The sequence below is a fragment of the Chryseobacterium sp. SIMBA_029 genome (assembly GCF_046535275.1).
In the GTDB taxonomy this organism is placed as follows: Bacteria; Bacteroidota; Bacteroidia; order Flavobacteriales; family Weeksellaceae; genus Chryseobacterium.
In genome coordinates this window covers 115,344-346,029 of the sequence record NZ_JAWRXA010000006.1, presented here as the reverse complement: position 1 = coordinate 346,029, position 230,686 = coordinate 115,344, and the positions used below count along the sequence as shown (strand labels likewise).

The 230,686-nt window shown below is 35.7% G+C and carries 228 protein-coding genes, 1 other RNA gene and 4 pseudogenes (2 of these 233 only partly in view); 143 read left to right on the top strand and 90 right to left on the bottom strand.

Annotation, left to right across the window (positions count from 1 at the left end):
- The 11 genes from SB679_RS13525 to SB679_RS13475 all read left to right on the top strand — a co-directional run.
- On the top strand, positions 1–104 hold the final stretch of the coding sequence (locus SB679_RS13525) for a hypothetical protein (RefSeq protein WP_410702833.1). Its footprint begins 511 nt before the window's first position; 104 of the gene's 615 nt are visible here — the last part of the coding sequence; its start codon lies beyond the left edge, outside the window; the stop codon is at positions 102–104.
- 77 nt (positions 105–181) lie between these two features.
- Entirely contained in the window at positions 182–586 is a 405-nt protein-coding gene (locus SB679_RS13520; RefSeq protein WP_410702832.1) for a hypothetical protein, read from the top strand.
- Between the two features lie 5 nt (positions 587–591).
- A complete protein-coding gene (locus SB679_RS13515) occupies positions 592–900 on the top strand; it encodes a hypothetical protein (protein ID WP_410702831.1) in 309 nt (102 codons plus the stop codon).
- The gene (locus SB679_RS13510; protein ID WP_410702830.1) at positions 897–1,196 is read left to right on the top strand and encodes a hypothetical protein; all 300 of its coding nucleotides are present in this window, start codon (positions 897–899) and stop codon (positions 1,194–1,196) included. The genes SB679_RS13515 and SB679_RS13510 overlap by 4 nt, the downstream gene beginning before the upstream one ends.
- 59 nt (positions 1,197–1,255) lie before the next feature.
- On the top strand, positions 1,256–1,504 hold the full coding sequence (locus SB679_RS13505; RefSeq protein ID WP_410702859.1) for a hypothetical protein: 249 nt from the start codon (positions 1,256–1,258) through the stop codon (positions 1,502–1,504).
- A gap of 147 nt (positions 1,505–1,651) precedes the next feature.
- On the top strand, positions 1,652–2,095 hold the full coding sequence (queD, locus tag SB679_RS13500; protein ID WP_410702829.1) for a 6-carboxytetrahydropterin synthase QueD: 444 nt from the start codon (positions 1,652–1,654) through the stop codon (positions 2,093–2,095).
- Positions 2,096–2,121: 26 nt separating this feature from the next.
- A complete protein-coding gene (locus SB679_RS13495; protein WP_034709906.1) occupies positions 2,122–2,892 on the top strand; it encodes a UDP-2,3-diacylglucosamine diphosphatase in 771 nt (256 codons plus the stop codon).
- 203 nt (positions 2,893–3,095) lie between these two features.
- Positions 3,096–4,082 carry an acyl transferase gene (locus SB679_RS13490; RefSeq protein ID WP_410702828.1) on the top strand — a complete coding sequence of 329 codons (987 nt, stop codon included), beginning with the start codon at positions 3,096–3,098 and terminating at the stop codon, positions 4,080–4,082.
- A 52-nt stretch (positions 4,083–4,134) separates the two neighbouring features.
- Positions 4,135–4,680, top strand: a complete 546-nt coding sequence (locus SB679_RS13485; protein ID WP_410702827.1) for a hypothetical protein — start codon at positions 4,135–4,137, stop codon at positions 4,678–4,680.
- Positions 4,681–4,845: 165 nt separating this feature from the next.
- On the top strand, positions 4,846–6,036 hold the full coding sequence (locus tag SB679_RS13480) for a hypothetical protein (RefSeq protein WP_410702826.1): 1,191 nt from the start codon (positions 4,846–4,848) through the stop codon (positions 6,034–6,036).
- Between the two features lie 27 nt (positions 6,037–6,063).
- Positions 6,064–6,879 carry a hypothetical protein gene (locus SB679_RS13475; RefSeq protein WP_410702825.1) on the top strand — a complete coding sequence of 272 codons (816 nt, stop codon included), beginning with the start codon at positions 6,064–6,066 and terminating at the stop codon, positions 6,877–6,879.
- Positions 6,880–6,975: 96 nt separating this feature from the next.
- Here the strand turns inward: SB679_RS13475 and aqpZ are convergent, their stop codons facing one another.
- Positions 6,976–7,686, bottom strand: coding sequence for an aquaporin Z (gene aqpZ / locus SB679_RS13470; protein ID WP_317741148.1), 711 nt, complete (start codon positions 7,684–7,686; stop codon positions 6,976–6,978).
- 218 nt (positions 7,687–7,904) lie between these two features.
- Between aqpZ and SB679_RS13465 the strand changes: the two genes are divergently transcribed.
- The 13 genes from SB679_RS13465 to SB679_RS13405 all read left to right on the top strand — a co-directional run bounded on the left by SB679_RS13465 (position 7,905) and on the right by SB679_RS13405 (position 24,403).
- Entirely contained in the window at positions 7,905–8,525 is a 621-nt protein-coding gene (locus SB679_RS13465) for a DUF5715 family protein (protein ID WP_410702824.1), read from the top strand.
- A 78-nt stretch (positions 8,526–8,603) separates the two neighbouring features.
- Positions 8,604–9,332: a hypothetical protein gene (locus SB679_RS13460; RefSeq protein ID WP_410702823.1), complete on the top strand. Its 729-nt coding sequence runs from the start codon at positions 8,604–8,606 to the stop codon at positions 9,330–9,332.
- Between the two features lie 118 nt (positions 9,333–9,450).
- Positions 9,451–9,966 (top strand): hypothetical protein, encoded by a 516-nt coding sequence (locus SB679_RS13455; protein ID WP_410702822.1) that lies wholly within the window; start codon positions 9,451–9,453, stop codon positions 9,964–9,966.
- Positions 9,967–10,028: 62 nt separating this feature from the next.
- Positions 10,029–10,745 carry a sensor histidine kinase gene (locus tag SB679_RS13450; protein ID WP_410702821.1) on the top strand — a complete coding sequence of 239 codons (717 nt, stop codon included), beginning with the start codon at positions 10,029–10,031 and terminating at the stop codon, positions 10,743–10,745.
- On the top strand, positions 10,714–11,391 hold the full coding sequence (locus SB679_RS13445; RefSeq protein ID WP_410702820.1) for a response regulator: 678 nt from the start codon (positions 10,714–10,716) through the stop codon (positions 11,389–11,391). The genes SB679_RS13450 and SB679_RS13445 overlap by 32 nt, the downstream gene beginning before the upstream one ends.
- 160 nt (positions 11,392–11,551) lie before the next feature.
- Positions 11,552–12,874 (top strand): T6SS phospholipase effector Tle1-like catalytic domain-containing protein, encoded by a 1,323-nt coding sequence (locus SB679_RS13440; protein ID WP_410702819.1) that lies wholly within the window; start codon positions 11,552–11,554, stop codon positions 12,872–12,874.
- Positions 12,875–13,375: 501 nt separating this feature from the next.
- The gene (locus SB679_RS13435; protein ID WP_410702818.1) at positions 13,376–15,319 is read left to right on the top strand and encodes an ABC-F family ATP-binding cassette domain-containing protein; all 1,944 of its coding nucleotides are present in this window, start codon (positions 13,376–13,378) and stop codon (positions 15,317–15,319) included.
- A 209-nt stretch (positions 15,320–15,528) separates the two neighbouring features.
- On the top strand, positions 15,529–15,885 hold the full coding sequence (locus SB679_RS13430) for a hypothetical protein (protein WP_410702817.1): 357 nt from the start codon (positions 15,529–15,531) through the stop codon (positions 15,883–15,885).
- Positions 15,886–16,128: 243 nt separating this feature from the next.
- The gene (locus SB679_RS13425; protein ID WP_410702816.1) at positions 16,129–18,522 is read left to right on the top strand and encodes a TonB-dependent receptor; all 2,394 of its coding nucleotides are present in this window, start codon (positions 16,129–16,131) and stop codon (positions 18,520–18,522) included.
- Positions 18,523–18,541: 19 nt separating this feature from the next.
- The gene (locus SB679_RS13420; protein WP_410702815.1) at positions 18,542–19,129 is read left to right on the top strand and encodes a hypothetical protein; all 588 of its coding nucleotides are present in this window, start codon (positions 18,542–18,544) and stop codon (positions 19,127–19,129) included.
- A 139-nt stretch (positions 19,130–19,268) separates the two neighbouring features.
- Complete coding sequence (locus SB679_RS13415; protein WP_410702814.1) at positions 19,269–20,603, top strand: trigger factor; 1,335 nt, start codon at positions 19,269–19,271, stop codon at positions 20,601–20,603.
- 116 nt (positions 20,604–20,719) lie between these two features.
- Positions 20,720–21,406: a hypothetical protein gene (locus tag SB679_RS13410; protein ID WP_410702813.1), complete on the top strand. Its 687-nt coding sequence runs from the start codon at positions 20,720–20,722 to the stop codon at positions 21,404–21,406.
- Positions 21,407–21,547: 141 nt separating this feature from the next.
- On the top strand, positions 21,548–24,403 hold the full coding sequence (locus SB679_RS13405; protein ID WP_410702812.1) for a M16 family metallopeptidase: 2,856 nt from the start codon (positions 21,548–21,550) through the stop codon (positions 24,401–24,403).
- A 56-nt stretch (positions 24,404–24,459) separates the two neighbouring features.
- Here the strand turns inward: SB679_RS13405 and SB679_RS13400 are convergent, their stop codons facing one another.
- Both SB679_RS13400 and SB679_RS13395 read right to left on the bottom strand, forming a co-directional pair.
- The gene (locus SB679_RS13400; protein ID WP_410702811.1) at positions 24,460–25,044 is read right to left on the bottom strand and encodes a DUF3109 family protein; all 585 of its coding nucleotides are present in this window, start codon (positions 25,042–25,044) and stop codon (positions 24,460–24,462) included.
- 6 nt (positions 25,045–25,050) lie between these two features.
- Positions 25,051–25,956, bottom strand: a complete 906-nt coding sequence (locus tag SB679_RS13395; RefSeq protein WP_410702810.1) for a DUF6427 family protein — start codon at positions 25,954–25,956, stop codon at positions 25,051–25,053.
- Positions 25,957–25,998: 42 nt separating this feature from the next.
- Here SB679_RS13395 and SB679_RS13390 point away from each other — a divergent pair, with 42 nt between their 5' ends.
- On the top strand, positions 25,999–26,232 hold the full coding sequence (locus SB679_RS13390; protein WP_034709929.1) for a hypothetical protein: 234 nt from the start codon (positions 25,999–26,001) through the stop codon (positions 26,230–26,232).
- Positions 26,233–26,313: 81 nt separating this feature from the next.
- On the opposite strand, the gene SB679_RS13385 is transcribed toward SB679_RS13390, so the two are convergent.
- From SB679_RS13385 to SB679_RS13360, 6 genes are all read right to left on the bottom strand, one after another.
- A complete protein-coding gene (locus tag SB679_RS13385; RefSeq protein WP_410702809.1) occupies positions 26,314–26,751 on the bottom strand; it encodes a universal stress protein in 438 nt (145 codons plus the stop codon).
- Between the two features lie 59 nt (positions 26,752–26,810).
- Positions 26,811–27,416, bottom strand: a complete 606-nt coding sequence (locus SB679_RS13380; RefSeq protein ID WP_410702808.1) for a fumarylacetoacetate hydrolase family protein — start codon at positions 27,414–27,416, stop codon at positions 26,811–26,813.
- A gap of 69 nt (positions 27,417–27,485) precedes the next feature.
- Entirely contained in the window at positions 27,486–28,046 is a 561-nt protein-coding gene (locus SB679_RS13375; RefSeq protein WP_410702807.1) for a hypothetical protein, read from the bottom strand.
- 11 nt (positions 28,047–28,057) lie between these two features.
- The gene (locus SB679_RS13370; protein ID WP_410702806.1) at positions 28,058–28,456 is read right to left on the bottom strand and encodes a hypothetical protein; all 399 of its coding nucleotides are present in this window, start codon (positions 28,454–28,456) and stop codon (positions 28,058–28,060) included.
- Positions 28,457–28,459: 3 nt separating this feature from the next.
- Positions 28,460–29,224 carry an exonuclease domain-containing protein gene (locus tag SB679_RS13365; protein WP_317740928.1) on the bottom strand — a complete coding sequence of 255 codons (765 nt, stop codon included), beginning with the start codon at positions 29,222–29,224 and terminating at the stop codon, positions 28,460–28,462.
- Positions 29,225–29,307: 83 nt separating this feature from the next.
- Complete coding sequence (locus SB679_RS13360; RefSeq protein ID WP_410702858.1) at positions 29,308–30,018, bottom strand: CDP-alcohol phosphatidyltransferase family protein; 711 nt, start codon at positions 30,016–30,018, stop codon at positions 29,308–29,310.
- Positions 30,019–30,107: 89 nt separating this feature from the next.
- Here SB679_RS13360 and SB679_RS13355 point away from each other — a divergent pair, with 89 nt between their 5' ends.
- The 14 genes from SB679_RS13355 to SB679_RS13290 all read left to right on the top strand — a co-directional run bounded on the left by SB679_RS13355 (position 30,108) and on the right by SB679_RS13290 (position 44,851).
- Positions 30,108–32,036, top strand: a complete 1,929-nt coding sequence (locus SB679_RS13355) for an LTA synthase family protein (protein ID WP_410702805.1) — start codon at positions 30,108–30,110, stop codon at positions 32,034–32,036.
- Positions 32,037–32,187: 151 nt separating this feature from the next.
- Positions 32,188–32,607, top strand: coding sequence for a DUF2147 domain-containing protein (locus tag SB679_RS13350; protein WP_410702804.1), 420 nt, complete (start codon positions 32,188–32,190; stop codon positions 32,605–32,607).
- A gap of 98 nt (positions 32,608–32,705) precedes the next feature.
- Entirely contained in the window at positions 32,706–33,203 is a 498-nt protein-coding gene (locus SB679_RS13345) for an RNA polymerase sigma factor (RefSeq protein WP_034709937.1), read from the top strand.
- 1 nt (position 33,204) lies between these two features.
- Complete coding sequence (locus SB679_RS13340) at positions 33,205–33,801, top strand: hypothetical protein (RefSeq protein ID WP_410702803.1); 597 nt, start codon at positions 33,205–33,207, stop codon at positions 33,799–33,801.
- 110 nt (positions 33,802–33,911) lie between these two features.
- On the top strand, positions 33,912–34,892 hold the full coding sequence (locus SB679_RS13335) for a pyruvate dehydrogenase complex E1 component subunit beta (RefSeq protein WP_034709939.1): 981 nt from the start codon (positions 33,912–33,914) through the stop codon (positions 34,890–34,892).
- 112 nt (positions 34,893–35,004) lie between these two features.
- Complete coding sequence (locus SB679_RS13330) at positions 35,005–36,999, top strand: KUP/HAK/KT family potassium transporter (protein WP_410702802.1); 1,995 nt, start codon at positions 35,005–35,007, stop codon at positions 36,997–36,999.
- 68 nt (positions 37,000–37,067) lie between these two features.
- The gene (locus tag SB679_RS13325; RefSeq protein WP_034709941.1) at positions 37,068–37,541 is read left to right on the top strand and encodes a Fur family transcriptional regulator; all 474 of its coding nucleotides are present in this window, start codon (positions 37,068–37,070) and stop codon (positions 37,539–37,541) included.
- Positions 37,542–37,544: 3 nt separating this feature from the next.
- Positions 37,545–39,290: an OstA-like protein gene (locus SB679_RS13320; protein WP_410702801.1), complete on the top strand. Its 1,746-nt coding sequence runs from the start codon at positions 37,545–37,547 to the stop codon at positions 39,288–39,290.
- Between the two features lie 274 nt (positions 39,291–39,564).
- A complete protein-coding gene (locus SB679_RS13315) occupies positions 39,565–40,470 on the top strand; it encodes a hypothetical protein (RefSeq protein ID WP_410702800.1) in 906 nt (301 codons plus the stop codon).
- Position 40,471: 1 nt separating this feature from the next.
- Positions 40,472–41,299, top strand: coding sequence for a hypothetical protein (locus SB679_RS13310; protein WP_410702799.1), 828 nt, complete (start codon positions 40,472–40,474; stop codon positions 41,297–41,299).
- Between the two features lie 2 nt (positions 41,300–41,301).
- Positions 41,302–42,078: a hypothetical protein gene (locus SB679_RS13305; RefSeq protein ID WP_410702798.1), complete on the top strand. Its 777-nt coding sequence runs from the start codon at positions 41,302–41,304 to the stop codon at positions 42,076–42,078.
- A 144-nt stretch (positions 42,079–42,222) separates the two neighbouring features.
- Positions 42,223–43,398, top strand: a complete 1,176-nt coding sequence (locus SB679_RS13300; RefSeq protein WP_410702797.1) for an aspartate aminotransferase family protein — start codon at positions 42,223–42,225, stop codon at positions 43,396–43,398.
- A gap of 178 nt (positions 43,399–43,576) precedes the next feature.
- Positions 43,577–43,963, top strand: coding sequence for an START-like domain-containing protein (locus SB679_RS13295; protein WP_034709946.1), 387 nt, complete (start codon positions 43,577–43,579; stop codon positions 43,961–43,963).
- 78 nt (positions 43,964–44,041) lie between these two features.
- Complete coding sequence (locus tag SB679_RS13290; RefSeq protein ID WP_410702796.1) at positions 44,042–44,851, top strand: aminotransferase class IV; 810 nt, start codon at positions 44,042–44,044, stop codon at positions 44,849–44,851.
- Between the two features lie 80 nt (positions 44,852–44,931).
- Here the strand turns inward: SB679_RS13290 and SB679_RS13285 are convergent, their stop codons facing one another.
- Entirely contained in the window at positions 44,932–45,513 is a 582-nt protein-coding gene (locus tag SB679_RS13285; RefSeq protein WP_410702795.1) for an N-acetylmuramoyl-L-alanine amidase family protein, read from the bottom strand.
- Between the two features lie 110 nt (positions 45,514–45,623).
- Positions 45,624–46,172, bottom strand: coding sequence for a YqgE/AlgH family protein (locus tag SB679_RS13280; RefSeq protein WP_410702794.1), 549 nt, complete (start codon positions 46,170–46,172; stop codon positions 45,624–45,626).
- Positions 46,173–46,196: 24 nt separating this feature from the next.
- Between SB679_RS13280 and pdxH the strand changes: the two genes are divergently transcribed.
- The gene (gene pdxH, locus SB679_RS13275; protein WP_410702793.1) at positions 46,197–46,841 is read left to right on the top strand and encodes a pyridoxamine 5'-phosphate oxidase; all 645 of its coding nucleotides are present in this window, start codon (positions 46,197–46,199) and stop codon (positions 46,839–46,841) included.
- 91 nt (positions 46,842–46,932) lie between these two features.
- On the opposite strand, the gene SB679_RS13270 is transcribed toward pdxH, so the two are convergent.
- On the bottom strand, positions 46,933–47,223 hold the full coding sequence (locus SB679_RS13270; protein WP_034709951.1) for an HU family DNA-binding protein: 291 nt from the start codon (positions 47,221–47,223) through the stop codon (positions 46,933–46,935).
- A 397-nt stretch (positions 47,224–47,620) separates the two neighbouring features.
- Between SB679_RS13270 and panD the strand changes: the two genes are divergently transcribed.
- From panD to SB679_RS13220, 10 genes and pseudogenes are all read left to right on the top strand, one after another.
- The gene (gene panD, locus SB679_RS13265) at positions 47,621–47,971 is read left to right on the top strand and encodes an aspartate 1-decarboxylase (protein ID WP_034709952.1); all 351 of its coding nucleotides are present in this window, start codon (positions 47,621–47,623) and stop codon (positions 47,969–47,971) included.
- Positions 47,972–47,974: 3 nt separating this feature from the next.
- Positions 47,975–49,003 (top strand): lysylphosphatidylglycerol synthase transmembrane domain-containing protein, encoded by a 1,029-nt coding sequence (locus SB679_RS13260; RefSeq protein ID WP_410702792.1) that lies wholly within the window; start codon positions 47,975–47,977, stop codon positions 49,001–49,003.
- Between the two features lie 176 nt (positions 49,004–49,179).
- Entirely contained in the window at positions 49,180–49,755 is a 576-nt protein-coding gene (locus tag SB679_RS13255; RefSeq protein WP_410702791.1) for a TerD family protein, read from the top strand.
- 26 nt (positions 49,756–49,781) lie between these two features.
- The gene (locus SB679_RS13250) at positions 49,782–50,453 is read left to right on the top strand and encodes a TerD family protein (RefSeq protein ID WP_034709955.1); all 672 of its coding nucleotides are present in this window, start codon (positions 49,782–49,784) and stop codon (positions 50,451–50,453) included.
- Entirely contained in the window at positions 50,454–51,092 is a 639-nt protein-coding gene (locus tag SB679_RS13245; protein ID WP_410702790.1) for a vWA domain-containing protein, read from the top strand. It begins immediately after the preceding gene.
- Positions 51,092–51,730, top strand: a complete 639-nt coding sequence (locus SB679_RS13240) for a vWA domain-containing protein (protein WP_410702789.1) — start codon at positions 51,092–51,094, stop codon at positions 51,728–51,730. The genes SB679_RS13245 and SB679_RS13240 overlap by 1 nt, the downstream gene beginning before the upstream one ends.
- A 24-nt stretch (positions 51,731–51,754) precedes the next feature.
- The gene (locus tag SB679_RS13235) at positions 51,755–52,798 is read left to right on the top strand and encodes a TerY-C metal binding domain-containing protein (RefSeq protein WP_410702788.1); all 1,044 of its coding nucleotides are present in this window, start codon (positions 51,755–51,757) and stop codon (positions 52,796–52,798) included.
- Positions 52,798–54,057 (top strand): annotated as a pseudogene (locus SB679_RS13230) (PP2C family serine/threonine-protein phosphatase); the annotation flags it as partial. The gene SB679_RS13235 and the pseudogene SB679_RS13230, both read left to right, overlap by 1 nt.
- A complete protein-coding gene (locus SB679_RS13225; protein WP_410702857.1) occupies positions 54,035–54,094 on the top strand; it encodes a hypothetical protein in 60 nt (19 codons plus the stop codon). The pseudogene SB679_RS13230 and the gene SB679_RS13225, both read left to right, overlap by 23 nt.
- Before the next feature lie 109 nt (positions 54,095–54,203).
- Complete coding sequence (locus tag SB679_RS13220; protein WP_410702787.1) at positions 54,204–55,715, top strand: helix-hairpin-helix domain-containing protein; 1,512 nt, start codon at positions 54,204–54,206, stop codon at positions 55,713–55,715.
- A gap of 169 nt (positions 55,716–55,884) precedes the next feature.
- Here SB679_RS13220 and SB679_RS13215 read toward each other — a convergent pair whose 3' ends face one another.
- From SB679_RS13215 to SB679_RS13185, 7 genes are all read right to left on the bottom strand, one after another.
- Positions 55,885–56,325: a GNAT family N-acetyltransferase gene (locus tag SB679_RS13215; RefSeq protein WP_410702786.1), complete on the bottom strand. Its 441-nt coding sequence runs from the start codon at positions 56,323–56,325 to the stop codon at positions 55,885–55,887.
- 31 nt (positions 56,326–56,356) lie between these two features.
- A complete protein-coding gene (locus SB679_RS13210; protein ID WP_410702785.1) occupies positions 56,357–56,878 on the bottom strand; it encodes a 3'-5' exoribonuclease domain-containing protein in 522 nt (173 codons plus the stop codon).
- A 53-nt stretch (positions 56,879–56,931) separates the two neighbouring features.
- Entirely contained in the window at positions 56,932–58,131 is a 1,200-nt protein-coding gene (tyrS, locus tag SB679_RS13205) for a tyrosine--tRNA ligase (RefSeq protein WP_410702784.1), read from the bottom strand.
- Positions 58,132–58,353: 222 nt separating this feature from the next.
- Positions 58,354–58,923: an NAD(P)H-dependent oxidoreductase gene (locus tag SB679_RS13200; RefSeq protein WP_410702783.1), complete on the bottom strand. Its 570-nt coding sequence runs from the start codon at positions 58,921–58,923 to the stop codon at positions 58,354–58,356.
- Between the two features lie 70 nt (positions 58,924–58,993).
- A complete protein-coding gene (locus SB679_RS13195; RefSeq protein ID WP_410702782.1) occupies positions 58,994–59,818 on the bottom strand; it encodes an AraC family transcriptional regulator in 825 nt (274 codons plus the stop codon).
- A gap of 11 nt (positions 59,819–59,829) precedes the next feature.
- Positions 59,830–60,291, bottom strand: a complete 462-nt coding sequence (locus SB679_RS13190) for a GNAT family N-acetyltransferase (protein ID WP_410702781.1) — start codon at positions 60,289–60,291, stop codon at positions 59,830–59,832.
- Positions 60,292–60,298: 7 nt separating this feature from the next.
- Positions 60,299–60,919, bottom strand: a complete 621-nt coding sequence (locus SB679_RS13185; protein ID WP_410702780.1) for a TetR/AcrR family transcriptional regulator — start codon at positions 60,917–60,919, stop codon at positions 60,299–60,301.
- Positions 60,920–61,008: 89 nt separating this feature from the next.
- Here SB679_RS13185 and SB679_RS13180 point away from each other — a divergent pair, with 89 nt between their 5' ends.
- A complete protein-coding gene (locus SB679_RS13180) occupies positions 61,009–61,146 on the top strand; it encodes a hypothetical protein (RefSeq protein WP_410702779.1) in 138 nt (45 codons plus the stop codon).
- Positions 61,146–61,508: a hypothetical protein gene (locus SB679_RS13175; protein ID WP_410702778.1), complete on the top strand. Its 363-nt coding sequence runs from the start codon at positions 61,146–61,148 to the stop codon at positions 61,506–61,508. Before SB679_RS13180 ends, SB679_RS13175 begins: the two co-directional genes overlap by 1 nt.
- A 71-nt stretch (positions 61,509–61,579) precedes the next feature.
- Here the strand turns inward: SB679_RS13175 and SB679_RS13170 are convergent, their stop codons facing one another.
- Complete coding sequence (locus SB679_RS13170) at positions 61,580–63,952, bottom strand: TonB-dependent receptor domain-containing protein (RefSeq protein WP_410702777.1); 2,373 nt, start codon at positions 63,950–63,952, stop codon at positions 61,580–61,582.
- 143 nt (positions 63,953–64,095) lie between these two features.
- Between SB679_RS13170 and SB679_RS13165 the strand changes: the two genes are divergently transcribed.
- Positions 64,096–64,674: a Crp/Fnr family transcriptional regulator gene (locus SB679_RS13165; protein ID WP_410702776.1), complete on the top strand. Its 579-nt coding sequence runs from the start codon at positions 64,096–64,098 to the stop codon at positions 64,672–64,674.
- Positions 64,675–64,735: 61 nt separating this feature from the next.
- On the top strand, positions 64,736–65,755 hold the full coding sequence (locus SB679_RS13160; protein ID WP_410702775.1) for an NAD-dependent epimerase/dehydratase family protein: 1,020 nt from the start codon (positions 64,736–64,738) through the stop codon (positions 65,753–65,755).
- Between the two features lie 13 nt (positions 65,756–65,768).
- Here SB679_RS13160 and SB679_RS13155 read toward each other — a convergent pair whose 3' ends face one another.
- On the bottom strand, positions 65,769–66,557 hold the full coding sequence (locus SB679_RS13155; RefSeq protein ID WP_410702774.1) for a hypothetical protein: 789 nt from the start codon (positions 66,555–66,557) through the stop codon (positions 65,769–65,771).
- Positions 66,558–66,823: 266 nt separating this feature from the next.
- Here SB679_RS13155 and SB679_RS13150 point away from each other — a divergent pair, with 266 nt between their 5' ends.
- Positions 66,824–67,387 carry a TetR/AcrR family transcriptional regulator gene (locus tag SB679_RS13150; protein ID WP_410702773.1) on the top strand — a complete coding sequence of 188 codons (564 nt, stop codon included), beginning with the start codon at positions 66,824–66,826 and terminating at the stop codon, positions 67,385–67,387.
- Positions 67,388–67,426: 39 nt separating this feature from the next.
- Positions 67,427–68,824 carry an MFS transporter gene (locus tag SB679_RS13145; RefSeq protein WP_410702772.1) on the top strand — a complete coding sequence of 466 codons (1,398 nt, stop codon included), beginning with the start codon at positions 67,427–67,429 and terminating at the stop codon, positions 68,822–68,824.
- A 10-nt stretch (positions 68,825–68,834) separates the two neighbouring features.
- On the opposite strand, the gene SB679_RS13140 is transcribed toward SB679_RS13145, so the two are convergent.
- The 11 genes from SB679_RS13140 to SB679_RS13090 form a co-directional block, all read right to left on the bottom strand.
- Positions 68,835–69,236, bottom strand: coding sequence for a PaaI family thioesterase (locus SB679_RS13140; RefSeq protein ID WP_410702771.1), 402 nt, complete (start codon positions 69,234–69,236; stop codon positions 68,835–68,837).
- 7 nt (positions 69,237–69,243) lie between these two features.
- A complete protein-coding gene (locus SB679_RS13135) occupies positions 69,244–70,206 on the bottom strand; it encodes a GNAT family N-acetyltransferase (protein WP_410702770.1) in 963 nt (320 codons plus the stop codon).
- A gap of 70 nt (positions 70,207–70,276) precedes the next feature.
- The gene (locus SB679_RS13130) at positions 70,277–71,524 is read right to left on the bottom strand and encodes an alpha/beta hydrolase-fold protein (RefSeq protein WP_410702769.1); all 1,248 of its coding nucleotides are present in this window, start codon (positions 71,522–71,524) and stop codon (positions 70,277–70,279) included.
- A gap of 126 nt (positions 71,525–71,650) precedes the next feature.
- Positions 71,651–72,031: a hypothetical protein gene (locus SB679_RS13125; protein ID WP_410702768.1), complete on the bottom strand. Its 381-nt coding sequence runs from the start codon at positions 72,029–72,031 to the stop codon at positions 71,651–71,653.
- Positions 72,032–72,065: 34 nt separating this feature from the next.
- Positions 72,066–72,821, bottom strand: coding sequence for a hypothetical protein (locus SB679_RS13120; RefSeq protein ID WP_410702767.1), 756 nt, complete (start codon positions 72,819–72,821; stop codon positions 72,066–72,068).
- A gap of 152 nt (positions 72,822–72,973) precedes the next feature.
- Positions 72,974–74,371 carry a hypothetical protein gene (locus tag SB679_RS13115; RefSeq protein WP_410702766.1) on the bottom strand — a complete coding sequence of 466 codons (1,398 nt, stop codon included), beginning with the start codon at positions 74,369–74,371 and terminating at the stop codon, positions 72,974–72,976.
- Between the two features lie 95 nt (positions 74,372–74,466).
- On the bottom strand, positions 74,467–74,964 hold the full coding sequence (locus SB679_RS13110; RefSeq protein ID WP_410702765.1) for a DUF2867 domain-containing protein: 498 nt from the start codon (positions 74,962–74,964) through the stop codon (positions 74,467–74,469).
- Between the two features lie 170 nt (positions 74,965–75,134).
- Complete coding sequence (locus tag SB679_RS13105) at positions 75,135–75,866, bottom strand: class I SAM-dependent methyltransferase (protein WP_410702764.1); 732 nt, start codon at positions 75,864–75,866, stop codon at positions 75,135–75,137.
- A 13-nt stretch (positions 75,867–75,879) separates the two neighbouring features.
- On the bottom strand, positions 75,880–76,080 hold the full coding sequence (locus SB679_RS13100) for a YqaE/Pmp3 family membrane protein (RefSeq protein WP_317740897.1): 201 nt from the start codon (positions 76,078–76,080) through the stop codon (positions 75,880–75,882).
- A 118-nt stretch (positions 76,081–76,198) separates the two neighbouring features.
- Positions 76,199–76,459, bottom strand: a complete 261-nt coding sequence (locus SB679_RS13095; RefSeq protein WP_410702763.1) for a hypothetical protein — start codon at positions 76,457–76,459, stop codon at positions 76,199–76,201.
- A 391-nt stretch (positions 76,460–76,850) separates the two neighbouring features.
- Complete coding sequence (locus SB679_RS13090; RefSeq protein ID WP_410702762.1) at positions 76,851–78,869, bottom strand: M3 family metallopeptidase; 2,019 nt, start codon at positions 78,867–78,869, stop codon at positions 76,851–76,853.
- A gap of 212 nt (positions 78,870–79,081) precedes the next feature.
- Between SB679_RS13090 and SB679_RS13085 the strand changes: the two genes are divergently transcribed.
- The 6 genes and pseudogenes from SB679_RS13085 to rimM all read left to right on the top strand — a co-directional run bounded on the left by SB679_RS13085 (position 79,082) and on the right by rimM (position 83,534).
- Positions 79,082–79,612 carry an SRPBCC family protein gene (locus tag SB679_RS13085; RefSeq protein WP_410702761.1) on the top strand — a complete coding sequence of 177 codons (531 nt, stop codon included), beginning with the start codon at positions 79,082–79,084 and terminating at the stop codon, positions 79,610–79,612.
- A 185-nt stretch (positions 79,613–79,797) separates the two neighbouring features.
- A complete protein-coding gene (locus SB679_RS13080) occupies positions 79,798–80,247 on the top strand; it encodes a hypothetical protein (RefSeq protein ID WP_410702760.1) in 450 nt (149 codons plus the stop codon).
- A gap of 212 nt (positions 80,248–80,459) precedes the next feature.
- Positions 80,460–80,972 carry a nitroreductase gene (locus SB679_RS13075; RefSeq protein ID WP_410702759.1) on the top strand — a complete coding sequence of 171 codons (513 nt, stop codon included), beginning with the start codon at positions 80,460–80,462 and terminating at the stop codon, positions 80,970–80,972.
- Between the two features lie 22 nt (positions 80,973–80,994).
- Positions 80,995–82,301: pseudogene (locus SB679_RS13070) on the top strand (cryptochrome/photolyase family protein).
- A gap of 111 nt (positions 82,302–82,412) precedes the next feature.
- A complete protein-coding gene (locus SB679_RS13065; RefSeq protein ID WP_034709990.1) occupies positions 82,413–82,979 on the top strand; it encodes a 30S ribosomal protein S16 in 567 nt (188 codons plus the stop codon).
- A gap of 12 nt (positions 82,980–82,991) precedes the next feature.
- Positions 82,992–83,534 carry a ribosome maturation factor RimM gene (gene rimM / locus SB679_RS13060; protein WP_410702758.1) on the top strand — a complete coding sequence of 181 codons (543 nt, stop codon included), beginning with the start codon at positions 82,992–82,994 and terminating at the stop codon, positions 83,532–83,534.
- Between the two features lie 298 nt (positions 83,535–83,832).
- Here rimM and SB679_RS13055 read toward each other — a convergent pair whose 3' ends face one another.
- The 3 genes from SB679_RS13055 to SB679_RS13045 form a co-directional block, all read right to left on the bottom strand.
- Positions 83,833–85,479, bottom strand: a complete 1,647-nt coding sequence (locus tag SB679_RS13055) for a serine hydrolase domain-containing protein (RefSeq protein ID WP_410702757.1) — start codon at positions 85,477–85,479, stop codon at positions 83,833–83,835.
- A 71-nt stretch (positions 85,480–85,550) separates the two neighbouring features.
- On the bottom strand, positions 85,551–86,354 hold the full coding sequence (locus SB679_RS13050; RefSeq protein WP_410702756.1) for a helix-turn-helix domain-containing protein: 804 nt from the start codon (positions 86,352–86,354) through the stop codon (positions 85,551–85,553).
- A complete protein-coding gene (locus SB679_RS13045; protein WP_410702755.1) occupies positions 86,351–87,331 on the bottom strand; it encodes an XRE family transcriptional regulator in 981 nt (326 codons plus the stop codon). Before SB679_RS13045 ends, SB679_RS13050 begins: the two co-directional genes overlap by 4 nt.
- Positions 87,332–87,386: 55 nt before the next feature.
- Between SB679_RS13045 and SB679_RS13040 the strand changes: the two genes are divergently transcribed.
- From SB679_RS13040 to rpoN, 4 genes are all read left to right on the top strand, one after another.
- Complete coding sequence (locus SB679_RS13040; RefSeq protein ID WP_410702754.1) at positions 87,387–87,935, top strand: hypothetical protein; 549 nt, start codon at positions 87,387–87,389, stop codon at positions 87,933–87,935.
- A gap of 2 nt (positions 87,936–87,937) precedes the next feature.
- Positions 87,938–88,537 carry a CDP-alcohol phosphatidyltransferase family protein gene (locus SB679_RS13035; RefSeq protein ID WP_410702753.1) on the top strand — a complete coding sequence of 200 codons (600 nt, stop codon included), beginning with the start codon at positions 87,938–87,940 and terminating at the stop codon, positions 88,535–88,537.
- Positions 88,538–88,672: 135 nt separating this feature from the next.
- Positions 88,673–90,121 carry an asparagine--tRNA ligase gene (asnS, locus tag SB679_RS13030; RefSeq protein WP_410702752.1) on the top strand — a complete coding sequence of 483 codons (1,449 nt, stop codon included), beginning with the start codon at positions 88,673–88,675 and terminating at the stop codon, positions 90,119–90,121.
- 158 nt (positions 90,122–90,279) lie between these two features.
- Positions 90,280–91,743 carry an RNA polymerase factor sigma-54 gene (gene rpoN, locus SB679_RS13025; protein ID WP_034710000.1) on the top strand — a complete coding sequence of 488 codons (1,464 nt, stop codon included), beginning with the start codon at positions 90,280–90,282 and terminating at the stop codon, positions 91,741–91,743.
- Positions 91,744–91,826: 83 nt separating this feature from the next.
- Here the strand turns inward: rpoN and SB679_RS13020 are convergent, their stop codons facing one another.
- The 3 genes from SB679_RS13020 to SB679_RS13010 are packed head-to-tail and all read right to left on the bottom strand — an operon-like array spanning position 91,827 to position 94,674.
- Positions 91,827–93,455, bottom strand: a complete 1,629-nt coding sequence (locus SB679_RS13020; RefSeq protein WP_410702751.1) for an AMP-binding protein — start codon at positions 93,453–93,455, stop codon at positions 91,827–91,829.
- A 60-nt stretch (positions 93,456–93,515) separates the two neighbouring features.
- Positions 93,516–94,190 carry a beta-carotene 15,15'-monooxygenase gene (locus tag SB679_RS13015; protein WP_410702750.1) on the bottom strand — a complete coding sequence of 225 codons (675 nt, stop codon included), beginning with the start codon at positions 94,188–94,190 and terminating at the stop codon, positions 93,516–93,518.
- Positions 94,183–94,674 carry an RNA polymerase sigma factor gene (locus tag SB679_RS13010; protein ID WP_034710291.1) on the bottom strand — a complete coding sequence of 164 codons (492 nt, stop codon included), beginning with the start codon at positions 94,672–94,674 and terminating at the stop codon, positions 94,183–94,185. The genes SB679_RS13015 and SB679_RS13010 overlap by 8 nt, the downstream gene beginning before the upstream one ends.
- A gap of 160 nt (positions 94,675–94,834) precedes the next feature.
- Here SB679_RS13010 and rnpB point away from each other — a divergent pair.
- An RNA gene (gene rnpB / locus SB679_RS13005) (RNase P RNA component class A) lies at positions 94,835–95,158 on the top strand.
- 80 nt (positions 95,159–95,238) lie between these two features.
- Here the strand turns inward: rnpB and SB679_RS13000 are convergent.
- The 14 genes from SB679_RS13000 to SB679_RS12935 form a co-directional block, all read right to left on the bottom strand.
- The gene (locus SB679_RS13000; RefSeq protein ID WP_410702749.1) at positions 95,239–95,778 is read right to left on the bottom strand and encodes a hypothetical protein; all 540 of its coding nucleotides are present in this window, start codon (positions 95,776–95,778) and stop codon (positions 95,239–95,241) included.
- A gap of 52 nt (positions 95,779–95,830) precedes the next feature.
- Positions 95,831–96,382 carry a hypothetical protein gene (locus tag SB679_RS12995; RefSeq protein WP_410702748.1) on the bottom strand — a complete coding sequence of 184 codons (552 nt, stop codon included), beginning with the start codon at positions 96,380–96,382 and terminating at the stop codon, positions 95,831–95,833.
- Between the two features lie 6 nt (positions 96,383–96,388).
- Entirely contained in the window at positions 96,389–96,766 is a 378-nt protein-coding gene (locus tag SB679_RS12990) for a hypothetical protein (protein WP_410702747.1), read from the bottom strand.
- A gap of 81 nt (positions 96,767–96,847) precedes the next feature.
- Entirely contained in the window at positions 96,848–97,375 is a 528-nt protein-coding gene (locus SB679_RS12985) for a hypothetical protein (protein WP_410702746.1), read from the bottom strand.
- Position 97,376: 1 nt separating this feature from the next.
- Complete coding sequence (locus SB679_RS12980; RefSeq protein ID WP_410702745.1) at positions 97,377–97,934, bottom strand: hypothetical protein; 558 nt, start codon at positions 97,932–97,934, stop codon at positions 97,377–97,379.
- A gap of 5 nt (positions 97,935–97,939) precedes the next feature.
- Complete coding sequence (locus SB679_RS12975; protein WP_410702744.1) at positions 97,940–98,317, bottom strand: hypothetical protein; 378 nt, start codon at positions 98,315–98,317, stop codon at positions 97,940–97,942.
- Positions 98,318–98,400: 83 nt separating this feature from the next.
- Positions 98,401–98,976, bottom strand: coding sequence for a hypothetical protein (locus tag SB679_RS12970; RefSeq protein WP_410702743.1), 576 nt, complete (start codon positions 98,974–98,976; stop codon positions 98,401–98,403).
- Between the two features lie 8 nt (positions 98,977–98,984).
- The gene (locus SB679_RS12965) at positions 98,985–99,362 is read right to left on the bottom strand and encodes a hypothetical protein (protein WP_410702742.1); all 378 of its coding nucleotides are present in this window, start codon (positions 99,360–99,362) and stop codon (positions 98,985–98,987) included.
- A 16-nt stretch (positions 99,363–99,378) separates the two neighbouring features.
- Positions 99,379–99,930 carry a hypothetical protein gene (locus tag SB679_RS12960; RefSeq protein ID WP_410702741.1) on the bottom strand — a complete coding sequence of 184 codons (552 nt, stop codon included), beginning with the start codon at positions 99,928–99,930 and terminating at the stop codon, positions 99,379–99,381.
- A 6-nt stretch (positions 99,931–99,936) separates the two neighbouring features.
- Positions 99,937–100,317, bottom strand: a complete 381-nt coding sequence (locus SB679_RS12955; RefSeq protein ID WP_410702740.1) for a hypothetical protein — start codon at positions 100,315–100,317, stop codon at positions 99,937–99,939.
- Between the two features lie 138 nt (positions 100,318–100,455).
- A complete protein-coding gene (locus SB679_RS12950) occupies positions 100,456–100,989 on the bottom strand; it encodes a hypothetical protein (protein ID WP_410702739.1) in 534 nt (177 codons plus the stop codon).
- A gap of 164 nt (positions 100,990–101,153) precedes the next feature.
- Positions 101,154–101,531: a hypothetical protein gene (locus tag SB679_RS12945; protein ID WP_410702738.1), complete on the bottom strand. Its 378-nt coding sequence runs from the start codon at positions 101,529–101,531 to the stop codon at positions 101,154–101,156.
- A 163-nt stretch (positions 101,532–101,694) separates the two neighbouring features.
- Complete coding sequence (locus SB679_RS12940) at positions 101,695–102,564, bottom strand: polyphosphate kinase 2 family protein (RefSeq protein WP_410702737.1); 870 nt, start codon at positions 102,562–102,564, stop codon at positions 101,695–101,697.
- Positions 102,565–102,642: 78 nt separating this feature from the next.
- Positions 102,643–103,128, bottom strand: coding sequence for a DUF1573 domain-containing protein (locus SB679_RS12935; RefSeq protein ID WP_410702736.1), 486 nt, complete (start codon positions 103,126–103,128; stop codon positions 102,643–102,645).
- Between the two features lie 128 nt (positions 103,129–103,256).
- Between SB679_RS12935 and SB679_RS12930 the strand changes: the two genes are divergently transcribed.
- The 6 genes from SB679_RS12930 to SB679_RS12905 all read left to right on the top strand — a co-directional run bounded on the left by SB679_RS12930 (position 103,257) and on the right by SB679_RS12905 (position 109,891).
- On the top strand, positions 103,257–105,872 hold the full coding sequence (locus SB679_RS12930; RefSeq protein WP_410702735.1) for a valine--tRNA ligase: 2,616 nt from the start codon (positions 103,257–103,259) through the stop codon (positions 105,870–105,872).
- A gap of 220 nt (positions 105,873–106,092) precedes the next feature.
- Complete coding sequence (locus SB679_RS12925; RefSeq protein ID WP_410702734.1) at positions 106,093–106,728, top strand: DUF4241 domain-containing protein; 636 nt, start codon at positions 106,093–106,095, stop codon at positions 106,726–106,728.
- A 68-nt stretch (positions 106,729–106,796) separates the two neighbouring features.
- Complete coding sequence (locus tag SB679_RS12920) at positions 106,797–107,684, top strand: ribokinase (RefSeq protein ID WP_410702733.1); 888 nt, start codon at positions 106,797–106,799, stop codon at positions 107,682–107,684.
- Positions 107,685–107,772: 88 nt separating this feature from the next.
- The gene (locus SB679_RS12915) at positions 107,773–108,618 is read left to right on the top strand and encodes a serine aminopeptidase domain-containing protein (RefSeq protein ID WP_410702732.1); all 846 of its coding nucleotides are present in this window, start codon (positions 107,773–107,775) and stop codon (positions 108,616–108,618) included.
- Positions 108,615–109,259: an HD domain-containing protein gene (locus SB679_RS12910; RefSeq protein WP_410702731.1), complete on the top strand. Its 645-nt coding sequence runs from the start codon at positions 108,615–108,617 to the stop codon at positions 109,257–109,259. The genes SB679_RS12915 and SB679_RS12910 overlap by 4 nt, the downstream gene beginning before the upstream one ends.
- 113 nt (positions 109,260–109,372) lie before the next feature.
- Positions 109,373–109,891 (top strand): hypothetical protein, encoded by a 519-nt coding sequence (locus SB679_RS12905; protein ID WP_410702730.1) that lies wholly within the window; start codon positions 109,373–109,375, stop codon positions 109,889–109,891.
- A 67-nt stretch (positions 109,892–109,958) separates the two neighbouring features.
- On the opposite strand, the gene SB679_RS12900 is transcribed toward SB679_RS12905, so the two are convergent.
- Together SB679_RS12900 and SB679_RS12895 are read right to left on the bottom strand one after the other, a co-directional pair.
- On the bottom strand, positions 109,959–110,189 hold the full coding sequence (locus SB679_RS12900) for a hypothetical protein (protein WP_410702729.1): 231 nt from the start codon (positions 110,187–110,189) through the stop codon (positions 109,959–109,961).
- A gap of 194 nt (positions 110,190–110,383) precedes the next feature.
- Positions 110,384–111,274, bottom strand: coding sequence for a DUF72 domain-containing protein (locus SB679_RS12895; RefSeq protein WP_410702728.1), 891 nt, complete (start codon positions 111,272–111,274; stop codon positions 110,384–110,386).
- Between the two features lie 445 nt (positions 111,275–111,719).
- On the opposite strand from SB679_RS12895, the gene SB679_RS12890 reads away from it, so the two are divergent.
- Positions 111,720–114,905: a TonB-dependent receptor gene (locus SB679_RS12890; protein WP_410702727.1), complete on the top strand. Its 3,186-nt coding sequence runs from the start codon at positions 111,720–111,722 to the stop codon at positions 114,903–114,905.
- Positions 114,906–115,062: 157 nt separating this feature from the next.
- Here the strand turns inward: SB679_RS12890 and SB679_RS12885 are convergent, their stop codons facing one another.
- From SB679_RS12885 to SB679_RS12865, 5 genes are all read right to left on the bottom strand, one after another.
- On the bottom strand, positions 115,063–116,631 hold the full coding sequence (locus tag SB679_RS12885) for a hypothetical protein (protein WP_410702726.1): 1,569 nt from the start codon (positions 116,629–116,631) through the stop codon (positions 115,063–115,065).
- A gap of 6 nt (positions 116,632–116,637) precedes the next feature.
- Positions 116,638–117,210 carry a hypothetical protein gene (locus SB679_RS12880; RefSeq protein ID WP_410702725.1) on the bottom strand — a complete coding sequence of 191 codons (573 nt, stop codon included), beginning with the start codon at positions 117,208–117,210 and terminating at the stop codon, positions 116,638–116,640.
- A 709-nt stretch (positions 117,211–117,919) separates the two neighbouring features.
- Positions 117,920–119,587, bottom strand: coding sequence for a ribonucleoside-diphosphate reductase subunit alpha (locus SB679_RS12875; protein WP_262483657.1), 1,668 nt, complete (start codon positions 119,585–119,587; stop codon positions 117,920–117,922).
- A 49-nt stretch (positions 119,588–119,636) separates the two neighbouring features.
- Entirely contained in the window at positions 119,637–119,924 is a 288-nt protein-coding gene (locus SB679_RS12870) for a hypothetical protein (protein WP_410702724.1), read from the bottom strand.
- A gap of 212 nt (positions 119,925–120,136) precedes the next feature.
- Complete coding sequence (locus tag SB679_RS12865; RefSeq protein WP_034710015.1) at positions 120,137–121,111, bottom strand: ribonucleotide-diphosphate reductase subunit beta; 975 nt, start codon at positions 121,109–121,111, stop codon at positions 120,137–120,139.
- A gap of 426 nt (positions 121,112–121,537) precedes the next feature.
- Here SB679_RS12865 and SB679_RS12860 point away from each other — a divergent pair, with 426 nt between their 5' ends.
- From SB679_RS12860 to SB679_RS12740, 25 genes are all read left to right on the top strand, one after another.
- Positions 121,538–122,227 (top strand): ABC transporter ATP-binding protein, encoded by a 690-nt coding sequence (locus SB679_RS12860; RefSeq protein ID WP_410702723.1) that lies wholly within the window; start codon positions 121,538–121,540, stop codon positions 122,225–122,227.
- A 110-nt stretch (positions 122,228–122,337) separates the two neighbouring features.
- Positions 122,338–122,688, top strand: a complete 351-nt coding sequence (locus SB679_RS12855; protein ID WP_410702722.1) for a four helix bundle protein — start codon at positions 122,338–122,340, stop codon at positions 122,686–122,688.
- A gap of 134 nt (positions 122,689–122,822) precedes the next feature.
- Positions 122,823–124,052, top strand: coding sequence for an ABC transporter permease (locus SB679_RS12850; RefSeq protein ID WP_410702721.1), 1,230 nt, complete (start codon positions 122,823–122,825; stop codon positions 124,050–124,052).
- Between the two features lie 104 nt (positions 124,053–124,156).
- Positions 124,157–125,428 carry an ABC transporter permease gene (locus SB679_RS12845; RefSeq protein ID WP_034710019.1) on the top strand — a complete coding sequence of 424 codons (1,272 nt, stop codon included), beginning with the start codon at positions 124,157–124,159 and terminating at the stop codon, positions 125,426–125,428.
- Positions 125,429–125,435: 7 nt separating this feature from the next.
- Positions 125,436–126,860, top strand: a complete 1,425-nt coding sequence (locus tag SB679_RS12840) for a hypothetical protein (RefSeq protein ID WP_410702720.1) — start codon at positions 125,436–125,438, stop codon at positions 126,858–126,860.
- Positions 126,861–126,876: 16 nt separating this feature from the next.
- Entirely contained in the window at positions 126,877–128,070 is a 1,194-nt protein-coding gene (locus SB679_RS12835) for an efflux RND transporter periplasmic adaptor subunit (RefSeq protein ID WP_410702719.1), read from the top strand.
- Positions 128,071–128,287: 217 nt separating this feature from the next.
- Entirely contained in the window at positions 128,288–129,190 is a 903-nt protein-coding gene (locus SB679_RS12830; RefSeq protein WP_410702718.1) for an NAD(P)/FAD-dependent oxidoreductase, read from the top strand.
- Positions 129,191–129,297: 107 nt separating this feature from the next.
- A complete protein-coding gene (glyA, locus tag SB679_RS12825; protein WP_410702717.1) occupies positions 129,298–130,563 on the top strand; it encodes a serine hydroxymethyltransferase in 1,266 nt (421 codons plus the stop codon).
- Between the two features lie 58 nt (positions 130,564–130,621).
- Entirely contained in the window at positions 130,622–131,086 is a 465-nt protein-coding gene (locus tag SB679_RS12820; RefSeq protein WP_410702716.1) for a regulatory protein RecX, read from the top strand.
- Positions 131,087–131,094: 8 nt separating this feature from the next.
- The gene (locus SB679_RS12815) at positions 131,095–132,222 is read left to right on the top strand and encodes a DegT/DnrJ/EryC1/StrS family aminotransferase (protein WP_410702715.1); all 1,128 of its coding nucleotides are present in this window, start codon (positions 131,095–131,097) and stop codon (positions 132,220–132,222) included.
- A 120-nt stretch (positions 132,223–132,342) separates the two neighbouring features.
- Complete coding sequence (locus SB679_RS12810) at positions 132,343–134,271, top strand: polysaccharide biosynthesis protein (protein WP_410702714.1); 1,929 nt, start codon at positions 132,343–132,345, stop codon at positions 134,269–134,271.
- A 36-nt stretch (positions 134,272–134,307) separates the two neighbouring features.
- A complete protein-coding gene (locus SB679_RS12805; protein ID WP_410702713.1) occupies positions 134,308–135,126 on the top strand; it encodes a polysaccharide biosynthesis/export family protein in 819 nt (272 codons plus the stop codon).
- A 7-nt stretch (positions 135,127–135,133) separates the two neighbouring features.
- Positions 135,134–137,536, top strand: a complete 2,403-nt coding sequence (locus SB679_RS12800; RefSeq protein ID WP_410702712.1) for a GumC family protein — start codon at positions 135,134–135,136, stop codon at positions 137,534–137,536.
- Entirely contained in the window at positions 137,533–138,825 is a 1,293-nt protein-coding gene (locus SB679_RS12795; protein WP_410702711.1) for a nucleotide sugar dehydrogenase, read from the top strand. Before SB679_RS12800 ends, SB679_RS12795 begins: the two co-directional genes overlap by 4 nt.
- 52 nt (positions 138,826–138,877) lie before the next feature.
- Positions 138,878–139,900 carry a polysaccharide biosynthesis protein gene (locus SB679_RS12790; protein ID WP_317740866.1) on the top strand — a complete coding sequence of 341 codons (1,023 nt, stop codon included), beginning with the start codon at positions 138,878–138,880 and terminating at the stop codon, positions 139,898–139,900.
- Between the two features lie 13 nt (positions 139,901–139,913).
- Positions 139,914–141,002, top strand: a complete 1,089-nt coding sequence (locus SB679_RS12785) for a DegT/DnrJ/EryC1/StrS family aminotransferase (protein WP_410702710.1) — start codon at positions 139,914–139,916, stop codon at positions 141,000–141,002.
- Positions 141,003–142,064: a DegT/DnrJ/EryC1/StrS family aminotransferase gene (locus SB679_RS12780; protein WP_410702709.1), complete on the top strand. Its 1,062-nt coding sequence runs from the start codon at positions 141,003–141,005 to the stop codon at positions 142,062–142,064.
- A gap of 21 nt (positions 142,065–142,085) precedes the next feature.
- Entirely contained in the window at positions 142,086–142,940 is an 855-nt protein-coding gene (locus tag SB679_RS12775) for an acyltransferase (RefSeq protein WP_410702708.1), read from the top strand.
- Positions 142,941–142,958: 18 nt separating this feature from the next.
- Positions 142,959–144,446: a lipopolysaccharide biosynthesis protein gene (locus SB679_RS12770; protein ID WP_410702707.1), complete on the top strand. Its 1,488-nt coding sequence runs from the start codon at positions 142,959–142,961 to the stop codon at positions 144,444–144,446.
- Positions 144,447–144,453: 7 nt separating this feature from the next.
- A complete protein-coding gene (locus SB679_RS12765; protein ID WP_410702706.1) occupies positions 144,454–145,587 on the top strand; it encodes a glycosyltransferase family 2 protein in 1,134 nt (377 codons plus the stop codon).
- 2 nt (positions 145,588–145,589) lie between these two features.
- Positions 145,590–146,654 (top strand): EpsG family protein, encoded by a 1,065-nt coding sequence (locus tag SB679_RS12760; protein ID WP_410702705.1) that lies wholly within the window; start codon positions 145,590–145,592, stop codon positions 146,652–146,654.
- A 9-nt stretch (positions 146,655–146,663) separates the two neighbouring features.
- Positions 146,664–147,455: a glycosyltransferase family 2 protein gene (locus tag SB679_RS12755; protein ID WP_410702704.1), complete on the top strand. Its 792-nt coding sequence runs from the start codon at positions 146,664–146,666 to the stop codon at positions 147,453–147,455.
- A gap of 12 nt (positions 147,456–147,467) precedes the next feature.
- Positions 147,468–148,058, top strand: coding sequence for an acetyltransferase (locus tag SB679_RS12750; protein WP_410702703.1), 591 nt, complete (start codon positions 147,468–147,470; stop codon positions 148,056–148,058).
- Between the two features lie 178 nt (positions 148,059–148,236).
- Positions 148,237–149,052 (top strand): glycosyltransferase, encoded by an 816-nt coding sequence (locus tag SB679_RS12745; protein WP_410702702.1) that lies wholly within the window; start codon positions 148,237–148,239, stop codon positions 149,050–149,052.
- Positions 149,049–150,764 (top strand): DUF4838 domain-containing protein, encoded by a 1,716-nt coding sequence (locus SB679_RS12740; RefSeq protein ID WP_410702701.1) that lies wholly within the window; start codon positions 149,049–149,051, stop codon positions 150,762–150,764. Before SB679_RS12745 ends, SB679_RS12740 begins: the two co-directional genes overlap by 4 nt.
- 4 nt (positions 150,765–150,768) lie before the next feature.
- On the opposite strand, the gene SB679_RS12735 is transcribed toward SB679_RS12740, so the two are convergent.
- On the bottom strand, positions 150,769–151,794 hold the full coding sequence (locus SB679_RS12735) for a hypothetical protein (protein WP_410702700.1): 1,026 nt from the start codon (positions 151,792–151,794) through the stop codon (positions 150,769–150,771).
- A gap of 149 nt (positions 151,795–151,943) precedes the next feature.
- Between SB679_RS12735 and SB679_RS12730 the strand changes: the two genes are divergently transcribed.
- The 7 genes from SB679_RS12730 (at position 151,944) to SB679_RS12700 (ending at position 158,964) form a co-directional block, all read left to right on the top strand.
- Positions 151,944–152,840, top strand: coding sequence for an NAD-dependent epimerase/dehydratase family protein (locus SB679_RS12730; RefSeq protein WP_410702699.1), 897 nt, complete (start codon positions 151,944–151,946; stop codon positions 152,838–152,840).
- Positions 152,837–153,802, top strand: coding sequence for an MraY family glycosyltransferase (locus tag SB679_RS12725; RefSeq protein WP_410702698.1), 966 nt, complete (start codon positions 152,837–152,839; stop codon positions 153,800–153,802). The genes SB679_RS12730 and SB679_RS12725 overlap by 4 nt, the downstream gene beginning before the upstream one ends.
- A 17-nt stretch (positions 153,803–153,819) precedes the next feature.
- Positions 153,820–154,365 carry a dTDP-4-dehydrorhamnose 3,5-epimerase gene (gene rfbC / locus SB679_RS12720; RefSeq protein ID WP_410702697.1) on the top strand — a complete coding sequence of 182 codons (546 nt, stop codon included), beginning with the start codon at positions 153,820–153,822 and terminating at the stop codon, positions 154,363–154,365.
- A 96-nt stretch (positions 154,366–154,461) separates the two neighbouring features.
- Positions 154,462–155,763, top strand: coding sequence for a 30S ribosomal protein S12 methylthiotransferase RimO (rimO, locus tag SB679_RS12715; RefSeq protein ID WP_410702696.1), 1,302 nt, complete (start codon positions 154,462–154,464; stop codon positions 155,761–155,763).
- Between the two features lie 379 nt (positions 155,764–156,142).
- Positions 156,143–156,787: a hypothetical protein gene (locus SB679_RS12710; RefSeq protein ID WP_410702695.1), complete on the top strand. Its 645-nt coding sequence runs from the start codon at positions 156,143–156,145 to the stop codon at positions 156,785–156,787.
- A gap of 23 nt (positions 156,788–156,810) precedes the next feature.
- Positions 156,811–157,545 carry a hypothetical protein gene (locus SB679_RS12705; RefSeq protein ID WP_410702694.1) on the top strand — a complete coding sequence of 245 codons (735 nt, stop codon included), beginning with the start codon at positions 156,811–156,813 and terminating at the stop codon, positions 157,543–157,545.
- Positions 157,546–158,592: 1,047 nt separating this feature from the next.
- Positions 158,593–158,964 carry a septal ring lytic transglycosylase RlpA family protein gene (locus tag SB679_RS12700; RefSeq protein ID WP_410702693.1) on the top strand — a complete coding sequence of 124 codons (372 nt, stop codon included), beginning with the start codon at positions 158,593–158,595 and terminating at the stop codon, positions 158,962–158,964.
- A gap of 56 nt (positions 158,965–159,020) precedes the next feature.
- Here the strand turns inward: SB679_RS12700 and SB679_RS12695 are convergent, their stop codons facing one another.
- The 5 genes from SB679_RS12695 to SB679_RS12675 all read right to left on the bottom strand — a co-directional run bounded on the left by SB679_RS12695 (position 159,021) and on the right by SB679_RS12675 (position 164,513).
- Complete coding sequence (locus SB679_RS12695) at positions 159,021–159,785, bottom strand: exodeoxyribonuclease III (protein WP_410702692.1); 765 nt, start codon at positions 159,783–159,785, stop codon at positions 159,021–159,023.
- Complete coding sequence (locus SB679_RS12690; RefSeq protein WP_410702691.1) at positions 159,785–160,075, bottom strand: YciI family protein; 291 nt, start codon at positions 160,073–160,075, stop codon at positions 159,785–159,787. Before SB679_RS12690 ends, SB679_RS12695 begins: the two co-directional genes overlap by 1 nt.
- A gap of 107 nt (positions 160,076–160,182) precedes the next feature.
- A complete protein-coding gene (locus tag SB679_RS12685) occupies positions 160,183–161,727 on the bottom strand; it encodes a bifunctional response regulator/alkaline phosphatase family protein (protein ID WP_034710049.1) in 1,545 nt (514 codons plus the stop codon).
- Between the two features lie 255 nt (positions 161,728–161,982).
- The gene (locus SB679_RS12680) at positions 161,983–163,626 is read right to left on the bottom strand and encodes a S41 family peptidase (RefSeq protein WP_410702690.1); all 1,644 of its coding nucleotides are present in this window, start codon (positions 163,624–163,626) and stop codon (positions 161,983–161,985) included.
- A 113-nt stretch (positions 163,627–163,739) separates the two neighbouring features.
- On the bottom strand, positions 163,740–164,513 hold the full coding sequence (locus SB679_RS12675) for an NYN domain-containing protein (RefSeq protein ID WP_410702689.1): 774 nt from the start codon (positions 164,511–164,513) through the stop codon (positions 163,740–163,742).
- 203 nt (positions 164,514–164,716) lie between these two features.
- Here SB679_RS12675 and SB679_RS12670 point away from each other — a divergent pair, with 203 nt between their 5' ends.
- The 8 genes from SB679_RS12670 to SB679_RS12635 all read left to right on the top strand — a co-directional run bounded on the left by SB679_RS12670 (position 164,717) and on the right by SB679_RS12635 (position 172,467).
- On the top strand, positions 164,717–165,943 hold the full coding sequence (locus SB679_RS12670; protein ID WP_410702688.1) for an HD domain-containing protein: 1,227 nt from the start codon (positions 164,717–164,719) through the stop codon (positions 165,941–165,943).
- Between the two features lie 71 nt (positions 165,944–166,014).
- Positions 166,015–167,046, top strand: coding sequence for a UDP-3-O-(3-hydroxymyristoyl)glucosamine N-acyltransferase (gene lpxD / locus SB679_RS12665; protein WP_410702687.1), 1,032 nt, complete (start codon positions 166,015–166,017; stop codon positions 167,044–167,046).
- On the top strand, positions 167,039–168,436 hold the full coding sequence (locus tag SB679_RS12660) for a bifunctional UDP-3-O-[3-hydroxymyristoyl] N-acetylglucosamine deacetylase/3-hydroxyacyl-ACP dehydratase (protein WP_034710054.1): 1,398 nt from the start codon (positions 167,039–167,041) through the stop codon (positions 168,434–168,436). The genes lpxD and SB679_RS12660 overlap by 8 nt, the downstream gene beginning before the upstream one ends.
- Positions 168,437–169,228 carry an acyl-ACP--UDP-N-acetylglucosamine O-acyltransferase gene (lpxA, locus tag SB679_RS12655; RefSeq protein ID WP_034710055.1) on the top strand — a complete coding sequence of 264 codons (792 nt, stop codon included), beginning with the start codon at positions 168,437–168,439 and terminating at the stop codon, positions 169,226–169,228.
- A 53-nt stretch (positions 169,229–169,281) separates the two neighbouring features.
- A complete protein-coding gene (gene efp, locus SB679_RS12650) occupies positions 169,282–169,845 on the top strand; it encodes an elongation factor P (RefSeq protein ID WP_410702686.1) in 564 nt (187 codons plus the stop codon).
- Positions 169,846–169,915: 70 nt separating this feature from the next.
- Positions 169,916–170,818 (top strand): LpxD N-terminal domain-containing protein, encoded by a 903-nt coding sequence (locus tag SB679_RS12645; protein ID WP_410702685.1) that lies wholly within the window; start codon positions 169,916–169,918, stop codon positions 170,816–170,818.
- Between the two features lie 90 nt (positions 170,819–170,908).
- Positions 170,909–171,781, top strand: coding sequence for a succinate--CoA ligase subunit alpha (sucD, locus tag SB679_RS12640; RefSeq protein WP_034710058.1), 873 nt, complete (start codon positions 170,909–170,911; stop codon positions 171,779–171,781).
- 17 nt (positions 171,782–171,798) lie between these two features.
- A complete protein-coding gene (locus tag SB679_RS12635) occupies positions 171,799–172,467 on the top strand; it encodes a porin family protein (protein WP_410702684.1) in 669 nt (222 codons plus the stop codon).
- A gap of 78 nt (positions 172,468–172,545) precedes the next feature.
- On the opposite strand, the gene SB679_RS12630 is transcribed toward SB679_RS12635, so the two are convergent.
- The 3 genes from SB679_RS12630 to SB679_RS12620 form a co-directional block, all read right to left on the bottom strand.
- A complete protein-coding gene (locus tag SB679_RS12630) occupies positions 172,546–173,856 on the bottom strand; it encodes an ABC transporter permease (protein ID WP_410702683.1) in 1,311 nt (436 codons plus the stop codon).
- 5 nt (positions 173,857–173,861) lie between these two features.
- Positions 173,862–174,773: an ABC transporter ATP-binding protein gene (locus tag SB679_RS12625; protein WP_410702682.1), complete on the bottom strand. Its 912-nt coding sequence runs from the start codon at positions 174,771–174,773 to the stop codon at positions 173,862–173,864.
- 104 nt (positions 174,774–174,877) lie between these two features.
- Positions 174,878–175,228: a T9SS type A sorting domain-containing protein gene (locus SB679_RS12620; protein ID WP_410702681.1), complete on the bottom strand. Its 351-nt coding sequence runs from the start codon at positions 175,226–175,228 to the stop codon at positions 174,878–174,880.
- Between the two features lie 119 nt (positions 175,229–175,347).
- On the opposite strand from SB679_RS12620, the gene hemB reads away from it, so the two are divergent.
- A complete protein-coding gene (gene hemB, locus SB679_RS12615) occupies positions 175,348–176,337 on the top strand; it encodes a porphobilinogen synthase (protein WP_410702680.1) in 990 nt (329 codons plus the stop codon).
- Positions 176,338–176,390: 53 nt separating this feature from the next.
- Here hemB and SB679_RS12610 read toward each other — a convergent pair whose 3' ends face one another.
- Positions 176,391–176,573 (bottom strand): bacteriocin, encoded by a 183-nt coding sequence (locus SB679_RS12610; protein ID WP_410702679.1) that lies wholly within the window; start codon positions 176,571–176,573, stop codon positions 176,391–176,393.
- Positions 176,574–176,617: 44 nt separating this feature from the next.
- On the bottom strand, positions 176,618–177,346 hold the full coding sequence (locus SB679_RS12605; RefSeq protein ID WP_410702678.1) for a hypothetical protein: 729 nt from the start codon (positions 177,344–177,346) through the stop codon (positions 176,618–176,620).
- 789 nt (positions 177,347–178,135) lie between these two features.
- Between SB679_RS12605 and SB679_RS12600 the strand changes: the two genes are divergently transcribed.
- Together SB679_RS12600 and SB679_RS12595 are read left to right on the top strand one after the other, a co-directional pair.
- The gene (locus SB679_RS12600; RefSeq protein WP_410702856.1) at positions 178,136–178,369 is read left to right on the top strand and encodes a hypothetical protein; all 234 of its coding nucleotides are present in this window, start codon (positions 178,136–178,138) and stop codon (positions 178,367–178,369) included.
- A gap of 18 nt (positions 178,370–178,387) precedes the next feature.
- On the top strand, positions 178,388–179,107 hold the full coding sequence (locus SB679_RS12595; protein ID WP_410702677.1) for a class I SAM-dependent methyltransferase: 720 nt from the start codon (positions 178,388–178,390) through the stop codon (positions 179,105–179,107).
- A 158-nt stretch (positions 179,108–179,265) separates the two neighbouring features.
- On the opposite strand, the gene SB679_RS12590 is transcribed toward SB679_RS12595, so the two are convergent.
- A complete protein-coding gene (locus SB679_RS12590) occupies positions 179,266–179,538 on the bottom strand; it encodes a transposase (protein WP_410702676.1) in 273 nt (90 codons plus the stop codon).
- A gap of 100 nt (positions 179,539–179,638) precedes the next feature.
- Positions 179,639–179,779, bottom strand: coding sequence for a transposase (locus tag SB679_RS12585; RefSeq protein ID WP_410702855.1), 141 nt, complete (start codon positions 179,777–179,779; stop codon positions 179,639–179,641).
- A gap of 780 nt (positions 179,780–180,559) precedes the next feature.
- Between SB679_RS12585 and SB679_RS12580 the strand changes: the two genes are divergently transcribed.
- From SB679_RS12580 to SB679_RS12565, 4 genes and pseudogenes are all read left to right on the top strand, one after another.
- Complete coding sequence (locus SB679_RS12580) at positions 180,560–181,804, top strand: hypothetical protein (protein WP_410702675.1); 1,245 nt, start codon at positions 180,560–180,562, stop codon at positions 181,802–181,804.
- A 121-nt stretch (positions 181,805–181,925) separates the two neighbouring features.
- Positions 181,926–182,651, top strand: a pseudogene (gene lptB, locus SB679_RS12575) (LPS export ABC transporter ATP-binding protein); the annotation flags it as partial.
- Positions 182,652–183,176: 525 nt separating this feature from the next.
- Complete coding sequence (locus tag SB679_RS12570; protein WP_410702854.1) at positions 183,177–184,904, top strand: ABC transporter ATP-binding protein; 1,728 nt, start codon at positions 183,177–183,179, stop codon at positions 184,902–184,904.
- On the top strand, positions 184,904–185,854 hold the full coding sequence (locus tag SB679_RS12565; protein WP_410702674.1) for a helix-turn-helix transcriptional regulator: 951 nt from the start codon (positions 184,904–184,906) through the stop codon (positions 185,852–185,854). Before SB679_RS12570 ends, SB679_RS12565 begins: the two co-directional genes overlap by 1 nt.
- Positions 185,855–186,001: 147 nt before the next feature.
- On the opposite strand, the gene SB679_RS12560 is transcribed toward SB679_RS12565, so the two are convergent.
- Positions 186,002–186,493, bottom strand: a complete 492-nt coding sequence (locus tag SB679_RS12560) for a DinB family protein (protein ID WP_410702853.1) — start codon at positions 186,491–186,493, stop codon at positions 186,002–186,004.
- Positions 186,494–186,778: 285 nt separating this feature from the next.
- Between SB679_RS12560 and SB679_RS12555 the strand changes: the two genes are divergently transcribed.
- The 4 genes from SB679_RS12555 (at position 186,779) to SB679_RS12540 (ending at position 190,435) form a co-directional block, all read left to right on the top strand.
- Positions 186,779–187,348 carry a cob(I)yrinic acid a,c-diamide adenosyltransferase gene (locus SB679_RS12555; protein ID WP_410702673.1) on the top strand — a complete coding sequence of 190 codons (570 nt, stop codon included), beginning with the start codon at positions 186,779–186,781 and terminating at the stop codon, positions 187,346–187,348.
- Positions 187,338–187,985 carry a thiamine diphosphokinase gene (locus SB679_RS12550; protein ID WP_410702672.1) on the top strand — a complete coding sequence of 216 codons (648 nt, stop codon included), beginning with the start codon at positions 187,338–187,340 and terminating at the stop codon, positions 187,983–187,985. Before SB679_RS12555 ends, SB679_RS12550 begins: the two co-directional genes overlap by 11 nt.
- A 72-nt stretch (positions 187,986–188,057) precedes the next feature.
- Positions 188,058–188,933: a tyrosine-protein phosphatase gene (locus SB679_RS12545; protein WP_410702671.1), complete on the top strand. Its 876-nt coding sequence runs from the start codon at positions 188,058–188,060 to the stop codon at positions 188,931–188,933.
- A gap of 110 nt (positions 188,934–189,043) precedes the next feature.
- Positions 189,044–190,435 (top strand): arginine decarboxylase, encoded by a 1,392-nt coding sequence (locus SB679_RS12540; RefSeq protein ID WP_410702670.1) that lies wholly within the window; start codon positions 189,044–189,046, stop codon positions 190,433–190,435.
- 73 nt (positions 190,436–190,508) lie between these two features.
- On the opposite strand, the gene SB679_RS12535 is transcribed toward SB679_RS12540, so the two are convergent.
- A complete protein-coding gene (locus SB679_RS12535; RefSeq protein ID WP_410702669.1) occupies positions 190,509–191,171 on the bottom strand; it encodes an HAD family hydrolase in 663 nt (220 codons plus the stop codon).
- A 126-nt stretch (positions 191,172–191,297) separates the two neighbouring features.
- Here SB679_RS12535 and speB point away from each other — a divergent pair, with 126 nt between their 5' ends.
- The 3 genes from speB (at position 191,298) to SB679_RS12520 (ending at position 193,976) form a co-directional block, all read left to right on the top strand.
- Complete coding sequence (gene speB, locus SB679_RS12530) at positions 191,298–192,152, top strand: agmatinase (protein ID WP_410702668.1); 855 nt, start codon at positions 191,298–191,300, stop codon at positions 192,150–192,152.
- 68 nt (positions 192,153–192,220) lie between these two features.
- The gene (locus SB679_RS12525; protein ID WP_410702667.1) at positions 192,221–193,081 is read left to right on the top strand and encodes a bifunctional helix-turn-helix domain-containing protein/methylated-DNA--[protein]-cysteine S-methyltransferase; all 861 of its coding nucleotides are present in this window, start codon (positions 192,221–192,223) and stop codon (positions 193,079–193,081) included.
- 286 nt (positions 193,082–193,367) lie between these two features.
- Complete coding sequence (locus SB679_RS12520) at positions 193,368–193,976, top strand: alpha-ketoglutarate-dependent dioxygenase AlkB family protein (protein ID WP_410702852.1); 609 nt, start codon at positions 193,368–193,370, stop codon at positions 193,974–193,976.
- Positions 193,977–194,139: 163 nt separating this feature from the next.
- On the opposite strand, the gene SB679_RS12515 is transcribed toward SB679_RS12520, so the two are convergent.
- The 4 genes from SB679_RS12515 to SB679_RS12500 all read right to left on the bottom strand — a co-directional run bounded on the left by SB679_RS12515 (position 194,140) and on the right by SB679_RS12500 (position 199,910).
- Positions 194,140–195,999 (bottom strand): CocE/NonD family hydrolase, encoded by a 1,860-nt coding sequence (locus SB679_RS12515; protein WP_410702666.1) that lies wholly within the window; start codon positions 195,997–195,999, stop codon positions 194,140–194,142.
- A 142-nt stretch (positions 196,000–196,141) separates the two neighbouring features.
- Positions 196,142–198,907, bottom strand: coding sequence for an outer membrane beta-barrel protein (locus tag SB679_RS12510; protein WP_410702665.1), 2,766 nt, complete (start codon positions 198,905–198,907; stop codon positions 196,142–196,144).
- Between the two features lie 88 nt (positions 198,908–198,995).
- Positions 198,996–199,415 (bottom strand): SH3 domain-containing protein, encoded by a 420-nt coding sequence (locus SB679_RS12505; RefSeq protein ID WP_410702663.1) that lies wholly within the window; start codon positions 199,413–199,415, stop codon positions 198,996–198,998.
- 6 nt (positions 199,416–199,421) lie between these two features.
- Positions 199,422–199,910, bottom strand: coding sequence for a BON domain-containing protein (locus SB679_RS12500; protein ID WP_410702661.1), 489 nt, complete (start codon positions 199,908–199,910; stop codon positions 199,422–199,424).
- Positions 199,911–200,131: 221 nt separating this feature from the next.
- On the opposite strand from SB679_RS12500, the gene SB679_RS12495 reads away from it, so the two are divergent.
- Both SB679_RS12495 and SB679_RS12490 read left to right on the top strand, forming a co-directional pair.
- Positions 200,132–201,382, top strand: a complete 1,251-nt coding sequence (locus tag SB679_RS12495; protein ID WP_410702659.1) for a dicarboxylate/amino acid:cation symporter — start codon at positions 200,132–200,134, stop codon at positions 201,380–201,382.
- 111 nt (positions 201,383–201,493) lie between these two features.
- Positions 201,494–202,207, top strand: coding sequence for a phytanoyl-CoA dioxygenase family protein (locus SB679_RS12490; protein WP_410702657.1), 714 nt, complete (start codon positions 201,494–201,496; stop codon positions 202,205–202,207).
- 112 nt (positions 202,208–202,319) lie between these two features.
- On the opposite strand, the gene SB679_RS12485 is transcribed toward SB679_RS12490, so the two are convergent.
- Complete coding sequence (locus SB679_RS12485) at positions 202,320–205,121, bottom strand: GH92 family glycosyl hydrolase (RefSeq protein ID WP_410702656.1); 2,802 nt, start codon at positions 205,119–205,121, stop codon at positions 202,320–202,322.
- Positions 205,122–205,214: 93 nt separating this feature from the next.
- On the opposite strand from SB679_RS12485, the gene SB679_RS12480 reads away from it, so the two are divergent.
- From SB679_RS12480 to SB679_RS12460, 5 genes are all read left to right on the top strand, one after another.
- Complete coding sequence (locus tag SB679_RS12480) at positions 205,215–207,557, top strand: TonB-dependent receptor domain-containing protein (protein ID WP_410702655.1); 2,343 nt, start codon at positions 205,215–205,217, stop codon at positions 207,555–207,557.
- 148 nt (positions 207,558–207,705) lie between these two features.
- The gene (locus SB679_RS12475) at positions 207,706–208,815 is read left to right on the top strand and encodes an Mrp/NBP35 family ATP-binding protein (RefSeq protein WP_410702653.1); all 1,110 of its coding nucleotides are present in this window, start codon (positions 207,706–207,708) and stop codon (positions 208,813–208,815) included.
- A 45-nt stretch (positions 208,816–208,860) separates the two neighbouring features.
- Positions 208,861–209,109 carry a NifU family protein gene (locus tag SB679_RS12470; RefSeq protein ID WP_051881798.1) on the top strand — a complete coding sequence of 83 codons (249 nt, stop codon included), beginning with the start codon at positions 208,861–208,863 and terminating at the stop codon, positions 209,107–209,109.
- A 248-nt stretch (positions 209,110–209,357) separates the two neighbouring features.
- A complete protein-coding gene (locus SB679_RS12465; protein WP_410702652.1) occupies positions 209,358–209,924 on the top strand; it encodes a serine protease in 567 nt (188 codons plus the stop codon).
- A gap of 27 nt (positions 209,925–209,951) precedes the next feature.
- Complete coding sequence (locus SB679_RS12460; RefSeq protein ID WP_410702651.1) at positions 209,952–211,535, top strand: flotillin family protein; 1,584 nt, start codon at positions 209,952–209,954, stop codon at positions 211,533–211,535.
- A 63-nt stretch (positions 211,536–211,598) separates the two neighbouring features.
- Here SB679_RS12460 and SB679_RS12455 read toward each other — a convergent pair whose 3' ends face one another.
- From SB679_RS12455 to ppk1, 7 genes are all read right to left on the bottom strand, one after another.
- A complete protein-coding gene (locus tag SB679_RS12455; protein WP_410702650.1) occupies positions 211,599–212,312 on the bottom strand; it encodes a barstar family protein in 714 nt (237 codons plus the stop codon).
- 224 nt (positions 212,313–212,536) lie between these two features.
- Positions 212,537–215,575, bottom strand: coding sequence for a choice-of-anchor I family protein (locus tag SB679_RS12450; protein WP_410702649.1), 3,039 nt, complete (start codon positions 215,573–215,575; stop codon positions 212,537–212,539).
- Positions 215,576–215,798: 223 nt separating this feature from the next.
- Complete coding sequence (locus SB679_RS12445) at positions 215,799–216,914, bottom strand: MBL fold metallo-hydrolase (RefSeq protein ID WP_410702648.1); 1,116 nt, start codon at positions 216,912–216,914, stop codon at positions 215,799–215,801.
- Complete coding sequence (locus SB679_RS12440) at positions 216,911–217,570, bottom strand: NAD-dependent epimerase/dehydratase family protein (RefSeq protein WP_410702647.1); 660 nt, start codon at positions 217,568–217,570, stop codon at positions 216,911–216,913. Before SB679_RS12440 ends, SB679_RS12445 begins: the two co-directional genes overlap by 4 nt.
- A gap of 71 nt (positions 217,571–217,641) precedes the next feature.
- Positions 217,642–217,968, bottom strand: a complete 327-nt coding sequence (locus SB679_RS12435) for a hypothetical protein (protein WP_410702646.1) — start codon at positions 217,966–217,968, stop codon at positions 217,642–217,644.
- Positions 217,969–218,057: 89 nt separating this feature from the next.
- A complete protein-coding gene (locus SB679_RS12430) occupies positions 218,058–218,945 on the bottom strand; it encodes an exopolyphosphatase (RefSeq protein WP_410702644.1) in 888 nt (295 codons plus the stop codon).
- Complete coding sequence (gene ppk1, locus SB679_RS12425; RefSeq protein ID WP_410702643.1) at positions 218,942–221,014, bottom strand: polyphosphate kinase 1; 2,073 nt, start codon at positions 221,012–221,014, stop codon at positions 218,942–218,944. Before ppk1 ends, SB679_RS12430 begins: the two co-directional genes overlap by 4 nt.
- Positions 221,015–221,256: 242 nt before the next feature.
- On the opposite strand from ppk1, the gene dnaK reads away from it, so the two are divergent.
- The 7 genes and pseudogenes from dnaK (at position 221,257) to SB679_RS12390 (ending at position 228,160) form a co-directional block, all read left to right on the top strand.
- Complete coding sequence (gene dnaK / locus SB679_RS12420; RefSeq protein ID WP_410702641.1) at positions 221,257–223,155, top strand: molecular chaperone DnaK; 1,899 nt, start codon at positions 221,257–221,259, stop codon at positions 223,153–223,155.
- 174 nt (positions 223,156–223,329) lie between these two features.
- Positions 223,330–223,662, top strand: coding sequence for a hypothetical protein (locus tag SB679_RS12415; protein ID WP_410702640.1), 333 nt, complete (start codon positions 223,330–223,332; stop codon positions 223,660–223,662).
- A gap of 279 nt (positions 223,663–223,941) precedes the next feature.
- Positions 223,942–224,997: pseudogene (locus tag SB679_RS12410) on the top strand (serine hydrolase domain-containing protein).
- A gap of 163 nt (positions 224,998–225,160) precedes the next feature.
- Positions 225,161–225,652 (top strand): hypothetical protein, encoded by a 492-nt coding sequence (locus tag SB679_RS12405; RefSeq protein ID WP_410702639.1) that lies wholly within the window; start codon positions 225,161–225,163, stop codon positions 225,650–225,652.
- Between the two features lie 45 nt (positions 225,653–225,697).
- Positions 225,698–226,078: a hypothetical protein gene (locus tag SB679_RS12400; RefSeq protein WP_410702638.1), complete on the top strand. Its 381-nt coding sequence runs from the start codon at positions 225,698–225,700 to the stop codon at positions 226,076–226,078.
- A 302-nt stretch (positions 226,079–226,380) separates the two neighbouring features.
- On the top strand, positions 226,381–227,490 hold the full coding sequence (locus SB679_RS12395; protein WP_410702636.1) for a heparan-alpha-glucosaminide N-acetyltransferase domain-containing protein: 1,110 nt from the start codon (positions 226,381–226,383) through the stop codon (positions 227,488–227,490).
- Positions 227,491–227,641: 151 nt separating this feature from the next.
- Positions 227,642–228,160, top strand: coding sequence for a thioredoxin family protein (locus SB679_RS12390; RefSeq protein ID WP_410702634.1), 519 nt, complete (start codon positions 227,642–227,644; stop codon positions 228,158–228,160).
- Positions 228,161–228,414: 254 nt separating this feature from the next.
- Here the strand turns inward: SB679_RS12390 and SB679_RS12385 are convergent, their stop codons facing one another.
- The 4 genes from SB679_RS12385 to SB679_RS12370 all read right to left on the bottom strand — a co-directional run bounded on the left by SB679_RS12385 (position 228,415) and on the right by SB679_RS12370 (position 229,650).
- Positions 228,415–228,813: a hypothetical protein gene (locus tag SB679_RS12385; RefSeq protein ID WP_410702633.1), complete on the bottom strand. Its 399-nt coding sequence runs from the start codon at positions 228,811–228,813 to the stop codon at positions 228,415–228,417.
- Positions 228,814–228,862: 49 nt separating this feature from the next.
- A complete protein-coding gene (locus SB679_RS12380) occupies positions 228,863–228,994 on the bottom strand; it encodes a hypothetical protein (protein ID WP_262483656.1) in 132 nt (43 codons plus the stop codon).
- A 133-nt stretch (positions 228,995–229,127) separates the two neighbouring features.
- Positions 229,128–229,484, bottom strand: a complete 357-nt coding sequence (locus SB679_RS12375; RefSeq protein WP_410702632.1) for a hypothetical protein — start codon at positions 229,482–229,484, stop codon at positions 229,128–229,130.
- 1 nt (position 229,485) lies between these two features.
- On the bottom strand, positions 229,486–229,650 hold the full coding sequence (locus SB679_RS12370) for a hypothetical protein (RefSeq protein ID WP_165585167.1): 165 nt from the start codon (positions 229,648–229,650) through the stop codon (positions 229,486–229,488).
- Positions 229,651–229,855: 205 nt separating this feature from the next.
- On the opposite strand from SB679_RS12370, the gene SB679_RS12365 reads away from it, so the two are divergent.
- Positions 229,856–230,686: the 5' portion of a nucleoid-associated protein gene (locus SB679_RS12365; RefSeq protein WP_410702631.1), read on the top strand. 183 nt of this gene lie beyond the right edge of the window; 831 of the gene's 1,014 nt are visible here — the first part of the coding sequence; its start codon is at positions 229,856–229,858; its stop codon lies beyond the right edge, outside the window.

Below are 230,686 nucleotides of genomic sequence, written 5' to 3'. Positions count from 1 at the left end.
ACGAAGAAAAAATATGTCCTAAGAGAGATATTGATAAAATTATAGAATATATTCTTAATCTCAATGTTGACAATTACGAAGATATTCCATTAATAGAATCATAAACAAAAAAGAGTAGCTACCAGCTACTCTTTTTACAGTTTTAAAAGGAATAATTTCTCCTGTAGAATCTATTAATTTCTTGGATGAGAAAGTAAAAGTCTATAACTTTGAGGTTGAAGGCAACCATAATTATTATGTTTCTGAGAAAGGGATTTTGGTGCATAATGATTGTTTAGATTGGTTAAGTAAAGCAAAAAGTTTAAGCGTAATAAGAAATGGCTGTGAGATTGTTGCAGACAGAGCCGTAGGAGCATTAGGGAAAGGAGCTGAATATTTACAAATAACACCTAGGCTTGGAAACCAATTGGGTAACGTAGTGGGAGAAAACTCTGGCTGGAGTTGGCATGTTGCAGCAACCAAAAATGGAATGGTGTATGATAGATTAACTGGCTCTGCAGGAATGGCTCTGGAAAAATACATACAGCTATTTGAATATAATTCAGATCTAATGTTTGAAATTGTTTCAAAAAGAACGGTAAAATAATATAAATGGAAACTAAAATTATAGAATTAATACATATCATTAAAAGGCGACCAGGTATGGTTTTTTTCGAAGGATCAAATGCTGTTTTAAAAGACTATATTCATTTTTTTGAAGGTGTTTTTTACAGTTTAGAATTCGCTCTTAATGTAAATTTTGAAAGAGAAATCTCAAAATGGTATCAGGATAAAGTGACATTTAAAGCTCCTAATATGAATTGGTTTGCACAGTTTGACCATATTAATGAGAAATTATCTACGGAAGAAAAAGTTGCAAAATTATTAGATACTTTAGAGGATTTTTTTTTAAAATTATGACTATACACGAAATTTTGCCATATATTGAGCAAAGACCTTTAATGTATTTAAAAACAAAAGATATTTATCTTTTAGATTCATTTATTGGTGGATATTTATCTTGTCAACAAATTCATGATAAGAATTTTAATGATATAAATTTTCAATCTGACTTTCATGAGTGGCTAAGAAAGAAATTTAATTTTGATTTAGGTTTTACTTGGGCTGATTATATTTTTAAGATAAGTCAGAATGAAAATGCGAATTCTGTAGATATTTTTTTTAGAGAGTATTATCTATTTAAAAAAGAACAATAAATATTAAGAAATATTCCTTTACAATATGATAAAGGAATATTTTTATTTAAAAACTAAAAATCTATAACTTTGAAGTTGAGGGCAACCATAATTATTATGTTTCTGAGAAGAATATTCTTGTTCATAATGATTGCGGATTCCTTGATTCTCTTTTAGAAAAAATTGTTTCTATAAATCGAGCAACAGAAGGAGGTGGAGTTTTATTAAATGGTATTCCGTCATCTGCAGTTAATTCTGCTATGTATTATGAAGCTGCCGCAGAACAAGGTACTTCTGAAAACATAAAAGAGATTTGGAAAATTAATTAAGAGTAGGTTTTTTTCCTGCTCTTTTTTATTTTAAATTTGAAGATTATTTTATGGTTTCATTAATAGTTGACACATATTTTGACACAATTAAATTTGATTTAAATTTAATGTTATGAAAACCAGTTATTTAAAAATAGTACATTTAATATGATACGTATTACAAAAATTTTTACATTCGAAACAGCCCACGTGCTGTATAATTACGATGGTAAATGTAAAAATATGCATGGACATTCCTATAAACTGTTTGTGACAGTGAAAGGAAAACCTATTAATGATATGGAAAACCCTAAGAATGGGATGGTTGTAGATTTTGGAGATATTAAAACGATCGTGAAATCTGAAATTGTAGATGTTTGGGATCATGCCGTTTTGCTCAATGCACTTTCTCCACATAAAGAATTGGGGGAAGATTTGGAAGAAAAAGGTCATAAAGTAATTTATTGCAGTTTTCAGCCGACCTGTGAAAATATGCTGTACGCTATTGCTGCTAAAATAAAATCAAAACTTCCTGTAGATATTTCTCTGGCTTACCTTAAGCTTCATGAGACCGAAAATTCTTACGGAGAATGGTTTGCAGAAGATAATTAATAACTGACCTTACAAAATACAAGCCGGTGTTAAAGACAACCATCAATTTAGAACCTGGAAAAAAAGTATACTTCGCATCAGATCAGCATTTCGGTGCGCCGGATCCTAAGCAGAGTAAGGTTCGCGAGGAGAAATTTATCCGCTGGATGGATCAGATCAAAGAAGATGCTCAGGTGTTGTTTCTGATGGGTGATCTTTTTGATTTCTGGCATGAATGGAAACATGTGATCCCGAAAGGATATGTACGTGTTCTTGGCAAAATCGCTGAACTGAAAGACAGAGGGATTCACGTCTATTTTTTTGTAGGAAACCACGATCTCTGGATGAAGGATTATCTGGAAGAAGAGATCGGATGTACTGTTTTTTATAAGAAACAGTATTTTGAAATGGGTGGCAAACAATTTTTATTGGCTCACGGAGATGGTTTGGGACCAGGCGATAAAGGATATAAAAGAATGAAAAAAGTCTTTACCAATCCTGTTGCCCAATGGTTTTTCAAATGGCTGCATCCGGATATTGCTATGAAGATTGCTTTGTACATGTCTCAGAAAAATAAAATGATTTCTGGTGATGAGGACAAAGCATTTCTGGGGGAAGACAAAGAATTTTTGATCATCTATTCCAAAGAAAAGCTGAAGACGCAGAAAATTGATTATTTTATTTATGGACACCGTCATCTTCCCATGGTACTGGATTTGGGACAAGAATCTCAATATATCAACCTTGGAGATTGGATTTCTTACTTTACCTACGGGGTTTTTGAAGAAAAATTTGAATTAAAAACTTTTGACAAATAAGCAAAAAAAATTACCCCTTAAAAGAGGTAACTTTCGAATGGACCGAAATCCACTCTTGTTTTTAATCCATATTCCGATTTTATAATTGCAAGAATTCTACCAAAGTAGAATGTATAATATTAAAAAAATATTAAAAAAAGTTTTTTAGCGAATTGCGTTTCTGAACCAATCAATAAAAGGCCTAAAAAATACTTGTATAAGCATTGAAAAATATATTCAGCATACAAACAGAGCAGGATTTCCTGGAAGCAGCATTGGAAACTTTCCGTTATCAGTATGATCATATTGAGGTGTACAGAAAGTTCGTGGATTTTCTGAAGATCCATCCTGATGAGGTACAGACATTGACAAAAATTCCGTTTTTGCCGATAGAGATGTTTAAAAACCATCAGATACTGGACAAAAATGTCACATCAGACCTCTTTTTTCAAAGTTCAGGAACTACGCAGATGAATTTGTCCAAACATCACATTGCAGATCAGAATATATATCAGGAAAGTATTTATAAAAGTTTTGAGCAGTTTATTGGAAAACCCGAAGATTTTATTTTTCTGGGATTGCTTCCAAGTTATTTGGAGAAACAGCATTCTTCCCTGATTTATATGGTAGATTATCTGATGAAAAAATCTGGTAAACCTGAAAACGGGTATTTCCTTTATAACCATTCGGAGCTTGTGGAACTTTTGAACAGTTTAAACGATAAGAAAGTAATTCTTTTCGGAGTTTCTTTTGCATTACTGGATTTTCTGGACTACTGCCATTCAGAGCAGAACGAACAATCACTCAACTTTCTTGACAATTTAGTGGTGATTGAAACAGGCGGTATGAAAGGCCGAAAAGAGGAGATGACAAAAGACGAACTGCTGAAAATTTTGCAGAACGGCTTTAACACAGAAAAAATCTATTCTGAATATTCCATGACAGAATTGCTTTCCCAGGCATATTCCCTTGGAAATAACGAATATCAATGTCCAAACTGGATGAAGATCATGGTAAGAAATGCTGAAGACCCTTTTTCATACGAAAAAGAAGGAAGAACGGGGGCTATTAATATTATCGATCTGGCGAATATTCATTCCTGTTCATTTATTGCCACTCAGGATCTGGGAAAGGCAGCCGGAGATACCTTTCAGGTGTTGGGAAGAATAGACCATTCTGATATTCGCGGATGCAGTTTGTTGGTTTCATAATAAATAATCACCTGATCCATATTCAAAATTAAAAATCCATAATTATACTAAGGTGCTGAAGATCGAAGAACTTGTCCATGCCTATATCCATTACCACTGCGATTTTGAAAAAGAAATTGTGCTGACCAATCATTTCCAGGCCGATTGGGAAGCGGATATATTAATTATAGATTCAGAAGGGGGCAGTCATGAAATTGAGATTAAACTTTCAAAGAGTGATTTTAAAAACGATTTCAAAAAATCATATATCAATGCTGAAACCGGAGAAAAATTTTTGAAACACGATAAAATATCATGTGGTGATTATGTCTGCAATGCCTTCAGTTTCTTACTTCCAATGGGAATGGTAGATCATAACGCGATTCCGGAACACTGTGGGATTATAGAGTTTTATCATAATGCAGACACCTGGGAAACTGAATTTTATCTGTTACGAAGTCCAAAAAAAGTACATGAAGACTCTTACTGGAAACTGAATGATAAAGATCTGTTTATCCGCAAAATGGCTTTGAATCTGATCCAGCGTAAAATGGAGATTAAAGGAAAACATGAAGAGCTTATTTTTAAAAATCCATTTGATATTAAAAAGAAAAAATAGAAATCCTGTCTGCCGGCAGGATTTTTTTATGCTTTCTTTTGTACATTAGCCCGGCATACATCTGAGTTTTGAATATTGACTCAAATAAACAACAATAGTCTGGTTCAGTGAATTTTACATGAATTATATAACTTTTTAAACCGGTTTCATCAGAAGGAAAAGAATATGAAAGAAATGATTTGCCCTTATTCATGGGATTGCGGAAAAAGATTTGATCCAATAGAACTGAGTAAATTTGATTATAATTTTCTACAATCTGCGGTGGAAAAGAAAATGACTTTCATGATCATTCATTGTCCCAATTGTTCTAGGGAATTTAAGTTTGATACCGTACAGTGGAAAGCGGATGAATTCGGATATTCAAATCCGGAACATTCAAAGAAAAAAGTTAAAAAGACAACAAAGCAATTAGCTGCTGTTCTCAACAAAGCAAAAATTGAAATCCCAGCTCCCTATTTTGAATATCTTACAAGCAATGAGTTTAATTCTCAGGTTTCTGTTTTTTCAGATGAGGAAGATTTTATTCTTTACGACCTTCATGAACTTTGTGAGAAAGTTAAGGTGGATGGGAAGCTCTATTTTACCATTAGCCAGCTGAAAGGATTTACCCAAACACTGCTGGAAGTTATTGGGGATGATCTCCCAAACACACAATATTTACAGTATAAAACCCTGGCGGATTGTTTAACAATTGGTTACGAAAACACAAGGATTTTATACATAGATAATAGCGATCATCATTCTGTACGGATTTTTCATCCTGACGGTGGAGATATTGAAGAAACAGGAATGGTATGTGATGAAATTATTAACCGAAAAAAACAGGTATTTGAAATTATAGATCAATGTACCTGCAAAAATTCCATGAAGAAATTATTCTTTCTCTTTACAATCATAGTATCCAGTATGTCATACGCACAAAAAAAGACTGGGGGTGATCTGTGGTCAGGAAGTTATGTGGTGACCTCAAAAAATGAAAACCAGCATGCTGATACAGATACTTTAATAATTGCAAAAACGGCTGATGCTGATCCGGATAAGATTCCTGCTAAATATGAATCTGATCTGGCGCGTTGGACGCTGACTTCTGCAAAAGGGGGCGATAAAGAAAAACAAATAGTCAACCGTTTTTTATTTGATATAAAAAATAAAAAAGACGCCTATGCAGAATTCGGCTGGACGGATTTACATAAAAGTGGAAAAATGAACTGTATAGACGGCGGCCATTTTTTCATTTGCCAGACCGAACCCAATACGGAAGTCAGATTCAATAAAGAAGAGAAATTTTTTACGAAGACCGGTATTTTTGGAATATGGCTGCATTATGGACTGGTAGAATTAGAAAAAATTAAATAATCGCTGTTTACAAATTAATTATATACAATGAAGAATCTTTTTTTAAGCCTTTTGGTGGTAGTATCAGGAATTTATCAGGCACAGAATTCAGGCAAAACACAAATTTATATTCTGGGGACCGTTCATGAACCTTCAACGATCTTAAATCCACAAATGCTCTTTGAAATCCTGAATACCATACAGCCGGATGTCATCCTGCAGGAGCTTGACAGTGAACAGATGAAAGATTTCCAGAAAGAAAGTATGTCCAAAAATTCAAATGAAGTAAGTGCAGCCTTATTATATTCAAAGAAATATCCGAAAACTCTTAATCTGCCTTTCGAATTTGAAGGAAGAAATCAATATAGAAAAGATAATGGGATGGTTCCTACAGATAATCTCACTATAAAACTGATGGACAGCTTGTACAAAAAAAATGCACTCAGCCCGGTTAATACCATCATTTATGAAAAATATCAGCAGGCCAATACCGCTTTAAAAGATTTTGCCCAGTCAGATATTAAAACATTGAACTCTTTGACTTTTGAATCTGTCAACAGGTACCGTCAGTTTGTGCAGCATCATGAAATACCTAAGGTTTCTAATTCAGAGGAAATTTTTGCCTATAAATTTGTAGTAAAGCCCAACGGAGAAAAGATTTCATACCGTGACGGATACCAGCTTTGGTGCAACTTTTGGGATTTAAGAAACAATACAATGTCCCTGAATATCATTAAAAAAGCAAATGAGTACAAAGGTAAAAAAATCGTAATTCTAACAGGGGTACAGCATAAATATTATCTTAAAGAATTACTTGAGAAATACAACGATGGAAATTATACAGTCGTTGAATATTTTAAATAAAGATGCCATTTTGTTTTGAAAAACAGAACAAAAAATAAACTATCTCAAAACGAGATAGTTTATTTGAAAAATTATTATTTAAAATGTATTGTTACGTTATGCTTCTGCAGTTTCTCTCTGCAATAAGAATTTATAGATTAATCCTCCGGTCACCCCACCTAAAATAGGAGCTACCCAGAATAACCAAAGTTGCGACATCGCAAGTCCGCCTACAAAAACAGCCTGCGAAAGAGATCTCGCCGGGTTTACCGAAGTATTGGTAATAGGAATAGAAATCAAGTGGATTAACGTCAATGCCAAACCAATAGCAATACCTGCAAACTTTCCGTTAGCCCATTTGTCCGTCGCACCTAAAATTACAATCAGGAAAAATGCGGTTAATAAAAACTCAGCCAGGAATGCCGCACCCATGCTGAATGCTTTTCCATTGTACACTGCTTCGCCGTAGAAGTTGGTTGCAAAATCTCCGGGTTTAGAGAAGTCGGTTGCTCCGGCACCGTTAAGGATGACATACAAACATGCCGCTGCAGCAAGCGCTCCTAAACACTGTGCTACAATGTAAGGAACAAGGTCTTTTGCCGGAAATCTTCCTCCCGCCAAAAGTCCGAAAGAAACTGCCGGATTGAAATGACCTCCGGAAATGTGACCGACAGCATACGCCATCGTAAGAACAGTAAGCCCAAAAGCTAAAGCTACCCCTAAAAGGCCAATACCGATGTCTGGAACACCCGCTGCGAAAACTGCGCTACCGCAACCTCCGAAGACAAGCCAAAATGTGCCGAAAAATTCAGCAAAAAATTTTTTTATCATGTTGTTTACTTTAAATGTATTTCAAATGTAAAATTTAAATCTTAAAATAAAAAGATAAATTTGAAAAATATTTCAGATTTCGGGGATGTAAATTTAAATATTCAGCAATTTGGTTTGAAGTTTGTTATGAATTTTGTTTTAGCAGGTTTCTGTTCAGGATTGAATGATATAACATAAATGTTTATCTTTCGTTAATACATTTAAATGCACGGTTAATGAGAAAGTTTCTTTGTTGGGTCTTTGTACCTTTTGTTTATAATTTTCATTATTCGCAAGTCTCTAAAAAGACTTTTCCTTGTTACGACTTTACGCAAGTTCTGAAGGTGGAACCCAGTGCTCTTTATAAACCGCATATTGATGCTTCAAAAAGCTTTGGAGTAACTTTACTGAAAGATGCTAAAATCATACAGAAATATATTAATAACGGAAAGTTTCATAAAGTGAAAAAAACCGGAAAAGGCTACCGCGTCCAAAAACTGGATTACAGCAGAGCTTACATGGTTTCTAAAGCAAAAACAACGCTGGAGAAAATGGGTTCCAGATTCAGTAAAGAAACCAAGGGACATACGTTTACCGTTTCATCGATTACCAGGACACTTGAAGACCAGTGCCGGTTAAGAAGAGTCAATTCTAATGCCTCTTTAGGGATTAGTTCCCATAACTATGGAAATTCTTTCGATATTTCTTATATACGATTCAATGATGTCTTGAAATACAACCCTAAGATGGAGGCTGCTCTGGAGAAAGTTTTAAATTATTATGTGGGTATCGGTAGAATTTATTACATAAAAGAAAGGCAGCAAAGCTGTTATCATGTTACAGTAAGGAATTATTAATTAAAATTCAAATTAATCGGTTTACTTGCATAGCACATTTAGTTTACATAATTTTATGCCACTAAATAAACCATGCTTATGACAACTTTAAACAGAGATGAATATACTCTTGCAACCGCTGAGTGGAGTAGTTGCGTATCTGATTTTACGGCCATTGAAAAATTAATTCCTACCAATTACATTTTTGAAATGCCAAAAGAACAACTCGATTGGATCAGGGAAAACAACCAATACAAAGACTTCTGTACAGAAGTGGGGATCTACAACGATAAACTCATATTGATTTTTTGTCCGCTGGATGATAAAGGCCAGAGAAAAGCAATGTCAGCTTATGCATTCAGTACACTTGGCCCACTTGACGGAACCCTTACGCTTCAGGAAAAACAGGAATACACCATCGTTAAAAATTCTGTGCTTTCGAGTGATCTTCGCAGAGTGGATAATGACGAAAGCATGATTCTGCCTGTTACCGACAGACCTATTATGTCTCAAGATAAAGCTGTTGCGGCTATTGAACTTTGGAGAACTGAAGGAATGGATTGGTTTTACTTAGAATGCACCGAATTTGAAGGAGTTAGAGTATTTAAAAGATTCTACGTGCCTTCAGCGGATTTATGCCTTGACAAACCTGGATTATTACAAATTAAATGTTCATTCGGACTGAAATACAATGATATCTACCAGAGAATGCTGGTGACCCTGATTTTCATTTCTTTCAACCAGCTATTGGAAAATAACGGAAGTTCACAGACTATATCGAATACATACGACTGGTCTCAGCCGTGTCCTCCGATTTGCAGAATATAAAATTTAATAAAAGATAAAGTAAATGGAGGATACTTTTAAAGTAATACTTTATTTGAATAACGGCTTTCTTGTTCTAAGTGCATTAATTGGACTTATAAAATGTAAGCATTTAAAAAATATGGAAAAATGGTATGTGTATTATATCATTTTTCTTTTTTTGATAGAAAGTATTGTCAAAATTTCAATTTATCTTTTACAATTGGAGAATGTAGATTTTCTATATCCTATCTATGTTTCAGGAGAGCTTTTGATACTTGGGATTTTGTTTATAAAGAAATCAAACCTGTCGTATTACTGGTATATTCCTATTGTAGCTGCCATCGGCTATTTCCTCATTGGAAACAATATGGGAACGAATGAGCTTAAAAAAGTAATTTCAAATATCATCGTGATATCCTTTGTGGGATATTCACTGTTGACTGAAATTAAAAAGACTAAAATCAATGACCGGTTCCTGTTGGTGGATGCCTTTATATTCCTGTATTATGCAGTCTCGGTATTTGTGTTTTTTCTGCTCCGGCAGCTTAAAACATTCTCCAATGATGAGGTGTACATGATCTGGAACGTCAATAACCTCCTCTGCTGCTTTTTATATATATCAATCATTTATACCTTTTTAAAATTAAAGAAATAACCTTAAATATCGGCTTTTTTATTACTTTGATTATTGTCCTGATAATTATTGTAGTCTTTGTTTTGCTGGCGTATAAATTTTTTATCGACCGTATTATCAAAGAAAAAAATGCCCAATACGAAGCAGATGTTCTTCACCAGAAAAAGCTGGTGCTGGAAAATATCAAGGCCCAGGAAGAAGAAAGAAAAAGGATCGCGGTAATGATCCATGACGATATCGGAAACCGGCTTAATATCCTTTCCTTATGGCTTAATAATCTGGATACCAATGGCGATGATCTGATTAAAAAAAATATCCATACGCAGATGTCGTCCCTGATTGATGCCGCCAGAAGCATTTCCCATTCATTGTACCCTGTCAACCTGGAATCCGTAGGTTTTGTATTGTATGTGGAAGAATTGATCACCAATCTTGCCCATAAAATTAATATTTCCCTGCATGTAGTACCGGGATATGAAAAGAAAGATATTTTTGTGGAAGTTCAGCTGTACAGAATTATTCAGGAGTTTACGACCAACGTTATCAAGCATTCCACGGCAACAGATCTATGGATCTATATAAGAGACTATCCGCAGGATATGGCGGTGGTAATTTCCGATAACGGACAAGGATTTGATTATGATCTCGTAAAAAAAGGAATGGGGATTAAAAATATTGAATCCAGGATCAAATCAATGAATGCTTCCCACAAATGGAAAAGCACATTACATAAAGGAAGCCGTTTAATCATTAAAATTCCAAAAAACCATGAATTCCCAAATCAAAATAGCCTTAATTGACGATGAACAGCTGATCCTGGAAGGAGTCAAAATGCTGTTGTCAAATGAAAAAAACATATCAGTAAGCCTTACTTCAGGCAACGGACCTGAGTTTATTGAAAATCTGAAAAACCTTACCGCCGAGAAATTTCCGGATATTGCCCTGGTAGATGTACAGATGCAGCCCATGAACGGATTTGAGCTGGTAGAAATTCTTAAAGAAAAATACCCTAATTTAAAGATTATTATTCTTTCCTCCCACTACAAAACCTCTATTTTGGGATATATGGTCAAATTGGGTGTGTCCGCATTTCTTCCTAAAAATTCAGATAAAAAAACATTTATAGAAGCCATAACAACGGTCTATAAAAATGGAGTTTTCTTCACAGCGGAAGACCACCAGATGCTCTTTTCCTACATGAACAGCTCTGCGAAAAAGAAATCCCTGTTTGAAATGGAAGATGAGCTTTCCGAGCGTGAAAAAGATGTGGTAAAGCTGATTTGCCAGGAATTTACCAACAACGAGATCGCGGAAAAGCTTTTTATCAGCCCTAGAACAGTAGAAAGCCACCGTCAGCGTATTCTCGAAAAGATAGGAGCCAAGAATACCGTCGGCATAGTTATTTATGCCATTATAAACAATATATATTCGCTTGAAAAAATATAATTCCGTAGAAATACGGAATTTTTTATTTAGTTGTTTTTACGCTAGTAATCTTTTTTTTTCCGCCGTTAATTTGAAACATTAGTTTGATGGAGCTTTACAGGCCGGCGGAGAACGAAAATATACATAAGAAAGTATAAAATAATTAAAGCGAAACACACAGATGGGAAACGACAATATTGTACCTGTAGGAATTTTTTTCGATGGAACCGGGAATAACGGGATCAATGCCTCTGCAGCAGATAAACTTCCTAAAACTAATGAAAGTTATTACGGTGCCTGTACCAATATTTTTAAACTGTTCAATCTGTTTACCGGAGATCAGAAATTATATGTAGAAGGAATAGGTACAATGACAGGAGAAGAAGACAGCAATATAGCGATGGCCACTTGTGCAAATCCGCCCGGATGTGAAGGGTATTCTTCAGATGATAAACTTAATAAGGCGTACAGCTTTGTTCAGGAGATTATCAATGATCCTACTCAACAATATCAGTTTTATATTTTTGGATTCAGCAGAGGCTGTATGCTGGCAAGGAATTTCTGTAACCAGCTGCTGGCAAAATATCCGTCCGCAGATATTACCATTAAGTTTCTGGGTGTTTTTGATACCGTAGAATCCAAACCTTTTAACGATTACAATGTCAATGTACCCCAGGAAGTAGAAAATGCCCTTCATTTATGCGCGGTAAATGAATGCAGATTCTTTTTTCCGCTTACCGGTTTTTTTGAAACCTCAAAAAACGGACAGGATACCGAATGTACAACTGGGACCTCTGTTTGGAAAGAAGTTTTTGTTCCGGGAGCCCATGCAGATGTAGGAGGAGGATATCTGGAAACCTCACAGTCGGTCTACATCTCTACAGACTTTATCAACAGCAATGATTTGCATGATTATGTTGCAGATGTGAGAAATGCAAAAACAGATGCTGAAGGAAATAAAATTTGGGATTCACTGCTTTCCGGCTATCAGATAGATTCGGGAGAAGCGCTTTCTCAGGCATATGTTTCCAGAGATAATGTGTATCAGGACCTTTCTAAAGTGTACGGACGATTAATGTTGGAAGAAGCTAATACAGAATCAGAGATATTCAGTACAACGTTTAGTCTGGCAGATTTTGAAATCGATCCGAAGCAGCATGGATTATTAATTGAACTGTATACAGCACTGGAACCATATCTTAAAAATCTTTCAAAAAATCTAAAGCCTGCTTATCATTACAGTCAGCTGGCAGATTACACCCATATTTCAGCCAATTTTGGCCTGTATAGTAACGATTTACTCTTACGGTCTGGAGAAAATATTGATGCTGAGCTGATCAATAACGGATTAAACGTTCCCAGTATTACCTCTGCAGATCATGAAACCCGCTTAAGAGTATCTACAGATCTGCATCTTCCGGAAGACAGTCTCATCACAGACTTTCTGTATGGAACCAATGTTCCGAATAATGATATTTGGAGCCGTTCAATACTCATGAAATAAAAAATTAAATATAATAATGTTAGTAATTTTTCAGTTTTAAATTTAGGTTGTGTAAAAGGGGTGTCTGGCAGGATACCCCTTTTTTTAAGAGAGATTTTCAAAAAAATAGTCTGCTAAAATCCAGAATTGTAATCTTGTACCGTAAAAATACGGATGTTTAATTGGGTATTTATACGATAGGATTTAGTTTTTAATTGTAGTTATTTTGAATGATTATGTATACGAAACATTAAAGAAAAAATAATCAAAACTATGTATCTCTATATCAATAAAAAATAACAGAGAAAATTAGTTGGAAAATTAGTAAAATAGTAAACGAAGGAGGCATTTTCCTTACAATTGTATACTATCCAAAGAGGATTTCATATAAAATATATAAGTTTTTAATAGAGAAAGGTTGTTCCTCCGGGGCAGCTTTTTTTTATTTCCGACTATTCATTTCTTTTTCCGTATTTTTGCACCCGAAAAATATTCAGTATTAATTCTTAATAATATCATTAAATGCTTTCTGTTCAAGGTCTAGGATTACATCATTCGGGAAACTATTTGTTTCAAAATGTGAATTTTACAATTAAAAAGGATGATAAAGTGGGTTTGGTAGGTAAAAATGGAGCGGGAAAATCCACTTTATTGAAAATGCTTTCCAAAGAAATTACTTTTTTTGAAGGAGTGGTGGTTCCTGAAGGAAACATCACCATTGGTTTCCTGAAACAGGATCTTGATTTTGTGAAAGGAAGAACTGTGTGGGATGAAACCATGCAGGCATTTGAGCAGATCAATGCATGGAAAAATGAGCTTGAAGAAGTGAATCACCAGCTGGCAACAAGAACAGACTATGAAAGCGATGCCTATACGGACCTGATTAATAAAATGACGGAGCTTAATGATCTGTTGATGCATCATGATGCTTACAATCTGGAAGGTGATATTGAAAAAGTATTATTTGGGTTAGGATTCAAAGCCAGTGATTTCGGAAAAATAACCGATGAATTCTCCGGAGGTTGGAGAATGAGAATCGAATTGGCAAAACTTCTTCTTCAAAAGAATGATTTAATGCTTCTCGATGAGCCTACCAACCACCTGGATATGGAATCGATCATTTGGTTAGAGAACTTCCTGAAAGATTATCCCGGTGCCATTGTCCTGGTAAGTCACGATAAACAGTTTATGACTGCGGTTTGTAACAGAACTTTTGACGTGAATAACAGGAAAGTGGATGATTATAAAACCAATTATACTAAATATCTGGTGATGCGTGAAGAGCGTCGTGAAAAACTGATTCAGGCTAAAAAGAACCAGGATGCCGAAATCAAGCAAATGGAAGACAACATTAATAAGTTCCGTGCAAGTGCAACCAAAGCATCTTTTGCCCAGTCACTTATTAAGAAATTAGATAAAATAGACCGTATTGAAGTTGATAATGAAGACGTTTCAAAATTCAATATCCGTTTCGTTCAATCCGTTGTTCCCGGAAAAGTAATTTTCGAAGCGAACCATCTGGGGAAAGCATACGGGAAAAAACAGATTTTTGACGAAGTAGATTTCATTGTTCAGAGAGGAGATAGAATTGCTCTTCTTGGTCAGAACGGACAGGGAAAAACAACCCTGGCTAAAATTCTTGCCGGAGATATCAAAGACTACTCAGGAACCTGGAATTTAGGACATAATGTAAATATTGGTTACTTCGCACAGAATCAGGAAGAAGTGTTGACCCCTAATAAAACAGTGTTAGAAGAAGCTGAAGATTCTGCAACGGAAGACACCCGTCCAAGAGTAAGAGATTTATTAGGATCTTTCTTATTTCAGGGAGAGGCGGTGAATAAAAAAACAAAAGTGCTTTCCGGAGGGGAAAGAAACCGTCTGGCGCTTTGTAAATTGTTGCTGCGTCCTTTCAACACGTTGATTATGGATGAGCCGACCAATCACCTGGATATTCAGTCTAAGGAAATTATTAAGCTGGCGTTACAGAAATTTGAAGGAACTTTAATTGTAATCTCTCACGACAGAGAATTCCTTCAGGGACTTTGTGATAAAATCTATGAATTCCGTGATGGGAAAATGAAAGAATTCCTGGGAAGTGTCAATGAATACCTTGAGTTCAGACAGAAAGAATCCATCAGAGAAATCTCCGCTGAAAAAGCAAAACTTCACAATGAAGACGAAAAAGAAGAAGTAAGGGTTAAAGCTGAAGCAAAAGCAGAGGTAAAACCGATTCCAGCTAGTCAGCAGTCTGCAATACTGAGTAAAGAACATAAAAACATCCAGAATAAACTAAAAAAAGTAGAAGATAAAATTTCTGAGCTTGAAACAGCCATAGAAGGAATGGAAGCTACTTTCACCAAAGAAAATCCTTCTGAAGAAACGCTGGCTAAATACAATGCGACCAAAGAAGAATTGGAGCTTGCTCTTCAGGAGTGGGAATATTTGGGATCTCAGTTAGATTAATAAAAATCAATGATATAAAATACTTTGGCTTCGTTCAGTATGAGACGGATGTAAGTACTTAATAAAAGTATGAGCAGACATGTGATACTGAACAAAGCAGAGGTGTTTGTAACAAAACAGTAATCGCTTCGACGTATTGTAAGTAAGTTTTACTAAGCATTTAGGAAACTTAATGTAAAATTTAAATTATTATTTCATATTTTTGACATATGATTTTTAAAGAAAGCAGAATTTTAAAGAGTTTTATCTCCAAGCTTTTGTTTGGGATATACTTTATTGCGCTGTTTTCTCAAAGTTTTCACCATCATGATTCTGTAGATTATTTTAAGAATTTTAATCTTAAAAAAACAGAAAATACCCTTGCAAAAAATACCAACAAAGAAAAAGTCGGCGATTGTCTGGCTTGTCATTTCTTAGCGACAGGGCATACTTTGGTTCCTGAAGAATTTATCTTCAATTTTGAGCACTATACGCAAGAAATAAAGCTGGTTATTGCCATTCAGGAGAAAATATGGTCTCAGACTAAATTTACTTTTCAACTTCGGGGGCCTCCCGCAATTTCATAACTGATAGATTTTAACGGATTTTTATTGAATTTTTAAAAGTAGTATTGATTTTTAATGGCTTTATACCATTAATGATCATAGCGTACTTTAAGAATACCAGGGGTAAATGAATTTTGTAGAAATATAATGTACATAATACATTATACTTTTTACACATTACGAATTGCCTCTTACAAAAAAATCTACCCAACAAATTTTTACAAAAATGTACTTTTTAAAGAGTACACAATCAATCTATTTACAATGAAATTGATATATAGTTTATTGTTGATCCTTTGTGGATTAGCACTTACAAACGCACAGAAAACTTACACTGTAGAAGGAACTGTTCAGGATTTCCATGACAAAAGCAAGCTTGAAAACGCAGTCGTGAAAATTGGTGATTTTACGACCAAAACAGATGAAAAAGGTAAGTTTTCACTCAACAAAGTTCCTGCGGGAACCTATATTCTCATTGCAAAGCATCCTGATTGTAATGATTATACTGAAAATATAGGAGTTACCAAGGATCTTCATATTACCATTACCCTGGAGCATCACAGCCATGATATTGAAACTGTGACACTGCACGGAAGCCATAAAAATAACGGAAGTATCGTCGTGAAGACGTTGGATAAAGCAACGATTTCCAGAAATGTTACCGAAAATCTAGGAAACCTGCTCACCAATATTTCAGGAGTTAATGTGCTGAAAACAGGGAATAATATCGCAAAACCTGTTATTCACGGACTGTACGGAAGCCGGGTTTCTATTCTTAATGATGGAGTAAAACTGGCAGAACAGGAATGGGGAGTAGAACATGCACCGAACGTTGACATCAATAATTTTGAACATATTGATGTCATAAAAGGAGCCTCTGCCCTGAAATATGGAAGCGGAGCCATTGGTGGTGTCGTGGTGCTGGAACCTCAGGTCTTACCTAAAAAAGATACCATCATGGGAGCGGTTTCCCTGTCCGGAATCTCTAACGGCCGTGGAGCAAGTCTTAATGTGAAACTGGCGAAAACCTGGGAAAATGGCTGGGCAATTAAAACAAATGGAAGTTTTAAAAGACTGGGCGATTTACAGGCTCCCAATTACGGATTAATGAATACCGGAGTTCAGAGTTCCGGGTTTAATTTTGGAGTTCAGAAATTAACTTTTAACAGTGGGATTTCTTTTGATTATTATTTAACCAACAGCTCTATCGGAATTTTGAGAAGTTCCCATACCGGTTCTGCAGAAGACATGGCCGAAGCCCTTACCAGTAAAGAACCTCTTTACCAAAGAAACTTCAGCTATGATATTGATAATCCAAGACAGGATATAGAGCATCATATTGCTAAAATATCTGCCTACCAGCGGTTTGAGAACTTTGGAAAGATCACCGCAACCTTTAGTTTTCAGTATAATCACAGGAAGGAATATGATATCCGGCGTACGGAGGAACTCAGCAAAACACCGGGATTAGACCTGGAACTGATCACGAACGATTTCAATGTTAATCATTTAATTGAAAGAACAAAATGGAATCTTGAAACAGGAATTAATGGCGGATACCAGAATAATTATTCCAATCCAGACACGGAGGCGAGACGTCTGGTTCCTAATTATGACCGGTTTTATGGCGGTGCTTATTCTGTTTTCAAATATAAATTAACCCCGAAATTGGATGCCGAAGCTGGGGTAAGATATGATTTTGACCGTTATGAAGTGACCAAATGGTACGATTTGAGCGATTGGAACAAATCCTATGCTGCCGATTTCTCCAACTTCGTAGTGAGAGTCAACCAGAACAGAATCCTTACAAAACCGGAACTGAATTATAATAATTTTTCCGGAAATGTAGGCTTTACGTATCATCCGACAAGCAATTTCAATTTGAGACTGAATTATGCGAGAGTCTCCAGGTCTCCCAATGTTGCTGAACTTTTTGCAGACGGACTGCATCATTCTGCAGCCATCATTGAAAAAGGAGATATGAACATTAAAAATGAAACCGGAAACCAGTTTAATCTGGTTGCTGATGCCAAATTCAATGTTCTTGGCGGATTGAATATTTCTGTAAATCCATATTTATTTTATACTAAAAACTTCATTAATCAGGTTCCTACCGGATACAGCAATACCCAATGGGGCGGAGATTTTGTAGTGTACGGATACCAGCAGATTGATGCAAAAATGTATGGTGTGGATCTGGATGTAGCCCTTAAAATCAATGATAATTTATCCTACAAAGGAAGCGGTTCTTATGTATACGGTCAGGATCTTACCCACGATGTTCCCCTTATCATGATGATGCCGGCTAATTTTAATAATTCATTGGAATTCAGCAAAAAAGAATGGCGGAACTTTTATGTTAACGTAAGTAATACAACGGTTCTTAAACAAACGAGATTTCCTGTGTACAATATTTTTGTAAGAAGATATGATACAGACGGGAATCCTTATAAACAGGAAGTAGATATTTCTACTCCTCCAAAGGGATATTCACTTTGGAACCTTCAGGCAGGGGTTAATCTGACTAAAAACTTCGGAGTGGATTTCTCCGTACGAAATGTATTCGACAGCGCTTACAGAGATTATCTGAATAGACTGCGCTTTTTCTCCGATGAAATGGGGAGAAACTTTATACTCACTCTTAAATACCAATTTTAATTAATTAAAATTTAAAAAAATGAAAAATATTTTTAAAAATACAACACTTATAATAGGCCTTTTAATGATTGCTTTTTCTTTAAGCTTAACCTCTTGTAACAGGAGCGATGATGAAAAAGATGATCTTCCGCAGGAAGAACTTTCTGATGTATTGCTGAAAGTAACGGATGCAGCTACACAAGCAACTATAACCTACGATTATCAGGTGAACAGTACAACGAACCCTAATGTGAAATTAGTAGATGGACACACCTACAACGTTGAAGTTATCTTCAAAAATGGTGATGAAGATGCTACAGAAGAGATCAGAACGGCAAAAGACGAGCACTTTTTAGTGTATAACTTTCCCAATTCTGATATCGTAATGACCCGTACGGATGATGCCTCTTCTACAAGAGCAGATAGTAAGCATGTAGGTCTTAAAACAAAATGGGTAGTGAATACAGCTGTGAGAAATGCAGCGGCAACAAGCCAGTTGGTTCTTACGTTATACCATGAGCCGGTAAGTGTTTCCGAAGCTTCGGCAGTAAGTGGAAATGGAGTAGTGTATGGAATCCAGTCAGGAGGAGAAACAGATGCCCAGGCTTTATACAATATTATTAATTAAACAGATTGCTGTAAAAATAAAACCGCTGGATTTTTCAGCGGTTTTTTTATTTATAAATATTTGATGGCGAAGAATTTATCTTTAATAGGGTATTTTCATAAAAAATTCATATTTTTGCAACCTAAAATTTTAATCAATAATGAAGGTTACCGCACAAAACCATGATGCCGTAAGTGCATTGCTTACAGTGACATTGGAAAAATCTGACTACAAAGAAAGAGTAGAAAAGCAGTTGATTAATTATGCTAAAAATGCGCAAGTTCCTGGATTCAGAAAAGGGAAAGTGCCTTTAAGTATGGTTAAAAAACAATATGAAGCAGGTATTGCATTCGAAGAAATCAACAAACAAGTGTCTGATGCATTAAACGGATATGTTAACGATAACAAGTTAAGATTAGTTGGACAGCCTGTTCCTCAGCCAGTCAACCAATTGGACTATAATGCTGATCAAATTGAAGTTGCTTTTGAAGTAGGGTATGAGCCTGATTTCACAATAGATTTAGCTAAATATGAAGCACCTCACTACAAAGTAGAAGCTTCTGAAAAAGAAATCAACAAGAGCATCGAAAACATGCAGAAGCGTTTCGCTGAGCAGGTTCCACAAGATAAAATTACTAAAGACTCTTACATTGCTTTAGAAATTTCTCAGGTGGTAGAAGAAGATGCTGAAGGAGAGCACCACCACCACCCAAAGAATGCTACCATTACTGCTGAAAACAAAGAAGCTTTCAAATTGGTAAAAGCTTTGAAAATGGACGGATCTGTAAAAGTTTCAAAAGAAACTCTTGCTGCTGACGAAGAATTAGCTAAAGAATTAGGTTTCACTAAAGAAGAAGTTGAGCACTTACACCACGCTGAAGTTGAAGTTAAAGTAAAAGATTTCTACAGCTTAAACCTGGCAGAACTTAATCAGGAATTATTCGATAAAGTATACGGAGAAGGAAATATCACTTCCGAAGAGCAGCTTAAAGAAAAAGTAAAATCAGAATTAGACGAATATTTCCAGCAAAATGCTGATGTTCACTTTGTGAATAAAGTATTAGAGCAGGTAACAGAGAAAGAAGAAGTAGCACTTCCTGAAGCTTTCCTTGTTAAATGGTTATTATTCTCTAACCAGAATATCCAGTCTGAAGAGCAGGCAAAAGAAATCCTTGAAGCTGAAAAAAGCCAGTTGAGATACCAGATCATCGAAGGTAAATTGATGACTGATAACGAAATCCAGTTGGATTATGCTGATGTTTTAGCTCAGGCTGAGCAGTTGGTAAGAAACCAGTTGGCAATCTACGGAATCCACCACTTAGGGGATGAAGAAATCCAGAAATATGCTGTTGAAATGTTGAAAGACCAGGAGCAGGTAAGACAAATTTCTTCTGAAGTAGCTATGGCTAAATTGAAAGATGTAATTCTTGAAAAAGCTTCCAAAAAAGAAACTGAAATTTCGCATGACGAATTTTTAGAAGAACTTAAGAAATAATTATAGCTGATATAAATATTTGAAGCCGCCAATTTTGGCGGCTTTTTTTATTGACAGACCACACTAATTGTATTTCATTCAATATTCATATATTTACATTCTAAACTTATGTATATATGAAAAAGATAATCATTCCGTTTTTTTGTGCCGTAGTTTTTTCTACTTCAGTAGCCGCACAAAAGGCAAGTACAGCTCCTGCTACAACGGAAGCTACAAAATCTAAATTAACCCCTAAAGAAGTTATTGATAACTATATAAAAGCTTTAGGAGGAAAAGATAAATTAGAAGGTATAAAAACAATCATTACTGATAATACTCTTTCTGTACAGGGAATGGAGATTACCATGACGACTAAAAAAATGGGAAACAAATTTAAGTCCGTACAAAGTGTAATGGGACAGCAGATGACCCAGCTTTTTGATGGTGAAAAAGGATATTTTGACCAAATGGGACAGAAAACAGACATTCCTGCTGATAAAATTGCTGACTTGAAAAAAACCAAAATGATTGATGCTCTAGGATATGATCCGGCCAACTTTCAAACTGTTACGGTTGAGAAGTTAGATGGGAAAGACTACAATGTACTTTCTTCAGACAAAGGGAAATTCTATTTTGATGTTGCTACAGGACTTTTATACACGTCTAATGCTCCTGAAGGAAAAGCAACAGTAAAAAGCTATATGACTGTTGACGGAATTAAATTCCCTGCTGAGATTGAAGCAGAAGGAAGCGGACAGAAAATTAGCATCAAAACAACTAAGGTTGTTCTGAACTCTGGCGTTACCGATGCAGATTTTAAATAAAAAATGTATTTTACAATAGAAAAAGCCGGGTATTTCCCGGCTTTTTTGATATATGTTTAATTTTAACTCAACTTTAACTATAATTTTAATATCACCTAGTGAAGAATTAATATTTTTAAGCTGAAAATAAAATTAAACTGTATGAACAAAATTATTTCTTCTTTTGCCGTCATTTTTTTAATGTCTGCACAAGGTTTTGCACAGAATATCCCTGCGGATCCTTCTGTGAAAACAGGTACACTTTCCAATGGAATGAAGTACTATATTAAGAAAAATACACTGCCGGAAAAGAAAGTGGATTTTCGTTTGGCTATCAACGCCGGATCTATTCTGGAAGATGAAAATCAGAGAGGACTCGCCCATTTCATGGAACACATGAACTTTAATGGAACCAAAAACTTTCCGGATAATAAATTAGTAGACTTTCTACAGTCTATCGGGGTGAAATTCGGACAGCACCTTAATGCTTATACCAGCTTTGATGAAACGGTATATATGCTTCCGGTTCCACTCGATAAACCAGGAAATCTGGATGCCGGATTAAAAGTAATGGAAGACTGGGCATTCAATGCTACACTTTCCGATGAGCAGATCAATAAAGAACGTGGAGTTGTTCTGGAAGAGCTGCGATTAGGACTGGGAGCAGACAAAAGAATGGAAGATAAATATTTACCTAAACTATTATATAAATCTCAGTATGCAGAAAGATTACCGATTGGTAAAAAAGAAATCCTTCAAAATTTCAAACCGGATGTGATCAGAAAGTTCCATCAGGATTGGTACAGACCGGATCTGATGGCCATTGTAGTGGTAGGAGACATCAATGTGGATGAAGTAGAAAAGAAAATCAAAGATAACTTCAGCAAGTATAAAAATCCTTCAAAACCAAGGGAGAGAAAAACTTTTGACCTTCCCAACCATAAAGAAACGCTGGTTGCGATAGAGACAGATCCTGATGCTACCAATTCTATGGTACAGTTTATCATGAAAGATACTGAAGCTTATACACCGGATGTTACAGTACAGCAGTATAACCAGAGTATGGTTGAGAATATTGCTACAACGATGCTGAACAACAGGTTAAGAGAATTAATCAATTCAGCAAATCCGCCGTTTACTTATGGTTCCGTGTACCATGGCGGAACCTATGCGAGAAGTAAAGAGGCTTTCCAGGGTTTTGCAATGGTAAAAGACGGAAATCAACTGAATGCTCTTAAAGTTTTGCTGGAAGAAGTAGAAAGAGCAAAAAGATTCGGATTTACTCAAACAGAGCTTGACAGAGCAAAGTCTCAGGTAATGTCTAATCTTGAAAGCTCTTACAATAACAGAAGTAAGACAGAGAGTGATATGCTGGTAGACGAATATGTAAGAAACTTCCTGGAGCAGGAACCGATGCCGGGAATTGCCTGGGAATATGAAGATGCAAAATCTTTCCTTCCTTCTATAACACTGGCGCAAACCAATGATGTTATTAAAAAAATGGTAAGAGACGATAGCAGGGTAATTGTGCTTACGGGGCCTAAAAAGGACAACATTACGATGCCTACAGAAGCTATGGTTCTGAATACATTTGAGTCAGTAAAAATGGCTGATCTTAAACCTTACGAGGAAAAAGCAACGATTAAAAATCTGGTAAAACCTTTCAAATCTGAGGGGAAGATTGCCAAAACGGAATCTGATGCCAAGCTGGGGACTACCACATGGACTTTAAGCAACGGAGCAAAAGTTACTTTCAAGAAAACAGATTTTAAAGACGACGAAATTGTATTTACAGCAAGAAGTTTAGGAGGAAATTCCATTATTCCGGATGCTGATTTTAATAAAACGCAATTTGCATTCTCTGCATTATCAGAAGCAGGAGTAAACGGATTTTCAAAATCTGATCTTACCAACTATCTCGCCGGAAAACAGGTTTCTGTAAATCCATCAATCGGACCTTTATCAGAAGGTATTTCCGGGAAAACAACACAGAAAGATCTGGGAACAGCTATGGAACTTATTTATGCCTATTTCACAGGATTAAACTACGATCCGGCAGCATTTAATGCCTATAAAGAAAAGCAGTCTGCTATGCTGAATAATTTAATGTCTAACCCGCAGTTTTACTTTTCAAGTGAACATGCAAAATTCATGAATCAGAAAAACCCGAGATTTATCGGACTGATTCCAATGGAAAAAGACTGGGCGAATACAGATTATAAAAAAGCATATGATATCTATAAAGAGAAATTTGCCAACGCAGGAAATTACCAGTTCTATTTTGTAGGAAATATTGATGAGGCTACTTTTAAAGATGAGGTCCTTCAATATATTGCAAGTCTTCCGTCAGCAGGAAAAACTACGACCTTCAAAGATACGGGTTACAGACAGGTAACGGGAGATTACACCAAAGTATATAAGAAAGGAAAAGATCCGAAGAGTTTGGTATCCATTACTTATAGTGGCGAGACTCCTTACGACGAAAAAGATGCGCTTGCTTTGTCTGCATTGGGTGAGGTGGCAACCATTAAGGTGATCGAAAAATTGAGAGAAGATGAAAGCGGTATTTATGGCGGCGGCGCACGAGGAGGAATGACTAAAATTCCTTTCAGTGCCTACAATTTCAGTATCAGCTTCCCATGTGGACCTGAAAATGCTGAAAAGCTAACAAAAAGTGCTGTTACCGAACTTCAGAAATTAATTGATAAAGGTCCTGATCAGAAAGACCTGGACAAGTACAAAGAAGGGGAGTACAATGATAATAAAACCCATCTGAAAGATAATATGTTCTGGATGAATGGCCTGGCTAAAAACCAGCTTGATGGAAGCGATAAATATGATATCCTGAACCATCAGGAGAAAGTAAAAGCACTTACCGTGAAAGATCTTCAGGATGTGGCTAAGAAATACCTTACAAAAGGTAGAATAACCGCGACACTGATGCCGGAAGACGGATGGGAAAATGCTAAAAAAGAAGACGCTCAACCCGCTGTTATTAAAGCAGGAGTTTCAAATTAAAGTAAATATAATTCCAAATAAAAACCGCAGACTGTTCTGGTCTGCGGTTTTGTATTTTAATTTCCATATTCTTTTTTCCATTCATCAGCTGCATCCGTCAGCACATCATAGAACTCTTCCCCATACTTTCTTATCAGGGGTGTTTTTAAGAATTTATACACCGGAACCTGAAGTTCTTTTCCTAGGGTACATGCATCGCTGCAAACATTCCACTCATGATAGTTCAGTGCCGTAAAAGAAGAATATTCTGTAATACGGATCGGGTACAGATGACATGAGATAGGCTTCTGCCATGTGATCGCTCCGTCTTCATAAGCTTTTTCAATACCACATTTTGTAATACCTCTTTCATCGAAAGTTACATACGCGCACTCACGGTCTTCCACCATAGGCGTTACATACATTCCGTCTGAAGGATCCGTTGTCCATGTCCCCTGTTCTTCAAGAGCCTTGACGCCTTCCTCAGTAAGATAAGGCTTAATTTTATCGAAAATACTATCTAAAATCTCAAGTTCATCTTTATCTAAGGGAGCACCTACATCCCCTTCCACACAACATGCACCCTTACATTTCGTAAGGTTGCAAACAAATTCTTCGGAAAATATTTCCTCAGAAATCAATTTATCGTCTATCTGAATCATAATTTTTTAAAATAAATCAAAATAAGTACCTGCTTTAAAGGTAATTAAACTAACAATAATAAGCCATAAACTTGCCTCACGCATCCAATACTTAGGTAGAAACCGCAGCATTCTGCTTAAAATAATACTGGTGGGAAAGGCTAAAAGCAATAAATACTCATAGCTCTTATTCATATATAAAATAATGCTAACCAACTGAGCTACTGAAAAAACAAGCAGGAACGTATACTTATATCTGCTTACCGGACTTTTCTTATTGTAATTTTTAAAATGATCATACACCGCATAAATGAGCATCAGCACAATAGGAATCAAAGGAAATAAATCCGTGTAATCCGTTACCAGTTTCATTTTTCTAAATGGGAAATAATCGATATTCCACGAAGTGAACCCAAAGAAAAACATAAGAGAAAAATAACTGAACGCAATCAAAACAGTTCCTAAAATAAACCTGAACAAATTCAGGCTGATCTTTTCCGAGGTAGCAATCACGTGAATAATTACAAAAACAGCCATAGGCCAGGTAGTAGGCAGAAAAATAAAATTTAATGCCACAATAGCTCCTACCAGCACATACGATTTTTTCCTGATATCTTCATCGGCACTTGTCAGCAGCATCAGCAGGAAAGAATTCGTAAGAAGAGAAACCGCAATACCAATGTCTAAATTTCCGGGATACAGCCCGAAAACAAAAAAGGTATACAGGAATAACGGCAGATGAGTCTGATAATTAAGCGCGATACTGTGAAAACAGAAATATCCCAAGGCAATTCCCAAAAATGTTATTCCGGCAACAATTGCTTCATACGTATTGAAATTCAGTATGTTAAATATTATTACTACTAAAAGAAGAAAACCAATATAAACAGGAATTGAAAAAATATTGCTTTCTTTTGAAAGTAATTTAAACATTTTTTATAAATTTGTACAAAGTTAATTTAAAAAAGGAAAATAATGACGTCTTTCTGGTTATTCTTAAGTAAAGTTTTCAAGTGGACCTTCGGGTTTTTTGAGACATTTGGAAATGTTTTAAACTGGATATTGTTCACCGTCTGCTGTGTAATGTTCATCTATTGGTGCTATGTATTGGTAGTAGGTCTTGGCGGAAATAAAGATAAGGACTATTTCTCTCCTACAGAAGGGAAGAATCCATATTATGATCCTGAAATTTATAAAAAAGAAGGTTAATTAATTGGTTATATAGTAAAAAACCGATCAGACTCTATGTTTGATCGGTTTTTTTATAATAACGATTAAAATTTAATTTCCTTAATTATGAATAGGAAGTACCAAAACAGGAATGCTGGAATCTTTTGTAATTCCTTTGGTTAAACTTCCTACAAATACATCATAAATTCCACTTCTTCCGTGGGAACCCATTACAATATAATCAGCATTTTTGGAACCTGCATATTCTAAAATGATATCCTTGGCAATGCCTTGTTTCAGAAGATGCTCGCAGTCTATATTCTGTGCAATAATCTGCTGCTCAATGGTATTAAGCTGAACCAATTCCTGTCTGATTTCGTTTTCTTCAACCTCTGGGAAATACTGGAACCCCATATCACCGATGGCGAATCCAATATCTGAAGGAGCAACATGGATGAGGAAAATTTTACCATTAAGTTGTTTTGCGAATTTAACGGCACCTTCTATAAGCTGCTCTGTTTTGTCCCCAAAATCTACGGGCACTACAATATTTATCATAACCTTTAATTTTGCTACTTAAAGATAAGAAAAAAACGCCAGAACACCTATTAAATTACCTATAATATTCTAATATCAATCACTTTTTCATCCCCAAGATATCCTTCCAGAATATCATTTTCGTTCACTTTGCCAACCCCTTTTGGAGTTCCCGTGAAAATAAGATCACCAACTCTCAGAGTAAAGTACTGCGAAACAAAAGCAATGATATCATCACAACTGAAGATCATGTCTTTGCTGTTGCCGTCCTGAACTTTCTCTTTGTTTTTTAATAATGAAAACTGAAGCGCTTCCAGATTATAATTTTCTTTTTTGAAAAAACTGCTTACCACAGCAGAACCATCAAAAGCTTTGGAAAGCTCCCACGGAAGCCCTTTAGACTTTAAATCACTTTGAAGATCCCTTGCTGTAAAATCAATACCTAAACCAATTTCTTCATAATGTTTGCCAGCTGATTCTTTCTGGATATATTTTCCGCCCTTTGAGATTTTTACCACCACTTCCAGTTCATAATGCACATCATCAGAGAATTCCGGAATGTAAAAATCATTTCCTTTTAAAACAGCTGTATCAGGTTTCATGAAGATCACAGGTTTGTCAGGAATTTCATTTCCCAACTCTTTGGCATGTTCACTGTAATTTCTTCCTATGCAGATAATTTTCATAATTCTTTTGTTATTTATTTTTTTGTCATCGGAGAGCGAAATGAAACCCTACGCAATGACATTGATAATTTATTGTATAATTCCTTTGAAATATCCTTTTCCTTCTACAAAATATTTTTCCGGGCCATATCTTTTTTGAATCTTGAGCTCTGCATATCCAAAAATAGAGTCTCCTTTTTTATAAGAATCTTTGTTAAGAACGAGCTTCGTATTTAGAATTTTATAATATTCTTCATCTTCAAACAGCGTAAAAGGTTTTATATTGTCTGTATAATGATAAGGAGAAACTTGGTACCTGTTATTGATAATATCAATACTATATCCGCCTCCGCTATATCCATCACCTGCAGAAAATGTTATTTTCAAAAAAGGATTATTTGATAAATGACAGTTAAAATATTCACCTTCCAGACTATCTGTTTTTACTCTGAAATTATTTGTTTTAATCTCATCACTTTCCCCTCCAAAAATAGACTCCTGTTTTTGATGGTCAAACGTTTTATAAATGGTTTGTTTAGATAAATTTTCGTCAATGGTAATACTGTTCCATGTAATATAAAAATACCCAATAAGAAGAATAAGTATTGAGAAAATACCAATGAAGATAAACTTAAGGATTCGCTTAGGCATCTTCATATCATCTAACGTGTAAACTCATTCCCGCAATAATAACAGATAAATTTATGGCTTGTCAGAATAGAAATTCCGAAAAAACTTGTAGCGCTATCATCTCTGTAAATATGATTGGAATTGCATTTTGGACATACAAAATCGAACTCAGGGTTTTCAATAGTATGCTCTACTTCCAGAGAAAATTGTTCGTTGTCTTTATAATCCTGTAAAACCTCCTTTGCTTTTTCAGTGTCTTCCTCAAAAACCTGCAGCTGGATACCGCCTACCGCCTGAGAAAGCAGCCAGTCGGACTGGATAAGCAGTTCATTAGCAATAAAGCTGTTGACCCCGTTTTCAGCCAGAATCTGTTTGTCTCTGTTGGCTTCAAGAGCAGTTTCGTAGAATTTAAAACGAACTAATTTTGACATTTTTTAAAATTTACTTGACAATTGAATCTTTGTGAAGACTTTCTTCGTGTATAGTGGAAAATCAGCATTCTGAAGCCATCCGAAATAACCTAAATCCTTCTGAAATACTGCCTTTACTACCTGTCCCTTATATTTTCCAAAATTGAACACCTCTTCCATCTTTTCATTATAACCGATAAGCCCGGCAAGATCAGCATTCTTGTTATGGAAGGTAAACTCGCTCAAAGCAGCAATCTCATTGGGAAGATCATCATATTTACCCACCTGGGCATCCAGCACATCAAAAGTAGCCATTACATCAGCCTCTGCAGAATGTGCATTTTCCAATGTTTTTCCACAGTAAAACTGATACGCTGCCCCAAGATTTCTGGGTTCTTTTTTATGAAAGATCGTCTGTGCATCCACTAACTTGAATTTACTTAGATCAAAATCCATACCTACTCTTAAAAGTTCTTCAGCCAATAACGGAACATCAAACCTGTTGGAATTAAAACCTCCTAAATCAGCCCCTGCAATCATTTCCATCACTTTGGAAGCAATATCTTTAAAAGTAGGAGCATCTTTTATATCTTCATCATAAATTCCGTGGATCTCACTGGTTTCTTTAGGAATAGGCATTTCCGGGTTGATGCGCCATGTTTTGCTTTCTCTCGAAGCATCAGGATTCACCTTTAAGATACAGATCTCAACAATCCTGTCTTTTCCAATGTTTGTTCCAGTGGTTTCCAGGTCAAAAATACAGAGCGGTTTATATAATTTTAAGTTCATTTTTTTAATTTTTATAATTTGATTGTCAGCGGATAGGCAAAGTCTAACCCTGAAATGTAATATCGAAGTCTACTATATGAAATCTACCCAAGCTGTCTCTGGAAGACCAATGATACCAGAATGTAATAAATAACAAGCATCGGGATTCCTACAATCTGGAATATCGCTAAAATGGCAATTCCACCAATAAGTAATACAGCTTTCGGATAATTATCTTTCAGTTTTTTGGATTTGAATTTCATAGCCATCATTTTTATCGGACTTATTAAAAGCCATGAAGTAAGGATGGTTAAGAGTACCAATAACAATGGGCTTTCAAACAGAAAGCTGAAAGCATTCGTTTCTTTAAATGCATAATATAATCCGAATAATAAGACTGTATTGGTGGGAGTATTCAATCCTTTAAAATAATACCGCTGCTCCTCATCAAGATTAAAAATAGCAAGCCTCAGGCAGGAGAAAACCGTCACCAGAAGACCAATGTATTGTATTTCAAAAGGAAAATGCAATCCAAGGAGTTCATTTCCAGGGCCTAATGCAGCGTACATCGTAAGTCCCGGAATCAATCCAAAACTCACCATGTCGGCAAGAGAATCGAGCTGGAGCCCGAGGTTTGAATTAGAATGGACAGCCCTAGCTACAAATCCATCAAAAAAATCAAAGATAGAAGAGAGGATAAGGCAGATGGCAGTCGTTTGATAATCACCTAAAATAAGATGGATCGCCCCAACGCATCCGGAAAATAAATTCCCGAGGGTGAGCAAATTGGCAAGATTATTTTTTATGAAATTCATGGCAACAAAAATACAGTTTTTCAAAATTTTATCCTGAAATATTATGAAGGAAAAAATACATTAATATGATTTTGATGTAAATTTGCCGAATGAAATTTTTTAAAGAATTTAGAAAACAAGAAGTTCTGGTCCTTCTATACCGGATTTTCTTAGCATATGTTTTTTATCAGATTGCCCGGCTTTTGTTTTGGTATTTTAATAAAGAGCTCATAAAAGTGGATTCAGTTTCAGATTATTTCAATCTGGCATTTCATGGAACCGCCTTCGATACGACCGCGATTCTCTATGTGAATGCGCTCTTTATCCTGCTGAGCATTATTCCTATCATTATCAATACAAAGAAAGGATATCAGAAGGTTTTGTTCTGGCTGTATTTCATTACCAATGGGATTGCTTATGCCATGAACTTCGGCGATTTCATTTATTATAAATTTTCACAGGCAAGATTAACGTCTACCGCTCTGGATGTCGCCAAACATGAATCCAATGTGGGGAAAGTTTTTATGGTTTCCGTAGGACAGCACCCTTTTGTACTTATATGGTTTATTGTTTTAATGGGAGTTTGGGTTTTTCTCTATAAAAGAGTAAAAATTACCGAACGAAAGCCTGTACAGCTTATTCCTTACTTTATCTGGTCTGTTGTCATGCTTTGTGCTACTGCTATTTTAGTGGTTGGCGGAATCCGTGGCGATTTCAAGCACAGTACAAGACCTATTAATTTAGTGGATGCCAACCGTTTTGTAACCAATCCGATTCAGGGAAATATTGTATTGAACAGTACATTTTCATTTTTCAGAACCTTAGGAACAAATAATTTTAAAGAAGTTCATTTTGTAGACGAAAAATATATAGATGACAATATTCAGCCTTATAAAATGTATGACAGGAAGGTGGAAAACCGTCCCAATATTGTCATTTTTATTGTAGAATCTTTTGGACGAGAATATTCAGGAGCGTTCAATAAAGATAAAAATATCAAAGATTATGTTTCATATACTCCTTTCATAGACAGCCTTGCCGGACAAAGTTTAATTTTTCCGAATACATTTGCCAATGGAAGACAGTCTATTCATGGGATGAGCAGTGTATTTGCAGGCATTCCGAGCCTTACGGATGCGTTTACCAGTTCGCCATATTCCAATCAGAAAATTCAGTCTATTGTTTCTGTGTGTAATGAGTTGGGATACGATACTTCGTTTTATCATGGGGCACCGAATGGATCTATGGGATTCTTAGGATTTGGAAATATCTTAGGATTTAAACATTATTTCGGTAAAACGGAATACAATAACGATGCAGACTTCGACGGAATGTGGGCGATATGGGATGAACCGTTTTTACAGTATTTTGCAAAGAATGTAGGGAAGAAACAGCCGTTTATGACCACTGTTTTCACGGCTTCATCGCACCATCCGTTTAAAATCCCGGAAAAGTATAACGGTAAATTTAAAAAAGGAAAAATAGAAATGCATGAACCGATACAGTATACGGATTATGCCATTAAGAAATATTTTGAAACTGCTAAAAAAGAACCTTGGTTCAACAATACGATATTTGTATTCACGGGAGATCATACCAACCAGATTTATTATTCGGAATATGAGAAACCGATGAATCGTTTTGCCGTTCCGCTTATTTTTTACTCTCCAAATCCGGCCTACCAACTCAAAGGAGTGAACCCTGAAGTGGCGCAGCAGATTGACATTTATCCTACGCTGGCAGATTTGATCGGCTATGACAAGAAAATAAGAAGCTGGGGAAGGAGTTTGGTGAGCGACAAGAAATATCCTGCCATTATTGTGAATTCAGACGGTTCTTCAGAGCAGTTTATCATCGGGAACTATATCTATCGCTTTGATGGAAAAGAAATCGGTGGAGTTTATGATAAGAGCGATCTTGGGCTTGAAAATAATCTTATGAATAAACTTAAGAGCCCTGAAGTAGAATCAGGAAAGCTGATGGCAAAAGCATGGTATCAGGATTATATGAACAGAGTAATCAATAGAAAGCTCAACTAATGTTGAGCAGCTGTTTAAATTAATAAGTTGGTATATCTATTGTTATATATGTGAAGGATAATAAAAGTTTTTGTTTGTTTGAAATTAATTTATATTTTTAGCATTAAATAGATAACAAAAATATTTTATTAGAATCAAAACAATAAAAAATATGAAAAAATTATTATTAACATTCGTACTTTCATTATTTGGTGTACTTTCTTTTGCGCAAATAGAAGGTAAATGGAAGACAATAGATGATGAAACCAAACAGGCGAAATCAATTGTAGAAATCTATAAAAAGGCAGACGGAAGCTATTATGGTAAAGTATCTCAACTGCTTATAAAGCCTGCAGATCCTAATTGTACGGTATGTAAAGATGACAGAAAAGGAAAGCCTATTTTGGGGCTGGAAATCATCAGAGGACTGAAAAAAGACGGTGACGAATTTACCGGTGGAACGATTACAGATCCTAAAACAGGTAAAACATACAAGTGTACGATTACAAGAACCGGAGATAAACTGAATGTAAGAGGATATGTGGGAATCTCGTTAATGGGAAGAACACAGACCTGGCAAAAAGTAAACTAATCAGGTTACAATACATAAGAAGACGGCATTTCAGCAATGAGATGCCGTTTTTTTTTGAAAAAAGTGTAACGAAAATAAAATTTTCACACTCATAAAGTATGAACTCAGATTTGGAAAAAACATTTGTGGATTTTTTTAAACCGAACCAAAGGCTTATTCATAAGATATGCAGAATATATACCGATAATACAGAAGACCATGAAGATCTTTTTCAGGAAATTACTATTCAGCTATGGAAATCCTTTCCCGGCTTTAAAGGAGATGCTAAATTTTCTACCTGGATGTACCGTGTTGCTCTGAATACAGCGATTACTCTTTTTAAAAAACCGCAGAAAAAAGAACTTAAGCAGTCAGAAGTAGATTTTTCCACTCTCAAAATAGAATATGAAGCTTATGAAGATGATGAATATAAATTAAAGAAGATGTACCTGGCAATCTATCAGCTTTCTGATATTGAAAAAGCATTGATCATGATGTACCTGGAAGATAAGCCTTACAGAGAAATTGGAGAAATTCTTGGAATTACAGAAGGAAATGCAAGAGTGAAAATGAATAGAGCCAAAAATAATTTAAAACAAAAAATAAACGCAGGATAAAATGGACGAATTAGAACTTTTAAAAAAAGACTGGAATAAAGATTCTGATGAATTTACAATATATTCAGAACAGGAAATCTATAAAATGATACAGAAAAATTCTACATCAGCGGCCAAGTTTTTATTTCTGATAGGCCTGGCAGAAATGCTTATATGGACGGTATATGGATATTTCTATCATCAGTTTCCTGTAGAAAGAACGGTTGTATTCCTTGTTTTCTTTGTACTGGTAATCTATTTATACCAAAGAATGAAAGCTGAATCTACCAGTATTGCATTAATGAAAACGATTTTAAACCTAAGGAATACTATTTTAGGATATGCAGGAATATCCTTATTATTAATTATTGTGGATAATATATTTCATTTTAATGAGTATACCAGAGATTTTATGGCAGGTATTCATGATGGTGGAAGTGGAAATCCTTACAGAACTACCCATCCGGATACTTTTGTTCCTGAATTTGGAAATTATGTAATTTTTGGAATCGTATTGTTTGTGGTGCTTTGTTTATTATATGTGATCTATAAAAAAACATACGGAAAAGTTCTGGCCAATCTTAAGAAAAATTATAAAGAATTAAGCAGAGCGGAATAAAATTGAGTATAAATAAAATTTATGAAGGCATTACAGTCAATGTGATTCCTTTTTTATGATGTGTATAATAAAAAATCACTATTTTTGTACTCTAAATTTTTCAAATAAATATGGCAGAATATACTTTTCGTGAGGTAATTGCACAGGCAATGAGCGAGGAAATGCGTAAAGACGAATCCATCTTTTTAATGGGGGAGGAAGTTGCAGAATACAATGGTGCATATAAAGCTTCAAAAGGGATGCTGGATGAGTTTGGCCCTAAAAGAGTAATCGATACACCTATTGCAGAACTTGGTTTTACAGGGATTGCGGTAGGAGCAGCAATGAATGGTAACAGACCGATTGTAGAATATATGACGTTCAATTTCTCATTGGTAGGTATTGATCAGATTATCAATAATGCAGCGAAAATCCGTCAGATGAGTGGTGGTCAGTGGAACTGTCCGATCGTTTTCCGTGGTCCTACTGCTTCTGCAGGTCAATTAGGAGCTACGCACTCTCAGGCTTTTGAAAACTGGTTTGCGAATGTTCCGGGGCTTAAAGTAGTGGTTCCTTCCAACCCTTATGATGCAAAAGGATTGTTGAAAACAGCGATCCAGGATAATGATCCTGTGATCTTTATGGAATCTGAGCAGATGTATGGTGATAAAATGGAAATTCCTGAAGAAGAGTACTACTTGCCAATCGGAAAAGCAGATATTAAAAGAGAAGGTACAGATGTTACTTTAGTTTCTTTCGGAAAAATCATGAAGTTAGCTATTCAGGCAGCTGAAGATATGGCTAAAGAAGGGATTTCTGTAGAAGTTATCGATCTTAGAACCGTTCGTCCTTTGGATTTTGATACTGTTTTAGCATCCGTAAAGAAAACAAATAGATTAGTTATCTTAGAAGAAGCTTGGCCATTTGCCTCTATTTCTTCTGAAATTACTTATATGGTACAGCAGAAAGCATTCGATTATCTGGATGCTCCTATCAAGAGAATTACGACTCCTGATGCTCCTGCTCCTTATTCAGCTGCATTATTTGCAGAATGGTTCCCTAAACTTGAAAAAGTAAAAGAGGAAATTAAAAAAGCAATGTACGTTAAATAACGATAGAGAAAAACTTCCGAAAGGAAGTTTTTTCATTTATTCTATGCATGAAGAATAGTTCATGAGGTCGTAAATTTAGTATAAATTTGCGCGTTTAAATAAATTAGCTGATATGGCAGAAGTTACAGAAGGTGGTCATCATTTTGACATTAAAAAACTTTCTTTTATTGGAATTCTAGTCTCTTTAGGAATTGTTTTCGGAGATATCGGGACATCCCCGCTTTACGTAATGAAAGCAATTGTAAACGCAAGAGACGTAGGCAGTAATATGCCTTTCAATGAATATATAGAGGGTGCACTTTCCTGCATTATCTGGACACTTACTCTTCAAACTACTGTAAAGTACGTGATCATTGCTTTAAGAGCAGACAACAAAGGGGAAGGGGGTATTTTGGCCTTATTTTCTCTTGTTAAAAACCTTAAAAAGCGCTGGCTGTATCTTATTGCTATTATAGGCGCTGCAGCTCTTGTTGCTGATGGGGTGATTACACCTTCACTTACAGTAATGTCCGCCATTGAAGGTCTTGAGATTTACAATCCTCATACACCTGTGGTTCCTATTACCATTGGAATTCTCATTTTAATCTTTGTAGTACAGCAATTTGGAACCAGTTTTATCGGGAAATTTTTTGGACCTGTAATGGTTGTCTGGTTTTTAGTCTTAGGAGGGCTGGGAGTAATGCATTTAAGTGAAAACTTTGAAATTTTAAGATCTTTCAATCCTTACTATGCCTATAAACTTATCGCCCATTCTCCTAGTGCAATTGTTATCCTGGGTGCAGTTTTCCTTTGTACAACAGGGGCAGAAGCTCTTTATTCGGATTTAGGACATTGTGGTGCTAAAAATATCAGAGTAAGCTGGGCCTTTGTTAAGATCATGCTTATTTTAAACTATTTAGGACAAGGAGCTTGGTTATTAACCAATTATGGAAAACCTGGATTTTCCGTAGTGAATCCATTTTTTGGAATCATGGAAGAATGGATGATCGTACCTGCGGTAATTTTAGCTACTGCGGCGGCAATTATTGCCAGTCAGGCATTGATTACCGGATCTTTCACCATTTTCTCAGAAGCTATGTCTCTTAATCTGTGGCCTAATCAAAAAATTGATTATCCATCAGGGGTTAAAGGACAAATGTATATTCCCAGAATTAACTGGGGACTTCTTATTTTATGTATTATCGTGGTTCTCCACTTTAGAGAATCCGGTAAGATGGAAGCGGCATATGGACTGTCCATTACAGTGACGATGCTGATGACAACCTTATTATTAGTGTTCTGGCTGCTCAAACACAGAGTCAATAAACTGTTGATTTTGCTTTTTGCCATGGTGTATATGTCTATTGAATTAGGATTCTTCAGTGCTAATATCATTAAATTCTTTGAAGGTGGTTGGATTACCGTAATATTAGCCGGATTCATCGGAGTTTGTATGTATGCCTGGTATAACGGAAGATTAATTAAAACCAAATTCATCAATTTTGTAAAGATCGACAGCTATGTTTCGATCATCAAGGATATGAAACTGGATGAAACAATCCCTAAGTACGCCACCAATCTTGCTTATCTGAGCAGAGCCAAAAGAAATGATGAAGTAGAATCTAAGATTATTTATTCTATCATCAAGAAACAACCAAAAAGAGCTGATCATTACTTTATATTAAGTATTGTCAACCAGGAAGATCCGTATACTTTTAAATACACCGTTGATGAAATTTTACCGGGAACAGTATATAAAATCAACTTCCTGTTAGGATTTAAAGTGGATCGTAGAATTAATGACTATTTTAATATGGTCCTGAAAGATCTGATGGCTGATGGCACGATTCCTTCAAGAAGCAGCCATCCATCGTTAAGAGCTCATAATATTCCTCCGGATCTGAAATATGTGGTCATAGATAACACCTATATCAACGATATACTTCTGACGGTTAAACAGAAAATTACCCTTAATATCTACAATTTCGTTAAATATATAGGCAGCGATGACTTCAAATCATGGGGTGTTACTTCACACAATGTAGTGGTGGAATCTGCTCCTATTACGGAATTAACCGTGTATGACAACAAAATTGAGCAGGCTGAATTTTTACGTCACAACAGTTAATATCCTTTAACAAAACTGTCTAATATGTATTTAAATAAAAATCAATAAATTTGTAGATAATTTTTTTGATGGATACTATACAAAAAGAAAAAAATATTGCTTTAATAAAAGATGTTTTAAGAAACTATTTATTAGAAAAAGGTTTCAGAAATACACCTGAGCGATACACGATATTGGAAGAAATCTATAATATGGATCACCACTTTAATGTGGATGATCTGTATTTATTGATGATGCAGAAAAAATATCATGTTTCGAAAGCAACTATTTACAATACTATTGAAATTTTCCTTGATGCAGGCCTTATACGCAAGCATCAGTTTGGAGAAAAAACACTGACTTCTTCATCTTACGAGAAATCTTATTTTGATAAACAACATGATCACCTGGTCATTTACAAAAAAGATTCAGATAAAGAAATTGAAGAAATCATCGAATTCTGCGACCCCCGAATTCAAGGAATTAAAGAAGCAATTGAAGATGCATTTGGCGTAAAAATTGATTCTCATTCGCTGTATTTTTATGGCACTAAGAATGATTAATCAATGAGAATAGTCCTTTTTCTGTTAATTTTTATTTCAACCTTCAATTTTGCACAGGACACGAAGCCGCCTGTGCAGAGGGATCCTTATTTACAAACACCGATAAAAGCTAAGCCGGTACCATCAAAACCCGAAGACAAAGTAAGGATCATCCATGCAGATGAGGTCAAGAAAAGTCTCGATAAATATAATGGGAATCAATATCTGACCGGCCATGTACAGATAGAGCATCAGGGTTCTATTCTTGCAGCGGATGAAGTGGTGATCTATGATGAGGAGAATTTTGTAAAGGCAATAGGCAATACAAAACTTCAAAACACAGACGGATCCGTCATTACTGCCGGCGAGATGGAATATGATGCCAATACCCAAAAAGGAGTTGCCCGTAAAAATGTAGTTCTTACCGATCCGAAAGGCACCGTTATTAAGACTGAAACAATGTATTATGACAGAATTTCAAATCAGGCTTATTACAACACGGGGGGAACGATTAATGATGGTAAAAGTATAACCTATGCAAAATCTGCAACTTATTTTCTAACAACGCGTATTATCGATCTTACTGGAAGAGTAAAAATTGAAGATGCTCAATATATTTTGGAAGGAGATAATGTTGTTCAGAACCAAAGTACAAATATTGTTGATATCAATGGACCTACAACAATTACCAATAAAAAGGATCCTAAAAACCGTATTGTCACAGATAAAGGAAATTATAACACAAACACTAAAGAAGCTTTTTTATATAAAAACTCGAGAGTGTTCTATAATGATAAGATTCTTACAGGTGACACCATGTACTTCAATCAACTTACAGGATTTGGAAAGGCAACAGGGAATGTAACCCTGGATGACCCAAAAGAAAGGAGATTTATAAAAGGAGGGTATGGAGAAATTTTCGAAAAGAAAGACTCTTCTATGATGACCAAAAATCCTTACGCTGTAAAAGCTTTTGAAAAAGACTCTATCTATTTCGCAGCAGAAAAAATCATATCCTATCAGAAGCCAGATGCTTTGGATATTAAGGTGAAAAAAAGTTTTCTGCGAGCTTATAAAAAAGCAAGGTTTTATAAATCAAATGCTCAGGGAAGAGCAGATTCCATAGCGTTCAATGAAACAGACGGAATCATGCACATGTATACAAAACCAATCCTCTGGAGCGGTGAAAAACAGGTAACCGGTGATAAAGTAGAAGCATATTTTAATACCGCAACCGAAGATCTTGACTCCCTGAAAGTCATTGGAAATGCTTTTGCAATAACTAAAGTTGATTCATTAACTCTTAAAGATGAATTCAATCAGGTGAAAGGGAAGTATATGACGGTCTACTACGAAAAAAATGATATTAAAGAAGCAAGAGTAGTTGGGAATGCCCAGTCAATTGCGTATGTAGATGATGTCAATAAGGAAACTAAGCAACCGGAGCGGATAGGGATTACCCTTTCTACCTGTGGTATTATTGGTGCCCTTTTTGAAGAAAAAGCATTGCAAATCATTTCTTGCAGTATTGGAGCCAATTCCGATACCTATCCAATGAGCAGGATAGAGCCGGCGAAAAGAAAGTTTACTGATTTTAACTGGAATACTAAAGACCGGATCCGAAAATGGCAGGATATATTGGTGGATTCTCCTAATTATGAGGAAATTAAATATACCTCGGATGATAAACTATATAACCAGGCTCAGGAAGCAATAGAAAAAGCGCAAGCTAAGGAAGAAGCTAAAAAACCGAAGCGAACCAGAAAATAATTTTTACCAAATAATAAAAATCACCATTTCAAACAAAGAAATGGTGATTTTTTTTGACTTAAAATGGAAATAAAGGGCTGACTTTTTTCAATAAAATGACTTTTTCTCAGCCAATAAAAATGTATTTTGTGAATTATTTTATAATCAAAATCCGCAGTATCACAGCGAAAATTCTACTTTTTGAAAAATTTATTTATGTTTCAGTTTTATTTTTATGCAGAAAAAGATTTATCGAACTATAATTTTCTTTAAATTTAAGTAACATAAAATCAAAATGAAAACAAACTTTATTCTTATGGTTATTTTATTGTGTAACATAAAGGCCATTGCACAGGTTGGGATTTCGAAAGACCTGACGTTTCAACCAGATTCCAGGACACTACTTCACGTAAAACAAGACGATTATGCCGCCCGATTGCCCAGGGCTAATACAGCAACAGTACTTCCCGCTTCTGCTGTAGGTACAACAGGAAGTGGAACCCAGGGTTCGATCATTTTTAATAGTGAGACCGGGAGCGTTGTGCAGAATGACGGAACAACATGGAAAATATCAGATCCTATTGTTTCAGTAATGAAAAATAATAAAATGAGCCGTTTTGTAAGATCCGGAAATGTCACAACGAGTTGCGGAACCTGTGGATTAGCCTGTGCTCTTACTGTAAAGACGTGCACAGCTGCCAATATTAATTTCACCACCAGCACTCCGAGTTTCAACGAGATCTCAACGGATGTTTCACTGGCGGCCGCCACCAGTAATGTTATCAACATCAATACGAAAGGTTTATACAAAGTATCTTTCAAAAGTGGAACCGTTGATATAAGTACACCGCTTTGTGTAGGAGTTGTAATCAACCTGCAGTCAAAACTCGGTCTCGAATTGAGTACTACAGCCGATCCAACCTGGAGACCCATCAATAATACATCTAGCAGCTCTACAGCAGGAGCGCTCTCTGTAAGCAGTCTGCTTCCGGGATCTATTGATGTGGGACAGTCACTAGCGTTTACCTATGTGGGAGTTTTTAATGCCGGAGATAAACTGAGACTTACCCTTGCGGGAAGCCAGGATATAGGAAGCGGTATTTGTACAGGAGCATTGGGAGGCAATAATATGTCTTTTTCGATGACTACAGCAGGAAATGCGATATCTGAAGTTATTGTTGAAAAAATAAACATGCAATAAGATGAAAAGAATTATTTTAATTATAGCACTCTTTTTTCAATATTCCTTTCATGCTCAAGTTGTTATTGGGAGTGAAATCAGTAGTAATAAAAATATATTGAAAATTCAAGACGGAACAAGGGGAGTCATACTTCCTTACTCCAATATCTATACATCGTTTCCAAGATACAATGCTTCGGCACCGGATGTATTTGATGATTATGCTAATCTTACCGGGAGTTTGATCTATAACAAGAATGATGATCAATATTATAAATATGACGGGTATTCATGGAATCCTGCCAGACAAATACAAGGGATTTATCAGCCTAAAGGATCCAGATTGGGAATTTCTGCCGGAATCACAATTCCGTGTATATCATTTGGAATAGGATTTTGTTTTGCGGGAGGCACTCCAAGCTATCTTGCACCAGACAACAAGAGCCAGGTCCTGGTGGATAATCTGTTATTAAAAAATCCAAGTTCAGTAACGGTAAAAACAGCTGGAATTTATGATGTAGGAGTAGCTTTAGGCTTTACAGGCGGGAGTTTCGGAGCGCAGGCGGGTGTTACTGAGTTTAAATTAACACTGCAGGTGAAATATACACCGGCTTCAGACTGGGAAACGGTTGTTTCAAAATCTAACTATTCTATAGTTTTCATTATTGATACCCAGGGGAACAAATCTTCAAGTTTTGCCCAGACCATTTCACTGCCTGCAGGAGCAGAACTGAGAGTTGTTCCTTCGATAAGTTCCAATGCCATTTCAGGAGGTGCTTTATCAGCATACGGAACAGACACAAATTCCATTAACTCGTACATCGCTGCACGTTTAATTAAAGCCTATTAATCATGAAAAAATATATATACTGCTTGTTTTTATTTACCATAAGTATGTACAATGCACAGGTAAATTTTACCAATATTCCCAATCCGGATTCTAACGCCAGCGGAAATGATAAGGTAATGATGTATGTCACCAATACCAGTGAGGCAACCGGAGTAAAAGGTTTTGGTCTTCCCGCTGTTGAAACTCCGACAGACCTCCCTTATACAGGAGTAAATGCACCATCAGTAAGTATAGACGTTTTAAAAGGAATGCTGATTTTTGTAAAAAGTACAGGAGAAGCAATGGTTTTTGACGGACTTGTTTGGAGTAAGGCTTTTGAAGTGGAATCTGATAATATTTCACGGTTTCAGATCAATTCTGTTTCTACGACTTCTGGATCTGTGCTGCTGCCTATTAATTCTTTAATAGACAAGCCTAATTTTTTAGCAGATCCATTAAAACTGAAAACCAATGTAGCAGTAAGCGGTGCTAACCTCAATAGGCTGTATATACGGCAGACAGGTTTATACAGAATAAATTTAAATATAAACTTTACAGGTCCTGCGGGATCATTCAGCAGCAGATTAGGGGCAGGCTTGTATGTGAACGATGCTCAAAGATTTCAACTGCTGGAAAATACGGTAAACTTTGACGGAACAAACAGAAAAATTAATCTTGACTTTTCTGTATATGTCGTGCAGGGGCAATATATAACCCTGGAGGCCGTTTCAGAAGTCGGAGGAACAACCTCTTATACTGTTACAAACAACAGCTATGTAACCGTAGAAAAAGTTTTATAATCAATAATAAACACATCAATATATTACCATCAAATGGTATTGCCCCTAATTTTTTATTAAGGGCAATTTTTTTATTCTAGCAGGATAATTTCGGCATGTAATGAATGTTTTATAGCTTTGCTGAAATTTTTCACAATAATGGAAATGCAGAAAGACTTTTTTATATATCAGGCACAGACCACACAATTTGCAGCAGGTTTTGAAGTTGAAAAGGCTTCAGGAAGCTATATTTATGGCACAGACGGTAGAAAATATCTCGATTTTGTGGCAGGAGTTTCTGCCAATACATTGGGGCATTCCCATCCTAAAATTGTAGAGGCTATTAAAGAACAGGCAGATAAATACCTTCATGTAATGGTATATGGCGAATATGCTCAGGAAAAGCCGGTTGCACTATGCCGTTTGTTGGCCGAAGCGACTCCGGATCCGCTTGAAATTACCTACTTAGTGAACAGTGGAGCAGAAGCTATCGATGGAAGTCTGAAACTTGCCAAAAGGTACACCGGAAGAGAAGAGATCGTTTCATTCAAAGATTCCTATCATGGAAATACCCATGGTGCATTAAGCGTTTCCGGAAACGAAACCCATAAAAGGGAATTCCGTCCGTTGCTGCCTATGATTTCTTTCATTGAATTCAATAATGAGAATGATTTTGACAAGATTACTGAAAAAACAGCATGTGTTATCCTGGAAACGATTCAGGGAGCCGCGGGTTTTCTGGTTCCCAACCATGATTATCTGATTAAGCTGAAAAAGAGATGCGAAGAAGTAGGAGCTCTTTTAATTTTAGATGAAATACAGCCGGGATTCGGAAGAACGGGGAAACTGTTTTCTTTTGAGCATTTTGGGATCGTTCCCGATATTTTGGTGATGGGTAAAGGAATGGGTGGGGGAGTTCCCGTTGGAGCTTTTATGAGCTCCCGTGAAATCATGAGTACCTTATCTCATTCTCCTAAATTAGGCCACATTACTACTTTTGGCGGAAACCCTTTAATTGCAGCATCCAGCTACGCAACACTGAAAGAAGTGTTGGAGAGCGGTCTGATGAATGAAGTACAGGAAAAAGAAAATCTTTTCAGGGAGCTGTTGGTTCATCCGAAAATTAAAAATATCAACGGAATGGGGCTGATGCTTGCCGTAAACCTTGGTTCTCCTGAATACACCCTGGAAGTTGCCAAAAAATGCATGGAAAAAGGCCTGATCGTTTTCTGGCAGTTATACAGAAATGAATATTTAAGAATCTCTCCGCCGCTTACCCTTTCTCTTGATGAAATCAGAGAAGGGTGCCGGATTATTCTCGAGGTACTGAATGAAAACTAATATAAAAATCTCTTCCGTCTCGGAGGAGATTTTTTATGCATGACATCTTATTTTTTCTTTTAAAATCGAGGTTTGGCAGCCGTGACAAATATCATGAAGATTGTACAAAAAAATACACCCATTTTTGTGTAATAAAAAAATTAATTTATATATTGCGGGACGATAAAACAAAGATTATATGGCTAAACATAAAGTCCATTACGAATTTCCAATGCATTGTCTATCAGAGATTTTATATGAATATCTGGCGACTGCAGAGGGTTTGTCTGAATGGTTTGCGGATGAGGTAGTAGAGAAAGGGGACGATTTCTTTTTTAGTTGGGGCGGAGGTCCTGCTGAGAAGGCCACTTTGATTAGATATAAGCCTGAAGGTTTCGTTCGTTTCAGATGGGAAGAAGATGAAGGAACAAAACATTTCTTTGAAATGACCATCACTATAGATGATATTACAGAAGACTTAGCTTTAAATATCACAGATTTCTGTGAAGAAGGAGATGAGGAAGAAAATGCCATGTATTGGGAAAACCTTATCGAAAACCTTAGAATAAAATTGGGTGCGGCATAATGTCGGGCTGTATGAAATGGTAAAACTGATGAACGATTTATCGTTCATTATTTTTTTATAATTAAATCAGATAGAAAATTGGAAGATCAATATTTTACATCAGGCCAGTTCAATGCAAAGAATAGAGCATTTCTTGTGGGAGATGCGGTAAAGGTTTCCTTTTTTATAAAGGATGCTCAACTTATCATGGATGAAGAATGCTATTTCTTCTTAATGGCTTCCATGAGAAAAATGAGAATGAATATTCCATTAACCTATACCCTGGAATTTTTCCAGTCACTCTTTCAAAAAGACGTTATAGAAGGAAAAGGAATTAAAGAAGGAATCATTAATTTTCAGGTATTCAGAAATTCTGATGGAATGACGCTGTCCAAATCATCAATTTCGTATTTCTATGAAGTGGAAGAAAAAGAAGATGTTCTGGCGTTACATCCAAGACCTTTGGAACTAGATCTGATCAAAGAAATCAACGTCAATAACAATTTACTCAGCAATATCAGGGTTCACAGTCCGGAAAATATCTATGGCAGCATTTATGCCCAGGAAAATGATCTGGATGATGTTATTCTTCTTAACCCCAATAAAAGAATTGCGCGTTCTACTTCTGGAAATTTATTGTTTCTGGAAGGGGATATTATAAAAGTTCCCAAGCAGTCTGAAGGAGCGTACATTTCTCCTTTACTGGAAAATTTTGTCACTTTTCTGCATAAAAATAACCTTGCCGATATCCAGGAACACGAAATTATTGCATTTGAATCTCAGAAGGCCGAAGAAATTTTAATGATTTCTGATGAGAAAGGCATATTTTCTGTAGGTAAGATAAGAAATAAAACTTTTGAATGTTCTCGTTTTCTTGAATTGATCGAAAGCTGGAAGCGAAGTTTTTAAATTGACAAACCCGGTAAACAACATAATACTACAGTCCTTTACCGGGTTTTATTCTGAATAGATCAGAACTTGTTTTTTATTTAATATTCTTTGATAACCTCAATGAATTTTTTTGCGATTTCCTGTTGTCCCTTTTCACTCGTCATATACCGTCTATCTTCAGTATTATTTACAAATCCAAGTTCCACCAATACCGTAGGTGATTGTGATTCTCTCAACATATGAAGATTGCGTTCCTCAATTTTTCGGACATTAAACTTTTTGGAAATTTTTTCAGCTAATTTTCGTGAACTGTCGGAATTTTGTACGAAAATTTCAGTTCCTTTATCTGGGGTTTCCTCTTTAGGATTGCTGTTGACGTGAAGTGAAATCACCATTTCAGGTTTAAGATCGTTAATCTTTGCTGTTCTGTCGGCCAGAATGATATCATCATCTGAACCTCTCGTTAAAATAACTTCGTATTTATCCTGAGTTGTATTGATTTTTTCAATTTCATGGGCAATATGCAAAGTAATATCTTTCTCTACAGTATCCTGGTAGACTGCTCCCATATCATTACCACCGTGTCCGGCATCAATGACAATATATTTCTTGTTAACAGGGGTGAAAGATAAAAATGCTGTAGAAAAGGCTGATAAAGCAATAAGTTTAATTCCTTTCATTTTTCAGTGATTTTGGTTTGTCAAATAACGGGAATTCTTTCTATAAAATTGGTTAACAGAATCTTAAAGTTTGTTAATGTTATTTCACGTCGGATTGAATAGGATTCCTATTAATTCATAGAAGTATCTTCTGGTGAATTTGCCCACAGCAGGTATTCCCCGCCGAGATTCTGCATGATAGACTTCCAAAGCGTCTGATCATTAGGAAGGGTGTAATCCAGATTATAGATATCAACCACTGTCCACATTTTCCGTTGAATCTCATTTTCCAGCTGAAGCGAAGACCACCCGGAATAGCCTGAGAATATTTTTACATTTTGGATATCCAATTCACCGCTTAAAACTGAACTGATAATATTTTCTATGTCTTCCGTCACATAAAAATCGTTGCTGATATCAGTATACAATTCAGTTACTTTCTTTCCTTTGGCAATAAAAAACACTTTTTCATTTTCTACTGGCCCACCATCATATACCTCTATTTTGAAGTCAAAAAAATTTCTGAATTTGCCGCTCATTTGATTGTTTTTCTTGTTTAAAATTAAACCAAATGCACCCGCTTCATTATGCTCAATGATCAATACGACCGATCGGGAAAAAATATCACCGGAAATGTCAGGTGTGGAAATTAATATTTTACCTTTGTATGAGTAATTCATACTCAAATTTAATAAAAAATATTTATGGAAAACCTGCACGACCACAGAAAAGTGTACGAGAAATCCCAACTTATTGAAAGTGAGATAAAACAGAATCCGATAGAGCAATTCCGAGATTGGTTTATGGACGCCAGTGAAAATCCTGCTATTTCTGAATCCAATGCAATGGCAGTTTCTACGGTAGAGGAAGACGGCTGTCCAAGGACAAGAATGGTTTTACTCAAAGCCTATACGCATGAAGGATTCATCTTCTATACGAACTATGACAGCAGAAAAGGAAAAGCCATAGAAAAAAATCATAAAGCATGTCTTCATTTTTTCTGGCCCAGTCTTGAAAGGCAGATTATTATCAAAGCAGATCTAGAGAAGATTGCTGAAAATCTTAGTGACGGCTATTTTCATTCAAGACCAAAAGGAAGTCAGCTTGGGGCAGCTGTTTCTCCGCAGAGTCAGGTAATTCCTAATAAGGAATTTTTGGAGGTGAAATTAAAAGAACTCGAACAGAAATACGAGAACAGTGAGGTTCCAAGACCTGAAAACTGGGGCGGATATATAGCAAAACCGTATGAAATTGAATTCTGGCAGGGCAGACCTAATAGATTACACGATAGAATTATCTATGAACTGGTAGACGGTCTGGATTGGAAAATTTCCAGGTTAGCACCCTAATCATTTTCTCCGATTATAGTCCTGTACTAAGGATTTACGCATAAAAAAACCTCATCCATGGATGAGGTTTGAATTTTTATAATCTGAATGATTATTTTTTCTTCACTCCAGAAACTGCGTTGGATAGATCAGCGCCAGCTTTGAATTTAGCAACTTTTTTAGCAGCAATTTTAATTGGTTTTTTAGTTGCAGGATTGATTCCTTGTCTAGCTGCTCTCTCAGCTACTGAGAAAGTACCGAATCCTACTAAAGAAACTTTTCCGTCTTTTTTCTTTAAAGTAGAAGTTACGTTAGAAATAAAGGATTCTAAAGCAGACTTAGCTGCAACTTTAGTGATTCCTGCGTCTTTTGCGATTGCGTCGATTAATTCAGACTTGTTCATAATTTTTAATATTAAGTTAGTTCGTAATTATAGCAAATATAATAATATTTTGTAATTGTGCAATTTATTTATTAAAACTTGTATAATTTTTTTGATTTTGAGTTAAATTGGTTAAAATATGATAATTTGACTTTTCACGTAAAACCTACGTTAGGCGTTACTAAAATCATGCCAAATGCTTATGTGTATTGACTTTAGCAAAAAATGGATATTATTTTCTGTATTTATTAAATCCTGAATTACGTACAAAGTATTAATGTTTTTAAGGATATGGTTACTGATTTTATAACCAGAATTAATTTTTTTTACTTTTAATAAAATTAAAGTACTGTGTTTCTGTTAGTTTAAAATCATTTTAAAAGCCTGTTTTATTAATTTTTATTAATAAATTTGCAGCATGTTAATAGAAGTTTTCAAGTCTAAGATCCATAGGGTAAGGGTTACGGCCTCAGACCTTAATTACATTGGGAGTATAACGATAGATGAAGACCTTATAGAGGCAGCCGGTCTGGTAGTCGGAGAAAGGGTCTATATTGTGAATGTGAATAACGGTGAGCGTTTTGACACCTACGTTATTAAAGGAAAGAGAAAATCAGGAGAAGTTTGCCTGAACGGTCCTGCAGCCAGGAAAGTTCAGAGAGACGACATCATCATCATCATTGCCTATGCACAGATGACTCCCGAAGAAGCTCAGGTTTTCCAGCCGAAAATCGTTTTTCCGGATGAAAAAACAAACCTTCTTACCTAATACATGGAGAAAAAATCAACGAATCCTTTACAATCAATACTAACAATAGTAATATCGCTTGCTTTTGCAGGCTTTTTTTTATGGCTTGCTTTAAGAGGTCTTGATTTTAAGGTAATCCAGAAATCATTGGCAAAAGCCAACTATCTTTGGGTTCTGTTTGCTTCGGTATTTGGGATTCTCGCTTATTGGTTCAGGGCCATACGCTGGAATTTGATGCTGGAACCTATGGGGCACCGCATTTCTAGTTCCAATGCGCTTTGGTCAATTTCATTTGGCTATTTAATGAATCTTACCATTCCCCGAAGCGGTGAAGTGGCAAGAGCTACAGCTTTGTACGGAGTAGAAAAAGTGCCGGTGGACAAATCTTTTGGAACGATTATCCTGGAAAGAGTGGTGGATCTGATGTGTATGGGAGGTTTCTTAGGATTAACCTTGATTTTTAAATATGAAGCAATTTTATCATTTTATAAAAACTCAGGGGTAAATGTAAGCCCAACTAAAATTATAATCATCCTTTTTATATTGATAGTAGGAACAGCTCTGTTTTTTATTTTTAAAAAGAGGTTGGCTGGGGTTCCTTTTTTAGGTAAAATTATCGGTTTTATCGATGGTATTTTCTTAGGATTGACCTCTATTTTCAAACTAAAAGAAAAAGGGAAATTCATCCTGTATACCATAGGAATCTGGGTTTGCTATTATTTTGCAGCCTATCTGGTGTGTTTCGCCCTTCCTGAAACCTCGAATTTTACTTTTGCAGACGGCTTTTTTATCATTGTGGTAGGTACTTTAGGAATGATTATTCCTGCAAGTGGCGGCATCGGAGCCTTTAACCTGGCTATGAAGTATGGTTTTATGGCTTTATTTCTGTCAATGGGTAAAAGTGCTGAGTTTGGTGGAGAAATGGGCCTTACCTATTCATTTATATCACTTCCATTGCAGATTTGCATTATGCTGGTGATGGGACTTATTTCTATTCCCATGCTGGCAAGAGCGAGAAATAAAGCGGTATCGCAGCAGGAACATCAGCATTAAAATCAAAAATAAATATACTCTATACAGTCCAATTTTTTAATTGGACTTTTTTGTTGGATGCAATCAATAATTATTACGGAAAACCGTAATGAGTGCATTATTTTTTATAAATAAATTTGGCCAGTTCATAAATCAAATTTATCTTAAGGCAAAAATAAATTTATAATATAAGCACTATGGCAATTAATTTACAGAAAGGCCAGAAAATTGATCTGGGTCTGACGAAAATGACAATAGGATTGGGCTGGGACCCAAATGAAGGAACAGGCCACGATTTTGATCTTGATGCGTCTGCCATCATGATTGATTCTGACAGAAAGTTAGTGAGTGAAGAATGTTTTGTCTTTTATAATAATCTGAATTCTCCGGACGGAGCCCTGACGCACACCGGTGACGATCCCAACGGGAAAAACAGCGATGGAGATGATGATGAAGCAATTATCGTTGACCTGGAAAAAGTAGATTCCAGAGTAGAAGAAATTCTGTTTGTGGTAACGATTGAAGATTTTGAAAGAAGAAAGCAAAACTTCGGACAGGTGAGAAATTCTTACATCCGCATCGTAGACAACCATACCAACCAGGAAATTGCTAAATACGAACTGGATGAAGATTTTTCCATTGAAACGGGAGTAGAATTCGGAAGACTGTACAAAAGAAACGGAAGCTGGAAATTCGAAGCTTCAGGAATCGGTTACAGGGCCGACCTGTCATTCTTTCTGGAAAAATATTACAAAGGTCCTATCATTAAATAAAAAAACACTAATACAAAATAATAACTATGGCAATTAATTTACAGAAAGGTCAGACGATTGATTTAAGAAAAAATGACCGTGGGGAAAATGTTTATGACCTCTCTAAAGTAACGATCGGTTTAGGATGGGATGTAAGGAAACAAGGTGGGTTTTTAGGAAAACTATTCAGTAAAGAAGCTGAATATGACCTTGATGCCATTGCATTTTTATTAGATGCTAACGGCAAAGTAGCCAACCTTGGAAGAACGGGACAGACCAGTGACGGAAGACAGGTTGCCTTGTATCAGGGAGATGTTATCTATTTTAATTCTATGCAGCATCCAAGCGGAAATGTTTGGCTGACAGGAGATAACAGAACCGGTGCCGGAGATGGTGATGATGAACAGATCATCGTTAAACTGGATCAGCTGGACCAGGCTTATCAGAAAATCGTATTTGTAGTTTCCATTTATCTGGGAAGAAAAAATAATCAGCATTTCGGAATGATCGACAATGCATTTATCAGAGCAGTAGACGCCAAAGGAAAAGAAATCACCAAGTACAGTCTTTCAGGAGATTCAAGTATGAATGGGATGTGTTCTATGGTTTTTGCTGAAGCCTACCGTCATAACAACGACTGGAAATTCCGCGCTGTTGGAGAACCGCATTCCACTGATAATTTTATAGACCTTTTAAAACAATACACATATACAAGATAGATGAGAAGACTTCCAGTTTATTTATTATTAGATACTTCGGGTTCCATGACCGGAGAACCTATTGAAGCCGTGAAAAATGGAGTACAGATGATGATGCATTCATTAAGACAGATGCCTCAGGCTTTGGAAACGGCGTACATCAGTATCATTACTTTTGATACTGATGCCAAACAGATCATCCCGTTAACGGATCTGGCAAGTTTTCAAATGGTGGATATTAAAGCGTCTGGTGTCACTTCTTTTGGAGGTGCACTCGCTTTATTAGCAGATAAAGTACAGACAGAGGTGAGTAAAACCACCCTGGAACAGAAAGGAGACTGGAAACCGATGACGTTCATTATGACCGATGGGGTTCCAACTGACGACTGGCAGGCAGGTTTTGATAAATTGAAAGCTGTTTACAAAGGATTCCTTGTAGGTTGTGCGGTAGGCGGAAGTGCCGATTCTTCTATCTTGAAACAGATCACCAACGAAGTGGTGAGCTTGCAGAATGCAGATTCTGAAAGTATTGCCCAGTTTTTCAAATGGGTTACCGCTTCGATTTCCACGACTTCTACTAAGCTGGAAGAATCAGGGAAGGAAGTATTCGGTCTTGATCAGCTGCCTCCTCCTCCGTCGGAATTAACATTCGTTTCATAATGAACAGGCGATTGCCGGCTTACTTTCTGCTGGATACTTCAGGTTCCATGAAGGGTGAGCCTATACAGGCATTAAATAACGGTTTTAACGGGCTTATAAGCACGCTTAGGGCAGATCCGCAGGCGATGGATACACTGCATATCAGTGTCATTACTTTTGACCGCGAGGTTAAGAATATTATTCCCTTAATAGATCTGGCCAGTTTTCATCCGATGGAAATTACCTGCCCGGAAAGTGGGCCTACCCATACGGGAGAAGGCTTGGAAATGGTTGCTGACCTTGTTCAGCGGGAACTGGTAAAAGGTTCTCTTGACAGAAAAGGAGACTGGAAGCCGCTTCTTTTTATTTTTACAGATGGTAAACCTTCAGATCTTCAAAAATACAGACAGATGATTCCAATCATAAAAAATCTGGAATTTGGAGTGATTGTAGGTTGTGCAGCGGGTCCTAAAGCGGACGAGACTTTTTTAAGAGAACTTACCGATCATGTGGTAAAGCTGGATGCAACGGATGCCGTTACTCTTTCTTCATTCTTTAAGTGGGTGAGTTCTTCCATTACGATGGGAGGAAAAACACAGGGAACCGGCGAAAGTATGACCTTACCGCCACCACCGTCTGAGCTTAATATTATCGTCTAATAACTTTTGTACTTAAACTAAACCATGAGAAGATTACCCATTTATTTTTTGGTCGATATCTCAGAATCTATGGTAGGAGAGCCTATCGAGCAGGTTCAGGATGGTATTGCTACCATTATTAAAGAATTAAAAAAAGATCCTTATTCATTAGAAACCGTTTGGATTTCTATCATTGGATTTGCAGGAGAATCAGAAGTCATTACCCCTCTTCAGGATATCATATCATTCTATCCGCCTAAAATTCCTATCGGAAGCGGAACGTCTTTGTCTAAAGGACTGTTTACGGTAATGGATTGTATCGATAAGGAAGTGGTAAAAACAACCTACGAAAGAAAGGGCGACTGGAAACCTATAGTTTTCCTGTTTACAGACGGAATTCCAACCGATGATGCTACAACAGCAATTGACCGATGGAATAAAAACTACAACGGAAAAGCCAATACTATTGCGGTTTCTATAGGAGATAATACCAACTATAAATTATTAGGATCGCTGTCTAACAACGTTCTTTTGTTTAAAAATACCGATGAAAATTCTTACCGGGAATTTTTCAAATGGGTAACCGATTCTATTAAAACTACCAGTCAGAGCGTCAGTGAAGCGCATAAAGAAGGAATTAATCTGTCTAAAATAGATTCTATTATTTTGGAAAAAGTAAATCCCGAAATGCAGCAAAGGTTTCCGGATAACAACTTTGTGGTTCTGAACGGAAAATGTTCCGAAACGAAGAAACTGTACCTGATTAAATTTAAAAAAGCGCTTACAGATTCAGGGATTGAGGGGATGTCTACGAGATATTACCGACTGGATGGTGCTTACAAAATTGAAGAAAATTCCTATTTGAGACTTTCATCTTCACAGAAGAGCAATCTCAAGATTTCAATAGAAGAATTGCAGGGCGGAGCTTCCTGTCCGCACTGTGCGAATCCAATTGCGTTGGCGACCTGCTCCTGTGGCGGTATCCATTGTCTGAAAGGTGAAGGACACAGTACCTGCCCTTGGTGCGGTACTTCAGATTATTACGGATTTTCAAGTGAAGGATTTGATATTAACAGAACACTGGGGTAATGATGGAGAATGATATTAAAGACATCTTAAAAGATACGATCCACCTGGAAGGAAAAATGGCAGACAAAGTGGTTTCTAAGCTTATTAACAACGCGAATGTTCATAAACAGCTGCAGCGTATTTCAAATGCAAAACAAAACATTATGCAGGAAGCTACGATTTATAAAGAAAAAGAAGAGTTTAAGGAAGCTCATTTCATGATAAAAAATGCCAATTCCAAACAGGCATATGAATATAGTTTTGACATGGAAAAGTTTCCGAATATCAAAATAAAAAATATCAGAAACCTTGAGCCTATCGGGTTGGTATTTGAGAATAATACGATTAAGGGAACTCCGGTGATCAACAATACTTTTGATCTGGATATTGAGTTTTTTCATGTGAATGATGAGCAGAATGTAGAGATGAAAACCGTTCAGCTTTTTGTAAATGCAGATCCGAAAGATCTCTGGAAAAACATTGCAAGCCCGTTGAATGCCATTTTTTATAAACCCGAAGAAGCTGTTTACAAAGGAAAATTTTTAGATAAAAAAATTGTTATTGCTTCCAAAAGAGGCCGTTCTCATGCTCATGAAGGAACATTCAGAGATGATGATTTTGCGTTGAGTGAGCTGCCTTCAGCCTGGAGTATTATTGCGGTGTCGGATGGTGCTGGTTCTGCAAAAAAGGCAAGATATGGCTCTCAGCTTTCTACAGAAGCTGTCCGGAATTTTTTCAACAATGAAGAGGTGATGAATGAGATTGAAAACAATGTTAAGACTATTTATACAGAGAAGGAAGAAGTTCCGGAAACCGACGCGGAGGGTAATACGACAGATACAAAGATGGTCGCAAAACAAAATATTATCAGACTGCTGTACAAAGGAGCTTTGCATATTTATAACCTCCTGCAGAAAACAGCGGACGAACATTCTTTCTCCATAAAAGATCTGCATGCAACCCTGATTTTTTCGCTTGCTAAAAAATTCGATTTTGGATATGTAATCCTGACTTTTGGAGTAGGGGACTGCCCGATTAATCTTATCAATCCTGATTTTTCAGAAGTGAAGCTCCTGAACCAGATGGATGTGGGTGAATTTGGCGGCGGAACCCGTTTTATCACCATGAAGGAAATTTTTAACGATCCGCAGATCAGCTCGCGCTTTGGAATCAACTGTGTTCCAGATTTTTCACATCTTATCCTTATGACTGACGGGATTTACGATCCAAAGTTTGTGACAGAAAACAAACTGGAAAATGTGGAAAGCTGGAAAGCATTTTTTCATGACCTTGATGGAAACAATGAAGACGGGATAAAAGTGGACTTTACCAATGATGAAACCATCGATCAGCAATTGCTGGAATGGACAGATTTCTGGAGCAAAGGGAATCACGACGACCGAACATTGGCTATAATTTATTAAGCATGAAAAAAACAGTTAAGGTTTCTTCCGTTTTAGATACTGCCAAAAGTTATGAATATGTAGAAGGAAATCCTGTGCAGGGAGGGGTGAAAGATGTGTATTTTTCTCCTGACAGAAGCTATGTTGTGGCATTTTACAGGGCTCCGCTGGAAGTGGATCAGAAAGAGAGAATTAAGAGGATTGTGACCACTTATCTCACGAATATAAAAGGCGGTAATGCTTCGGATTATTTTCTGAATGATATTTTCAGATGGCCTTATGATATTGTTCAAAAAGACAATTTAACCGGGATTATTGTTCCGATTTATCATAAAAAATTCTTTTTCGCCAAAGGCTATGTAGGCTCTGATATTATCCTGGGCGGTGATAAAGTAGGAAAATGGTTTACCGCTCCTATGTTTAGAAATCAACAGTATCCGTTGCGGCTTGATAAGGCAGAATTGGGAGACTGGCTGAGTTATTTCCAGATTGCGGTGAACATCAGCAGAGGAGTTAAGAAACTTCATCAGATGGGTCTTGCGCATTCGGATTTGTCTTACAATAATATTTTGGTGGATCCTGTTACGAAGTCTGCCTGTATCATCGATATCGATGGGTTGGTGGTTCCTAATTTATTTCCGCCAGAAGTAATTGGAACGGCTGATTTTATAGCACCTGAGGTATTGAAGACAAAACATTTGAATATCAAAGATTCCAACAGGCAGCTTCCTAATCAAAAAACAGATTTGCATGCCCTGGCAGTGCTTATTTATATGTATTTGCTGAGAAGACATCCTTTAAAAGGAGGTAAAATCTGGGATCTGGATACAATGAAGGACGATCTGCTTTCCATGGGTGAAAAGGCAATGTTTGTAGAACATCCTACCGATACGACCAACCGTGTGAAGCTGGATCATCTTAAAAAATGGGATGCTTTTTGGGGGGATCCTAAAAAAATACCTTATACGGCGACCGGACCCTATTTATCAGAGCTATTTAAAAGAGCGTTTGTAGATGGTCTTCATAATCCTATTCTTCGTCCGATTGCCAACGAATGGGAGACGGCACTGATGAAAACGGTAGATCTGATCCAGCCGTGCCAGAATCCGTCATGTAATGAAAAATGGTATGTGTTTGACAACAGCAACACACCGAAATGTCCATTCTGTGGAACTCTGCATAGCGGGACACTTCCCATTCTGGATCTCTATTATAAATTTAAAGATGATGTCTGGAAACCTGAAAACCACAGGCTGATGGTTTATCATAATCAATACCTGTTTAAATGGCATGTGTCCAAAAAAGTAATTAGAAATGAAAACCTTACGGCAGAAGATAAAAAACCGGTAGGCTATTTTACTTTTCATCAGGGCAAATGGGTTTTAGTGAATCAAAGTCTTCCCAATATGAAAGATGTTACGGAAGGAAAGGAGATCCCACCCAATACCATGGTAGAACTCACCGAGGGTAAAAAAATATTACTGTCCAACGAAGAAGGCGGCCGGTTGATTTATGTTACGCTTGCAAATAAATAGGAGTTTGTTTTTGGTTGATGGTTGACTGTTGTTGGTGGAATTTGTGATTAAGATGCAGAATATGGCGTTAAATTTTGGATAAAGCCGGATGGTTTTATATATAAATAAGCGGGTTAAAACTCGCTTCTATTGATGGATAGAATTATATTTCTTTGTTCATCAAAACTACCTATCTATCAGAAAAACTCATAAAATAAGAATGCTCATCTTCTCCCACCGCTTTAAATCCCAGGCTGGAATATAAATGTTGGGCTTTGTTGCTTTTCAAAACACTTAATGACACCTTCTTCCCTGCTGATGAAGCTTCCTCAAGAATAGACTGTAAAATAGTTTTTCCCAGTCCTTTACCTTGTTGACCAGGATCTATCTGAAGCTGAAGCACCTCAATCGGATCTTTGCTTCTGTCGATTTTTAATAATCCTACCGGTTCATTGTTGAAAAGGATAATATTCGCTTTTTCAAACTGATACAATACTCTTTGTAGAGTGGAGGCTCTGTCGGTGGGAAGACTGGAATTGGTATAGTGCTCATTCATTGTTTTAGTCCTTAGATCCAGTAAAAAATCGATGTCGTTTTCAGAGGCTTTTCTATAATGTATTTCAGTGTTCATTTTGATGTTGGTTTAAAAATTAAGAGAATCTCTACTTCAGCCCGATTTTCAGTCCCATTTCTTTTTTCATATGAAGCAGTACCTCTGCATTTCCTTTGGCATCATCCACCGGGTGGTGGGTGTGCTCTGTTTTTCGGAGATGTTTCCACTGGGCAAACGTATCTTTTTCTAAACCGCAGTACAGGTCAGATAGTCTTCTTGAAGAGTATCCAAAAGGATTTCTTTTAATAAAATGATGAAAGTACCAGCAGATGAACATCCAGTCGAAACCATTGTTATCACTGATGAAAATAGGTCTTCCTTTAGAATGTGTTTTGATCCAGTCTTCAAATTGAAGCATCACAGTTTCAGGATCATCAAAATCCATCGTTTCGTCCCTGCTGAAACCGGAAACTGCCAGAGCATCAGGATTGAAATTTTCTGAAATGGGTTTCAGTTTTCCATAGAAAGTGGTATCCAGCTCTTCATTCACCAGAACCGCTCCAAAACAGATCATTGAAAAGTCTCCGGGAATCGGGCCGTCCGATTCTATATCCACCATGATGTAGCTCATTGTTTTTCTTTATTGAACGAATATATTAAAAATTATTACTGAAATCGTCTTATTTATAGAAGTTCGAAAAATGCTCTTTTTCCAATCTTTATTTTAGTTTGTGGAATTAATTCTATCAAAGCATCCGGATCAGTCATTTTTATAGTATCGATCTGGACGCCGCCGTTTTCTATCAATCTTCGTACCGCTGATTTGCTGAGGTCATTTTTAAGCCGATGACAGAGGTCAATTAATGATAAACGATGATCATCATGAGATAAAGAAGTAATAAAAGCCGGTTCAAAAACTTGCTCTTCAATATTTTTACTTTGAAACTGATTGCTGAAAAATATTTCCGCAAGATCTGCTGCTGCCTCATCATGGTATTGTCTGATGATGTTTTTTGCGATCAGCTTCTTTATGTTCATCGGATTTTCGCCGTTTTCTATTTTTAGCAGTATACTTTTCTTTTCTTCTACGGAAAAATCGGTGGTCAGATCAATAAACTCTTCAATCAAGGTATCTGGAATAGACATGGTTTTTCCAAACATTTCATTAGGTTCATCAGTAAGACCAATGGTATTATTCAGCGATTTACTCATTTTCTCTTTTCCATCCAACCCTTTTAATAAAGGCATACAGATCACAATTTGTGGGGATTTTTTATGACTTTCCTGCAGCTGGCGTCCCATGGTACAGTTGAAAAGCTGGTCGGTGCCGCCCATTTCAATATCGCATTCAATTTTTACAGAATCAAAGCCCTGTAAAATAGGGTATACCAGTTCGTGCATGGCGATTGGTGTATTATCCGTAAATCTTTTATTAAAATCATTTCTGTGCATGAGCTGGGCAACGGTAACTTTTGACATCAGCTGAATGACTTCAGAAAAGCTTAATGCATCCAGCCAGTCGGAATTAAAAACAATTTTTGTTTTTTCAATATCGATAACCTTTGAAAGCTGGCTGATGTAGGTTTGCGCATTGTGCTGCACCTCTTCTGTACTCAACGGTTTCCGGGCTTTATTTTTTCCTGTGGGATCCCCGATTCTGGCGGTAAAACTGCCCACCACAATGATGACCTCATGTCCGAGATCCTGAAACTGTTTCAGTTTTTTAAGGACTACCGCATGGCCCAGATGCAGATCCGGAGCAGTAGGATCAAACCCCAACTTGATTTTCAGTTTTCGATGTTCTTCTTTTGCCTGTTTTAGTTTTTGTTCTAACCCGTTTTCAGGCAGAATGAGGGTTGTGTTTAATTGTAATGTGTTGATCATTGAATAAGATTTTAGAATTAAAAAAAGCCCGGACAATCCTGTCCGGGCTCTATACTATTGTAGATTATTATATACTAAATAATAGCGATAGAAAGTCTTCCCGAACGATAGGCCGGGTAGTAATACTCGCTGAAAAAAGGCAAGCGCAATATGTTGTTTAAGTGCTTCATTTGAAATGCAAATATAGAAACTTTTTTTGATAATGATCAAAAATCCCGATTCTCAATACCTGTTCTTGATCTGTTCTTTCCATATTTCCACATCTTCCGAAGAAGCGCGGTCGGCTTGATCAAAAAAGAAATGCTGAATAATTTCAAAACCTGAATACAGGAAAATTCCTTGATCTGAAGTCAGTGAAAGCGCTTTATCCATCCCCATCCGTTCGTATTCGTCATGAGATTTTCCGTGGGTATTGATGATAACTGTCTTTTTACCTGTCAGAAGTCCTTTTTGAATGCCCTGATCATACCGGTACGCAAAACCGTAGCTAAACACGCGGTCGATGTATCCTTTCATTAACGCAGGCATTCCCGTCCACCAGATGGGATAGATGAAGGTGATGTGCTCTGCCCAAGAAATGAAATCCTGTTCAGTCTGTACATCATCAGCGACTTTTCCCATACGTTGTCCCTGCATGTCCTCAAGGCTCAGAACGGGATTGAAATTGATCTGATTGAGATCTCTGATTTCGATTTCGTGGTTTGCGGACCGAAGCCTTTCTGTTACGGTTTCCAGCAGCTGATGATTTAAACTCTTTGAGTTTGGGTGTGCGTAAATAATTAAATGTCTCATGTTTTCTAATTGTATAGAACAAAAGTAGAAGAGATGAGGTTTCAAAAATTGTAAGAAAACGAAATGGAATTTATTCCGATCTTGGATTACAGATATCCTGCTGGAATTTCAAATACTGTTTCGGGGAAATATTCAGGAAATGCTTAAAATCATGGATCAGCTGGCTTTGGTCATAATAACCACATTCGTCAATAATACTGAACCATTCTACCGTATCCTGATTTTCAATTTTTTTTTCGATGATTTTAATGGCTTTTAAAAAACGGCTGTAGCGATTGATTTCCTTTGATGAATACCCAAATTTTTCCTTGTGTTTCAACTGGATGTTTCTCTCACTTTGCCCGGTCTGTTCTGCGATCGTTTTAACAGGATTTAAATTTTCATCGGTGAAACTGCTCAAAAGCCGGCTGGTAGTATCCTGATCTTTCAGATACAGTCTGCAAAATTCAATAATGTGATCAACCTGTTGTTCGGGAAAAGGAATGGTTGCCAGTTCCTGCCATAGATCTGTAAAACAGTTTTCTCTTAAAAGTTCGTCCGGATGTAGGGCTGCATTATTTTCAATTGCCGATTTTCCAAAAAAACGGTAAAATGCATCATCTTTAAAATTAGCGACTAAAATTGAGGTTTTTGAAGGTAAAGTATATTCAAAAGCATGCCTGATGGGTCCAAAAACAATACATTTATCCACGGTAACGGTTGTTTTTTCTTGAGTTGTCAGAGAGGCATTTTCTCCGAAACAGAATAACAAAATAGTTTGGTAGGTGGGCAATAAAGTCTTTGTTAAAGCCTCGTTGGATGTGTTTTCAGCATAATAAAAATGCGAGAATACATTTTCAAATTCCGTAGGAACTGAAATCCTGAGTTGATGGTATTCCGGCTCTGTTTTTTTCATTTTTTTACGGATTATACAAAGGTTTTCTCCATGTTGTAGTTGATAAAATCAATGCCTTTCACATTCACGGTCTGTTCTTTCAATACTTTAAAGCCTACACGTTCAAAAAATGGTTTCGCAGTTTTGCTTACATCTGCAGTCAGACGCGTTTTCCCCTTCTGTCTTGATACCTGCTCTATTTGGGTATACAGTTTCAATGCAATTCCCTGGCGCAGATAATTTTGATGGACAAATAGCAAATCAATATTTCCGTTGTCTAAAGAACAGAATCCGACAATTTTATGATCAATAATAGCCACTAAAACCGATTGATTTCGAATCACATCAAGCCAGCGTTCTTTATTTTGGATGCCTGAACGCCACACTTCTAACTGTCTGGTGTCGTAATCATTTCCGCAAACATAAGTAATGCTGTCTGCAAAGATATTTTGCAGGGTTTCCAGATCGTCGATGGTGGCTTTTCTGATGATCATTCGTAATTTATTTGATATACTTCTGTTGATACAATTCCTGTTGTTCCTCATTCAGCAGAAGATAAAAAAAGTTCATCTGTACCAGCGTGTAATATTGTACGGCCTCCTCTTTATTCAGTTTTAGGGTGATTTTATTGTGGCTGATCCAGTTATTTCCGAACACAAACATTTGGGTCAGCAGATTGTCCATGATAAAGTCAGGGATGTTTTCTTTTAAAATTTTATTCTTTTGAAAACTCTCAAAAATGGCCTGGAATTCTTGCTTTCTTCTGATGCTTAAGAGTTCATACTCTGCTTCTATTTCCGGAATGCGGTGTAAAATATCCAGGAAATTCAAAAATATAAACTGGTAACTATAAAATATTTCGAAAGAAGAATACGTGAAATCATACAGACTTTCCAAATCCTTGTATTCATTTTTTTCCAGCTGTTTCATCAGCGTATCCATCTTGGAGATCAAGGCACGGAAAAGCAGGTTGATGATGTCTTCTGAATGTTTGAAATGATAATGCAGATTTCCCGGACTGATGTTCAGTTCAGCAGCAATATGCCTTGTGGTTATGTTATTGTAACCTTTTTCGTTGAACAGCTGAAGGGCTTTTACCGCAATCTTTTCCTTGGTTTTCATGATTCAAATATAAGAGAGTTTTAGATAATAATTCAAAATTAGAACATTTGTTCTAATTTAAGTATATTTGCATAGAAAATCTAAGTACGATGGAAGGCAAAAAAATATTTGACTACGAAACGGCCGGGGAAAATCAAGATACTGGAAAAGAGAAGGATATACAGGAAACGCTGGTGAAAGTTCTGCAGATTATATTAGGATTTATTATGGCTATTCTTCATATGTAATGAAAAAAATATCCTTTGAATTCTTGCTGGGACTGGCAATTTGGGGAGCGATCCTCGTACTGAGGAGAAATGGTATTTTTATTCCTTTTGTCAATAATCATCTCACCGATTTGATGACGATTCCGATGTACGCTTACCTGATCGAATATATGATGAATCAGGTTCTGGGTTTTCATTGGAAGCCTGATCTGAAGTTTGTGCTGACTTCGGCGGTATATCTATCTTTTTTATTTGAAGTGATCTGTCCTTTATTATCCAATCGGTTTACAGGAGATATTTTTGATGTGCTGGCTTATTTTGCGGGTGGAATGGGATACTATTCTTATCATAAGTTCATAAAAAGAAACCGGCAATATTCTTAATGATAAAAGAATACTGCCGATTTAAAGTTTTTAAGAATTAGGGTTATTAGTTATTGCTTTTGTGATGAAATTTAGCTTCCTCCACCTGCGCGACTGGATTCTTCAAACTTCACCTGTTTTGTAGCTCCTTTCACATTATTGTTTCCAAATTTATACGTTACGGAAAGATTGATATTTCTGGTGATTCCTTTCGTGTAATATTCCACATTATAATTCGGATAATATTCAGTTCCTTTTGAACGGTTGGTGTTCAGAATATCATTTACATTAAGGTTAATCAACAGTTTTTTATCCATAAGACTTAGCTTCATCCCAGTGTACACCGAAACATTTCCATTGAAATACGTATTTCCGCTTCGGTTGGGAATAGAGCTCCAAAGGCCGAGCATTAAAGTGACCGTTTTCTCTTTATTCAGGAAGAAATTATTATCTAAATTAAAGTTAGCTCCGTATCCCGCAGGTGCAGAAACCGCATCAGGACTATATGATTTTGATTTAGCATAAAACCCGTTCACAAAGACGTTAGACTCCAACCATTTCAGTTTATTGTAGTTATAGCTGATGTTGATCCCGGTCTGGTCTTCATTGTAAAAGTTTTTAACGATACTGTATTTCAGATCTCCTTCTACCACCTGAATTCTGTCCCAATCATCTTTATTACGGTTATAGTAAGCCGTAAAACTTAAATTACTTTTCAGTACATAGGCGAATTCAAAATTATCGGAGAATGAAGGCAGCAGGTAAGGATTCCCGGTGCTGTATTCATATTCTGAAGTATAGAATTTGAAAGGATTCAGGTTCCCAAAATAAGGACGCGAGATTCTTCGGGAATAATTGAGGGAGAAATTATGGTCGTCACTGGCTTTATAACTGATATACGCCGTGGGAAACAGTTTACCGTAGTTGATTTTGGCTGAAGAGTTATCATTCATTGAAATCCCTTCCAGTTTCGTGTATTCGTAACGCAGTCCTGCTTTTGCTTCCCATTTTTCACTGATCTTAAAACTTGTAGAGGCATAGGCTGCATAGTTTTCTTCATTATAAAAGAACGTATTCGTTCTGTCGGTATTCAGTACGTTTTGTCCATTAATGATGTTGAAGAAATTAAACTCAGAATCATTTTTGATCTTAGTATATTTTACTCCGGCTTCCGTTTTGATCTTGGCAAAATTTTTCTCCAGATCTGCCTGTCCCGAATAGATCCTGTATTTACTGATCGGGTTGGCCATGGTAGAAACCGTATTGGTGGTAACGGTATTATAAAAATTCCTGGCATTGGCATTATTCATCATCACATTGGCTGTCAGACTCAGTTTGCTTCCCATTGTATCCAGTTTTACATCATAAAAAGCAGAGGCGTTATGCGCATTTCTGCGGTTTTTATTTCTATAATCGGATGAAATGTCCAAAAGCCCGTTTTCATTAAATACTTTTGTTTTGCTTTCCCCTTGTTCGATGGGATTGCTGAAGGAATAATTGTAGTTGATCCCTACCGTACTTTTATCATTGATTTTATATTCCGCTTTTACGTTTCCGCCTTTGTACCGGTAATTGCTTAAACTTTTGGTATTTGTATTCCAGTAATTATCATCGGTAATTCCGGTGAGATAATTGTAGGAGGTATTTTCCCAGTAATTATCACCGATAGACAAATTGGACGTAACCGACAGTTTTTCTCCCTGATAATTAAAAGTAGCACCACTTCTGGTGGAAGTAGTAGCTTTTCCTCCATAATAGTTTCCTGAGGTTTGCAGAGAGCCGTTCCAGCCGAGGTTGGTATTTCTTTTAAGGATTATATTAATAAGCCCGCTTTTTCCTTCTGCTTCATATTTTGCAGGAGGTGTGGTAATGACTTCAATTTTAAGAATGTCATCAGAACGTATGGTTTTCAGGTAATTGATAAGTTCCTGCCCGTTGAGGTTAAGCAGCCTGTCATTAATCATTACCGCCACATTGCTTTTTCCTGCGATGCTGATTGCTTCATCCGAGGTACGTACCATTGGTGTTTTTGCCAAGGCTTCGATTGCATCCAGACCTTGGGAGGCTACCGAATTCTCTACGTTAAAAACAAGACGGTCTACTTTTCTTTCAAAAAGTTTTTTCTTAACGGTTACCGTTACGCCTTCAATTTTTCTTTCCTCTGTGGGAAGTTCTTTCAGCTGGATATTTTTTTTGGAATTTCCTTTTACAGAAATTTTTTCACTATTGGTTTTGATGCCGTCCTTTATAATTTCAAGCAGATAATTTCCGTCTTCTTTCAATGGGACTTTATACATCCCTTTTTCATCGGTGATAGCAGAAAACTTTGCTTCTCCTTTTGTGATAAGGATTTCGGTTTCTGCTGCCGGTTTATTTTCTCTATCGGTAATGGTTCCTTCCACACTCTGTGCAAAAATAAATGAAGAGGAAACCAGACTTAAAAGAATAACAATCTTTCGATTCATGTATTAGTATTTATCATAATGACAACTCATGGGTTGGTGATATTACATGACAACAGTAATATTGCTGTTTTTTTAATAATCACTTCTGTTGACCATCATCATTTCCTGTTTGTTTTAATTAAATTTGTAGGATAAAATTTTCAATGATGCATGAAAAGCTTTTACATTTTATCAGTTCCGGCCATCAGTTCAATAGTGACGAGATTGAAATGATAACCACCTATTTTGAACCTGTAAACTATTCAAAAAACACGATCATTGAAGCAGAAGGAAAGGTGCCGGAGTATCTGTATTATATTGTGACGGGCTATCTGAGGTTATTTTATACAGATCAGAACGGTGCTGAAGTAACGACTCATATCAATTGTCCGCCGGGATTTTTTACTTCTTATTTTAATTTTATCAATCAAACGAAGTCCGATGAAAATGTAGAATGCATTACAGCTTGTGAATTGCTAAGGATCAGTAAAGAAAATCTTGATGTTCTTACTGCTGCCAGTTCTGCAATGAAGGATTTCAGTATTTCGGTATTTCAGCAGTCTGTTACCTACAATGAAAACCGGTCTAAAGAATTGTCCACGCTAAGTGCAGAGCAGCGCTATCTCAAGCTGATAGAAAATTATCCCGAGATTATTCAGAATGTTCCTGTTCAACATATTGCATCATTTTTAGGAATGAAACCCGAAAGCCTGAGCCGTATCCGAAAAAAAATAATTACCTAACAAAAGTCAAGCGGTTCCGGAAGGGATAAACAGAACTTTGTATCATTAAAACGTAAGAAAAATGATACAGAATACACTAAGCCTGGTTTCAGGAGCTAATGGACATTTAGGAAATAATCTGGTGAGATTTCTTCTGCAGAAAGGCATTCCTGTACGGGCAACGGTAAGAAATATCCAGAATAAAAAAACTTTTGAAGGGTTGAACTGCGAAGTTGTGCAGGCTGATATTACGGATAAGGCTTCTTTTGTAAAGGCGCTTCAGGGGGTTGAAACTTTTTATGCCGTAGGAGCGTCTTTTAAATTGTGGGCTAAAGATCCGAAGAAGGAAATTTATGACGTCAATATACAGGGAACCCGAAATACCATTGAAGCGGCCGCTGAAGCAGGAGTCAAAAGGATTGTCTATGTAAGTTCCATTGCGGCGCTTGATTATACTCATCTGCCCACGAAAGAAAGCAATGGCTATAATCCAGATAGAAGGGATATGTACTATAATTCTAAAAATGATGGGGAAAAGCTGGCCTTTGAACTGGCCCGAAAATTAGGAATTGAGCTTGTTTCTGTAATGCCTTCAGCCATGATCGGAAGTGAAGCATCTCTTCCTCTGAACGTATCCTACAGCGTTTTGAAATTAATTCTGAATAAACAAATTCCTGTGGACACCAAAATTACCCTCAACTGGATTGATGTAAAAGATGTTGCAGAAGGATGCTATCTGGCAGCACAGAAAGGACGTTCGGGTGAACGTTATATTCTCGCCAATGAACAATGCATGACGATTACAGATACTACAAAATTAGCAGATCAGCTGTATCCGGATCTTCAATTGAAAGTTCCGGGTGCCGTTCCGAAATTCATGTTGTATGCCATTGCCGGAATCATGGAAATGTCGGCAAAAATTAGCGGAAAAGCGCCGGTACTCACAAGAAAAGATATTGCTATGTTTTCCGGGCTCCAGCAGAATTTTGATATTTCCAAATCAAGGAATGAACTGGGCTTTGCTCCAAAAAGTCCCACAAAAGCCGTGCAGGAAGCATTGGAATATTTGATTAAACATCCGGAACTTTTAAAGCAGTCTTAGGAACTTTAATGCGTTAATAAAGATGAAGTTTGATGATAGAATCCTTATAATATTTGGTAAGTTCATATAAACCGGACAGGGTCTGATAAAGGCTGGCAGTTGCCAAACTGTCTTTTTCATTTTCTAATAAAGGAACCAATTCTGATGGAATGGAGTATGACTGATTATTGTTGGCGGTCTGATGAAATTCTCCCAGTTTTTGAGACTCGCTGATGAGGTTTTGAAATGCAGGAAGTCCAACGTTGAATTCCTGTTCGGCCAGACCGTATAAGTCTTTATAATTGGGCTTTAACATATCGAGCTGCATAAAGATATGTTCATCAGCGGGATCATTTTTTTGTTCGTACAGGTCGAAAAACAGCTTAAGTTTTCCGGTATAGAACATAGAATAAATCAAAAACCGGTTGAAATGCTTAGATTCCGAAATGAATGGAAGATGATGCCCGGTAATGGTTTCATAATGGGAAAGGAGATCAGAGAAACTTTTAGCAGATGTTTTAGCAGGAATTTCAAAAAAAAGATCCATTCCGTTAATAAAAAGCTGGGTTTTTACTTCTTCTTCAATGCTAGCATCATGAGCCGGAATACAAGTATTTTTAATCCAGTTATAAATGCTTAAAAACTCATCATGAGTAAGGCTGTTGATAGATCCCTGAACCTTTGTTTTGATGATTTCAAGGCTCGCTTTTTTATCATCATCCAGAAAATTCAGGATATTTTTTTCTTCGCGGCAGAGTTTATTATACAGATTAATTCTGGCAATGGTAGGATTGGTTTTGATGAAGTATATTTCTTCTGCCATATAGTATGCAATGCTTAGTTTCAATGAATTAAAAGCATTCCTTTCACTAAGATAAAGAAAAATTCTGCATGTTTTTAACTTAATAATTAATTTATTTTCAAAAATCCATATTTCGTATCTAAGGTGAGTTTACAATGGGGTAGCCTTGTGCCAATGTAAACAATGCCCGGATGTTTTTAAAGTGTTTCAAGGGGGGCAGCAAAAATGGATGATCAAAAAATAGATAGACTTATCTATTTTTTGATTAGCTTTGCAAAAACTTTTATATGAAAAAAGAAAAAGCAAAAGACCGCATCATCAGAACCGCTGCCGATCTTTTTTACAGACAGGGTTTTAATTCTACAGGAATTAACCAGATTATTGCAGAGGCGGATATTGCCATTGGTTCATTATACAATCATTTTTCCTCTAAAAACGATCTGCTTCAGGCTTATCTGATTAAAGAAGAAGCAGAATGGTTTAACGGTTTTGAAGGACAAATAGAAAGTATTGATTCCTCTAAAGATAAAATTTTAGCATTAATCGATTACCGGAAAAAGCTGCAAGACGATTCAACGTTTGCTGGATGCCATTTTATTAAAATTATTTCTGAATTGGGAGGCAGCAATCCGGTGGTTTCTGATGTTGTCAAAAACCATAAAGAAAAGCAGAAAATAATGATCAGAGAAATCCTCACTCAATATGATACAGAGAAAAAGTCTCTCGATATTGATGGTGTTGCAGAACATATTTTCCTTTTGATTGAAGGAGCGGTGGTAACTTCTACCATTGATAAAAATGCAAATGCTTTTGATCATATCAAAAAAATAATTCAGGGCTTACTGCCTTAAATTTTTTGCCTGTCTAAAAATAGATATATCTATATAAAAATGAAATCTAAAGAACTGAAATTACTCATTATCCTTTTCGGGCAGCTGCTTGCGATCATGGATATTTTTATTATCAATGTATCAATTCCATCCATTCAGCGGGATATTCATGTGTCGAATGGAGACATGCAGCTGATCATTGCTTCTTATCTGATTGGGTTTGCATCTTTCCTGATCACAGGCGGAAAGTTGGGAGATTTATATGGCCGAAAAAAAATATTCATCATCGGACTGGTTGTGTTTATGTTGAGCTCCATCACATGTGGACTTTCCAGCAATTCATTGGTATTGATTATTTCGAGATTTGTGCAGGGAATAAGCTCAGCGCTGATGTCACCTCAAGTGCTGTCGATGATCCAGATGTTGTATCCTGCCCATGAGGAGCGTACAAAAGCAATGGGCTGGTATGGCGTCACTATTGGGCTGGGAACGATTGCCGGACAGTTTTTAGGGGGTTATTTTTCATCCCTGAATATTATGGATGAAGCATGGAGACTTATTTTTTTTATTAATATTCCGATTTGCCTGCTGGCAATAGTCTTGGGACTGAGAATATTGAAGGAATCCAAAACTGCAGATACAGCAAAATTCAATGTATTTGGAGTGGTGATATTGGTATTGGGACTGTTTTGTTTTACGTATGCTTTAACCAGTTCGGAGCAGGGGAAGTTTGATGGGAAAAGTATCTTTTTAGTGTTTATTTCGATTGCTATTTTGTTTTATTTTATTAAGAATCAAAGTAATAGAGCTAAAAAAAGCCAATCTTATTTAATTGACTTTACATTGTTTACATATAAAAATTTCAATCTTGGAATTCTGGCTGTTTCTTTTTTCTTTATCATGCTGGATTCCTATTTTTATATTCTGTCGATCTTTTTTCAGGAAGGATTGAAAATTAATCCGCTAGATTCCGGGGAAATTATTGTTTTTCAGGGACTTGGTTTTGTCCTCGCTTCTGTCTTTTCCACAAAACTCATTGTACGGTTTGGGAAAAAGATCTTAATTATTGGATTGTTGTTGATTATCAGTGTCTTGATTTTACAGGCTTATCTGTTTACTGAAGGGGTTTCCTGGGTACTGTTGTATGCATTGCTGTTTATCCATGGAGTAGGAGTGGGTAGTATTATTCCTTCACTGGCGAATATTGCATTAGCAGGAATTCCGAAAGATCTAATGGGAAATGCTTCCGGAGTTTATATTACTTTTCAACAGATTGCAGCCATCATTGGGATTATTATAATCGGCAGTATTTTTTATTATTTTTTAGGTGGAAAACCTCTGGTATCCAACTATCAAAAAGCATTTGAAATGACCATTTCAAGCAATATTGTATGTTTATTCGCCGTCATCATTATTATTGCTAAAGTACCTGATCATATTCTGCCAGGGAAAAAATAAACATTAACTATCATTGGGGTACTGAAATCATCGTTGCCGTCATCTTTGCAATGAGTTTTTCTTCCGAACTGTCATACACATATCCTTCACAGATAGTCAGTTTCTTCCCTGCTTGAAGAACCTTACCAATAGCAATAAGTTGGTTTGTATGAGCGGGTTTTAAAAGGTTTATTTTAAATTCTACACTTAAAACTTCAGTATTTTCGGGCATCATGGTGAGTGCAGCATATCCGCAGGCACTGTCTGCAATACTGCTGGTTACTCCTGCATGAAAAAATCCGTGCTGCTGGGTGAGTCCTTCTGAAAATCCGCAGATAATTTTTACCCGTCCTTTTTCCACTTCTGTAAGCTGGGCACCTAATGTTTTCATTAACCCCTGCTGATCAAAACTTTTTTGTATTCTTTCGTACATGTTGATGTTATTGTTGATTAAGATCGAGTTCCATCTGGATATTGCATCTCTTATACGGTGTTGCATGACCTGCAATTTTCTGAAATCCTAGTTTATGATACAGGTTGATAGCAGGTTTCAGAATCGTATTGCTTTCCAGATATATTTTTGAAGCCCCCACTTCTTTGGCGTACTCTACAACAGCCTGGCCGAGCAGCCAGCCAATACTTTTCCCCTGAACATTTGGAGAAACGGCCATTTTTGCCATTTCGAAATCATAGTTGGGATCATCCATTTTAATTAAGGCGCAAACGCCTACAGGTTCGTTTTGATAGAGAGCAACTAATATTTTTCCTCCTTTATCCAGAATATATTCTTTAGGATGATCCAGTGCTTTGTAATCGGCTTCTTCCATTTCAAAATAGGTGGAGATCCATTCTTCGTTTAATGATTTGAAGGCAGATTGGTATTTCGGATGGTAATCTACGATCTGAACATCTTTACTTTCCCGAAGTTTTTTTTGATCCTGAACTCTTTTAAACATTGATCTTTGGTCTAATAAAAATTCCCATTCTGCAATAGCTTCCCATAAATTGTGCCTTGCTTCGGCCATGATTCCGTCAATAGCAACATCAATGTCAGCACATTGCCCCTTAATCATTTCTTTGGCCACTGCAGCACCTTTTTCTGTAAGCCCTACGACATTCCTGCGTTTGTCTTTTGAGGTAAGCTGATTTCTAACAAGTCCTGCGATGGTCATTTCCTTCACTATTTTTGTTACGGAAGGCTGGGAATGTCCAATGTCTTCAGCAATTTGTGTAATTGTTTTTTCTCCGTCTTCTGCCAGAATAAAAAATACGGGAAACCATTTGGGAGAAAACTCCACCTGGTAAAGATCATAAATTTTAGAAGCATCTTCTGTCACTTTAGCGGTAAGCAAACGTAATCTGCTTCCTAAAGCCATTTTTCCGGTTTTTTCGAATAAATTCATAAGTGTATAATTAATTACATAACTGGTTATGCAAATATATGAAACTTATTAATAAGGATAATAAAATGAATTATTTTTTTTGTTTGAAAAGCCAGTCTCTTACTCCTTCAAAGGTATAGGCAATACGCCAGGTGGCGCGGTGGTCGCTTCCGCCTTGACCCTGCATATCCGGTGGAACTACGGTTCCTGCTTTTAGTGGTGTGTATTGGATTTTATTGCCTTTGGCAAGGATATTTTTCACATCTTTTGCTAACTCTTGTGGGGTTGCTTTTCCGTTGATAACAGAACGGGTAATTTTTGCGCCTTCTTTTTCAAGAGCAGCTGTAATGGCGTTCATTCCGGGAAATGCTTTATCGTCACCCTGTGAAACCATGATCCATAAATTATCATTGGCCATAGGACCTACTTTGGAGGGATCCCATTGTCCGGCAACAAGAAAAGAGGCGGCAAATAAATCTGGGTATTTGATATCCAGTGCAATGGACGACATGCATCCCATCGACTGTCCTGTAGTGTACAGACGGTTTTTATCAATATTGTACTGCGTTGTAAGATCATTGATAAGATTTACGGTAGCATCAAGGTCTTTGGTATATTCTGATTGATCATTTACTGTTACCACTGAATATTGCGGAGCTAACACAAAGCATTCATGTTTGGCCTGTTCTTCAGGGCTAGCCCAGATTACCGCTCCCAATCCCTGCATAAGAGTTGCTTTGGGCTCTGTACTTACAACTCCTGCATCATGAATAAACATTACCATTGGATAGGATTTGTTTTTATCATAGTTTTTTGGAGTATACAGGTTATAATGTACGGTGATTCCTGTGTTGGTATCTTTAAATTGGTGCTGTGTGAAATCATCTACAATAAGATTGATTGCTTTACTGCTGTTCACAGAGTTTCCTGTCGGCTCTATGGAATTTCCGCTGGCCGTTTCAATTTTATTTAATTGACGTACTGTTGCATGGGCTTCTTTAATTTCAGAATTTCTGCCATTCGCTATAAAAGTAGCAGCTTGTTCATCATCTTTAGACATTTCAATGATGATATATTTCCCGTTCTTTCCTGTTGTGGATTTTTCGGGTTTATCATTGGGGTAGATCTTTGTGATGGTTCTGCCTTCTACTGAAAAAGTCTTTTTATCCAGTTGTTCATTTTTGATCTCTTCAGTATATTCCACTATTGCAGCGGTGGTTTTCTGTCCGTCACCGAATACCTCAGTTAATGCCGTTACACTTTGGATATGGCCAGCTTCTTTTTGATTGGTACAGGCCATAATAACGGCCATACAGAGAAGTACGAGAATGTTTTTCATTTGTTTTGAATTGTGTTTTTATAACAAATAAAGATTATTTGCAATAACTAAATTACAAAAAAATGATTTTACCCTGAATCTGAACCTTATCAGCAATTTTTGACAACCTTTTACAACAGCGAAGAATTAATGGGATTGTGGATCGAAGTACGCTTTAAAAGTAAGGGGATCTTCTGTTTTTTCTTCAGCAGTTTCAAGGTATTCAAGATATTCTTCCTGATGATTTTCCAGATAAACATGTACAATCACCAGATTGATATAAAGATTTTTGTCTTCGGAACCCAGATCTAATGCCGTTTCTAAATGTTCCAGTGCCTTTTCATTTTCTCCCATATCAGAATACACCGCTCCTATATTGATTAAAGCTGCTGTGTTTTGCGGATCAATGAGTAAAATTTCATCCAGTTCTTTGATTAAAAGATCATTGATGGTATCCCAATGGTCTTCATTTTCCCATCTTTTTGCCTGAAGCTTTTTTACATTTTCCAATCTTACTTTGATATCCATGATATTGTTTGTATTTTCTGTTTGAAGTAAATCTTTACCCAGCCTGTGATTTTAAATATTTTGTGAAATTCTTTTCTAAAAGATCCGGTACACTGTTGGCCAGTTGTACTAATTTCGGAGGTTGATGCTCATGAGCGTAGGAAAATAACTTGTGATTGGCAAGATCATACAAAAGTAAATCGCCATCTCCGTAATACCAAAATTCACCTAACATCAAAAAGCTTTTGTCTTCAAATACTTCTATCGAAAGTGTGTCGAAATCAATTTCTATTCCTTCAAGGCTGAGCTTTGAAATGGCAGAGAAAAAAGTGATTATTTCAGGAGAGAAAGTGATGGACAGAAAGAGTTCTTTCTCTGAAATTTCTGAAAGTGTTTTGCCTTTTTCGATCGTATTCGAAGTATCAAAACTTTTCAGAAGCTGTTTGAAAAACCGGGGATAAGAATCTGCCAGATAAGCAAAATTATCTTTGACGTACTGCTGGCGCAATTGATCTTTTTCCTTTTCCTGTTTAACGAATTCAGCAAACTCCTTTTCATAGGCTTTTTGGTAGATATTGCTTACTTCGGTGGTGATATTCTGGTTTTTTAACCAGCTGACGACTGCGATTTGTCCGGCATAGGCATTACCGATACAGGTTAGATTTCCTTTAGGCTTAATTTTTAAAAAAGCTGTTCTTCCGCAAGTGATTTCCACAAGGTTTTTATGCTCATCAAACCACTGAAGCCACTCGGTTTCGGTGAGCTTTCCTGTTGCTAAATCTGTAAAAGTATCAATTACCTCTTTGTTCATGCCGATAGTTATGAGTGTTAAAAGTCCGTGAACTTATGATTTTGCCCATTGAGAACGAAGGTAGGGGAAACATTTTCTTATTACAAACTTTTTTTAATCTCCTGTCTATTAAAATTAATGACGGCCTGCATGTAAGCCGTCATGAGTGTATTTTATTTCTTTTCTATGGTTTTAACTGCATTTTCAAAAGATTTTTCACTTTCGAAATACTGACTTTTGATCTGTTTCAATAGCCTGCTGTTGGTGAGAGTCTTTTCGAGGGTCGATGTTAGGAATTCATAATTGGTGAAGGTAGTTGGCGTCTTAAGCATGGTGTTCATCCAGTTCCACATCTGTTTCTCGCCAATTTCTTTTTCTATAGCGGCCAGTATAACCGGGGTGTAGTCATAAGCATAAGAAAGATAATCATCATCTTCCGGTTTTGTTTGTATGCTGCTGAAATAGCCCAAAAGCGGTTCTTCAGTAAGACCTTCTATTTTTTCTTTTATCTTTTTGTCATAAATCTCTTTTCCCAAGATATCCTTCGTTACTTTCAACGATAAATATTCGGAAAAACCTTCTGATAGGATACCTCCAAGTTCGGAGTTGAACTGTTTATAAGTTCCAAAATAATAGTGTCCCAATTCATGAGCGATGAAAGGCCTGAACCAGTTTTGGGTTTTCGGGTTGAACAAACTTTTAAGTCCGTTTTCGCCCCATCCGACATTGATGATCGTTGGATAAGAAACGAAAAGCCATCCATTTTTTATAGAAGTTGGGGTCGTTTCAACGAAGGTAACCGGTTTTCCGAAGGGAATTCCCAGTTTATCTGCATAAAATTTTTTATAGGTATTGATCAATTCACTAAACTCCTTAATCTGTGTTTCGCTGATCTGCGGATTCAAAATATAGGTATTACCGATATTGGAAAAATCATAATTACCGAAGAAAAGAGTGAGTTCCAAAGGAGTATCACTTTTAAAACGCATGCTTGATGTTTTCACAGGGGCATTCCCATTCACGTACAACGTACTGCAGTCTTTACAGGTGAATTCTATATCATACCGTACTTCCTCATACCTTTTGTCTTTTCGGATATCATACAGAACAGGATACCAGGCGGATTGGGTGCCTTCTACCCGCAGAGAATTAGCATTAAAGGCGATATTTCCGCGCCAGTCATCTTTTGTATAATTTTCGAGGGTGTCTTTGGCGACAGGAAATTTACCTACATATTTGAACTGTACCGATTCCGGAAGGAATTTTCCGCTCTTATTGGGAAAGAAATAAGCCAGGGATTCTCCCGATGAAGTACTGTCTGATTGAGATTTATCATAAGAAAGTACCATGTCATTCGGTTTCTTACTTCTGAAATGAAGAGGATTCATCCCGGAATTGAGGCGGATATAATAGTCCCTGATATATGGAATATCACTCAGCGTAAGATCGCAATCGAAGGTTCCCTCTTTGATGGAAATAGCTACTTTTCCGGTTAATAATGGTGCTTTTTCCTGTGCGGTAATGGGTAATGAGAGCAGACTGATCAATAAGAATGATAATAAAGATTTCATGGGGGTCTGAGTGGATTGCCTAAATTTTATTGTATGGGCAAAGATATTACTTAAGGCTCCAATCTACAAATGTATTATACCCTCTGATGTATCAGTTAAGATAAATTCTTTACAATCCCATTAAGCATAGAAGGAACAATCATTTTATGAAATGGTTTCACAGGGAAAAAATACAATTTTCCCCACCAGTTATTATAGGTTACAATAGTAGTGATGGTTAATTTTCTATTGTGTTGCTGGTTATTTTCATTGTCTAACATCAAAGAAACTCTAAAATTCAAATGTTTATCATCTTCCCCAATAATAATTTCATGATCATTCTTTTCCAGCACTTTAAAAAGTCCTATCTGATCACCCGGTTCATAGTTATATTCTTTTTTTTCCTGATGTTCTGAGGCTTTTAACCCGAAAACTTTAACAATTTTATTCCTTAGTGAAAATAATTTTTTTATCCAGGGAGAGCCGCTTGAAAAGAATAATTTTCCAAGTTCAGAAGAATTAATATGCGTTTGTTTACTTACAAATTCCTTTTCAAAAGAATCTGAGTAATCAAAATGCTGCGTATTTAATAATGATTTTTCAGGTATTTTCATGAGATTTTTAGTTTTTTGTACCGGAATGAGAACGTAATCTAAATTTACCTTATAGAACAGGATCTCTGGTAGTACTAATTTACGAAAAATGCATGAAAGAATATTGTTTTTGTTTTTTCAGATTTTCCAGGGTGATGGCAGCAATATTCCGTATAGGTGAAGTTTGAAAATTATTTTTCCGCAGAAATCAAGAGCATCATCGGGCGCCGCAATTCATCTTTCATTTCTGAAAACTCTTCCAGCATGGTATCACTGGGTTGGGGCTCAATAACTTCCTTAATTCTAAATCCTTGTTGTAAAATACTGTTCATATAAGTCGTTAAAGTCCGGTGGTATTTTACAATGTCCTCTCCTAAAAAATGGGTATTTCTCTTTCCTTCTGTAAAATAGTTATCCACAGGCCAATGCAGTTTTTCTCCATCTTCTGCATACGTCCAATCCTGACTTCCCTGTGCTGTAAACACTGGATGTTCCACAGAAAAGACAAAATGTCCGTTTGGTTTGAGCCATTGATAGATGTTCTGAGCCATTACATCAAAGGATTCTATATAATGGAACGTTAAAGAACTTAATATGATATCAAATTTTTCTGCCGGGAAGGTTACGTCCTCCAAAGCTTTTCTTTCATATTCAATTCCTTCGAGATGGTTGATTTCTTTAGCTTTTTCAAGCATTTTTTCAGAAAGATCAATACCTGTCACAGACTTTGCTCCGTTTTCTATGGCATAGCGACAGTGCCAGCCAAAACCGCAACCCAGATCAAGCACCTTTTTTCCGGTGAAATCAGGAAGCATTTTTTGTAAAGCATGCCATTCACCGGCACCTTCCAATCCTTTTTGGGACCGGAGCATTTTTTCATATTGGTTGAAAAAAGAAAGATTATCATATTTATTTTCTTTCATAGATTACATCAGATTATCTTCTGTTGTCTTTCATTGCCTGAATTAATTTATCATTTCTTTTGTCTGCTCTCGCATTATTCAAAGATAATGCAGCCCAGATTGCAGCAGGAAGCCATCCGATTACTGTAATCTGTAAAATAAGACAGATAATTCCTGTAATGATTTTTCCGCGCAAAATAAACGATAGAAAAGGAAGTAAGATGGCTAGTAACATGATAATACGTTTTAAATTTTGAATCTTAAAAATAAGAAAATTTTTACAGAGTAAGATTCTCACTGAAAAACAAAAAAATTCCCTGAAATTATTCAGGGAATTTCTTATCAATATACTGTTATTCGTGCCAAAGTAAAGATTCTTTAACTTTTTTAATGTTGGGATTCACAGTTGAATCAGGATAAAGTTGCAAAAATCTACTGATATCACCAGGTTGCACATAGAAAATTGTTGGACCGAAATCAGGGTCATTGTAGGTAACTTCATGGGAAGGAAAAGACAATTCGTTTTTCTGCGAAATAATATTGACGCTCATTTTATTGGTTGAAAACGAAAATAAGGGTAATGTTAAAATACTTAAGATGATTAGTTTTTTCATGATATTGGTAGTTCCCATTTACAGTACTTTACTGTTTTTTGACGACTAGGAGTTATTTTTATGATAGGTATCGCCATTGACAAACTTGTATCATTACAAAATCTTTGTTGTCAAAGCGTTTCGTCTGGTTTTATTTTTAAAGATCTACCTTTTCATTTTTCCTCTTCATGAGTGTTTTAAAAACAATCTTCGGATAACGTTTTGTGATGAGATTTTTGTCTGAACTAACTTACAAAAAAAATGTGAATGGGAAAATAACGATCAATAAATAGATGGTATTTTGAAGATATTACTCACACTCTAATAATTCAAATCTATACCATAAAAAGACGTGAAAAGTAAAAACTTAAATCCCTCTTGATTGTCAGATCAAGAGGGATTTATTATAATTTTATCCAAACGCTCTTTTCAGCAAGCTCTCCACTTTCGGTTCACTTCCTCTGAAACTTTTGTACAGTTCCATGGGATCTTTAGTACCGCCGGAAGAAAGAAGGATTTTATATTTTGTGGCAATTTCAGGATTAAAAATTCCGTTTTCCTTAAAATATTGGAAGGCATCTGCATCCAATACTTCAGCCCATTTGTAAGAGTAATATCCGGCTGAATATCCACCCTGGAAAATATGCGAAAAACTTGGGCTCATCGCCGTTTTAGTATTTGATGGATACAGCTGCGTAGCTTTCGTATATTTATCTTCGAACTCTTTTACCGTTTCATGCTCAAGTTCTGAGACCTTCGTATGGTAGTTCATATCCAGGATTCCGAAACCTAACTGTCTCATCGTTTGGTATCCTTCCATAAAGTTTTTCGACTGTTCGATCTTTTGGATTTTTTCATCAGGAAGAACTTCGCCGGTTGTATAATGTTTGGCAAAAGTTTTCAGGAATTCAGGTTCATAACAGAAGTTTTCAAGGAATTGGGAAGGTAATTCCACAAAATCCCATTTTACAGAAGTTCCGGAAAGAGTAGGATACTGCGTGTTGGCCAGCATTCCGTGAAGAGCGTGGCCGAATTCATGGAATAACGTAGTCACTTCCTGGAAAGTCAGTAAACTCGGGGTATCTTTTGTAGGTTTGCTGAAGTTACATACGATAGAAATATGAGGACGTGAGTTTTCACCGTCTTTGATATACTGGTTTTTATAGCTTGTCATCCAGGCTCCGGCTCTTTTGCCTTTTCTTGGGAAATAATCTACATACAATAATGATTTGTATTCACCATTTTCCTGTACTTCATATACTTTGACATCTTCATGATATTTCTGAATATCGTTTCTTTCTTTAAAACTAAGTCCGAAAAGCTGGCCCGCCAATCCGAATACGGCATCCTGAACCTGATCCAGTGGGAAATAAGGCTTCAGCTCCTCATCATTAAGGTCATATTTTTCTTTACGAAGCTTTTCAGCATAAAAAGAATGATCATAAGACTGCATATCTTCAATTCCATCAGCTTTTGCTAATGCTTTTAACTCTGCAATTTCCTTATCAGCATAAGGTTTTGCTTTGGTCAGCATTTCGTTTAAAAAATCCAATACTTTTCCGGGAGATTTTGCCATCCTCTCTTCAAGAACGAAATCTGCATAGGTTGTATAGCCTAATAATTCTGCTTTTTGCTGTTTTAATTCAAGGATTTCCTTAATCATATGCTGGTTATCGAATTCTCCGCCATCAAATGATTTTTTACCATTGGCCAATGCCAGTTCTTTTCTCAAATCACGGTTTTCAGCATAGGTCATAAACGGAATATAGCTTGGATATTGCAGGGTAACTACCCATCCTTCAAGATTCCTTTCCTTTGCCTCTTCAGCATATTGCTCGATGATCGCTTCAGGAATTCCTGCCAATTCTTCTTTTTGAGTGATATGTTTGTAATAAGCATTGGTTGAAGCCAGTACATTCTGCCCAAACTGAAGAGATTTTAAGGAAAGATCCATGCTGATCTTTTTTAATTTTTCTTTATCCTCATCATTCAATAACGCCCCGTTTCTTACAAAACCTTTGTAGGTTTCTTCCAAAAGCATTTCCTGCTCTTCATTAAGATCATATTTTTCTTTCTCGTCGTAGACCTTCTTGATTTTACTGAATAAAGCCTCGTTTTGAGATATTTTTGATGAATATTCGGTTAAAATAGGAGAAACTTCCTGAGCAAGCTCTTGTAATTCGTCACTCGTTTCTGCAGAGTTTAAATTGAAAAATATATTGGAAACCACATCAAGCTGCTCACCGGAATAAGCCAGCACCTCAATAACATTGGCGAAAGTAGGTTCTTCAGCACTGGTAACCAGAGCATCAATCTCTTTTTCAGATTGTTGGATCAGTTCTTTGAAAGCAGGAAGATAATCTTCATTCTTTATATCGTTGAATGGTGCAGTATGATAGGGAGTATTAAATTTTTCTGTTAAAATATTCATATTTCAAATTTTAATTAGGGTAAAAATAATAATTCGTCTTGATCTGACAGCTGAAATGCGCAAAAATAATGCCTTACTGTCGCCGTATGACAAAAATGCGTTATCTTTAATAATCTTGTCATAGGAAAAGTGGAGGGGTGTGCAGAATTGCTATTTTTGAAACAGATAAAGCAGAATACAATTAAAAGATAACCTTAATATAAATAGATACTATGAAAACAATTTTGAGAATTCTTAGAGTGATCATCTTATTGATTATTGCCTATGCAGTAATTGCGATGCTCTTTTTCAGTAAAGATTACCATTTTGAAAGATCAATCGTGATTAATGCACCGAAGGAAAAAGTATGGCAATATACCGGATCATTAAAAGGGTTTAATACCTGGGATCCGTTTTCTAAAGCGGACAAAAATGTTGTAATTACGTATTCCGGAGCAACAGGACAGGTAGGAGAATCCTATCATTGGAAAGGAAATGACAAAGTAGGAGAGGGTGAACAAACAGTAACTGAAGTGACACCAAACGAAAAATTAACCACCAAATTACATTTCATAAAACCATTTGAAGGTGATGCAAAAGGTACTTTTGTGCTTACATCAGACGGAAATGGAACGAAGGTGACATGGACGATGGATAATCAGCTGAATACGATGATGAAAATCATGAAACCCATGATGGATATGAATATGAAAAAAATGTTTGATAGCGGACTTGGAGACCTGAAAAAAATGGCCGAAAAATAATGAAACAGCCTTGTAATTTTTACAAGGCTGTTTTTTTTATCTATAAAAGGATAATGCATTATTCCCGAAGCAACGTTTACTGTCACGCTAAATAAGTTTAAAATTCTGTGGATCATTAGTTTTTTGAAAGACGAAAAGATCATTATATTTTAAAAAAATATTATCTTTATGTAAAGATTAGATGTATGGAGAAGACCGTATTTGAGAAAAATAATATAAGAAACTTTGTAAAAGGCGTGATTGCCGAAAAGATCACCAAACTTAAAAATTTTATTGAATTTACTTTAGAAGCCACCCGCGACATCAAAAAAACTCCGAAATACGACAGCATGAGGGAAGAAATGCAGGAGGAGATTTACCAGATGCAACGCCAGCTCGCTGCATTAAATGAACTTAACAGGAATATGTCCAGAGTTTTAAATACCGCTACCGAAAGAATTCAGCTGGGCTCCCTGGTTATTACCAATAAAGCCCGTTTTTATATTTCAGTTTCATTGGGTGAGTTCTTTTTTGAAGGTGATCGGTTTTATGCGATTTCTCCCGAAAGCCCAATGGCCAAAAAGATGATGGGGATGAAAGGCGGTGATGCCTTTACCTTGAATAATATCCATCAGGAGATTGTTGAGGTTTTATAATCCCTTTCTTCGGTTTCTTATCACTACGTTTTATTGCGCATAATATCTAAAAGCTCCGAATCCTGTTTGGAGCTTATATTTTATTCATTTATATAAAATTATGGGTTGTTACTTTTATCATTACAGGTATGAAGTGGATAAAAATTGAGTAAGTCTTTTAAAAACTCAATCATAAATAAAGCACATTCAATTCCATGTCGTAAATTTGTACTATGAATAAAGCAACCGTTTTAAAAGAAATCATAGAACAGCGCAGAAGTATATTTCCAAAAGATTATACCGATACTGAAATCTCTCAGGAGCTGATCGAAGAGATTGTAAACTCCGCAACATTTGCTCCCAATCATAAACGGACAAAACCATGGCGTTTTAAGATTTTCAAAGGAGAAGAAAAAGCAAAGCTGGCATTGGAAATGCAAACCATCTATAAAAAATCGCAGCCAGAACATCTTTTCCTGGAAAAAAAATACACTGATATTGGTTTTAAAATCAATAAAGCAGACGCTGTCGTTTCTATTATCGTTAATTTCAGTGGAATGGTTCCGGAATGGGAAGAAATCGCTGCTGTTTCTATGGCCGTACAAAATATGTATCTTACCTGTACTGCAAATCATATAGGATCTTACTGGAGCTCTCCAAAAATCGTAGATGATCTTAAGGATTCTCTTACCATTGAAGAAAACCAGAAATGTTTAGGATTATTCTATATCGGAAGTTTGGAATAAGACCATATCACTGAATGAAAAAATGAAAGAAATTTCAATATTTTGGTTTCGCAGAGACCTTAGGCTGGAAGATAATGCCGGCTTATCAGAAGCATTACAATCGGGCTCCCAAGTGATTCCGATTTTTATTTTTGATGCTGATATCTTAGATCAGCTGGAAGATAAAAATGACAGGCGGGTAGATTACATCCATCAGGCATTGGAAAAAATCAATACAGAACTGAAAGAATTCGGAACCAGCCTTCAAACATATCACGGAAAACCGTTGGACATTTTCAAAAAGATAGAATCCGAATATAAGATGAAATCGGTGTACTGCAACCGGGATTACGAACCTGCAGCCATCAAAAGAGATACTGAGGTCAAAGAATTTTTGAATACTAAAAACGTTGATTTTTCAATTATAAAGATCAGGTAATTTTTGAAAAAGGTGAAGTCACAAAGGATAATAAAGAACCTTACACCGTATATACTCCTTATTCCAAAAAGTGGAAGAATACCTTCAGGCCCGAAAATGTACAGGCTGTAACGCTCAACCATGAGAATTTTAATCAGACAGATTTCAGAAAGATTTTAAGTTTAAAAGAAATCGGATTCGAAAAAACGGATTTAGAGTTTGAACTCCCAACACTGGAGTCCGCAATTATTGATCATTATGATAAAAACAGGGATTTTCCGGCTTTAGATGCCACCACGCATTTGGGAATTGCTTTGCGTTTTGGAACGATTTCTATCAGAACATGCGTGAAATTTGCCCTGAAGCATAATAAAACATGGCTGAATGAACTCATCTGGAGAGAGTTTTTTATGCAGATTTTATTTCACTTCCCGAAAGTAGTTAAAAAATGTTTCAAGGAAAAATATGAACATATTCCATGGCGGAATAATGAAGAAGAATTTGAAAAATGGTGCAATGGAACTACAGGATATCCCATTGTAGATGCCGGAATGAGGCAACTGAACCAAACGGGACAAATGCATAACAGGGTACGGATGATCGTTGCAAGCTTCCTTACCAAACATCTGTTGATCGACTGGCGGTGGGGAGAAGCCTATTTTGCAAAAAAACTCCTGGATTATGACCTTTCTGCAAACAATGGAAACTGGCAGTGGGCGGCAGGCTGTGGTTGTGATGCGGCGCCTTATTTCAGGGTATTTAACCCGGATGAACAAACTAAAAAATTCGATAAAGACCTGAAATATATAAAAAAATGGAATCCTGAGTATGAAAAATCCATTTTTGAAGAAAGAATGGTAGATCATGCGTTTGCCACAAACAGAGCTTTGGAGGCTTATAAGAAGGGTCTTGGTGAATATAATGGAAAGTAAGCCTTAAAGGTGAAAAACATTGCAAAATTTAGCTTTGAACTTTAAATATTTTCACTATCTTTGCAGACTTAAATATTTAACTGGGACGAGTTCCCGTAAAATTCAAACATTATGTCAGTAAAAATCAGATTACAAAGACACGGTAAAAAAGGTAAGCCTTTTTTCCACATCGTGGTTGCAGATGCTAGAGCAAGAAGAGATGGTAGATTCATCGAAAAACTAGGTACTTACAACCCAATTACTAACCCTGCGACTATCGATTTGAACGTTGACTCTGCTGTAAAGTGGTTAAACAACGGTGCTCAACCGACTGATACTGCAAGAGCTATTCTTTCTTACAAAGGAGTACTTTACAAAAAACACTTACAAGGTGGTGTTGCTAAAGGATCTTTTGATGAGGCTGAAGCTGAAAAAAGATTTGCTGCTTGGTTAGAGGCTAAAGAACAAAAAGTACAAGGTAAAGTAGAAGGTTTAACTAAATCTCAGGCAGACGCTAAGAAAGCTGCTTTAGATGCTGAAGTTAAAGTAAACGAAGCTAGAATCGCTGCTGCTGCACAAGTTGAAGCTGATGCTAAAGCTGCTGAAGAAGCTGCTAACGCACCTGCTGAAGAAGTGGTTGCTGAAACTGCTGAAGGAGAAGCTCCTGCTGCTGAAACTGAAGAAAACACTGAAGCTTAAAAAAACAACCGTATGCGTATAGAAGATTGCTATTTTTTAGGAAAAATCACACGCAGACACGGACTTGCGGGGAATGTTATCTTGAAATTAGATACAGACCAACCCGAGCTTTACAATAAATTGGAATCAATATTCGTTGAAATCAACGGATTATTGGTTCCATTTTTTATTGCAAAATCATCATGGAGTAAATTAGATGCTCTGAATCTTGCCTTTAAAAATTCTTCTGAGGCGTTAGTAGATCAGTCATTGGGTAAAAGTGTTTACCTGCCGCTTGATACACTGCCTAAACTGTCAGGAAATAAGTTCTATTATCATGAGATCATCGGGTTCAATGTCCTTGATGAAAATGATAATGACTGTGGTGTTATACGATCTGTGAATGATCAAACGGCGCAAACTTATTTTGTAACCAACCTAGATGGAAAAGAAGTAGTAATTCCCATCATCAAAGACTGGATCCTTGAAGTGGACCGTGAAGAAAGAATTATCAAAATGAGACTTCCTGAAGGACTTATCGATGTATTCCTGGTTCCTTCCAAAAAAGACGAATAATGCCCTTATTTCTAAGGTCTATTTCTTTTTATCATTAATTTCGGGACCAATACAGTGTTTCCCAACTTCTTTTTTTATTTTCATCACTTTTTAGTAAGACTTAAGGTAGAAAAAATAGGTACCTGTCATTTACTGTGGACTGGAATTTCAGAAGATAGGCTGTAAAGTTATATTACTCTGATGTCTGAACCTATTTAATCTGCTCAATCAGCCCAATCTGCGAGACTTAAAAGAAACCCTTCTTACTAAAATGAAACTGTAGAACAGATCATTCCCTGAAGAAGAGTTATCATCCTATTTATTGCTCATTGTTAATTGCTGGCAGCAAATATTCCTGAACTATTTTCTCAGCCTGTGAATGCGCATATGATCTATTGTAAGCCTTTGCCGTAATTACGATTACTACAGGAATTTCTGTAAACATAATAATTTTATTACCACCATTGCCACTGCATTGATACGCCTCAAAATTCCGGTTTCCCACTTTGTATACTTTTCTCCAGAACAGGTAGCCATAGCCTTCAAAATCCTTATTGTCAGTAAAATAGTTACTGAATGATTTTTTAATCCAGGCTTTATCTATAATTCTTTTACCATTCCAGGTTCCTTCATTTTTATACAGCTGTCCGAATTTTGCAAAATCTAATGCATTCATTTTCAATCCTCCGGCCAAAGAAATTTTATGCTGCGGGGTATATTGCCACTGATACGTGTTGATGCCCAGAGGTTTAAATAATCTTTTATCAGCATACGCTTCCAATCCTCCGGGAATATTTTTATCGAGCACATCACCTACAACGACCACTCCAGCTGTAAAATAGCTCCATTTTTTTCCGATTTTCTGATTTGTCATAGGAACATCAAGAGTGAATTTTACCCAATTATCGGTAGGGTACATATTCTCTTCATTTCCGGGTGAAGTTTCCTCTTCATCATTACCTTCAAATCCGGAACTCATCGTCAGAAGGCTTTTTAAAGTTACGCTGTCTTTCTTTGGGGTGTAATTCTTATATTCTTTTAGATGATAAAACTCTCCCAGTTTTTGATTTTCATTTTTTAAATGACCTTCTTTAATGGCAATTCCTGCTAAGGCAGAAGCAAAAGATTTTCCCACGGAACGGGTGTCCTGTAAACTATCACGCCCGCAATTACTGAAATACTCTTCTATAAGCAGCCTGTTATTTTTAATGACCACGATACTGGTGATATCTCTAAATCTATTTTCAGCAATTTTCTTATGTAAAGCTTTTATCTTTTCAGTATTGATTTTTTCTGTAGAAATTTTCCATCCGCTGTTCGGCGCAATCGGCTGAATAGCAATTTGCTGTTCGGTAAGTTGTTTTTTAGGAATGGTTACAGGAATTTCCCCGGTGGCAATCAACCTGCCAGTTTTTAAAGAATTGGTATTGATATAAGGTCTGATCTCTATTTTTAGATTGTGATTTCCTTCCGTAAGCGCATCGATTCCGTTATGAGCCAGATAGAAACGCATCCACAAATACCTTCCCCAGGAATCTTCATTGCCGGAACTGAACAGTGGAATTCTAAAGGTGGTTTTCAGCTTTTTTTGCTCCGGTGTTCCTGCGCCTGTATTCAGATTTTCAAGATAGATCAGCTTTCCGTCCACATAAAAAGAGAACTGATAACTTCCTTTTTTTATCAATTCATCAGCCGTTAAAGAAGGCTCAAGCTCATGTAAATAATTAACCAGAGAATTATCCATAAAAACTCTGATCCCAAAATCTTTATCCTCCTGGAGTACGGCATGAGTAAGAAAATCAGTTTCCTTTACATTTTCCAACGCAACAACTTTATCTAAAAAAACAACCGTATGAAGATGGTTTTTCTGAATAGTGTTGTCGATTGTCTCCGGTTCTACGATATTCTTCTGAGCATAAAAAGCTCCAAATGTGAAAAGTAGGAATGGTAAAAGTGAAAATTTCATGGTGATCTTATAATTCTCGTAAAACTACACTGTTTTTACGTATAAAAATAGAATGAAATTAACATTCCTGTTTATCGGATTTTCCGGTATTTCAATGGAGTGATCCCTAGATTTTCTTTAAACGATCGTATAAAATGGCTTTGGTCTGCAAATCCGCATTCGGCTGCAATTTCTACCAGTGGTGTGTTTTTATTGTGAAGAAGAATTAGCGATTTATTGATTTTGAGTTGTCTGATATATTCCCCGAGGTTACAATGAAAGTATTTTTGAAAATCCCTGCTGAGATGGACCGGATGAATATCTAAAGTTTTCGAGAGTTCAGTTAAGCTTACTTTCTCCATAAAGTTTTCATGTAAAAGCTCATTGATCTGTTTTACCCAGCGCGGATTCTTTTCCGGTTGGACTATTTTGGTATCAGATAACTGGCTGAATATATTTAATAATAACTGCTGAACAGACAATTCAAACGTCTGATCGTTCATTTTTGTTTCTTTAAAAATTTTTGATAGCATTAATTTGATGGAAGGATTCTGTATTTGCAAACTTCCTTCAACAGCATCTTTAGAAACATGAAGCTGTTCAAACCATTCAGCAGAGATTTCAATGTGGAATCCTCTGGTAAAACCTTCTGGTTTGATGTTGTAGTGTGGGTCTTCCCAATGATGGTAAAGAAGCGTTCCTGCCGGACAATGGTAGATCTCTTTTTTATTTCCTTCTACCATATTTCCCTGAAGCAGAAAGGTAAAATAGGCATTTTCGTGATAATGCCAGTCTACATACGAATGGGTATATTCAGTGTCTGTGATGATCAGCCCCTCAAAATTGAGTTTTTCGTTGGTTTGTCCAAAAAATTCACCGGTACGGAGTGTATTCATTGCAGTTTTTGCTTTAAATTTTCAATCTGTTCATACATGGTATTGAAAAATATTTTTCGGTCCCGGTTTCCGGAAGTCGTCAATGATTTGGAATTTTTAATCTGATGTTCAAAATAATTCCGTGTTTCATTACAGGTTTTTGGATCAGTAATCAGGATATACCCAAACATATTCGCAGGTAATGCGAAAAGTGATTGTTGCGGATGATGAAAAAAGATGTCATTGGAAAGATGCATCAGTTCATTTTCATATAAGTGAAATTTTGGATCATTTTCTGTCTTTTGTTCAATATACTCTATAAGCTCTTTTAGTTCTTTCAGAATAATTTCCCCTTCATTTTTTTGTAAAAGTCCGGTTTCATAATAAAATAAAATCTGCTGTAAAATGCTGGAAATAGTTCTGTCATTCCATAATTCCACTATATTTTGTGCTTCATATTTTTTCTTCAGTTGCTGCGTATTTGATTCAAAATACGGAGGTGAAAACTGCAGAAAGGGAATGAAAACCTGTTTTGCATTCAGCAGGTTCATCCAGACATAGATCTTAAAACGGGAAAGTAAAGTATCTGAAAGCGTATAAAAAAAAGGAATATCTTTCGCAGAATAATAAATCGTCATTTCATCAGAAAGAGGCAGGTTTTCAAAAATACTGAGCGTATTCTGAAAAAATGACTGTAAATCTGATGTTTCATTTACTACAGAAGTTTTTTGAACCATAATCTGCTGGTCTGAAGTGATCAATTGGTTAAGAGAAATCTGGTAATATTTGGCCAGTATCAAGCCTTCTTCAAAACTGAACTTTGCTTTCAGAGATGTTCTTCTGTGTGATGCATCATAACTTATATTCAGAATATTGGCAATTTCATCGTTCAAAGATTTATTACCAATTTTTCTGCGAATTTCCCTGAGTAAAAGTTCCTGATACATGATTTTGTGATTTTCACAAATGTACTTCTTTATTTTAATTTTTTTTCGCATTCGGATTTGTGTTTTTCACAGATAATTTTGAAGTAGAATTTTAAAATAATGAGCTATGAAAAAAATGTTTTTTTATTTAAATATTACATTTCTTACTATTAGTTGTGCAGGTTTTAAGAATGCAGATACAAAAAGTGTAAGCTTGAATACAAATAGTGTAAGTGATATAGAAGGAACTTATAATAATGTGCCTTCTTCAAGAAGTGGTTTTTATGTAAGAAGTCTTAGTGATGTTTTTGATAGAAATACAAATATGTTTGTTTCTAAAGAAAAATATAATAAAGATTTAAAAGTCAAAGTAAAAAATGTCAATCAAAACATTTTTAATGTTAAAATATATGAATCTGAAAATGTTTTATTTGATAAAGATGTAAAAGTAAAATTAAAAAAAGATGGTTTCTTTTATTTAAAAGAAAAGAGATTCATGCTTGATGGGATTCCATTGATCTTCGGTGGGTGGAATTTTCAGAAATCACGCTTTACAGTGGATCAAAATAATAATTTGCTGGTTCAATCCAATTACTTTTTCTGTAACGGCGTATTGGTTTTCATGAGCGACTGGAAAACATTTCACTATAGTTTAACTTTTGAAAAGACAGAGTAATCATGAAAAAATTGCCCTATATTTTAATTGCAGCCAGATTTATTCTTGCTCCAATCATCCTTTGCCTGGCTTATTTCAAGGACATAGAAGCAAAATTTTTAATTGTTGCATTAATGTATTTCGGATTATTAACCGATATCTTCGATGGAATTATTGCACGAAAAGTTGGTGTTTCCTCAGAAAAATTAAGAAGACTGGACAGTCAGACAGATCTTATTTTCTGGCTTTCGCTGGGATTTGCATCCTATTTTCTAAATCCTGAATTAATTAAAAATGAATGGCAGGGAATTCTTTTACTCTTCGTTATGGAAGCCCTTTGCTATGGTATAAGCATTTGGAAATTCGGAAAAGAAACATGTACTCATGCATTGATGTCGAAAATGTGGGGATTGAGTTTACTCCTTGCTTTTACATATTTAATAGGATTTCAAGAAACAGGTTGGGCTTTTTATCTCACCATAGGATTAGGACTTGTTTCTCATATTGATGTGATCCTGATTATTGTAATACTTCCGAAATGGCAATTTGATGTACCCAGCTGTTATCATGCATGGAAAATCAAGAATGGAAAGCAGAGAAAAAAGACCATATTCTTTAATTAAATAATATTTGAAGCATAGTTGTTCGTTAAATAATTGATAAATGATTTTTTAAAAAGACAGCGTACTCATGAAGTTGCGCTGTTTTTTTGTAACTTTGCAGACATTAATTTTATACGAAAATTTTATCATCAACAAATGAAAAAGCAGACGATTAAAGAAATCCTACAGGATTACAAAAAGGTATTACATCATGACATTACTGTTTACGGCTGGGTAAGATCCTTCCGTGCCAATCGCTTTATTGCCCTTAATGATGGTTCTACAATTAATAATTTGCAGATTGTTGTTGATTTCGAAAATTTTGACAAAGAGATTATCAGTAAGATTAGTACTGCTTCTTCCCTTAAAATTGTAGGTGAAGTAGTAGAAAGTCAGGGAGCAGGACAAACCGTGGAGATTGTTGCTAAAAAGATCATTATTTTAGGGGATAACTTTACGGAAGAATTGCAGAATACCATTCTTCAGCCTAAAAAGCACAGCTTGGAAAAACTTCGTGAGCAAGCGCATTTAAGATTTAGAACCAATGTATTTGGAGCTGTTTTCAGAATCCGTCACGCTGTAAGTTTTGCAGTGCATTCTTTCTTTAACCAAAACCAGTTTTTCTATATCAACACACCGGTTATTACAGGTGCTGATGCAGAAGGAGCAGGGGAAATGTTTGGAGTAACCAACTTTGACCTGAATGCGATTCCAAGAACTGAAGAGGGTGAAATTGATTTTGCACAGGACTTTTTTGGTAAGAAAACAAACTTAACGGTTTCAGGGCAGTTAGAAGGAGAAACGGCAGCAATGGGATTAGGAAGAATTTATACATTCGGACCTACTTTCCGTGCTGAGAATTCTAACACAACCCGTCACCTGGCAGAATTCTGGATGATTGAGCCTGAAGTAGCGTTCAATAACCTTGAAGATAATATTGACCTTGCAGAGGATTTCCTTAAATATGTGATCCAGTATGTACTTGATCACTGTAAAGATGATCTTGAGTTCCTTGACAAACGTTTTGAGGAAGAACAGAAAACAAAACCGGAAAAAGAAAGAGCAAAAGAAGGTCTTATCGAAAAGCTTCAGAACGTAATTACCAAACGTTTCAAACGTGTAAGTTATACAGAAGCTATTGAGATTTTATTAAACTCAAAAGAAAATAAAAAAGGAAAATTCCAGTATCCGATTGAAGAATGGGGAACCGATCTTCAGTCTGAACATGAAAGATACCTGGTAGAAAAACATTTTGAAAGCCCGGTAGTATTGTTTGATTATCCAAAAGAAATCAAAGCATTCTACATGAAGCTGAATGATGATAACAAAACTGTTGCAGCAATGGATGTTCTTTTCCCTGGAATCGGTGAAATCATCGGCGGTTCTGAAAGAGAAGCCAGATTAGATGTATTAAAACAGAAAATGGAAGACATGCATGTCGATGAGCACGAACTTTGGTGGTATCTTGATACCCGAAAATTTGGTTCAGTACCTCATGCAGGGTTCGGATTAGGGTTAGAAAGACTGGTTCTTTTTGTAACAGGAATGACAAACATCAGAGATGTGATTCCTTTCCCTAGAACACCGAAGAATGCTGAGTTTTAGATAAATAAAAAGCCTTAAATTTTAATTTAAGGCTTTTTTTATTCTTTAATAGCTTATTATGTTGATAAGTATAATGCAAAAATCATGCTAATTATATTTTTTCTCGAATAAATTTATTAAATTCGTAGACTATGTTATGTTAAAACACACATATTAATATGCTTAAACAACACTTACAACTCAAATTAGGACAGAAGCTGGCACCACAGCAGATCCAATTGATGAAGCTTATTCAGCTTCACACGTTGGAATTTGAAGAAGAGTTAGAGAGAGAGTTAGAAGAGAACCCTGCGTTGGAGATTGCAAAAGAAGAATCTAAGGAAGATGATTATTCTTCCCTGGAAGAAGCATATCAGGATGAAGGAACAGAAAGCATTGAAACAGACTTTGATGTCAATGATTATCTCTACGACGACGAACCTAACTATAAAACTGCATCCAGCAACTATTCTGCGGATGACGAAGAATTCGATAATGAAAGCCTTTTAACAGAAGGCCAGTCTTTATATGATTATCTGATGGAGCAGATTCATCTTGCCAATATCAATGAGGAAGATGTGAAAATTGCTGAATATCTTATCGGTAACCTTGATACAGATGGGTATCTGAGAAGAGAAATCAAATCTATCGTTGATGATCTGGCTTTTTCCCAGGGAATTTATACCACCAAGGAAAGAGTGGATGATGTGCTGGAAAATTATGTTCAGAAGCTTGATCCGCCAGGAGTAGGCGCAAGAGGCCTTCAGGAATGTCTGTTGTTACAGATCGAAAAAAAGGTGAGTTCTGATAAAGCAGTTTCTTTAGCGGCAAATATCCTGAGACATCAGTTTGATGCATTGACCAACAAGCACTATAACAAGATCATCCAGAAATATGATATCGAAGAAGAAGACCTTAAAGATGCATTGGATGAAATTTCCAAGCTGTCTCCCAAAGTAGGAGGGAATTTTGATACTCAAACCATTACGATCAACCAGGAAATTATCCCGGATTTTGTAATTCAGGTGAAGGATGGAATCGTTATTCCAATGCTGAACAGCAAGAATGCGCCTACTTTAAGAGTTTCGGAAGAATATAAAGATATTTTAACGACGTATTCACATGATAAAAAATCGGCTGATCATAAGCAGGCTGCTTTATTTATCAAGCAAAAACTGGACGCTGCAAAATGGTATATCGATGCCATTAACCAACGCCAGAACACGTTATTACAGACCATTAATGCCATTGTAAAATTCCAGAAGAATTATTTCATAACGGGTGATGAAAAGTCGTTAAAACCTATGATTCTGAAAGATATTGCTGATATTACAGGTTTTGATATCTCTACGATTTCAAGAGTAGTGAAAAGCAAGTATGCAGATACTCCAAATGGAATTATTTACCTTAAAGACTTATTTTCAGACAGTTTGACGAATGATGATGGGGAAGAGGTTTCTACTAAGGAAATTAAAAACCATCTTCAGGAAGTGATCAGTAAGGAAAATAAAAGAAAACCGCTTACCGATGATGCATTGGTAGTGATCTTAAAAGAACAGGGCTATAATATTGCAAGAAGAACGATTGCAAAGTATAGAGAACAGCTTAATATTCCGGTTGCACGATTAAGAAAAGAATTATAATAAACGTTTATTATTTAGAATATTTAAAATGCCCAATTAATCAGTAACTGGGCATTTTTATTAAATTTTATTTTAAAGTATGGTTACGAACGAGGCTTGCCCATTTCGATTCCCAGTTCTTTTATAGAAATCTCTCGCATTTCTACTTTCCTTATTTTTCCTGAAATCGTCATGGGAAATTCATCCACAAACTTCCAGTATTTCGGGATCTTATAATGGGCTATTTGGTTTTTACAGTAGGTAAGGAGCTCTTCTTCCGTAAGGTCGAATCCTTTTCTGATTTTCACCCAGGCCATCACTTCCTCTCCGAATTTTTCACTGGGAACTCCAATGATCTGCACATCCAGAATATTGGGATAGGTGTATAAAAAGTCTTCAATTTCTTTGGGCGAAATATTTTCTCCGCCGCGGATGATGAGATCTTTCATCCTGCCGGAAATGGTAATGTACCCTTCATCATCCATCACGGCCATGTCTCCGGTGTGCATCCATTTTGCATCATCCAATACTTTTTTAGTATTTTCAGGATCGTTCCAGTATTTCAGCATCACAGAATAGCCTCTTGTACAAAGTTCGCCATGTTCTCCGCGTTTCAGTACTTTTCCGTTTTCATCGATGATCTTTATTTCCAGGTGATCCTGAACAGTACCCACGGTGCTTACCTGTTTTTCCAAAGAAGTACCTATTAGGGTTTGTGTGGAAACCGGGGATGTTTCGGTCATTCCGTAGCAGATACTCATTTCTTTAATGTTCATAAGGTTTTCTACTTTTTTCATGATCTCTGGAGGGCAGACGGAGCCGGCCATTACACCAGTCCTTAAGCTGGAGAAATCATATGTATTGAAATCTTTTACAGCTAGTTCGGCGATAAACATGGTAGGAACACCATACAATGAGGTACATTTCTCGTCAGAAACTGTTTTTAAGGTAATATCAGGATCAAAACTGTCATTAGGAATCACAATGCAGGCTCCGTGAGCAATACAGCAGATATTTCCGATCACCATTCCGAAGCAGTGGTAAAACGGTACAGGAATACAGACCCGATCTTTCTCGGAATAGCGTAGGCGGATACCTATGAAATAGCCGTTATTCAGAATATTATGATGGGAGAGGGTTACGCCTTTAGGAAAGCCGGTTGTTCCGGAAGTATACTGGATGTTGACAGGATCATCAAACTGCACATATTCTTCGAAACTTTGGAGGGTTTCATCGGAAATATATTGTCCGTTGTTTACAAATTCTTCCCAGGTATCATCAAAGAAAATAGCATGTTCCATAGAAGGGCACACCTCTTTGGCGTAGTCTACCATTTCTTTATAGTTGCTGGTTTTAAAGTGCAGTGATGAAAAAATAAAACGGATTTCAGACTGGTTGATGACATAGGTCAGTTCATGCGTTCTGTACGCAGGGTTGATATTAACTAGAATCGTTCCTATTCTCGCCGTTGCATATTGCAGAACTACCCATTCATAGCGGTTAGAAGCCCATATTCCTATTCTGTCTCCGGATTTTGCCCCTAAATAAATCAGGGCTTTAGCAACGGCTGTTGTTTGATTGTAAAACTCCTGATAGGTAGCCCGGTAATTTTGGTGAACTGAGATTAATGCTTCCTGATGAGCGTGTTTTTCAACCGTATTTTTTAGGTTGCCTCCGATTGTCTCACCCAATAAAGGAATAGCGGAAGCACCGTGTACATAGGATAATGCCATAACTAAAGATTTGGTTACCTAAAATTAGTAAATAAATCGTAAGCTAAGGTCTGTGAAGTATTAATTTTCCTGGGAATCGATGTCTTTAAGCTGTTTTAGATTTTTGTCCAGCTTCCTCATGATAATACCATATACCAGTTTGTAATAAAGCCACACCAGTGTTACCGTTAAAGCGGTGCTTAAAACGATTCCAACCAGGAAACCTGTAAGAGTAGAATTATTAACCTCTATACTTTGAGAATTCAGAGAGTAGAAGATAAAACCAATAAATACGGTGGTAACAACAACGAGTAAAACAATGCTGATTAAAATAAATGCATTAACCGTTTTTTTAAAGTGTATAATCCGTGTAATTAATCCTTTAAGATTTTCCTCTATTTTTATCTGTCGGTAGTTTTGATAAAATTTATAGACGAAATAAGCTGTTATCAATAAGCTAAGACTTTTAATAATTAAATATATAATCTCAAAACTGTTTTCTACCTCAGGTGTTTTTTGGGCTCCCAGTCTTTCCAATAGTTTAAGAAAGCTGTTGGACTCATCTCCCTTCATGAAGTAAAATACCCCCATGATCGAAAAGAACAGAAATTCTACCACACTGATCCAGAAAATATATTTCACGTAATTGCGCGATTTTCGGTTCAGCATCTGAAGAATCTCGCTGTTATCGTATTTCTGTTGAACAGGCTGTTCTTGCCATGTCTTCTTAAAACTGTCTAAATCAAATTCAGGCATATTTTTCCATCTGTTCTTTAAGGGTTTTCTTTAATCTGTTCATTTTCACACGTGCATTAACTTCGGTAATCCCGAGGTTTTCTGCGATATCCTTGTAAGGCAAATCATCCAGATACATCATTACAATGGCTCTTTCCACATTAGGCAATGTCTTTATTACCGTATACAAAAGTGATACCTGCTGCTGTTTTTCATCATCATCTTCAATAAAATCTCTGTGATTAATATCTAATTCGTTGGTAGGTAAGCTTTTGCTTTTTTTTCTGAAAAGGGTAATGGCTGTATTAAGGGCTACACGATACATCCAGGTAGAAATTTTAGAATTTCCTTTAAAAGAATCGTAACTTCTCCAGAGCTGAAGAACAATTTCCTGGAAAAGATCTTCTTCATCTTCCAGAGAGTTGGTATAAAGACGCGAAACCTTGATAATCAAACCCTGATTATCCTTGATGAGCTGCGCAAATTCTTTTTCTCTAGAAATCACAATAGATGTATAACGGCACGAAGATAATAATAATGTAGTGATTAATGAAGAGTTATCATTTATAATTATAGACAGGACGCTAAAAGGGGAGAATACATTTGAGAATTTACTTATAGTGTCATTATCTCATTCTCAAAATTATCCTGTATCTTTGCGGCCACGAGAAAGTCGGCTTGTTGATTCCTGCTTCGGCAGGGGTAGGAAAGTCCGGACACCATAGAGCAGCAAAGCGGATAACATCCGTCACCCGTGAGGGTAGGACAAGTGCAACAGAAAGCAAGTACAGTTCGGCTGTAGTGAAACCAGGTAAACTCTTTGCGGTGCAATGATAAGTATATCGGTTCTTTTCAGCAATGAAAATAGGGGCGGCTCGCTCTGAAAGCCGAGGGGTAATCAGCTAAAGTATTGCAGCAATGCAGGACGCAGATAAATAACAGGCACTTCTTCGGAAGTACAAAATCCGGCTTACAGATTTTCTCGTGATTTTATGAATAATATATCGATCTATACAAAGAAAAGCGGAGAATTTCTCCGCTTTTTCTATGAATAATAGTGTTTGTAATTTTAATATAGCTGGGTGTAGGTAATAGTTCCGATCACAAACATCTCTGCACTATTGAGTCCGTTTGGGGTATTGTAGGAAGGTGTAGGAGTTGAAGAATTACAGGAGGTGATACTTAAATTGGCATTGAACCCTGTTACATACGATCCGGTTGCGGTATCAAACATATCAAATCTTGTAGCAGACCATTTGGTGAAATTGGATATCGTGCCTCCGGGCATCACTGCGGGATGATTCCACGGTCTGACATTCGTGGTGCTTGCCGAAGTGCTAACCGTCCAATTGGGATTGGGGTACAAAGATGAAGTGTATTGATCTCTGTAGTTATCATACTGCAACTGTTGCCCATTACCGGTATTGGAATCTGCAGGAACAATAATTTTATTCGCATTTGCTACGATGGGATAACATCCCAGGCTGTTATTAGCTATAATATCTCCTCTGTATTCATAAGGAGTATAATTGTTAATGATAAGAGTTCCTCCCTGAGCATAAGTCAAAGATACTGCTGCTATCCCTAATATTGTCAAAATTTTTTTCATAATGATTGATTTTTTAGATTTAGATTCTTACGGATCTAATGGCTTTTTTATATTAAAAGATTTGTAAATAAGTAACCATAGTGCCACCGGTAGAAATAGTAAACCATTCTACTTCACCATTAGGATCAAGTATATAATCAGTGCTTGTATAGCACGTATTGGGGGTTGCGTCACCAATACTGTAATTGAATCCCGGTACTTGGTTATTGGTTCCAGGGAAATACATAGCAAATTTTGAAGTAATCCATTTTGTATTATTTGAAATACTTCCTCCGAGTACAAGGCTGGCATCATCCCAGGACGTTGCTGTAGTATTTCCCTGTGTCAGAGTTACATTCCAGCTTGAAATTGGGTAGAGAGACGAAGTATACTGAATTTGATAGTCTTTTATGACTAATGCATTCCCGTTACCCATATTGGCATTGGCCGGAACCTTGATAGGATCCGGATCCCTGTTCATCACCATCGGAAGACAGTTCGTGAGATTACTGGCAAGAAGGTTTCCATGAAAGTCATACCCTGAATAATTATTAAGAACCAATACGCCCTGTGAGTAAGCTATAGAAGCCGCTGCTATCCCTATTAGGGTTAAAAACTTTTTCATAATGTTTTAGTTGTCAGTTTTTATATTTTTACGGATCTCATCAGTTTTTTTCATATAGATTTGGGTTGCCCATACGATGATCTGACTCATGTCACCACCGGTTTTTCTCATCAACTCAGATTCTGTAACACCTGTTGAGAGGATGAGTTCTTTGGAAGCAGGAACCAGTAATGCTTTTCTTCTATCACTCAGTTCAGAGGTATTCCTTTTTCTTTCCTCTTCCGTAGGTCGGTTTTGAGGTTCACCCAGACTTTTGAATGCTTTATCAAAGTTTTCCATCTGCTGAGTTTTCATGCTGGCTACGGTATTAACGGCAGTTCCTTCATTATTACATGAAATAAGTCCCAGCAGGGTAAAGGCCGTTAGTAAAAAATATCTTTTCATAAATAGGTTGTTATGGATTTTATTGAATTTTTAATAAATAAAAGCGGAATTTTCCGCTTTTATTCTGAAATTTTGAATTTTTTATGGATAATCATACACCTGCAGGTAAATTATCCCCGAAATGGAAAACCATTCTGCTTCCGCTGTAGTGCCCAGCTGATACAGATTGGCTGAGAAGCCTGCCATATTTGATACAATAGGATTACCTATTATAAAAGTATCGGCACCATTTCCCTGATCATCTTTAGTGACAAAATGATACATCGCCCATTCTACCGAAGAACTTATCCCCGCCATAGCCGGATCATTGTAATTGTAAGCAGTGCTGCCACCAGCCGTGGTAACGTACCATTTTAAAATTGGCAGGGATGAAAGGCCGGAAGTATTCAATGTTATGTACTCTACATCAGTCGTTAACGGTGGAACAGTATATGTTCCATAGGGAGGATTGGGAGCTGCAAAAGCTACAGGATAGCCGTTTGTTTTACTGCAAGCCATTAGCCTTCCTTCGAGCCTCAGCTTACTGTAATTATTGATCATTAAAGGGGTGCTTTGTGCAAAAGAAAACACGCCACAGAATAAAAGGGCTGATACTATTAGTTTTTTCATATTAATAAATTTGTAAATAAGAGTAATCCACATTTCCTGTGGTAATATTGAACCATTCTACATCGCCATATGGAGTCGAAATATTGGAGCTTGCTCCCGTACATGGATCCTGAGGTTCTCCAATCAGGCCACTGAAAGAAGGCTCGGGAGTAGAAGTTCCTGCATAATACATTTGAAATTGAGAAGAAGACCATTTTGTATTCGCAGAAATGACACCACCGGGTGCAATACTTGCGTGATTCCATGCTCTTACTACCGGTGTTGCGGCGCTTAGCTGTACCAACCAGCTTGCATTAGGGTACAGAGAGTTTACATACTGATCTTTAAAATTAGCATACACCAGTTCATTTCCATTATTCATATTGGCGTCAGCAGGAACAACAACCATTGCAGGGCTGTTCGTAGTGACATATGGATAGCAGCCTCCGCCGAAGTTATGGGCACTTAAAGTTCCATGAAAATCAAAAGTGGTAGAATAGTTGTTGACAATTAATTTTAAGTTTTGCGCATTGATTAATGATACTGCCGCGATGAAAATTGTAGTTAAAATTTTTTTCATGTCTTTTAGTTTTCGGCTTTTATATTCTTGCGGATGTCCTCACTTTTTTTCATATAGATCTGAGTAGCCCATACAATGATCTGGCTCATATCGCCTCCGGTTTTTCTCATCAGTTCAGATTCTGTAACGCCTGTTGAAAGGATGAGTTCTTTAGAAGCAGGAACTAAAAGCGCTTTTCTTCTGTCACTCAGTTCAGAGGTATTTCTTTTTCTCTCTTCTTCCGTAGGACGGTTTTGAGGTTCACCCAGACTTTTGAAAGCTTTATCAAAATTTTCCATCTGTGGAGTTTTCATGCTGGATACAGTATTCACAGCAGTTCCTTCATTGTTGCACGATATCAGGCCTAAAACGGCAAATGCGGTTAATAAGATTGTTTTTTTCATAATGTTTAGTTATTGGTTTTATATTGTTGTGGATTTCGTTGGATTTAAGGCAGTAAAAACTGCCAATACAATTTTTTATATAATTAAAATGTATAGAGTTGGATGTAGGTATAATTAATTCCTCCACTCGATAGGGTAAAAATTTCCGCACTGTTGGTGATACCTCCCGAAGTCATATCAAAATAATCAGGTGCCGTATAGCAGGAAGCATTTCCGGCAAGAGTTAAACCACTGCTGAAACCGGGAACTCCGTTCGTTGTTCCTGCATAATTCATTTTAAATTTTGTAGAGGCCCATTTCGTATTATTGGAGACTGTTCCGCCGGGCATAACTGCGGGATGATTCCATGCTCTCGGCATACTGCTTGTGCTGGAGGTTTGTACATACCATTGAGTCATGGGATACAGAGAAGAGGTATATTGATCTTTGTAATTTCCATATTTCAGTTCATTTCCATTTCCCATATTGGCATTGGCAGGAACTGTTACCATTCCCGGGTCCCCGGAGGTTACAAAAGGATAACATCCTCCGGCAAAATTATTAGCCATGATGTATCCTGAAAAATCATGAGGTGTATAGTTATTGATGACAAGAGCACCACCCTGAGAATAGCCAAAAGCAAAAGCTGCAACCCCCAGTATTGTTAAGAATTTTTTCATACCAGTACCTATTTATCAGCTTTTATATTGTTGCGGATATCCTCACTTTTTTTCATATAGATCTGGGTAGCCCAAACAATGATCTGGCTCATATCACCTCCGGTTTTTCTCATCAGTTCGGACTCTGTAACGCCTGTTGAAAGGATTAGTTCTTTGGAAGCCGGAACTAATAGTGCTTTCCTTCTGTCACTCAGTTCAGAAGTATTTCTTTTTCTTTCTTCTTCCGTAGGACGGTTCTGAGGTTCACCCAGACTTTTGAAAGCTTTATCAAAATTTTCCATCTGTGGAGTTTTCATACTGGATACGGTATTGACAGCGGCTCCTTCATTGTTGCATGATATCAGGCCTAAAATGGCAAATGCGGCTAATAAGATTGTTTTTTTCATAATTATATGGACGTGGTTAGTGTATTTCTAAAAAAGTTGTGACTGTAGTACCTGTTGTTATGGTAAACCATTCTGCTGTTCCATACGGAGTAGTGATCAGATTATCAATCAGAACACATGGATTGGCATTGTTTCCTACATTTCCATTAAAAAACGTTTCCGGGGTGTTGGTTCCGGCAAAATACATCTGAAATTTAGTAGCAGACCAGGTGGTATTGTTGGCAACAGTTCCGCCAGGCATAACGGCGGCATGGTTCCAGGCTCGGGGTTGTGTATTTGTGGGACTTGTCGTTACGCTCCACTGAGTGATCGGAAATAAGGAATCCGTATACTGATCCCTGTAATTTTTATAAATAATGGCATTGCTGTTTCCCATATTGGAATAAGCGGGGGCAATAATCGTTGCGGGGTTCAGCGCATGAACATAAGGGTAGCATCCTCCTGCAAAATTGTTGGCAGAAAGACTTCCGTGAAAATCATACCCGGAATAATTATTAATGATAAAAATGCCTTGGGAATATGCCAGAGAAACTGCGGCTATTCCTATTAATGTTAATAGTTTTTTCATGATATTTTAGTTGTCAGTTTTTATGTTTTTACGGATTTCGTCAGTTTTTTTCATATAAATCTGGGTTGCCCAGACAATAATCTGACTCATATCACCTCCGGTTTTTCTCATGAGTTCAGACTCTGTAACGCCTGTTGAAAGGATCAGTTCTTTGGACGCCGGAACTAAAAGAGCTTTTCTTCTGTCACTCAGTTCAGAAGTGTTTCTTTTTCTTTCCTCTTCCGTAGGTCGGTTTTGAGGTTCACCCAGACTTTTGAAAGCTCTATCAAAGTTTTCCATCTGTGGAGTTTTCATGCTAGCTACGGTATTCACTGCTGCTCCTTCATTGCTGCAGGAAATGGTAAGACTTACGACAGCAAAAGCTGCCAATAAAAAATGTTTTTTCATGATTAAATAAGATAATTTTGTATTGTAATAAGTTGAAAATAAAGACATAAGGATTCCTTCCAAAAAACTTTTTAAGTTTTTTGAATATTAGATTTTCCAATAAGACAGCTGAATGACTAGCAGCCTATGGGATAATGATTAATAAATTTCCAGATAAGTGATCGCTCCGGCTGGTGTTGTAATGGTATACCAGTCAGCAGAAGAAACACTTCCCGTCAGCGAAGAACTGAATCCGGGATAAATGTTGGGGTCGCCCAGTTCATAAGTGTCTACCGTATTTCCTGTAGCAGGATCCGTAAGCCAGAAATGAAATCCGCCCCATTCATTTGATGAATTCATGGTATTGGTAATGAAACTATGATTATAAGGGTAGCTACCATTGTTGGAAGGCGTTGTGTAATCTGTAACATTCCAGGTCATTATAGGGAGAATGGCTGTTCCAGAGGTATCAAATGTATTATATTGAGTATACTGTCCGGCAGGTACGGTATACGTTCCATAAGGAGGATTAGGAGAAGCAAACATATAAGGGCCGGCAATTGGACCGGCACTTCCTGTACGAAGTCTTCCTACTGCATGATAGGAACTGAAATTGTTAATAACTAAAGGAGTACTTTGTGCAAAGGAAAGAACTCCTGCAAACACGGATAAGAGTAATGATATTTTCTTCATATATATTAGTTTATTTGATGATTAGGTGAAATATTTGGGGCTGCAGAGGATATCATCATAAACTAATCTTCATAGAAATAGTATAGTTCTGAATCACTTACAGCAACGGTTAAACAGCCTAATAATACGTGAGTATTTAATAGGAATGTTTTCCGTGAAATATCTTAATTTTCAGATTTCAGATGGTTGCGGATCTCGTCACTTTTTTTCATGTAGATCTGCGTAGCCCAAACGATGATCTGGCTCATATCGCCGCTAGTTTTTCTCATCATTTCAGATTCTGTAATGCCTGTTGAAAGGATTAATTCTTTAGAAGCGGGAACTAAAAGAGCTTTTCTCCTGTCGCTCAGTTCAGAAGTAGCCCGTTTTTTTTCTTCTTCAGTAGGGCGGTTTTGAGGTTCGCCCAGGCTTTTAAAAGCTTTATCGAAATTCTCCATGGACGGAGTCTTCATACTTGTTGCTGTATTCACAGCGGTTCCCTCATTGCTACAGGAAGCGATGCTTATTAAAGCAAACGCTAATAACAATAATTGTTTTCTCATAGTTAAAGTTTTGTAAAGGGTTATCAAAATTAATTTCAAAATTAATTTTTGATAAATTTATAAAAAAAACTCTTACAAAAAACAAATTATTCACTTTTTGGTGTTTTTTAAATAAAAATATTTACTTTTATTTAACTATTAAGTAATATGTTACGCTTGTTTTTTATTCACTTTCAAGTGTTTTTTTAGATTCTATCAATCCCATTTTATCTTTTTCTGAAAGCTGAGGATATTGAAGATCCATTTTTTCCAGGGTATCAATAATAATCTGTATTGCTGCCACTCTTGCAAACCATTTGTTGTCAGCAGGAAGTACATACCATGGCGCATGATCTTTTGAAGTTTCATTAATGGCCGTTTCATAGGCTTCCATATATTGGCCGAACAAAGCTCTTTCAGGAAGGTCTGCTGAAGAGAATTTCCAGTTTTTTTCCTGCTCATCAATTCGGTCGAGAAGTCTTTTCTTTTGTTCGCCCTTAGAAACATTCAGAAATATTTTTACAATGGTAGTTCCGTTTTGCGAAAGGTGTTTTTCGAAATTACGGATGCTTTCATATCTGTTTTCCCAGAATGTGCTGTCAAAATCTTTTACCGTTTTCCATGTTTTTTCGCTGAGGTTGTATTCAGGATGTACTTTGCATACTAAAACACTTTCATAATGAGAGCGGTTGAAAATACCGATCATCCCTTTTTGCGGTAAGGCTAAATAATGTCTCCACAAAAAATCGTGGGCATATTCTTTTGAGCTGGGTGTTTTAAAACTGGTAACATTGCATCCCTGTGGATTTACGCCTCCAAAAACATGTTCTATCATACTGTCTTTACCCGCAGCATCCATTGCCTGTAGGATAACCAGAAGAGATTTACTTCCATCTGCATACATTTTTTCCTGAAGCTCACGAAGCTTTTCTTTTTCCTTAATTAATAATTCCTTTCCTTCTTCTTTAGTGAGTTTTCCTTCATAAGAAGTTGAAGATTTTTTTATTGAGAATTTTCCGTTTACCAGGAAGTCATCAGAGAAATTGGTGTCCATACATGTTGATATTTATAATAAAAGTAATAAAAAAAACCGCCTCATTGGAGACGGTTCTTTTATTTTTTTGAGTAGAGCTTACTTTGCGGCAGCAACTTTTGCAACTTTAGCAGCTTTTTTAGCAGCTTTATCTGCTTCTTTCTGAGCTTTAGCAGCCTGTTTTTGCTCTTCAGCAGTCAATGGCTTTGGCTCAGGAGCGTTAGCATCTACATTACCTTTGATATAGATTACAGTTCTGCTGTTTGCCGGATCATTAGAAAATACCTCGATCATTTTGTTAAATGGTGAAACATTAGTAGTGTTATATCCAACTTTGATTTTAGCAGATTTTCCAGGCATAATAGGATCTGTACTGAATTCTGGAGTTGTACATCCGCAAGATGGCTTTACATTAGAGATTACCAAAGGCTTATCACCAGTGTTAGTTACTGTGAAAAATCTTGTACCGTCAGAACCTGGCTTAATAGTACCATAGTCGAAAGTAGTCTTATCGAATGTAATAGTTTGTGCAGATGCAAGAGCAAATGTCCCGAATAATGCAATTCCTGCAATTAATTTTTTCATATTCTTGAATGTTAATACGTTTGTTAGATAAATTTTGAGTAACAAAGTTAAAAATTATTTTAATTCATACTTAAAATTTTTTTTCTTTAAGCTATTTTTGCAAATTGTAAGCTAAAGAAATAGAATTTATGCAGATTTCAGAAAAGTATAATCCACAGGAAACAGAACAAAAATGGTACAAGTATTGGCTGGAAAATAAATTTTTCCACTCAGAACCCAATGACAAGCCTCCATATACCGTGGTCATCCCTCCGCCAAACGTTACGGGGATTTTACACATGGGCCATATGTTGAATAATACCATTCAGGATGTTCTGGTCCGTCGTGCAAGAATGCAGGGCTTTAACGCCTGCTGGATTCCGGGAACAGACCATGCTTCCATTGCTACCGAAGCTAAAGTTGTTGCCAAACTGAAATCTGAAGGGATCAGTAAATCCGATATCACCCGTGAAGAATTTTTAAAGCATGCCTGGGAATGGACCGATAAATACGGTGGAACCATCCTTGAGCAGTTGAAAAAACTGGGATGTTCTTGTGATTGGGACAGAACCTGCTTCACCATGGAAGAAAAATTGTCTCAGCAGGTAATTAAAAGTTTTGTAGACCTATATAATAAAGGATTAATCTACAGAGGATACAGAATGGTAAACTGGGATCCGGAAGCAAAGACCAATATTTCCGATGAGGAAGTAATATTTAAAGAACAAAACGGAAAACTATATTTCCTTAAATATAAAATTGAAGGAACCGAAGAATTTCTTTCCGTAGCTACCACGCGTCCGGAAACTATTTTTGGAGATACTGCCGTTTGTATCAACCCGAATGATGAGCGATATGCCCATTTAAAAGGTAAAAATGTAATCGTGCCGATCGTTAACAGAGTCATTCCGATTATTGAAGATGAATATGTAGATATTGAATTCGGAACAGGAGCATTGAAAATCACACCTGCTCACGATACCAATGACTATGAGATCGGAAAGAAACATCAGTTAAAAATGATTGATGCTTTAGATGATGACGGAAACCTGAATGAGCACGGATTACATTATGCAGGGAAAAACAGATTTGAGGTAAGAAAGCAGATCGCAAAAGAATTAGAAGAAAACGGACTTCTGTTAAAAGCAGAAGACTATGTGAATAAAGTAGGAACTTCAGAAAGAACAGGTGCGGTAATCGAACCTAAAGTTTCTGTTCAGTGGTTCCTTAAAATGGTTGATATTGCCAAACCGGCTTTGGATGTCGTAATGGATGATGAGGTGAAATTTTATCCTGAAAAGTTTAAAAACACCTACAAACACTGGATGGAAAACATCCGCGACTGGAATATCTCCCGCCAGCTTTGGTGGGGACAACAGATTCCTGCGTTCTATTACGGTGAGGGAGAAAATGATTTCGTTGTTGCAGAAAACATTGAAGAAGCACTAGAACTTGCGAAGCAACAAACCAATAACCCACAACTGACAACTGATAACCTGAAACAAGACGAAGATGCTCTTGATACCTGGTTCTCATCATGGTTATGGCCAATGTCCGTATTTGACGGTTTGCTTGATCCTGAAAATAAAGATATTAATTATTATTATCCAACTTCAGATCTGGTAACAGGCCCGGATATTATTTTCTTTTGGGTAGCCAGAATGATCATGGCAGGATTAGAGTACAGAAAAGAAGTTCCGTTCAAGAATGTTTATTTTACAGGTATTGTAAGAGATAAGCAGAGAAGAAAAATGTCAAAATCCCTGGGGAACTCACCAGATCCATTGGAACTAATGGATAAATACGGAGCAGATGGAGTACGTGTCGGAATTTTATTGAGTTCTGCAGCTGGAAACGACCTTCTTTTTGATGAAGACCTGATGCTTCAGGGAAGAAACTTCATGACAAAGATCTGGAGCGCATTCCGTTTGATCAACATGTGGAATCATGAAGATAAACCAGCGAATATTGCAGACAACCAAGCAATTGAATGGTTTGAAAATAAATTAAACAAAACGATCATAGAAATCGATCAGCAGTTTGAGAAATTTAGAATTTCTGATGCGTTGCACCTGATCTATAAATTGATCTGGGATGATTTCTGTGGTTGGTATCTGGAAGCCATTAAACCTAATTACGGAGAAGGAATTTCTAAAGAAGTATATGACAGAACTGTTATGTTCTTTGAAGAATTAATGAAACTTCTTCATCCGTTTATGCCTTTCCAGTCAGAAGAAATCTGGCATTTGATCTCTGAGAGAAGCATTGAGGAAGCGTTGGTAATTGCACAACAGAAGAAAGCAGAAGCGTTTAATGATACCCTTATTAAAAACTTCGAAATGGCTGAAGAAATTATTTCCGGCATTAGAAATTACCGTCAGACCAAAGGAATCTCACCGAAAGAAACCGTTGAAGTATATACCAGTGCAGATAAGTTTGAAAATGAAGCGGTGATTAAGAAATTAGCCAATGTTTCTGAAATTCATTTCGGTGAAAAAACAGATAAACCAAGCTTTACTTTCCTTATCGGATCTACGGAAGTTTCAATTCCTTTAAGTGAAAATTTAGATTTAGGAGAAGAAAAAATAAAAACAGAAGAAGAATTAAAATACCTGAAAGGATTTTTGATTTCTGTAGATAAAAAGCTTTCCAATGAAAAATTTGTGGCCAATGCAAAACCTGAAGTCGTAGATGGTGAACGCAAAAAACAAAAAGATGCGCAGGATAAAATTGCCATTCTGGAAGAAAAGCTGAAAAGTTTATAGTCCTAAATGAACAGTAATTTGTCGGAATATCAGGTTGAAATTTCATGAACACTTTTCACGAAGCCTTTTATATAAAATGGAAGAATATTTGTATATATTGTAACCCATTCCGATACGTCTTGCAGGAATTATTAATGATTCCAAAAAATGATACACATAAAAGAAGACTGGTTGAACTGGTCTTCTTTTGTGAATTTAATGATATAATTGAAAATAAAAAATGACACATATAGAAAACATAAAAAAACTATTCTCAAAAGACTTTGTAGAAAGTCCTTTGCTGGAAAGTTTTGAAGTGGGGAAGATCTATCTTTCCAGTGGGAAATTAGTGGCTTGTGATCCTTTGATCACCAATGATATGAAACCTTTTTCTACGGAATTTCCCAAAGGAGATTTTTCAGTTTTACTGCATAAAGAAAGAGAAAGCAACTGTGTAGCATACGCAGAAATTATCTTTACCAATGCTGAAATTACAGAATGGAAATTAGCAACAACGGATGATCAGAATCTAAAAGATCTGTCAGAAGGAGAAATCTTCGGCTATCCTGTAGAAAGCGGAATGGGTTGCTTTATGGATGTTGGCACTCAGGAAAAGCTCAATGATCTGGAGAAAAAATTATACCATAGCAAAGGAGTGGATTTTATGGGAATCTATGAAGAATTTTTCCATGATTATTTCTTTGATGAAAACGGGGCGATAGACCAATATGCATTTTTGAAGCCGGCAGAAGATCATCCCGGAACAATTTTCGCTTTTGAGACCGGATATGGTGAAGGATTTTATGCAAGTTATATTGGTTATGATAAAGATAAATTACCGGTAAAAATTGTAACAGAATTTATTGAAATAAGTTAAATAAAAATAGTTATTTTTGAAGAACAGTTTCCACCAAATATAAATTATTAAACTAACATAAAAACACAATGAATTTCTCATCAGAACAACCCCGGATTATTGTTGTAGGCAGTTCCTCCATCGATTTGGTCTTAGAAACAGAAAAACTTCCCCAGCCTAATGAAACTGTATTAGCCGTTAATTCCGACAGCTATTTTGGTGGAAAAGGGGCTAATCAGGCTGTAGGAACAGCCAGGTTGGGTGCCAGCGTATATTTTGTAGGCTGTGTAGGTATGGATCCTCTTGGCCAGCAGATCATGAGGAATCTGGTAAGCGAAAATGTAAATGTAGGATTTGTTTATGAAACAGACAGAGAATCAACGGGAACAGCTTATGTAACAACCAGTCAGGGACACGCAGCCATTGTAGTGGTACCGGCAGCCAATAAATGTTTGAGCATAGAACATATTGAGGATGCTGATAAATATTTCCATACTGCGGATCTTGTCCTCATACAGCTGGAAGTTTCCATGGAAGTGGTGGAATATACCGTAAGAAAAGCTAAAAAATATGGCAAAAAAGTAGGGCTTTATGCATCCCCTGCGATGAGAGTAAGTGATTCTATTTTGGAAATGGTAGACTTTGTAGTAGCAAAGAGCAGTGAGTTGTATATTGTTTTTGGAAAAGAGCAGAGAGAAGAAGTTCTGAAAAAGTTTTTCAATAAAGTTTTTGTTCGAGATGATACCAACTCAACAATCTACTTCGATGGTACGGAAATGAAGTATTACCGAAATGATAAAGATGAAACGGTTTACAAGATGGGGATGGGAGATGCCTTTACTTCAGGATTTGCCATAGCACTATGCCATGGAAATTCTATCGAAAATTGCGTGAAATTTGGAAATGAAGTTTCATCCAGAGTATCTGGTGGTAAAGGTTCTCAGACAGGTCTGCCAAGAAGATCAGATTTCGTTTAAACTATTTGCTACATATCGAAAATTATAAACTTCACACGAAAATATAAGTAAAATATCCACTTTTAGGGTGGATATTTTCTTTTATACTATGGAAAAGCTAATCATCACAACACAGGATCATATTTCTCTGGCTGCGCATATCTTTGAGCCGGAACAAAGTAACGGCAAACTGCTGCTGATCAATTCTGCGACAGGCGTAAAACAGCAGGTTTATTTTTCTTTTGCCAACTATTTTTGTGAGAAAGGATTTACAGTGATTACTTATGATTACCGGGGAATAGGTCTTTCAAAGCCGAAGCATATGAAAGGATTTGATGCTTCGATGAGAATTTGGGGATCAGTAGACTATAAAGCATTGACGGATTATATTAAAATCAAATTTCCTGAATATATAAAATATTGCCTTGGCCATTCCGTAGGAGCACTGATCTTAGGAATGAATAAAGATTCTGACTTATTTAAAGAATTCATCTTTGTAGGAACTCAAAATGCTTTTGTAGGACATTTAAAACTTAAGACAAAAGTAGAAGCCTATCTTGGATTTGGAATTGCACAACCTCTAACCACCGGGTTATTAGGCTATTTTCCTGCACATTGGTTTGGACTTGGAGAAAGTCTTCCAAAAAATTGTGCATATGACTGGAGAACCTTAATTTTAAACAGGAAATCAACCAACCGATTGTTGGAGAAAATTGATGACTATTCTAAGAATTTAACGCAGAAAGTGTTCGTGATCCGTGCGGAAGATGATGTGTGGTTGACTGACAAAGGAGTCAAAAGCCTTTTGAATGATACCTATCCAAACCTTACACCTACCTACAGACTTGTGAAAACATCCGAATCTGAAAAGAAAGAGATAGGGCATGTGAATTTTTTTAGAAGCTATAATAAAAACCTTTGGGATATAATTTTAAATGAACTGAAAGATCAATGAAAAGTACAATTAGCAACACCGTAGAATTTGTAAAAGAAAAATTAGAAGGAGCAGAAGCCGGACACGACTGGTATCATATTGAACGAGTATGGAAGCTTTCCAAAAAAATTGCAGATGCAGAAAACTGTAATCATGACGTAGTAGAGCTGTCGGCATTGCTGCATGATATTGCCGATCCCAAATTCCATGACGGTGATGAAACGTTGGCACTGAAAATTTCTAGGGAATTTCTGGAATCACAGCAGGTTTCGGAAGACATCATCGAACAGGTTTTGTTCGTCATCAAAAATATATCATTTAAAAATAGAGGAGAAGCACCTTCAGAGCTGCCTATTGAACTAAAAATTGTTCAGGATGCCGACCGTATCGATGCGATTGGTGCGATTGGAATCGGAAGGACATTTAATTTCGGAGGGTTTAAAAATAACCCGATGTATGATCCGGAAGTGCAGCCCAGCCTGAATATGTCTAAAGAAGAGTATAAGAAATCCAACGGCACTACGATCAATCATTTCTATGAAAAACTTCTGTTACTGAAGGATTTGATGAATACAGAAAAAGGCCGGGAAATTGCACAGCAAAGGCATGATTTCATGCTTACATTCCTGGATCAGTTTTATAAAGAGTGGAATGTTGATTAACATTCCCTCAAAAATTCCGAAATGAGTATCTTTGCAGTATGGTATTTATCATTTTTGTTATCTTTTGGGCTTGTGTACTTTCTTTGGTTTTATCAAAAGTAAAATCAGGAAGGATGGCAAAATGGACGAAATTATTTCGCATCGTTACCGTTGTTTTTTCGGTTTCCATATTTACCTACTGGTTTATCAAGAAAAGTGCGGTAGGATTTATTGACAATTCGGTTGGTCTGCAGGTGATCAATAAATTACCTCAGACATTAGATTTTTATGTAATCAATGTCAATAATCCTGAAAAGAATGGGGTGCTGGAATCCAAGCATATTGGTAAAATACGTCCCGAATATTACAGGATCGAGTACCTGAAAATGGATAAATCTAACGAATACTGGATTGTAGGATACCTGGGTAAAAAAAATCTGGTGTATTTCTCTCAACACTCCGTCCCGAATAAAAATATTGACCAGATTGTAGAGGTTCAAAACTATATCAACCAGAGTTTGAAGCTTTCTGAAGCTGCAAAAAAGCAGGTTGATGCCTATAATTATGAAAATACCAAATTGGGAATCTGGGTAGCATTGGATTTGCTTCTCCTGTTTCTCAATTTGGTATTGATCGTAAGAAAAAATAAATAACTTATTTTGCTCAGTTGAAAATATACATCAAAAGATCAGCTTCTTACATAAATTTTTGTAGTGTCTCTTAAGGATAATCCAGCATATGCATCACCTGTTCTTTGAACTCTTCAGGACAGTTTTTAATTATTTTGTCCTTATTGTGTTTACTGATTTGCTTTGCGTCGAGCCATTCTGTTATATTAGAATTAAGGCTGCTGGTGTCGTACACTCTTTTTATCGTATTGTCTGTATAAAAAGTATAGGCATCACCCAGCCAGTTGCTGGTAATGCTTATCGTACAAATTTCTTTTTCCATAACATTATAGTTTTTAAACATTCAAGATTGAATGCAATTTGTGTAGGGTAAAATATATTAAATTTTATAATATAAAAACCCTTTTAATTATAATTTTTAAAAAAAAGAAAAATAGACTACAACACACTGTTTAAATGGTGATTTTTAGATAAATTATTGCTTTTTTCACCAATTGTTGATATTTTTTTATTTGCTTAAAACAGAGTTCCTGTAATTTCAGTTGCCATTTTAGGCACCGGAAGGTCAGTTTTCCACTTTTCATTCAATTTTTTAATGAAATAGGCGGATAATAAAGGGGATGCTTTTTCAATATTCTGATGAACAAAAAAGTAAAGATTCTGCAGTCCTTCCTTCTTCCATTGGGTAAGATGCTCAAGCCAGTCATCCAATCTTTCGTAATCACTTTCCGCATTAGCACCTACATACCGGATGAAAGCATTGGGAGTAGTAAGACGCATATGAAGCATATCTCTTCTTCCAGCCGTATCTACAATGATGTTAGTGATATTGTTGGCTTCAAAGAGCTCGCAGGTAGTATTCAGGATGTTTTCATCGGTAAACCATTCTGTATTTCGGAGTTCAATGGCCAAAGGAACTTCTTTCGGCCATTCCTTTACAAATTTTTCAAGCCTGTCGTAATCTTTAGGCTTAAAATTATCATGAAGCTGGAGGAAAGCCATTCCCAGTTTTTCGTCAAAATTCATGACTGCGGATGCAAAGTGCGTTACAGGATCTGTAACATCAATCAGCCTTCTGAAGTGAGAAACGGTATTGGTTATCTTGGGGAAGAATTTAAAATCAGCAGGAGTTTTTTCTTTCCAGGTGATTACCTGTTCCGGTGTTGGCATTCCATAAAAAGTAGCGTTCAATTCTATAGAATTAAACTGGGTTGCATAATATGTCAGTTCATCTTTTGTTCCCTTCGGATAAAAGCCTTTAAGATCGGTTTTATTCCATTTGGCACATCCTACAGAGAGATTTTCCAGTCCTTTTTTGTTTTGACTTAAAATTTCTTTCGTTTTGGGATGATCTTTTGGGAGCGTAAAATCTATTTTTGAAGGGTCTTCTACTTGTCCGAATTTCATATGAGTGATTTTTAGGTATTATATGATATAACAAATATAAAACAAAACAATAGGAAATTCTATGGTTTTGGCGTTAAAATGATCCCTCTCAGCGTCTTCTGTTATGGAACATTTTTTTCTTTTTATCCGGATTTTGGAGGATAATTATATCATTCTAATCAAGTGAATATTTTGCTAGGCGGTTTTTAGAAAAGGATGGTTAATTCTTAACAATCCGGGATGTGATTTTTCCTGTTCATATTGGGTTCATATCATGAAAAGTCTTTAATAAACGGAGTGTCCTGATTTTTATAGGCTTAAAATATTACTGAATTAAAAGATTCCTTAGTCCTATTAAGTTTTTTTTAAGGAAATATTAAACTTTGTGTTACACAATGTTAATTGTATGTTACCATACTTCATCAGCAGGGAATCTAATTTTGCCCTAGAAATAAGAAGTAAAAAAATGAAAAAAAAACTGATCTGTGCTTTTGCTTTATTGTCTTTCGGCTTTGCATTTTCACAGGAAACTACCTCTAAGATTTTTGGAAGGCTGAAAGGAACCAGTTCAGAGCTTACTGTAAAAGTAATTCACGTGCCTACCAATAGTACTTTTGAAACCAAAAGTAACAGCAAGGGGCAGTTTAGTCTGGATAACCTGCAGCCGGGAGGTCCGTATAGTATTGTGATTTCTGATGGCTCACAAATCGTTTATTCTAATACTAATGTCCAGCTTTCATTAGGAAATAATGATCTGCCGGTAGTGGAGATCAATAATGGAGAAAAAACCATTGATGAAGTTAAAATTACTTCCAAGAGAACCAGTGTAAAAAATGGAGTAGGGATCAGCCAGGCACAGATTTCCGGACTTCCTAATATCAATAGAGGTATTCAGGATGTGACGAAACTTGTACCGCAAAGCGCCAATAACTCTTTTAACGGAACCAATTTCCGATATAATAACGTAACCATTGACGGATCTATTAATAATGATGCCATTGGTTTCAGTCCATCGTTGGGAGGACAGACAGGAACCTCAGGAATGCCGGGAAGCAGTACCCGTTCCAATTCTATAAGTTTGGATGCTATTCAGGATGTTCAGGTGTACATTGCTCCTTATGATGTAAAGCTGGGGAACTTTCTTGGCGGAAGTATCAATGCTGTAACCCGAAGCGGAAGTAATGATGTAACGGGATCGATGTATGTATATGGAAGAAATGCTTCTATTACAGGAAAAAACAGAGTAGGGGACAATTCAAAAATGCCGAATTCTTTTGAAGATTTTATTTACGGGGGAAGAGTAGGACTTCCTGTGGTAAAGGATAAGGTATTTTTATTCAGTAACTTTGAGTATACGAAACGAACAGATCCTGTTTTTTATAATGCCGGCGATCCCAATGCTTTGGTAAGCAATACGGTTGCTCAGCAGATTTCTGACTTTGTACGCAATAAATATAATTTTAATGTAGGAAGTTTTGACCAGTATACTAACTTCTCGGAAAGTGCTAAGATGTTTAATAAATTAGATTGGAAGATCAATGATAAGCATACTTTATCTATTAAGAATAACACCGTGTTTTCTCAGGCTTCAAATCTTGAAAGGGATGGAGCCAATTTCAGATTTTCCAGTATGGATTTTATCCAGAAAAATACCTCTTCTTCAACGACTTTAGAATTAAAGAGCCGTTTTAATGATAAGTGGAACAATAATTTAGTCCTGGGATATTCTTCTATTCATGATTACAGAGATCCTACTTCTACCAATACCATGTTTCCACAGGTGGAAATTGCCTATAACGGCGGAACTATTTTATTAGGAAACGACAGAGAAGCTACTGTTTTTAATATGAGGCAGAAAACTTTTGAAATCACGGATAACCTGACCTATAAAACAGGAAATCATACGTTCTTATTGGGAACACACAATGAATTGTATAATATTGATTACGGTTTTGTGAATGCTCTTAACGGAAGAATTTCTTACAAAAGCTTAGCGGATTTTTATAATTCCAATCCTGCTAGAATTAGGGGAACGTATCCATTCAATGGAGACAGCAGACAAACTATTTTCGACAATCCATATGCACAGTATAAAGTGAATCTTCTTTCCTTATATTTTCAGGATGAGATTAATTTAGGAAGACTAAGATTGTCTCCGGGAGTGAGAGTAGATTATACCGATTTACCAAATAAGCCTCTTTTAAGTCCGAAGGTAACCAGTTCTCCTGCAGATCCTAATTACGGAAATACTTATACCTATACACCGCTGAGCCAGCTCAATAATGATTATCTAACTAAACCGACACTTTCTCCAAGATTAGGATTTACGTGGGATCTTACAGAAGATCGTTCTGTGGTAGTGAGAGGGGGTTCCGGAATCTTTGTAGGAAGAATTCCTTTTGCATGGCTGGGATACGCCTATTATAATGACGGGGTAGGTTTTGGCAGCTATGATTATAACGCACCGACTGCCGCACAGCTTGCAGCGAACGGAGATCCTTTGGTAAGCGGTAATTTCCCGAAATGGCAGAATTCTTCCAAAGTACAGGTGGATCTTATCGATAACAATTTTAAAATGCCAAGAGTGTGGAGAAGTTCATTAGCTTTTGATTACACATTCGCAGGATATAAACTTACCTTAGAAGGAATCTATACTAAAGTGCTTTACGATCTGAAGTTCCAGCAGGTAAACAAAACTGATAATGTAACGTATTACAGCTATGATGTGAATCATGAGATGCCAATTTACACTACCAATATTAACAGTAATTTTTCTAATGCCTATCTTTTATCCAATACCAAAGAAGGATACCGGTATAATGTAACCGCACAGATTTCCAAAACATATAGTTTCGGGTTTAATTTCTTTGCCGCTTATACATACGGTGATGCAAAAGATATTACCAATGGAATCCGAAATTCTATGGAAAGTAACTGGCAGATGAATCAGTCGCTGACTCCTAATGATCCTAAATTGACCACTTCCAATTTTGCGATCAAGAACAGAGTGGTTGCTAACCTTGGATATGCCTTTAATGTTTCAAAATCCAATAGGTTGTCTGCGAATGTATACTTCAATGCACAATCAGGAAATCCTTTCTCATGGGGATTTGTAAACAGTACGATTGCCAATACGGGACAGGCAGCAGGATTGGCTTATATCTTTAAAGATGCGACTGAAGCTGCAAAATACATTGTGCCTATAAAAGATGCATCAGGAAATGTAGTGGTTACGGCCCAGCAGCAGATCGCAGATTATGAAAACTTCGTTAATGGAAGTAAATATTTAAGCTCCCGACGAGGAAAGTTTACAGAACGTAACGGGGATAATACTCCGTGGAATATCCAGGCCGATTTCAAAATCATGGACGAGATAAGATTAAGTGAAAAATCTAAAAATAATATTCAGATTTCACTAAGTATCATCAACCTTACGAATCTGTTAAATAAAGATTGGGGGAAAGTATATTTTGTACCCAATACTTTTAATTCCACAGCCAGTGTAGGATTAACGAAAGTAGGAAATGTAGCAGCAGGACAAACTGCCGCAGGAGATCCTACTTATAACTTTACAAAACCAGGATTGCCTTATACTATTGACCAGTTTGCGTCAAGGTTCCAGGCTCAGCTTGGGGTTCGATACAATTTTTAATTTTACTTTATATATTCTTTCAAGGGGTCCGGATTTTCTTTCCGGGCCTTTTTTATAAAGATAAGCTTGTGGGGCTTTATAGATTTAAAACAAAAAACCATAGAAATTTCTATGGTTTTTATACTGCTTCTTTATGGTAGAATATGTTTTTTGTTTCTTATTTTACACCCTGTGTTACCATTCTGTTGGAAACTACTGAATAGATACAGCCTGTAGTTTTTAAATTAACGGTAATGGTGCCCGGAACAGATCTGTAAGCGGTATCTCCATAGGGTTCAATAATGTTTCCACTTGAATCTTTTACTGTTTTTCCTTTTATCGTATACGTCATGGTTGCTGTTCCTGTAAATCCGCTTGAAGGATTAAAGGTAACAATACCAGTAGATTTATTATAGGTCCATGTTCCTTGGGCAGTCACTTTTTTACGGTACAATGTTAAATCGGTATCGCTGTTTTTTGTAAAACTAAAGGTTGAGTAATCAATATTGGCATTACTTCCCGTTGGTGGAGTTGTAATACTGATCGGACCTTTATAAGCGATATCATTACTGAAAACCGGGATATTGACTGGCTGAAGTTTACAGGTAGAAGTTACATCATCATTAGCAACAGCGGCATAAGGAAGAGTAAGTTTTACATTTCTGATAATATGCTGTTGAAACGCAGCTCCTGTGGATGCTGCAAAACCAAGTTTTAAAACTGAAGGTACTGTTGCATTCAAGGTCTGATTAGTAGCAGGCCCCTCAACATCTAAATTGTTAAAGTCAGTTACCTGTGGATTCGCATTTTCAGAATAAGGCACTGAACTTTTATAATGATAATAGTTGATGATATTTATTGGGGTTCCATTTTGGGCTGTCTGAATATCCACTTTGATATCAAATCCGTCTGTAGTCGTAGGGCCGGTAAAATGGGGAATCAAATCAAGATACACCTTCCTGAATTCTCCGGCATTGTTTCTAAGATCAAATACGGAAGAAAGCGTATTGGAAGTAGCCGCATAACTTCTGTCTGTCTGAAGCACACTACCCACAGTTCCTGAATTGCTTAATGTAGACCGCGTCACCAAAACCGGATATCCTGTAAATCCTGCTCCTAATCCTGTGGTATTGATAGCTGCACCTCTTGCACCTCTTAAGGAAACATGACTGGTCGCCTGGCTCCAGGTTACCCCTGCAATACCATTTACCCTCGACTCACCTTGAAAACGTTTAGATTTAAAATTTCCGAATTCATCCAAAGCGATACCCAGGTATCCTCCTGTTAAACCTGCTTTTCTTTGAGGGGCATAAGTGTCTTTTGTTCTGTTGTAAGCATATCCAAGTCCTGCACCTGGTGACCCGATGGTAGGGCTTGTTACAGCACCATCATAAAGGAAGAAAGATAAACCATCTCCATATGTTCCGCTTAGGGGTGTTCCGTTTTTCATATCATATTCGAATTCAACATGAAGCCCGTTTACTGAAGTAAAAGTTCTTCCGTTGATAAATAATCCTCCAAACTGTCCTGCAGTCGCAGGCGTAAGCTGTACTCCCGTAGAAGTATATGAGGCATTTCCCTGTATCGCAAGTTCCGGTGCTGAAGAAGCATTCATCAGCGAACTTGAATAGGAATAAAACCCATAAATACTTGCCACTTCTGTACTATCTGTCTGTGCATACACGAAATGAGTAAGCAGTACGAAGACCAGGCTCATCAAAGATGGCCTCTTAAAATTCTTTTTCATGGCAGTTTATTTTACGACAAATACGATGTTGATGAAAGAGGCTGAAGTAGCATTCGATAAGACATCATAATTTAATACACCTGTACTGCTGATGCTGTTTATTTTGAAAACAGTAGTGTCATAGCCTGTTACATAGTAATAAAGATCTGTTGCATTCGGGAAAAACGGAATTGTAGCCGGAGCAGATGCGCTTCTTGCATTAGTCGGTACATTCGAAAACTGATTTTTATACAAAGTGTATAGATCCTTTGTCTGTCCTGTTCCAGTCGTTGTCGTGTCAAATACTATACTCGGCATATAGAAAAACCTGGTAGCATTGGGAGAAAGGCATGCCCAGTCCGGAGCTGCAGGAGTTCCTACATTCTGGCTGATACATTTCTTGTTGGTATCAAAAATAACCAGCCCTGTTGCAGGATTAGTAACCGATGAAAGATTGCTTATTCTTGGAAGTAAAACTCCTTTAGAAGTACTGGTAACATCTAAAGCAGAACTTACGTCTGGTGAAGATGTGTTAATACCCACTTGTGCATTCATGGAGCAGAAAGCCATTACTAGCATTGCTGTAATAATTTTGTACATTTTCGAAATAATTTTTTTGTGTGTTTGTACTATTAGCAAACTTCTTGCCAATAGAAAATTAATTGTTTAATTTGATTAATTTGTGTATTTTATATTATAAATTGATATTTGTTTATGATTAATTTAAATTTTTATCTCTTATTGAATTTAAATTCATCGTTTAGTGATTTGTGTAGGTGTGTTTTTTGTGTTTTTGGGCTCTATTCATACATTTTGTTATCCATTTGTTTTACTATTCATTTTTATTAATGTTTGAATTTTTTACTTGAATTACAAAATGTATTATTTTAACTTATTTATTGATTTTGCTTATAAATATTTAATATTTAATTTTCTTGTGTTTTTTTAAAAAATATTCACTTTACATCTGTTTTTAAATAGAAATCATACACTTTATGATTTACTATTTTGATCATTTGCTGCATATTTTATTATTGATTGATATTCTGTTAAATATTATTGTATATGATAAATTTTAAGCAAATATATGTAAAAATTGTTCCAAAAAATAGCTAAAGTTCAGTGTTACAGTGACTTGATTCACTATTTAGGGAATGGAGGTCGAAAATTTTCAGTGTTAATAGAGGATGAAGAGAAAATAGATTTTAGTACCCTAATATTAAAATTATATTAAAAATTTTTATACCATAAAAAAAGCACGCTGAAAAAGCGTGCTTTAATATATATTGATGTTTATTATTTCTATCTATTATGCTTCACAAGCAGAGCAGCTCACAAAATTGACCATCATTTCTTTAGAGACAGAAGAACTTCTTTGATAATATAAAGTTTTCACTCCTTTTTTCCATGCTTCAATATACAGGTAGTTTACATCCTTTACAGGCATTGTAGAAGGAATCTGTAAGTTCAGTGATTGCGCCTGGTCAATATACTGCTGTCTTTGGGCAGCCTGTGAAATGATCTCCATTGGAGAGATTTCTTTAAATGTTTTAAATACTGCTTTTTCTTCGTCACTAAGCTCCGTTAAATGCTGAACAGAACCGTGATTTAGCATAATTGTTCTCCAGGTTTCTTCGTTATCCAACCCTTTTTCTTCCAGTAATTTTGCCAGATATTTGTTCTTACGCATAAAGTTTCCTTTTGCTAAGCCCGCTTTATAATAGTTAGAGGCAAAAGGTTCGATTCCCGGAGAAGTTTGTCCCAGAATTGCTGAACTTGAAGTCGTAGGAGCAATAGCCATAGTCGTGGTATTTCTTAATCCGTATCCTTTCAATAATTCAGGTTCTCCATAGATATTGGCCAATTCTCTTGAAGCAGTTTCTGCCTGTTCTTTGATATGTCTGAAAGCTCTTGCGTTGAACTGAGTTGCCTCAAAACTTTCAAAAGGGATCATGTTTTTCTGTAAATAAGAATGGTATCCCAATACTCCTAAGCCCAGTGCTCTGTGACGTAAAGCAAAGTTTCTTGCTCCCTGCAGGTAATAATTACCTTCTGTTTTTTCGATAAATTCAGTTAAAACAGCATCCAGGAAGTAAACGGCAAGTTTTACAGCGTCCGTATCTTTCCATTCATCATACAATTCTAAATTCATGGAAGACAGACAGCAGATGAAAGATTCTTCTCTGGTGGAAGGAAGCATGATTTCAGAACACAGGTTACTTGCATTTACGGGCATTCCCAGATCCTTATAAACCTGCGGCTTGTTTCTGTTAACGTTATCTGTAAAGAAAATATAAGGAAGACCTTTTTGCTGACGGCTTTCCAGTACTCTCGCCCAGATTTTACGTTTGTCCATGTCGCCATCGATCATATCCTGCATCCAGTAATCCGGTACGCAGATCCCTGTGAACAGGTTCTGGATCGGACTTCCGATATCTTTGATAGATAAAAATTCTTCAATATCACCGTGGTCGATATCCAAATAAGCAGCAAAAGCACCTCTTCTTACTCCGCCCTGAGAAACAACATCCATTGCCGTATCAAACAGTTTCATAAAAGATACAGCTCCTGAAGATTTTCCATTATCGGTTACTGCAGTTCCTCGGTTACGAAGTTCTCCGAAATACCCTGAAGTTCCTCCGCCGATTTTTGTCTGCATGATCACCTCACCCATTTTGTGGGTAATTCCTTCAATACTGTCCGGAATATGAACGTTGAAACATGAGATCGGAAGTCCTCTCTGTGTTCCCATATTGGCCCAGACAGGAGAAGAAAAACTGATCCATCCTTTTGTGATCATTTCCTTGAAAGCCGGCTGTAATTCAGGCTTGTATAATTTTTTTGCAGCAGCAGTGGTGATTCTGTCGATAGCTCCGTCTACAGTTTCTCCTTTTAACAGATACCCTCTGTTCAGCATTTGCTCAGACTCTTCATTGAGCCACCATATATTTGAATTTTGCTCTTCCATAGATGTTATATTTTCGAATTCCCGGGTGGTTTTATAAAACTCAGGAATTTTGTATTGCTTATATTGATTGTAAAATTTCTACTTTGTGGGAACCGTTCAGCCCGCTTTCGTCTCTTAATTTTTGAAATTCCTTAAAAGAAGGTACATTCAAAACCTCATGTTGTACTTCCTCATTGATATAATTGGAGTAATGTAAAAATGTAACGCCATCTTCTTTTGTATACACTTTATATTCAAAGGTTTCCTGGTCTAAATTTTTAAAATCATCCAGAAACTTTTGGATATTGGCTTTATTTTCGGTAACAAATTCCGGTTTAACGGTGTAAGATACGATTACGTTGATCATTATTTATGCTTTGATATTTAATCTGCTTGTCATTGCAAGGAACGAAGCAATCTCTTGATAATCTTGAAGTCTTAACTATTTCTTACTATTTTAAATTTTTACCCATTAAGGGTAATTTAAGTTTTAAGAATATTAAGATGAAATTCTTCATTCAGAATGACAAAATGCTAATACTATCTGCTTTGACGCTTGCTTCGCTCGCGCCTTTATTGTTAAAACAAATCGTTCGCAGTAATACTCTTATCGTGTTTCGTGTAATCCACAGGTCTTTTGGCAAAGAAATCATCCATAGAGTTGGCGAAAACTTCTTCTTCAAACCACTTCATTGGACGATATTGTTCTGGAGTGATGTTATAACGCGTATCCATATTGATTTTCTTTAAACTGTCGTCAACACGGTATTTCATGAAGTTTAACAGGTCTTCTTTGGTGAAGAAATTAAACTCTCCTAATTCGAAGATCCATTCGATAATTTCACCTTCCAATTCAATAGACTGATCTACCAAAGTATAGATGTCTTCAATATCAGAATCTGTTAACAGGTCAGGTTGTTCTTCACGGATTTTATTGATCAGATAGATTCCTCCATTCGCGTGAATCTGCTCGTCGATAGAAGTCCATGCAATAATATTGGAAACGTTCTTCATATATCCTTTGAATCTTGTGAAAGAAAGGATGATCGCAAATTGTGAGAAAAGCGATACATTTTCAATCAGGATGCTGAATAATAAAAGAGAAGAAACATATTCTTTTGGAGTGGTAGAATTAGCGTGTTTCAAAACGTTTGTTAAGAAATCAATTCTCTTTTTCACAGCAGGAATTTCTATAACATTAGAGAATTCTTCGTTATATCCTAATACTTCTACCAGACGGGAATAAGCTTCAGAATGACGGAATTCACATTCTGCAAAAGTAGCACCCAGGCCATTCAATTCAGGTTTAGGCATGTGGTTGTATAGGTTTCCCCAGAATGTCTTTACAGACACCTCGATCTGTGCAATGGCTAACAATGCATTTTTCACAGCATTTTTTTCGTGCGGCTCTAACTGCGAATGAAAATCCTGAACATCTGCAGTAAAGTCCACTTCCGAATGCACCCAGAACGATTTGTTGATCGCCTCTACAAATTGAAGAACCTCAGGGTATTCAAATGGTTTATAGCTTACTCTTTTATCAAAAATTCCCATATTAAAATGTCTTTAAAATTAAAATAATTACATGACTGTGGATAACGTTCAAAAAATAATCAACTTCTTGATCTGTCGTAACTTGTATTTCAAAGTTTTTCACAGGAGAAGGGTCTTTGTTTTTTGTTTCGTGCGAAGCACAAAGGTCGAAAAAAAGAACTGATTTAAAAAGGGGAAAATACTAATTGGTTGAGTTTTAACTCTAAAAGTTTTCCACATTTACATGAAAGTAGCGCTGATAATGGCTTAAGGACAATTATAAGGCTAGAATGAATAAAAATGTAAACTTACGGTTAAACAGGATTGTGTAAAAGCTTATTAATAAATGGATAATGAGTTAAACAATAATTTATTTGAATAAATTGCTAATCTTGTAACAAATTGAATATATCATCTACTTATTGGGTATAAAACATACATCACTTAATGTTAGTAATTCAGGATTTAAATAAATCGTACGACACAGGAAAAAGCAAGTTGCACGTTCTCAAAGGAATTAATCTTAATATTTCCGAAGGCGAGTTTGTTTCCATTATGGGAAGTTCCGGTTCCGGAAAGTCTACACTCCTTAATATTATTGGTATTCTGGATGAAAAAGATTCTGGAACTTATGAGCTGGATGGCGTTCCGATTGAGCACCTGTCTGAAATAAAAGCTGCCGAATACAGAAGTAAGTTTTTGGGATTTATTTTCCAGTCTTTTAATTTGATCGGTTACAAAACTGCTTTGGACAATGTGGCTCTTCCTTTATATTATCAGAATGTTCCCAGAAAAGAACGTAACATAAAAGCTATGGAGTATCTGGAAAAAGTAGGCCTTGCCCAGTGGGCAACCCACCTTCCTAATGAGCTTTCCGGAGGACAAAAACAAAGGGTAGCTATTGCCAGAGCTTTGATTACTGATCCTAAGATCGTACTGGCGGATGAGCCTACGGGAGCACTGGATTCCAAAACAACTCATGATATTATGAAGCTTCTTCAGGATATCAATAACGAAGGGAAAACCATTATTGTGGTTACCCATGAACCTGACGTTGCAGCGCAAACCAAAAGAAACGTTATTTTAAAAGACGGAATTATTGAAAGCGATGAGTTTATCAAGCAGATTGTGTTGTAAGAACGTGAATGATGAATGGTCAATTTTGCTTCGCAAGTGAATTTTTAAGTTTGTGAAAAATTGAATAGTTCGTCATATATAATAAATCACAAATTTGAAAAAGGATAAAAATGTTTTTAGATCTCAATCATTATAAACTCGATGTTTATAAATCGGCAAGGGAATTAAGGTTTGAATGTTATCAAATGTTGTCAAGACTTCCGGATAATGAAAGATTTAATTTAACAGATCAGATAAGAAGAGCTTCAACTTCAGTGGTATTGAATATTACAGAAGGTTGTTCAAGAAAATCCGAGACCGAAAGAAAAAGATATTTTGAGATTGCAAGAGGTTCGGTAATAGAATTAGATTCATGTTTTGATATAGCTATTGAATGTAAGTATATCGAAAGAGAGAATTTAGAAAAAACAGGAAAATTAATAAAAACAACTTTCATTTTATTAAGTGGAATATTAAGATAGTCAATGATGCTGAATTGTATTGGGCAGGTGAAGTGAAGTTTAACAAGAGAAGAAAAAATTGACAGCGCAGTGAATTGACTTCGAAGAATATTCACCATTTAATTGACTTTTTTATAAAGTAAAAAAACAAAACTATGTTTGACCTAGATCGTTGGCAGGAAATATTCAGTTCTATTCGCAGTAATGTATTGCGGACGGTACTTTCGGGGTTTACGGTGGCTTTAGGTTTATTTATCTTCATCGTTCTCTTCGGAATAGGGACAGGGCTGCAAAATGCCTTTACAGAAGGATTTACCAGAGATGCCCAGAACCTTATTTCCATTTATACAGGAAAAACTACGCTGGCCTACAAAGGACTGCAGTCTGACAGAAAGATCACCATGAATAATGATGACTACGACTTCCTAGTAAATACAGACAAAGAAAATGTAGGCTATGCCACTCCAAGATATTCATCCAGCTTAATGATTAAGTATGGAAAAGAAAGCGGAAATTATCAGGTAAATGGTGCTGATCCACAAGAGCAGTTTACTGAAAACAGAAAAATGCTGGAAGGTCGTTACCTAAGTCCGATGGACCTTGAAAGAAAGCAGAATGTTGCCGTTATCGGAAGAATGGTACAGCGGGATTTGATTAAGAACGGAAGCCCTGTCGGAAAAGAGCTGGATATCAATGGAACGATGTTTAAAATTGTGGGAGTTTTCTCTGATGATGGTGGGGATTCTGACGAAAGGCATATTACTGTTCCTATTACCACGCTGCAGCAGATGAAAAAAGGTTCTGATACCGTGAGTACAATATTCATTGCTTATAATGATAAACTGACTCCGGCAGCAGCCATAAAATATGGTGATGAATTAAAAGATAAACTGAAATCCAGAAAAAGTGTATCTCCTGATGATGAAAATGGAGTGCGGGTATGGAACAACGCCAAAAATATGAATGATACATTTATGTTTATGGCGGTGATTACCGCTATTGTAACCTTTATCGGTCTTGGAACTTTACTGGCAGGAATTATTGGGATCAGCAATATTATGGTGTATATCGTAAAAGAAAGGACCAAAGAAATTGGTGTACGAAAAGCTATCGGTGCAAAACCCGGAAGTATCGTTGCCTTAATTGTCCAGGAGAGTGTCGTCATTACGGTAATTTCAGGTTTTGTAGGAGTAGGAATTGGAGTATTGGCTTTAAATTTAATTGGAGATAATCTGGAAGAATATTTTATCAAAAGTCCGAGTGTGGGCTGGGGAACTATTATTATGGCCTTTATTGCTTTGGTTTTATCCGGTCTTATTGCAGGATTTGTTCCGGCATACAGAGCTTCAAAGATTAAACCTATCGAAGCATTAAGAACAGAATAACAGCTGCGAATAGTAACAAAGAAAATTTGAAAATAAGGAGATTCAAAGATCAATCAACAGATGTATCCTTTTACAGATCATCATATAACTCATAACTCAAGAAAGTGAATATTTTATTTAAAAAAGATACTTGGCAGGAGATTTATTATTCGTTGCGGAATAATAAGCTTCGAACATTCCTTACCATGATTGGTGTGGGTTGGGGGATGTTTTTATACGTGAGTCTCTTGGGAGCAGCAAAAGGGATGGAGAATGGTTTTGATAAAGTGTTCTCAGGATTTGCAACAAATTCAATTTTTCTTTGGGCGCAAAACACAAACATTCCTTATGAAGGTTTCCCGAAAGGAAGAAAGCTGGATCTTACCCTTCCCGATATTCAGATGCTTAAAAACAAAATTTCAGAAATTGATTATATCTCTCCGCAAAATGCAAGAGGAAGTTTTACAGGTACACCGGGAGAAATCATGTCCAGAAATGGGAAAAACGGAACCTATTCTCTGACGGGAGATTATCCTGTTGGAAATAAAATTTCTGAGAAAAAACTGATTTTTGGAAGATATATCAATGATGCGGATGTTTCCGGAAATAAAAATGTAGCCGTTATTGGAGAAGAAGTATATAAAAACTTCTTTGATTCTAAAAAGAATGAAAATCCTATTGGAAAATCCATTAATGTTAAAGGTCTTTTTTTTAATGTTATAGGCGTTTTCAGGGTGAAAAAAGGAGGCGGATTTGAAAATGATCAGACTATTTTCATTCCACTTTCTACATACACCAAAATGTACAATGCAGGAGATAAGATTGATATGTTCGCAATTGTAAGTAAGCCTAATGCCAATGTCAATGATGTCGAAGAAAGAGTTAAACTTGCCCTAAAGGCTAAAAATAAAGTGTCACCGGAAGATACAAACGCTTTTGGAAGCTTCAATCTTGGAAAAGAATTTAAAAAACTGACAGGTTTCCTAACCGGAATGCAGCTTTTAACCATTATCGTGGGAACGTTAACGATTCTCGCAGGAGTTATCGCCATTTCAAACATTTTATTGATTACGGTAAAAGAAAGAACCAAAGAAATTGGGATCAGAAGAGCCTTAGGAGCGAAACCTGCTGAGGTAAGAAACCAGATTTTGTTGGAAAGTGTAGTTATTACACTGTCCTCGGGGCTGCTGGGATTCATGTCGGGAATCTTTGTTTTGATTATATTGAATATGGTGACACAGAATCAGGATTCATTTCCTTTCTACAACCCGACAGTGAACTACCTGAATGTATTTGGAGCGATGGCAGTAATGGTAATTTTAGGATTATTAATAGGAATGATTCCGGCGCAGAGAGCCGTGAAGATCAGGCCGATTGAGGCATTGAGAACAGAATAAGGCAGAGATGAAAAAGCTTTTTTTATTCATAATGATCTACTGTTTTGGAGCTGTTTACGCGCAGCACAGTGATTTTTTCATTTTTAAAGAAAGTGAAGTCTATAGCCTTTTTAATTTTATGGAAACGGCAGCAAGAATGCCGGGAACCTCTTCTACATACAAGAAATATATAGATGGAAAACTATCAGGAGATAAAGACTTTCAGAAATTGGTTGGAGATTTTAAATCTATTGATTTTAATGAAAGCATAACAAGACAAGACTATCCGAAAGGCAGGATGTATATGAAAAGTTATTTGACACTGCTTATCGTAAATACCCTGAAGTCTAAAGATCTTGATGATTTTAATGAAAGAATAACCGGGATTTTGCCCATTAATGAGCAAATGCAGGTGTATCAGACTTTAAAAAATGCACAGCCTTATTTCAGACAGTTTGTATGGAATGAGAATGAGTCAAAGATTAAAAAACAGATTGATGATCTTAAAAAATATAATGACGTTAGTTCAGAACTGTTTTTAAAGTTTAATCACTTTTATAAATCGTCCTGGGATCAGCATATTCCGTTTTATGTGACGCTGTATCCTATCCCCGGGAAAAATGGGAATACTACAGCAACACCTCATGGAAATGCCCTGTGTGTAGGAAGTATGACAGATTCCAATGATACAGTAGGAACGTTGGGAGTAACGATGCACGAGATGTGTCATATTTTATACAACGAGCAGAGTAGAGAAGTTCAGGAAGAACAGGAGGCTTACTTTAAACAAAATAAATCAAGATATGCGAAGCTGGCCTATTCTTATTTTAATGAAGCAATGGCAACAGCACTGGGCAACGGATATGCATATAAAGTGTTAAACAAAGGGGTTCTGGATAAACAGGAATGGTATAATAATCCTACCATTGCGCTCTTTGCAAAGGCGATTTATCCTTTAACTGAAAAATATTTGGAGGAAAATAAGGCAATTGACAAGGATTTTATTGATGACGCGATTAAAAAGTTTGAACAGACTTTTCCTGATTCGCTTTATGAATATGCACCTAATTTCAATACCTTGAATCTGTATACGGAAGAATTGGATGGGAATTATATATTTGATGCTCTTTTCACGTATTTCAGTGCCAACAATGTACGTGTTTCGAGTCCGATGAAAAATATTTCACAAAGCTCAAAATTGCAGGAAGCTGATTCCTCTTTCATAATGCTGCTGGATAAGAACCAAAAAGAAAATCTGGACGAATTGAAAAAGGTTTTCCCGGAGATTAAAGGAATACAATATAACCAGTCTATACAGAATATAAGTTTTATAGATTCCAAAAACAGGATGATCATCATTCTTTTTATTAATAAGAAAGAAGACCTGGCTCCGGCTTTTGAAAAACTGGCCAAACATAAAAGTATTAATAAAGACAAATTAATTCAATATTAAAAAATAAACTAGATATATGAAAAAGAAATTCACTTGGAAGAAAGCCATTTATATAGTGTTGGGGCTTGTATTTGCAGTGGCGTTGTTCTCAGGAATTGGGTACCTCATAAAGTCCAATACGAAGCAGAGCGAAAATTTCCTTACCCGTAAACCTACCATCCAGAACATGGATGATAAAGTCATGGCGACCGGAAAAATCGTTCCAAAAGAAGAAATTGAAATCAAACCCAATATTGCCGGGATTATCGAAAAGATTTTGGTAGATGAAGGAGATAAAGTAACTGCCGGACAGCTGATTGCTACCGTAAGAATTATCCCGAATATTGCTGATGTAAATAATGCACAGCAGGAGGTTATGAATTCTCAATTGCAGATCAGTAATGCAAAAATGAATGTAGACAATAAGCAGAAGCAGTTTGCTATGCAGGAAAGACTATATAAGCAGGGAGTAATTTCCAAACAGGAATACCTTACTTCACAACAGGATCTGTATTCTATGCAGCAGGCGGTGAAAAATGCTAATCAACAGTTGCAGACTGCTCAAAAAAGACTACAGATTGTAAAAACAGGAGCAACTCCGGAATTGCAAGGCTTAGCAACAACCCAGATCCGTTCTAAAGCGGCAGGGACGGTGCTTGAAGTTCCTGTAAAAGTAGGAAGTCAGGTAATTGAAGCCAACTCATTCAATGCCGGAACAACCATCTGTTCTATTGCAGATCTTAGCTCTTTGATCTTTCAGGGAGATATTGATGAAGCACAAGCGGGGAAACTAAAACAGGGAATGGATATGAAGATCGTAATCGGGGCTTTACAGAATAAAAGTTTCCCGGGAAAACTGACGATGATCGCTCCAAAAGGAAAAGATACCAACGGAACTATAAAATTCCCGGTTGAAGGTGATGTACAAAATCCTAACAACGAATACATCAGAGCTGGTTTCTCTGCAAACGGGGAAATTGTATTAAGCTCTCAGAAAAATGCATTGTTATTAGACGAGTCGCTTATTCAATATGAAAAGAGCAACGGAAAAGACAAACCTTTTGTTGAAGTGAAGCAGGCAGACGGGAAATTTAAGAAAACTTACGTAACATTGGGTGCCAGTGATGGAATCAATGTACAGATCTTATCAGGAATTACAAAAGATGCCAATGTGAAAGTATGGAATCCTTCTGATAAAGATAAAGAAGAGCTTAAAGAAAAGACAAAATAATAAACGATCATTATAAGTTTTAAACTGGAATCCCGAATTTTTCGGGATTTTTTGTTTATATCTCTGAGATAGATTTTATGGTTGTAAAAAGCCATCATTAGCTGTTTTGTTTTGTGTTTTTTCTTACTGTATGGAAATATTTATAAAAAACATTATTGCAACTTAATTGCATTAATGAAGATTTACTTACCTTTGCGTGACCAACAACCAAACAACTATGGAAAACAATTTTGATGTCATTATAGTAGGAGGGAGCTACGCAGGTTTATCAGCAGGGATGTCTTTAGGAAGATCGCTGCGAAATGCCCTTATCATCGACAATGGAAAACCCTGCAACAGGCAAACTCCGCATTCTCATAATTTTTTGACGCATGACGGAGAAAGTCCAAATAGGATCAATACGATAGCAAAAGAACAGGTTTTAAAATATGAAACGGTAAAATTACACGACGGAACCGTTGTAAAAACTAATAAAATTTCTGGTGGGTTTGAAGTTGAAACTGATTCAGGGGAAAAGTTTAACGCTAAAAAATTAATTATTGCCACCGGAGTTAAAGATATGCATCCGGACATTCCGGGATTTACGGATTGCTGGGGGATTTCTGTTCTTCACTGCCCGTATTGCCACGGTTACGAAGTAAAAAATGAAAAGACAGGAATTTTAGCCAATGGAGATATTGCCTATGAATTTTCAAAAATGATCATCAACTGGACTAAAGAAATTACCCTTTTTACCAACGGGAAATCTACTTTTACAAAAGAGCAGATCGGAAAATTAGATCAGCATCAAATTCATATTAATGAAGATGAAATTGAAAAAATAGAGCATGAGAATGGAAATATCCGTACAATAGTTTTTAAAAATGGAAAAGAATTTTCTTTAAAAGTACTGTATGCTAAAATACCTTTTGAACAAAACCTGAAGGATGCTGAAGATTTAGGATACGAGCTGACGGAACAGGGATTTATTAAAATCGATCTTTTTCAAAAGACGAATGTCTATGGAGTGTATGCCTGTGGAGATAATGTTACAATGATGCGTTCTGTAGCAAATGCGGTCTCTCAGGGCAATTTTACAGGAGCTATGGTCAACAAAGAACTGGTAGATGCAGACTTTTAAATTATAGAACGCTTATAATTTTAATTCCAAAAATCATATTTTGGGATGCCAAAATCTAGAGGGAAATTCCGTACATTTGGGGAGGAAAATCTCAAAACTAAAAGTAAATGGATATTATTTTTGACCTTATTGAAAAAGAAAGACAAAGACAAACTCACGGATTGGAGCTTATTGCATCAGAAAACTTTGTTTCTGAAAATGTAATGAAAGCGATGGGAAGCGTATTGACGAATAAATATGCGGAAGGCTACCCAGGAAAAAGATACTATGGAGGATGTGAGGTAGTAGACGAGGTTGAAACATTAGCCATCAACAGAGCAAAAGAACTTTTCGGAGTTGATTATGTGAATGTGCAGCCACATTCCGGTTCTCAGGCTAATGCGGCTATTTATCTTGCAGTTTTGAAGGCCGGTGATAAAATAATGGGAATGGACCTTTCAATGGGAGGGCACCTTACTCATGGTTCTGCAGTTAACTTCTCAGGAATCCAATATCAGGTGGTTTCTTACGGAGTACAGCAGGAAACCGGTCTGATCGATTATGACCAAATGAGAGAAGTAGCTTTAAGAGAAAGACCGAAAATGCTTATTGCAGGTTTCTCAGCATATTCAAGAGATTTGGATTATGCAAAATTCAGAGAGGTTGCTGACGAAATAGGAGCAACACTTTGGGCTGATATTGCTCACCCGGCAGGATTAGTTGCGAAAGGATTATTGAATTCTCCATTCGAACACTGTCATGTTGTAACCACTACCACTCACAAAACACTGAGAGGTCCAAGAGGAGGTATGATCATGATGGGTAAAGATTTTGAAAATACCTACGGACATAAAACTCCAAAAGGAGAAACCAAAATGATGAGCCAGGTGCTTGACGGAGCTGTATTCCCAGGAATTCAGGGAGGTCCTCTTGAGCATGTTATTGCCGGTAAAGCAGTAGCTTTCGGAGAAGCATTAGACGGAAAGTTTGAAACCTATGCCAAGCAGGTGAAGTCAAATGCTCAGGCATTGTCAAAAGCAATGACTGACAGAGGATTTGATATTGTAAGCGGAGGTACAGACAATCACTTAATGCTTGTAGACCTTAGAAATAAAGGTGTAAACGGAAAAGAAACCGAAAAAGCTTTGGTCTTGGCAGATATTACATGTAATAAAAATATGGTTCCTTTCGATGACAAATCTCCATTCACTACTTCAGGAATCAGATTAGGTACTGCTGCTATTACCACCAGAGGATTGAAAGAACAGGATATGGATACCATTGCAGGATTGATTTCTGATGTTGTAGACAATATCAAAAATGAAGAAGTCCTTACTTCTGTAAGAAAGAAGGTTAATGAATTAATGGAAGGTAAAGCATTATTTAACTACTAATATTTATTGCAACAGAAAATATAAAGAATGGGCAATAGCTCATTCTTTTTTTATCGATATGGATAAGAAGTCATTCACTTTTGATGAGATTAAGCTGAAACTGGTAAATTATTGTGTTTATCAGGATCGCTGCCATGCTGAGGTTGAGCAAAAAATGAAGGAATTTATGCTGATTCCCGAAGCAAAGGATGAAATTATGCTTTATCTTCTCAAAGAGAATTATTTAAATGAGGAACGGTTTACCAGAAGCTATATCAGAGGAAAATTCTATATAAAGCATTGGGGAAAAGGTAAAATAAAAATGAATCTCAAGCAAAAACAGATTTCTGAAAAGCTTATCAGCAAATGCTTTGATGAAATAGATGAAGCAGATTACGAAAAGACCATCAGAAAAATTTTTGAAGATTATTATTCCAGGCAAAAAGACCAAAAAGAATATCAAAGAAAATCGAAAACGATAAAATATTTGATGAGTAGAGGTTTTGAATATGAGAAAATAATTGATACTTTTGACGAAACATAAGCAGATAAGTGAAAAAAGAAAAGATTTGGCTGTCGCCTCCGCATATGGGAGGAAATGAACTTAAATACATACAGAATGCATTTGATACCAACTGGATCTCCCAATACGGCTCCAATATAGATGAATTTGAGAAAAGTCTGGAAAATTATTTAGGAAACAATTCTTATGTCACAGCTTTATCTTCCGGAACTGCTGCTATTCATCTGGCATTACGGTTACTAAATGTTGAAGAAGGAGATTTTGTAATTTGTCAGTCTTTTACCTTTGTAGCTACTGCTAATCCTATTCTTTATTTAAAAGCTGTTCCTGTATTTGTAGATAGTGAAAGCCAGACATGGAATATGTGTCCGGATATGCTAGAGGAAGCAATAAAATATGCTATCCAAAAGGGTAAAAAACCTAAAGCTATTATTACAGTATCTTTATATGGAATGCCTTTTAAGGTGGAAGAAATACTCCAGATTTCCAGAAAGTATGAAATTCCTGTTATTGAAGATAGTGCAGAAGCACTAGGCAGTAAATATAAAGGCAGGCTGTGTGGAACTTTTGGAGACCTTTCCATTATAAGTTTTAATGGAAACAAAATTATTACTACTGCAGGAGGCGGGATTTTAATATCCCGAAACGCTGCTGCTAAAAATAGAACTCTTTTCCTAGCTACACAGGCTAAGGACAACGAAGAATTTTACAGTCATTCTGAAATAGGATATAATTACAGAATGGATAATATTGCAGCGGGAATAGGTAGAGGACAATTGGAAACACTTGAGGAAAAAATAGAGCAACGGAGAAAAAACCATGATTTTTATCAACAGGCAGTGAAGAATAATACTAATTTTGAACTGTTTTCTGCACCAAATAGTGACTTTTATTCTAATTATTGGCTCAATACTGTTATTCTGAAAAATAATCTTTTAAAAGAAAAATTAAAGAAAAAATTTTCACAGAATAATATAGAAACCAGATTCCTATGGAAGCCTATGCATCTTCAGCCACTGTATAAAGGATATAAGTTTTTTGGAAATAATTTATCTGGTATACTTTTTGATACAGGACTGTGCCTACCGTCGGGAACTAATTTAACAGATGATTGCAGAGCTAGAATTTCTAACGTTTTACAAAATGAAATTCACTAAATTTGTTTTTTTTAATTTAAGTGTAGATGAAATTTTATTTTATTTTTGCATCCAAACTTAAGAATTGTTATTAATAAAAACTAGGGGTAACCCATTTAAATATGAACACAAATACAGACAATGTACAGCTCTTTTAGAAAAAAAATATTCGGAGGTGATAATGTTGTCAATCTCTCAGACGTTAGATATCTACCTAGATGGATAATACTTGTAATAGATATTATCATCTTGGTTATGTCTCTATTTCTTTCTACTTATACCATTGAAAAAATTACCCAAAAAGAATTTATTTATCATGAGGATAAAAGCGTGGTCTTTGCTTTTATTATTTTGATAAATACAATTTTCATGTATTTTTTCAAAACCTATGCAGGAATTATAAGGCATTCTACCTTTATTGACCTTTTTAAATTGCTGATATCATGTTTCTGTACTATGACAGTTATAGGTGTAGTAAACTTGGCCTATTTCTGGACTATGGGTGGGAAATTTATATTAACCCCATTTCTGGTATTGTATTTTGTTATTTCTTTCATGGGGCTGTTTCTCTTCAGATTATATGTGAAAGAATTTTTTCATATTGTCAGAGAATATAGAAGAAGTGCTCTGAAAAAAAGAATTTTAGTATTGGGTATTGATGAACAGTCTATTGCTATAGCACGTGCTATTTTGGATAACCCAAGTCTGCCATATCAGGTGGTAGGTTTTCTGACTCAAAGAAAAGATTCCAAAAGAGCTTCTTTATTAGGGAAACCTATTTACGAGAAAAGAAGAATAGAGGAAACAACAAAAGAAGACCTTATCATCGATGGTGTTATTATTGTTAAGGAAATGATGTCTAAAGATGAAATGAATTCCTGGGTAAATTTATTTTTAGAAAAAGACTTAAATATTTTCAAAGCGCCATCCGTTCAGAAATTAAGAGACAGTGATTTAGGAGGGGCTATCAGAAATCTTCAGATTGAAGACCTTCTTAATAGAAAACCAATAAAAATCGAAAGCGAAGAAGTTAGAAGCAGACACTTCAATAAAAATATATTGGTAACAGGTGGTGCAGGCTCTATTGGAAGTGAAATTGTAAGACAAGTTGCCCAATTTAATCCTGCATTGATCGTTGTTTTAGATCAAGCTGAAACACCTCTCTATGACATTGAACTTGAAGTGAAGGAGAAATTTCCTCACATACGATTTAAATTTGTTTTAGCGGATGTCTCTAGTATATATAGAGTTGAGCCAATATTTCAGACGTATAACTTTTCAATGGTATACCATGCTGCGGCTTATAAGCACGTACCATTAGTAGAAGAGAATCCTAATGAGGCAATTCGTGTGAATGTGTTAGGATCAAAGAATATTGCTGTTTTATCAAGCCGTTATAAAGTAAACAGGTTTGTAATGATTTCTACAGATAAAGCGGTAAATCCTACTAATGTTATGGGAGCTTCTAAAAGAGCTGCAGAATTATTCGTTCAATCTTTACAGCACGTTGAAGGAAATACTACAAAATTTATTACAACAAGGTTTGGTAACGTTTTAGGATCAAACGGTTCCGTTATTCCACATTTTAAAAAGCAAATTGAAGCTGGAGGACCAGTTACGATTACGCATCCTGATATTGTAAGATATTTTATGACAATTCCTGAAGCTTGTGAACTTGTTCTTCATGCAGGAACTATGGGAAAAGGAGGTGAAATTTTTGTCTTTGATATGGGGGAACCTGTTAAGATTCTGGATCTTGCAAGGAGAATGATTAAGCTATCAGGGTTTGAACCCAATATAGATATAAAAATTATATATACTGGGTTACGGCCAGGTGAAAAACTATATGAAGAGTTGTTGAGTGACAATGCTAAAACACTTCCTACTCATAATGAAAAGATTATGATCTCTAAGGATCCAGCCATGGAATTTTTAGAAATAGAGAGTCTGATAGACTTGGTTACAGATGCCTCTATAATGAAAGATAAAGTAGAGGTAGTAAAGATTTTGAAATTCATTGTACCTGAATTCAGAAGTAATAATTCTGTCTATGAGATTTTGGATATATAAGAAAAATATAAATGTATATTTGTATAATTAAAAAATATGAAAAGTAAGATATTGATTATATTGCTGGCATTTTGGCTAGTTTCATGCAAAACAAATCCTAATACAAAAAATGATCTGAACTATATGCAGAACATAGAACAAGTAGCTGTAGATGCTTCTACCAGAAATTCTAGTTCTACTATTCAACCGGGCGATCAACTTGTTATATTGGTGACAGCAAAAGATATGGATGTTGTGAAGCCTTTTAATCAAAACTATTCTTCATCTGAAACTATTCAGAACAATACTTTTGCTGGCGGAAATACTCCTACCCAAGGCACAACTAACATCTCAGGACCTACTTATATAGTAGATAATGAAGGAAATATAGATTTTCCTATAATAGGGAAACTTAATACTTCTGGAAAAACATTTACCGAATTTAAAGATGTGCTTAGAAGTGAAATGACTCGTTATGTTATTAATCCTACAATAAACTTAAGAATTTCAAATTTTAAAATTACAGTTTTAGGAGAGGTAAACAGGCAGGGAGACTATGTAATTTCAAATGGACAAGCTACAATTTTAAATGCATTGGGAATGGCTGGAGATTTAACAATGTATGGTAAAAGGGATGATGTTTTGGTTATTAGAACTGAAAATGGCCAAATAATTCATGGCAAAATAAATTTGCAAGATGCCAATTTAATTAATTCACCTTATTATAATTTGAAGCAAGGGGATGCTATTATTGTAGCTTCCAATAATACAAAGGATCTAGCATCTAAACAAAACCCAAATACGACATTCTACATAACTGCACTTTCAATTGCCATTACAGCTGCGGCTGTTGTAGTAAGTTTAATCAAGAAGTAAAAAATTAATGGACAGCCAAAAAACTCTGAATTACTCACAAACGGAAGATTTAAAAAGTATTGATATTAATGAAGTTATCAGACCCTATTTAAGAAATTGGCCATGGTTTGTTATTTCAATTCTTTTATGTACTCTTATAGCTTATTTTGCTTTAAAATTTGTAACACCAGTTTATAGTGTAAAAACTACAATACTTATAAAAGATTCCAAAGGCTCTCAAACTCCTACTGTAAGTGATGTTGGAATACTTCAGGATTTATCTGGATTCGGAGGAATGAAAACCAATAGTGTAGATAATGAAATTGAGATTTTAAAATCTAAAAAACTGATGAGAGATGTTGTGAAATCTCAAAATATGCAGGTTGATATTTTCACAAAAAAGAAAATTGGAAGTGTAGAATTATATAAAAGCTCTTCTCCGGTTAGTGTTAAAGTTGTTTCAGAAAAGCCATTGGCTAAGTTTCCTGAAGAGCCAATTAATTTGACAATAAAAGGAAATGAATTACAACTTTTTTCAGATGAAATTGGAAAAGAAATTGTTTCAAAATTTGGAACAACTATAAATCTACCATTTGCAACCATTATTATTATTAAAAATAATAATTTTAACCCTTTAACTGTTAAGGATTTAAATGTAAATGAAATGCAGCTCAAAATTTCTACGACAGAAGCTAAAATATCTTATTTTCAAAGTATTTCTAATGTTGGAGTTGTTAACAAAGATGCTACAGTTTTAGGACTGGGATTAAATTACCCTCAAACAGAAAAAGCTATTGATATTCTAAATGCATTAGTATTAGCTTATAATAATGATGCGATTACTGATAAGAACTTAGAGTCTAAGAAAACTTTGGATTTTATCGAAGATAGAATAAAAAAACTTTCAGGAGAGCTAGGTGAAGTAGAGAATCAAAAAGAAAATTTTAAAACAAAAAATAATCTTACAGACCTTGAAACTGAAGCAAAAATAGATTTAGAAAGTTCAGCAGCTGCAAGAGCAAAACAACTAGATGTTGATGCTCAGCTAGAATTGACAAATTCTTTGATTGGTTTCGTTTCAAAACAAGGACAGTTTCAGGTTTTACCATCTAATGTTGGTTTGAACAGTCCTGAAGCTGCTAGTGGAATTTCTACCTATAACCAGCTTATCATGCAGCGTAATAGGTTATTGGAATCAGCTACGCCGGAAAACCCTACAGTGGTTGATGTTACGAAGCAAATTGGTGCGATGCGTACAACAATAATGCAGAGTTTACAAAGGAATAAAGATGGTCTAGAGTTAACTAAAAATGAATATTTAGGAGAACAAAGTAAAGTTTCCAGTAAAATATCTAAACTTCCTTCTATTGAGAAGCTTTTTAGAGGAATTGAAAGGCAGCAGCAAATCAAAGAAAACCTGTATCTTCTTCTTTTACAAAAAAGAGAGGAAACAGCTATAGGGCTGTCGATTACTGCTCCAAAAGCAAGAGTGATAGATACAGCATACGCTTCCAGTGCACCTGTTTCACCGAAGAAAAATATAATACTTCTTGGAGCCTTGGCAGTTGGCCTTCTTATTCCTTTTATTATTATCTATTTGTCAGAATTATTGAATAATAAGGTAATCACCAAGCATGATTTGGAAAAACTTGTTCATGCGCCTGTAATTGCAGAACTGCCAAGCTTGGAGAAGGGAGACTCCGATATAGTAAGGATGAATGATATTACTCCTATGGCAGAAGCATTTAGAATTTTGATTACTAATATGAATTTTATGCTTCCCAAGGATAATAAGAAAGGAAAAGTCGTTTTTGTGACTTCGACAGTAAAAGGGGAAGGGAAAACATTTGCATCTGTTAATTTAGCTTTAACGTTAGCTAATCCAAAGAAAAAGACAATTATTATTGGATCAGATATTCGAAATCCTCAATTACAACGATATAATACGGCAAGAAAGGGCTTGGCTGGTCTTACTGAATATTTGTATTCTGATCAGGCTAATCTGGATGAAATTATTCATGTATCTTCTTTTAATCCAAATTTAGATGTAATTTATTCAGGGATGATTCCTCCAAATCCTACTGAATTATTATCAAATGGAAAATATGAAATATTATTAGATCAACTTAAATTAAAGTATGATTATATAATATTAGATACTGCACCATTATTGCTTGTTACAGATACATTTCTGATCGCTGAGTTTGCGGATGTTACTATTTATGTTTCAAGATCGAAGTACACTGAAAAAGCATTATTAGAATTTGCGAATAATAATATTGATCAAAAGAAAATTAAAAATGTAGGTTTTGTATTAAATGACGTAAGTAGAGAGAATTTGGGATACAGCAATAAATATGGTTATGGCTATAATAATCATATAGAACAAACATGGTTGGAGAAAATTAAAAATAAATTCACAAAAAGATGAGACCATATAGAATAGCAGTTGTAGGACAGGGATATGTAGGGCTGCCTCTGTCCCTAGAATTTGCTAAGCATTATCCAGTATTAGGATTTGATATAAATGATCAAAGAGTAACAGAACTCAATAATGGAATGGATAGTACATTAGAAGCAGATATAGAAAAGCTGGATAATGGACTGAAAAAATTTGAAGAGACAGAAGGTAAGTTAGGGTACAAAGCAACAAGTAAATTATCTGATATAGTAGAAGCTAATATTTATATAGTTACAGTTCCTACACCTATTGACAAATATAATGCTCCAGATTTAAGACCTTTAATCTCTGCATCAAAAATGCTTGGCGAAATTATAAAAACAGGAGATATTATTATTTATGAATCAACGGTTTTCCCTGGCTGTACTGAGGAAGAATGTGTTCCTATTCTCGAAGAATATTCAGGGCTTGTATTCAATTTCGATTTTTTTGTTGGCTATTCCCCTGAAAGAATTAACCCTGGAGATAAAATTAATACACTTACGAGTGTTAAAAAAGTAACTTCTGGGTCTACGGAAGAAATTGCTCAAGAAGTTAATAATCTATATAAGAAAATCATTACAGCTGGAACACATAAAGCACCAAGTATAAAAGTAGCGGAAGCTTCTAAGGCCATAGAAAATGCTCAACGTGATGTAAATATTTCTTTTGTTAATGAATTGGCTCTGATCTTTGATAGAATAGGGATTGATACCCATGATGTTTTGGAAGCTGCCGGAACGAAATATAATTTCCTTAAGTATAAACCTGGACTGGTTGGTGGTCATTGTATATCTGTAGATCCATACTATTTAGCCCATAAAGCAGAACAACTCGGCTATCACCCAGATGTTATTTTATCCGGAAGAAGGGTAAATGATTCAATTGCCAAGTTTATAGCGTCTAAAGTTGTTAAACTTTTAATTGCAAAAGGGGGAATTATAAAAGATTCAAACGCTTTAATATTAGGCGTGACATTTAAAGAAAACTGTCCTGATGTTAGAAATACAAAGGTAGTCGATATATATTCAGAATTAATTGATTTTGGTATCAAAGTAGATATATATGATCCTTGGGCAAGCAAAGAAGAGGTTCGTCAAGAATATAATGTAGAACTTATAGATAGACTTAATCATGAAAAAAAATATGATTCCATTATTCTTGCTGTGTCTCATAATGAATTTTTGAAACTGGATATTCAGAAAATTAAAACAGATAATGGTGTTGTATTTGATGCAAAAGCATGTTTAGATAGGACGATGGTAGATGCAAGATTATAAAACTTTATTTGCCCATTCCAATATATACCATTAAATAAAAAAATAAACAAATATGTTAAAAGATAAAGTATTATTAATTACAGGAGGAACTGGTTCTTTTGGAAATGCAATGCTTAAAGGATTTCTTAATTCTGACCTTAAAGAAATAAGAATCTTTTCAAGAGATGAGAAAAAGCAGGAAGACATGCGTATCGAATATAAAAATGACAAATTAAATTTTGTTATTGGAGATGTTCGAGATTTCGACAGTATTAATAATGCAATGAAAGGAGTAAGCTTTGTTTTTCACGCAGCGGCGTTAAAACAAGTACCATCGTGTGAATTTTATCCGATGCAAGCCATTCAAACCAATATACTGGGAGCAGAAAATGTACTCGAAGCTGCAGCAAGGAATAATGTGGAAAGAGTAGTTGTTCTAAGTACAGACAAAGCTGTTTATCCCATAAATACAATGGGAATGTCCAAAGCAATAATGGAAAAACTGTCAGTTTCTAAAGCTAGAGATCCTAGAGTCCAGGCTGTAAATGCTGTGTACACGGCAACCAGATATGGAAATGTTATGTGCTCCAGAGGATCTATTATTCCGTTATTTATTAAACAAATAAAAGAGGGAAAGCCATTGACTATTACAAATCCTAAAATGACAAGATTTATGATGTCTCTTGATGATTCTGTTGAGTTGGTTTTATTTGCTTTTGAAAATGGAAATCCTGGAGATATTTTTGTTCAAAAATCCCCAGCTGCAACTATAGAAACCTTAGCCATAGCATTAAAAGAATTATTTTCAGCTAATAATGAAATTCAAATTATTGGAGAGCGTCATGCAGAAAAAATGTATGAAACATTATGTGCTAAAGAAGAAATGGCAAAAGCTGAAGATCTTGGTGATTTCTATCGTATTCCTGCAGATCTGCGAGATCTGAACTATACTAAATATGTACAAACAGATGGTCCAAAACTTAGTGTAGAAGAATATAATTCGGATAACACAGAACTACTTGATGTTGAAAAGCTTAAAAAACTTTTATTGACCTTGGAATATGTTCAACAAGAATTAAATCTGATCACCAAATAATTAAAATAGAAATATGATTCCTATAGTAAAACCGTATTTACCACCTGCTGAAGATTTAATGCCGGCAATACAAGAAACTTTATATAGTGGATATATAGCTGAAGGAGAAAAAGTTTATGAATTCGAAAAAGAATTTGGAGAGTACATAGGAAACCCACTTGCTCTGTCCCTTAATTCAGGTACTGCTGCTTTGCATATAGCTCTATTAATGGTCGGAATACAGCCAGGAGATGAAGTTATAAGTACCGTTCTTACAGCTGAACCTACTAACGTTGCTATAAAACTTGTTGGAGGTAAGGTAGTTTGGGCTGATGTACAAAAAAATACAGGACTACTGGATCCAGTAAGTGTAAGAAGTAAAATTACTGCTAAAACTAAAGCTATTTTACTTGTACATTATGCCGGAATGGTATGTGATATGGATGAGTTTAATAAAATTTCGGAAGAATTCAATATCCCAATAATCGAAGATGCAGCTCATGCAATGGGGGCTAAATATAATGGGAAAATGATTGGAAATAATTCTGCATATACGATTTTTTCCTTGCAGGCTATAAAGCATATGACTACTGTGGATGGAGGCTTTTTAACAGTCAAAAGCGAAGATAAATATAACCAAGGAAGATTACTGAGATGGTTTGGTTTGGACAAGAAAGTAGCTAGGCTTGAAAATGATATTAAATTCCCAGGCTATAAATATCACATGAATAATGTGAATGCTACTATTGGTCTTATACAAATGAAATATGTAAGAGATATAATTGGTAAATATATTTCAAATGGTAAATTTTTCGATACAGCATTAGAAAATACTTCCGGAATACAACTGTTAGATTATAATCCAAATACAGATCCCTCTTATTGGTTATATACCATGAAAGTAGATGATAGGGAAAATTTTATTAAGATGATGGCCGATAATGGAATTACAGCATCAGAACTTCATCTTCGTAATGACAGACATTCCTTGTTTAAAGAATCTGAAACGGAATTACCTGTTTTTGATGATTTTTATAAAAAAATGGTACATATACCTTGTGGATGGTGGATAGATGAGGATACCCGTAATACAATTGCTGAAGTAATTAAAAAAGGATGGTAAATGATTCCTATATATAAACCCTTTATGCCGGAAAATATTTCAAATAAAATTAATGAAATATTATATTCCGGAAAACTATCTTATGGCAAGATAGGAAAAGAATTTGAACAATCTCTTTCTGATTTTATCTGTAATGATAGAATTTTGACAACGACTACTTATAATCAGGCATTATTGATGGCATTATCAGTTTTAGACCTTAAAGCTGGTGATGAAATTATTGCGAGTCCGGTAAGTTGCTTGGCCAGTAATCAACCATTTGCAGTTAAAGGCTTAAAAATAAATTGGGTTGATGTAGATCCTACCTCAGGAACAATTGATACTGAGCATTTAAAAAAACTTATTTCAGGAAAAACAAAAGCTATATTTAATAACCTTTTTTGTGGATACGCAGGAGAGTTAGATGATGTTTATCAGTTAGGTATAGAATTTAATATTCCTGTTGTTGATGATTGTATAGAGGCTTTTGGAACCGAATATAAAGGAAAAAAAACAGGAAATACAGGAGCTGATATTACCATTTTTTCTTTTCAGACTGTGAGGTTGCCTAATACAATAGACGGAGGAGCATTGTCTTTTAAAGATAACAAACTATATGAAAAGGCGAGAATGATAAGAGATTATGGAATAGACAGGTCAAATTTCAGATTACAAAATGGAGAAATCAATCCTGATTGTGATATCAAAGTAGAAGGATATGGGGCCACAATGAGTGAGATTAACTCTTTAATAGGAACTGAGCAGATGGAAAATATTACCAAGCTTTTGGAAAAGCAGAGAAATAATGCTTTAAAATGGGACAAAATTTTTGACGCGAATCCTAAACTTCAATCACTAAAAGTTAATGAAAATGTTAATCCCAATTTTTGGGTATACGGACTTCTTACAGATAATAAAAATGAGTTTCTTCAAAAGATGAAAGCAGATGGTTTCTATTCCACAGGTGTTCATATTAATAATAATGTTTATTCTGTTTTTCAGAATAAAACGAAATTAATTGGAGTAAATGAATTTATGAGTAAATATGTGGCTGTACCATCTGGATGGTGGTTCACCCGTTAAATTGAAATAATAATATAATATATGAGTTCTACAAATCAGATTCATGAAACTGCCAAAATTCATAAGAATGTTAGGCTTGGCGAATATAACCGTATAGGGAAAAATGTACTTATTGAAATAGTAGGAAATGATCCGGATGCTGAAGTTGTAATTGGTGATAATAATATTATTAATGATAATACAAGAATATTTGTTTACAGTTCATTGGATATAGGAGATTGGAACGTTCTGCATAATGATATGTTGTTAATGGCAGAACAAGAGATGAAGATTGGACATAATTGCTGGTTTGGACAGAATACGATTCTTGATGCTGCAGGTGGACTTGAAATAGGAAATGGAGTAAGAGTTGGAATGTACTCACAGATATGGACGCATGTGGCAAGTGGTGAGCAAATAGAAGGCTGTACACTGTACGCAAAGAGAAAGACAACCATTGATGATGATGTATGGCTTGTAGGAAGTTGTGTTGTAGGATCTGGCCTGTATTTAGGGAAAAGAAGCACAGCACTTATTAACTCTGTTATAACGAAAGATTTAGAAGCTAATAGAGTTTATTCAGGAAGTCCTGCAAAGCTTATGGAAAAAGCAAATTTTTACAAAGATGTAACGCTAGACAAAAAATTTGAAATGCTTAATGGATGGTTGCAGGAATTCGTTTCATTAAATCAAGATGTACAGATCAGATTAGAAGAAAAAAGAACAAAGTTATCTGATAACAATAGTGATGTAGTATTTACCATGGAAGAAGAAGATAACACTGAAAAAGGATATTTTTTGTTGCACAATAAAACATTCAATAAGTCAAATTCAGAATTGGAAAGAAGAGTTTATAAGTTCTTGTACAATAATAAGGCGAGATTTTTACCTGCTTGATCCTACTTAGAAAAATAGATGAAAAAAAATATTGTTGCAAATTTTATAGGTAAATTTTGGGGTATATTCTCAAACTTTATATTTATTCCTTTATATATTAAGTATTTAGGATTTGAAAGCTATTCTATTATAAGCTTTATATTAATTATAGCGGGAATAATTGCAATTTTAGATTCTGGACTCACAGCTACCTTATCGAGAGAATTTGCAAGAAATGATAATAAAGAAGAAGACAGAATAAAAATTTATAAAACACTTGAGTCGGTTTATATCATAGTTGTTTTGCTATCTATTGTAGGAATAGTCTTGTTTTCAGATATCATCGCAGATAATTGGATTAAGGTTAAATCTTATACACCATCTCAGGTATCTGGTTTTCTTAAAATTATTAGTATTGATGTAGGCTTTCAACTGTTGCTTAGGTTTTATATGGGAGGCCTGTTTGGTCTTCAAAAGCAGGTGATGGCCAATGTTTATCAAATGTTGTGGGGAATGTTAAGAAATGGGCTGGTTATTGGGGTAATTATTTACTATCCTGATTTAAATACATTTTTTATCTGGCAGAGTGCTGCTACACTTATTTTTACTTTTTTAATGAAAGCTTCTCTTGACAAAATAGTTTATAAAAAGAAAATAAATTTTTTGTTTAGCATAGACAAAAATGTTTTAAAAAATGTCTCTCATTTTGCTGGTGGAATGCTATTGATTGCTATAGTAGCAGCCTTCAATACGCAGATGGATAAAATTGTTATTTCTAAACTTTTATCATTAGAAAGTTTAGGATATTATACCTTAGCAGTTTCGTTGTCTCAAGGGATGCTTGCTATTGCCGGACCTATAGCTACAGCTGTACTTCCAAATTTTACAGCCTATTATTCATTAAAAAAAATTACTGAAGCTAACGACTTATATAATAAATATGCATTGTATGTTTCTATCTTAATTTTTACTTTCTTGTCTAATATTATTTTCTTTACTAAACCATTATTATGGGCATGGACTGGAAATTTAGAAATCGTTAACCATGTATATATAATCTTACCAATTGTAGCTTCGGCTTATGGTTTTGTTATGCTTCAGGTAATTCCAGGCCAGGTAGCCATAGCAAATGGATATACAAAGCTAAATAACGTATTGGGAATACTAAGTATATTTATAACGTTTCCCGGATACTATTTTTCCATTAAATACTACCAGGCATATGGAGCGGCTGTCGTTTTCCTTTTCGTACAGATTATTTCTACATTTATATATATTTCTTTTATAAATAGAAAATTCATAAAAGAAAACTTACTGAATAAAATTTTTTTTAAACAGATTTTTATTCCGTTCATTATAGCATTTTTAGTATCTTTTATGCTTTCAAGAATTCCACAAATCTTTAGTGAAAGCAGAATTATTTCTTTTATATGGATAGGGATTGCTACCTTTCTAACATTGATGGTCACTTCTGCTATAGTTTTGCCAAGAGAGGAAATAAAAAGATTTTTTAAATTTAAAAATTAATTTTGTAATGAGACCATTACTAAGTATTGCAATAGCGACTAAAGACAGAGAAAAATATTGTGTGAAATCAATACAGTCTATTTTATCTCTTAATAGTGATAAAATAGAAATTACCATTTCAGATAATAGCGCAACTCCCCAGGTAAAGAACTTTATTGAAGAGCTGAAATCTACTAATGTTAAATATAGATATGATTCAGGCCCGGTTTCTTCAATTGAAAACTTTAACAGAGCAATAGAACTTACCACAGGAAAATATATCATACTGATTGGTGATGATGATACGATATTGCCAAAGGCCATTGAGATAGCCGAATGGGCAGATAATAACGATATAGATTCTGTTTGTTCTAAAGAAGCAGTTACTTATTACTGGCCAGGTGCATTAGAGCAATACCCTACCGGAGCATTAATTATTCCGCCATTTGGTAATAATATAAAGGAGATTTCTCTAAAAAAGAATTTAATCAGTCTTCTACATAATGGATTACAACATTATTTGCTATATCCTTTACCTAAAACTTATCACGGAATAGTTAAAAAAGATATTTTAGAAAAGATAAAAAAGTTAACAGGACATTATTATGGTGGATTAAGCCCAGATATATACTCTTCAGTTGCCGTTTCATGCATCGCTAAAAACCATTTCCAATTAGAAGAACCAATTTCAGTGGCAGGAGTATGCCCAACAAGTACTACCGCAGAAAACTTCACAGGAAAGCACTCAGGAACATTAGAAAATATTCCCCATCTTAGACATAGAGAAGGATATGTTTTTGATAAAAGAATCCCTAAATATTATAGTGTTAATACAATATGGGCTGAATCTGGGTTGAAAGCATTAGAAGAATTGAAAGAATTTGAATTATTAAAAGAATTTAATATTTTTTATCTTTTGGCTCAGGGAAGAATAAACAATAGGAAGTTTATTAGTGATTTGATTGAAGAGGAGACTCAGAAAACATTATCTGAAAATAATATCAGCCAAAATAAATACAAAATTGAAAATGCAAAAAGTATATTTAAAATTTATACTAAAAAAGCTTTGAATATATTGAATACAAAAATGAGTTCTCGGAAAGACAAAACAATTTTAAGTATAGAAAATATTCAAAAAGTATTGGAAATTTATAATTCATAAGAATGCCATATTATTTAATACCATACATCTATATATTTTTTCTTTGGATAAATTACTATTTTAATAAAGTAGATTTTCAAAGAAAAAATTTGTTATTATTTGTTTTTTTATTGCCTGCATTTTTAATTGCTGTATTAAGAGGGAATATAGGGACAGATACTTTTTTTTACCTGGGTCTTTTTTCTCTCCATGAAAAGGGTATGGTTACGGATGGATATGAACCAGGATTTCTTTTACTTACTTTTTTAATATCAAAATTAGGATTAGGGGCAAGATTTGGAGTGGCTTTAATTTCTGTAATCACAAGTTTTCTTCTTATCAAGCTTTTTTCGCGGTCCAAAGAGACTATTGCTCTATTTGTGGTTGTATTTTTCCCTATTTTCTACTTTGATTTTACAATGAATGGTATCAGATATGGACTAAGCTTTGCATTAGCTGCTTGGGCTGTGCACTATTTGTATGAAAAAAAATACCTTTACACAACAATTTTGTCAGTGGTTGCTATTTCAATTCAATATTCTGCATTGCTTATTGTGCTGGTTTTTATATCTAACTTAATAAAGAAAAAGTATATTTTTATATTTTTAGGTATTTTCCTTGTCTTGATGACTCTCACAAGTACTTTTGACTTCTTTTTGGACCATTTGGCGGGAAAACAGAAAAGCTATTCGCACATTCAATCACCAGGTGCGTTTTCGGGTATTGGACCTCTAATCCAGTTTTTATTTATTTATTTTTGTTTTTTATTTTATTCTGATAAGAAGTCTTCGAAAAAACTATTGCATATTATTTTGATCCTGGAAATTATATCATTTATCATTGCTAAATTTACTTATGCAGGATTAAGGCTTCAAACAACATTTTTATTCACTTTAATTATATATATATTGAATAATATTGATTTGTTGGAAATCAAAAATAGAAGCATGTTTATGTTCAGAATGATCATAATCAGCTTATTCAGTACTGCAATGTTTATGAAGAATATTACCAGTGTGGGAGATGAAGAGCAACTGACTCCTTTTTTACCTTATAAATTCTTTTGGGAACAAAGCTATCCTTTTTAATTTTTTTATATGAATATTTCCGTAATAATCCCCATGTATAATTCTGAGAAGACTATCACTGAAACATTAAAATCAGTTTTTAGTCAAACATGTAAACCTGATGAAATAATTATTGTTAATGATGGAAGTAAAGATAATTCTAAAAATATTGTTGATCAGATTATCAACAATAATCAGTCAGGAATAAAAATTCAAATAATTAATATTAAAAATAGTGGTGTTTCTGTTGCAAGAAATACAGGAATTAAAAATGCCCATGGAGATTGGATTGCCCTTTTGGATTCTGATGATGCATGGGAAGCCAATAAATTAGAAAGGCAGATTGAAATTATTAAGGAAAATCCTTCAATAGATTTTTTAGGGACCACCAGGAATAAAGAAGTTATTAAAAATATCCTATGGATTAAATTAGGTCATTTAACAAAAATAACAGCGAAACAACTTTTATTAAGATTTGTTTTTGTAACCCCTACTATTTTGTTTAGGAAAAGCATAGTTGACGATATTGGATATTTTGATGAAAATCAAAGATATGCGGAAGAAGGAAATTATTTTATTAGAATAGCCAATAAATATAATGCATATCTACTGAATGAAAGTTTAGTGATAACCGGAGGTGGTAAAGCCCATTTTGGAGAAAGTGGATTATCAGGAAATATTTTGGAAATGGAAAAAGGAGAATTAAAAAATATTAAAGACTCCTTACATATGGGAATTATTAATAATTTTGAATATGTATTGATTAATATTTTTTCTATTTTAAAATATGTAAGAAGATTCTTAATTGTTAAATTAAAATAATATACGAAATTTATGTTAGAAAGATACGGTATATTTGGTATTATCAGTCTGTTATACTTTAAGATTAGGGGAATGCTTATTTTTAAAAATGCGAGATTGATTCGTTTTCCGTTTAGAATAAGAGGAAGAAAATTTATTAAAGTAGGCAAAGGTTTTACGACAGGTTTTAATTGTAGAATTGATGCTTTTCCATCAGATAGTAAAGAAAAATATCTAATTGAGATAGGGGAAGGAGTACAGATGAATGATTATGTACATATTGCAGCGCATAGAAAAATTATCATTAAAGATAATGTATTAATAGCTAGTAAAGTTTTTATAACAGATCATAACCATGGTAGTTATAGCGGAGAAGATCAAGATTCTCCATTATCTAAACCAAATGAAAGAAAACTTCAATCTGCACCGGTAACTATTGAAGAAAATGTATGGCTTGGAGAATATGTTTCAATAATGCCAGGCGTTACAATAGGCAAAGGTTCTATTATTGGTACGATGTCTGTCGTAACAAAAGATATTCCAGATTATACTATTGCTGTTGGCAGTCCCGCAAAAGTGATAAAGAAATTTAATTTTTCTACTAATACATGGGATAAAGTTTAATACGAACCTATTACAGAAATAAAATATAAGTATATGAAATAGGCTGTTAAAAATGTATTACCAATAGCCTTGCAATGTTAAGACAAACCGTAAGAAATGTAACGGGAAAAAGAATTGTTGAAACTAAGCATAGCTAAAAAATGAAGATAATAATGATGATCTAGAATCTAGAATTGTAATGATAAATATTTCAATAGTTTTATATAATACTTCTTCAGAAGATATTAATAACTTTCTTTCTTCTTTCTCTCAGCTTAAACTAGAATTTAATCTTATTCTAGTTGACAACTCTGAAACAAACTCTCTGGAAAAATATTTTAAAGAGTTTAATTTTATTCAATATATACATAACCCTTCCAATCCAGGATTTGGTGCATCTCATAATATTGCTTTGAAAAAATCGTTGGAAGATATCAGGGTGAAATATCATTTCGTAGTTAACCCTGATGCTTATTTCAAAGGCGATGTAATTTCTGATATGATTAGTTATATGAATACTGATTCTGAAATAGGAATGCTTATGCCACAGATTCTGAATGAGGATGGGACAGTTCAGTTTCTTCCTAAGCTTTTGCCCTCTCCAATGAGTATCTTGCTTAGAAAGATCAAGTCTCCTTTTTTTATTTACAATGATTTTATTAATAAATATGAACTTAGATTTGTAGATCAATCTGAAATCTATAATGCGCCAATTCTTTCAGGTTGTTTTACATTGTTCAGATGTACTGCGTTAAAAGAAATTGGTCTCTATGATGACAGGTTTTTTATGTATTTTGAAGATTGGGACATCTCAAGAAGAATGCACAAAAAATATAAAACGATTTATTATCCAAAAGTATCTGTTTATCATAAATATGAATCTGGTGCTAATAAAAATAAAAAATTATTTAAAATTTTTCTAGCGTCAGCATATAGATATTTCTCAAAATGGGGATGGTTCTTTGACTTTGAAAGAACAAACGTAAATAAAGAAACAATATCACAATTCAAATGAAACTAATTACTCTTTTTCTGTTGACTATTTCATTGAGATTATATTCTCAACAATTAGTTTTGGCTTCAAACGGTACTTCAGCTTATCATATAGCCTTGGCTAATAGTGCAGATAATATTGAAAAACAGGCAGCACAAGAGTTTCAGAGAATATTTAAAGATATATCAGGAGTTACCCTGCCTATTGAAACCTCAGATTTTAAAAAAGAGAAAGAAATAAGAATAGGTAAGAATTCTGCTTTTGGGAATAATTTTAAGGTTGCAGAAGACGGGGTAGTGATTAAAGCATTGAGTAATAATCTCATTATATCAGGAGGAAACAGAAAAGGAGTGCTGTATGCGACATATACTTTTTTTGAAAATTATATGGGATATAAGGTTTATGCATTGGATGAAAAAGTGATACCTGTTAGTAAAAATGTTCAGATCCCGAATAATCTTAATTTTATTTACTCTCCTCCGTTTGAGTTCAGAACAGAATATTTTATTGAAAGTCAAGATAAGAATTATGCTGATTTTCATAAATTGAACTATTTTTTTGAAAATAGGTTATATTTTGCTCATTCATTTGGGTGGCTTCTTCCTGCGGATAAGTACTTTAAAACTAATCCAGAATTTTTTGCTTTAGTTAATGGTAAAAGAGACGCTTCTCAAATGTGTTTCAGTAGTGAAGGGGCAATACAAGAACTTATTAAAGTTCTGAAAGTGGAAATGTCACTTTCACCGAATAATGTTGTGTGGTCTGTAAGTCCACTAGACTCTCCCAATGTATGCCATTGTAATTTATGTGAAAAAAAATATTCAAATGGTGGGTTCACTGAAGCTATGATGTATTTTGTGAATAAAATTGCAATAGCCTTTCCTGATAAAATTATAAGTACATTGGCGTATAATCAGTCATTATATCCATCACCTAAGACGAAGCCGCAAAGTAATGTGGAGATAATGTTTTGTTATACCAATGTGGACAGAAGTAAACCCATTTCTTCTCCTGAAAATAAAGACGCAGCAAAATTCAGAGAATCGTTTAAGGAATGGAAAAAGCAGACCAATAATTTTTTTGTCTGGGATTACACGGTCAACTATTTCAATTCATTGTTTCCCTTTCCTAACATTTATACTCTCCAACCGAATCTGCAGTATTTTAAAACTTCAGGTGTTAAAAAAATATTTGAACAAGGAATTGGCCCTCAAAAAGGCGAATTTTCGGAGTTGAAGTCATATGTTTTAGCAAAACTTTTATGGAATCCTGAACTAGATGTTCAGACGTTAATTGATGATTTCTTGAAAAACTATTATGGTCCTGCATGGACAGATATGAAAAACTATATAAATACAGTTAATAATAGATTTCAGCAGTCAGGAGCATCTCTTGATGTTTACGCTAATCCCGTACAATATAAAGATGGTTATTTGAGTGATCAAAACATCAGAGATTACTATCAAATCTTGAAATCAGCCTTAAACAAGGTGAAAGGTAATAGCAAATTTGAAAAAAGAATAAAAAAAGAATTGTTATCCGTAGATTATGCCGTCTTGGAAATAGGTAGGAATGATCAAAAAAGATTCGATCAAATAGGAGGTGCTGGAATTCATAACAAAGCAAATACCTTTGTATCGGAAGCTAAATCAGTGGGGATAACTTTTCTTAGAAATGGAGAACTTACTAATGAGGAATATCAAAAACAAATTGAGCAAAAAACAGGTAAATAATTATTTAGTATTTTCCAAGATCAAAGAAAAATTTATTTTCAAAATCTGTTGAATTCATAAAGTTAGTAGCATAAGTTCCGGCACATAGTCCCCCGATAAAAGAATTACACTTAGAAAGTATATAAATTGAAGATAAGTATTCAATTCCTTTTAAATACCTATCATTTTCCCTGTTAAAAGAAGCTTCAAAAAGAAAATCAACATTGAGATCATCATAATATACTCTTTTATTTTCTAAGATTTTATTGGAAAATTTCTCTTTTAACTTATTAACCGCTGCTTTTTCTTCTGTAGCGATATATATATAATCAAATTCACCCCATTGAGCAATAAACTCTTCAATTTTACTGATAAATGTATCGATGTCGGGTTGTATGGGGTGTCCATAAGGCTTCATTTTTGTATAATCAGTTCCTCTATACAATAAACCAAGAACTTTTTTACCTTTTATAAGATTTATATATTCATCTTGAATGTAAGAATTTGCCTCATCGCTTAAATGAATGAAATTCTCATATATTTTTTTCCAGAATATGCTTTCATCCCGGTCGAAAACAGAATTGATAAAAGGAGATAATGGTTGCATTTTTGTTGGACTTAAAACATAATTGCCTGCTTTATAAATATCGTCTAAATTAGAATTTAAAGGCTGTTTAAAATAAAACTCCCAGGCATTCTTTTTTCCGAAATCTTCCTCATTTAAATAAATACTGTGAAAATTTTGCATATCGACTACGGGTATATATCCCTTTGCAATAGCATAAGCAATATGTCCTAAGAAAAGTGAAACATATGTTAAAAGGCCTATTGAAGAATTGTCTCTTCGTATTATGTAATAAGTTTTTTTTTCAGAAGATGAGGCTATCTTTTTTATATTTGCAATTGCAAGATCAAGTTCATCACTATTATGAAGTAGTTTTTTTACAATTTTTTTATATCTGTAATTTCTAATGTCATAAATTGATTCTAAATAAAAATGATATAATTCTTTTATATGTTTGTTCTTTCTAAGCAGATCTTTTAAGGTCATATTATGAATATGAAAAGTTAGGTATAGCGACAAATATACTGATTTGTAGTAGAAATAGGGTTAATATAAATATTTCTTTTTGCAGAATAATTTTTTGTTGGAATAAGATTTGCTATTTTTGGAACTTAAAATTAAGAATTTAATTAACAATGGAGGTTACAATTACTGGTGCTTCTGGGTTTGTAGGAAAAAATCTTTCAAATTTTTTAAAAGATAATAATTACAATATTCAAAATCTTTCATTAAGAAATAAATGGGAGATTAATAAAAACACAAAAACAATCATTCATCTCGCAGGTAAAGCTCATGATACGGCCAATACTTCCCAAGAGGAAGAATATTTAAAAGTAAATACAGAGCTGACTAAAAATCTTTTCGATGAGTTTCTGGACTCGAATATTAAGGACTTTATCTATTTCAGCAGTGTAAAAGCAACCGCAGATACAGTGAATGGAATTTTAGATGAAGAGAATATGTCAAATCCTCAGACTCATTATGGAAAATCTAAACTCTTTGCTGAAGAATATTTATTATCTAAAAATCTTCCTGAAGATAAAAGGTTGTTCATTATTCGTCCATGTATGATTCATGGTCCTGGAAATAAAGGAAATCTGAATCTTCTTTATAAGGTTGTAGAAAAAGGAATCCCTTGGCCATTAGCCGCTTTCGAAAATAAACGTTCTTTTTTAAGTATTGACAATTTAAATTTTTTAGTCTATGAAATACTTAAGAATAAAAATGTTCCTTCTGGAATTTATAATTTTGCTGATGATAGATCTATTTCTACAAATGATTTGATAAAAATTATAGGGAGGGCTTCAGGAAGGAAAAGTAGATTGTGGAAACTACCTTCCGGAATGATTTCTTCAGTTGCAAAATTAGGTGACATATTAAAACTGCCTTTAAATTCTGAAAGATTAAAAAAGCTAACTGAAAGCTATGAAGTCTCTAATGAAAAAATAAAACACGTTTTAGATATAAAAAACTTACCTGTTTCTGCAGAAGATGGTCTTCTTAAAACAATAAAAAGTTTTAAAAACAAATGATAGAATATATAGTAATAATAGTTATTTTATTTATCACAATGCTGATGTATTTTAAAATTGCAGATAAATACAATATCATAGATAAACCAAACCACAGGAGTGCCCACACACAGATCACTTTAAGAGGAGGAGGGATTATCTTTCCTATTGCATTTATTATCTTTGGATTGTTTAATTTCAATTTGATGATTGAGGAATATTGGTCTTTTGGCCTTGGAATTCTGGCAATATGTACAATAAGTTTTATTGATGATATTAGAACACTGTCAAATAAGATTAGGCTGTCTGTTCACCTTATTTCAGTTATTTTACTTCTGTATTTTACTGGTGCTTTTACTTTAATGCCTTTTTGGGTATGGCCTATATTATTTATATTAATAATAGGGACATTGAATGCATATAACTTTATGGATGGTATTAATGGGATGACAGGAATTTATAGTCTTGTAGCACTTGGTTCATTAGCCTATATAAATAAAGAGGTTGTCCAATTTACAGATCTTGATTTCATATATTATCCAATGCTTGCCTGTCTCGTATTTCTGTTTTTTAATTTCAGAAAGAAAGCAAAATGTTTTGCCGGTGATGTGGGAAGTATGGGGATCGGTTTCTGGGTAATTGGTCTTATAACACTTTTAATCATGAGAACAGGTGAATATAAATTTATCCTGCTCTTGGCAATCTATGGAATGGAAGTAGTACTTACCATCATTGAAAGAATAGTATTAAAAGAAAATATTTTCGAAGCTCATAGAAGACATTTATATCAGCTTTTTGCGAATGAAAAAAAAGTTTCCCATTTAGTAATCAGTAGTTTTTACGCTATTGTGCAATTATTCATAAATATATTTTTAATACATTCACACTTTCCAATTTGGGTAGTTGTATTAATTGTTTTTATTCCTATAGGTATTTTATATCTGGGATTGAAATTGAGTTTAAAAAAGAAGTATAATTTATAATATAATAAAACTTAAATATGAAAATAAGAGAAACTCCTTTAAAGGATTGTTATGTATTAGAACCAACTATTTTTGAAGATGACCGAGGATATTTTTTTGAAAAGTATAACGAGCAGAAATTCGAAGAACTGACTGGTATGAATGGTCATTTTGTTCAGGATAATATCTCAAAATCTTCTTACGGAGTGTTGAGAGGATTGCATTTACAGAAAGGAGAACATGCACAGGCAAAGCTAGTATCTTGTCTTGAAGGTAAAGTTTTTGATGTTGCAGTAGATCTTCGTAGAGATTCTCCTACTTTTGGACAGTGGTTTGGAATAGAGTTAACTCCAGAAAATAAACTTCAATTATATGTTCCAAGAGGTTTTGGACATGGTTTTTCGGTACTAAGTGAGACTGCTATATTTTCTTACAAGTGTGATAATTTTTATAATAAGGATTCTGAGGGAAGCGTAATATGGAATGATCTGGATCTAAATATTGACTGGAAATTACCTTTAGATATTATTCAGCTTTCAGAAAAAGATAAAAACCTACCAAAATTTACTGAAGGAAACTTTTAAACTAAGATATTAAAAACCACTTTATTAAAGTGGTTTTGTATTTTATAATCTATACTCTTTATTATTTCGTATCTTTGCAGACTCAAAATCAAAAAGATGCGCACAAAATCTGTAGGGAAGAAGAAAATCAATATTGTCACTCTTGGATGTTCCAAGAATGTATATGATTCTGAAGTATTAATGAGCCAGCTGAAAGCCAATGGAAAGGAAGTGGTACATGAAGACAAGGGAGATATTGTGGTAATCAATACATGTGGATTCATAGATAATGCAAAAGAAGAATCAATTAATACAATTCTTGATTATGTAGAGGCTAAAAACAGAGGTGAAGTTGAAAAGGTATTTGTTACAGGATGTCTTTCCGAAAGATATAAGCCTGATTTGATCAGAGAAATTCCCGATGTAGACCAATATTTTGGAACCAGAGATCTTCCGATCTTATTAAAACACCTGGGAGCAGATTATAAACATGAATTGGTAGGAGAAAGGCTTACTACCACTCCCAGACACTATGCTTATCTTAAAATATCTGAAGGATGTGACAGACCTTGTTCTTTCTGTGCAATTCCCTTGATGAGAGGTGGACACATTTCTACCCCCATTGAAAAATTAGTCCTTGAAGCGCAGAAACTGGCCAAAAAAGGAACAAAAGAACTGATCTTAATCGCTCAGGATTTGACGTATTATGGATTAGACCTCTATAAAAAACGTGCCCTTGGAGATTTATTAAAAGAATTAGTGAAAATAGACGGTATCGAATGGATTCGTCTTCATTATGCTTTTCCTAGCGGTTTCCCGGAAGATGTATTAGACATCATCAGAGAAGAACCTAAAGTATGTAATTATATAGATATTCCTCTTCAGCATATTAACTCTGATTTGTTGAAATCAATGAAAAGAGGGACTACGCATGAAAAAACCAATGCCCTGCTATCAAAATTCAGAGAGAAAGTTCCTGATATGGCTATCAGAACAACCCTGATCGTAGGATATCCTGGAGAAACTCAGGAAAGATTCCAGGAATTGAAAGATTGGGTAAAAGAACAGAAATTTGACAGATTAGGATGCTTTACCTATTCCCACGAAGAGAATACTACCGCTCATGTATTGGAGGATGATATTCCTCAGGAAGTAAAAGAATCAAGAGTGGAAGAAATTATGGAACTGCAGTCTCAGATTTCTTGGGAAAAGAATCAGGAAAAAATTGGTAAAATTTTTAAATGCGTTTTTGACAGAAAAGAAGGTAATTATTTCATTGGCAGAACAGAGTATGACTCTCCGGATGTTGACAATACCGTTATGGTTTCAGCTGAGGAAACCTACATCTCTATTGGTGAATTTGCCAACGTAAAAATAACTTCTGCTGAAGAATTTGATTTATATGGGGAATTAGTATAATTAATACTTTATCGTTGTTAAGTTTTAAACAATAAAGTAAATAAATTTAGTTTGACTGAAATATATTAAGAAAATTTAATGTCTTACTTTTTTTTATCAAAATTCATACTCTATTGTTATTTAGTGAGTTGTGGTTTTGGTGACTAATGTTAATTATTTTTTTTGTATAAAACGTACGTAATATGAAATTATATCTTAAATTTGCACTATAAACAATATTCTAAAATTATATACTTCAGTTTAGGTGTGTGCTCAAATTCAATCAGATAGAATGTAACTTGTTTGTTTATAGATAGATTTGAATATGCACAAGTTGGAATATATTTCCCATTTTAAAATATTGATGAAAAAAAAATGTAATTAAAATCTTTAAAAACTTATGAAAAAATTTTTATTAACAGCGACTATGTTAGTCGGATTTGCGGCGCTTTCTCAGGCTCAGCAAGGGCGTGTTGGTATTAACACACAGTCACCTGCAGCTACTTTAGATGTTGTAGCCACTACAACAGATAATACTAGACCTGATGCGCTATTGGTCCCTCGTATGACAAGAGCACAATTGTATGGTAAAGATCCAGTTTACCTTGCAGCTCAAGATGGTGCTTTGGTTTTTGTAAATACCATTGATGGTACTGCTACGGCTAAAACAGTAAATGTGACAGCATCAGGATTCTATTATTATGATGGTAGATCAACCAACACGTGGATTGCTGTTGGTGGAGGAGGTGCAGTTGCGGCTCCTAGTTTTAGAACAATTAGCTCTGGTAGTACAGCAGCTATTTTGGCAACTGATGTAGGTAATTGTGTTATCCTTAATGCAACTACTATTTCTACTGTTACTTTACCAACCCCTACTGCTGCTATGGCAGGAAAAACAATTAAGATTTTTGAAGCTACTGGTGGAACTGGTCCAACTATTTCAAGTACTGATTATAAATCAACAGGTGCAGGTGTAATAGTTAATGCAACAGGTATTAGTTTAATTACTGATGGTATTTCGTGGTTTAGTGATAGTCTTCAATAATTTTAATAAAATAAATAACAGATATGAAAAATTATAATTTTTTAAAGGCTGGTCTAGCATTTGTTACTGCTTTAGCTTTTAATGTTAATTCCCAAGCTCAAATTAAAGCTAATCAAACTGTAGCTAATGCTTCCATTAATAATAGTACAGCATTTTTAGATGCTTCAAGTTCTACTACATGGAATGGAAGTTCTACTTTAGGTAAAGGTATTTTGTTCCCTAGAACAGATTTAACTCAATTAGTACTAACTAATAATGGTAGTTATTTACCTGCAAATAACCCTAACAGGTTTGATGGTATAATTGTTTATAATACAGGTACAGGTAATACTCCTGGTACTGGATCTGGAATTGGAGGGCAGGCTGTAGTGCCAGGTTTCTATTATTTTTCAAATCCAGGTAGCCCGACAGCTACTACTACAGGTCAGTGGTTACCAGTGGGAACAAGTCCAAAAATAAGTATAGGTACTGCTGAAACACTTACAAATACATCTATAGGTAATGCTCCTATATATGCTATCAAAGGAACTTTTGCAGCTACTGGAAGTTCAACAGCGGTGAATATCCCTTCACCAACTGGTATGACGGGTATGTATGGAATTACAATCTATAAAACAGGTACTAATGTAGTATATGACAGAAGTTTATACTCTTATACATTAGGTACTTCAGCAGGAAATGCAATTACAGGATCTCCTAGTATGTCTGTAGTGTATCCGTCTGGAACATACGATTATGTATTAGAATATTTAAAGTAAGATTGTATCTTTATAATATATAGAAGCCAATGATTAATCATTGGCTTTTTTGTTTTACCATCTTAGCAAAAACTCATGATCAAATCTTTGGACTAATCATTTAAGAAACTCTCCTCTGTAAACAAGTAGTATATATGGGAGTTGAAAAAATATAGGAACATCTCATTAAAATAACTAGAATGCTTATATGCTGTATTTATGTGTTTCAGATCAAGGGATTTTAATTGTGTAAAGTAAATATCTTGGATACTAGTTCTATTTTGAATTAAGCTAGCATATCCAGACCAGAAAACTTTCTGGAATAACCTCTAAAGATGATTGAATTAGCTCGTATGAAAATAGCTCAGAAGAATAGGTGTATTTTAATCACAGGATTAAAGCTGCAAAATTTGAATGGACGATCAAACGATAGAAATGAAATTTTTGTCAGAAATCGATAGGAAAAAATTAGATTAAGTATAATAAATTAAGGCCGGATTTAAAAATGGAGACAAAAAACACCAAATTAATTCGACACTTTAGCATAAAAAATTAATGAATTTTGAAAAAAGATCTATTATTTATAAATATGAAAATGTAATTAATGTAAAAACAGCTCGTTAAGGAAATTATTTATATTAACAATCATAGCATAACACTTATTTTATTTGTATTCTGGAATATCCAAAAATGCGGTTTGACAAAGGTGAAACAGGTTTTTAAAGATAAATGTAAGCCGACCCACAAGTAGTAATAATCTTAAAATTTATCTTGTAAAAGAATTTTAGAATCGGATTTTTGGCTAAATTTAAATTTTGATAACGTGTTGATTTTCAGTATTTTGATATTTTTGTTTTTTCTAAAAATAACTCAATTTGTTAATTTCGTTAACGTTTTGCTTATATTTTTAACGTTATTTAACAATGTGGTCTAAAAAGCCTATTGGTAAGGAGTTACAAGGTTCGTTAACATATAATTAAGGTTTTGTTAACGATTTTTAACAAATTGAGTAGGGACTTAAGAAGATTCCTGATACATTTGTCCCGTCAAAACCAATAAAAGTTCAAAATGATGAAAAGATTCATTCTCGTAATCATAATGATGATTTCAACGCTAGGTATTTATTCTTTCAAAAATAATGCCGTAGATGCGAAAAAAACAAGTTATGCATCGTACTACCACGATAAATTTAACGGTAGAAAAACAGCCAGCGGCGAGATCTTTGATAATTCAAAGCTTACCGCAGCAAATAGAACGCTTCCTTTTGGGACTAACATTAGAGTTACCAATTTGAACAATGGAAAAGAGGTTATAGTGAGGATAAATGATAGAGGGCCTTTCCATTCATCAAGAGCATTAGATATTTCTAAAGCCGCGTTCGATGAAATCGGAAATACCGATCACGGTACGATTCCGGTAGAATATGAAATTGTCGATTAATTTATGATTTTAAATTAAAAAAAGCCAGCTGATTCAGCTGGCTTTTTTATTTTCATTTATACATCTAATTCTACCAAAGCAGGACAGTGGTCAGAATGCACCGCTTCTTTTAAAATAACGGCTCTGGTAAGCTTATCCTTTAAAGTATATGATGCGAAGGTATAATCTAGCCTCCAGCCTTTGTTTTTCGCTCTGGAATTCTGCCGGTAACTCCACCAGGTATAGTTATCAGGCTCGTTATTAAAAAACCTGAAACTGTCGATCAATTCGCATTCTTCGATAAAGTTGGTCATCCATTCCCTTTCCATCGGTAAAAAGCCGGAAACATTCTTTAAGCGGATGGGATCATGAATATCAATAGCCTGATGACAGATGTTGAAATCTCCGGAAATGATAAGGTTTGGAATTTCTTTCTTCAATTCTTTTATATAGGCTAAAAAATCATGGCAAAACTGCATCTTGAAATCCAGCCTTTCAATATTGGAAGCAGAGGGGACATACACTGAAATAGCAGAATATCCATCAAAATCCGCACGGATGATTCTCCCTTCATTATCATAGCTTTCAATACCGCATCCAAATTCTACATGGTTAGGCTTTATTTTAGAGGCTATTCCTACGCCGCTGTATCCTTTTCTAACAGCAGAATGCCAATAACTGTGATACCCAAGTTTTTCGAGGCTTTCGATGTCAATCTGATCGTTTCCGGCTTTGCTTTCCTGAATACAGATAATATCAGGATCCGCTGTTTTTAACCAGCCTAAAAAATCTTTAGTAAAAGCAGCTCTGATGCCGTTGACGTTATAAGTAATTAATTTCATTAGTCTTTTATAAAAAATTTAAAATTCTCATTATATTTTGAGGGGATAAACGCTGTGATTTCATAATCTGCCATTTGATGAATATAAAAAGGATCTTCCCTGATGATCATTTCTATTTCACTTTTTGATTCCGCATTGGCAATAATAATTCCTCCCGTTCTCGGTTCCTTCCTTCCGGAAGCAATGAACAGTCCTAAATCATAATATTTTTGAAGAAAGGCATTGTGTTCTGGAATCAGGGATTCAACATGATCTATGGAAACTTTGTAGGTAAGTGAAATAATATACATTGCGTTTTTTCTACGAAGATATAAACTCTTCAAGACTATAGAAAAAAAGAAGCGGAAAAGATCAACTGATCTTTTCCGCTTCTTATGTAATGAAGTAACCTTACAGACTATTTAGGTTCTAAAACACTGAAAGGAATAATACACTCTTCCAGTGAGATGCCACCATGCTGGTAGGTTTCTTTATAGTAGTTCACAAAGTGATTGTAATTCTTTGGATAGGCAAGGAAAATATTGTTCTTCGCAAAAATATATTTTGAGCTCAGATTTCCTTTAGGCAAAAATAGCTTTTCAGGATTCGTAACCGCCCAAACATCACTGGTGTCATATGTTAAGCTTTTTCCGGTTTTATAACGGATATTGGTAGAGGTTTCTCTGTCTCCCACCACTTTACTTGGCTTTTTAACGTATACTGTTCCATGATCGGTAGTGATCACCAGTTTATATCCGCTTTCTGCCGCTGCCTTAATGATCTTGATAATGGATGAATTCTCAAACCAGTTATAAGTAAGTGATCTGAACGTTTTATCATCACGAATCAGCTGATCTACAATATGGTTATCTGTTTTAGCATGAGAAAGAATATCAATGAAGTTATACACAATCACCAATAGATCATTGTTCTTGTGCTGGTTAAAATCATCGTAGATTTTTCTTTCAAAATCAGCATTCAGGACTTTAAGATATTTCATTGACTTAGATCCCAAGCCAATTCTTTTCATCTGATCTTCCAGAAAATCACGTTCAAATTCGTTTTTATTTCCCTCTTCATTATCGTTGAACCATTTTTCAGGGAAACGTTTTTCTATTTCAGAGGGCATCAAGCCCGCAAAAAATGAATTTCTTGCATATTGTGTAGCCGTAGGAAGAATACTGTAATAATAATCCTCTGAAACTTTATTGTAATATTTGGTAAATAAAGGCTCTATCACTTTCCATTGATCGTAACGCAGATTGTCTACCATCAATAAAAGAACTTTCTCTTTTTCTACTTCCGGTTTTACCTTTTCTTTGAAAAGCGTGTGGCTCATCAGGGGTTTTTCAGAATCCGTAAGCCATCCTTCGTAATTATTTTCAACGAATTTTGCGAACTGTATATTGGCTTCTTCTTTTTGTGACTGTAAAAGATCGGCAAACTCATTATCTGCCACTTTATCAAATTTAATCTCCCAGCTTAAGATCTTCTTATAATATTCCGCCCAATCCTGATACGTTCTTAAATAAGATAGCTCAAGAGACAGGTTTCTGAATTCCTGCTGGTATTGTAAAATTGTTTTCTGTTCTACAAGATTGTCTTCCTGAAGGTTTTTCTTTAACGACAACAGGATTTGGTTGGGATTTACAGGCTTTAAAATATAGTCTGCAATCTGAGACCCGATAGCCTCTTCCATAATATGTTCTTCCTCACTTTTCGTTACCATTACGATTTTCAGAGAATTATCTTTCTCTTTAATCATAGGAATCGCTTCAAGCCCGGAAATTCCAGGCATATTTTCATCAATAAGGGTTAAGGCGAACTTTTCTGAATCCATTAGTTCTAATGCCTCATTCACGTTGTTAACAGGGGTTACCTGATAACCTTTTTTTTCTAGAAACACGATGTGGGGCTTAAGTAAATCTATTTCATCATCTATCCATAATATCTTTTCCGACATAATTTATTTTTTACATGGTTATAGTATCAAAATGTTGACCAAATCTTTCAAAAATCTCCTAAAATAGGGGAATAAAAGGTTAAATATTAGTTAAATAAAACTGACGCGGTAGAATCAACATAATTCACCATGAAGATACCACATTTAAAGGATACAGAATAAGTTTTTTTTCGGAAAATGCATAAGACAAATTACCTCTTTTAAAGATATAGGATAAGGGTTATACATCTGACTTTTCAGTCTGAATTCAAAAAGTTACTTTCCGGTTCTGATATATTCCAACGCCCTTTCCAAAACTTCATCTTTTCCTTCCTGCAATCCTTTCACTGTCGGCTGTATATAAATATCAGGAATAATTCCTGTTCGCTGCGTTTCCATTCTATTCGGATAATAGGCTCCAATACCGGTAAAACTAGTTTTAAGACCGGCTATATTAAAAGTGATTACATCTCCGTTGGCTCCGGAAGTATAGCTTCCTATGACTTTTGATCTGGGATGCTGTTTCAGCATCATGGTGGTGGTTTCTGCCTGACTTTGGGTGTTTTCGTCTGCTAAAATCACCACATTTCCTTTATAGTAATCAGGATTATGCAGGCCGATGCTGTTTTTCCGGCTGTAAAATTTCCCGGGATATTTGCCATCAGGGAAATTAAATTGATAATAAATCGAGTTTTCAGGAAGGATAAGCCTGCTTAAAGGAATAATGGTTTGCTTGGGATAATTTCTCAAATCGAAAATGATGGATTCTGCAGTTCTTAAATTCCGGTACATCTCCTCAAGGTTATCTCTTTCAATAATTCCCATGTTGACATATCCAATCTTCTTTTCAGGATCTATAAATTTCCATTTTTCAGGTAAAGCCTTCTTTTCACTAATGATATCACGAGGGAGATAGGTTTTTGCCTTTACCGATAAATTCTGTCCGTTTCTCTCTAATCGTAGCTCCAAAGAATCTTTGTTTGAAAAAAGAAACAGGCTTTTCGCTTTTTTTATTTTTCCCCAGGAATTGGAGGCCGGAATATATTTCCCAAAGCTGTTTACCATCTGCGGAATGGTTTTTCCGTCAACACTATAAATAACATCTCCTATTTTCAAAGGAATTTCTTCTTGATATTGAATACCATTGATCTTGGTAACCACTAACTTTCCTTCAGCATATGAATATTCTACAGGAATTTTTCTTCTTCCATACTGATTCATGCTGATGAGTGGTGAAAATAAAAAAGCATGGGAGTCATCTGTTTTTGTCACCAGCTCTGCCAGGATCAGATGATACTGTACATCGTCAGTACTGTTGAGGAATTTCGGGATCATTTCTGTCAGAACATCATTCCAGTTTTGATCTGTCTTGTATTTGTAGGGAAAAAAATATTCAACCAGATTCCAGTATCTGAATAATTCTAAAAGGCTGATGGATGTTGAAGTAAATTTGGTGCTGTAAGAATTTTCATTTCTGAAAAACACTTTTCTTTCACTTATTCCAAAATAATAAGGCTCCTCGATATTCCGGTTGTTTTGGATGTAATGAAGTTTTTGGCTGACTTCTTTCGTGAAAAGATCATCATGATCAATCCAGCTTAGATCAAAATTTTTCAGGAATTCTGTTTTTGGTGCTGCTAAAGTACATTTTGCACATTCTTCAACGTTTCCAAGGCTATCAATCCAAAGAGAATACAGTTCATTTAATTGCGTTTTATCATTAATTTTTTCAAGTTCATTAATCTTTTGAATAAGCTGCTGATCCCAATTAAAATTTCCCTTTGCTACATTGGGATGATAATACTTTAAAAATCCCCAGACTTTACAAAGCGATTCCAACTTTTGAGTCTCAGAAATAGATTGCGCAGAAAAAGAAGTAAAACTTACCAGAAAAAGAATGATAAAAGAGAAGCTTCTCATTAAAATAATGGGTTATTAAAACAAAGATAAAGGTAAAGCCATTAATCCAACAAAAAGTTGAATGGTTATGGTACTGTGAAAAATTTTATATTTTCAGAAGTTATAGACGATTTTTATTTTCTCTTTAATAAAGGATGGTTGGTTTCATTTCGTACCACTTCAAAGTGAGGGAGATCATCAAAAAGTTTTGATAAAGTAGAATAGCCATACGTTCTGGAGTCAAAACTCGGGTCTATTTTTCTGATATTGGTGCCAAGGGTGGAAATAAATGCCATATCATTTTCGTTGGCGGAAATTTCAAATGCTTTTAAAATTGTTTCTTCATCATTCGGCGATAAGAAACTTTGAAACTGAGGATTTTTAGCACTCGAAGCCTCTTTTTTCTGTTTGCCTGCCGCTTTATTTTCTTTCTCTTTTTGACCGTCTGCTTTGGCGTCTTTCCGTATTTTGGGAGAAATGTTTTCAGTATAGGTAAATATATCGCATGATTTCACAAAAGCTTCCGGGGTTTTCTTTTCCCCGATGCCCATTACAAAAAGCCCTTCCTCACGGATTCTCTTGGCAAGGCCTGTGTAATCGCTGTCACTTGAAACGATACAGAAACCTTCCACACTTTTTCCGTGCAGAATATCCATCGCATCTATAATCATCGCTCCATCCGTTGAGTTTTTTCCGCTGGTATAAGAGAATTTTTGAATAGGATTAATGGAATAGAGATTCACAAGCTCTTTCCAGGAATTCATACTTTGGGAAGTCCAGTCACCATAAATTCTTCTGATGGTCGCTTTGCCGTATTTGGAAACTTCTTCAATTGTTTCTTTTAATAATTTAGCCTGAGCATTATCACCATCGATAAGAATAGCGATATTAAATTTTTTGTCACTCATAAGTGGGGTGTTTTGTGAAACAATGAAGGTATATTTCGGTGTTTAGTAATTTATAAAATTTAATATACTCAAATTTTATGAGATGAGTAGGATTTTTCTGTTAAATTTTATCATTTCTGATTAATTACAGGATAATTGTGAACAAAAATTAAATAATGCTAAAAATTAATTTCCCTAAATTTGTGTATTAATATGGACTTTCAATGCAGAATAAGCTTAAAATCATCAACGATCCCGTTCACGGATTCATCAAAATCCCTCACGAAATTTTATTCGATATCATCGAGCACCCTTATTTTCAAAGACTGAGAAGAATTTCTCAAACCGGATTATTAAACCTTATTTTTCCGGGTGCAACCCATACAAGATTTCATCATGCGTTAGGAGCAATGCACCTGATGTTTACTGCGTTGGAAACCTTACGACAAAAGGGAATTAAAATATCGGAAGAAGAGGAAAAAGGGGCAATGCTGGCAATTTTAATGCACGATATCGGCCACGGGCCCTTTTCCCATGCACTGGAAAGTATGCTGATGGACGACTGGCATCATGAAAATTTATCGCTTTTGCTGATGAACAGGCTGAATGATGAGTTTAAGGGTGAACTGTCATTGGCTATTGAAATGTTTCAGGGTAAATACCACAGGAAATTTTTTAATCAGCTTATTTCTTCTCAGTTGGATGTGGACCGGTTGGATTATTTAAACCGCGACAGCTTTTTTACAGGCGTATCAGAAGGGAATATCAATACCCAAAGAATTATCTCTATGATGAATGTCTGTGACGAAGGAGAATTGGTGATTGATGCAAAAGGAATTTACTCCATTGAGAACTTTTTGGCAGCAAGAATGTTCATGTACTGGCAGGTATATTACCATAAAACCTCCGCTTTGGCAGAATTTATTCTGGTTAAAATCTTAGAAAGAGCAAAATATTTAGTCTCACAGGGAATCGATCTGCCGGCAACGGAAAATCTGAAATATTTCTTATACCGCGGGAAAAGTTCAGCAACGGATGAAGATGTAGAAAGATTTACGCAGCTTGATGATAATGATGTCATTCAGGCGATGAAAGTATGGCAGAATTCAGACGATTTTATTTTGTCTTATTGGTGTAAATGTGTGATCCAGAGAAACCTTCCCAAAACAATTGTTTCATCGCATCAGTTTGAAAAAGAATTCATTGAAGAAAAAATAATGAAGACGAATGAATTTTTTGGAATTGATAACGGGGCTGAATTGGTACACGAGATCAAAAGAAAACTTCTTCCGTATGATACAGAAAAACAGCCTATTTATCTGCTGCAAAAAAATGGCAAAAAAATACGATTGGAAGAGTCTGAAGATCAGCTTTTATCTGGATTGATGGTGAATAAAACAGTAAGATATATCTTAACTTTCCCCAGAGAAATCTTTAAAATAAATTCTTAAATAATATTAAAATTTACGATCCAAAACTAAAAAATGTTTGCGAATTATAGAATTTCTTATCTTTGCAGAATATGGAATTTACAGCTTCGCAAATTGCAAGTTTTATTGACGGGAAAATAATAGGTGACGAAACCGCACTTATTACTGGAGTTTCACCAATAGAGAATGGAGAATCCGGGCATCTGTCATTTATAGCACAAGAACGATTTTTACACTTTTTGGACACCTCAAAGTGCTCCGTACTTATTGTTTCGGAGGACCTTTTGGTTAAAGATAACTATACCCCCACCATTATTGCAGTAAAAGATGCCTATCTTGCTTTTCAGATTCTGATGAATCTGTATCAGGAGATGCAGGGCAGAAAAGATGGAATAGAAGACGGATCTTCTATACATTCTACTGCACTTATTGGAGAGAAAACGTATATTGGAGCTTTTACCTATGTTTCGGAAAAAGCGAAAATAGGAGAGGGGACCCAAATTTATCCCCATGTGTATATAGGAAAAGGAGTAAGAATCGGGAAGAACTGCAAGATTGACAGCGGAGCGAGGATTTATGATTATTGCATCATTGGCGATAACTGTGTGATTCATTCCAATACCGTAGTTGGCGGTGATGGTTTTGGTTTCCAGCCGACGGCCGACGGATTCAAGAAGATTCCTCAGCTTGGAAATGTTATCATTGAAGATGATGTGGAAATAGGATCAAACTGCAGCATCGACAGAGCTACGATAGGATCTACCATCATTGGTAAAGGAACTAAAATAGATAACCTGATCCAGATCGCACATAACGTAAAAATAGGCCAGAATAATGTAATTGCTGCGCAGGCGGGAATAGCAGGATCTACAACGATCGGCAACTGGAACCAGATTGGGGGACAGGTAGGAATCGTTGGGCATATCAATATTGGAAATCAGGTTAAAATTCAGGCACAAAGCGGCGTGAATAATAATATTGAAGATAAAGAGGTATTATACGGATCTCCGGCAATTACAGCCTCTGACTTCCGCAGAAATTATGTTCATTTCAGGAATTTTACTGAAATTGTAAAAAGAATAAATAATCTTGAGGATAACTCAAAAGATCATACTAATGAGTGATATGCAAAAAACACTCCAGCAAGAAGTAACACTTTCTGGAATTGGCCTTCATACTGGTAAAGAAGTAAAACTGACCATTAAACCTGCTAAAGAGAATACAGGTTTCGTCTTTGTAAGAACAGATTTAGAGGGGCACCCTCAGGTCGAAGCTGATGTAAACTATGTTGTAGCAACAGAAAGAGGAACGACATTAGAAAAATTAGGCGTAAAAATCAATACTTGTGAGCATCTTCTGGCAGCTTTAGTGGGTTGTGACATAGATAACGCAATGTTGGAAATGGATGCTTCTGAACCCCCAATTTTAGATGGTTCTTCAAAGTTTTTTGTAGAAGCTATCGAAAGTGTGGGAATTGTAGAACAAGGTATTGCCAGAGAGTATTTGGTAGTAAAAGAAGTTCTTAGCTATAGTGATCCAGCAACGGGTTCAGAAATTACCATTATCCCTTCAGATAATTACGAAATTACGACTATGGTAGATTTTGGGACCAAAGTATTGGGGACTCAAAATGCTACTCTGAAAAATATTTCAGAATTTAAAGAAGAAATTTCCTCGGCAAGAACATTCAGCTTTCTACACGAATTAGAAATGCTTTTAGATCACGGTCTGATCAAAGGTGGGGACATCTCCAACGCGATCGTATATGTTGACAAAGATCTTACCCCGGAAACGACTGAAAAATTAAAAAAAGCATTTGGAAAAGACAATGTGTCTATTCGTCCAAATGGTATTCTTGATAATCTTAACCTGAATTATCCTAACGAAGCGGCAAGACACAAATTACTTGATGTAATCGGTGATCTGGCTTTAGCAGGAGTAAAAATAAAAGGAAAAGTTATAGCCAATAAACCTGGACATTTTGTAAATACCCAGTTCGCGAAAAAATTAAATCGCCAGTGGAAATTGCAGAAGAAAAAAAATGTTCCTGATTTTGATTTAACGAAAGAACCTGTTTTTGATATCAATGGAATTATGAAGCTTATGCCTCACAGACCTCCATTTTTATTGATAGACAAAATCCTTGAACTTTCAGATTCTCATGTAGTAGGATTGAAAAATGTCACCATGAACGAACCGTTCTTTGTTGGTCATTTTCCAAAAGAACCGGTAATGCCAGGGGTTTTACAGGTGGAAGCATTAGCACAAACCGGAGGAATCCTGGTATTGGCAAGCGTTCCGGATCCGGAAAACTATTCTACCTATTTCATTAAAATTGATAAAGTAAAATTCAAGAAAAAGGTAGTGCCGGGAGATACTATCATTTTCAAAATAGAATTGATTGAACCAATCCGCAGAGGCATTGTACATATGCAGGGATATGGATATGTAGGAGATACCGTAGTGGTAGAAGCAGAGCTGATGGCTCAAGTTGCAAAAAATAAAGTTGATTAAATGATTCATCAATTAGCAGCCGTAGATAAACGTGCGAAAATCAGCAAAAATGTTATTGTAGAACCATTTACTACAATTGCAGGTGATGTGGAAATTGGAGAAGGAACGTGGATTGGACCCAATGTAACCATCATGGATGGGGCAAGAATTGGGAAAAACTGCAGGATTTTTCCAGGAACGGTAATTTCTGCGATTCCGCAGGATTTAAAGTTTGATGGGGAAGATACTCAGGTTATTATTGGAGACGATACGACCATCAGAGAATGTGTAACGGTAAACAGGGGAACAAAAGCTCTGGGATTTACTAAAATAGGTGCAAACTGCCTTATTATGGCAACTTCTCACATTGCCCATGACTGTATTATTGGTGACCACGTTATCATCGTAAACGGATGCGGGATTGCAGGACATGTGGAAATTGGAGATTATACCGTAATGGGAGGTCTTTCTGCTGTGCATCAATTTGGGAAAATCGGAAAACACGTGATGATTTCCGGAGGAACATTAGTAAGAAAAGATATTCCTCCTTACGTTAAAGTGGCGAGAGAACCGATGGCATACGCAGGAATCAATTCTGTAGGATTAAGAAGAAGAGGATTTACCAACGAAAGAATATTCGAAATCCAAAAAATCTACAGAGCCATTTTCCAGATGAAAATGAATGTTTCACAGGCTATTTCTCATATTGAGAAAGAAATGCTTCCCACTGCTGAAAGAGATGAAATTCTTCAGTTTATCCAGAACTCTCCAAGAGGTATTGTAAAAGGATACGGAACAGGTAAGGAAAGCTAACATTTCCCTTCCTATAAAAATCAGTTAAAAAACAAAAGATAATATATAAATTAATGGCAACAAGTAACGATATAAGAAAAGGACTTTGCATCGAATTCAGCAATGATATTTTCAAGATCATTGAATTTCTTCACGTAAAACCTGGAAAAGGTCCTGCTTTCGTAAGAACAAAAATGAAATCAGTAACAAATGGAAAAGTTCTTGATAATACATTTTCTGCGGGTCACAAAATTGAAGAAGTAAAAGTAATTACCAGAAAATTCCAATATCTTTACGATGATGAGAATGGATTCCACTTTATGAACAATGACGATTTTTCTCAGCTTTATCTTGATAAAGAAATGATCGAAAACTCTCAGTTTATGAAAGCTGGTGAAGAGGTAACAATCATTTTGAAAGAAGTAGATGAAACGCCGCTTTCTGCAGAACTTCCTCAGTCAGTTTTCTTAGATGTTATTGAAGCTGATCCGGGTGTAAAAGGAAATACAGCAACCAATGCCCTGAAAAACGCTATCGTTGAAACAGGAGCAAGAGTAATGGTTCCTTTGTTCATTGAACCGGGAGACAGAATCAAAGTGAGCACAGAAGACGGTTCTTACTTAGAAAGAGTAAAATAATCAATAAAGTTTATAAAAATTCGGTTTGCACTAGCATTCCGAATTTTGTTTTATAAGAAAATTAATTGTTATGAAATTTCATTCTCCACAAAAACTTAAGACCATTGCATCATTAATCGATGCAAAATTTATTGGTCCTGAAGACTTTGAAATATTGGGAACTAATGAGATTCACATGGTACAGCCAGGAGATATCGTTTTTGTTAACCATCCCAAATACTATGACAAAGCCCTTAATTCTGCCGCTACGATCATCCTGATCGACAAAGAGGTGGAATGCCCGGAAGGCAAAGCCCTTTTGGTTTCTGATGATCCTTTCAGAGACTTTAATAAAATCAATACCCACTTTACAAAAATATATAACTTCACAGAAGAACTACATGATGTAGAAGTCGGAGAAGGTACTAAAATACACTCTTCGGCAGTGATCGGCAATAATGTGAGGATAGGAAAAAATACCCTTATTTTTCCTAATGTAGTCATTGGAGACAGAACGGTTATTGGAGATAATGTTATCATTCAATCCGGAACCGTATTAGGCGGAGATGCTTTCTATTACAGAAAACTGAACGGAAACTTCGACAGGCTGATTTCTGTAGGAAATGTCATTATTGAAAACAATGTTGAGATCGGAAACAACTGTACCATCGACAGAGGAGTTACAGATTCTACCGTTATTGGAGAGGGCTCAGTATTAGATAACCAGATACAGGTAGGCCACGATACCGTTATTGGAAAAAAATGCCTTATTGCTTCTCAGGTAGGAATTGCCGGCTGCTGTATCATTGGCGATGAGGTTACATTATGGGGACAGGTTGGCATGGCATCAGGGAATACCATTGAAAGCGGATCGGTGATTCTTGGGAAAACAGGAGTCAATAGAGACCTTGAAAAAGGAACCTATATCGGGATGTTTGCAGAAGATTTTAAAACCTATTTGAAAAAAGAAGTAAAGCTGAGAAATCTCAAATAAACAAATTGGAAGCTTTTATCCAAAATCAAAGAAAATTAAGTAAATTTGTGAGCATTAATAAAAGTATAAATAAATTAAAACAACAATAAAATGTCAATTTTAGTAAACAAAGATTCTAAAGTAATTGTACAAGGATTTACAGGGAACGAAGGTACTTTCCATGCAGGCCAGATGATTGAATACGGAACCAATGTAGTAGGTGGTGTTACTCCAGGAAAAGGAGGTAGCGAGCACTTAGGAAAACCTGTATTTAACACGGTAGCTGATGCTGTTGAAAAAGCTGGAGCTAACGTAAGTATCATTTTCGTACCACCTGCATTTGCTGCAGATGCTATTATGGAAGCTGCAGAAGCAGGTATCAAAGTAATCGTATGTATTACTGAAGGTATTCCTGTAGCAGATATGGTAAAAGTAAAATCTTATATCGCTGACAGAGACTGCAGATTAATCGGTCCAAACTGTCCAGGAATTATTACTTCTGAAGAAGCTAAAATTGGTATTATGCCAGGTTTCGTTTTCAAAAAAGGAAAAGTAGGTATTGTTTCTAAATCAGGAACTTTAACTTATGAAGCTGCAGACCAGGTGGTAAAAGCTGGTTTCGGTGTTTCTACAGCAATCGGTATCGGTGGTGACCCAATCATCGGAACAACAACAAGAGAAGCATTAGAATTATTCATCAACGATCCTGAAACGGAAGCGGTGGTAATGATCGGTGAAATTGGTGGTGGACTGGAAGCTGAAGCAGCAAGATGGTACAAAGCTAGTGGATCTACAAAACCAGTAGTAGGATTTATCGCAGGACAAACTGCTCCTAAAGGAAGAACAATGGGACACGCTGGTGCTATCGTTGGAGGTGATGAAGATACTGCTCAGGCAAAAATGCAGATCATGAGAGAAAACGGAATCAACGTAGTAGACTCTCCGGCTGATATCGGAGCAACTGTTGCGAAAATTTTAGCATAATTAAAAAACAAAACAATATGAAAAAACTTTTATTAGCCTCAGCATTGACACTCTCTACTTTATCTTTCGCCCAGATTGATTTTTCAAGTACGAGATTTGGTGTCACTGCAGGAGGTAATTATTCCCGTGTAAGAAATGCCCACAATCCTTCAGGAGCAAGATTTGCTTTTCAGGGAGGTGCTTTAGCCCTAATCCCTGTAGGGAAATCTAACCAGTTTTTCATTCAGCCCGAAGTTACCTACTACGGAGCAGGAGAAACAGGAAAAGATAAAGATGCTAAAGGAAGAAGTGGATATGATGCAGTATATGCTAATAACTATCTGAGCGTACCGATCTATTTTAAAGGCTATTTTTCAGAAGCTGAATCAGAGTTTTTTGGATTGGTAGGTCCTAGATTTAACTTTTTGGTAAGCCAAAATGTTAAAAACTCACCAGTAGGAAGAGAATATTATGACCCGGATGTTACTAATCCATTATATCCTGGAGTAACTGGAAAAGCTGCCAGTTTCAATTTTGGGATAGGATTGGGAGTTGGGTACAGCTACAAAAGGCAGCTGGAATTAGCGCTGAAATATGATCTTGGTCTTTCCAATACATATCCAGGGCTTGATAACGAACCTAAAGGGACTACAAAATCTAAATCTGAACAGGTTATTAGTGTAAGCTTAAACTACATCTTTAAATAAAATTCTGTTTTCAGAAACATAAAAAATCCCGGGAAGAAATTCCCGGGATTTTATTTTTTTATAGATTTTAGATTTATTTTATCCTTTAATCCACTTCCAAAGCTCTTTTAGAGTAGCCTTATTCCCATACATTAAGATTCCTACCCTGTATATTTTTCCGGCCAGGAATATCATGAAAATAGTGGTAATCAGCAATAGTGTAATAGAAAGAGCAATCTGCCAGGCCGGAACTCCAAAAGGAATCCTTGCAATCATCGCAACAGGAGAGGTAAAGGGAATAATAGACAGCCAGAAGCCCAAAGGACCATCAGGATTATTCATTAAAGAAAAACTTCCATACATTCCCAAAGTCAGTGGTAAAATGGCAAAAAGCGTAAACTGCTGCGTTTCTGTTTCATTATCTACCGCAGAACCGATGGCGGCGTATACTGAGCTATAAAAAATATATCCCAATAGGAAAAACACAATAAAAACAAAAATAATTAACGGGAAATTAAGTTCCAGTAAACTGTGAGAAACCTGAGTTGCAATCTGGCCAATATCAAGTTTGCTCACCAATTCTTCATTTCCTCCCGGAATATTTTTCTGGAAAGGTGAAAAACCCGTATTAAGAACCAATGCTCCAATAACTGACATGGTGATCCAGATCGTAAACTGCGTCAGAGCAACCAGCGTTACCCCTAAAATTTTCCCCATCATCAGCTCAAACGGCTTTACAGAAGAAATAATAATTTCAACCACACGGTTGTTTTTCTCCTCCAGAACACTTCTCATCACCCTTACTCCATAAATGATAATGAACATAAAGGTGACGTACATCAACACCATGCTTAAACCGGTTTTAACACCAAAAGAAAGATCGGAATCCTCTTTATTATTATCTGATACATTAATGGTTTTCAGCGTGAAATTTTTATCAAGATCATTAATCTGGGCTTGCTGGATTCCAAGTTGCTTGATCTTCTCTTTTTTGATGATGTTGATGATATCCGAAACGATTCTCTGCTTGGTATCAAAGCCGATCTTATTATTAACCACCAATCTGGTGCTGTGTTCCAGGTCATCAAAATTCTGGTTTTTCAACTCCGGTAAAATCAAGATACCATCCAATGATTCATTGCCTTTTAAATTATTGATCTTGGATTTTTCATCAGCTGCAGAAACAAAGACATAATTAAGTTTGTCATTGGATTTTAACTGATCTTTAAAAAGTCCGCTTTTGTCAACCACCTCAATGATGCTGTGTGATTCATTGGCTTTGAACATTAATCCTACCACGGCTCCGAATGCAATGATCATCACAGGAGCCAAAAGCGTCAATATAATGAAGGATTTTTTCTTAACCTGTGTAAGAAATTCCCTTTTTGTAATTAAAAAAATATTATTCATAAAAATTAAGGATGATTACTTACGGCATTAATAAACACTTCATTCATGCTGGGAATTTTTTCGTCAAATGATCTCACTTTTCCAACATTCACAAGATCCAGAATGATGCTGTTCTGATCACTGTTATTTTTTAAGTCAAAAGAAACCAGTTCATTTTCATGAGAAGAATTAAAAATTTCGTATTTGGTTTTGAAATGCTCTAACTGGGCATCATCCACTTCAGAAAGCGTAACTCCGAAAATATTTTTCTTGAATTTTTCCCGGACATCAAAGACTTTACCGTCGATAATTTTTTTAGAATTGTTGATCAGCGCAACATAATCACACATTTCCTCAACGCTTTCCATTCTATGGGTAGAAAGAATAATCGTGGTGCCGTTATTTTTAAGATCGATGATCTGATCTTTGATAAGATTAGCATTCACAGGGTCAAAACCTGAAAAAGGTTCATCTAATATCAAAAGGTGTGGTCGGTGAAGGACTGTTACTACAAACTGGATTTTCTGAGCCATCCCTTTTGAAAGTTCAGACAGCTTTTTCTTCCACCATTGATCGATATTCAGTTTTTCAAACCATTTTTTAGCTTCATTCAGTGCATCGTTTTTAGTCATTCCCTTTAATTCTCCAAAATAAAGGATCTGATCGCCCACGGTCATGTTTTTATATAGCCCTCTTTCTTCTGGCATATAACCGATGTCCCGGATGTGGCTGGCGTTAAGCTTTTCTCCGTTGATGAATACATCTCCGGAATCAGCCTGTGTAATTTGATTGATGATACGGATGAATGAAGTTTTTCCGGCTCCGTTGGGGCCTAAAAGACCATAAATGCTTGCGGGTGGGACGTGGATGCTGAAATCATCCAATGCTGTCTTTTTCCCTGCATTATAAGTCTTTGTAATATGTTCGGCTTTTAGCATTAAATTGTTTTTATAATGAGTATATAAAAGTCCTGAAAGTTACGGAATAATTGAAATAGAAGTGTTGTAAAAGAAAAAATCCTGATGATTATCAGGATTTGAATTTATTGTTTTACTATTTGAGTAACCTTTTGCGTATTGTCGCTTAGAATATAGCGAATCAAATATTTTCCGGGTTTTAATTTTTCAATATTAATTTCTCCGGAGTTCATGTTGACAGCATAATTGGCGACTTGGGTACCTAAGATAGAATAAAAAGTCACACTCTTGATTCTTAATGCAGAATCTTTTGCCTTGATAATAAGGAAATCCTTTGCAGGATTTGGATAGGCAACCAGTACACCATCATCAGATTTCTGTGAGATGGAACCAGGCTCTCTAAGCTGAGCTTTAAAATTGTTGGAAAATCCAACAAAAGTGCCTAAAAATAAAAATAAAAGTAAAAGTTTTTTCATCAAATTATAATTTCTTAAATCTATTCTAACAAAATTAAATAATTCTATAATCTCCTGCAATAGTTTTTTATAGAACTTATAGTAAATTTGTAGAAACTTATTCAAAAAGTATTCCAAAAATGATACATTCAAGAAATAGAAGACTTAGAGTTAATGAATCTATCAGAAGTTTGGTAAGAGAAAATATTCTTACAACTGATGATTTTGTAATGCCAATCTTTGTAATGGAGGGCGAAAACAAACAGGAAGCGATCCCGTCGATGCCTGGGATATTCAGGCGGAGTATAGATTTGACGGTGAAGGAATGTAAAGAATTATTTTCTTTGGGAGTAAAATCTGTCAACCTTTACATGAAAGTGTCAGACCATCTGAAAGACAATACTGGTAAAGAAGCATGGAACAAAGACGGATTGATGCAAAATACCATCAAAGCGATAAAAGATGCCGTTCCGGGAATGATCATCATGCCGGATGTTGCCCTGGATCCTTACTCCATTTACGGACACGACGGAATCATCGAAAATGGAAAAATCCTAAATGATGCTACCAACGATGCTCTGGCAAGAATGTCTGTATCCCATGCCGAGGCAGGAGCTGACATTGTGGCACCAAGTGACATGATGGATGGCAGAGTCCTTGCCATTCGTGAAGCATTGGAAGACAGCGGATTTACCGATGTAGGAATTTTAAGTTATGGGGCAAAATATGCAAGTTCTTTCTATGGGCCTTTCAGAAGTGCTTTAGACAGTGCTCCTAAAGACGACATGGAGATTCCAAAAGATAAAAAAACCTACCAGATGGATTTCCACAATTCCCGTGAAGCGTTGAATGAAGTATTTAAAGATATTGAGGAAGGAGCGGACATTATCATGATCAAACCGGGACTTCCATATCTGGATATTGTTTCCAAAGTGCGCGAGGCGATTGATCTTCCCATTGCTGTTTACAACGTAAGTGGAGAATATGCTATGGTGAAAGCAGCTGCCCAAAACGGCTGGCTGGATAATGACAAAACGATTATTGAAAGTTTAACGTGCTTTAAAAGAGCCGGTGCAGACCTGATCTTTACGTATTTCGCTAAAGAAGCGGCAATACTTTTAAATAAATAATTCCTCATAGGAAAAGAAAATCCCCTTCAAATTTTGAAGGGGATTTTTTAATCTTAGCCAAAACATGCATGGTAATGCGGAGCACCCGGAACAATTGGATCCTGCCCTCCGTTGTCATACACACAGATGTTGGTTGGACATAAATACCATCCCGGTTGACAGTTATTGTTGCCATCCGGCTGTCTGATGTCTCCACCGTTAATCTTCTTTAGATCTTTTTTTGTTAATTTTTTCATATCGAGATTGATTGGGTTAAGATCTCTAAAGTAATTAAAATATATCACATGATATTGAAATCTTTTCCTTTCGTAAATTTTGCAGCAAAAGGAGCCTGGTTTCCGGAATATTTTAATACAAAATGCTGCGTTGTGTCCGTATCAATTTTAGCATCAACTTCTACATCCTGTGTTTGAAAACTGACATCAAGATTTACTCCGGATTCTTTTTCCAGGAATATTTCAACGCTTTCAGCATAAAATAATGACGTACTCAGATAATTGAACTTAATGTTTTTTCTGTACGATTTGGATTCATTTTGAGTAAAGGCAGAATAATTTTTTAAAATTTCAATTCCCGGCGAATCAATATTCGTAATTCTGGCTTTGGTAACGCCATTCACCCGTACCGAAAAGTTTTTGGCACTTTTAATATTTCCGTTAACGCCAATATTGAATAAAGAAGGTAAGGAAAGACCATATTCGATCATGCTGTCCTTGGTAAATTCAAAATCAGGAATTAGCGCCTGATGTTTTGGGGTATTAATTAATTGGTTTTTAACGGTAGCTAGATTTTCACCGGAAAATAAAAATCCGATCAGATTATTTTCTGTCGTTCTCCAGTTTCTTCCGTTCCATTCAAAAATTTCACACAACAGAGTGTCGGCGGAAGAGTGGGGAAGTAATTCCATATCCTGCCATTTGAAAACTTCTTTGGCGTAGGGTCTGCGGTTGGTAATATTGATGCCCAGATCTAAAGCAAGAAGATCGGTAAGGTCTTGATTATTTTCCATAATACATGGTTCTTGGTTCGTGTCATAAAATTATAGAAATAAAATAGAAATGCAGTAGATCTTAATATAAACTTATTTTGCAGACAACCCTTCTTCCATATACACCGCTATTTAATTTTTTTTTAGTGTATTTATTGTTTTGATAAGTCAAAGAAAAAAATGTATTAACCTAAGTTTAATGGTTATTTTATTTGTAATTATTTGATTTTCAAAAGATTAAAATAAATAAATTGTGTCGCGCTTTTAGCCCGATGTGAAAATTAAGAAATTAATTGGTTTTAGTCAAAACTTAATCTACTTTTTGGGTAAAGCCAATTTTGAATTCAATATTTAAAAACGGGCTAAAGTCAGTTCCTATTGATATTTTAAATTATTTCGCAATTGAACTCAAGTTAATAGGATAAGAATTTTAATTTCAAAAAAATAATTTAGAAATTCCGATGAAAATCTGAATAATAATCTTGATATTCTTTGTGCTTTTTTACTAGATATATTTTAATACCAAAAATGCCAAACCCAATAATAATCCCAATGCTTCCTGCTAATAAATACCTGACTCTTTTTCATAAACTTAATTATTTGAAATTGTAATATTGTAAAAAATGTTCCTTTTAGTAAATTATAAGTTTTAAAATTGGTTAATATTCTCAAACGTTTCCTTAAAATGGTTAAAATTTTCTAAATTTGAAAAAATTGATTCCGATGAAAATCCAAATTTTTACCATTGCCATCGTTGCTTTTGTCGCAAATACAATAGAGTTCACAAAGTATGACAAAATATTCTGAAATATCCCGAAACCAAAAAATGTTGAATATTTTGGGACAAAAATTTCTAACCCTTATCGTTGGTTAGAACACGACAGAGCCGAAGGTACCAAAGATTGGGTGAAAAGAGAAGTGGTTTTTTCGAATGATTATTCAGCCAAAATTCCGTTTCGGGAAAAAATTCGAGCACAATTAAAAGACATTTGGAATTACGAAAAAATTGGTGCTTTTTTAATGGGATTTAAAAATTTAAAATAATATAATTAATATTACCAAATGAAAAAAAGCGAAATTGCTAAATTCTATGATGATTATACCGAAAGACAAATTCAAATTGGGGCCAACGAAAGATTAATTAATTTATATAAAAGATTAATTCATTTAGGATTAAAAAAAGATTCGAACGTGTTGGAACTTGGTTGTGGAGTTGGAATCTTCACAAAACTTTTAGCCAAAAAAATATCTAATGGGAAAATTGAAGCAATAGATTTAAGTGAAAAAAGTATCGCTATTGCAGAAAGAATATTAAAAAACAAAAAAAATATTTCTTTTAAAGTTGCTGACATCGTGAAATATCAACCTAAAAATAAAGAGTTTGACTTCATTACTTTAATGGATGTGATAGAACATATTCCTTTGGAACAACATGATGAACTTTTTGAAAATTTGGCCAAAATTTCTACTATCAAAACAAGGATAGCTATCAACATTCCAAATCCGCAATATATTAATTATACAAGAGTTAATAATCCGGAAAGTTTACAAGTCATCGACGAAGAAGTTGAACTTTTCCAATTAATAAGACATCTTGAAAAGCATCATTTAGAGTTAATTTATTTCGAAAAATATGGAATTTGGGAAGAGGAAGATTATCATTTTATGATCATTAGAAAAAAAAAGAAATTTGAGTTAAAACATCTTGCAACAAAAAGAAAAATTTCAGAAAAAATAGTAAAAAAAGTTTCTTTAAGCATTGATAAATTTAGATATAAATAATTTGGGAAAATTTTCAAAAATATTTAGACATAATTTAAAATCATTAGTTTCATAACCTGAGTTCGATTAAAAAAACAATGCTAATTGATTGGTTTTAATGGTTTCATATTTCAATGAAGGTTTTTTAGGCAAGAAATTATAAGCTATAATTCCTGCAATCAAATTGGTATAAAATTCACGACTGAACGGTGTCTTGAATGTTCTGCATGGTAAATGTTTTTTAATTCATCATTAACTGTTTCAATGATAGAGCGTTTTCTAAGCAAAATTTTATCAGTCATTTCCATCAAACTATTTTTCATATTATTTCTAATACTGGTGATTAATTGAACACCGTCTACAAATAATAATTGGGTCAATTTTTCGCTAATATAGCCTTTGTCAGCGAACAATTTGCTAACAATTGCTTGCAAAAAAAATTCATTTTTCAACGGTTCTCTATCATCAACATTTGCCTGTGTGACAAAGAAATTTAGAAGTTCACCTCTCTATCATTAATGATGATAGGAAGTTTGAAGCTATGAAACCAACTCATTGTAGATTTCCTGTGGTAGCAATATCTTCGAACACTTTATTGCGTTTTATCCTTTTGTTTTTACAAACTCTTATTGGCTTGCTGCCTACAAAAGATATTCCTGTACAAGATCCTAAACAACAGGTTTTTGCGAACATCTTTATCGGCATTAATGCGGATTGCATTAATTGTACAAATCTATTGTATGTAACAGTTTGGAGGAAATCTTGTGTTATATGTTTTTGCACATAATAAATGTAAAAATGTTTAAAAGTTCTAAATCCATTCAAATGAAAAAGAAGTGTTATTGTAATCACTTCAGAAGTACTCATTCTGGGTTTCTTTTTTGGTTTGGTACGAATAAGGATAGGTGCTGAAAATTCTTCAAAATCTTTACAAAACTCATCAACAATTTAATAAATATTCGTAATTTTTCAAAACAAATCATAAGGCAAATTTTAGTTAAATCATTAAATATAAACACGTTAAGCGTACTAATTTTTGCTTTTTCATCAAATTTATTTCATAAATTATTAATAGAACTGAGGTTATTATGATTGAATTTAAAAAAGCGACAAAAAAATATCAACTTGGATAAGAAGTAAAAATCGCAAAACTTAAGACTATCAACGGGTTTGTTATTGAACAAAAAGAACAAGAAGTGGGATAATTGAAATTAAACTGTAATATTTTTTCTAAAAAATTATATAATTAGCAAAAAATAATTACTTTTGAGCCAAAATTATTAATGATATAAGTGAGGCTTTATGTAATGGTTGTTTAGGATTTTCTACTAAAAACACCACAGAATATACTTTTGTAACCATAAAAGAAGCACACTAAAAAAATTAGATTCAGAGGAAAACTTAGTATTCCTCCTGATGTAGGTAGTAATGCTTGGTTGAGTCAAGTATTATAAATTAAAAAAACAACACAACATGAGAAAAATTTATTCAATTAGTCTAGTACTATTGACTGCGGTTTTATCCGCTCAAACGGGTATTAATACCGCTGAACCAAAAGCTACATTAGACGTTACCGGTTCACCATCAGATGCCAATCGTTTTGATGGTATTATCGCTCCAAGAATTACCGGAAATCAATTAAAATTAAAAACGTACACCGCCGATCAGAACGGAGCATTGGTTTATGTGACGGCTGCTGCAGATAATCCACTTCCTGCCGATCAGACTGCCAATGTTACAAGTAATGGGTACTATTATTTCGATGCTTTGATTTTAAAATGGGTGAAACAAAATTTTCCGGATGCGAAAAATATAGATCCCTGGAGAATACAAGGAACCGTAAACCCTGCTTATGAAAATATTCAGGATATTTATCAAAAAGGTAAAGTTGCTATCGGTATCGATGAAACCTTTGTACCCACCAAACAATTAGAAGTAGTTGGTGATTTCAAAACAGAGGCGAATGTAGGGGGCCGCGCCATTGGTATTGAAACAAATTTTATGGGATCGGGAGTTAGTATTTTATACAATGCAGATAATATAACCAACCCGACGGATATTGGAATGATCCAGATCCAACAGAATTCTATTCATCAGGTAGCACAGTCACCGACTAATATAGGCGCCCTGCAGGTTACACCAGGGATTGTAGATATTCAAGCTGGTGGTTCTGGATTTACCGACCAATCTTCTGTTGTGCAGATCTATGAAAATCAAGTTTCTTTAATAAGTCAAAAATCAAATCAAGATAATCAATCTGCTGTTCACGTTCGCGAATTAGAGGGTGTTCAGTTTGAGTTTGGGAAAACAGCGACTCCCACGGAAGGAAGCTATATTTTTCCTAAAACAGGGGGGAAAGCAAATCAGATTTTGGTAACCAATGGAGGAACTGCAGGAAATGGAATTAATGCTCAATTATCTTGGGCTAATATTGGTTCTGTAGCCGTTAATATCAGAACTTTTTCGGGAACGGTACAAGATACAGATGATACCGTTATTGCTAATGGTCCTATTAATTTGCCGGGTGCCACATCATTGAACAAAGGAAAAATTTATAAAATGTATATGGGTATTAATTCCAATATACTTATTTCCGGAAGTATTTCTTTTCTAGGAAATGTCTCTTCTAATTGGACGCTTAATGATACTGCCGGAAACCGGGGGATTACTTTACAAAGCGATGGCTCCAATTGGATAGTTATAGATAGAGCTAATTAAAAATGATGAATTTTCCTTTTTCGTTTAAATAGATATAGTATACATGCTGTACATTGAGAATGTCTGGTGAACTCTGTTTTAATATAAAGTTTGAATTCAAAAAAACTTTATCTTTGCTGCTATGATTTTACGAGGAGAAAACTTAATCAAAGAATACGGTCCTAAAAAAGTTGTAAAAGGCGTTTCTGTTCAGGTTCAGCAGGGAGAAATTGTAGGTCTGCTCGGCCCGAACGGAGCAGGGAAAACCACATCGTTCTATATGATTGTAGGGCTGGTTAAGCCGACTTCAGGGAAAATTTTCCTGGACAAACAGGAGATTACAACAGATGCAATGTACCGTAGAGCCCAAAAAGGTATCGGATATCTTGCTCAGGAGGCTTCTATTTTCAGGAAACTGTCTGTAGAAGAAAACATCATGGGGGTATTGCAGCTTACCAAATTGTCAAAGCGCGAACAGCAGATCAAATGTGATGAACTGATTGAAGAATTCTCATTACAGCATGTCCGTAAAAACAGAGGAGATCTTCTTTCGGGAGGTGAAAGAAGGAGAACGGAGATTGCACGCTGTTTAGCAACCAGTCCGAACTTCATTCTGTTAGATGAACCTTTTGCGGGAGTTGACCCTATTGCCGTAGAAGATATTCAGAAAATTGTACGAAGCTTAGTAGATAAAAATATAGGAATTCTTATTACCGACCACAACGTACAGCAGACCCTGGCGATTACGAACAAAACCTATATCATGTTTGAAGGGAAAATCCTGAAAGAAGGATTGCCGGAAGATCTGGCTAACGATCCACAGGTAAGGGAAGCTTATCTTGGGGAGAATTTCGTATATCAGAGTATCTTAGACAAGCCAAAAAGTAAAAAGTATGCTTATAATATCTGGGCAGGAAATTTTGATTCAAAATCTCAGCTTCAGGGATTTGTAGACGAAAACTTCTCGCAGTATGATGATCTGAGATTAATGTACGGGTTTGAGGATATGAGTTTCGCATCATTAGCCAACTCTGAAATTGAACACATTTTCAACGAAGTGGTTGACAAGAACGCCAACAATTCATTTGTATTTCAGAAAAAAGAAATTACGTCACAATATTCACTGGAGCAGGCAGAAGCTGAATCTAAAGCAGCAGGAAAGTCTGAACTGCACTATGTTACGACCTATTTTTATGAAGGTTAACCTATACCTGATGTAAAAAAAGTAAAGCAATTTATTTGCTGAAAATTATAATAAAACGTACCTTTTCTTTCCGGAAACGGTACGTTTTTTATTTTTAATCATTCTTTTATGGCAAAACCTTTTAACAGAACCATCACCTTATTTGGAATTTATAAACAGCTGGTTCCTTTCATAAAACCGTATCGTTTAATGATCTACGGAACCTTGTTTCTTACTTTTTTGGGAGCTCTCGCCGCGCAGGTAAACCCAATTGTTCTGAAATATACCGTAGATGAGGTTACCAAGCTCACCCAGCTTCCGCATCCGATGTCTGAAGGAATTCATGTGCTGGTCATTATTTCCATTATTTTACTGGGAAAAGAACTGCTTAATATTTTCATCAATTTCGGGCAGAAATTTTATGGTGAAAAAATAAGGATTAATGTAAGCTCTGTATTGGCACAATCAGCGATTGACAAAATATTAACCTACAGAGTTGCCTATTTTAATGATGAAAACCATGAATCAGGAAAATTACAGATACGAATAGACCGTGGAATTGAAAGCTTAACGAAACTTGTTCAGAACTTTTTTATCGACATACTTCCCCTTTTCTCCAATGCAATTATTGCTTTAATCATCATGTACATGCAAAATGTATATGTGGGAATGGTTTCTACGATTATTGTTCCGATATTTTTTTATATAAGTTCTCTGCAGGCTAAAAAATTGGGCGGAGTCCGCCGTCAGCTCAGGAATCAACGTGAGAAGAAAACTTCAGGCTTGTTAAACCTGATCAATTCCATTATGGTGATCAAAAGTTTTGTGCGGGAAAAATTTGAAGGAAAGAAACAATATGATCTTCAGATGCAGCTGATGGAAAGCCAGATGTTCACAAGAAAAACCAACTTTATCTATGATGGGTTGAAAACTTTTTTAGAACAGTTTGGAGTGGTGCTAATTATTCTTTTAACGGTTTATCTGGTATTGGATCAACAGATGACAATTGGAGCAATTATGCTTCACATCATGCTTTTTAATAATGTTTCAGCACCGATACGCCAACTGCACAGGATTTATGATGATATGAATGATGCCATGATTTATGCTGAAGGATATTTTGACATCCTGAATGCGGATCAGGAGGTAGAAGAAAACGGAACCTTTGTTGAAAAGAAAATTATAGGAACTTTTGAACTGAAAAATGTAGATTTCACATATCCAAACGGTACAAAGGCATTGCATGGTGTTTCTATGAAGATCGAAAATGGAAAAACTACCGCCCTGGTCGGATTAAGCGGCGCCGGGAAATCAACAATCATTAATCTTTTGTGTAAATTTTATCTGCCGGATTCCGGAGAAATCCTGCTGGATGGGGTGAATTTAAATCAATTCGAAAATACTTTTCTCAGAAGCGATCTTGGGCTTGTTCTTCAGAGAAACCATATTTTCCAGGGAAGTATAGAAGATAATATTCGCTATGGAAATATGAATGCCAGCTTTGAAGAAATTGAAGAAGCTGCTAAAAAAGCCTACTTACATGATCAGATCCTGGACCTTCCGGAAAAATATCAGCATGATGCCACGCAGCTTTCCGGAGGTCAGCAGCAGCGGATTGCCATTGCGAGATTGTTTTTAAAAGACCCGCCTATTATTTTTCTGGATGAGCCTACTGCCAGCCTGGATGCGATTGCGACTGAGCAAATCAAAAACTCGCTGGATGCGATAAAAGAGGGAAGGACTGTGGTAATTATTTCCCATTCTTTATCTCAGATTTTAGATTCAGATAAAATTTATGTCATGAAAAAAGGTATGGTGGTAGAAAGCGGAACCCATGATGAACTCTATGGGCAAGACGGAACTTACCGTGAGATTTTTGATGCTTCAGCGAGAAGTCTTAATTTAGACCGTTTGGTAAAAACGTATAAGGAGGACTAATGAACGACCATTATTTAAAAAAGATAGACCGGGTAACAGCGATTCTTACCCAGCTGCAGTCCAAACCTTTAGTAAGAGCACAGGATCTCGCTGAAAAATTTGAGGTAAGCATCCGCACGATTTACCGGGATGTTAAAACACTGGAAAATGCAGGAATTCCCATTATAGGAGAAGCGGGAAACGGCTATTCTCTGATGGATGGCTATAAACTTCCGCCTGTGATGTTTACAAAAGAAGAAGTGTTGAGTTTTATTACTGCCGAAAAGCTGATGCAGAAATTTTTACATCAAAGTTTGGGAAATCATTACCAGACAGCGATGGAAAAGGTCCGGTCAGTATTAAAATATTCAGATAAAGACTTAATTCAGAATATTGAAAAACAAATCGATGTTTTTAATTATCAACCCAAAACAGAAGATCATATCCGGAATATCATTCCCATCATCCTTGAAAGTATTGCAGAGAAGAAACAGCTGCATGTGGAATATAAAACGGTTGAAGATAAAATATCATCGAGAACCATTGAAGTGGTGGGTGTTTTTTTTGAATTCAATTATTGGTATGTGATGGCTTTCTGTACATTGAGAAATGACTTCAGACAGTTTCGGGTAGACCGGATTCTGGGAATTTTTAAAACCCAGCATCCTTTTTTACAGGAATATGGTCAGATCAATGATTACAGACAGAATTCCAATGGAAATAAAACTAAAGTCAGACTTTTAGTAGATAAAAAAATTATTGGGCATCTCGTCAATTCTAAAAAATATTACGGCTTAACGGAAGAAATTGAAACCGAAAACGGAATTGAGCTCACTTTTGAAACCGATTGGCTCAAAGAGGGATTTCCCCGTTGGTTGATTACCTTTGCAGATTATGCGGATGTTTTAGAACCGGAATCTTTAAAAACCAGCCTGAAAGAATTGATTACCCGTATTTCAAATAAATTATAAAAATATTTTAACCATTCAAAGATAGATCAGTTAAATAAAAACAAAACTTTCAGAGCAATCCTCTGAAAGTTTTTTATTGTGAAATGATTGAATTTGGTATCCTTTGCTGCGTCAGCATTTTTAACTTTAATAAAGCCATTAAAGATCCTAAAATCTCTCCCAAAAAAAAGGGGGTTCAATTCCTAAGGCTCTTAAATAAACGAATCCCTGACCTCTGTGGTGAATTTCATTATCAATAAAATAAAGAATATTCTGGTACACCGGGAATTCATATTGACCAAATAAATTGAATGTTTCTTGAAAACGCTCCTCAGAAATCATATGGAAATAATGGTTGATTACTTCTGTTTCTTCGTCCCATTTTTTTAATAGATCTGCCTTATTTGTAGGAACAAAGGCATCTTCATGATACGCTTCTGTAGTTTTTTCATTAATCCCTTTCAAAGCAGGTCCTCCGATTCCGATTAATTCCACTGCCAGCTTTGCAAAAGGTCTCATGCCTCCGATCGAGAATTCAAATAAATCTTTTTCCGGAAACATTTCGATTGTTCTTCTGGTCAGATTTCTGTGTCCCTGCCAGTGCTCTAATAATTGTTCAGAAGTAATGAATTGTTTTGTTGCTGTTGCGGTAGTTGTCATCATAATTTTGTTTAGTTTGTTATTGTTGAAACAAAGGTAAGATAGGGTTATGACAACAGTTTGTCAGTAGGTTTTCAGAAGATGAAAAAAATATTTTTTTATTTTCAAATAAAGAGGTTGCCTTTGCCGTTTAGGTTAATATCGATTTACATCAAATGTAGAGGTAGATAAAATAATTTGTGGATGACCGGTTTTAATCGGTCATTTTTTATGGTTGTAATTTAGGTTTCAGAATATTTAAAGCTAAGATTTGTGAGCATAATTTTAATAAAGTAATTTAGTAGTATGAAAATTTATACTAAAACAGGAGATAAAGGGCAAACTGCTTTGTATGGCGGCACCAGGGTTTCTAAAGCCAGCGCCAGGGTAGAAAGCTACGGAAATATTGATGAGCTGAATTCATTCATCGGAATTGCAAAAAGCCACATAGAAGATGTCGAAGTTTTAAGACAATTGAAAAAAATTCAATTTGATCTTTTTACGGTGGGTTCGGAAGCTGCAACACCAGTAGATAAGTTAATGCTGGCTAACGGAAAATCAAGATTACCATTGATTATCGCTGATACTGAAATTGAAGAGCTTGAGCAGTGGATGGATGCTTTTGACGAAAAATTGGAACCGCTTCAATATTTTATTCTTCCCGGTGGTGGAAAACCGGCTACTTTTTTACATGCTGCAAGAACCATCTGCAGAAGAGCAGAACGTTCATTGGTTTTCTTAAACGAAGCAGAAGAAGTACGTCCTGAGCTGATCAAATATCTTAACAGACTTTCAGACTATCTTTTTGTGTTGGCAAGATATATTTCAAAAATCAACAACGAACCGGAAGAATACTGGAATCCGAATGAAAGATAAAGCATTACTTTTCATCAACGGAGAACCTCCCGCTTCTATTCCGAATCCGGAGCATTATGGATTGATTGCCTGTACAGACGGGGCTTTTCATTACCTGAAACAATTAAGTTTTCCTTTAGACCGGATTGATTTTATTTCCGGTGATTTTGATTCACATTCGGGATCCGATGAAGATGTGTACGAGGATAAATTTATTCTTACCCTCGATCAGGATAAAACAGATTTCCATAAAGCGTTGGAAATTATTATGGAAAAAGGATTTCAATCTATTGATGTATTGGGAGCAAGTGGGGGAGAACAGGATCATTTTTTGGGAAACCTTACCGTTGCCTATACATTTAAAGATCAGTTGAATATTAAATTTTACGATGAATTTTCAGAGTATTATTTTGTTCCAAAAAACTTTACGTTGAAAAATGTAAAAAACAAAATGATCTCTCTGTATCCGTTTCCTTCCGTAGAAAACATTACTACAAAAGGTTTAAACTGGCCTCTAACCAAAGGAAATTTGAGCATTACCTCAAGAATAGGAACCCGCAATTTTGCGATTGAAGATGAGGTTTCTATTGAATATGAATCAGGAGATCTTTTATTTTTTGTTGGTATCAATGAAATAGAATATCCGGCGATCTATTAAAACGGCATAAACATTCAATTCGATAAAAATGGGTTTTATCCCATTTAAAAATCCCATATAAATTTTCAATTATTGAAAAAACCAATTAAAATATCATTTCTCATCCTCTCATTATTCTGTATTTTTTCATGTAAAGTACAACAGTTTTCTGCGCCTGAATACGGCAAAAATGAAACAGAAAATCAGTTTACCATTAAAAAGGTAAACAATTTTAGAACGGTAGGAAATATTAAAAATACCGAAGGAAAAACATTAAAAGAAGGAAAGTTGTACCGAAGCGGACATCTTCATCAACTAAAAAACAATTCTTTTAAAGAACTTGAAAGACTAGGAATTAAGGAGATTATCGATCTAAGAAATAAAAAAGAAATAGCAGATAAACCTGATCATCTTCCTGAAAATATGATGTATAAAAATTATTCTGCTTTTGAAGACCAGGGTGATCAGTTGTCACAAGCTAAAAAATTAGTTTTAAAAGGAAAAGTAAATGGTTCCGATGCCAACAAAAGAATGCTGGATTTTTATAAAGATTATGTCACCGAAAATCCGGAAATAATAAAGAAAATTATTACAGAAATTCTGGAATCCGATCAGCCAGTTTTATATCACTGTACGGCCGGGAAAGATAGAACGGGGATTATTACAGCCTTAATTCTTACCATTTTAAAGTTTGATAAAGAAACCATTTACAACGATTATCTTTTGTCTAATAATTTCAGAAAACAACTCGTTCAGAAAAGATTGAACCTTGCTGATCATTTACATTTCATGTATCCTAAAATGGATATAAAAGTTCTTGAAAAATTAAGCTGGATTGAACGCGATTATTTAGATGCGGCGTTTGATGAAATTAATAATAAATATGGTTCTATGGATATTTATATTCAACAGGTATTGGGGATTTCTGAAAATAAAAGGCAACAATATATTCAAAAGTTCACTTATTGATAATTTTACTGAATTTTTTGCGGTATTACTAATAGAAATTTATAATAAATTTAACACCAAAAAATCAAAGTTTTTTAGCAATTTTGCATTCTTAATTCACTTGTCAAAAAATGAAAATAAAATACTCGGAACTTATTGATCAGACATTGTATTTTCCTACCGAAGAATTTAATGTTTCTGAGAACAATTTGTTGTTTCACGATATTCCTTTAATGGAAGTTGTTGAAAAGTTTGGAACTCCTTTAAAGGTTAGTTACCTCCCGAAGATTTCTCAAAATATTCAGAAAGCAAAAAGCTGGTTTAAAGAAGCCTTTGAGAAAACCGATTATAAAAAGAACTACAGATACTGCTACTGTACAAAATCCAGTCATTTCAATTTTGTGATTGAAGAAGCATTGAAGAATGATATTTCTATGGAAACTTCTTCTGCTTATGACATGGATATCGTAAAAGCACTTTACAAAAAAGGTAATGTAAGCAAAGATATTGAAGTGATCTGTAACGGATTCAAAACGGATGATTATCTGGCTAAGATCTCGGATATGATCAACAGCGGTTTTGAAAATATTACTCCGATTCTGGATAATTACCGTGAACTGGATAAGCTTACAGAAAGCATCGACACTACTTTCGATATCGGAATCAGAATCGCTTCTGAAGAAGAACCTAAGTTCGAATTCTATACTTCAAGATTAGGAATCGGATATAAAGATATCATTCCTTACTACAGCCAGAAAATTGCCGAACACCCGAATGCAAGACTGAAAATGCTTCACTTCTTCATCAATACCGGGATTAAAGACACGGCATATTACTGGAACGAATTGTACAAATGTCTTCGTGTATACGCCCGTTTGAAGAAAATTGCACCGGAAGTTAATTCATTGAATATCGGTGGTGGTTTCCCTATCAAAACATCTTTACAGTTCGATTACGATTACCAATATATGGTTGAAGAGATCGTATCACAAATCAAAAAATTCTGTGAAGAAGAAGGAGTAGAAGAACCTAATATCTATACGGAATTCGGAAGTTTTACGGTTGGAGAAAGTGGTGCGAATATTTATAAAATTATTTCTCAGAAACGTCAGAACGACAGAGAGAAGTGGAATATGATCGATTCTTCTTTCATGACCACACTTCCTGATACCTGGGCAATTTCAAGACACTTTATCATGCTTCCGCTGAACCGTTGGGATGATACTTACGAAAGAGTATTCTTAGGAGGACTTACCTGTGATTCGGATGATTATTATAACTCTGAACAGCATACCAATGCGATTTATCTGCCTGTTTTCAGTGATACGAAACCTTTATACATCGGTTTCTTCCATACAGGAGCTTATCAGGAAACGATCGGCGGTTACGGAGGTGTTCACCATTGCCTGATGCCTCAGCCAAGACATATTCTGATTCAGAAAGATGAAAATGGAGAATTCCAGTATGAGATTTTCCGTGAAAGACAGGAACCTGAAGATGTTTTAAAACTTCTGGGGTATTAATTGAATAGGATGGTCATTGCTAGAAAATGACAGAAAAAATAAACAAAACAGCCATCAATCTGATGGCTGTTTTTTATTTAAAATATTTGGATATCTTATCAAGTTCCAGTTCAGAATAATCAGATACTGTGATATTGGCTAATGTGTAATCCTGGTTAACGGAATGCTCACTTTTGTAGGCGGCACAGAAAATATGGGCTCTGTGGGCGGCTAAAATCCCGTTGGTGGAATCTTCAATCACCATACAATTTTCGAGCGGTTCACCTGCCATTTCAGCGGCTAGAAGGAAAACTTCAGGATGAGGTTTGGATTCTTTAAGCTCAGCACCGCTTATTTTTCCGTTGAAATATTTTTCCAGACCAAATTTTTCAAAAACCATGTTGATGGTTACCATGCTGGCAGAAGAAGCAATGATCAGCTGTATTCCATTTTCATAATAATGTTCAATTAATTTTCTTACCCCCGGAATAAGATCAAATCCGGCATCATGGTAGAAATAATCTTTGAAATACACTCTTTTTCTGTTCGTGAGATCTTCGTGACTTTGATCCAGATTATATTTTTCAATTAAAGTAGTGGAAACTTTTTTGGTTGAATATCCTGTGAATGAAGTGTATAAATCCTCGGAAACTTCAATGCCCAGGTCCTTAAACATATTGAAATAAGCTTTTCTGTGCAGTGGTTCTGTATCTACAATCACCCCATCCATATCGAAAAGCACAGCTTTTAATGACATATCGAAAAAATTTTACTGTAAAAATAGGAAACATAACCCGAAACGAATCGTAAAGTATTCATAAAATATTTCTCATAAACGTAAATTCAACTATCTTTGAACCATCAATTTTTTATCATTTAAAACATGAAAACATACGCAGGAATTCCTGAAGAAAACGCATCATTAGAAAATTCAAAAGTAATGTTGGTAACGGTTCCTTACGATGGAACCTCAACATGGGGAAAAGGAGCTGATAAAGGGCCGGCATTATTCCTTGATGCTTCTGAAAATATGGAGCTTTATGACATAGAAACCAATACAGAACCTTATTTGGAAGGAGTGTACCTAGGTGGAGAAATTTCTGAAAATTCTACTCCTGAAGCAATGACAGAAGCTGTTTATCAAAAGACAAAAGAGCTGTTGGAAAATGATGGAAAGTTGTTTACCCTTTTTGGTGGTGAACATTCGGTATCCATCGGTTCTATCCGTGCTGTCGGAGAAAAATATGAAAATCTTACCGTACTTCAGCTGGATGCTCACACAGACTTGCGTCCTGAATTCCACGGATCTACTTCCAACCATGCTTGTGCAGTGTACGAAGCCCGTCAGAAGCATAACCTGGTTCAGGTGGGAATCCGTTCTATGGATGTTGAAGAATATCAGTATTTACCGGAAGGACAGGTGTTTTTTGCCCATGCAATTGCGGTAAATGACAACTGGATCAATGATGTACTGGAAAAAGTTTCAGGAAACGTTTATATTACGATAGATCTTGATGCTTTTGACCCGTCCATCGCACCGTCTACAGGAACTCCTGAACCAGGCGGATTACAATGGTATCCAACGTTGGAATTATTAAGAAAAGTATTTGAAAAATGTAATGTAGTTGCCTTTGATATTGTAGAATTAATGGATTCTCCAATGGCTAAGCCAAGTGCATTCCTGGCAGCGAAACTTTATTACAAAATGTTAGCTTATTATCACATCAGCCAGGACTAAAATTCCGCAGGATTCGGATTTTTTCTGTCGGATATTCTTAGGAAATTTGTGAGATAAAACAAAATGATATGTCTACACAAAGTCAAATCGATTACAACAGAATTGCTCAGGCGATAGAATATATCCGGAGTAATTTTAAACTTCAGCCAAGTTTGGAGGAAGTTGCAGAGAACATTCACTTAAGTCCAGCTCATTTCCAGAAAATATTTACGGATTGGGCAGGAACGAGTCCGAAGAAATTTTTGCAGTTCATCAGTCTTGAACATGCTAAAAATTTACTGAAGGAAGAAAAAGCAAGTTTATTTGATACCGCATACGAGACAGGATTATCAAGCACGAGCAGATTGCATGATCTGTTTGTGAATATCGAAGGAATGTCCCCAGCAGAATATAAAAATGGAGGAAAAAGCCTTCACATCAATTACAGCTTTTCTGAAAGTCCTTTCGGAAACGTAATTACAGCTTCCACAGAAAAAGGAATCTGCTACATGGCTTTTGAAAACGATAAAGAAACAGCATTAGGAAATTTGAAATCTAAATTTCCTAATGCTTCTTTTTTTGAAAAACAGGATGAACTGCAGAAAAATGCGTTGTCTATTTTCAATACAGACTGGACGAAACTCAATACCGTCAAATTACATTTAAAAGGAACCGATTTTCAGCTTAAAGTATGGGAAAGCCTCCTTTCTATCCCGATGGGGAAATTATCTACTTACGGAAAATTGGCGGAAAAAATTGGAAATTCCAAAGCTTCCAGAGCCGTCGGAACAGCAATTGGGAGTAATCCTGTAGCATTTCTGATCCCCTGCCATCGTGTGATTCAATCTTCAGGTAATATTGGTGGATATATGTGGGGAAGTGAGAGAAAACAGCTGATTATAGGTTGGGAAAGTTCTCATGTGTATTCTGAAAATTTATTAGCACATTGATCTTTATCAAACCACCCCGGCAAATCGAAGATTTGCCACCCCTCCGGAGGAGGGGAATAATGATCCTACGAATGAAGTTGGTTCAACGGATCCCCAGTCTGGCTGTACCATATAAAACTTAAGCCTTCAAAAAGATTTTTGTAGTTTACATAAATTTCACGAATTTTCATGAAATTTATGTGAATGCTAAATCATTAAGATATTAAGAATCTAGTATCAATAGGAACGGGCTTTAGCGCGTTTATGCAAAATTTATAGTTCAATTATAAAAAGATGTTTAAAAATGATGAACCTATTCGAAGATTTATCAGAGTTCCCGATCAATGTACTTCCCAATGATGGAACCGTTCACTATTACGGAAAGGTTTTTTCTAAAGAAGAATCGGTTTCCTATTATGATTATTTGTTCAATCATATTCCCTGGGAAAATGATGAAGCGGTGATCTTTGGAAAATTGATCCTAACGAAAAGAAAAGTCGCCTGGTTTGGAGAAAAAGCATTTGAATATACCTATTCAAACAGAACAAAATATGCAAGGATATGGACTCCTGAACTGTTGATGTTAAAACAGAAATGTGAGGAAGTTTCAGGAGAAGCCTATAACTCCTGCCTGCTGAATTTATACCACGACGGAAGCGAAGGAATGGCCTACCACAGCGATGGAGAAAAAGATCTTAAGAAACATGGAGCTATTGCTTCTCTAACCTTTGGAGCGGAAAGAAAGTTCTTGTTTAAACATAAAAATACCAAAGAAAAAGTGGAAGTTTTCCTAGAAAACGGAAGCTTACTGGTTATGAAAGGAACCACTCAGGATCACTGGATGCACCGCCTTCCACCGACAACCAAAGTAAAAACTCCAAGAGTAAATCTTACTTTCAGAACGATTGAAGACTAAGTTTTGGAAGCTTTAGATAAGAATTAAAAAAAGCTGTATCAAAATCGATACAGCTTTTTATTTTGGTAAGATTATACACTTAATTTTATACTAGTCTATGAATAAGATTCCTCCTTCGTCGGAATGACAAAACGTGTAAAATAGTATACAATAACCTTAATTTTTATTTAATGACATCGGCTTCTATGAAACTGTCGCCGTAGACTTTGATAAAGGCTTTTGTATAATCCTCCTTTGTCGCCATATTCGGATTGGCCATAAATTTCTGAGGGTTGACAGAGAAAAGCGGAAACCACGTACTGCTGATCTGAATCTGAATTTTATGTCCCTTCTTAAAAGTATGGACCACATCCTGAAGCCTGAAATTGACTGCCGTTTTTTGGTTAGCGACCAACGCTTCACCTTTTTCACGTGAATTCCTGAATCTTGCAGGCATAATCTCACTTCTTACCATCTGGTGGTAATTGGCATACACCACACCATCTTTCTTTTCTACAGGCTTAAAATCTTCCGGATAAACGTCGATAAGTTTTACAGCAAAATCAGCGTCGGTAGAAGTAGAGGCGATGTTCAGCTTAGCCATGATTTCCCCTGCAAAAGCAATATCTTCTGTCAGAACATCCGTTGTAAAGGTTAGTACATCTGGTCTTCCTTCTGCAAACCTTTGGTCTTCGGACATATAATTTCTTGGGGTAAAACCATTGAAATCTTTAAGGTTATCTGAACTCAAAACCGGATTATTCGGATCGCTGTAATATTCTGAAAAGTTCTGCCCTGCTGTATTTTTTAGAGTTCCGTCTGCCAAATAGAAATTTATTTTCTGAGCATTTTTAGGAGGATAAGAAGCAAATTCTTTCCATTCTTTTGCTCCGGTATCATACATCATTGCTTCAGGAAGCCCGGCATCCTGCTTGGAATTTCCTTTCAGGTAATGGTTGAAAAATTTAGTTTCAATATTTTTCTGATAATAGGTCGCAATACTGTCACCGAAATAAATCTGATTATGAAAATGTTTTCCCTGCTCCTGAGACCATCCGCCATGAGAAAAAGGTCCCATTACAATCGTGTTTTTAGCTTTTGGACTTGTTTTTTCGATCGTTTTATAAATGTTTAAAGGTCCGGACAGATCTTCTGCATCAAACCATCCGCCTACAGTCATCACCGCATGGTTGATGTTTTTAAGATGAGGTAAAAGGCTTCTTTTCTGCCAGTATTCATCATAGTTCGGATGGTTCATAATTTCTGTCATGAAGAAATTATTTTTATAATATTTCTCATATCCATCCTTTAAGGTTCCCATTTCTCTGTAAAATTTAAGACCATCTTCTGAGGTTGTTTTTACGGAAGAATCTTTGTACCAGGCTTCTTTTTCAGGTTGAGTTTTCTGAACGCCGAAAACAGGAAATGTTCTGAAATATCCTAACATGAATTTTCCGTTGTGAAGAAAATCGTCATTCCAGAAATCGGAAATCGGAGCCTGAGGTGAAGAGGCTACCAGAGCAGGATGCTCAGCTAAAACTCCTACTGCAGTATAAAACCCTGGATAAGAGGTTCCGAATTGTCCTACTTTACCATTATTATCTTTCACATTTTTAAGCAGCCAGTCTATCGTATCATACGTATCTGTGCTTTCATCCACATCTTTTTTGGTTTTTCTTTCCACCTGTGGAGTCATGTTGGTGAAGGTTCCTTCACTCATATACCTTCCACGTACATCCTGATAGACGAAAATATACTTGTCTTTCATAAGATAAGTATTCGGACCTATTTTGGTTTTATATTCATTTTCGCCATATGGAGCAATGCTGTAGCAGGTTCTCTGCATCAGGAAAGGATATTTATTCTTTACAGAAATATCTTTAGGAATATAAACCGCTGTAAAAAGTTTGACACCATCACGCATCGGGATATAAAATTCTTTTTTCGTGAAATTATCTTTCACAAAACTGTCCTTTGGCGGTGTGTTTTGTGAACTTCCAAAAATAAAGAAGAAAATAAATACAATAGAAATGTGGATTTTCATAAATTAAATTTGTGGCTAATTTAAAAATAAAAATAGTTCTGGCGTACTTTATCGAAAGGATCTTGCATTGAAAAATAAGACTAAAGAAAAACGGTTGAAAATTTTTCCAGCCGTTTGATCAGTATTGAGCCTAATATTGGAGTTATTGCATTTTTTTTCCTGCAAATTTGTTCAGTTTCATGCTGAGAGAAAACATAACGTAGCGCTTTAAAATCAAATCTTCCCGGTCTTCGAAATAAGAATCGGTGATCGTTCTTTTTACGCTTTGATTTTGATTCAGGATATCATAGATTTTTACTTTCGCAGTAAACTGTTTTTTGAAAAATGAATAGCCTAGACTGGTATTCCAGAAATAAAAGTCCTTTTTAAAACCGGGCGCAATATTCGAGTTTGTATTGTATTCAAAATCATTTCCAAATACGAATTTGCTTTGGAAAAAGTAATTCGTAAGCTCCAGTTTTAAAGCCTGATTAGCGGTATTCACATTGGCGATACTGGAATTCACATAATTTGAAAAATTGTATCCAAGCCTGTAGGAAGGTTTTATGGTCATTTTATCCTTGATTTCATAGGTAACATTTAATCCCGGATTAAGGCTGTATGTATTACTGATAAATTGCTGACCATCGATAAAGTTTCTGTTGTAGCTATAATTCATATTAAATTTCGGGCTGATGGTAAGTTTGTTGGTCTTCCATTTAAACGTTTTGCTGAAACTTCCGCCTGCGTTAACGCTTTTATTCCCACTTACATTATCATACGTTACGATCTGTTTCCCCGAATTATCATAGGTAGAATAATTGATGATATCATTATTTCCGTAAGTAAAACCAACATTGAAATAGTAGCTGATGTTTTTTACGATATTAAAATTATTAAAATAAAGATACGTACGGTTGGTCCATGTGTTTTTCAAATCAGGTTTTCCCCGGTAGGTTATCAAAGGATTCGAGGTGTCTTCATAAGGAGTCAGTTGTTCTGCACTCGGAATATTGTAATCGGCGTAATGATAAATGCTCAGTCTTTTATTTTGCGAAAACTCATATTGGAAGTTCAGATTATACCCGGGCAATGCGAAGTTTTTCTGCAGATCATATTGCTTTGCATTGAAGGCAGAATTGATTTTCATATCCGTAATATCAAGATTCACCGATGCCCATACATTAATTTTCTTTTTGTTGAGTTCCAAGGAAAGCTCCGGAGAAAATTTATTAATATTTTGGTTCATACGGGTTGATAGAGGCACATTGTATTTAGAATACTGTCCTGTAGCATCATCAAAATCATTCACATCTCTCATATCCCGGGAAACCTTTGCGTCATAGCTAAGATTGGCTGTGATGTTCATTGAATCTGTGATAGGTTCTGAATAGGACGTGGTAAACCTGTAATTGTTGTTCTGGGTTTTATTATTGGCCCGTTGGTTTCGGTTGTCATTAGAATCTGAACCTTCGTAAAATATATTTTCAGATCGGTTCAGATTATTCGTTTTAGACTCGGAGATCGAACTATTGATATTGGCAGAAACTATGCGGCCCTTTTTTTTGAATTTTTTTGAAAAATAAATATTCGGATTGAAAGAATTACTTTCCGAATCAACGCTGCTGTACGAATCACTTTCATTAAGGAGGATGTTATCCCTTAAAGTAGCTGATTTAGAATTGTTGAAACTATATCCTTTGGATTTTGAAAAAGAGGGCGAAATATAAATACTCGTCAGAGAATCCAGTTTTATTTTTACAGAAGTATCAAAATTATATTGTCTGGACTCATTTTTACCGTTGCTTTCAGAATTGGTCTGTAAAGTATTGGCCGTTAAAAGCGTTGTTCTGGATGCTTTGGAACGGGTTTCGAGATTAGAATCACTATGCATCAGACTGAAACTGTCCAGGTCGGCATCTTTCCCGAACTTATCACTATAGCTGAATCCTATAGTTGTTGATCTCTGGATTCCTTTATTACCGCCGCCGCCTTGCATATAATAGGTGTTACCTCCAGATGTGGTAACAGTACCGCCTTGCATCATCCATGAATTTCGGCCCTGTCCCATGCTGTCAAAAACCTCATCACTGGAAAACCCCTGTGAGTTGATATTATTGGATGAAGCCAGAAGGCTGATCTTCGTGTCATTTTTAAAATAACTTACCAGTCCGCTTCCTTCATACCGCTTATCGGAACCATACCCAATGGTAAGCCTGGAAATAAGGCCTTTGTTTTTCTTTTCATCAATATTAAAATTGATGGTCGTATTGTTGGATTTCGGAGTTTTTCCGCTTAACTCTTCCTCTTTGGTTTTAGTGGTCGTAAACTGGATGTTTTTAATAAGATCTGCCGGCAGATTTTGCAATGCCACTTTACCGTCTTTATCAAAAAATGGCTTTCCGTTGATCATGATTTGATCCACTTCTTTTCCGTTAACAGTAATTTTCCCGTCATTGCTGACTTCCACACCGGGGATTTGTTTTAATAGTTCCTCAATCTTGCTGTCGGGCCGCACTTTGATAGAGGATGCATTAAATTCTATGGTATCTTTTTTAATCTTTACAGGAGAAACGGTAATTTTTACCTCATCAATATTAAATACTGAGTTTTTTTCAAGTTCCACATCCCCTAAAGAGAAGGATTTATCTATGCTTTCAAATTTTTTAGAATAGGAAGTCAGCTTTTCAGCATCAATCTTTAAAATAGAAGGTTCGTTCAGTTCATCCATTTTTAATGAAAATTTTCCTTCCTTGTTGGTCGCTGTATAATTGATGATGGATGAATCTTTTTGTTTTAAAAGATAAACCGTGGCATTTTCAATAGGTTTTTTGTCAAAATCTGCTACTTTTCCATCAATACTTAACTTTTGAGCATTTAAAAGAATGGCATTGAACATAAGGATCCACAGCAGTAAGATTTTTTTCATCATTAGTTTTTTTTCCGAGGCGTAAAAATATAAAAAAAAACATCCCTGTAAAGGGATGTTCATATTTAATTGTTGATTTTAAAAAGAATTATGCTTTCAAATATCTTGAATACGCATATCCTTCCTGTCCATCAGCATTTTTTACTTTCCACCAATCGTCAGAAGTCTGCTCGATTAATGTTACAGAAGCACCTTTCGCTGCTTTTCCTACAACAGCTGCTTCCGTAGAAGGCTCTTGTCTGATGTTAAGGTTAGAATCTTCAGTAGCTACCGTAAGAGAAGCTCCTGCAGCCAAACCTGCAACCTGTACGTCAAGATTGATGTCTGATGCTGAATAGGTAGAATCTATTGCTCCCAATGCATTCCAAACTGCATCTTTTGCTGCAGTATTTGAAGCATTACCGGAAACATATAGAATACCATCCTGCTCCTGAACCTGAAGATTTGCAATTCCTGCAGACTGAGCTGCTGAAATTACACCTGAATATTTATCTTGTAATGTGCTCATCTCTAGTTATTTTACAGTATAGTTATAATTTACTTTTCCAGCTTTTAAAGCATCTACAGATTGTTTGATTTTTCTTGCCTGTTCTTTAGAAACACTTCCGGTAAGAGTTAATTCACCGTTTACTACTTCTACTTTTACCGTTGGGAAATCTTTAACAGCATCCTGAACTTTTTTCTGAACTACAGGATCTACAGCCGAAGTGGTAGTTACGGGAGCAACCGGAGCCGGAGCAGCGATTGTAGACATGTCCATAACTTCTTTTACTCCTTTGATGGCTTTTAGCTGAGCGATCATAGCATCTTTAGACTGCTGATCAGGGAACGTTCCGCTTAAATGAGCAACTCCTTCTTTTACTTCTACAGAAGCACCAGGATTAGATGTTACTACAGTTGTAGCTTGAGTTTGAAGGTCAGCATCCGAAACTTTCTTTTTACAAGAAACAGCTCCAAATGATACAGCTATAGCCAATGCAGCCATTGCGATAGTTTTTTTCATATTGTATATTTATTAATGTTGTTAATACAGTCAAATGTAATAATAAAATTTGTACCAAAATAATAAATACCAGAGAAATATTTCTTTAATTTTTTACAATATTTTAGGAATCAGACATTTAATTTTATCGGATCATAAATGTAACATAGCGTTAGCCTTGTTTTAATAAAATCTGACACCAATTGAAAAACTATTATATTTGCGAAACTTGAACTATTTATATGAAAGGACAAAATAAACTGTTTATAGCAATTATTATTGCGCTTATCTTAGGGGTAGGCATTGGGGGGATGGTGCATCTGCAATATCCTGAAAGTGCAGAACCATTTTCTAAGAATATAAAACTGCTGGGAACTGTTTTTATCAGACTGGTACAAATGATTATCGCGCCATTGGTTTTTACCACACTGGTGGTAGGAATTGCTAAAATGAGCGATATCAAAATGATTGGAAGAGTAGGCACAAAAGCAATGCTGTGGTTTATTTCGGCCTCTTTAATTTCTCTTTTTATTGGATTAATGCTGGTTAACTGGCTGGAGCCGGGGCACATTACCAAATTGCCAATCCAGGATGCTGCATCTGCAGAAGATCTGTTGAAAAGCAGCAAAGGATTCTCTCTTGAAGATTTTGTAAAGCATGTCATTCCGAAAAGTTTATTCGAAGCTTTCGCCACCAATGAGGTACTGCAGATTGTAGTATTCTCTATTATGTTTGGGATTGCCCTGGCGAACCTGGGGGATGAATATGCTAAACCTGTAGTGAGGTTATTTGACATCGTGGCTCATGCCATCCTTAAAATGGTTGGATACATCATGTGGTTTGCGCCATTTGGAGTGTTGGGATCTATTGCTGCGGTAGTAGCCACCAACGGGTTTGAAATTTTTAAAGTATATGCTATCTATCTGAGAGACTTTTTCTTTGCACTAGGAGTTCTCTGGCTGGTTCTCTTACTGGTAGGGTACCTTATCTTAGGAAACCGTCTTTTTGAATTATTAAGAAGAATCAAAGCTCCTTTACTGATCGCATTCTCTACAACAAGCTCGGAAGCTGTATTTCCCAAACTGGTTGAAGAATTAGAAAAATTCGGATGCAATAATAGAGTAGTGTCTTTTATACTTCCGCTGGGATATTCTTTTAACCTGGATGGAAGTATGATGTATATGACTTTTGCATCCATATTTATCGCTCAGATTTACGGAATTGAAATGACGCTTGGCCAGCAGATTACCATGCTGTTGATATTAATGCTGACTTCAAAAGGAATTGCGGGAGTTCCAAGAGCTTCTCTTGTAATTATTGTAGCGACCTGCTCCATGTTTGGAATTCCTCCGGAAGGAATTGCCTTAATTCTGCCTATTGACCACTTCTGTGATATGGGAAGAAGTATGACCAATGTATTAGGAAATGCATTAGCGACTTCTGCCGTTTCGAAGTGGGAAGGACAGCTGGAAAACCATGGTGGAAATATGTAAATAACGAATTATCAATGTAGCGTATGCTAGTCAATGGTCAATAATGAAGGAGTGTAATTAAGTTTACAGGAAATTCATTATTGACCATTTATATTGTATAAAATTTTTGAAATGAATGTACAAGATCATAAAAATGTAATTCTTGAAAATGGGTTTGAAATTATCAACAATATTTTTTCCAACGAAGAAATTAATAAGATAATTTACGTTCTCGAAAACATCGATACATCAAAGGAAACTTTCAGAAAATCTGAAGATCTGTTTGCGATAAGACAGTTTTTAAAGGAAATTCCGGAGATCAAAGACCTCATCTTTAATGACAATATTAAAAAAGTTGTCCGGGAAATTTTCGGTAAGAAATATGTGGTGGTAAAAAGCATTTATTTTGATAAACCTGAAAAATCGAATTGGTATGTTGCCTATCATCAGGATTTAACGATTTCTGTTGATAAAAAAGTGAATCTGCCTGGTTTTGGTCCATGGACGACCAAACAGAATCAGTTTGCTGTACAACCTCCGTTGGATATTTTAGAAAACATATACACCATCAGAATTCACCTGGATGATACCGATGAACATAACGGAGCATTAAAAGTAGTTCCAAAATCACATTCCAAAGGAATTTACAGGTCGGAAACGATCGATTGGACCGTTGAAACCGAAGAAATATGCAGTGTAGAAAAAGGTGGGATCATGATCATGAAACCGCTGACGCTTCACGGCTCCAACAGAACAACGAATGGTAAAAAGAGAAGAGTCATTCATATCGAATTTTCAGATAGGGAACTACCTGAGGAACTGCAGTGGTCGGAACGAATGAATTAATCTCCAATTCATCAGAAATATAATAGTAAGAATCGTAACGATTTCAAAATAATACAATAAAACGACCTCTTTTACCGGAAAAGAGGTCGTTTTTTTAGTAAAGATCCTGTTTTTATTTCACCGAAATCTCATCCACGAAAATATAAGATTCACCGCCGGCGCCCTGGTGCCACTCCGGAAGTTTTCCAAAATGGTAGGCTTTTACTTTGATATATCGGGCTTCAGTCGGCAGAATCTCTGTTCCGAACTCTTTGGTCTGAACCTTTTCATCTTTTGGATCAACCGTATTGTCAACGGTTTTCAGAAGAATAAAATCTTTTCCGTTCATCGAGGCATAATATTCTACTTTTGAGGGCATCAGGATCCATGCTCTGCTGTCCTGAAGATAAGTGGAAGATAAATGAGTAAATTGCTGTGGAGACTGAAGATCAATAATCGCTTCAAAAGTTTGTCCCTGGTAGCCTTGCCATTCACCCTTCCTCCAGTTTTCACTTCCGTTGATGCCGTCGATAAGAGCTAATTTTCCACCCGCGGTATATTGTGCAGTAGGCGTTGCATTCACTGTAATATCCCAATGATTGGGCCTTCTGTTAAATTGCGCAGCCGTCACTGAACTTTTCTCTCCTTTTCTTTCCGAATATGCATGAACCTGAGTCGTTTTGTTGATGACGAACGGACCTTTGTAGGCAGTAAATGTTTTTCTGACATTCGCATCGCCTGCGTCCATGGTCATATAATACACTTTATCTTTTGGATCCAGCGGAGTAATTACCACTTTGGTGGAAAAATCAAAAATCCGGTCGGCTGCAATGACAGGTGAAGTGGTGAGCTGGGTATAGCTGAAATCTTTTGCAGGTTTTACATTTTCAAAACCAAGCTTTTGGAGCTCAGCTTTATCTGTACTTTTAGTGATCGTTTTAGTAGTGCCGTCTTCAAGATGGATTTTAATTTCATCAAAATAAGGGGTTGTTGTTTCCCACTCCGGTTTTCCGGGCGTCACAGAATAGATTCCCATTGAACTTAAAACGTACCATGCACTCATCTGTCCACAGTCTTCATTTCCGATCAGTCCATCTGGCGTATTTTTATAGAAGTTATCAAGAATATACCTGATTTTTTCGTCTGTTTTTTGAGGTTTGTCCACAAAGTTATACAGATAGGCAATATGATGGCTCGGTTCATTTCCCTGGGCATACTGTCCCATTAAACCCGTGATATCCACCTGTTCCCTGCCTGTAGTTTTATCAGAAGCGGAGAAAATAGCATCAATGAATTTTTCAAATTTTTCTTTCCCTCCATGAGCAGCAATCAATCCCGGAATATCCTGCTGCACAGAATAAGAATAATGCCATGAGTTTCCTTCCGTGTAGTTATTATTGACTTCACGCGGATCAAACGGTTCATACCAGTTTCCGTTTTTTCTCGGCTGCATAAAGCCATTGTTGGGATTATACAGGTTTTTCCAGTTTTGGGAACGTTTCATAAAATACTGGTAATCCTCTTTTTTACCTAAAATTTTAGCCATTTGAGCAATACACCAGTCATCATAGGCATATTCTACCGTTTTGGAAACACTTTCATGCTCATCATCTATACTGATGTAATTATTTTGTTTGTAAGCATTCAACCCGAAAATATCCAGCATAGCAGAATTTTTAGACGCTTCAAATGCTTTTTCATAATCGAATCCCTGGATTCCTTTAGCCATGGCATCAGCAATCACAGAAACCGAGTGATAGCCTATCATGCATTCTGTTTCATTGGAGGCCAGTTCCCATACCGGAAGTTTACCACCCTGTTCGTATTGTTTAATGAAAGTATTAATAAAATCTGCCGTTCTTTTTCTGTCGATTAACGTCATGAGAGGATGAGCACCCCGGAAGGTATCCCAAAGAGAAAATACCGAATAATAATCGAATCCTTTTGCGGTGTAGAACTTATTGTCACGGCCTCTGTATTTTCCGTCAACATCCATATTGATATTGGGCTGTGTGAAAACATGGTATAATGCGGTATAAAATACGCTCAGTTTATCCTTGTCAGCTGATTGTACTTCAATTTTTGAAAGTTCTTTATTCCATTCTGCTTCGGCCTGTTTTTGTATTGTTGCAAAATCATTGGATTTTCCTTCTTCCAGCATATTTTTGGCGGCTCCTTCATAACCCGTTGGAGAAATAGAAACTTTTACATTAATTTTCTCTCCTTTTTTTACAGATGTTGAAAAGGCCAGGGCCAGTCTGGTTCCTGCATACAGATTGCTTTCCTGTTTTCCATTCACGTCTTTTTTAGAGATCTTCATGGGTTTTGAAAACTCAATGCGTGCATAAATGTACTGGTTGGTGGCCCAGGCCTCACTTCGTCTGAAAACCTCTATGGTTTTATCATCAATCACCCTCACTTCACCTTCGAGTAGTTTATCCCGGTGGTTCAGGTCTAGTATAATATTGGCATTTCCTGCGCTGTTGAAAGTATATTCATGATATCCGACTCTTTTTGTAGTGGTAAGCCGGACATCAATATTGTTTTTATCGAGCTTAACCGAATAAAATCCAGCTGTTGCTTTTTCATTTTTGTGAGAGAATTTTGAAGAATAGTCTTTATTATTCAAACTGGGATTTCCCATCGTAGGCATCAGCATAATGTCTCCATAATCAGAAACACCGGTTCCGTTAAGATGGGTATGAGAAAAACCATAGATCACCGAATCTGAATAATGGTAGCCGCTACATCCGTCCCAGCTCCCGTCTATTCTGGTATCAGGAGAAAGCTGCACCATTCCGAAAGGAACGATAGCTCCGGGAAAAGTGTGTCCGTGACCTCCGGTTCCAATAAAGGGATTTACATACTGCGAATAGTCTTGGGAAGATACTATCTGAGCAATGAATAAAGAGAATATGACCAGGCTTTTTTTCATACGATAATTTATGTTGGCGAATATATTGAAAAAAATGAGGCCTGTAAAATGTAATAAAAGAAACAGAAGCATTGTCTTAATAGAAACGATACCATGACAAGAACCCTATTTTCCATTGTACTGCTTCTCCCTATTTTAGCTTTTTCACAGCGTATTACCGGCAAAATTGCAAGGGAGGGAAGTGCAGCTTCATACATAGAGATTATGGCAGTTAAAGATAAAACGAAACATACCACTATTTCTGATGAAAAAGGAAAATACACCCTTAGTCTTTCTGAAAATGGAAATTACAACATCAGATTGATACAGGATGGAACCGAACTGTTGAATACAACCATTACGGTAACCGGAGATGCAGAAAAAGATTTTTATATTGAAAAAAAAGAAGAAAAACAGATTGAAGGGATTACCCTTACACCCAGAAAAAAACTGATTGAAAGAAAAGCAGACCGCCTGATTTATAATATATCCAATTCTATTGCTTCCCAGGGAATGGATGGAGTGGAAGCACTTGGCAATACTCCGTTGATAAAAGTGGATGAAAGTTCGGGAATTTCCATTGTTGGAAAAAGTGGTGTAGCAGTAATGATCAATGAAAGGATGCTGAATCTTTCAGGAAGTGAATTGATCAATTATTTGAAAAGTTTACGGTCAGAAAATATTGAAAAAATAGAAATAATCACGGCGCCGCCTGCGAAATATGAAGCACAGGGAAACAGCGGATTAATCAATATTGTTTTAAAGAAAAACCAGAATCTGGGCTGGAGCGGCAGTTTTACAACAAGTTTGTTGCAAACAACGTATACCGGCGGGGCAAACAATGCTTCAGTCAATTATCAGAATGGAAAACTTCGCTCATCATTGAAGGTACGGCATTATGATACCCAAAAACATTCCTCAGAAAATTATAAAATTGTTGGTGCCGATGGTTTAATCAGTTCAGATGATAGAACAGATTTTGGAAATGGTATCGGAGCCAATCTGAGTGTAGATTATCAACTGGCAGCAAAATCTAATGTAGGATTTGTTTACGATTATGGCTACGGACATTCTAATATGAATATCCAGAATACCTCAGATTATTTTCAACTGGGAAATTATACCAATACTCTGTCAACCTATGCCGAGCACCGTTCCAACAATAAACAGCAAACGGTAAGTGCCTATTATGATGTGAAATTTGGAAAAAAGGATCACAAACTGAGTATTACAGGGAATTATTTCTCTAATATGCCAGAGAATACTATCGATTTCAATACTATAGAGAGCTCGGGGAATAATTTTGTTGTAAGAACACCTTCTAGGGTTGATTACAAAATTTATTCAGGACAGGCCGATCTTACTTTGCCTTATGCATTTGCAAAAACAGAGACGGGAATAAAATTCACCAACTTTGATAATAATTCAAATGTTTCCTATCAAAACTTGATCGGTAATACCTATCAGACTGATCCTGCAAAAAGCAATGTCTTTGAATATAACGAGAAAAATTATGCCGCTTATGTAAGCCTGGAAAAAGAATTTAATGAAAAATGGTCGGCAAAAGCAGGACTTAGATATGAACATTCTACAGTCACCGGTAATTCTTTAACTTCAGGGCAGAATACTTCGAATTCGTACGGTAAATTTTTCCCGACCGCCTATATTGCTTATAAAAGTGATGAAAATAATACATTCAGTATTAATTATTCAAAAAGGATCAACAGACCGGATTTCCGGGCGATTAACCCTTACCGATGGTATATTAATGTCAATTCCTATTTTACCGGAAATCCTCTGTTAAAGCCTTCCATTAACCATAATATTGAACTGGCCTATATTTATAAAGGAAAATTATCTGCATCCGCCTATTTCCAGCGAACGCTTAATGCATTTGGCCAGCTGGTTAATCTTGAAGGAGAAAATAAGATCAGTACTTTCAATAACTTTTACAATCAGAACAGTGCAGGGATTTCGTTGAACTATTCAGATACTTTTTTTACCTTTTGGGAAGCCAATTATTCCGCGGACCTATCTTCTATGAAGACTCAGGTTTTTGCTACCGATGCCGCATCCAGAAAAGGAAGTACCTATACGATGAATTTTCAGAATAATATATCGCTCAATAGCAATAAAACAGTTCAGTTATTTTTTAATTATTGGTTTCGTTTACCTTCAAGTTTTGGAAATTCATATTCCTATTTTGTAGGAAACTTCACGTCAGGTGTTAAACTGAATTTTATGGAGAAAAACCTGCAGATGAATCTGTATGTTTCAGATATTTTCAGACAGGCTAAAAGCAATGGTGAAATCTATTATACCAATGCAACGCATTTCTATGATAATTATTATGACGGAAGAAGGCTTACCTTGTCGGTAACCTATAATTTCGGAAACAAGAAAATAAAAGGAACAGACCGAAATGTAAAATTTGATGAGAAAAATAGGGCAAATTAGAAACTGTTTTTCCTAACCTGTTGATTATTAAATGAAATATTTTACCTGTTGGCATTTTATGATGCCCCCTATCGATTTTCTCAATACTTGATTTTACTTATTCTAAATAGGTAAAATTTCCGTAAATTTGTGAACAATTTATATTTATATGTTGACGAAAGAAAAGGTTCAGGATTTCCTTAAAGAGATAGAAGTAGACGACTTAGTAAGTAATTTTCAAGTAATGGGTAACGATGTATATATCGACATGACCGCCCATTCACCTGCAATGCATGAGAAAAAGAAGTTAGAGGCTGCCATGAAGCAGGCTTTTGCAAGCGAGTTTGGAGAGGACATTAACTTAAAACTTAAGATTGTTTCTCCGGAACCAAGCGAAATCCAGCAAAGCCAGATTAAAGGAAGACAAATTCCAGGAATTCAAAATATTATTGCCATCGCTTCCGGAAAAGGAGGAGTTGGAAAATCTACAGTTGCTGCAAATATGGCAGTAACGTTAGCAAAAATGGGTTTCAAAGTAGGATTATTAGACGCTGATATCTATGGACCATCTGTTCCTACCATGTTTGATACAGAAGGACAGAAGCCAATCTCGGTAGACGTAAACGGAAAAAGCCTGATGAAACCTATTGAAAATTATGGCGTGAAAATGCTTTCAATTGGATATTTTTCAGGAGCTAATCAGGCAGTAGTGTGGAGAGGTCCTATGGCTTCAAAAGCATTAAACCAGATGATAAGAGATGCAGACTGGGGAGAATTAGACTTTTTACTGATCGATCTTCCTCCGGGAACAGGAGATATCCACTTATCCATCATTCAGGAAGTTCCTGTAACTGGTGCAGTTATCGTGAGTACGCCTCAGCACGTTGCATTGGCAGACGTTAGAAAAGGGATTGCGATGTTCCAGATGGAAAGTATCAGTATTCCGGTTCTTGGATTAATCGAAAATATGGCGTATTTTTCGCCGGAAGAATTGCCTGACAATAAATATTATATCTTTGGAAACCAGGGAGCGCAATATTTAGCAGAAGATTTGGGAATTCCTGTATTGGGAGAGATTCCTTTGATCCAAAGCATCAGAGAAGCAGGAGATGTCGGAAGACCAGCTGCCTTGCAGGAGAATTCTAAAATTGCAGAGATCTACACAGATACTGCCCGTAAAATGATCGAAAGCCTTGTAGAAAGAAATAAGAGCCTTCCTCCTACAGAAGCTGTAAAAATTACAACAATGGCAGGATGCTCGCCAAAGGCAAAAAAATAATTTTTCAAGTACATTGAAGAAAAACCGAATTGAACTGAAGAAAATATGGAAACAAATATAAAACACGAAGATACCGTAACAAGAGTAATGGAAGGCTTGGAAAGCATTCGTCCGTTCCTTAATAAAGACGGTGGAGATATTGAACTTATCGATGTGAAGGATAATCAGGTTTTTGTTAGACTTTTAGGAAACTGTTCAGGCTGTTCACTGAATTTTTCTACCCTAAAATTAGGAGTGGAAAATACCATCAAACAGCATGCTCCGGAAATTCAGAAAGTGATTAACGTAGAGTAAAAAATACAACAGATATATTTTTTAAAGACAGGCCCAAAAAGCCTGTCTTTTTTTGTGGAACTGATTAATTTTTGACCAGTTTCTTTGTTACCGTTTTTCCATTTTGAAACTCTGTTTTTATAGCATCAACTTTCCAATATTATTGGAAATTAAGAAGTCATATTTTATATTAAAGAACAAGGCGTTTTTTGTTATTTTTAATTGAAAATGTCATTTTTTTTAATTATATTTGAGAAAACGCACAAATTATGTTCGGATTTCTTCAAAACCTGGAACCCCTTAATCAAGGCTTTTGGTATATTGCTCTAGCGGCCAGTTTGATATTTTTAATTCAAACTGTTCTTACCTTTATAGGAGGTGGCCACGGAGACGGTATTCATGCCGACTTTAGTGATGCAGGGCATACTGATACTCCTTTTCAACTATTCTCTTTTAGAAATCTTATTAATTTTTTGTTAGGATTCGGGTGGAGTGGAGTCGCATTTTACAATTCGGTAGACAATAAAACGCTTTTGATCTTCATTTCAGTGGTGATTGGTGCCGGATTTATATTCCTGTTTTTCATTCTGATCCTTCAAATCTTAAAACTCACCGAAGATAATACCTTTAAAATGGAGAATCTGATTGGAAGAGTAGGAGAGGTATACCTTACCATTCCGGCTAACATGGGTGGCAAAGGAAAGATTTTGATTTCTGTAAACGGTGCCAATCATGAGCTTCAGGCGATGACAGAATCTGAAGAAAACATTCCGTCCAGTCATTCTGTACGGGTCATTTATATCTATGACGAAGTGCTTGTTGTTGCTGAAATTTAATATGTTATCAACTTTTATAAACTATATATGGAAATTCCAGGAAGTCTTATTCTTACACTAGTCATTGCACTGGTGCTATTCGTCACCTTTTTAGCTCTTATTTCGAGGTATAAAAGATGTCCTTCAGATAAAATTTTAGTGATTTACGGTAAAACCGGGGGAAGCTCTGCAAAATGTATCCATGGAGGAGGTGCTTTCGTATGGCCGGTTATTCAGGATTATGCTTATCTGGATCTGAAACCGATTTCTATTGAAGCTAACCTTACGAATGCGTTATCCAGACAGAACATCCGTGTAGATGTACCCTGCCGTTTTACGATTGCTATTTCTACAGAACCGGATTCTATGGGAAATGCTGCCGAACGTTTGCTGGGACTTGTTCCGGAACAGATTCAGGAGCTTTCTAAAGATATCCTTTTCGGACAGCTGCGTTTGGTTATTGCAACCATGACCATTGAAGAAATTAATTCAGACAGAGATAAATTTTTGGATAATATTTCTAAAAATGTCGATACTGAATTAAAGAAAATAGGGTTGAAATTAATTAACGTGAACGTTACGGATATCAGAGACGAATCCGGATATATTGAAGCTTTAGGAAAGGAGGCAGCTGCAAAAGCGATTAATGAGGCCATCATCAGTGTAGCTGAGCAAACCAAGATCGGAGAAACCGGAAAGGCCATTGCAGATAGAGAAAAAGATACTCAGATTGCAGAAACGCAGCGAGACAGAGATGTTAAAATTGCCATCACGCAAAAAGACAGGGAAGTAAGTATTGCCGCAGCAGGTAAAGATGAAGCTATTGGGAAAGCAGAGGCCGCAAAAGAAGCCCGGATCGCTACTTCATTAGCCAACTCAATCGCTGTAAAAGGAGAGAACGAGGCTAAAATTACCATTGCCAATTCTGATGCTGAAAGAAGAGAAAAAGAAGCGGAAGCTTTAAGAATCGCTACCGCAGCAGAAAAAGTACAGGCCGCAAGATCTTTGGAAGAATCCTATCTTGCTGAACAGAAAGCGGAAACTGCAAGAGCCGAGAGAGAACGTTCTACACAGCAGGCCAATATCGTCGTTCATGCAGAAATTGCAAAACAAAAAGCGATTATTGATGCACAGGCGGAAGCCGAAAAGATCCGTGTACAGGCTAAGGGAGAAGCAGATGCTATTTTTGCGAAAATGGAAGCCGAAGCGAAAGGTTTATATGAGATCCTGACGAAGCAGGCAGAAGGATATGACAAAATTATACAGGCCGCAGGTGGTGATACCAACAGTGCCTTCCAGTTACTATTAATTGAAAAGCTTCCTGAATTGGTGAAAACCCAGGTTGAAGCCGTTAAAAATATTAAGATTGATAAAATTACGGTTTGGGACAGCGGAAACGGACAGGATGGCGGAACCTCAACTTCTAATTTTGTTTCCGGAATGATGAAATCGGTGCCGCCTTTGAACGATCTTTTTAATATGGCCGGACTGAATTTACCCGAGTACCTTAAAGGAAAACCTGAAGAAGTACAGAAGGAAATTATAAAGGTGATCGAGAAAAAAGAGAAACAGAATTTTGATGATATGACAATAAGCAATAATGATCCGACAGGGGATCTTCCACAAGCTTAGATATTTAATAATTATAAGTTTCGGGCGGAAAGCTTTGCTTTCCGCCCGAAACTGTTTTTAGGCTTATTTCAAAATAATTTTTACGTCAAATTCTTTAAAAGTTTCAATAATTGTATTGAATTTAGTTTTTAAAAATTTTTTACTTTTTTCATGATTATTCCAGGTTAATTCTGAAATTGATTTTACACCGAAATTACTTCTTAAGCAGTCATATAATGCATATGAGTTTCGACCAAAATATCCGGTAATTCCATTGACCTCTTCTCCTAAAATACAGAAAAATTCATCCAGATTATGAAATTCATTTCCGTCAATTTGGATTTTAATATTTTCTTTTTCAATTTCAGGCTTATTATAATGTAAAGCAAATGTTAACCAGCCTTGCAACTCATCTTTTTTAAATTGTTTCCAAACATTTTTATGCGTAATCTCATTATTAATGATCATTTTGTAAGCCTTATGAAAACCTTTGGGATGATGCCATACATAGCCACTCAATGTAACATTATTCTTTTTAGACTTAATAATTCTGATGTTACTTATGAAAGTTGAGACTACAACTGATTTATTTTCATCAAGTAAGTGAATATAACCTTGGTTATTATAAATTTTGCTAGCTTTTTCTATTTCCAATTTTAATTTTTCTGTATTTTGAACATTGATCAATCTCAATTCTCTATATCCGAGATTAGTTTTATTATTCTCAAGATTTTTAACATCATCAATAGATGTGATGATTTGTAGTTCTTGTAGAGTTTCGAGTGCAAATACAAACATAATTATGGTCTGGTATTTTTAATAATTTCTTTAATCACTTTCAAAATCTCAGTTGACTTTTCTACTATAAAAAGTATTTTAATGTTTTTAACAGCTTTCAATGAACTGAGTTTTTATGTGTCTTGTGCTTTCACTAAAATAATAAAATCTAAAACTAATCAATTTTCCAACAATAAAAAAGCTCCGGAAATTCCGGAGCTTTGCGATGGACTCAATATTTAATTCTACTTTATAATGACTCTCTTAATCTGTCCTTCCGAAGTTTTTACAAGATAAACTCCTGTAGAGAGTTGTGATGTGTTGATTGTCAGAGCATTTTTCTCTTTTCCGACTAATTTACCTGACATATCATACAATTCATAATCCTGAACCCTGTTGAAGTACAACGTGCTTCCTTTAGCTACAGGATTAGGGAATACATTGAATGTTGCTTTTTCAGTTTTTGTTTCTCCGGTTCCTAAAGTAGGAGAGGAAGCCACTTCATACATCGATAAAGTTCCGCTGATCTCGTTGGCAACGATCACATATCCTTTTCCGGTAGTGGTGTTTTCAGGAGCGATATAAGTAATTCCTTCCGGTCCGTTATCACCTCCGTAAGCTGAAGTGGAACGGGAATGTTTGTAATCTGTGAAAGTCGGGCTGTTGGGATCTGTGATATTATACACCATAACACCGCCGGTTCTTTCTAAAGTAATAAACGCATACGTCTGCCCGTTGATGGTCGCTAATGCTACTCCTTCCGGCTCAGGTCCTTTTGCACGGCTTCTGTTTTTAGCACCATTAGCTTCATTGTCAGCATTGAAGATCAAAGGATGATAGGCTGCAATATATCGTTCAAAACGGTCTCCGCTGTCGTAAATGATTTGTTTGGTGTCCGCATTGAAGATTGAAAATGAACGGGCTCCCAATGCATTGATTTCTTCAAATTCAGCATCGCCGTCCGTATTTCCGTTGACATTGGTTACTCTAAACCTTCCCAGATTGTGAGAAGCTTTTAAAACAGCAGCATCCGGAAAAAGACCAGGATCTAAAGCATATCCGTTTGCTCCGACCGTTGTTCTTTCACTAAAACCCGTAAGGTCTTTTTCATCACCTTCATTAGCGGTTACAATATAGTGGGTATTTCCAACTTTATAGTTTTGCACCGCATCCGGTGTATAATAAGCTTTTACAGGCCAGTTGGCAATCAGTATTTCTCCGTTATTATCAGACGCATCAAATCCGTTTCCGGGAAGGCTCATGTCTTTTTTACCCAATCCCCATATGCTGGTTATGGTTTTTGTAGCAAGATTGACTTCAGCGACGGCATTGTTCTCCTGAAGGGTCACCCAAGCTTTCTGACTGTCTGCACTTACGGTAACATATTCAGGTTCCAGATCCTGAGAAAGAGTATTGTTGTTTCTTACTTTTCGCAATCCGGTAGCTGTTAAAGCAGCAAGCTGTGATTCGAAATTATTAAAATTAAGAGTCGTTACATTGCTTTGACCAAGGCTCCCTATGCCTCCGGAGATATCAATAATACTGATGGATCCTTCCGGATCTACAGTATAAGCATCATTCGGTTCACCTTCATTGGCGGTGATCACCTTGGTTCCGTCCGGACTGAAAGTGACCATATCGGGTAATGCTCCAACAGTAACCTGCTTCAGGAAATTTCCATTAATGTCAAAGAAAACAACAGAACCGTTCTGCTGTGGATTGGCATTAGGAGAAGCCGCCGCAATAATTCCGTTTTTCACGGCAATACTTGTAATTCCGCCATAAGGAGCCATATTCACCGTATTGATCACAGATGGAGTGCTGGGAGTACTGAAATTGATAATATCAAAAACATCAGTCAGTGAGCTGATGGTAAATAACCGCTGGGTGGCGGGATCATGTACTACAATTTCCGTAGAACTGGTACTGTTTCCGGACGGGTCAAAACTTCCGAGATAGTTCAGCTGAATCTGATGGGAAGGAACCGGAGCGGGTTTATCATTATCAACAATATAAACCGTTGCTGTATTATCACCGGTAATAGTGGTACCTACAGGATTTTCAAGACTTAATACAAAATATTCAGCGCTCTGTTCTTCCAGGGTATCATCAATGATCGGAATGTTTACCGTATAATTCGTCGCAGAAGGAGTGATATTAATGGTCTGGCTGCTGAATGTAAAATCACTGCTGTCTGCAGTATTGAACGGAGCAGGTTTTACCACCAGGTTGACACTCGATGTGGAAGGGTTATTAACATTAATTTTAAAACTTAAAGTTCCTGCATTCTCATTGACTGTAATAAAATTTCTGTCCAGAGAAACTGATGTTCCGGCTGTCGTAAATACTGTTGAAGTGGCTGAGGTGACACCATTGTCACTAAAATCTTCAACGGTATTGGGTTTCAAAGCTACATAATATGATTGATTGGGAACTAAACCTGCAGTTGGAATTATAGTAATTTTATTGTTGCTGAACGTAGTAGTAAAGGGAACGGGAGTACCTGAAGCATTTCCTAAACGGAATTCTACAAGATTTTGTGCATTAGAATCGGTGATCGCGGAATTGTCTGTTTGTCTTACATTTTCATTAAAAGAAATGGTGGGATTTACAGTACCTGATACATTATTTGTGTTGTTGGCGGGAAGGTAAGTGACCGTTGGTGGAGTGGTGTCAACGCTGCCTGTTGCGGAGCCATCCATTGTGAAATTGTCGAAACGGTTGTTACCAACAGTTCCTCCCGTACCAGCGGAAAATTCAACTTTTAATTTAAAATTCGGATTGTTTGCAACCCCGGAAACAGATGAAAAATCAAAGGTAATCAGTTGCGGATTTGCATCCTGTGGAGTAACGGTTTGATAAGGCTGGAAAGTAAGACCGTCAGTAGAGTAGGACCAGGTTTGAGTACCTGCCCCGGAACCCGATCTTCTGGTGGTGAATTTTATAATAATATTGTTATATCCTGTCGTAGGCAGAGAAAACTGTAAAGCTCCACCGATAGGATTGTTGAATCTCAGGTGTGTTCCGGAAGGATCATTGTTCCGGGCATTGAAATTGGCTATATCAAAATTCTGATTGACTCCTCCTGCCGGATCTATTTCGCTTGTTCCCCCTGCAATAGCAGCAAGAGATCCTCCTGCCAATGTGGAAGTCGGCGTGGTAATAGAAGAAACCGAAGAGTTGCTGTTAAAATTCCAGTAATGGATAAGAGTTTGTCCGAAGAGACCGCCCTGAAGAAAAAAAGCGGCGATGACAAACCCTTTTAAGAAGTAGTTATTGGTCATTTTTACTTTACTTTATTTCATGCAAAAATGAACTTTATTATCTCTAAACATTTTACGGGAATCTTAAGAAATGTTTAATAATAAGTACTTTCTATTCAATATTTATTTTATAATTCTTTAAAACAGATTTTGTATGCTCAAACTATCTATTTCCAAACGTCATATTAATCAAAACACCAAACACTAACAACTAAACACCAACAACCAACAACCAAAACAACCCCTACTTCTTCCACCATTCCGTAAACCGTTGAAGGCTGTCATTCGGATATACGACTTCCCCTATTTTTGGAGTCAAAACAGGGATTTTTTCTTTTTTCGCTAAGGTGGTAAGTGCGTTTAACGGAGTATTCCAGTCATGCTTGGCAAGATTAAACTTAGAATTATGATAAGGCAAAATTCTTTTAGCATGAAGATCTTTTGAAGCCTTAATAATTTCTTCCGGCAGGTTGTGGACAAAATGCCAGGCTTTGTCGTACTGCCCATCTTCCATAATGGCCAGGTCAATTTTTTTATACTTATTTCCGATCTGTTGAAAATGCTTGTCAAAACCTCCGTCTCCGCTTACAAAGTAATTTTTATCCTTAGACTGGATTACATAAGAAACCCAGAGTGTCTGATTTTGGGTAAATCCTCTTCCTGATTGATGTCTCGCAGGCTCTGCGTTGAAAGTAAGTGCTCCGCTGGGATCCTGATACTTTTCAAACCAATCTAGTTCCACAATTTTATCTTTCGGATATCCCCAATATTCAAAATCTTCTCCGACCCCCAGTCCACAGATGACTTTTTTTACCTTGGGCTGCAATGCTTTAATGGTTTTGTAGTCCAAATGATCGTAGTGGTCATGGGAGATCACTACATAATCGATTTCCGGAAGATCATCAACAGAATATATGGCAGTTCCCTGAAAAGCAGGAACGGATGACGGTATTGGAGAAGCATTGTTACTGAAAACTGGATCTGTAAGAATATTTTTCCCGTTAAGATGGAGTAATGTCGAAGAATGACCAAACCACACGATATAATCTTTGTCAGCCGGCAAGTTCTTTAAATCAGTTTTTAAGGCTGGGATAGGATGATTAGGTATTGCGTTGGGATTATTTTTAAATACCGCTTCGTACAGCTCGCCCCAAAAACTATGACCTTCTGTAATCGTCGGGGTTTCAGAAAAATTATGAAACTCTCCATCTTTGAAATGTGGAGATTTTTTTATCCTTTCCAGACGTTCACCTGATGGCAGTCTCCCAAATTGGGGCTGTACATAAATGAATCCTGAAATGGCGGTCAGAATACCTAAAATAAAAATGACAATGAAGATCCTTTTCAGCATTGCTTTCATTGAGCTAACCTTTTAATATCTCTTATTTCTAAAACGGATGTCGGGTACCCTTGCTGTACGGCATGGATCATTGCTCTTCCCACTTCATGCAGGGTCAGGGATTTTGATGGTAACAGGACAGGAAACAACCAGATAAAGGGCTTAAAGAACCATTTTACGTTCACCTGGCCGTCTACAGGTTTCATAAATCCCGGACGGAAATTATATGCCCCTTTGAAATCCATTTTTTTCAAAGTATTTTCCGTCTTTCCTTTTACTCTTGCCCACATGGTTTTTCCGCTTTCCGTGCTGTCGGTATGACTTCCGGACACATAGGTGAAAACCATTCCCGGGTTTTGATTTAGAACGGCTTTCGCAAAATGTACCGTGGTATCGTATGTAATTTTGGTGTACTCTTCTTCACTCATTCCTACGCTGCTGATTCCGGCACAGAAAAAACAGGCATCAAAGCCTTTTAGATTTTCATCATTCAGATCTACAGCAAGGAAATCCGGTACCAGATATTCTTTTAATTTAGCATGTTTTTTTCCGGAAGGTTTTCTGCTGACACTCAGTACTTCGGAAATAGAAGGATTTTCAAGGCATTCCATTAAAACACCTTCGCCTACCATTCCTGTAGCACCCGTAAGAATTATTTTGATTGGTTTTGAATTCATAATTAAAAAGATATATTAATAAGTGAACTTATTTAAAGTTAAGATTTTAAGTCAGATAATTTTGAATAATTTTATTTGAAAGAGTTTGGAAACACCAATGGATCCTTCCACAGCTGGCAACACATTTCATTTTTTGTGAGTTTTAAATGAATAAACGAAACATAATGCAAGGCATAGCCATCGTTTTTGTCTTGGCTAAAGTTGGATTCTACAAAAGGAAGGATGTCGAAATGGTGAATTTCTCCATTTTTAAGCATATTCAGAACTTTATCTTTTTTATCAGACGTTCTAATGATAGTTTTTACTTTATAACTTGCTGTAAAAATTGAAAAATATAATGTGTACCGGGAAATCCGGTCAGACGATGGTATTGCTGTACTGTTTTTGTTTTCCGTCATACTGAATATATACAGATATTTACAGTATACATTCAGTACAATGGTTGTATTGGGAAACCCAAATATAATTGTTGAGAAACTCTCTGAAGTTATTTCTTCTTGTCGTGTAACTGACTGTATATATTATGGATAAGTCCGTCAGCTACGGAGATTTTAGGAACGAAAATCCTGTTGATGTCAGACCAGGTCATCACATTGTTGAAAATCCTTAACGCATGGGCTACCACATCCGCTCTGTCTTCTCTTAGGTTATGTTTCGTCATTCTTTCCTCTACAGAAAGCTCATTAAATTCTTTATATACCTTTTTTAGATGAGACAGTGTCATTGGCTTTCCGTCTTTGGTTTTGCTCATGGAGAATACTTTATTGATGTTTCCTCCGGATCCTATGGCAACAATCGGTTTCTTGCTGGTGATGTTTTCCTTGATTTCCTCTTTCATCTCATGCCAGTTATCTACGGTCACGAGGTTGTTCAATAAACGGATGGTCCCGATATTGAAAGATTTTTCATACATCATTTTGCCATTTTCATAGAACGTAAGCTCGGTAGAACCTCCGCCCACATCAATATAAAGGTAGGCGAATTCTTTGTCTAAGCCTTCTGCTACGTGGTTTTCATAGATCAATGTGGCTTCCTCATCCCCGGTAATGATTTCTATATCGATTCCTGAGGCATCTTTTACCCGCTCTATAATTTCCTTTCCGTTAGCGGCATCCCGCATAGCACTTGTGGCACAGGCCCTGTAATGGTCTACCTTATAGATTTTCATCAGGTCGCTGAAAATTTTCATAGAGTCGACGACCATTTTTTCCCTTTCTTCCCCGATTTTCCCAAGAGTGAATACATCCATTCCCAGCCTTAAAGGAATTCGCAAGAGATTTAACTTGATGAATTCAGGTTTCCTGTTATTGATTTTTACTTCATTGATTAACAGTCGGGCTGCATTACTTCCTATGTCTATCGCTGCGATCTTCATTTTACGCTTGTTTTAGCTTTTAAATATTTATACGTCTCGATTTGAGAACGGCATTCTTCCTTAGAGTTGCTGATGTATTCGTTGCTCAAATTTTTGTCTAAAATACGAGCTTTTACGTTATCTCTCAACTGAATGTCGATAATATCTTTTAATTCTTTCTTAAGATCTTTATCGGTGATCTTTGCGGCAGCCTCAATTCTGTAGTCCAGGTTTCTGGTCATCCAGTCGGCAGAAGAAATATACAGATCTTCAGCACCTTTATTATAAAAATACATCACCCTGGCATGCTCAAGATATTCATCTACAATACTGATAGCCTTTATTTTTTCCTTAAAATCTTTCTGATTAACTGCACAGTAGATTCCTCTTACAATCATTTTTACCACCACACCAGCTTTTGCTGCGTCATATAATTTGATGATTAAAGCACGGTCACTGAAAGAATTGGCCTTAATGATCATTTCTGCTCTTCTGCCAGCCCTGGCTTCTTCAATTTCCCGGTCAATGTGATGAACGATTTTTTCACGCATAAACTGCGGACAGACCATAAGGTTCTTACAGGTTTTTAAAACAGACAGATAATCTTCTTTAGGTTTTTTCAATACATTGAAGACCTTATTGATATCCGCCATAATATTACGGTCGGCTGTCATCAGTAGATGATCACCGTAAATTCGTGCCGTCTTTTCATTAAAATTTCCGGTGCTTACAAAACCATATTGAAGGGTCTTGTTATGTGCTCTTTTTTTGATAACACAAAGTTTGGCGTGAACTTTTTTATTGGGAATTCCTACTAATACAGTAATTCCTTCCGGTTCCAGCATTTCCTTCCATTTAAGGTTGGATTCTTCATCAAATCTTGCCTGAAGTTCCAGCATTACCGTTACCTCTTTACCGTTTCTTGCCGCATAGATCAATGCATTGCTGATTTTTGAACTGCTGGCCAGACGATACGCCGTGATCTGAATAGATTTCACATCAGGATCCATAGCGGCTTCTCTAAGGAGATCAATGACTGGATTGTATTTATGGTAAGGGAAGCTTAATAGAACATCATTTTTTAAAATAACATCGGTTACTCTTTCCCCGTGCTCAAATGCAGGATGGGTGAAAGACGTTCTTTCCACAGGTTTTTCATACTTTTCAAAAACATCAGGAAAATCCATGAAATGTTTAAAATTATGAATCTTTCCCCCTGGAATAATACTGTCTTTCTTAGTTAAATTAAGCTTGCGGATCAGAAGTTCCAGCAGTGCTTTATCCATATCTTTATCGAAAACAAACCGGGTAGGTTTTCCTTTTCTTCTGTTCTTAAGACCTTTCTCTATTTTCTCTGCAAAATTGGTTTTGATGTCATTATCCAGATCCAGTTCGGCATCTTTTGTTACTTTGAAAGCATTCGCCGCAAATTCGTCATACCCGAAATAAGAGAAGATATGTGGAAGATTGAAGGTAATAACATCTTCCAGCAGCATTACATTCTTTTCTTCCGGATCTTCTGTCGGAAGAAGAACAAACCTTCCCACAAAGCGGGACGGGATTTCAATAATGGCATAATTGCTCTGATATTGCCAGTCTTTCTTTCGCATGGCCACTCCCAGATAAAGACTTTTATCCCTTACATAAGGCATTGGAGTATTTTCATGAAGAAGGATCGGAATAACATTAGATTCAACAACCTCATCAAAATAATCCCTTACAAAGTCTTTCTGCTGTGCAGTCAGGTTTTTTGAGTTTTTAATGAAAACCTTATGATCGGCCATTTCCGAAAGAATTTTCTTCCAGGTTTTGTCAAAATTATGTTGGTGCCTGATCACAATTTCATTGATCCTTTGCAGAATTTTGGAAGGAGGCTGATAAAAAGATTCTGCGATTACTTTCTCTTTAAAATCCATGGCACGTTTTAATCCGGCAACCCGCACCCTGAAAAATTCATCAAGATTATTGGAAAAGATTCCAAGAAAGCGAATTCTGAGGTGGAGAGGAACTTTTTCGTCCATGGCTTCCTGGAGCACCCTTTCATTAAAGGCCAGCCATGTGATGTCTCTCGGATTAAAATGTAATGACATATTTGTGTAAAATTTATCAAAAATAATAATTCACAGGCTTTTTACATCATAGGCAAGGTTAAACTTTGATTAATTTTTAAGTTTTGTCAATGTCAATGCTGCCTAATGGACTTGCTGAAGGATAATTTTTCAGGCTTAAAAAATAGTTTTGTGTCATTTTGTCACAAATTTTCATCTGGTACAGATATTGAGAAATAGAGAATGTAATTAATAATTTAAAAATTAGAAAAAATATAAATATTATGAGTAAAATAATTGGAATTGACTTAGGAACAACTAACTCTTGCGTTGCAGTAATGGAAGGTAAAGATGCTGTTGTTATTCCTAATGCAGAGGGTAAAAGAACAACTCCTTCTATCGTAGCGTTTACAGAAGATGGTGAAAGAAAAGTAGGTGATCCTGCAAAAAGACAGGCTGTAACGAATCCAAAAAAGACAGTATATTCTATCAAAAGATTTATTGGAACTCATTTTAAAGATGATGCAAGTGAAATTTCAAGAGTTCCTTACGAAGTAGTAAAAGGACCTAATGACACTGTAAAAGTTAAAATTGACGACAGAGAATATACACCACAGGAAATTTCTGCAATGACACTTCAGAAAATGAAGAAAACTGCTGAAGATTATCTTGGACAAGAAGTAACAAGAGCGGTAATTACGGTTCCGGCTTACTTCAATGACGCACAAAGACAAGCTACTAAAGAAGCAGGAGAAATCGCTGGTCTTACAGTAGAAAGAATCATCAACGAGCCTACTGCAGCAGCATTGGCATATGGTATGGATAAAAGCCATAAAGACCAGAAGATCGCAGTATATGACCTTGGAGGAGGTACTTTCGACGTTTCTATCCTTGATTTAGGAGATGGAGTATTCGAAGTATTGTCTACAAACGGTGATACTCACCTTGGAGGGGATGACTTTGATGATGTAATTATCAACTGGATGGCTGATGAGTTCAAGGCTGAAGAAGGAGTAGAATTAAAATCTGATGCTATTGCATTACAGAGATTAAAAGAAGCTGCTGAAAAAGCTAAAATTGAATTATCATCTTCTGCTCAAACAGAGATCAACTTACCTTATATCACGGCTACGGCTACAGGTCCTAAGCACTTAGTGAAAACATTAACGAAAGCTAAATTCGAGCAGTTAGCTGCAGACTTAGTAAGAAGATCAATGGAGCCTTGTAAAAAAGCGCTTAATGATGCAGGTCTTTCTATCTCTGATATCGATGAGGTAATCTTGGTAGGTGGTTCTACAAGAATCCCTATTATCCAGGAAGAAGTAGAAAAATTCTTCGGTAAAAAACCATCTAAAGGAGTAAACCCGGATGAAGTAGTAGCAATTGGTGCTGCCATTCAGGGAGGTGTTTTAACAGGAGACGTAAAAGACGTATTACTTCTTGACGTTACCCCGCTTTCTTTAGGTATTGAAACAATGGGTTCTGTATTCACTAAATTAATTGAAGCAAATACAACGATCCCAACTAAAAAATCTGAAACATTCTCTACAGCTTCTGATAACCAACCAGCAGTAAGCATCAGAGTAGGACAAGGTGAAAGACCAATGTTCAACGATAATAAAGAGATTGGTAGATTTGACCTTGCAGATATCCCGCCAGCACCAAGAGGAGTTCCTCAGATTGAAGTAACTTTTGATATTGATGCAAATGGTATCCTTAGCGTTTCTGCTAAAGATAAAGGAACCGGTAAAGAGCAGTCTATTAAAATTCAGGCTTCTTCAGGTCTTTCTGACGAAGAAATCGAAAGAATGAAAAAAGAAGCTCAGGAAAACTCTGCAGCGGATGCTAAGAAAAAAGAAGAAGTTGAAATTTTCAACAAAGCTGACGGATTGATCTTCCAGACAGAAAAGCAATTGAAAGAGTTTGGAGATAAATTATCTGCTGACAAGAGAGCTGCAGTAGAAGCAGCAACAGCAGAATTGAAAACAGCTTTCGAAGCTAAAAATCCAGATGATATCAAAGCTAAAACAGAAGCTTTAGATGCAGCTTGGATGGCAGCTTCAGAAGAAATGTATGCAGCAGGGCAGCAAGCTCAGGGTGCAGACGCAGGAGCTCAAAATCCTGGAGGAAATGCAGGAGGTGCAGAAGATGTACAGGATGCAGACTTCGAAGAAGTAAAATAATTATTGATCAGCAATAATAGTTAAATATTAAAAACCGCTTTAAACATTCGTTTAAAGCGGTTTTTTTATTGATTTTTTTCTGCTTTGATTACACTTTTTTTTATTATTTTTTTGATGATACAGGTTTGGCTTGTTTTATGTTATATTTATCAAGTTAATTTTAAAAACAAGAATATGAAAAAGAAGTTATTGACCTTATTAGCGTTCGGTCTATTTGCCACAGCTGTTCATGCTCAGGAAACGGTAAAACAAGAAGCCCAAAATGTAGGCACTGCCATTCAAAAAGGAGCAAAAGCAACAGAAAAAGGAGCTAAAAAAGGAGCAGAATGGGTTGGAGACAAAGCTCAGAAAGGGACAACAGCCACTAAAAAAGGAGTGAAAAAAAGCACGAAATGGGTTGGTAAAACAGCAACCAAAGGCGCTAAAAGTGTTAAAAAGACCGCTGTAAAAGGTGCAGATGCCGTTTCAGATGGTTATAAAGATGTGAAAGCAGATCTAAAAAAATAATTTTTTCAGAAAAATTTCAAAGAACGACTTCTATTATTGAAGTCGTTTTTTTATAATACGTCTTGTTCTAAAATAGCAATATACCACGTTAAACTTCACATTTGGAGTTTATAGAATCCTTTAATAAGTAGAGAATTAGGCTTTGTCTGATGCTTAGAAATTTCTTAATATTGTTAAAATATATAAAATACATATGGCGTATATTTTGAGTTGATGGTATTTTACGAACCTTTCTCAAATACAGGACAGACATTAATATAAAGTAATTTTAAAACATAGATGAGACAAATTTTAAAACTAGCATTTCTTGCAATAACAATTCTATTTACAAGTTGCAATTCATCAGCACAACAAAAAGAGGACTATTCAAAAAAAATTGATAGTTTACTAAAAACTAAAAATCCAAGAGATTTTAATGGAGTAGTGTACATTCAGCAAAATGGGAAAGCAAAATATGCAAAGGCATATGGATTCACTGATTTCAACAAAAAAACACCGCTGAAAATTGATGATAAATTCTCTACAATGTCAATAGCCAAACAATTTACGGCGGCACTTATTTTACAGCAGGTAGAAAAAGGAACGATTGATCTGCAAACTCCTATTCGCAAATATTTACCTGATTTTAAATATTCCTGGGCAGACACGGTTACTGTTCATCAATTACTTAATAACACTTCGGGATTGTACAGCGAAAATATGGACAAGCCTTTGAAATTTAAACCAGGTTCTGCTTTTAGTTATTCCAATGTTGGTTATTATGTTGCCGGGCTTGTTCTTGAAAAGCAAAGTGGTCAAAATTTTGAAACGTTAGTAACAGCATTATTCAAAAAATGTAAAATGAACAATAGCTATTATCCGAATGAAACCAATAGTAAATTGTTAACGAAAGGACATACCATAAAAAAAGACGGGACTTTTAAACTCAACGAATAATTAAGTTTTGATGCTGACAATTATTTTGGAAGTCACTTAATTGTTACTGCTCCTGATCTGGCAAAATGGAACGAATGTTTGCATAATGGAAAAGTTCTAAAATCTACAACGTATAAAATGATGACGAGTTATGTAATAACCGATACCCATCAGGTTTTCAGCAAAAACCCTATTGGTTACGGTTATGGTTTGCGAATAAATGATAAAGACAGCATTAATGAAATTGGGCATACAGGTTTTCACCCGGGAGAAGGATTTACAGCTGTTAATTTATATTACCCTAAAACGAAAACGAGTGTAGTTATAATGGAAAATGTAGGCAATGAAAACTTTGATATTGCTTACTATTTTGAGCAGGAAATCAGAAAAATAATTAAGGAAAGTAGACTTTTGAAATAAAAAATAGACATCAGTTTCACAACATTTTAATGTTGTTTCTTCATTTGTTGCAGGATGTAAATCAAATGTAAAATTGCAAAAATTCGATATTGCAAAAAATTAAATTTTTAGAAGAACCCCCTGATGTGATATGTTCGGATAAGTATAAAACAAGCTTTTAGATATGACAGTAAAAAATACAATTATAATTCTATTTGCATTCCTTTCTTTTTCTGTTTTTGGACAAGAAAAAGGATCAGAGGCAGGCGGACCACCAAAACTCTCTGAATTGTTAGGTTTTTGGAAAAAGGTTGAACTTCCGAATGAAGATAAACTAAATAAATCTAATCCTTGGCCTCAAAAATTTCAGTGGTTTGCATTCTACGAAAATGGTAAAGTATATTCAATGATGTCTGATCAAGATTCTGATTATTCGGCAAAAGACTTGAAGGAAATATTTGCCACCTTGCCAACTGACAAAACACCAAACTATAAATTAGATGGACAATTTTTGACTATTGATAATAAAGATATTAAGGACTACCAAGAACTTTGGGGAGTAAATCTATTTGCGGTTGACATCAATGATTTTTTTAAAAAAGGAAATTTAATCATGACATTGGATGATGGAAACGGAAATGTAATTTATTACAGATTATTACAAAGAATAGAATAAGTATGGCTAGCGGGAGTTTGCAAAATAACCTCATGAAGTATTAATATGAGTAAAAGAATTGTATTTTTTCTTTCAATAACGCTAATTATGATCCTGGCTTATTCTTATTTATGTATTCCAGACAAATTTGAAATTGAAGGAGGGTCGTGTTACCAGGGAATTACGGCAATGTTCATAAGATTCTTTTTAACGATATGCGGTGTTTTAAATGTATTATCAATAGCAAGAATTGGTTCTAAATCTAAGGTGAAAATAGCAAAAATAACGAGCATTATTTCACTTATGATTTGGCTGACTGGGTTTATTATTCATTCTTATGATGGTTTTCTGATGGGAGTTAAATACTTTGCACCTTTATTAATCCTGAACTTTATTATTGTAGTTCTAGTTTACAGAAACAGAGAAAATAAAACAGGTGAAATGTAAGTATGCCAGCAACGGCCATTTTTATATCAAGACCAGGTAAATATTTGAGATACAACCGCCGTAAAACATTGTTTTATGGCGGTTTTTTATTTCAATATGGACTTGTGATAACATCATAACATAGGATTGCACTTACATAAATTGATGCAAGTAGCTTGTGAATAGATATTTATAAAAATTTTTAAAGGAAATAATTTAGTTTGCTTTTAATATGTGTATTTGTTTTTATTTAGAATTAATAAAAATAATATTATAAAAAATGAAAATACTTATAGCATCATATTAAAAACTAACAACTAATTATGGAACAACAAAGTAAAAGAATTGCAGCACTGGATTTAATAAAAGGAATGAGTGTTATAGGGATGGTAATCATACATACCTTACTTATTTATGCCAATGTGAAGTCTCAGTCGGAAACTGCTATTGGAAGTTTTATTGTCTTTTTGGGCAGAGGGACTTCTATCTTTCTAATCTGCATGGGTGTGACGTTTATGACTTCCAGTCATCAGAGTCTTGCAAGCTCAATAAAAAGAGGCGGTTTACTTCTGCTGGCTGCTCTTTTCATGAATTTCATGAAGTTTATGATTCCTGTAATTTTTGGTTTTGCCCCGGATAATTTTATTCAGAAATATGGATGGCATGCGCCGATAGAACAGCAATATGTATATCTGGTGCTGCTGGGAGATATTTTACAATTGGCAGGAATGTCCTTACTATTTGTAGGTTTCATAAGAAAATATGTAAAAAATAAATATGGTATTCTGGCTATAGGCTTGCTGATCGCTTTAGTATCCAGAGAAGTGAGTGGAATTACTATTGATTATCCTGTAATTAATTATGTCTTAGATTTGCTGTTTAGCAATGATTTTCCTGCCTTCATCTATTTTCCTGTTTTTCCATGGATGTCTTTCATTATCATTGGGATGTTTTTTGGGAAATGGTATCTGGAGCTGAATTATAACAGCAAACAATTATTCAAGAATATGCTGTATGTCGGACTTTTATTTGTAGCTCTTGGTGCACCTTTGGTTTTTATATATGGTGATTACCATTACAATCGTTTCTACCATATGGGGCCGGGTGGAGTTATTTATTTTGCAGGATGGACATTAATTTTTCTGTGGGCTATTTTTAGAATAACCGCAAACATTCAGGAAAATACTTTTATCAGACTTTTAAAATATTGCAGTAGAAATCTGACATCAATGTATATGATACAATGGATATTAATTTCCTGGGGTAAAGGTATTTTTGGATATAGACAGCACGGAATAGGATTCGTATTACTGCTTATCGTGTTCTACATGATTTTAACCTTTTTAGTTCAGTTTTCGCTGGATATCCTAATGAAGAAAAAACCTTTATTTTTCCGTCAGCGAGTCTCAGCTGATGAGACGGTTCTAAAATAATCGTTACACTTTGATCACTTTAATTTTAAGACATATTATTCACTAAATACGACTGAAAAGAGAAAATCCCGGAATGAAATCCTGGGATTTTTTGTATCCGAAATTCAGGGAAAATACCTACATTCGTATGGTTATCATTAAAAAAAATCCAATGAAATATTCAAAACTTATTTTAATTGTCTCCCTATTGGTGTTTCAGTTAAATTTTGCCCAGGAAAAAGCCGATGTAGCCCTTAATAAAGCGCTTACAGAAGCTAAAGCGAAAAAGAAGAATGTACTTTTAATATTCCATGCTTCCTGGTGCGGATGGTGTAAGATGATGGAAAAGAACATGAACCTTCCGGAAACAAAACCTTTATTTGAGAAAAATTTTGTCACCACCTATCTTGATGTTCAGGAAAGAGGAGAGAAGAAAAGCCTTGAAAATCCCGGCGGACAGGACATGATGAACAAATATAAAGGCCAGAATGCAGGACTTCCTTTTTGGCTGGTATTAAATCCTAAAGGAGAGGTACTGGTAGATTCATTTGATGCCAAAGGTGATAATTTGGGGTCACCGGCAACACCGGAAGAAGTTGATTCTTTTTTAGCCAAACTGGAAAAATCTTCCAAGCTTAATAAAGAAGAGCTTCAGACCATCCAGAAAGTATTTGTGAAAAAAGCTCAGTAAGATAACACGGCAAAAGAAGTCCCTAAAGAATTTGTACGTTTACAGACTTCTTATCAGGAATATAAAAATAAGATAATAAACTCTCAAACTTATGTTTGGGAGTTTTTTTATATTTTCGTGCAAAATTTCAGGTGTATGTGATTGCGTAGTATTATGGTAAGAATTTTATGGAATTAATATAGTTGTTCCATACATCAGATAGAGATAAAAAAACTCCCCGAAATTTTAGTTTCGGGGAGTTCTATTTTTAAAAGTTATTTTTTACCAAAGAACAGTTGATCCTGCTTTTCCTGATTCAGATAAATTTCCTGAAACTGTACAGGCATATACTGGAAAATAAGGTTCCAGTGCTGGATCTTGGTGTGCTTCTTAAAGCTTCCAAAAGACCGTACAAAAAGGTTTTCGATCATATCCTTTACATAAGAATCTGCATTGCTGTAAATTCCTTCCATCAGTTTGATGTGGTGGCCGATAATGTTGATCTTCGATTCGGTCAACAGGGTTTTCAAATAGTTGATCGTTGCCTGCATGATCCCTGCAAAGTTATTTTGCACAGATAATTGGGAGATCTCCTTTCGGATCGGCGGATAGAAAAATTTTAAATACTCTACTGCTATTTTTTGATTAATAGTTTGCATTGGTACGTTCGTCATAATTAATATTTTTCAGACAGTTTTTATAGCCGCGAAAACTGTACCAAACTTATAAACAGGCTGCAAAAATAAATACTCCGATAATCACGGCAATGTGAGTTGCCAATATCTCTGTATTATGTCTGGAATTCGATGTTTTCCAACTTTTCCAATCGAATTCTTTTCTGATTTTTGTTTTCATAATGTGGTTAATTGTGTAATGAAATCATTGAAATATGTAATAAAAAAAATAGGGTGTCAGGAAATCGGAATTAATTTCTTTAAAAAACAATCCTTGTATGACAATTTATAAGCTATTTCTTAAATAGTGGACATTATATCCCATGATTGTAAATTTGTTTTGAATAAATTTTCTGGAGATCCAGAGAGATATGATTGAATATTGTTTTCCGGTATTCCTCATTGCAGAAAGCGGTGCAGCTATCCAGTGAATAGATGAATGTACTTTCTACAGCGTTTCTCAGCATAAGATCACCATTTTTATAGATAGTATCCATCTTTTGTAAACTTTTAAATAACAGGCTCCTGTTATTGTCCTGAATCATCTTTTTGATCTGATCGGTAAAAATTCTGATAGTACTGTAAGAATTTTGTACTGTATTTTTGTTTAATTCATTCTGTATGTCGGGAATTACTTCTGTAATTTCCTGAACGGCTTGTAAATAGTTCATATTAAGTAGGGTTTTGTTCTAAAAGTTTTATACATCCACCAAAAATAAAGATGACCAAAAATGCGATGAACAGTAGATGATAAGGTTTCAGCCACTTGGGTTTTTCAGGCCCTTTGCTTTTTAATCTCCTTAAGGTGTCGATTCTGTTTAAAGTTTTTAAGTCCATTTTTTCTCTGTTTTGAATAGAGAGGTACCAATTGCGTTCCTTTGAATGATTATTTTATTTAATGTACTGTAAGTCAATTATTTATTTGGTTTTGTGGTAATTGGGGATCTCATAAAAACCTATCAAAATGAGAACATTTTTATCAAAACGAAAGCTGTTTATTATCTAAGATAATTAATATCTTTGCAGTCCATAAAAATCAAAAATGTTTTCAAAAATAGTAGTACACAGAGTAGGAAATAAAATCAACGGTGAGTCTTTAATACTTTCTCAGGAAGAATTGCAGTTGGAAGAAGGAATGGCAGAATCGCTTGAAGATTATTTTTTAGGTTCTTTCAAATCTGAGGAAACGTTCAATTTTTACAGTGATACTTATTTGGTGAATAATCCTGTTTTCAGTTCTGTATCTGAAATTTTTGATGATAAAGCCAAGTTTCTCTGGGAAGCTGAAAATATTGCCAAACATCTTTTTGAAGTTGCTGAAAACCCAAGAGTTATGGGCGGAGAGTTATTTATCGTTTATTTTGAAGACGATAGAGAAGGTGATGAAAAAATAGATAAGATCGGGATTTTTAAAACTGAAAAAAGAGAACCATTCTTAAAAATAGCTCCTCAGGGCGAAAGTTTTGAAATTGAAAAAGACCTGGGAATTGGTCTGTCAAAAATTGATAAAGCAGCTTTGATCTACAATAATCATAAAGAAACCGGATATGTACTTTCTGTAGTTGATAACAACAAAAACGGAGATCTATATTACTGGTTCGAGGATTTCTTAAAGGTAAAACAGCGTGACGATGAATATTTTCACACGCAGGAAGCATTGATGGTGTACAAAGATTATATCACCAAGCAGCTGCCTCAGGAATTTGAAGTTTCAAAAGCAGATCAGGCAGATTTCTTAAATAAATCAATTAATTTCTTCAAAGAAAAAGAGGAATTTAAATTAGATGAATTTGCAAGTGAAGTCTTGATAGATGAGCATGTAATTGAGAGTTTTAATAATTTTAAAACAGATTACGAACAGGATATGCAGATC

Excerpts from the sequence above, each read along its gene's own strand:
- SB679_RS13515 (WP_410702831.1), top strand. The coding sequence starts at position 592 with ATGGAAACTAAAATTATAGAATTAATACATATCATTAAAAGGCGACCA.
- SB679_RS13510 (WP_410702830.1), top strand. The coding sequence starts at position 897 with ATGACTATACACGAAATTTTGCCATATATTGAGCAAAGACCTTTAATG.
- queD (WP_410702829.1), top strand. The coding sequence starts at position 1,652 with ATGATACGTATTACAAAAATTTTTACATTCGAAACAGCCCACGTGCTG.
- SB679_RS13480 (WP_410702826.1), top strand. The coding sequence starts at position 4,846 with ATGAAAGAAATGATTTGCCCTTATTCATGGGATTGCGGAAAAAGATTT.
- SB679_RS13475 (WP_410702825.1), top strand. The coding sequence starts at position 6,064 with ATGAAGAATCTTTTTTTAAGCCTTTTGGTGGTAGTATCAGGAATTTAT.
- SB679_RS13465 (WP_410702824.1), top strand. The coding sequence starts at position 7,905 with ATGAGAAAGTTTCTTTGTTGGGTCTTTGTACCTTTTGTTTATAATTTT.
- SB679_RS13460 (WP_410702823.1), top strand. The coding sequence starts at position 8,604 with ATGACAACTTTAAACAGAGATGAATATACTCTTGCAACCGCTGAGTGG.
- SB679_RS13455 (WP_410702822.1), top strand. The coding sequence starts at position 9,451 with ATGGAAAAATGGTATGTGTATTATATCATTTTTCTTTTTTTGATAGAA.
- SB679_RS13445 (WP_410702820.1), top strand. The coding sequence starts at position 10,714 with ATGAATTCCCAAATCAAAATAGCCTTAATTGACGATGAACAGCTGATC.
- SB679_RS13440 (WP_410702819.1), top strand. The coding sequence starts at position 11,552 with ATGGGAAACGACAATATTGTACCTGTAGGAATTTTTTTCGATGGAACC.
- SB679_RS13435 (WP_410702818.1), top strand. The coding sequence starts at position 13,376 with ATGCTTTCTGTTCAAGGTCTAGGATTACATCATTCGGGAAACTATTTG.
- SB679_RS13430 (WP_410702817.1), top strand. The coding sequence starts at position 15,529 with ATGATTTTTAAAGAAAGCAGAATTTTAAAGAGTTTTATCTCCAAGCTT.
- SB679_RS13425 (WP_410702816.1), top strand. The coding sequence starts at position 16,129 with ATGAAATTGATATATAGTTTATTGTTGATCCTTTGTGGATTAGCACTT.
- SB679_RS13420 (WP_410702815.1), top strand. The coding sequence starts at position 18,542 with ATGAAAAATATTTTTAAAAATACAACACTTATAATAGGCCTTTTAATG.
- SB679_RS13415 (WP_410702814.1), top strand. The coding sequence starts at position 19,269 with ATGAAGGTTACCGCACAAAACCATGATGCCGTAAGTGCATTGCTTACA.
- SB679_RS13410 (WP_410702813.1), top strand. The coding sequence starts at position 20,720 with ATGAAAAAGATAATCATTCCGTTTTTTTGTGCCGTAGTTTTTTCTACT.
- SB679_RS13405 (WP_410702812.1), top strand. The coding sequence starts at position 21,548 with ATGAACAAAATTATTTCTTCTTTTGCCGTCATTTTTTTAATGTCTGCA.
- SB679_RS13400 (WP_410702811.1), bottom strand. The coding sequence starts at position 25,044 with ATGATTCAGATAGACGATAAATTGATTTCTGAGGAAATATTTTCCGAA.
- SB679_RS13395 (WP_410702810.1), bottom strand. The coding sequence starts at position 25,956 with ATGTTTAAATTACTTTCAAAAGAAAGCAATATTTTTTCAATTCCTGTT.
- SB679_RS13390 (WP_034709929.1), top strand. The coding sequence starts at position 25,999 with ATGACGTCTTTCTGGTTATTCTTAAGTAAAGTTTTCAAGTGGACCTTC.
- SB679_RS13385 (WP_410702809.1), bottom strand. The coding sequence starts at position 26,751 with ATGATAAATATTGTAGTGCCCGTAGATTTTGGGGACAAAACAGAGCAG.
- SB679_RS13380 (WP_410702808.1), bottom strand. The coding sequence starts at position 27,416 with ATGAAAATTATCTGCATAGGAAGAAATTACAGTGAACATGCCAAAGAG.
- SB679_RS13375 (WP_410702807.1), bottom strand. The coding sequence starts at position 28,046 with ATGCCTAAGCGAATCCTTAAGTTTATCTTCATTGGTATTTTCTCAATA.
- SB679_RS13370 (WP_410702806.1), bottom strand. The coding sequence starts at position 28,456 with ATGTCAAAATTAGTTCGTTTTAAATTCTACGAAACTGCTCTTGAAGCC.
- SB679_RS13365 (WP_317740928.1), bottom strand. The coding sequence starts at position 29,224 with ATGAACTTAAAATTATATAAACCGCTCTGTATTTTTGACCTGGAAACC.
- SB679_RS13360 (WP_410702858.1), bottom strand. The coding sequence starts at position 30,018 with ATGAATTTCATAAAAAATAATCTTGCCAATTTGCTCACCCTCGGGAAT.
- SB679_RS13355 (WP_410702805.1), top strand. The coding sequence starts at position 30,108 with ATGAAATTTTTTAAAGAATTTAGAAAACAAGAAGTTCTGGTCCTTCTA.
- SB679_RS13350 (WP_410702804.1), top strand. The coding sequence starts at position 32,188 with ATGAAAAAATTATTATTAACATTCGTACTTTCATTATTTGGTGTACTT.
- SB679_RS13345 (WP_034709937.1), top strand. The coding sequence starts at position 32,706 with ATGAACTCAGATTTGGAAAAAACATTTGTGGATTTTTTTAAACCGAAC.
- SB679_RS13340 (WP_410702803.1), top strand. The coding sequence starts at position 33,205 with ATGGACGAATTAGAACTTTTAAAAAAAGACTGGAATAAAGATTCTGAT.
- SB679_RS13335 (WP_034709939.1), top strand. The coding sequence starts at position 33,912 with ATGGCAGAATATACTTTTCGTGAGGTAATTGCACAGGCAATGAGCGAG.
- SB679_RS13330 (WP_410702802.1), top strand. The coding sequence starts at position 35,005 with ATGGCAGAAGTTACAGAAGGTGGTCATCATTTTGACATTAAAAAACTT.
- SB679_RS13325 (WP_034709941.1), top strand. The coding sequence starts at position 37,068 with ATGGATACTATACAAAAAGAAAAAAATATTGCTTTAATAAAAGATGTT.
- SB679_RS13320 (WP_410702801.1), top strand. The coding sequence starts at position 37,545 with ATGAGAATAGTCCTTTTTCTGTTAATTTTTATTTCAACCTTCAATTTT.
- SB679_RS13315 (WP_410702800.1), top strand. The coding sequence starts at position 39,565 with ATGAAAACAAACTTTATTCTTATGGTTATTTTATTGTGTAACATAAAG.
- SB679_RS13310 (WP_410702799.1), top strand. The coding sequence starts at position 40,472 with ATGAAAAGAATTATTTTAATTATAGCACTCTTTTTTCAATATTCCTTT.
- SB679_RS13305 (WP_410702798.1), top strand. The coding sequence starts at position 41,302 with ATGAAAAAATATATATACTGCTTGTTTTTATTTACCATAAGTATGTAC.
- SB679_RS13300 (WP_410702797.1), top strand. The coding sequence starts at position 42,223 with ATGCAGAAAGACTTTTTTATATATCAGGCACAGACCACACAATTTGCA.
- SB679_RS13295 (WP_034709946.1), top strand. The coding sequence starts at position 43,577 with ATGGCTAAACATAAAGTCCATTACGAATTTCCAATGCATTGTCTATCA.
- SB679_RS13285 (WP_410702795.1), bottom strand. The coding sequence starts at position 45,513 with ATGAAAGGAATTAAACTTATTGCTTTATCAGCCTTTTCTACAGCATTT.
- SB679_RS13280 (WP_410702794.1), bottom strand. The coding sequence starts at position 46,172 with ATGAATTACTCATACAAAGGTAAAATATTAATTTCCACACCTGACATT.
- pdxH (WP_410702793.1), top strand. The coding sequence starts at position 46,197 with ATGGAAAACCTGCACGACCACAGAAAAGTGTACGAGAAATCCCAACTT.
- SB679_RS13270 (WP_034709951.1), bottom strand. The coding sequence starts at position 47,223 with ATGAACAAGTCTGAATTAATCGACGCAATCGCAAAAGACGCAGGAATC.
- panD (WP_034709952.1), top strand. The coding sequence starts at position 47,621 with ATGTTAATAGAAGTTTTCAAGTCTAAGATCCATAGGGTAAGGGTTACG.
- SB679_RS13260 (WP_410702792.1), top strand. The coding sequence starts at position 47,975 with ATGGAGAAAAAATCAACGAATCCTTTACAATCAATACTAACAATAGTA.
- SB679_RS13255 (WP_410702791.1), top strand. The coding sequence starts at position 49,180 with ATGGCAATTAATTTACAGAAAGGCCAGAAAATTGATCTGGGTCTGACG.
- SB679_RS13250 (WP_034709955.1), top strand. The coding sequence starts at position 49,782 with ATGGCAATTAATTTACAGAAAGGTCAGACGATTGATTTAAGAAAAAAT.
- SB679_RS13245 (WP_410702790.1), top strand. The coding sequence starts at position 50,454 with ATGAGAAGACTTCCAGTTTATTTATTATTAGATACTTCGGGTTCCATG.
- SB679_RS13240 (WP_410702789.1), top strand. The coding sequence starts at position 51,092 with ATGAACAGGCGATTGCCGGCTTACTTTCTGCTGGATACTTCAGGTTCC.
- SB679_RS13235 (WP_410702788.1), top strand. The coding sequence starts at position 51,755 with ATGAGAAGATTACCCATTTATTTTTTGGTCGATATCTCAGAATCTATG.
- SB679_RS13220 (WP_410702787.1), top strand. The coding sequence starts at position 54,204 with ATGAAAAAAACAGTTAAGGTTTCTTCCGTTTTAGATACTGCCAAAAGT.
- SB679_RS13215 (WP_410702786.1), bottom strand. The coding sequence starts at position 56,325 with ATGAACACTGAAATACATTATAGAAAAGCCTCTGAAAACGACATCGAT.
- SB679_RS13210 (WP_410702785.1), bottom strand. The coding sequence starts at position 56,878 with ATGAGCTACATCATGGTGGATATAGAATCGGACGGCCCGATTCCCGGA.
- tyrS (WP_410702784.1), bottom strand. The coding sequence starts at position 58,131 with ATGATCAACACATTACAATTAAACACAACCCTCATTCTGCCTGAAAAC.
- SB679_RS13200 (WP_410702783.1), bottom strand. The coding sequence starts at position 58,923 with ATGAGACATTTAATTATTTACGCACACCCAAACTCAAAGAGTTTAAAT.
- SB679_RS13195 (WP_410702782.1), bottom strand. The coding sequence starts at position 59,818 with ATGAAAAAAACAGAGCCGGAATACCATCAACTCAGGATTTCAGTTCCT.
- SB679_RS13190 (WP_410702781.1), bottom strand. The coding sequence starts at position 60,291 with ATGATCATCAGAAAAGCCACCATCGACGATCTGGAAACCCTGCAAAAT.
- SB679_RS13185 (WP_410702780.1), bottom strand. The coding sequence starts at position 60,919 with ATGAAAACCAAGGAAAAGATTGCGGTAAAAGCCCTTCAGCTGTTCAAC.
- SB679_RS13180 (WP_410702779.1), top strand. The coding sequence starts at position 61,009 with ATGGAAGGCAAAAAAATATTTGACTACGAAACGGCCGGGGAAAATCAA.
- SB679_RS13175 (WP_410702778.1), top strand. The coding sequence starts at position 61,146 with ATGAAAAAAATATCCTTTGAATTCTTGCTGGGACTGGCAATTTGGGGA.
- SB679_RS13170 (WP_410702777.1), bottom strand. The coding sequence starts at position 63,952 with ATGAATCGAAAGATTGTTATTCTTTTAAGTCTGGTTTCCTCTTCATTT.
- SB679_RS13165 (WP_410702776.1), top strand. The coding sequence starts at position 64,096 with ATGATGCATGAAAAGCTTTTACATTTTATCAGTTCCGGCCATCAGTTC.
- SB679_RS13160 (WP_410702775.1), top strand. The coding sequence starts at position 64,736 with ATGATACAGAATACACTAAGCCTGGTTTCAGGAGCTAATGGACATTTA.
- SB679_RS13155 (WP_410702774.1), bottom strand. The coding sequence starts at position 66,557 with ATGGCAGAAGAAATATACTTCATCAAAACCAATCCTACCATTGCCAGA.
- SB679_RS13150 (WP_410702773.1), top strand. The coding sequence starts at position 66,824 with ATGAAAAAAGAAAAAGCAAAAGACCGCATCATCAGAACCGCTGCCGAT.
- SB679_RS13145 (WP_410702772.1), top strand. The coding sequence starts at position 67,427 with ATGAAATCTAAAGAACTGAAATTACTCATTATCCTTTTCGGGCAGCTG.
- SB679_RS13140 (WP_410702771.1), bottom strand. The coding sequence starts at position 69,236 with ATGTACGAAAGAATACAAAAAAGTTTTGATCAGCAGGGGTTAATGAAA.
- SB679_RS13135 (WP_410702770.1), bottom strand. The coding sequence starts at position 70,206 with ATGAATTTATTCGAAAAAACCGGAAAAATGGCTTTAGGAAGCAGATTA.
- SB679_RS13130 (WP_410702769.1), bottom strand. The coding sequence starts at position 71,524 with ATGAAAAACATTCTCGTACTTCTCTGTATGGCCGTTATTATGGCCTGT.
- SB679_RS13125 (WP_410702768.1), bottom strand. The coding sequence starts at position 72,031 with ATGGATATCAAAGTAAGATTGGAAAATGTAAAAAAGCTTCAGGCAAAA.
- SB679_RS13120 (WP_410702767.1), bottom strand. The coding sequence starts at position 72,821 with ATGAACAAAGAGGTAATTGATACTTTTACAGATTTAGCAACAGGAAAG.
- SB679_RS13115 (WP_410702766.1), bottom strand. The coding sequence starts at position 74,371 with ATGAAATCTTTATTATCATTCTTATTGATCAGTCTGCTCTCATTACCC.
- SB679_RS13110 (WP_410702765.1), bottom strand. The coding sequence starts at position 74,964 with ATGAAAATACCTGAAAAATCATTATTAAATACGCAGCATTTTGATTAC.
- SB679_RS13105 (WP_410702764.1), bottom strand. The coding sequence starts at position 75,866 with ATGAAAGAAAATAAATATGATAATCTTTCTTTTTTCAACCAATATGAA.
- SB679_RS13100 (WP_317740897.1), bottom strand. The coding sequence starts at position 76,080 with ATGTTACTAGCCATCTTACTTCCTTTTCTATCGTTTATTTTGCGCGGA.
- SB679_RS13095 (WP_410702763.1), bottom strand. The coding sequence starts at position 76,459 with ATGAAAAAACTAATCATCTTAAGTATTTTAACATTACCCTTATTTTCG.
- SB679_RS13090 (WP_410702762.1), bottom strand. The coding sequence starts at position 78,869 with ATGAATATTTTAACAGAAAAATTTAATACTCCCTATCATACTGCACCA.
- SB679_RS13085 (WP_410702761.1), top strand. The coding sequence starts at position 79,082 with ATGAAAACAATTTTGAGAATTCTTAGAGTGATCATCTTATTGATTATT.
- SB679_RS13080 (WP_410702760.1), top strand. The coding sequence starts at position 79,798 with ATGGAGAAGACCGTATTTGAGAAAAATAATATAAGAAACTTTGTAAAA.
- SB679_RS13075 (WP_410702759.1), top strand. The coding sequence starts at position 80,460 with ATGAATAAAGCAACCGTTTTAAAAGAAATCATAGAACAGCGCAGAAGT.
- SB679_RS13065 (WP_034709990.1), top strand. The coding sequence starts at position 82,413 with ATGTCAGTAAAAATCAGATTACAAAGACACGGTAAAAAAGGTAAGCCT.
- rimM (WP_410702758.1), top strand. The coding sequence starts at position 82,992 with ATGCGTATAGAAGATTGCTATTTTTTAGGAAAAATCACACGCAGACAC.
- SB679_RS13055 (WP_410702757.1), bottom strand. The coding sequence starts at position 85,479 with ATGAAATTTTCACTTTTACCATTCCTACTTTTCACATTTGGAGCTTTT.
- SB679_RS13050 (WP_410702756.1), bottom strand. The coding sequence starts at position 86,354 with ATGAATACACTCCGTACCGGTGAATTTTTTGGACAAACCAACGAAAAA.
- SB679_RS13045 (WP_410702755.1), bottom strand. The coding sequence starts at position 87,331 with ATGCGAAAAAAAATTAAAATAAAGAAGTACATTTGTGAAAATCACAAA.
- SB679_RS13040 (WP_410702754.1), top strand. The coding sequence starts at position 87,387 with ATGAAAAAAATGTTTTTTTATTTAAATATTACATTTCTTACTATTAGT.
- SB679_RS13035 (WP_410702753.1), top strand. The coding sequence starts at position 87,938 with ATGAAAAAATTGCCCTATATTTTAATTGCAGCCAGATTTATTCTTGCT.
- asnS (WP_410702752.1), top strand. The coding sequence starts at position 88,673 with ATGAAAAAGCAGACGATTAAAGAAATCCTACAGGATTACAAAAAGGTA.
- rpoN (WP_034710000.1), top strand. The coding sequence starts at position 90,280 with ATGCTTAAACAACACTTACAACTCAAATTAGGACAGAAGCTGGCACCA.
- SB679_RS13020 (WP_410702751.1), bottom strand. The coding sequence starts at position 93,455 with ATGGCATTATCCTATGTACACGGTGCTTCCGCTATTCCTTTATTGGGT.
- SB679_RS13015 (WP_410702750.1), bottom strand. The coding sequence starts at position 94,190 with ATGCCTGAATTTGATTTAGACAGTTTTAAGAAGACATGGCAAGAACAG.
- SB679_RS13000 (WP_410702749.1), bottom strand. The coding sequence starts at position 95,778 with ATGAAAAAAATTTTGACAATATTAGGGATAGCAGCAGTATCTTTGACT.
- SB679_RS12995 (WP_410702748.1), bottom strand. The coding sequence starts at position 96,382 with ATGAAAAAGTTTTTAACCCTAATAGGGATAGCAGCGGCTTCTATAGCT.
- SB679_RS12990 (WP_410702747.1), bottom strand. The coding sequence starts at position 96,766 with ATGAAAAGATATTTTTTACTAACGGCCTTTACCCTGCTGGGACTTATT.
- SB679_RS12985 (WP_410702746.1), bottom strand. The coding sequence starts at position 97,375 with ATGAAAAAACTAATAGTATCAGCCCTTTTATTCTGTGGCGTGTTTTCT.
- SB679_RS12980 (WP_410702745.1), bottom strand. The coding sequence starts at position 97,934 with ATGAAAAAAATTTTAACTACAATTTTCATCGCGGCAGTATCATTAATC.
- SB679_RS12975 (WP_410702744.1), bottom strand. The coding sequence starts at position 98,317 with ATGAAAAAAACAATCTTATTAACCGCATTTGCCGTTTTAGGCCTGATA.
- SB679_RS12970 (WP_410702743.1), bottom strand. The coding sequence starts at position 98,976 with ATGAAAAAATTCTTAACAATACTGGGGGTTGCAGCTTTTGCTTTTGGC.
- SB679_RS12965 (WP_410702742.1), bottom strand. The coding sequence starts at position 99,362 with ATGAAAAAAACAATCTTATTAGCCGCATTTGCCATTTTAGGCCTGATA.
- SB679_RS12960 (WP_410702741.1), bottom strand. The coding sequence starts at position 99,930 with ATGAAAAAACTATTAACATTAATAGGAATAGCCGCAGTTTCTCTGGCA.
- SB679_RS12955 (WP_410702740.1), bottom strand. The coding sequence starts at position 100,317 with ATGAAAAAACATTTTTTATTGGCAGCTTTTGCTGTCGTAAGTCTTACC.
- SB679_RS12950 (WP_410702739.1), bottom strand. The coding sequence starts at position 100,989 with ATGAAGAAAATATCATTACTCTTATCCGTGTTTGCAGGAGTTCTTTCC.
- SB679_RS12945 (WP_410702738.1), bottom strand. The coding sequence starts at position 101,531 with ATGAGAAAACAATTATTGTTATTAGCGTTTGCTTTAATAAGCATCGCT.
- SB679_RS12940 (WP_410702737.1), bottom strand. The coding sequence starts at position 102,564 with ATGGACACCAATTTCTCTGATGACTTCCTGGTAAACGGAAAATTCTCA.
- SB679_RS12935 (WP_410702736.1), bottom strand. The coding sequence starts at position 103,128 with ATGAAAAAATTAATTGCAGGAATTGCATTATTCGGGACATTTGCTCTT.
- SB679_RS12930 (WP_410702735.1), top strand. The coding sequence starts at position 103,257 with ATGCAGATTTCAGAAAAGTATAATCCACAGGAAACAGAACAAAAATGG.
- SB679_RS12925 (WP_410702734.1), top strand. The coding sequence starts at position 106,093 with ATGACACATATAGAAAACATAAAAAAACTATTCTCAAAAGACTTTGTA.
- SB679_RS12920 (WP_410702733.1), top strand. The coding sequence starts at position 106,797 with ATGAATTTCTCATCAGAACAACCCCGGATTATTGTTGTAGGCAGTTCC.
- SB679_RS12915 (WP_410702732.1), top strand. The coding sequence starts at position 107,773 with ATGGAAAAGCTAATCATCACAACACAGGATCATATTTCTCTGGCTGCG.
- SB679_RS12910 (WP_410702731.1), top strand. The coding sequence starts at position 108,615 with ATGAAAAGTACAATTAGCAACACCGTAGAATTTGTAAAAGAAAAATTA.
- SB679_RS12905 (WP_410702730.1), top strand. The coding sequence starts at position 109,373 with ATGGCAAAATGGACGAAATTATTTCGCATCGTTACCGTTGTTTTTTCG.
- SB679_RS12900 (WP_410702729.1), bottom strand. The coding sequence starts at position 110,189 with ATGGAAAAAGAAATTTGTACGATAAGCATTACCAGCAACTGGCTGGGT.
- SB679_RS12895 (WP_410702728.1), bottom strand. The coding sequence starts at position 111,274 with ATGAAATTCGGACAAGTAGAAGACCCTTCAAAAATAGATTTTACGCTC.
- SB679_RS12890 (WP_410702727.1), top strand. The coding sequence starts at position 111,720 with ATGAAAAAAAAACTGATCTGTGCTTTTGCTTTATTGTCTTTCGGCTTT.
- SB679_RS12885 (WP_410702726.1), bottom strand. The coding sequence starts at position 116,631 with ATGAAAAAGAATTTTAAGAGGCCATCTTTGATGAGCCTGGTCTTCGTA.
- SB679_RS12880 (WP_410702725.1), bottom strand. The coding sequence starts at position 117,210 with ATGTACAAAATTATTACAGCAATGCTAGTAATGGCTTTCTGCTCCATG.
- SB679_RS12870 (WP_410702724.1), bottom strand. The coding sequence starts at position 119,924 with ATGATCAACGTAATCGTATCTTACACCGTTAAACCGGAATTTGTTACC.
- SB679_RS12865 (WP_034710015.1), bottom strand. The coding sequence starts at position 121,111 with ATGGGAATTTTTGATAAAAGAGTAAGCTATAAACCATTTGAATACCCT.
- SB679_RS12860 (WP_410702723.1), top strand. The coding sequence starts at position 121,538 with ATGTTAGTAATTCAGGATTTAAATAAATCGTACGACACAGGAAAAAGC.
- SB679_RS12855 (WP_410702722.1), top strand. The coding sequence starts at position 122,338 with ATGTTTTTAGATCTCAATCATTATAAACTCGATGTTTATAAATCGGCA.
- SB679_RS12850 (WP_410702721.1), top strand. The coding sequence starts at position 122,823 with ATGTTTGACCTAGATCGTTGGCAGGAAATATTCAGTTCTATTCGCAGT.
- SB679_RS12840 (WP_410702720.1), top strand. The coding sequence starts at position 125,436 with ATGAAAAAGCTTTTTTTATTCATAATGATCTACTGTTTTGGAGCTGTT.
- SB679_RS12835 (WP_410702719.1), top strand. The coding sequence starts at position 126,877 with ATGAAAAAGAAATTCACTTGGAAGAAAGCCATTTATATAGTGTTGGGG.
- SB679_RS12830 (WP_410702718.1), top strand. The coding sequence starts at position 128,288 with ATGGAAAACAATTTTGATGTCATTATAGTAGGAGGGAGCTACGCAGGT.
- glyA (WP_410702717.1), top strand. The coding sequence starts at position 129,298 with ATGGATATTATTTTTGACCTTATTGAAAAAGAAAGACAAAGACAAACT.
- SB679_RS12820 (WP_410702716.1), top strand. The coding sequence starts at position 130,622 with ATGGATAAGAAGTCATTCACTTTTGATGAGATTAAGCTGAAACTGGTA.
- SB679_RS12810 (WP_410702714.1), top strand. The coding sequence starts at position 132,343 with ATGTACAGCTCTTTTAGAAAAAAAATATTCGGAGGTGATAATGTTGTC.
- SB679_RS12805 (WP_410702713.1), top strand. The coding sequence starts at position 134,308 with ATGAAAAGTAAGATATTGATTATATTGCTGGCATTTTGGCTAGTTTCA.
- SB679_RS12800 (WP_410702712.1), top strand. The coding sequence starts at position 135,134 with ATGGACAGCCAAAAAACTCTGAATTACTCACAAACGGAAGATTTAAAA.
- SB679_RS12795 (WP_410702711.1), top strand. The coding sequence starts at position 137,533 with ATGAGACCATATAGAATAGCAGTTGTAGGACAGGGATATGTAGGGCTG.
- SB679_RS12790 (WP_317740866.1), top strand. The coding sequence starts at position 138,878 with ATGTTAAAAGATAAAGTATTATTAATTACAGGAGGAACTGGTTCTTTT.
- SB679_RS12785 (WP_410702710.1), top strand. The coding sequence starts at position 139,914 with ATGATTCCTATAGTAAAACCGTATTTACCACCTGCTGAAGATTTAATG.
- SB679_RS12780 (WP_410702709.1), top strand. The coding sequence starts at position 141,003 with ATGATTCCTATATATAAACCCTTTATGCCGGAAAATATTTCAAATAAA.
- SB679_RS12775 (WP_410702708.1), top strand. The coding sequence starts at position 142,086 with ATGAGTTCTACAAATCAGATTCATGAAACTGCCAAAATTCATAAGAAT.
- SB679_RS12770 (WP_410702707.1), top strand. The coding sequence starts at position 142,959 with ATGAAAAAAAATATTGTTGCAAATTTTATAGGTAAATTTTGGGGTATA.
- SB679_RS12765 (WP_410702706.1), top strand. The coding sequence starts at position 144,454 with ATGAGACCATTACTAAGTATTGCAATAGCGACTAAAGACAGAGAAAAA.
- SB679_RS12760 (WP_410702705.1), top strand. The coding sequence starts at position 145,590 with ATGCCATATTATTTAATACCATACATCTATATATTTTTTCTTTGGATA.
- SB679_RS12755 (WP_410702704.1), top strand. The coding sequence starts at position 146,664 with ATGAATATTTCCGTAATAATCCCCATGTATAATTCTGAGAAGACTATC.
- SB679_RS12750 (WP_410702703.1), top strand. The coding sequence starts at position 147,468 with ATGTTAGAAAGATACGGTATATTTGGTATTATCAGTCTGTTATACTTT.
- SB679_RS12745 (WP_410702702.1), top strand. The coding sequence starts at position 148,237 with ATGATAAATATTTCAATAGTTTTATATAATACTTCTTCAGAAGATATT.
- SB679_RS12740 (WP_410702701.1), top strand. The coding sequence starts at position 149,049 with ATGAAACTAATTACTCTTTTTCTGTTGACTATTTCATTGAGATTATAT.
- SB679_RS12735 (WP_410702700.1), bottom strand. The coding sequence starts at position 151,794 with ATGACCTTAAAAGATCTGCTTAGAAAGAACAAACATATAAAAGAATTA.
- SB679_RS12730 (WP_410702699.1), top strand. The coding sequence starts at position 151,944 with ATGGAGGTTACAATTACTGGTGCTTCTGGGTTTGTAGGAAAAAATCTT.
- SB679_RS12725 (WP_410702698.1), top strand. The coding sequence starts at position 152,837 with ATGATAGAATATATAGTAATAATAGTTATTTTATTTATCACAATGCTG.
- rfbC (WP_410702697.1), top strand. The coding sequence starts at position 153,820 with ATGAAAATAAGAGAAACTCCTTTAAAGGATTGTTATGTATTAGAACCA.
- rimO (WP_410702696.1), top strand. The coding sequence starts at position 154,462 with ATGCGCACAAAATCTGTAGGGAAGAAGAAAATCAATATTGTCACTCTT.
- SB679_RS12710 (WP_410702695.1), top strand. The coding sequence starts at position 156,143 with ATGAAAAAATTTTTATTAACAGCGACTATGTTAGTCGGATTTGCGGCG.
- SB679_RS12705 (WP_410702694.1), top strand. The coding sequence starts at position 156,811 with ATGAAAAATTATAATTTTTTAAAGGCTGGTCTAGCATTTGTTACTGCT.
- SB679_RS12700 (WP_410702693.1), top strand. The coding sequence starts at position 158,593 with ATGATGAAAAGATTCATTCTCGTAATCATAATGATGATTTCAACGCTA.
- SB679_RS12695 (WP_410702692.1), bottom strand. The coding sequence starts at position 159,785 with ATGAAATTAATTACTTATAACGTCAACGGCATCAGAGCTGCTTTTACT.
- SB679_RS12690 (WP_410702691.1), bottom strand. The coding sequence starts at position 160,075 with ATGTATATTATTTCACTTACCTACAAAGTTTCCATAGATCATGTTGAA.
- SB679_RS12685 (WP_034710049.1), bottom strand. The coding sequence starts at position 161,727 with ATGTCGGAAAAGATATTATGGATAGATGATGAAATAGATTTACTTAAG.
- SB679_RS12680 (WP_410702690.1), bottom strand. The coding sequence starts at position 163,626 with ATGAGAAGCTTCTCTTTTATCATTCTTTTTCTGGTAAGTTTTACTTCT.
- SB679_RS12675 (WP_410702689.1), bottom strand. The coding sequence starts at position 164,513 with ATGAGTGACAAAAAATTTAATATCGCTATTCTTATCGATGGTGATAAT.
- SB679_RS12670 (WP_410702688.1), top strand. The coding sequence starts at position 164,717 with ATGCAGAATAAGCTTAAAATCATCAACGATCCCGTTCACGGATTCATC.
- lpxD (WP_410702687.1), top strand. The coding sequence starts at position 166,015 with ATGGAATTTACAGCTTCGCAAATTGCAAGTTTTATTGACGGGAAAATA.
- SB679_RS12660 (WP_034710054.1), top strand. The coding sequence starts at position 167,039 with ATGAGTGATATGCAAAAAACACTCCAGCAAGAAGTAACACTTTCTGGA.
- lpxA (WP_034710055.1), top strand. The coding sequence starts at position 168,437 with ATGATTCATCAATTAGCAGCCGTAGATAAACGTGCGAAAATCAGCAAA.
- efp (WP_410702686.1), top strand. The coding sequence starts at position 169,282 with ATGGCAACAAGTAACGATATAAGAAAAGGACTTTGCATCGAATTCAGC.
- SB679_RS12645 (WP_410702685.1), top strand. The coding sequence starts at position 169,916 with ATGAAATTTCATTCTCCACAAAAACTTAAGACCATTGCATCATTAATC.
- sucD (WP_034710058.1), top strand. The coding sequence starts at position 170,909 with ATGTCAATTTTAGTAAACAAAGATTCTAAAGTAATTGTACAAGGATTT.
- SB679_RS12635 (WP_410702684.1), top strand. The coding sequence starts at position 171,799 with ATGAAAAAACTTTTATTAGCCTCAGCATTGACACTCTCTACTTTATCT.
- SB679_RS12630 (WP_410702683.1), bottom strand. The coding sequence starts at position 173,856 with ATGAATAATATTTTTTTAATTACAAAAAGGGAATTTCTTACACAGGTT.
- SB679_RS12625 (WP_410702682.1), bottom strand. The coding sequence starts at position 174,773 with ATGCTAAAAGCCGAACATATTACAAAGACTTATAATGCAGGGAAAAAG.
- SB679_RS12620 (WP_410702681.1), bottom strand. The coding sequence starts at position 175,228 with ATGAAAAAACTTTTACTTTTATTTTTATTTTTAGGCACTTTTGTTGGA.
- hemB (WP_410702680.1), top strand. The coding sequence starts at position 175,348 with ATGATACATTCAAGAAATAGAAGACTTAGAGTTAATGAATCTATCAGA.
- SB679_RS12610 (WP_410702679.1), bottom strand. The coding sequence starts at position 176,573 with ATGAAAAAATTAACAAAAAAAGATCTAAAGAAGATTAACGGTGGAGAC.
- SB679_RS12605 (WP_410702678.1), bottom strand. The coding sequence starts at position 177,346 with ATGGAAAATAATCAAGACCTTACCGATCTTCTTGCTTTAGATCTGGGC.
- SB679_RS12595 (WP_410702677.1), top strand. The coding sequence starts at position 178,388 with ATGAAAAAAAGCGAAATTGCTAAATTCTATGATGATTATACCGAAAGA.
- SB679_RS12585 (WP_410702855.1), bottom strand. The coding sequence starts at position 179,779 with ATGTTCGCAAAAACCTGTTGTTTAGGATCTTGTACAGGAATATCTTTT.
- SB679_RS12580 (WP_410702675.1), top strand. The coding sequence starts at position 180,560 with ATGAGAAAAATTTATTCAATTAGTCTAGTACTATTGACTGCGGTTTTA.
- SB679_RS12570 (WP_410702854.1), top strand. The coding sequence starts at position 183,177 with ATGATCTACGGAACCTTGTTTCTTACTTTTTTGGGAGCTCTCGCCGCG.
- SB679_RS12565 (WP_410702674.1), top strand. The coding sequence starts at position 184,904 with ATGAACGACCATTATTTAAAAAAGATAGACCGGGTAACAGCGATTCTT.
- SB679_RS12560 (WP_410702853.1), bottom strand. The coding sequence starts at position 186,493 with ATGACAACTACCGCAACAGCAACAAAACAATTCATTACTTCTGAACAA.
- SB679_RS12555 (WP_410702673.1), top strand. The coding sequence starts at position 186,779 with ATGAAAATTTATACTAAAACAGGAGATAAAGGGCAAACTGCTTTGTAT.
- SB679_RS12550 (WP_410702672.1), top strand. The coding sequence starts at position 187,338 with ATGAAAGATAAAGCATTACTTTTCATCAACGGAGAACCTCCCGCTTCT.
- SB679_RS12540 (WP_410702670.1), top strand. The coding sequence starts at position 189,044 with ATGAAAATAAAATACTCGGAACTTATTGATCAGACATTGTATTTTCCT.
- SB679_RS12535 (WP_410702669.1), bottom strand. The coding sequence starts at position 191,171 with ATGTCATTAAAAGCTGTGCTTTTCGATATGGATGGGGTGATTGTAGAT.
- speB (WP_410702668.1), top strand. The coding sequence starts at position 191,298 with ATGAAAACATACGCAGGAATTCCTGAAGAAAACGCATCATTAGAAAAT.
- SB679_RS12525 (WP_410702667.1), top strand. The coding sequence starts at position 192,221 with ATGTCTACACAAAGTCAAATCGATTACAACAGAATTGCTCAGGCGATA.
- SB679_RS12520 (WP_410702852.1), top strand. The coding sequence starts at position 193,368 with ATGAACCTATTCGAAGATTTATCAGAGTTCCCGATCAATGTACTTCCC.
- SB679_RS12515 (WP_410702666.1), bottom strand. The coding sequence starts at position 195,999 with ATGAAAATCCACATTTCTATTGTATTTATTTTCTTCTTTATTTTTGGA.
- SB679_RS12510 (WP_410702665.1), bottom strand. The coding sequence starts at position 198,907 with ATGAAAAAAATCTTACTGCTGTGGATCCTTATGTTCAATGCCATTCTT.
- SB679_RS12505 (WP_410702663.1), bottom strand. The coding sequence starts at position 199,415 with ATGAGCACATTACAAGATAAATATTCAGGTGTAATTTCAGCAGCTCAG.
- SB679_RS12500 (WP_410702661.1), bottom strand. The coding sequence starts at position 199,910 with ATGAAAAAAACTATCGCAATGGCTGCATTGGCTATAGCTGTATCATTT.
- SB679_RS12495 (WP_410702659.1), top strand. The coding sequence starts at position 200,132 with ATGAAAGGACAAAATAAACTGTTTATAGCAATTATTATTGCGCTTATC.
- SB679_RS12490 (WP_410702657.1), top strand. The coding sequence starts at position 201,494 with ATGAATGTACAAGATCATAAAAATGTAATTCTTGAAAATGGGTTTGAA.
- SB679_RS12485 (WP_410702656.1), bottom strand. The coding sequence starts at position 205,121 with ATGAAAAAAAGCCTGGTCATATTCTCTTTATTCATTGCTCAGATAGTA.
- SB679_RS12480 (WP_410702655.1), top strand. The coding sequence starts at position 205,215 with ATGACAAGAACCCTATTTTCCATTGTACTGCTTCTCCCTATTTTAGCT.
- SB679_RS12475 (WP_410702653.1), top strand. The coding sequence starts at position 207,706 with ATGTTGACGAAAGAAAAGGTTCAGGATTTCCTTAAAGAGATAGAAGTA.
- SB679_RS12470 (WP_051881798.1), top strand. The coding sequence starts at position 208,861 with ATGGAAACAAATATAAAACACGAAGATACCGTAACAAGAGTAATGGAA.
- SB679_RS12465 (WP_410702652.1), top strand. The coding sequence starts at position 209,358 with ATGTTCGGATTTCTTCAAAACCTGGAACCCCTTAATCAAGGCTTTTGG.
- SB679_RS12460 (WP_410702651.1), top strand. The coding sequence starts at position 209,952 with ATGGAAATTCCAGGAAGTCTTATTCTTACACTAGTCATTGCACTGGTG.
- SB679_RS12455 (WP_410702650.1), bottom strand. The coding sequence starts at position 212,312 with ATGTTTGTATTTGCACTCGAAACTCTACAAGAACTACAAATCATCACA.
- SB679_RS12450 (WP_410702649.1), bottom strand. The coding sequence starts at position 215,575 with ATGACCAATAACTACTTCTTAAAAGGGTTTGTCATCGCCGCTTTTTTT.
- SB679_RS12445 (WP_410702648.1), bottom strand. The coding sequence starts at position 216,914 with ATGAAAGCAATGCTGAAAAGGATCTTCATTGTCATTTTTATTTTAGGT.
- SB679_RS12440 (WP_410702647.1), bottom strand. The coding sequence starts at position 217,570 with ATGAATTCAAAACCAATCAAAATAATTCTTACGGGTGCTACAGGAATG.
- SB679_RS12435 (WP_410702646.1), bottom strand. The coding sequence starts at position 217,968 with ATGACGGAAAACAAAAACAGTACAGCAATACCATCGTCTGACCGGATT.
- SB679_RS12430 (WP_410702644.1), bottom strand. The coding sequence starts at position 218,945 with ATGAAGATCGCAGCGATAGACATAGGAAGTAATGCAGCCCGACTGTTA.
- ppk1 (WP_410702643.1), bottom strand. The coding sequence starts at position 221,014 with ATGTCATTACATTTTAATCCGAGAGACATCACATGGCTGGCCTTTAAT.
- dnaK (WP_410702641.1), top strand. The coding sequence starts at position 221,257 with ATGAGTAAAATAATTGGAATTGACTTAGGAACAACTAACTCTTGCGTT.
- SB679_RS12415 (WP_410702640.1), top strand. The coding sequence starts at position 223,330 with ATGAAAAAGAAGTTATTGACCTTATTAGCGTTCGGTCTATTTGCCACA.
- SB679_RS12405 (WP_410702639.1), top strand. The coding sequence starts at position 225,161 with ATGACAGTAAAAAATACAATTATAATTCTATTTGCATTCCTTTCTTTT.
- SB679_RS12400 (WP_410702638.1), top strand. The coding sequence starts at position 225,698 with ATGAGTAAAAGAATTGTATTTTTTCTTTCAATAACGCTAATTATGATC.
- SB679_RS12395 (WP_410702636.1), top strand. The coding sequence starts at position 226,381 with ATGGAACAACAAAGTAAAAGAATTGCAGCACTGGATTTAATAAAAGGA.
- SB679_RS12390 (WP_410702634.1), top strand. The coding sequence starts at position 227,642 with ATGAAATATTCAAAACTTATTTTAATTGTCTCCCTATTGGTGTTTCAG.
- SB679_RS12385 (WP_410702633.1), bottom strand. The coding sequence starts at position 228,813 with ATGACGAACGTACCAATGCAAACTATTAATCAAAAAATAGCAGTAGAG.
- SB679_RS12380 (WP_262483656.1), bottom strand. The coding sequence starts at position 228,994 with ATGAAAACAAAAATCAGAAAAGAATTCGATTGGAAAAGTTGGAAAACA.
- SB679_RS12375 (WP_410702632.1), bottom strand. The coding sequence starts at position 229,484 with ATGAACTATTTACAAGCCGTTCAGGAAATTACAGAAGTAATTCCCGAC.
- SB679_RS12370 (WP_165585167.1), bottom strand. The coding sequence starts at position 229,650 with ATGGACTTAAAAACTTTAAACAGAATCGACACCTTAAGGAGATTAAAA.